At 36.5% G+C, this 230,686-nt stretch carries 211 protein-coding genes, 16 tRNA genes and 6 rRNA genes (2 of these 233 running past the window's edge); 53 read left to right on the top strand and 180 right to left on the bottom strand.

Annotation, left to right across the window (positions count from 1 at the left end; genetic code table 11):
• The 7 genes from FBR08_RS10275 to FBR08_RS10245 form a co-directional block, all read left to right on the top strand.
• Window positions 1-118, top strand: the 3' portion of a protein-coding gene (locus FBR08_RS10275; RefSeq protein ID WP_158962624.1) for an efflux RND transporter periplasmic adaptor subunit. The gene continues 962 nt to the left of window position 1, outside the view; 118 of the gene's 1,080 nt are visible here — the last part of the coding sequence; its start codon lies off the left edge, out of view; the stop codon is at window positions 116-118.
• Window positions 119-128: 10 nt separating this feature from the next.
• A complete protein-coding gene (locus FBR08_RS10270) occupies window positions 129-659 on the top strand; it encodes a TlpA family protein disulfide reductase (protein WP_233266090.1) in 531 nt (176 codons plus the stop codon).
• Between the two features lie 297 nt (window positions 660-956).
• On the top strand, window positions 957-1,292 hold the full coding sequence (locus tag FBR08_RS10265) for an SdpI family protein (RefSeq protein ID WP_158962623.1): 336 nt from the start codon (window positions 957-959) through the stop codon (window positions 1,290-1,292).
• 465 nt (window positions 1,293-1,757) lie between these two features.
• Complete coding sequence (locus FBR08_RS10260; RefSeq protein ID WP_158962622.1) at window positions 1,758-2,039, top strand: DUF2089 family protein; 282 nt, start codon at window positions 1,758-1,760, stop codon at window positions 2,037-2,039.
• A gap of 24 nt (window positions 2,040-2,063) precedes the next feature.
• A complete protein-coding gene (locus tag FBR08_RS10255) occupies window positions 2,064-2,645 on the top strand; it encodes a hypothetical protein (protein WP_158962621.1) in 582 nt (193 codons plus the stop codon).
• A gap of 1 nt (window position 2,646) precedes the next feature.
• Window positions 2,647-3,585 carry an alpha/beta hydrolase gene (locus FBR08_RS10250; RefSeq protein ID WP_158962620.1) on the top strand — a complete coding sequence of 313 codons (939 nt, stop codon included), beginning with the start codon at window positions 2,647-2,649 and terminating at the stop codon, window positions 3,583-3,585.
• A gap of 10 nt (window positions 3,586-3,595) precedes the next feature.
• Entirely contained in the window at window positions 3,596-3,940 is a 345-nt protein-coding gene (locus FBR08_RS10245) for an SdpI family protein (RefSeq protein WP_158962619.1), read from the top strand.
• 4 nt (window positions 3,941-3,944) lie between these two features.
• Here the strand turns inward: FBR08_RS10245 and FBR08_RS10240 are convergent, their stop codons facing one another.
• A complete protein-coding gene (locus tag FBR08_RS10240) occupies window positions 3,945-6,143 on the bottom strand; it encodes a B12-binding domain-containing radical SAM protein (RefSeq protein ID WP_199268590.1) in 2,199 nt (732 codons plus the stop codon).
• A 137-nt stretch (window positions 6,144-6,280) separates the two neighbouring features.
• On the opposite strand from FBR08_RS10240, the gene FBR08_RS10235 reads away from it, so the two are divergent.
• Together FBR08_RS10235 and bshC are read left to right on the top strand one after the other, a co-directional pair.
• Entirely contained in the window at window positions 6,281-8,185 is a 1,905-nt protein-coding gene (locus tag FBR08_RS10235) for a T9SS type B sorting domain-containing protein (protein WP_158962617.1), read from the top strand.
• A gap of 102 nt (window positions 8,186-8,287) precedes the next feature.
• The gene (bshC, locus tag FBR08_RS10230; RefSeq protein ID WP_158962616.1) at window positions 8,288-9,877 is read left to right on the top strand and encodes a bacillithiol biosynthesis cysteine-adding enzyme BshC; all 1,590 of its coding nucleotides are present in this window, start codon (window positions 8,288-8,290) and stop codon (window positions 9,875-9,877) included.
• A gap of 48 nt (window positions 9,878-9,925) precedes the next feature.
• Here the strand turns inward: bshC and FBR08_RS10225 are convergent, their stop codons facing one another.
• The 5 genes from FBR08_RS10225 to porU form a co-directional block, all read right to left on the bottom strand.
• A complete protein-coding gene (locus FBR08_RS10225; protein WP_158962615.1) occupies window positions 9,926-10,342 on the bottom strand; it encodes a GNAT family N-acetyltransferase in 417 nt (138 codons plus the stop codon).
• A 141-nt stretch (window positions 10,343-10,483) separates the two neighbouring features.
• On the bottom strand, window positions 10,484-11,875 hold the full coding sequence (locus FBR08_RS10220; RefSeq protein ID WP_158962614.1) for a hemolysin family protein: 1,392 nt from the start codon (window positions 11,873-11,875) through the stop codon (window positions 10,484-10,486).
• A gap of 208 nt (window positions 11,876-12,083) precedes the next feature.
• Entirely contained in the window at window positions 12,084-12,566 is a 483-nt protein-coding gene (locus tag FBR08_RS10215) for a cytidine deaminase (RefSeq protein ID WP_158962613.1), read from the bottom strand.
• 84 nt (window positions 12,567-12,650) lie between these two features.
• Complete coding sequence (gene porV / locus FBR08_RS10210) at window positions 12,651-13,793, bottom strand: type IX secretion system outer membrane channel protein PorV (protein ID WP_158962612.1); 1,143 nt, start codon at window positions 13,791-13,793, stop codon at window positions 12,651-12,653.
• A gap of 39 nt (window positions 13,794-13,832) precedes the next feature.
• Window positions 13,833-17,681, bottom strand: coding sequence for a type IX secretion system sortase PorU (porU, locus tag FBR08_RS10205; protein WP_233266089.1), 3,849 nt, complete (start codon window positions 17,679-17,681; stop codon window positions 13,833-13,835).
• A 205-nt stretch (window positions 17,682-17,886) separates the two neighbouring features.
• Between porU and gldJ the strand changes: the two genes are divergently transcribed.
• From gldJ to FBR08_RS10180, 5 genes are all read left to right on the top strand, one after another.
• The gene (gldJ, locus tag FBR08_RS10200) at window positions 17,887-19,404 is read left to right on the top strand and encodes a gliding motility lipoprotein GldJ (RefSeq protein ID WP_199268589.1); all 1,518 of its coding nucleotides are present in this window, start codon (window positions 17,887-17,889) and stop codon (window positions 19,402-19,404) included.
• Window positions 19,405-19,472: 68 nt separating this feature from the next.
• A complete protein-coding gene (locus FBR08_RS10195; protein ID WP_158962610.1) occupies window positions 19,473-20,777 on the top strand; it encodes a UDP-N-acetylmuramoyl-tripeptide--D-alanyl-D-alanine ligase in 1,305 nt (434 codons plus the stop codon).
• A 64-nt stretch (window positions 20,778-20,841) separates the two neighbouring features.
• Window positions 20,842-21,303 (top strand): NUDIX domain-containing protein, encoded by a 462-nt coding sequence (locus FBR08_RS10190; protein WP_158962609.1) that lies wholly within the window; start codon window positions 20,842-20,844, stop codon window positions 21,301-21,303.
• Between the two features lie 53 nt (window positions 21,304-21,356).
• A complete protein-coding gene (locus tag FBR08_RS10185; protein WP_158962608.1) occupies window positions 21,357-21,656 on the top strand; it encodes a hypothetical protein in 300 nt (99 codons plus the stop codon).
• Between the two features lie 326 nt (window positions 21,657-21,982).
• Window positions 21,983-22,702, top strand: a complete 720-nt coding sequence (locus FBR08_RS10180) for a Cthe_2314 family HEPN domain-containing protein (RefSeq protein ID WP_158962607.1) — start codon at window positions 21,983-21,985, stop codon at window positions 22,700-22,702.
• On the opposite strand, the gene FBR08_RS10175 is transcribed toward FBR08_RS10180, so the two are convergent.
• The 21 genes from FBR08_RS10175 to FBR08_RS10070 form a co-directional block, all read right to left on the bottom strand.
• Window positions 22,699-23,175 (bottom strand): hypothetical protein, encoded by a 477-nt coding sequence (locus FBR08_RS10175; protein WP_158962606.1) that lies wholly within the window; start codon window positions 23,173-23,175, stop codon window positions 22,699-22,701. The two genes, FBR08_RS10180 and FBR08_RS10175, sit on opposite strands and share 4 nt — an antisense overlap.
• Entirely contained in the window at window positions 23,172-23,702 is a 531-nt protein-coding gene (locus FBR08_RS10170; RefSeq protein WP_158962605.1) for a glycoside hydrolase family 73 protein, read from the bottom strand. Before FBR08_RS10170 ends, FBR08_RS10175 begins: the two co-directional genes overlap by 4 nt.
• Complete coding sequence (locus tag FBR08_RS10165) at window positions 23,689-24,219, bottom strand: hypothetical protein (protein WP_158962604.1); 531 nt, start codon at window positions 24,217-24,219, stop codon at window positions 23,689-23,691. The genes FBR08_RS10170 and FBR08_RS10165 overlap by 14 nt, the downstream gene beginning before the upstream one ends.
• Window positions 24,220-25,371, bottom strand: a complete 1,152-nt coding sequence (locus tag FBR08_RS10160) for a hypothetical protein (protein WP_158962603.1) — start codon at window positions 25,369-25,371, stop codon at window positions 24,220-24,222.
• A gap of 5 nt (window positions 25,372-25,376) precedes the next feature.
• The gene (locus FBR08_RS10155) at window positions 25,377-26,417 is read right to left on the bottom strand and encodes a cupredoxin domain-containing protein (protein WP_158962602.1); all 1,041 of its coding nucleotides are present in this window, start codon (window positions 26,415-26,417) and stop codon (window positions 25,377-25,379) included.
• Window positions 26,408-26,611, bottom strand: a complete 204-nt coding sequence (locus FBR08_RS10150) for a hypothetical protein (protein ID WP_158962601.1) — start codon at window positions 26,609-26,611, stop codon at window positions 26,408-26,410. The genes FBR08_RS10155 and FBR08_RS10150 overlap by 10 nt, the downstream gene beginning before the upstream one ends.
• 2 nt (window positions 26,612-26,613) lie before the next feature.
• Window positions 26,614-28,212 carry a hypothetical protein gene (locus tag FBR08_RS10145; protein ID WP_233266088.1) on the bottom strand — a complete coding sequence of 533 codons (1,599 nt, stop codon included), beginning with the start codon at window positions 28,210-28,212 and terminating at the stop codon, window positions 26,614-26,616.
• Window positions 28,212-29,351 carry a hypothetical protein gene (locus tag FBR08_RS16925; protein ID WP_233266087.1) on the bottom strand — a complete coding sequence of 380 codons (1,140 nt, stop codon included), beginning with the start codon at window positions 29,349-29,351 and terminating at the stop codon, window positions 28,212-28,214. Before FBR08_RS16925 ends, FBR08_RS10145 begins: the two co-directional genes overlap by 1 nt.
• Window positions 29,352-29,455: 104 nt before the next feature.
• Window positions 29,456-31,435, bottom strand: coding sequence for a hypothetical protein (locus FBR08_RS10130; RefSeq protein ID WP_158962598.1), 1,980 nt, complete (start codon window positions 31,433-31,435; stop codon window positions 29,456-29,458).
• Complete coding sequence (locus tag FBR08_RS10125) at window positions 31,432-33,381, bottom strand: hypothetical protein (protein WP_158962597.1); 1,950 nt, start codon at window positions 33,379-33,381, stop codon at window positions 31,432-31,434. Before FBR08_RS10125 ends, FBR08_RS10130 begins: the two co-directional genes overlap by 4 nt.
• A 1-nt stretch (window position 33,382) precedes the next feature.
• Entirely contained in the window at window positions 33,383-33,703 is a 321-nt protein-coding gene (locus tag FBR08_RS10120) for a hypothetical protein (RefSeq protein ID WP_158962596.1), read from the bottom strand.
• Between the two features lie 29 nt (window positions 33,704-33,732).
• Window positions 33,733-34,086: a hypothetical protein gene (locus FBR08_RS10115; protein ID WP_158962595.1), complete on the bottom strand. Its 354-nt coding sequence runs from the start codon at window positions 34,084-34,086 to the stop codon at window positions 33,733-33,735.
• Between the two features lies 1 nt (window position 34,087).
• On the bottom strand, window positions 34,088-34,507 hold the full coding sequence (locus FBR08_RS10110) for a hypothetical protein (RefSeq protein WP_158962594.1): 420 nt from the start codon (window positions 34,505-34,507) through the stop codon (window positions 34,088-34,090).
• A complete protein-coding gene (locus tag FBR08_RS10105; RefSeq protein ID WP_158962593.1) occupies window positions 34,497-34,850 on the bottom strand; it encodes a hypothetical protein in 354 nt (117 codons plus the stop codon). The genes FBR08_RS10110 and FBR08_RS10105 overlap by 11 nt, the downstream gene beginning before the upstream one ends.
• On the bottom strand, window positions 34,843-35,376 hold the full coding sequence (locus FBR08_RS10100; protein WP_158962592.1) for a hypothetical protein: 534 nt from the start codon (window positions 35,374-35,376) through the stop codon (window positions 34,843-34,845). The genes FBR08_RS10105 and FBR08_RS10100 overlap by 8 nt, the downstream gene beginning before the upstream one ends.
• The gene (locus FBR08_RS10095; protein ID WP_158962591.1) at window positions 35,369-35,725 is read right to left on the bottom strand and encodes a phage head completion protein; all 357 of its coding nucleotides are present in this window, start codon (window positions 35,723-35,725) and stop codon (window positions 35,369-35,371) included. The genes FBR08_RS10100 and FBR08_RS10095 overlap by 8 nt, the downstream gene beginning before the upstream one ends.
• A complete protein-coding gene (locus tag FBR08_RS10090) occupies window positions 35,716-36,258 on the bottom strand; it encodes a head-tail connector protein (RefSeq protein WP_158962590.1) in 543 nt (180 codons plus the stop codon). The genes FBR08_RS10095 and FBR08_RS10090 overlap by 10 nt, the downstream gene beginning before the upstream one ends.
• Before the next feature lie 30 nt (window positions 36,259-36,288).
• Window positions 36,289-36,645 carry a hypothetical protein gene (locus FBR08_RS10085; RefSeq protein ID WP_158962589.1) on the bottom strand — a complete coding sequence of 119 codons (357 nt, stop codon included), beginning with the start codon at window positions 36,643-36,645 and terminating at the stop codon, window positions 36,289-36,291.
• Window positions 36,646-36,648: 3 nt separating this feature from the next.
• On the bottom strand, window positions 36,649-37,920 hold the full coding sequence (locus FBR08_RS10080) for a phage major capsid protein (protein ID WP_158962588.1): 1,272 nt from the start codon (window positions 37,918-37,920) through the stop codon (window positions 36,649-36,651).
• Between the two features lies 1 nt (window position 37,921).
• Window positions 37,922-38,515, bottom strand: a complete 594-nt coding sequence (locus tag FBR08_RS10075; RefSeq protein WP_158962587.1) for an HK97 family phage prohead protease — start codon at window positions 38,513-38,515, stop codon at window positions 37,922-37,924.
• Window positions 38,499-39,695, bottom strand: coding sequence for a phage portal protein (locus FBR08_RS10070; protein ID WP_158962586.1), 1,197 nt, complete (start codon window positions 39,693-39,695; stop codon window positions 38,499-38,501). The genes FBR08_RS10075 and FBR08_RS10070 overlap by 17 nt, the downstream gene beginning before the upstream one ends.
• A gap of 111 nt (window positions 39,696-39,806) precedes the next feature.
• On the opposite strand from FBR08_RS10070, the gene FBR08_RS10065 reads away from it, so the two are divergent.
• A complete protein-coding gene (locus FBR08_RS10065) occupies window positions 39,807-41,120 on the top strand; it encodes a hypothetical protein (protein ID WP_158962585.1) in 1,314 nt (437 codons plus the stop codon).
• A 158-nt stretch (window positions 41,121-41,278) separates the two neighbouring features.
• Here FBR08_RS10065 and FBR08_RS10060 read toward each other — a convergent pair whose 3' ends face one another.
• The 15 genes from FBR08_RS10060 to FBR08_RS09990 form a co-directional block, all read right to left on the bottom strand.
• The gene (locus FBR08_RS10060; RefSeq protein ID WP_158962584.1) at window positions 41,279-41,533 is read right to left on the bottom strand and encodes a hypothetical protein; all 255 of its coding nucleotides are present in this window, start codon (window positions 41,531-41,533) and stop codon (window positions 41,279-41,281) included.
• Window positions 41,534-41,548: 15 nt separating this feature from the next.
• Window positions 41,549-43,264: a terminase large subunit gene (locus FBR08_RS10055; protein ID WP_158962583.1), complete on the bottom strand. Its 1,716-nt coding sequence runs from the start codon at window positions 43,262-43,264 to the stop codon at window positions 41,549-41,551.
• Complete coding sequence (locus FBR08_RS10050) at window positions 43,261-43,488, bottom strand: hypothetical protein (RefSeq protein WP_158962582.1); 228 nt, start codon at window positions 43,486-43,488, stop codon at window positions 43,261-43,263. Before FBR08_RS10050 ends, FBR08_RS10055 begins: the two co-directional genes overlap by 4 nt.
• 10 nt (window positions 43,489-43,498) lie before the next feature.
• Entirely contained in the window at window positions 43,499-43,999 is a 501-nt protein-coding gene (locus tag FBR08_RS10045; protein ID WP_158962581.1) for a P27 family phage terminase small subunit, read from the bottom strand.
• Window positions 44,000-44,106: 107 nt separating this feature from the next.
• Window positions 44,107-44,418 (bottom strand): HNH endonuclease, encoded by a 312-nt coding sequence (locus tag FBR08_RS10040; protein WP_158962580.1) that lies wholly within the window; start codon window positions 44,416-44,418, stop codon window positions 44,107-44,109.
• Window positions 44,399-44,674 (bottom strand): hypothetical protein, encoded by a 276-nt coding sequence (locus FBR08_RS10035; RefSeq protein WP_158962579.1) that lies wholly within the window; start codon window positions 44,672-44,674, stop codon window positions 44,399-44,401. The genes FBR08_RS10040 and FBR08_RS10035 overlap by 20 nt, the downstream gene beginning before the upstream one ends.
• A 35-nt stretch (window positions 44,675-44,709) precedes the next feature.
• Entirely contained in the window at window positions 44,710-44,985 is a 276-nt protein-coding gene (locus tag FBR08_RS10030) for a hypothetical protein (RefSeq protein WP_158962578.1), read from the bottom strand.
• A gap of 161 nt (window positions 44,986-45,146) precedes the next feature.
• Complete coding sequence (locus FBR08_RS10025) at window positions 45,147-46,622, bottom strand: replicative DNA helicase (protein WP_158962577.1); 1,476 nt, start codon at window positions 46,620-46,622, stop codon at window positions 45,147-45,149.
• Window positions 46,623-46,624: 2 nt separating this feature from the next.
• Window positions 46,625-47,278 (bottom strand): helix-turn-helix domain-containing protein, encoded by a 654-nt coding sequence (locus tag FBR08_RS10020; RefSeq protein ID WP_158962576.1) that lies wholly within the window; start codon window positions 47,276-47,278, stop codon window positions 46,625-46,627.
• Between the two features lie 64 nt (window positions 47,279-47,342).
• The gene (locus FBR08_RS10015) at window positions 47,343-47,573 is read right to left on the bottom strand and encodes a helix-turn-helix domain-containing protein (RefSeq protein ID WP_158962575.1); all 231 of its coding nucleotides are present in this window, start codon (window positions 47,571-47,573) and stop codon (window positions 47,343-47,345) included.
• 75 nt (window positions 47,574-47,648) lie between these two features.
• A complete protein-coding gene (locus FBR08_RS10010; protein ID WP_158962574.1) occupies window positions 47,649-48,356 on the bottom strand; it encodes a hypothetical protein in 708 nt (235 codons plus the stop codon).
• Window positions 48,357-48,358: 2 nt separating this feature from the next.
• On the bottom strand, window positions 48,359-48,781 hold the full coding sequence (locus tag FBR08_RS10005) for a hypothetical protein (RefSeq protein ID WP_158962573.1): 423 nt from the start codon (window positions 48,779-48,781) through the stop codon (window positions 48,359-48,361).
• A gap of 190 nt (window positions 48,782-48,971) precedes the next feature.
• Window positions 48,972-49,151 carry a hypothetical protein gene (locus tag FBR08_RS10000; protein ID WP_158962572.1) on the bottom strand — a complete coding sequence of 60 codons (180 nt, stop codon included), beginning with the start codon at window positions 49,149-49,151 and terminating at the stop codon, window positions 48,972-48,974.
• 74 nt (window positions 49,152-49,225) lie between these two features.
• A complete protein-coding gene (locus FBR08_RS09995; protein ID WP_158962571.1) occupies window positions 49,226-49,486 on the bottom strand; it encodes a helix-turn-helix domain-containing protein in 261 nt (86 codons plus the stop codon).
• Window positions 49,487-49,488: 2 nt separating this feature from the next.
• Window positions 49,489-49,731: a hypothetical protein gene (locus FBR08_RS09990; protein WP_158962570.1), complete on the bottom strand. Its 243-nt coding sequence runs from the start codon at window positions 49,729-49,731 to the stop codon at window positions 49,489-49,491.
• A 163-nt stretch (window positions 49,732-49,894) separates the two neighbouring features.
• Here FBR08_RS09990 and FBR08_RS09985 point away from each other — a divergent pair, with 163 nt between their 5' ends.
• The 3 genes from FBR08_RS09985 to FBR08_RS09975 are packed head-to-tail and all read left to right on the top strand — an operon-like array spanning window position 49,895 to window position 51,968.
• A complete protein-coding gene (locus tag FBR08_RS09985) occupies window positions 49,895-50,593 on the top strand; it encodes a S24 family peptidase (RefSeq protein ID WP_158962569.1) in 699 nt (232 codons plus the stop codon).
• Between the two features lie 20 nt (window positions 50,594-50,613).
• Window positions 50,614-51,153, top strand: a complete 540-nt coding sequence (locus FBR08_RS09980) for a hypothetical protein (protein ID WP_158962568.1) — start codon at window positions 50,614-50,616, stop codon at window positions 51,151-51,153.
• On the top strand, window positions 51,153-51,968 hold the full coding sequence (locus FBR08_RS09975) for a hypothetical protein (RefSeq protein WP_158962567.1): 816 nt from the start codon (window positions 51,153-51,155) through the stop codon (window positions 51,966-51,968). The genes FBR08_RS09980 and FBR08_RS09975 overlap by 1 nt, the downstream gene beginning before the upstream one ends.
• On the opposite strand, the gene FBR08_RS09970 is transcribed toward FBR08_RS09975, so the two are convergent.
• The 7 genes from FBR08_RS09970 to FBR08_RS09940 all read right to left on the bottom strand — a co-directional run bounded on the left by FBR08_RS09970 (window position 51,949) and on the right by FBR08_RS09940 (window position 54,142).
• Window positions 51,949-53,202 carry a phage integrase SAM-like domain-containing protein gene (locus tag FBR08_RS09970; protein WP_158962566.1) on the bottom strand — a complete coding sequence of 418 codons (1,254 nt, stop codon included), beginning with the start codon at window positions 53,200-53,202 and terminating at the stop codon, window positions 51,949-51,951. The two genes, FBR08_RS09975 and FBR08_RS09970, sit on opposite strands and share 20 nt — an antisense overlap.
• Window positions 53,203-53,438: 236 nt before the next feature.
• Window positions 53,439-53,520 (bottom strand) — tRNA-Leu (locus FBR08_RS09965).
• Between the two features lie 95 nt (window positions 53,521-53,615).
• Window positions 53,616-53,688: transfer RNA gene (locus tag FBR08_RS09960), tRNA-Lys, on the bottom strand.
• 41 nt (window positions 53,689-53,729) lie between these two features.
• Window positions 53,730-53,802: transfer RNA gene (locus FBR08_RS09955), tRNA-Lys, on the bottom strand.
• Window positions 53,803-53,841: 39 nt separating this feature from the next.
• Window positions 53,842-53,914 (bottom strand) — tRNA-Lys (locus FBR08_RS09950).
• Between the two features lie 51 nt (window positions 53,915-53,965).
• Window positions 53,966-54,038 (bottom strand) — tRNA-Lys (locus tag FBR08_RS09945).
• Between the two features lie 31 nt (window positions 54,039-54,069).
• A tRNA-Lys gene (locus tag FBR08_RS09940) sits at window positions 54,070-54,142 on the bottom strand.
• Between the two features lie 138 nt (window positions 54,143-54,280).
• Between FBR08_RS09940 and FBR08_RS09935 the strand changes: the two genes are divergently transcribed.
• Window positions 54,281-54,802, top strand: coding sequence for a shikimate kinase (locus FBR08_RS09935; RefSeq protein WP_233266086.1), 522 nt, complete (start codon window positions 54,281-54,283; stop codon window positions 54,800-54,802).
• On the opposite strand, the gene FBR08_RS09930 is transcribed toward FBR08_RS09935, so the two are convergent.
• From FBR08_RS09930 to FBR08_RS09920, 3 genes are read right to left on the bottom strand one after another with little or no spacing between them, the layout of a single operon-like run.
• Window positions 54,799-55,296, bottom strand: a complete 498-nt coding sequence (locus FBR08_RS09930) for a phosphoribosyltransferase family protein (RefSeq protein ID WP_158962564.1) — start codon at window positions 55,294-55,296, stop codon at window positions 54,799-54,801. The two genes, FBR08_RS09935 and FBR08_RS09930, sit on opposite strands and share 4 nt — an antisense overlap.
• Complete coding sequence (locus tag FBR08_RS09925) at window positions 55,293-55,874, bottom strand: methyltransferase domain-containing protein (protein ID WP_199268588.1); 582 nt, start codon at window positions 55,872-55,874, stop codon at window positions 55,293-55,295. Before FBR08_RS09925 ends, FBR08_RS09930 begins: the two co-directional genes overlap by 4 nt.
• Window positions 55,864-56,253 (bottom strand): RNA-binding S4 domain-containing protein, encoded by a 390-nt coding sequence (locus FBR08_RS09920; RefSeq protein ID WP_158962562.1) that lies wholly within the window; start codon window positions 56,251-56,253, stop codon window positions 55,864-55,866. Before FBR08_RS09920 ends, FBR08_RS09925 begins: the two co-directional genes overlap by 11 nt.
• Before the next feature lie 82 nt (window positions 56,254-56,335).
• Here FBR08_RS09920 and FBR08_RS09915 point away from each other — a divergent pair, with 82 nt between their 5' ends.
• Window positions 56,336-57,427, top strand: a complete 1,092-nt coding sequence (locus FBR08_RS09915) for a hypothetical protein (RefSeq protein WP_158962561.1) — start codon at window positions 56,336-56,338, stop codon at window positions 57,425-57,427.
• 119 nt (window positions 57,428-57,546) lie between these two features.
• Here the strand turns inward: FBR08_RS09915 and FBR08_RS09910 are convergent, their stop codons facing one another.
• Together FBR08_RS09910 and FBR08_RS09905 are read right to left on the bottom strand one after the other, a co-directional pair.
• Window positions 57,547-58,509, bottom strand: coding sequence for a transketolase family protein (locus FBR08_RS09910; RefSeq protein ID WP_158962560.1), 963 nt, complete (start codon window positions 58,507-58,509; stop codon window positions 57,547-57,549).
• A gap of 21 nt (window positions 58,510-58,530) precedes the next feature.
• The gene (locus tag FBR08_RS09905; protein ID WP_158962559.1) at window positions 58,531-59,382 is read right to left on the bottom strand and encodes a transketolase; all 852 of its coding nucleotides are present in this window, start codon (window positions 59,380-59,382) and stop codon (window positions 58,531-58,533) included.
• Between the two features lie 166 nt (window positions 59,383-59,548).
• Between FBR08_RS09905 and FBR08_RS09900 the strand changes: the two genes are divergently transcribed.
• Complete coding sequence (locus FBR08_RS09900; protein WP_158962558.1) at window positions 59,549-60,322, top strand: ABC transporter ATP-binding protein; 774 nt, start codon at window positions 59,549-59,551, stop codon at window positions 60,320-60,322.
• Here FBR08_RS09900 and FBR08_RS09895 read toward each other — a convergent pair.
• Genes FBR08_RS09895 through FBR08_RS09885 form a run of 3 tightly spaced genes read right to left on the bottom strand, consistent with a single transcriptional unit; the run spans window position 60,306 to window position 62,707 of the window.
• On the bottom strand, window positions 60,306-61,307 hold the full coding sequence (locus FBR08_RS09895; RefSeq protein ID WP_158962557.1) for a cation diffusion facilitator family transporter: 1,002 nt from the start codon (window positions 61,305-61,307) through the stop codon (window positions 60,306-60,308). The two genes, FBR08_RS09900 and FBR08_RS09895, sit on opposite strands and share 17 nt — an antisense overlap.
• Before the next feature lie 11 nt (window positions 61,308-61,318).
• Window positions 61,319-61,882: a pseudouridine synthase gene (locus FBR08_RS09890; RefSeq protein ID WP_158962556.1), complete on the bottom strand. Its 564-nt coding sequence runs from the start codon at window positions 61,880-61,882 to the stop codon at window positions 61,319-61,321.
• Between the two features lie 9 nt (window positions 61,883-61,891).
• Window positions 61,892-62,707: an alpha/beta hydrolase gene (locus tag FBR08_RS09885; protein ID WP_158962555.1), complete on the bottom strand. Its 816-nt coding sequence runs from the start codon at window positions 62,705-62,707 to the stop codon at window positions 61,892-61,894.
• A 201-nt stretch (window positions 62,708-62,908) separates the two neighbouring features.
• Between FBR08_RS09885 and pepT the strand changes: the two genes are divergently transcribed.
• On the top strand, window positions 62,909-64,150 hold the full coding sequence (pepT, locus tag FBR08_RS09880; RefSeq protein WP_158962554.1) for a peptidase T: 1,242 nt from the start codon (window positions 62,909-62,911) through the stop codon (window positions 64,148-64,150).
• A gap of 41 nt (window positions 64,151-64,191) precedes the next feature.
• Here pepT and FBR08_RS09875 read toward each other — a convergent pair whose 3' ends face one another.
• The 18 genes from FBR08_RS09875 to FBR08_RS09790 form a co-directional block, all read right to left on the bottom strand.
• Entirely contained in the window at window positions 64,192-64,707 is a 516-nt protein-coding gene (locus FBR08_RS09875; protein WP_158962553.1) for a GNAT family N-acetyltransferase, read from the bottom strand.
• A gap of 132 nt (window positions 64,708-64,839) precedes the next feature.
• Window positions 64,840-66,594 (bottom strand): 30S ribosomal protein S1, encoded by a 1,755-nt coding sequence (gene rpsA, locus FBR08_RS09870; RefSeq protein WP_158962552.1) that lies wholly within the window; start codon window positions 66,592-66,594, stop codon window positions 64,840-64,842.
• Between the two features lie 265 nt (window positions 66,595-66,859).
• Window positions 66,860-67,885, bottom strand: coding sequence for an EamA family transporter (locus tag FBR08_RS09865; RefSeq protein WP_158962551.1), 1,026 nt, complete (start codon window positions 67,883-67,885; stop codon window positions 66,860-66,862).
• Between the two features lie 2 nt (window positions 67,886-67,887).
• A complete protein-coding gene (locus FBR08_RS09860) occupies window positions 67,888-68,361 on the bottom strand; it encodes an Lrp/AsnC family transcriptional regulator (RefSeq protein WP_158962550.1) in 474 nt (157 codons plus the stop codon).
• 737 nt (window positions 68,362-69,098) lie between these two features.
• Window positions 69,099-69,208 (bottom strand): 5S ribosomal RNA (rrf, locus tag FBR08_RS09855).
• A gap of 117 nt (window positions 69,209-69,325) precedes the next feature.
• Window positions 69,326-72,206: ribosomal RNA gene (locus FBR08_RS09850) — 23S ribosomal RNA — on the bottom strand.
• Between the two features lie 120 nt (window positions 72,207-72,326).
• Window positions 72,327-72,400, bottom strand: a tRNA-Ala gene (locus FBR08_RS09845).
• Window positions 72,401-72,487: 87 nt separating this feature from the next.
• Window positions 72,488-72,561: transfer RNA gene (locus FBR08_RS09840), tRNA-Ile, on the bottom strand.
• Between the two features lie 69 nt (window positions 72,562-72,630).
• Window positions 72,631-74,148, bottom strand: a 16S ribosomal RNA gene (locus FBR08_RS09835).
• Together the 16S, 23S and 5S rRNA genes with 2 tRNA genes alongside form the textbook arrangement of a ribosomal RNA operon.
• A gap of 1,556 nt (window positions 74,149-75,704) precedes the next feature.
• Window positions 75,705-76,583, bottom strand: coding sequence for an endonuclease/exonuclease/phosphatase family protein (locus FBR08_RS09830; protein ID WP_158962549.1), 879 nt, complete (start codon window positions 76,581-76,583; stop codon window positions 75,705-75,707).
• Window positions 76,577-78,328, bottom strand: coding sequence for a RagB/SusD family nutrient uptake outer membrane protein (locus FBR08_RS09825; protein ID WP_158962548.1), 1,752 nt, complete (start codon window positions 78,326-78,328; stop codon window positions 76,577-76,579). The genes FBR08_RS09830 and FBR08_RS09825 overlap by 7 nt, the downstream gene beginning before the upstream one ends.
• Before the next feature lie 11 nt (window positions 78,329-78,339).
• Window positions 78,340-81,561: a SusC/RagA family TonB-linked outer membrane protein gene (locus tag FBR08_RS09820; protein WP_158962547.1), complete on the bottom strand. Its 3,222-nt coding sequence runs from the start codon at window positions 81,559-81,561 to the stop codon at window positions 78,340-78,342.
• Between the two features lie 11 nt (window positions 81,562-81,572).
• Window positions 81,573-82,772: a DUF5689 domain-containing protein gene (locus tag FBR08_RS09815; RefSeq protein ID WP_158962546.1), complete on the bottom strand. Its 1,200-nt coding sequence runs from the start codon at window positions 82,770-82,772 to the stop codon at window positions 81,573-81,575.
• 37 nt (window positions 82,773-82,809) lie between these two features.
• Window positions 82,810-84,048, bottom strand: coding sequence for a YdcF family protein (locus tag FBR08_RS09810; protein WP_158962545.1), 1,239 nt, complete (start codon window positions 84,046-84,048; stop codon window positions 82,810-82,812).
• Window positions 84,049-84,050: 2 nt separating this feature from the next.
• On the bottom strand, window positions 84,051-85,724 hold the full coding sequence (locus FBR08_RS09805) for a RagB/SusD family nutrient uptake outer membrane protein (protein ID WP_158962544.1): 1,674 nt from the start codon (window positions 85,722-85,724) through the stop codon (window positions 84,051-84,053).
• Window positions 85,725-85,726: 2 nt separating this feature from the next.
• Window positions 85,727-89,149: a SusC/RagA family TonB-linked outer membrane protein gene (locus tag FBR08_RS09800; RefSeq protein WP_158962543.1), complete on the bottom strand. Its 3,423-nt coding sequence runs from the start codon at window positions 89,147-89,149 to the stop codon at window positions 85,727-85,729.
• 8 nt (window positions 89,150-89,157) lie between these two features.
• Complete coding sequence (locus tag FBR08_RS09795; RefSeq protein WP_158962542.1) at window positions 89,158-90,075, bottom strand: FecR family protein; 918 nt, start codon at window positions 90,073-90,075, stop codon at window positions 89,158-89,160.
• A 117-nt stretch (window positions 90,076-90,192) separates the two neighbouring features.
• Complete coding sequence (locus FBR08_RS09790) at window positions 90,193-90,738, bottom strand: sigma-70 family RNA polymerase sigma factor (protein ID WP_158962541.1); 546 nt, start codon at window positions 90,736-90,738, stop codon at window positions 90,193-90,195.
• Window positions 90,739-90,911: 173 nt separating this feature from the next.
• Between FBR08_RS09790 and FBR08_RS09785 the strand changes: the two genes are divergently transcribed.
• The gene (locus FBR08_RS09785) at window positions 90,912-91,862 is read left to right on the top strand and encodes a 3',5'-cyclic-nucleotide phosphodiesterase (protein ID WP_158962540.1); all 951 of its coding nucleotides are present in this window, start codon (window positions 90,912-90,914) and stop codon (window positions 91,860-91,862) included.
• A gap of 32 nt (window positions 91,863-91,894) precedes the next feature.
• Here the strand turns inward: FBR08_RS09785 and brnQ are convergent, their stop codons facing one another.
• Window positions 91,895-93,202 (bottom strand): branched-chain amino acid transport system II carrier protein, encoded by a 1,308-nt coding sequence (gene brnQ / locus FBR08_RS09780; protein WP_158962539.1) that lies wholly within the window; start codon window positions 93,200-93,202, stop codon window positions 91,895-91,897.
• A gap of 218 nt (window positions 93,203-93,420) precedes the next feature.
• On the opposite strand from brnQ, the gene FBR08_RS09775 reads away from it, so the two are divergent.
• Window positions 93,421-93,951: a GNAT family N-acetyltransferase gene (locus tag FBR08_RS09775; RefSeq protein WP_158962538.1), complete on the top strand. Its 531-nt coding sequence runs from the start codon at window positions 93,421-93,423 to the stop codon at window positions 93,949-93,951.
• Window positions 93,952-94,676: 725 nt separating this feature from the next.
• On the top strand, window positions 94,677-95,558 hold the full coding sequence (locus tag FBR08_RS09770) for a helix-turn-helix domain-containing protein (RefSeq protein WP_158962537.1): 882 nt from the start codon (window positions 94,677-94,679) through the stop codon (window positions 95,556-95,558).
• A 174-nt stretch (window positions 95,559-95,732) separates the two neighbouring features.
• Here FBR08_RS09770 and FBR08_RS09765 read toward each other — a convergent pair whose 3' ends face one another.
• From FBR08_RS09765 to FBR08_RS09750, 4 genes are read right to left on the bottom strand one after another with little or no spacing between them, the layout of a single operon-like run.
• Window positions 95,733-96,875, bottom strand: a complete 1,143-nt coding sequence (locus FBR08_RS09765) for a cytochrome-c peroxidase (RefSeq protein WP_199268587.1) — start codon at window positions 96,873-96,875, stop codon at window positions 95,733-95,735.
• Between the two features lie 16 nt (window positions 96,876-96,891).
• Window positions 96,892-98,427, bottom strand: a complete 1,536-nt coding sequence (locus FBR08_RS09760; RefSeq protein ID WP_158962536.1) for a DUF6850 family outer membrane beta-barrel protein — start codon at window positions 98,425-98,427, stop codon at window positions 96,892-96,894.
• Window positions 98,428-98,439: 12 nt separating this feature from the next.
• A complete protein-coding gene (locus tag FBR08_RS09755) occupies window positions 98,440-99,666 on the bottom strand; it encodes a DUF4876 domain-containing protein (RefSeq protein WP_158962535.1) in 1,227 nt (408 codons plus the stop codon).
• A 12-nt stretch (window positions 99,667-99,678) separates the two neighbouring features.
• A complete protein-coding gene (locus tag FBR08_RS09750) occupies window positions 99,679-102,441 on the bottom strand; it encodes a TonB-dependent receptor plug domain-containing protein (protein ID WP_233266085.1) in 2,763 nt (920 codons plus the stop codon).
• A gap of 415 nt (window positions 102,442-102,856) precedes the next feature.
• Between FBR08_RS09750 and FBR08_RS09745 the strand changes: the two genes are divergently transcribed.
• The 3 genes from FBR08_RS09745 (at window position 102,857) to FBR08_RS09735 (ending at window position 104,852) form a co-directional block, all read left to right on the top strand.
• The gene (locus FBR08_RS09745) at window positions 102,857-103,864 is read left to right on the top strand and encodes a GlxA family transcriptional regulator (protein ID WP_158962533.1); all 1,008 of its coding nucleotides are present in this window, start codon (window positions 102,857-102,859) and stop codon (window positions 103,862-103,864) included.
• An 84-nt stretch (window positions 103,865-103,948) separates the two neighbouring features.
• Window positions 103,949-104,563, top strand: coding sequence for a DJ-1/PfpI family protein (locus tag FBR08_RS09740; RefSeq protein WP_158962532.1), 615 nt, complete (start codon window positions 103,949-103,951; stop codon window positions 104,561-104,563).
• Between the two features lie 25 nt (window positions 104,564-104,588).
• On the top strand, window positions 104,589-104,852 hold the full coding sequence (locus tag FBR08_RS09735) for a DUF4241 domain-containing protein (RefSeq protein ID WP_233266084.1): 264 nt from the start codon (window positions 104,589-104,591) through the stop codon (window positions 104,850-104,852).
• A gap of 25 nt (window positions 104,853-104,877) precedes the next feature.
• Here FBR08_RS09735 and FBR08_RS09730 read toward each other — a convergent pair whose 3' ends face one another.
• Window positions 104,878-106,113, bottom strand: a complete 1,236-nt coding sequence (locus tag FBR08_RS09730) for an ABC transporter permease (RefSeq protein WP_158962531.1) — start codon at window positions 106,111-106,113, stop codon at window positions 104,878-104,880.
• Window positions 106,114-106,120: 7 nt separating this feature from the next.
• Between FBR08_RS09730 and FBR08_RS09725 the strand changes: the two genes are divergently transcribed.
• From FBR08_RS09725 to FBR08_RS09695, 7 genes are all read left to right on the top strand, one after another.
• Window positions 106,121-107,347, top strand: coding sequence for an exo-beta-N-acetylmuramidase NamZ family protein (locus FBR08_RS09725; RefSeq protein ID WP_158962530.1), 1,227 nt, complete (start codon window positions 106,121-106,123; stop codon window positions 107,345-107,347).
• Between the two features lie 7 nt (window positions 107,348-107,354).
• On the top strand, window positions 107,355-108,899 hold the full coding sequence (locus tag FBR08_RS09720; protein WP_158962529.1) for a histidine kinase: 1,545 nt from the start codon (window positions 107,355-107,357) through the stop codon (window positions 108,897-108,899).
• Between the two features lie 105 nt (window positions 108,900-109,004).
• The gene (locus tag FBR08_RS09715) at window positions 109,005-111,602 is read left to right on the top strand and encodes a zinc-dependent metalloprotease (RefSeq protein ID WP_158962528.1); all 2,598 of its coding nucleotides are present in this window, start codon (window positions 109,005-109,007) and stop codon (window positions 111,600-111,602) included.
• 26 nt (window positions 111,603-111,628) lie between these two features.
• Entirely contained in the window at window positions 111,629-114,982 is a 3,354-nt protein-coding gene (locus FBR08_RS09710; RefSeq protein WP_158962527.1) for a SusC/RagA family TonB-linked outer membrane protein, read from the top strand.
• A 13-nt stretch (window positions 114,983-114,995) separates the two neighbouring features.
• A complete protein-coding gene (locus FBR08_RS09705; protein ID WP_158962526.1) occupies window positions 114,996-116,321 on the top strand; it encodes a RagB/SusD family nutrient uptake outer membrane protein in 1,326 nt (441 codons plus the stop codon).
• Window positions 116,322-116,437: 116 nt separating this feature from the next.
• Window positions 116,438-117,202, top strand: coding sequence for a LytR/AlgR family response regulator transcription factor (locus FBR08_RS09700; protein WP_158962525.1), 765 nt, complete (start codon window positions 116,438-116,440; stop codon window positions 117,200-117,202).
• Between the two features lie 69 nt (window positions 117,203-117,271).
• Window positions 117,272-117,487 carry a hypothetical protein gene (locus tag FBR08_RS09695; protein WP_158962524.1) on the top strand — a complete coding sequence of 72 codons (216 nt, stop codon included), beginning with the start codon at window positions 117,272-117,274 and terminating at the stop codon, window positions 117,485-117,487.
• A gap of 5 nt (window positions 117,488-117,492) precedes the next feature.
• Here the strand turns inward: FBR08_RS09695 and FBR08_RS09690 are convergent, their stop codons facing one another.
• Entirely contained in the window at window positions 117,493-117,990 is a 498-nt protein-coding gene (locus tag FBR08_RS09690; protein ID WP_158962523.1) for a YkgJ family cysteine cluster protein, read from the bottom strand.
• Between the two features lie 67 nt (window positions 117,991-118,057).
• On the opposite strand from FBR08_RS09690, the gene FBR08_RS09685 reads away from it, so the two are divergent.
• Window positions 118,058-118,774, top strand: a complete 717-nt coding sequence (locus FBR08_RS09685) for a class I SAM-dependent methyltransferase (RefSeq protein ID WP_158962522.1) — start codon at window positions 118,058-118,060, stop codon at window positions 118,772-118,774.
• 46 nt (window positions 118,775-118,820) lie between these two features.
• Here the strand turns inward: FBR08_RS09685 and FBR08_RS09680 are convergent, their stop codons facing one another.
• From FBR08_RS09680 to proS, 11 genes are all read right to left on the bottom strand, one after another.
• Window positions 118,821-119,228 (bottom strand): DUF2059 domain-containing protein, encoded by a 408-nt coding sequence (locus FBR08_RS09680; RefSeq protein ID WP_158962521.1) that lies wholly within the window; start codon window positions 119,226-119,228, stop codon window positions 118,821-118,823.
• Window positions 119,229-119,266: 38 nt separating this feature from the next.
• Window positions 119,267-119,902: a 7-carboxy-7-deazaguanine synthase QueE gene (locus FBR08_RS09675; protein WP_158962520.1), complete on the bottom strand. Its 636-nt coding sequence runs from the start codon at window positions 119,900-119,902 to the stop codon at window positions 119,267-119,269.
• Window positions 119,903-120,173: 271 nt separating this feature from the next.
• On the bottom strand, window positions 120,174-121,970 hold the full coding sequence (gene typA, locus FBR08_RS09670) for a translational GTPase TypA (protein ID WP_158962519.1): 1,797 nt from the start codon (window positions 121,968-121,970) through the stop codon (window positions 120,174-120,176).
• A gap of 114 nt (window positions 121,971-122,084) precedes the next feature.
• Entirely contained in the window at window positions 122,085-122,336 is a 252-nt protein-coding gene (gene rpsT, locus FBR08_RS09665) for a 30S ribosomal protein S20 (protein WP_158962518.1), read from the bottom strand.
• A gap of 40 nt (window positions 122,337-122,376) precedes the next feature.
• Window positions 122,377-122,448: transfer RNA gene (locus FBR08_RS09660), tRNA-Glu, on the bottom strand.
• A gap of 33 nt (window positions 122,449-122,481) precedes the next feature.
• A tRNA-Glu gene (locus tag FBR08_RS09655) sits at window positions 122,482-122,553 on the bottom strand.
• 34 nt (window positions 122,554-122,587) lie between these two features.
• A tRNA-Glu gene (locus tag FBR08_RS09650) sits at window positions 122,588-122,659 on the bottom strand.
• Between the two features lie 32 nt (window positions 122,660-122,691).
• Window positions 122,692-122,763, bottom strand: a tRNA-Glu gene (locus FBR08_RS09645).
• Window positions 122,764-122,797: 34 nt separating this feature from the next.
• Window positions 122,798-122,869: transfer RNA gene (locus FBR08_RS09640), tRNA-Glu, on the bottom strand.
• Between the two features lie 25 nt (window positions 122,870-122,894).
• A tRNA-Glu gene (locus FBR08_RS09635) sits at window positions 122,895-122,966 on the bottom strand.
• Window positions 122,967-123,043: 77 nt separating this feature from the next.
• Window positions 123,044-124,519: a proline--tRNA ligase gene (gene proS / locus FBR08_RS09630; protein WP_158962517.1), complete on the bottom strand. Its 1,476-nt coding sequence runs from the start codon at window positions 124,517-124,519 to the stop codon at window positions 123,044-123,046.
• A 133-nt stretch (window positions 124,520-124,652) separates the two neighbouring features.
• On the opposite strand from proS, the gene FBR08_RS09625 reads away from it, so the two are divergent.
• From FBR08_RS09625 to FBR08_RS09600, 6 genes are all read left to right on the top strand, one after another.
• On the top strand, window positions 124,653-125,648 hold the full coding sequence (locus tag FBR08_RS09625) for a hypothetical protein (RefSeq protein WP_233266083.1): 996 nt from the start codon (window positions 124,653-124,655) through the stop codon (window positions 125,646-125,648).
• Between the two features lie 27 nt (window positions 125,649-125,675).
• Window positions 125,676-127,214, top strand: a complete 1,539-nt coding sequence (locus tag FBR08_RS09620; protein ID WP_158962515.1) for an OmpP1/FadL family transporter — start codon at window positions 125,676-125,678, stop codon at window positions 127,212-127,214.
• 110 nt (window positions 127,215-127,324) lie between these two features.
• The gene (locus FBR08_RS09615) at window positions 127,325-128,176 is read left to right on the top strand and encodes a hypothetical protein (protein ID WP_158962514.1); all 852 of its coding nucleotides are present in this window, start codon (window positions 127,325-127,327) and stop codon (window positions 128,174-128,176) included.
• A 198-nt stretch (window positions 128,177-128,374) separates the two neighbouring features.
• Entirely contained in the window at window positions 128,375-129,688 is a 1,314-nt protein-coding gene (rimO, locus tag FBR08_RS09610; protein WP_158962513.1) for a 30S ribosomal protein S12 methylthiotransferase RimO, read from the top strand.
• Window positions 129,689-129,834: 146 nt separating this feature from the next.
• Window positions 129,835-132,987 (top strand): S41 family peptidase, encoded by a 3,153-nt coding sequence (locus FBR08_RS09605; protein ID WP_158962512.1) that lies wholly within the window; start codon window positions 129,835-129,837, stop codon window positions 132,985-132,987.
• A 181-nt stretch (window positions 132,988-133,168) separates the two neighbouring features.
• Entirely contained in the window at window positions 133,169-133,918 is a 750-nt protein-coding gene (locus FBR08_RS09600; RefSeq protein WP_158962511.1) for a glycerophosphodiester phosphodiesterase, read from the top strand.
• A 250-nt stretch (window positions 133,919-134,168) separates the two neighbouring features.
• Here the strand turns inward: FBR08_RS09600 and FBR08_RS09595 are convergent, their stop codons facing one another.
• The 15 genes from FBR08_RS09595 to FBR08_RS09540 all read right to left on the bottom strand — a co-directional run bounded on the left by FBR08_RS09595 (window position 134,169) and on the right by FBR08_RS09540 (window position 154,148).
• Window positions 134,169-135,074, bottom strand: a complete 906-nt coding sequence (locus FBR08_RS09595; RefSeq protein ID WP_158962510.1) for a hypothetical protein — start codon at window positions 135,072-135,074, stop codon at window positions 134,169-134,171.
• 251 nt (window positions 135,075-135,325) lie between these two features.
• The gene (locus FBR08_RS09590) at window positions 135,326-136,570 is read right to left on the bottom strand and encodes a hypothetical protein (protein ID WP_158962509.1); all 1,245 of its coding nucleotides are present in this window, start codon (window positions 136,568-136,570) and stop codon (window positions 135,326-135,328) included.
• Between the two features lie 6 nt (window positions 136,571-136,576).
• On the bottom strand, window positions 136,577-137,095 hold the full coding sequence (locus tag FBR08_RS09585) for a CHAP domain-containing protein (RefSeq protein WP_262885176.1): 519 nt from the start codon (window positions 137,093-137,095) through the stop codon (window positions 136,577-136,579).
• Between the two features lie 402 nt (window positions 137,096-137,497).
• A complete protein-coding gene (locus FBR08_RS09580) occupies window positions 137,498-138,742 on the bottom strand; it encodes a hypothetical protein (RefSeq protein ID WP_158962508.1) in 1,245 nt (414 codons plus the stop codon).
• Between the two features lie 14 nt (window positions 138,743-138,756).
• Window positions 138,757-139,188 (bottom strand): CHAP domain-containing protein, encoded by a 432-nt coding sequence (locus FBR08_RS09575; protein WP_394350537.1) that lies wholly within the window; start codon window positions 139,186-139,188, stop codon window positions 138,757-138,759.
• A 178-nt stretch (window positions 139,189-139,366) separates the two neighbouring features.
• A complete protein-coding gene (locus tag FBR08_RS16920) occupies window positions 139,367-139,864 on the bottom strand; it encodes a hypothetical protein (RefSeq protein WP_233266080.1) in 498 nt (165 codons plus the stop codon).
• Window positions 139,865-139,873: 9 nt separating this feature from the next.
• Complete coding sequence (locus FBR08_RS16915) at window positions 139,874-140,200, bottom strand: hypothetical protein (RefSeq protein ID WP_233266079.1); 327 nt, start codon at window positions 140,198-140,200, stop codon at window positions 139,874-139,876.
• A gap of 63 nt (window positions 140,201-140,263) precedes the next feature.
• Window positions 140,264-140,740 carry a hypothetical protein gene (locus tag FBR08_RS16910; RefSeq protein WP_233266078.1) on the bottom strand — a complete coding sequence of 159 codons (477 nt, stop codon included), beginning with the start codon at window positions 140,738-140,740 and terminating at the stop codon, window positions 140,264-140,266.
• A gap of 43 nt (window positions 140,741-140,783) precedes the next feature.
• Window positions 140,784-142,025 carry a hypothetical protein gene (locus tag FBR08_RS09565; RefSeq protein ID WP_158962507.1) on the bottom strand — a complete coding sequence of 414 codons (1,242 nt, stop codon included), beginning with the start codon at window positions 142,023-142,025 and terminating at the stop codon, window positions 140,784-140,786.
• 4 nt (window positions 142,026-142,029) lie between these two features.
• Window positions 142,030-144,054 carry a CHAP domain-containing protein gene (locus tag FBR08_RS16905; protein ID WP_233266077.1) on the bottom strand — a complete coding sequence of 675 codons (2,025 nt, stop codon included), beginning with the start codon at window positions 144,052-144,054 and terminating at the stop codon, window positions 142,030-142,032.
• Entirely contained in the window at window positions 143,993-146,833 is a 2,841-nt protein-coding gene (locus tag FBR08_RS16900; RefSeq protein ID WP_233266076.1) for a DUF4280 domain-containing protein, read from the bottom strand. The genes FBR08_RS16905 and FBR08_RS16900 overlap by 62 nt, the downstream gene beginning before the upstream one ends.
• A gap of 21 nt (window positions 146,834-146,854) precedes the next feature.
• A complete protein-coding gene (locus FBR08_RS09555; protein WP_158962506.1) occupies window positions 146,855-147,652 on the bottom strand; it encodes a hypothetical protein in 798 nt (265 codons plus the stop codon).
• A complete protein-coding gene (locus FBR08_RS09550; RefSeq protein ID WP_233266075.1) occupies window positions 147,652-149,589 on the bottom strand; it encodes a type VI secretion system Vgr family protein in 1,938 nt (645 codons plus the stop codon). Before FBR08_RS09550 ends, FBR08_RS09555 begins: the two co-directional genes overlap by 1 nt.
• A gap of 562 nt (window positions 149,590-150,151) precedes the next feature.
• Entirely contained in the window at window positions 150,152-151,624 is a 1,473-nt protein-coding gene (locus FBR08_RS09545) for an SLC13 family permease (RefSeq protein ID WP_158962505.1), read from the bottom strand.
• Between the two features lie 154 nt (window positions 151,625-151,778).
• On the bottom strand, window positions 151,779-154,148 hold the full coding sequence (locus FBR08_RS09540; RefSeq protein ID WP_158962504.1) for an outer membrane beta-barrel family protein: 2,370 nt from the start codon (window positions 154,146-154,148) through the stop codon (window positions 151,779-151,781).
• 124 nt (window positions 154,149-154,272) lie between these two features.
• Here FBR08_RS09540 and FBR08_RS09535 point away from each other — a divergent pair, with 124 nt between their 5' ends.
• Together FBR08_RS09535 and FBR08_RS09530 are read left to right on the top strand one after the other, a co-directional pair.
• Window positions 154,273-155,604, top strand: a complete 1,332-nt coding sequence (locus tag FBR08_RS09535; protein WP_158962503.1) for a sensor histidine kinase — start codon at window positions 154,273-154,275, stop codon at window positions 155,602-155,604.
• A complete protein-coding gene (locus FBR08_RS09530) occupies window positions 155,597-156,271 on the top strand; it encodes a response regulator transcription factor (RefSeq protein ID WP_158962502.1) in 675 nt (224 codons plus the stop codon). Before FBR08_RS09535 ends, FBR08_RS09530 begins: the two co-directional genes overlap by 8 nt.
• 2 nt (window positions 156,272-156,273) lie before the next feature.
• Here FBR08_RS09530 and FBR08_RS09525 read toward each other — a convergent pair whose 3' ends face one another.
• The 8 genes from FBR08_RS09525 to FBR08_RS09490 form a co-directional block, all read right to left on the bottom strand.
• Window positions 156,274-157,077 (bottom strand): tetratricopeptide repeat protein, encoded by an 804-nt coding sequence (locus FBR08_RS09525; protein WP_233266074.1) that lies wholly within the window; start codon window positions 157,075-157,077, stop codon window positions 156,274-156,276.
• Window positions 157,067-157,657: a peptide deformylase gene (gene def, locus FBR08_RS09520; protein WP_158962501.1), complete on the bottom strand. Its 591-nt coding sequence runs from the start codon at window positions 157,655-157,657 to the stop codon at window positions 157,067-157,069. The genes FBR08_RS09525 and def overlap by 11 nt, the downstream gene beginning before the upstream one ends.
• Before the next feature lie 92 nt (window positions 157,658-157,749).
• Window positions 157,750-161,013, bottom strand: coding sequence for an AsmA family protein (locus FBR08_RS09515; RefSeq protein WP_158962500.1), 3,264 nt, complete (start codon window positions 161,011-161,013; stop codon window positions 157,750-157,752).
• A 344-nt stretch (window positions 161,014-161,357) separates the two neighbouring features.
• Window positions 161,358-161,467, bottom strand: a 5S ribosomal RNA gene (rrf, locus tag FBR08_RS09510).
• 117 nt (window positions 161,468-161,584) lie between these two features.
• Window positions 161,585-164,465 (bottom strand): 23S ribosomal RNA (locus FBR08_RS09505).
• 120 nt (window positions 164,466-164,585) lie between these two features.
• A tRNA-Ala gene (locus tag FBR08_RS09500) sits at window positions 164,586-164,659 on the bottom strand.
• 87 nt (window positions 164,660-164,746) lie between these two features.
• Window positions 164,747-164,820: transfer RNA gene (locus tag FBR08_RS09495), tRNA-Ile, on the bottom strand.
• 69 nt (window positions 164,821-164,889) lie between these two features.
• Window positions 164,890-166,407 (bottom strand): 16S ribosomal RNA (locus tag FBR08_RS09490).
• Window positions 166,408-167,971: 1,564 nt separating this feature from the next.
• Here FBR08_RS09490 and FBR08_RS09485 point away from each other — a divergent pair.
• Entirely contained in the window at window positions 167,972-170,137 is a 2,166-nt protein-coding gene (locus FBR08_RS09485) for a M3 family metallopeptidase (RefSeq protein ID WP_158962499.1), read from the top strand.
• A 38-nt stretch (window positions 170,138-170,175) separates the two neighbouring features.
• Here the strand turns inward: FBR08_RS09485 and FBR08_RS09480 are convergent, their stop codons facing one another.
• The 43 genes from FBR08_RS09480 to rpsL form a co-directional block, all read right to left on the bottom strand.
• Window positions 170,176-170,724 (bottom strand): hypothetical protein, encoded by a 549-nt coding sequence (locus FBR08_RS09480; protein ID WP_158962498.1) that lies wholly within the window; start codon window positions 170,722-170,724, stop codon window positions 170,176-170,178.
• A gap of 38 nt (window positions 170,725-170,762) precedes the next feature.
• The gene (locus FBR08_RS09475; RefSeq protein WP_158962497.1) at window positions 170,763-171,770 is read right to left on the bottom strand and encodes an LLM class flavin-dependent oxidoreductase; all 1,008 of its coding nucleotides are present in this window, start codon (window positions 171,768-171,770) and stop codon (window positions 170,763-170,765) included.
• A gap of 155 nt (window positions 171,771-171,925) precedes the next feature.
• Entirely contained in the window at window positions 171,926-172,492 is a 567-nt protein-coding gene (gene xpt / locus FBR08_RS09470) for a xanthine phosphoribosyltransferase (protein ID WP_158962496.1), read from the bottom strand.
• A 142-nt stretch (window positions 172,493-172,634) separates the two neighbouring features.
• Window positions 172,635-173,291 (bottom strand): class I SAM-dependent methyltransferase, encoded by a 657-nt coding sequence (locus FBR08_RS09465; RefSeq protein WP_158962495.1) that lies wholly within the window; start codon window positions 173,289-173,291, stop codon window positions 172,635-172,637.
• Between the two features lie 250 nt (window positions 173,292-173,541).
• A complete protein-coding gene (locus FBR08_RS09460; protein ID WP_158962494.1) occupies window positions 173,542-174,990 on the bottom strand; it encodes an HmuY family protein in 1,449 nt (482 codons plus the stop codon).
• A 2-nt stretch (window positions 174,991-174,992) separates the two neighbouring features.
• Window positions 174,993-177,116, bottom strand: a complete 2,124-nt coding sequence (locus tag FBR08_RS09455; RefSeq protein ID WP_158962493.1) for a TonB-dependent receptor plug domain-containing protein — start codon at window positions 177,114-177,116, stop codon at window positions 174,993-174,995.
• Between the two features lie 141 nt (window positions 177,117-177,257).
• Window positions 177,258-178,193 carry a citrulline utilization hydrolase CtlX gene (gene ctlX, locus FBR08_RS09450; RefSeq protein WP_158962492.1) on the bottom strand — a complete coding sequence of 312 codons (936 nt, stop codon included), beginning with the start codon at window positions 178,191-178,193 and terminating at the stop codon, window positions 177,258-177,260.
• Between the two features lie 10 nt (window positions 178,194-178,203).
• A complete protein-coding gene (locus FBR08_RS09445) occupies window positions 178,204-179,118 on the bottom strand; it encodes a dimethylarginine dimethylaminohydrolase family protein (RefSeq protein ID WP_158962491.1) in 915 nt (304 codons plus the stop codon).
• Between the two features lie 190 nt (window positions 179,119-179,308).
• The gene (locus FBR08_RS09440) at window positions 179,309-180,595 is read right to left on the bottom strand and encodes a citrate synthase (protein WP_158962490.1); all 1,287 of its coding nucleotides are present in this window, start codon (window positions 180,593-180,595) and stop codon (window positions 179,309-179,311) included.
• 286 nt (window positions 180,596-180,881) lie between these two features.
• Window positions 180,882-182,171, bottom strand: a complete 1,290-nt coding sequence (gene eno / locus FBR08_RS09435; protein ID WP_158962489.1) for a phosphopyruvate hydratase — start codon at window positions 182,169-182,171, stop codon at window positions 180,882-180,884.
• Between the two features lie 90 nt (window positions 182,172-182,261).
• Window positions 182,262-183,368: a glutamine-hydrolyzing carbamoyl-phosphate synthase small subunit gene (gene carA / locus FBR08_RS09430; protein ID WP_158962488.1), complete on the bottom strand. Its 1,107-nt coding sequence runs from the start codon at window positions 183,366-183,368 to the stop codon at window positions 182,262-182,264.
• A 101-nt stretch (window positions 183,369-183,469) separates the two neighbouring features.
• The gene (gene rplQ / locus FBR08_RS09425; RefSeq protein ID WP_158962487.1) at window positions 183,470-183,949 is read right to left on the bottom strand and encodes a 50S ribosomal protein L17; all 480 of its coding nucleotides are present in this window, start codon (window positions 183,947-183,949) and stop codon (window positions 183,470-183,472) included.
• Window positions 183,950-183,982: 33 nt separating this feature from the next.
• Entirely contained in the window at window positions 183,983-184,975 is a 993-nt protein-coding gene (locus tag FBR08_RS09420) for a DNA-directed RNA polymerase subunit alpha (protein ID WP_060874048.1), read from the bottom strand.
• A 25-nt stretch (window positions 184,976-185,000) separates the two neighbouring features.
• Entirely contained in the window at window positions 185,001-185,606 is a 606-nt protein-coding gene (gene rpsD / locus FBR08_RS09415) for a 30S ribosomal protein S4 (RefSeq protein WP_158962486.1), read from the bottom strand.
• Window positions 185,607-185,690: 84 nt separating this feature from the next.
• Window positions 185,691-186,074 carry a 30S ribosomal protein S11 gene (rpsK, locus tag FBR08_RS09410; protein ID WP_158962485.1) on the bottom strand — a complete coding sequence of 128 codons (384 nt, stop codon included), beginning with the start codon at window positions 186,072-186,074 and terminating at the stop codon, window positions 185,691-185,693.
• Window positions 186,075-186,085: 11 nt separating this feature from the next.
• Window positions 186,086-186,460: a 30S ribosomal protein S13 gene (gene rpsM, locus FBR08_RS09405; protein WP_115091697.1), complete on the bottom strand. Its 375-nt coding sequence runs from the start codon at window positions 186,458-186,460 to the stop codon at window positions 186,086-186,088.
• A gap of 2 nt (window positions 186,461-186,462) precedes the next feature.
• Entirely contained in the window at window positions 186,463-186,579 is a 117-nt protein-coding gene (ykgO, locus tag FBR08_RS09400) for a type B 50S ribosomal protein L36 (protein WP_002987490.1), read from the bottom strand.
• 13 nt (window positions 186,580-186,592) lie between these two features.
• Window positions 186,593-186,808, bottom strand: coding sequence for a translation initiation factor IF-1 (gene infA / locus FBR08_RS09395; protein ID WP_002987492.1), 216 nt, complete (start codon window positions 186,806-186,808; stop codon window positions 186,593-186,595).
• A 5-nt stretch (window positions 186,809-186,813) separates the two neighbouring features.
• A complete protein-coding gene (gene secY / locus FBR08_RS09390; protein WP_002987494.1) occupies window positions 186,814-188,160 on the bottom strand; it encodes a preprotein translocase subunit SecY in 1,347 nt (448 codons plus the stop codon).
• A 16-nt stretch (window positions 188,161-188,176) separates the two neighbouring features.
• Window positions 188,177-188,629 carry a 50S ribosomal protein L15 gene (rplO, locus tag FBR08_RS09385; protein ID WP_002987495.1) on the bottom strand — a complete coding sequence of 151 codons (453 nt, stop codon included), beginning with the start codon at window positions 188,627-188,629 and terminating at the stop codon, window positions 188,177-188,179.
• A gap of 12 nt (window positions 188,630-188,641) precedes the next feature.
• Window positions 188,642-188,824 carry a 50S ribosomal protein L30 gene (gene rpmD / locus FBR08_RS09380; protein ID WP_002987496.1) on the bottom strand — a complete coding sequence of 61 codons (183 nt, stop codon included), beginning with the start codon at window positions 188,822-188,824 and terminating at the stop codon, window positions 188,642-188,644.
• 11 nt (window positions 188,825-188,835) lie between these two features.
• Complete coding sequence (gene rpsE, locus FBR08_RS09375) at window positions 188,836-189,360, bottom strand: 30S ribosomal protein S5 (RefSeq protein WP_002987497.1); 525 nt, start codon at window positions 189,358-189,360, stop codon at window positions 188,836-188,838.
• 6 nt (window positions 189,361-189,366) lie between these two features.
• The gene (gene rplR, locus FBR08_RS09370; protein ID WP_060874045.1) at window positions 189,367-189,717 is read right to left on the bottom strand and encodes a 50S ribosomal protein L18; all 351 of its coding nucleotides are present in this window, start codon (window positions 189,715-189,717) and stop codon (window positions 189,367-189,369) included.
• Between the two features lie 11 nt (window positions 189,718-189,728).
• Window positions 189,729-190,271: a 50S ribosomal protein L6 gene (gene rplF, locus FBR08_RS09365; protein ID WP_158962484.1), complete on the bottom strand. Its 543-nt coding sequence runs from the start codon at window positions 190,269-190,271 to the stop codon at window positions 189,729-189,731.
• A gap of 17 nt (window positions 190,272-190,288) precedes the next feature.
• Window positions 190,289-190,687 (bottom strand): 30S ribosomal protein S8, encoded by a 399-nt coding sequence (rpsH, locus tag FBR08_RS09360; RefSeq protein ID WP_002987500.1) that lies wholly within the window; start codon window positions 190,685-190,687, stop codon window positions 190,289-190,291.
• A 22-nt stretch (window positions 190,688-190,709) separates the two neighbouring features.
• A complete protein-coding gene (rpsN, locus tag FBR08_RS09355; RefSeq protein WP_002987503.1) occupies window positions 190,710-190,979 on the bottom strand; it encodes a 30S ribosomal protein S14 in 270 nt (89 codons plus the stop codon).
• 5 nt (window positions 190,980-190,984) lie between these two features.
• Window positions 190,985-191,536, bottom strand: a complete 552-nt coding sequence (gene rplE, locus FBR08_RS09350; RefSeq protein WP_158962483.1) for a 50S ribosomal protein L5 — start codon at window positions 191,534-191,536, stop codon at window positions 190,985-190,987.
• A gap of 1 nt (window position 191,537) precedes the next feature.
• The gene (gene rplX, locus FBR08_RS09345) at window positions 191,538-191,855 is read right to left on the bottom strand and encodes a 50S ribosomal protein L24 (protein ID WP_158962482.1); all 318 of its coding nucleotides are present in this window, start codon (window positions 191,853-191,855) and stop codon (window positions 191,538-191,540) included.
• 12 nt (window positions 191,856-191,867) lie between these two features.
• Window positions 191,868-192,236, bottom strand: coding sequence for a 50S ribosomal protein L14 (gene rplN, locus FBR08_RS09340; RefSeq protein WP_158962481.1), 369 nt, complete (start codon window positions 192,234-192,236; stop codon window positions 191,868-191,870).
• Between the two features lie 2 nt (window positions 192,237-192,238).
• Window positions 192,239-192,496, bottom strand: coding sequence for a 30S ribosomal protein S17 (gene rpsQ / locus FBR08_RS09335; RefSeq protein ID WP_002987508.1), 258 nt, complete (start codon window positions 192,494-192,496; stop codon window positions 192,239-192,241).
• A gap of 17 nt (window positions 192,497-192,513) precedes the next feature.
• Window positions 192,514-192,705: a 50S ribosomal protein L29 gene (gene rpmC / locus FBR08_RS09330; RefSeq protein ID WP_158962480.1), complete on the bottom strand. Its 192-nt coding sequence runs from the start codon at window positions 192,703-192,705 to the stop codon at window positions 192,514-192,516.
• Between the two features lie 12 nt (window positions 192,706-192,717).
• A complete protein-coding gene (rplP, locus tag FBR08_RS09325; protein WP_002987510.1) occupies window positions 192,718-193,137 on the bottom strand; it encodes a 50S ribosomal protein L16 in 420 nt (139 codons plus the stop codon).
• Between the two features lie 18 nt (window positions 193,138-193,155).
• On the bottom strand, window positions 193,156-193,878 hold the full coding sequence (gene rpsC, locus FBR08_RS09320; protein ID WP_158962479.1) for a 30S ribosomal protein S3: 723 nt from the start codon (window positions 193,876-193,878) through the stop codon (window positions 193,156-193,158).
• Between the two features lie 8 nt (window positions 193,879-193,886).
• Window positions 193,887-194,297 (bottom strand): 50S ribosomal protein L22, encoded by a 411-nt coding sequence (gene rplV / locus FBR08_RS09315; protein WP_158962478.1) that lies wholly within the window; start codon window positions 194,295-194,297, stop codon window positions 193,887-193,889.
• A 9-nt stretch (window positions 194,298-194,306) separates the two neighbouring features.
• Window positions 194,307-194,585, bottom strand: a complete 279-nt coding sequence (rpsS, locus tag FBR08_RS09310; RefSeq protein ID WP_002987514.1) for a 30S ribosomal protein S19 — start codon at window positions 194,583-194,585, stop codon at window positions 194,307-194,309.
• Window positions 194,586-194,596: 11 nt separating this feature from the next.
• Entirely contained in the window at window positions 194,597-195,421 is an 825-nt protein-coding gene (gene rplB, locus FBR08_RS09305) for a 50S ribosomal protein L2 (protein ID WP_002987516.1), read from the bottom strand.
• Window positions 195,422-195,427: 6 nt separating this feature from the next.
• Window positions 195,428-195,718 (bottom strand): 50S ribosomal protein L23, encoded by a 291-nt coding sequence (rplW, locus tag FBR08_RS09300; protein WP_158962477.1) that lies wholly within the window; start codon window positions 195,716-195,718, stop codon window positions 195,428-195,430.
• A 7-nt stretch (window positions 195,719-195,725) separates the two neighbouring features.
• Complete coding sequence (rplD, locus tag FBR08_RS09295) at window positions 195,726-196,355, bottom strand: 50S ribosomal protein L4 (protein WP_158962476.1); 630 nt, start codon at window positions 196,353-196,355, stop codon at window positions 195,726-195,728.
• Window positions 196,355-196,972 (bottom strand): 50S ribosomal protein L3, encoded by a 618-nt coding sequence (gene rplC, locus FBR08_RS09290; protein ID WP_158962475.1) that lies wholly within the window; start codon window positions 196,970-196,972, stop codon window positions 196,355-196,357. The genes rplD and rplC overlap by 1 nt, the downstream gene beginning before the upstream one ends.
• 112 nt (window positions 196,973-197,084) lie before the next feature.
• Window positions 197,085-197,390, bottom strand: a complete 306-nt coding sequence (rpsJ, locus tag FBR08_RS09285; RefSeq protein ID WP_026710316.1) for a 30S ribosomal protein S10 — start codon at window positions 197,388-197,390, stop codon at window positions 197,085-197,087.
• Window positions 197,391-197,402: 12 nt separating this feature from the next.
• On the bottom strand, window positions 197,403-199,538 hold the full coding sequence (fusA, locus tag FBR08_RS09280; protein WP_158962474.1) for an elongation factor G: 2,136 nt from the start codon (window positions 199,536-199,538) through the stop codon (window positions 197,403-197,405).
• A 21-nt stretch (window positions 199,539-199,559) separates the two neighbouring features.
• Window positions 199,560-200,036 carry a 30S ribosomal protein S7 gene (gene rpsG, locus FBR08_RS09275; protein WP_158962473.1) on the bottom strand — a complete coding sequence of 159 codons (477 nt, stop codon included), beginning with the start codon at window positions 200,034-200,036 and terminating at the stop codon, window positions 199,560-199,562.
• 25 nt (window positions 200,037-200,061) lie between these two features.
• Window positions 200,062-200,442: a 30S ribosomal protein S12 gene (gene rpsL, locus FBR08_RS09270; RefSeq protein WP_002987523.1), complete on the bottom strand. Its 381-nt coding sequence runs from the start codon at window positions 200,440-200,442 to the stop codon at window positions 200,062-200,064.
• Between the two features lie 309 nt (window positions 200,443-200,751).
• On the opposite strand from rpsL, the gene FBR08_RS09265 reads away from it, so the two are divergent.
• Together FBR08_RS09265 and rlmB are read left to right on the top strand one after the other, a co-directional pair.
• On the top strand, window positions 200,752-202,287 hold the full coding sequence (locus tag FBR08_RS09265; protein WP_233266073.1) for a BamA/TamA family outer membrane protein: 1,536 nt from the start codon (window positions 200,752-200,754) through the stop codon (window positions 202,285-202,287).
• A 95-nt stretch (window positions 202,288-202,382) separates the two neighbouring features.
• Window positions 202,383-203,117 carry a 23S rRNA (guanosine(2251)-2'-O)-methyltransferase RlmB gene (rlmB, locus tag FBR08_RS09260; protein WP_158962471.1) on the top strand — a complete coding sequence of 245 codons (735 nt, stop codon included), beginning with the start codon at window positions 202,383-202,385 and terminating at the stop codon, window positions 203,115-203,117.
• Between the two features lie 151 nt (window positions 203,118-203,268).
• Here the strand turns inward: rlmB and FBR08_RS09255 are convergent, their stop codons facing one another.
• A complete protein-coding gene (locus FBR08_RS09255; protein WP_158962470.1) occupies window positions 203,269-204,012 on the bottom strand; it encodes a rhomboid family intramembrane serine protease in 744 nt (247 codons plus the stop codon).
• Window positions 204,013-204,165: 153 nt separating this feature from the next.
• Here FBR08_RS09255 and FBR08_RS09250 point away from each other — a divergent pair, with 153 nt between their 5' ends.
• Window positions 204,166-205,443 (top strand): replication-associated recombination protein A, encoded by a 1,278-nt coding sequence (locus FBR08_RS09250; protein ID WP_158962469.1) that lies wholly within the window; start codon window positions 204,166-204,168, stop codon window positions 205,441-205,443.
• A 15-nt stretch (window positions 205,444-205,458) separates the two neighbouring features.
• On the opposite strand, the gene FBR08_RS09245 is transcribed toward FBR08_RS09250, so the two are convergent.
• The 3 genes from FBR08_RS09245 to FBR08_RS09235 form a co-directional block, all read right to left on the bottom strand.
• Complete coding sequence (locus tag FBR08_RS09245) at window positions 205,459-206,157, bottom strand: YjjG family noncanonical pyrimidine nucleotidase (protein WP_158962468.1); 699 nt, start codon at window positions 206,155-206,157, stop codon at window positions 205,459-205,461.
• Between the two features lie 57 nt (window positions 206,158-206,214).
• Window positions 206,215-206,955 (bottom strand): JAB domain-containing protein, encoded by a 741-nt coding sequence (locus tag FBR08_RS09240; RefSeq protein ID WP_158962467.1) that lies wholly within the window; start codon window positions 206,953-206,955, stop codon window positions 206,215-206,217.
• A gap of 133 nt (window positions 206,956-207,088) precedes the next feature.
• Window positions 207,089-208,441 (bottom strand): UDP-N-acetylmuramate--L-alanine ligase, encoded by a 1,353-nt coding sequence (locus FBR08_RS09235; RefSeq protein WP_158962466.1) that lies wholly within the window; start codon window positions 208,439-208,441, stop codon window positions 207,089-207,091.
• A 265-nt stretch (window positions 208,442-208,706) separates the two neighbouring features.
• Between FBR08_RS09235 and FBR08_RS09230 the strand changes: the two genes are divergently transcribed.
• Entirely contained in the window at window positions 208,707-209,147 is a 441-nt protein-coding gene (locus FBR08_RS09230) for a DUF4190 domain-containing protein (protein WP_158962465.1), read from the top strand.
• 485 nt (window positions 209,148-209,632) lie between these two features.
• On the opposite strand, the gene FBR08_RS09225 is transcribed toward FBR08_RS09230, so the two are convergent.
• From FBR08_RS09225 to hpt, 11 genes are all read right to left on the bottom strand, one after another.
• Window positions 209,633-211,789 (bottom strand): S46 family peptidase, encoded by a 2,157-nt coding sequence (locus FBR08_RS09225; protein ID WP_158962464.1) that lies wholly within the window; start codon window positions 211,787-211,789, stop codon window positions 209,633-209,635.
• A 53-nt stretch (window positions 211,790-211,842) separates the two neighbouring features.
• Window positions 211,843-212,247, bottom strand: a complete 405-nt coding sequence (gene mnhG, locus FBR08_RS09220) for a monovalent cation/H(+) antiporter subunit G (RefSeq protein ID WP_158962463.1) — start codon at window positions 212,245-212,247, stop codon at window positions 211,843-211,845.
• Window positions 212,240-212,515: a monovalent cation/H+ antiporter complex subunit F gene (locus tag FBR08_RS09215; protein ID WP_158962462.1), complete on the bottom strand. Its 276-nt coding sequence runs from the start codon at window positions 212,513-212,515 to the stop codon at window positions 212,240-212,242. Before FBR08_RS09215 ends, mnhG begins: the two co-directional genes overlap by 8 nt.
• Complete coding sequence (locus FBR08_RS09210) at window positions 212,512-212,997, bottom strand: Na+/H+ antiporter subunit E (RefSeq protein ID WP_158962461.1); 486 nt, start codon at window positions 212,995-212,997, stop codon at window positions 212,512-212,514. The genes FBR08_RS09215 and FBR08_RS09210 overlap by 4 nt, the downstream gene beginning before the upstream one ends.
• An 8-nt stretch (window positions 212,998-213,005) precedes the next feature.
• On the bottom strand, window positions 213,006-214,517 hold the full coding sequence (locus tag FBR08_RS09205; protein WP_158962460.1) for a proton-conducting transporter transmembrane domain-containing protein: 1,512 nt from the start codon (window positions 214,515-214,517) through the stop codon (window positions 213,006-213,008).
• Window positions 214,514-214,867, bottom strand: a complete 354-nt coding sequence (locus FBR08_RS09200; protein WP_158962459.1) for a Na+/H+ antiporter subunit C — start codon at window positions 214,865-214,867, stop codon at window positions 214,514-214,516. The genes FBR08_RS09205 and FBR08_RS09200 overlap by 4 nt, the downstream gene beginning before the upstream one ends.
• Window positions 214,868-214,885: 18 nt before the next feature.
• A complete protein-coding gene (locus tag FBR08_RS09195; protein WP_158962458.1) occupies window positions 214,886-215,326 on the bottom strand; it encodes a Na+/H+ antiporter subunit B in 441 nt (146 codons plus the stop codon).
• Window positions 215,307-217,625 (bottom strand): putative monovalent cation/H+ antiporter subunit A, encoded by a 2,319-nt coding sequence (locus FBR08_RS09190; protein ID WP_158962457.1) that lies wholly within the window; start codon window positions 217,623-217,625, stop codon window positions 215,307-215,309. Before FBR08_RS09190 ends, FBR08_RS09195 begins: the two co-directional genes overlap by 20 nt.
• 172 nt (window positions 217,626-217,797) lie before the next feature.
• The gene (obgE, locus tag FBR08_RS09185; RefSeq protein WP_158962456.1) at window positions 217,798-218,799 is read right to left on the bottom strand and encodes a GTPase ObgE; all 1,002 of its coding nucleotides are present in this window, start codon (window positions 218,797-218,799) and stop codon (window positions 217,798-217,800) included.
• Window positions 218,800-218,852: 53 nt separating this feature from the next.
• On the bottom strand, window positions 218,853-219,428 hold the full coding sequence (locus FBR08_RS09180; protein WP_158962455.1) for an adenylate kinase: 576 nt from the start codon (window positions 219,426-219,428) through the stop codon (window positions 218,853-218,855).
• A 34-nt stretch (window positions 219,429-219,462) separates the two neighbouring features.
• The gene (gene hpt, locus FBR08_RS09175) at window positions 219,463-219,996 is read right to left on the bottom strand and encodes a hypoxanthine phosphoribosyltransferase (protein ID WP_158962454.1); all 534 of its coding nucleotides are present in this window, start codon (window positions 219,994-219,996) and stop codon (window positions 219,463-219,465) included.
• A 659-nt stretch (window positions 219,997-220,655) separates the two neighbouring features.
• Between hpt and FBR08_RS09170 the strand changes: the two genes are divergently transcribed.
• Window positions 220,656-221,810 carry a 5-(carboxyamino)imidazole ribonucleotide synthase gene (locus tag FBR08_RS09170; protein WP_158962453.1) on the top strand — a complete coding sequence of 385 codons (1,155 nt, stop codon included), beginning with the start codon at window positions 220,656-220,658 and terminating at the stop codon, window positions 221,808-221,810.
• Window positions 221,811-221,812: 2 nt separating this feature from the next.
• Window positions 221,813-222,295 (top strand): 5-(carboxyamino)imidazole ribonucleotide mutase, encoded by a 483-nt coding sequence (gene purE, locus FBR08_RS09165; protein ID WP_158962452.1) that lies wholly within the window; start codon window positions 221,813-221,815, stop codon window positions 222,293-222,295.
• Between the two features lie 85 nt (window positions 222,296-222,380).
• On the opposite strand, the gene FBR08_RS09160 is transcribed toward purE, so the two are convergent.
• Window positions 222,381-223,094, bottom strand: a complete 714-nt coding sequence (locus FBR08_RS09160; RefSeq protein WP_158962451.1) for a sterol desaturase family protein — start codon at window positions 223,092-223,094, stop codon at window positions 222,381-222,383.
• A gap of 216 nt (window positions 223,095-223,310) precedes the next feature.
• Here FBR08_RS09160 and FBR08_RS09155 point away from each other — a divergent pair, with 216 nt between their 5' ends.
• Together FBR08_RS09155 and FBR08_RS09150 are read left to right on the top strand one after the other, a co-directional pair.
• Window positions 223,311-224,822, top strand: a complete 1,512-nt coding sequence (locus FBR08_RS09155) for a PhoX family protein (protein WP_158962450.1) — start codon at window positions 223,311-223,313, stop codon at window positions 224,820-224,822.
• A gap of 59 nt (window positions 224,823-224,881) precedes the next feature.
• Window positions 224,882-226,675, top strand: a complete 1,794-nt coding sequence (locus FBR08_RS09150; RefSeq protein ID WP_158962449.1) for a cytochrome c peroxidase — start codon at window positions 224,882-224,884, stop codon at window positions 226,673-226,675.
• 32 nt (window positions 226,676-226,707) lie between these two features.
• Here the strand turns inward: FBR08_RS09150 and FBR08_RS09145 are convergent, their stop codons facing one another.
• The 5 genes from FBR08_RS09145 to FBR08_RS09125 all read right to left on the bottom strand — a co-directional run.
• Window positions 226,708-227,778, bottom strand: a complete 1,071-nt coding sequence (locus tag FBR08_RS09145) for a mannose-1-phosphate guanylyltransferase (RefSeq protein ID WP_158962448.1) — start codon at window positions 227,776-227,778, stop codon at window positions 226,708-226,710.
• A 1-nt stretch (window position 227,779) separates the two neighbouring features.
• Window positions 227,780-228,412: a SprT-like domain-containing protein gene (locus FBR08_RS09140; protein ID WP_158962447.1), complete on the bottom strand. Its 633-nt coding sequence runs from the start codon at window positions 228,410-228,412 to the stop codon at window positions 227,780-227,782.
• A gap of 11 nt (window positions 228,413-228,423) precedes the next feature.
• Window positions 228,424-229,101 (bottom strand): SDR family NAD(P)-dependent oxidoreductase, encoded by a 678-nt coding sequence (locus FBR08_RS09135; protein ID WP_158962446.1) that lies wholly within the window; start codon window positions 229,099-229,101, stop codon window positions 228,424-228,426.
• Window positions 229,102-229,103: 2 nt separating this feature from the next.
• Window positions 229,104-230,051, bottom strand: a complete 948-nt coding sequence (locus FBR08_RS09130; protein WP_158962445.1) for a M28 family metallopeptidase — start codon at window positions 230,049-230,051, stop codon at window positions 229,104-229,106.
• Window positions 230,052-230,168: 117 nt separating this feature from the next.
• Window positions 230,169-230,686, bottom strand: partial view of a dihydrolipoamide acetyltransferase family protein gene (locus FBR08_RS09125; RefSeq protein ID WP_158962444.1) — the 3' end only. Its footprint extends 1,111 nt past the window's final position; the window shows 518 of its 1,629 coding nt (coding positions 1,112-1,629); its start codon lies beyond the right edge, outside the window; it ends in the stop codon at window positions 230,169-230,171.

Below are 230,686 nucleotides of genomic sequence, written 5' to 3'. Positions count from 1 at the left end.
AATTCCAGTAGAATTAGGCGTACAATTAGATACTTTAACTGAAGTTTTTGGAGCCCTAAACAAGGCTGACTTGATTATTAAAAAACCATCCGAAGAAATGAAAAACTCAAAAAAATAAATAAAAGATTATGCAGTTTATACAAAAAATCAAACACCGCGTCAGCGCATTCACACTTATACTTACTATGGCCTTACTACATAGTTCGATAACGCAAGCACAGCAAAAAAAGGCTCCTATTGTAAATACGACAACTACAGATGCTGTATTTTTAGATAGCACGGGTAAAAAGGTTTCATTAAGTGCTTTGCAGGGTAAAGTTGTCTTTGTCAATTTTTGGGCCACTTGGTGTCCGCCTTGTATCAAAGAAATGCCTTCCATCCTTGCATTAAAAGAGAAAATGAAAAACAAAGACGTTGTCTTTTTGTTAGTAGATATCGATGGAAACTACGAAAAAGCCAAAGCTTTTATGGACAAAAGGAATTTAGATCTGCCTGTTTATATTCCTGCGGCAACTATTTCTAGCACCTACTTAGGGACTTCTATCCCCACAACCGTAATATTTGATAAAAAAGGCAATATGATTCAACGTATTGTTGGTGGCGTCGACTTTGCCTCTGAGGAAGTTGAAAAGTTCATGGATCAAGTTTTAAAATTGTAAATTAATTATTTCCAAATAGTTATATTAAAGCTCACTTCTTGAAAGTGAGCTTTTTTTTTCATTGTTTTTTAAATATACCCCTCATCAAACAAATATAAATACATCATTCACACTTCTATTTTATTGAATATATATCAATAAAACCAACTATTAACCAAAAACAAAAAGACAAAACAACCATTATAACTTAAAATATTAAAAAACAAATAATTCTTCCCTTTTGGTTCTTTCGATTAAGTTTAAGTTAATTTTTTGTTTATTTTAGCAAATACCAAAACCAATCAAAAAACAACAACAATGGCAATGCTCTATATATTTCCTATTATTCTAGGCCTAATAGGTTTTTTTAATCTGCTTTTTCACTTTAAACAAGTGCACTTACTAGGTTATAGAAGTCTCAATGCATTAAAAGATGACAAACATTGGCGCGTAGCACAACGCACCAGTAGTTCATCGTTAATTGCAGCTAGTTTATTTTTGATTTGTATGAACTATACGTTAGCTCAATTTGACTATGTAGCGCAGACCTTACAGGTAATTATGATTACAGCTAGCATTTTTTGTGTGCTGTACACGATTATCCACACAGAAACTGTATTAGAAAAATTAGATCACAATCTTATTCAAAAATAATTTCAATTATTATTATTTCTTCCTCTTTCTTGTGCTAACGATTACTACAGCCAGAATAACATTTACTTTGCTTTAAATCACTACTACTATTAGACAAGAAAGAGGTTTTTTATCAATAATATTATTTTACTTACTTAAAAAAGGTATGGATTACTTGTAATTCATACCTTTTTTTTGTGGGGTGGTGAGAGGATGAGATGGTTAGTTTTTGTGAAATTTGTTTAAAGAAAGTACCCGCCTATTTGAGCCCTCCTCCCCTTTCTTCTTTATCTTATTTAATTTCTATTCGTTTTGGTATTCGATGAATCTAGACTTCACTCCGATTTCCTCTTTTTTTTTAGCTTTTTTGTTTTTTCACTTTTTTATAGAAATTCTCAATAGTTAGAAATTTCCCCCTCCCTCCAATAAAAAATATTGATTTTAAATTAAATTTTATTAAATTTGACTTAAACAAAATTAAACAATTTGAAAACAAAACATAAATTACCTACGCACTGTCCAAGTTGTATTAACAAATTACACGTGACACAACTTGCCTGTGAGAGTTGTGAAACAACTGTAGGAGGCCAATTTAATCTGCCCTTGCTCTCTCAATTAACACAAGAGGAGCAAGATTTTGTCCTACAATTCTTTCTATACAGTGGAAGTTTAAAACAAATGGCACAACAGATGAACATTAGTTATCCTACAGTTCGAAATAAACTGGATGATATGATTGAGCACATTAAAAAACTACAAAATCTATAACTAACCGATAACACAACAGCCTTTATGAAAAATTATTTTCTAAAACCTTTTACTTATTTTCAAGAGAAGCAATTACTTTTGTTTGGTTTAAGTTTAGGTCTAATCAGTTGTATCATTCAACTGACGACGACTACACGTGTAATTGCCTTATTGAAAGCTATCATCACTGAGGAAAATCCTCCTTTTGTGCAAAATATAGCAGATTTTATTATTACCACCATAACGATGGTACTTGCTTTGTTTATTTTTGGAAAGATGATTAATGCAAAAACAAGATTCATCGATATTCTAAATACTGTACTGATTGCGCGAATTCCGTTATACCTCTTTATTATAGGGGATATCAACAGTTTTATCACGAAAAAAACGAAAGTAATCCTTGATTCAATTTCCAATCCCGATGAAATGGCAAATCAATTCATAGATATCATTCTACTTACTGTATTTGGATTTCTTGTATTATTATCCCTCATTATCTTTGGATACTATATTTATCAAGGTTTCAAAACAGCAACCCATCTTAAAAAAACATCACACATCATAATTTTTGTAATTCTTATACTCTTCATTGACTTTCTCACCCGCCTATTAACCAACTTATATTAATATGAAAGCATTTATACACTTCTTTATCTACTTATTAATGGCGTTGTGTGCCGTATTAGGGTTTGCCCAAGCACCTACCATCCAAGAAATAACAATTGACTCTCAATTAATAGGCGATTTATATACTACAGCTAGTAAGAACGACAATCTCGTTATTATCGTTCCTGGTTCAGGTCCAACCAATCGAAATGGAAATAGTTTTGCGGGCCTAAGAGGCAATTCCTATAAAATGTTAGCCACGGCCTTAGCTGAAAAAAATATTGCCGTTTTCACCTATGACAAGCGATTCATTACCCAATTAAAACAGAATCATCCCATGAAAGAAGAAGAGGGGCGCTTCGAAGATGGTGTGAATGATTTAGCCTTACTTGTCAATCATTTTGCTACTACATATCCTAGGATTACTTTAGTAGGTCATAGTGAAGGTGCTTTAGTTGCAAATATCTTAGCCAATACATCAAGTAAAGTAAAAAAATACGTAGCCTTGCAAGGCCCTGGTTTGGCAGCAGATCAAATTATCTATGAACAAGTAAGCAACCAATTACCTGCTTTAGGAAATAAAGTACTGGAAATCAATGCTTCTTTAAAAAAGGGACAAACGACAGAAGACGTTCCTCCTATGCTTCAGGCCTTATACCGCCCTAGTGTACAGCCCTACTTAATTTCTTGGATGCAATACAACCCAAGTATAGAAATTAAAAAGACTAAACAACCGACATTAATTATCGATGGTGATAAAGATTTACAAGTGTTAACAACACAAGGAGACCTATTGAGTCAGGCGAATCCGAACGCCGAACGCATCACGCTAAAAAACATGAATCACGTATTAAAACACATAGAAAAAGACGAAGATAATCTGAAAAGTTATAGTGATCCAACCTTTCCATTACATCCAGAACTCGCTTCAACAATTGCCACCTTTATCGTAACTCCTTAATCCATTTCTTATGTCAGACAACGCACTTTTCCATTGTTTTTTATTGCCTGTCATCTTTATTCTTATTGGCTTTCTTATTCCGCTATGTAAAAACATTGGTCCAGTAGGCTATCGAACTCCGCGAAGTATGAAGAATCAAGAAAACTGGGATTTTTCTCAAAAACTAAGTGGCAGCTTAATGCTCATTTTAGGTACCCTTATTTTGGTTATCAACTTGCTGTTCTACTTTGCTGTTCTTCCCCATATCTATTATCAACGAACAGAAATGACACTCATTGGTGCAGGTTCATTTTTGGTAATCATCTATACTGAGATACGCTTATATCAATTTGAAAAAAAACAATCTTCCAATTAATTCCTTACACGACAAGTAAAGCCATTTCGCGCAATTGTTGCACTGGCTTTGAATACCAAAACAGTTCAAAGTCAGTTGGACAAGCCGTTTCAAAACTCGTTTTCATCTCTTGATAGGTTTTGGTTTGTGTGGTACTGCCTTTTAATTCTTCGATAAAGTGAGCAAACCATTCCCCTTCCCCTCGATCCAAACCAATAGTAATGGTATCGTTCTTGGTATAGAAAATAAGGTTGACCATTTCAAAAACACTTCCTTTTTTCTTTTTCTCGAAATATTCTTTATAAGGATAAGTACCCAACCATACAATCTTTTGATTGCCTCTATACGTTGGTAGAAGTTCGTTTTCTAAACAAGAAGCAATATAATCAGGTTGAACCGATGTACGGGGCACTTTAAAATCAAACCATTCGTTCAGCGGCCAATCCAAACACATGCCATGCATATAGTTAAATAAGGATTTCTTTAAACCAAAAGAAAACTTATCGTGAATGGCACCATTCATTTCTACATGGGGCACATCATTATTCGCAAAAGCACTATTTTCTTGTTTTTGTGCAATGACCTTATACTCCTCTGGATTCATTCCCACTGGAGAATGAGCTGTCATAGCAAATTGATGCCAAAAGCCCGATTGCATAATACCTGCTTCAAATAATTGGCGTACCATTTCTAAGCTGTCAATGGTTTCTTGAGCCGTTTGAGTAGGGAAACCATACATTAAATAGGCGTGGACTAAAATCCCTGCTGCGGTAAAATTTCGATTGACACGGGCTACCTGCTCTACCGTTACACCTTTTTCAATTAGTTTGAGTAAACGGTCAGAAGCTACTTCCAATCCCCCTGATACCGCAATACATCCCGAAGCTTTTAACAACAAACACAAATCCCGCGTAAAGCTTTTCTCAAAGCGTATATTGGTCCACCAGGATACGGTAATTTTTCTGCGAATAATTTCCAAAGCTACTTCTCGCATCAAAGCTGGAGGTGCTGCTTCATCGACAAAATGGAATCCCGTTTCTCCCGTCTGCTCAATTAAAGTTTCCATTCGATCAACAATTAACTTAGCCGCAACGGGTTCATATACTTTGATATAATCTAAGCTAATATCACAAAACGTACATTTTCCCCAATAACAACCATGGGCCATCGTCAATTTATTCCAACGACCATCACTCCACATCCGGTGCATCGGGTTTACCACCTCAATAACGGATATATAATCATTGAGTTTTAAGCTCGAATAGTCGGGTGTTCCTACTTCTGCTTGTTTATAGTCTCGTTTCAAGGGATTGTTGATATACACCACTTGATTCTCCTTACAAACAAACGTGCGTTTCAATTCCGCCTGCGTCAATTTTCCTTCCACGTACAAAATTAAGTTCTCCAACGGAGCTTCTCCATCATCTAGCGTAATAAAATCAAAGAACTCAAATACCCGCACATCCGATAAAGAGCGCAGTTCAGTATTGGGATACCCTCCTCCCATAGTTACTTTTACCTCGGGGTGATTTTGTTTGATCCATTGTGCACAGCGAAAAGCACTGTATAAATTTCCGGGAAAGGGCACTGAAAATCCGACAATCTTCGGGTTAGATTTAGCTATAATTGTTGTCAAGAGCTCAATCGTCAATTCATCAATAAACGTCAAGGGTTGTTGTAGTGATTCATACAATTCATCAAACGTATGAGCGGATCGACCTAAACGCTCTGCATAGCGACTAAATCCAAAATGAGGATCCACTGTATCGACAATTAAATCTGCAATATCCTCTAAATATAAGGTTGCTAAATGTTTGGCTTGATCTTGAATTCCCATAGAACCAAACGCCCACTCCAATTCTTCTAATTCTTCGAATCGAGACGCTCTTGGCAAAAAATCTTCTTTGATAATCGTATGGGCAAAGGTTGGGTTTTTTCCCTGTAAAAATTTAATCACAGCCTCTATTGTAGCGATATATTCCGTCTCTAGGGCTAACATTCGATGCGTATTGGCATTGACCTCTTCTACAACGGTGTGAATATGATCAAACAAACGAGTCAATCCTCTTTTGCTGAATAGCTGTAAAATAACTTCAATCCCCAAATCACTTTGGTAACTCGAAATGGATAATGTATTCAAGAAACCTGTGATATAAGCAGTTGCTGGATATGGCGTATTCAGCTGCGTAAAAGGCGGAGTAATTAATGTAATTGTCGTTTGCACCCTAGATAATTTAAGTGACAAAATTACCTACATTTTCTTAGTATAAATAATATTTTAAAATTTCTCCATCAAAAGATTTATTTTATGTTAATTTTAAGTTATATTTACTTTGCCCTCAACCTAAAAACAATACGATTATGAAGAAAATTATACTTCTTACCTTACTACTAGTATCAAATTTAATACATTCTCAGAGAATAAATATAGATGACGTCATAGTAATATGCTCAAACCAACAAGTAGTTGGACAAACGCCACAAAGTACTAATTACACCACATTAAGAACACCATGTGGCCCTTTTGATCCTTTATCTAGTTCATTAGCATTATTTTATGTTGAAATTAAATCTGGTTCAACTTTCACTTTTAGAATCAGTCCACAGGCCGCTGTTGACTATGATTTTGCTTCCTGGAAGAATCCTAACTTTGACAACTTAGGCCCTGGAGACCGAGGTTCTCAAAATGATGGTATGGATGCAGGTCAATATGACATTGGTCTATCCTTGACAGAAACCATGTTATGCGAAGTACCAGGAGCTTCTAGATGGATGGGTAATACGGCAACTGTACCTGGTTTGGTACGCTATTATGATGTACAACCTGGAGATGGTATTCTAATTGCTGTGAATCGTTGGTCTACAACTGATGCTGGTTTTACTTTATCTTTTGGAGGTAATGCTGTTTTAAACTGCGATCTAATAGAAAAGACCTATGAACAATGTGATATAAATTACGATGAAAAAGAAATTTTCGATTTAGATTTAATTAAAACAGAAATTAACAATATCGATCAATCGTTTACTATCGATTTCTTTGAAACTGAAGATGAAGCTACTAATTCTACTTCCACTACGACCTTATCGTCTCCTTATACTATAACAACAGAAGATAGTCCAAAGAGTATTTACGCTCGCTTTAAAAGAGCAAATGGTTTGTATTCTAAAACAATGAAAATCAATTTAGTCATCAACGAAACACCTAAAAAGCCCAAAGAACCTTTAAAATATGCTTTGTGTTATGAGGAAATAAGAAATAAGGAAAAAATTGCAACATTTGACTTGACTAAGTTTGAAAGTAAATTGAATGAAAACAATATTGGAGCTATTGATTTTACTTATTTTGAACCTTTTAACGACACAATCATTAAGATTAACAATCCTAAAAAATATCTCTCATCTAAAAGAAATATTACGATACGCATGACCATTGATGAAAAATGTCCTGTGGACATTCCCCTTCAATTAATTATCAATGATATTGATGTAAAATCTACTTCGTTTACCTATTCTGAGTTTTGTGCTACAGAAATAGAAACTGGGCTTGTTTACGATTTAACCAAAACAATTAGCACGCTACTAGCGAATAAGAATCAAGACAAATATGACATTCAATTTTACCCATCCACAGAAGATGCAGAAAATGAAACGAATGTCATAGAAAATCCAGCCAATTATTTAGTTTCTTACTATCACGAACAAATCATCAGCGCTAAAATAACGGATCAAAATACGTGTCCAACAGTTTCTGAGATTCACTTACCTGCTACCCCAAGATTTAGAATGAAAGACCATTTAAACACAGCATGTGAACCTTATAAACTTCCGGAATTACCCGAGGGATATGCTTATTATGTAGAACCGAATAAACAAGGGGATAATATTAAATTTAATACACCTGAAAGTTTTCTTTATGGTCCTAAAACCATTTATATTTACGCGAAAAAAGACTATGGGTTACCTCAATTAAACGATTGTTCTTTTGAAGATAGCTTTACCATTACAACTGAAGGATGTATCATTTCGAAGGGAATATCACCTAATGGTGATGGTTTGAATGACAATTGGGACCTTACTCCTTATGGCGTTGTCAATTTAAAAATCTTCAATCGCTATGGAATTGAAGTGTACAAGAAAACAGGAGGATACAAAAATGAATGGTATGGACAAGGAAGTGGCAGTACCTTATTGCCAAGTGGAACCTATTGGTACTATTTTGAATCCATCAAAGGAGTTTATTCAGGTTGGATTGAATTAATACATTAATATTTGAAATAAAACCGTAATTTTACTATACTTAAAAGTTTTACTATCTTGATAGTAAAACTTTTTTGTTTAAAACAAACTTTCTAATTGATTCCATGTCTTATGACGGTACCCAATATAACATTTCAAAACGCCGGTTATTTTTCTAAATTAATGGTCGACTACCTCAACCAAGCGGAAAAACTAAAACCACTTTATCAACATTTTCCTACTATAGCTAATTTCAAACTTCAAATAGAAGCTAAACAACAACATTTTTCGTTAGAAAAACGCTCCATTTTATACCGCGCACTCGTAGAGCAGTATAAAAACATTCCCTCCTCTTTAGCAACCGAGCAAAACCTAGCGCTGTTACAAGAGGAACATACATTTACTATTACAACAGGTCACCAATTGAATTTATTCACAGGACCGTTGTATTTTCTTTATAAAATTGTTTCTACGATTAATTTAACGCTAGAGTTAAAACAACACTATCCCGCATACAACTTTGTTCCTGTATATTGGATGGCTACAGAAGATCACGATTTTGAAGAAATCAATCACTTCTATTTTCAGGATAAAAAAATTTGTTGGGATCAAGAAAGCAAGGGGCCTGTAGGTAGATTGAGTACGGCTACTTTAGACAAAGTGTTTGATGTATTTAAGGGGCAATTAAACGCTGGGGACCATGCAAAAAAACTCAAAACTCTTTTTGAAGAGAGTTATCTCAAGCACGACAATTTAGCCGATGCAACACGCTATCTGGCTAACGCTTTATTTGAATCTTATGGTTTAGTGATTGTTGATGGAGATGACACTTCACTTAAATCTCTTTTTGCACCTGCTGTACAGCAGGAACTCCTTCAACAAAATGCAATTCGAGAAGTAGAAAAAACCTATGCTATTCTACAGGATTACTTTGTACAAGTAACACCTCGAGATATTAACTTATTTTATATTCAAGACAAACTGCGTGAGCGAATCATCTGGGAAGATAATCGCTATAAGATTAACAATACAACTCTTTCTTTTTCAAGAGAAGAGATCCTGCAAGAGCTCCATAATCATCCAGAACGCTTTAGCCCTAACGTTATTTTACGTCCCTTGTATCAAGAAACAATTTTACCGAATTTGTGTTACATCGGTGGGGGTGGTGAATTAGCGTATTGGTTGCAGTTAAAACCTGTTTTTGACTTACATCAAGTTGATTTTCCGATGCTATTATTGAGAAACTCTGTTTTACTTGCAACAGAAAAACAAGTTAAGAAACTCGATAAACTACAGCTAACTTGGTCAGAGGTCTTTACACCTGCAGCCACATTATTACAACAGAAATCTGCTGAACTATCGGATGTAACATTCGACTTTGAAACACAACGTCAAATCCTACAAGCTCAGTTTGACCAATTAAGAAAAATTGCTCAACAAACAGATGCCTCTTTTATCGGAGCTGTAAATGCACAAGAAAAAAAGCAAATGAAAGGGCTTCATAATCTGGAAAAACGCCTACAAAAAGCAGAGCGCAAGAAGAATAAGGAAATCCTGGATCGCATAATGGCGATTCAACTGGAACTCTTTCCAAAACACAGTTTACAAGAACGCTATTACAACTTTGCTCAATTTTATCAGGAAGCTGGAGATGAATTAATAGAAAAACTCTTTCAACAGCTGAAACCGTTAGAGCAAAAGTTCGACATCCTTATAGTATAAAAAAATAGCGACGGTTCCCGTCGCTATTTTTTTTACCTTGTATTGTTGCTATTTCTTCGTATATCCCATTCCTCTTGATGCAGGCCATACTTCTTTAAAGCCGTACTGTTCGTATAAGCGATAAGCCTCTCCATCTGCAATGAGATTGACATAACAAGAACTCGGTATATTCGCCTGAATATATTCGTCTAACTTACTCAGAATTAACTTGCCTAATCCTCTTTTTTGATGAGCGGGTAAAACACAAATATCCACAACCTGACAATGGCAAGCGCCATCCCCAACTAATCTGCCCATTCCGATTACTTCATTGTTGTTCTCCCGATCTAAAATCGCGACACAACACAGTGAATTTTGTAATCCTATCGTTGCTGCTATTTCCGTTTTAGGCGATAATCCAGAATGGACGCGCAATTGACAATACGTCGTTACGTCTATGTTTTGATATATTGCTTGGTATCTCATTTTTGTTTTTCTTTTAGCTTTCGCATTAGGCCGTCAAAAAATGCATGCCTAAACGAAAAATGACTTTTGCAAAAAAACGAAAAAACAACGTACAAAAAAAGGGAAGTCTTTTTTGACTTCCCTTTTTCTATATATCAACTCTTAGCTCTGTGCTATATCGTTTATATGCTCTTGTTTCAAGGATAATTTCAACTTTTCTACAGAGTTTCGGTACATATTCATCACTTCACCTGTGTAGTGGTCTAAATCTACTATATCTCCTTCTTTTAGTTCTTGATCCGGACAAACTTCACTAATCAATCCTGCTAAAGTGTCGTAGTGTTCGCTTTCTTCAAATTTAAAAGGCAACCAACGGTTAATATCTGAAATATTCGAGTGAGCATCTACCATGTATACGCCTTCGTCTATCGATACAACAATAGGCTCTTCATTATCGTACTCATCTTGAATTTCACCAACCAACTCTTCTAGAATATCCTCCATAGTAACAATTCCTGTAAACTCTCCTACTTCATTAGTCGCAATTGCCATTTGTAAGTGTTTTGCCTGAAACTGTTTCAGTACATTTTTAATCAATGTATTTTCTGAAATATAAATTGGCTCGCGCATTAAAGATCCTAGCGATACATCTTCTTTCTCTTTAATCATCGCCTTCATCAAGTCTTTGGTATAAATTACTCCTTTGATATCGTCTAGGGAGTCATCGTACACTGGAAAACGCGAATAACCTTCTGTAATGGCATAATCAATCGCTTCTTTTACGCTTGTATTGATTTCAATCGCAGAAACATTTTTACGCAGCGTTTGAATATTGTTTACGCGTCTATCGTCAAAATCAAAAACATTTTGAATCAAAAGGCGTTCTGTTTCTTCAATTGCACCACCTGCTTGACTTTCGGTGATAATCATTTTCAACTCCTCCTCAGTGTGTATATCCGAACCATGTACAGGTGTAATACCAAACATGCGTAAAATACCATTTGCCAACCCGTTCATCATCCAAATAATTGGTTTAAAAACAAAGTAGAATACGCGCAAAGGCAAGGCTATAGAGAATGTTGTTTTTGTAGGGAAATGAATGGCAATAGATTTTGGTGCTAATTCACCAAATACAATATGCAAAATTGTGATAATAGCAAAGGCAATTGGGAATGACACACTCTTCGCTACTGAATACCATTCTGGTCCAGTCATGCCGAATAACTCAAATACCTTCATGATCACGGGAGTCAATGAACTCTCTCCTACCCAACCTAATCCTAATGAAGCTAAAGTAATTCCTAATTGAGTAGCAGCTAAATAAGCATCTAGATTAGCAACGATATTTTTAGCAACACCTGCTACTTTAGAGTTTAATTCTTGATGTACTTCAATCTGAGAGGTTCTTACTTTTACAATTGCAAACTCCGCTGCAACGAAAAATCCATTTAGGAATACTAAGAATAACGTAAGCAATAACTTACCTACTGAAATTTCTTCGGGAACAATATTAACGTTAGCTAATATTGTGATGATCTGGGGGTATGTGTCCATTTTATAAATTCAAAGGGTCCTCGTTTAACTTTTTTGGGACCTATAAGCGAAGTTTTAGTTTCATCGCCTTTTCATATCAAAATTAATAATTTATTTGATATAATATCAAGGTTAACACTCGTTTTTTTTAAAACGGGTAATTAACTAGTTATCAAAGAGGTAAAACTTTTTACTTTATACCTTAATCTACTTGTATTTTGTATCGATTTTACATCGATTTCGCATCAAAGTGAAAAGGCAAGAGGTTTAAAAGAGAAGGCGAATAACACACCATTCCTTCAGCTCCCATAAAGAACATTTCAATGGGTTGTGCTTGTTTCACTTCATATTCTAATATACTTTGTCTACATGCTCCACAAGGAGGAATAGGATGATTGGTTACTTTCAAATCCGAGGATGCTGAAATAGCGATTTTTAAAATTCGCTTGTTCGGGTGCAAAGCTCCTGCTTGGAAAATAGCCGTGCGTTCTGCACATAATCCCGACGGAAATGCAGCATTCTCTTGATTGGATCCAAGTACAAAAGTACCATCTTCTAAAAGTAAAGCTGCACCTACTCGAAATTGTGAATAAGGCGCGTATGCATTTTTTCGAACAGCAATCGCCTGTTCCATCAATTCTTGATCTTGCTGCGCTAATTCGCGAATCGATTCATATTCGATAAATGTCGTTACTACTTCTACTTTTTTCATAAGTCAAACCATTAGAGATAAAAAATCCAAACGCGTCTTTGGTTTAACGGTTTGGATTATGATACAAATATAATACTTTTCTTGTTATCCTTTTGAATAAGTCTTTCTTCCTAAATCAAATGTCAAAGAAAAACGAAGTGTATTCTCTAAAGGATTGTTGATTTTTGATGTAGAGAACAGATAAGATAAATCTACTGTAATCATACTGTATCTAAATCCTGCTCCTAGGGTTGCATATTGTCTTGCTCCTTTATTCTTATTTTCATTGAAATAACCTGCGCGAAAGGCAAATGTATTGTCATACCAATACTCAGCTCCCATAGCCCAAGCTACTTCTTTCATTTCTTCACTAAATCCTCCTGGCGCATCACCAAAAGATTTAAATACGCCCTTAAACCAACCAATATCGTTGTACTTGCGCATTTCTTCTGGATCCGTGATATCTGCGGGAGGAGTAGGCACTAACAATTTATTAAACTCAGTCGTTATAGTCAGCGTATTGTAATCATCCAAAATAAAATCAAAACCAGCACCTAATTTTAAATTTGCCGGCAAGAAATCACCTATTGGCTTATCGCTATAGCTCATTTTAGGACCTAAATTTTGTAAGTTAAAACCTAATCTCCAACGCCCATCAAAATCAGAAAAAGACATGCGGTCCGATTGATAGAACCCAGAAATATCAACAGCAAATGTACTTGCACTTGATGCATCCCCATCTCCCGTATCAGGTAGTTTAAGATTGGAATTGATGAAACGCCCTGTAACGGCCATACCAAACTTCTCACTTAATTTCAATGCATAAGAGGCATCAATAGCAAACTCACTCGGCTTATAGGTTGCTCCCATACTATTGTAATCCTCTCTATAGGTCACTTCTCCCATTCCAAAATAGCGAAACCCTACTGAAAATGCACTTCGCTCGTTGTATTTATTGAAATAGTTTACTTGAGCAAGTGACATTCCGCTAGATATTTTGGACATATAGGGCGTATAACTCAAAGCAAAACCTTGGTCTTTAGTAGCGAAAGCGTATTTTGAAGCATTGTGTTGTTGTGAAAAAGCATCTGCTGTAGTTGCAACCCCCATATCTCCCAAAGCCGCTGATCTCGCATCAGCTGCAATAGTTAAAAACGGAACTCCGGTTGTAATGGGATGCATATCTGTCTGTGCATACAAGGCAGATCCTCCAAATATAGATAAAACTAATGCTGTGAAATTTTTCATTCAGTTGTGTTTATAATATTGTACAAATATAATTGTTTCCTAAAGTATAACTAATTTTTCTATTTTTTCGACTTTTTTTCCCGTCTGTGATGAACGCACCGTTAGGCGATAAATATAGACTCCTTTTCCTATTCGATCGCCAAAATCATCACGCCCATCCCATTGTATCTCACGGCTCAAATTTCCTTCCGTTGTAATTTGTTGGTTCATTGTTTTTACAATTCTCCCCGTAATAGTCATAATCTGCACCTGAACATCCAAAGGCTCCAACGGTCGATTATGCGTAAACCAAAATTCAGTATAATTAACAAAAGGGTTCGGGTAATTCAAAACTTTTTCGATTTTCAACGCTTCATCTTGTTTCACCAAGAATTGGATTTCAGTGGTGGATAAGTTGTTGTATACATCCCACACTTTAAATTGAATCGTGTGCATACCAGGTTCCAACTCATTTAGTTGATAGGTCACTTTTCCCTTCCTAAAATTATCCAACTCCGTTTCATAATAATCGTTTAGAACAACTGCTTGATCGTCCTTATCATCAACGACAATAACAATATCATGCCCAATTCCACTCGCCGTGTTAATTCCACTTTCATCTTCAACAAACGCAAGAAATACAGGATTATTGCTTGTTGCACCTCCAGATACAAAAGATTCATTATCCAGGTAGAGTCTCGCTATTGGAGGTGTGATATCTGTTGGTGCATTTTCATTCAGTCCTCCAATAACCAAATCATCGTTATTTCCTGTATATTCTATCTGTTGATTGGAAGAATAAAAACTCACTTTTCCTTTTCCTTCATTGAGTCGAATATCCTTTGGCATAATAAAATCAAAAGAAAAAGCCCCCTTTTTCACACTGGCATTTCCTCTGAAAACCACCTCGCCTAGTGTTTGATAATCCATCACCCAAGGCACACCATTATTTATGACATTATCATTTCCTAGTGTTTTCTTATCCAAGTACTTATCGTAAATTTCCACCGCTAAATTCCCTGTAAAAGATTGAATTAACTGATTGCTCTCGTCTTGTATTTCTCCCTTCATTTTTACGTAATCCAACGCCTTTACTGGATTGTTAACCGTTTGTGTCACCTCCTCATCATTAACTTGAGACAACACTACTTTTAAATGGGGCAAAGCAATTTTCAATGCAGGGTCACCAATATAAGAAACGACATTTTTATCTCTATTGGTATAGGTATTCTTTGTGTGTCTTAATGCATCCGCCATGGTATAAGTGGTTGCGTTTTCAAAAAACAAATCCGTAAACGTTCGATTCAACAAGCGTCCAATATCAATTCCAATTTCTCTTGTAGTCCCAATTAAAGCAATTGCACCTCCTTTACTATTATTAAACAACACTTCCCCTCCACTAGTGTAGTTTGGATCGTCAAATCGACTAAACTCACACGTTATAATAGAAAAGACAGGGTATTTATTCTCATTGGTTAATTTTCGAGCATCTTCAAGGGTAAAAACACGCTCTTGCGCTAGCCCATCTTCTCCTCCATGTCCTAAATAATTGACAAACAAAGCTCCCTTTTCAATAGCATCTAAGAAATCTAAACGCGCCTGTGGATAGCGATTTCCTCCCGCAGAAGTTTCTTGAACATAAGCGTCTAAATAAATTTTCTTTGCATTAAAAAATGGATTATGCGATAATATACGAGTAACAATAGTATCCGTCTCCTCTTGTAACACATAATCAGATGACTTATCCACGTCATCTGCCATGGCAACGAGGTTATTTTTCCAACGTCCTCTTGCTTGTTCTCCATGATAAGCTATAATCTTCTGCACAGCTTGGTTGGCTTCTTCTGCGTTCTTCGCTAGCATCCTTCCAACGGTAACGTCAATTCCAAAAACCAAATTGTACATATCCCCCTCTCCTTCATCGAGCAATCCATAAAAATCATCCGACATAAAAGTAGTATACATGGAGAAGTTAGAGTTGCTGTTTTGCGCTTTTTTCAATTTACTCATTCCGTAATGCAAGGGAACAATATTGGCGTTTTGCTCAATTCTCTGTTTATAATCGTACGATCCAGTACCAAATAAATTGAGGTATTTCAAGGCTCCTCCCTTTTGTTGCATGTTCTCATATACATAACGAACAAAATTGCGAATCGCCACACCGTCTTGTTGTCCTGATGAAAACTCATTATAAATCTGCTCTACAGTAACGACCAGGGGATTTAGACTGTTATTTTGACGATGAAATTGTGCCAATTGTTGCGCTGCAGATGCAAAAGCTTCATTGGTAATAATAAGGTAATCCACCAGGCCTTGCGCCTGAACGGTTCCTTTAAGGTCTTGATTGCGAACGCGATTGTTCAGCAATAGAGTTGGCGCATAATAATCTGTTGGAATTTCTACTTGAAACAACTGTTCCGCTCCTCCATGTGTTTTAAAACTAAACTGACTCTGATTTCCAACAGCGAGTGTGCTAATGGCGGATACATCCGCGACATTCCAAATGCGATGTACTTGATTCGTATTCGACAAACTCCAGCGAATAATCCCCGTTGTTGTTCTTGCATTCTTATTAGAGAAACGATACTGCTTTGATCCTCCGATCAAGTTTCCGGTGTACAAAAACTCAATATAATCCAAATATCCTTTCGAATTAGGTACGCCTCCATTTTGATATGTAAGTGTCACCTCAACAGCTGGCGTATTAAAATACTCCTCTTTTTCAAAAAAACTTTCATATCCTTTTGTTGTAGCACTTCGAATTGGAAAAAAAGAAACAGCTCCGACAAATCGATTGTTAATTGAATAAGAAAAAGACGTATTTCCATACGAACTCGAAGCTGTATTCACACCAAAAGTAACGGGTTCACTTGCTTTTAAATGCAATAATTCCAATGAAAAACTGCGATTATTAACAATCCCAAACTCTTCTCCGAACCATTTTCTACCAAGCTTACCGATGTTTACAAGTTCTTGTTCGTGAAAGACCCGTCCATCAAATGTCGTTATTGTAGTGACTTCACTAGCGGAAGGTTCAACAAAATTGGAAATTCTCAGCCCTTGTTGTTGTCCATAAGTCAAAAAATACACGCCTTCATCAACATATAAATTCTTATAGGTTAAACTTTCTTCATTCCACTGATCAACTCCTACAGCATAAAACAAGATGTAATCCTCAGCATTAAACGTCCCTTTAGCTTCACCATGCACATATATACTGTTTTCTTGTAAATCAGTGGGATAATTCGCTTGATTAAGCAAAGGCAGCATTTTTCCACCTGTTCCATAGATCTGAATTGTACGTGGATCTATAGTTTGAGGCACTCCTAATTGATTGAGAAAACTTCTATCTAACTTGTAAATTCCGGTTTTAGTGACCCCGAATTTGAACCAACTTCCTTGCTTAAGCACAGTATTTGATATAAAATTCCTGCCACTATTCCTGTCACTTTGCTTTTGTATTGGTAGGGAAGATTGATTTTCCACAACATAAGAGATGCTTTTTACGCGCTTTAACACCCCATTTGAGTAAAGAATTGGTGAAAAATACACGTAACTTTGAGCAATATGATTGACATTTGCCGTTTTTATTTGCATATTTAATTCCTCTTGATACAACTTTTTCTTAGCCTCAGATACCAAATTTGCATCTAAATCTTCGTAAGTAACTTGAAGAATTCGTACATTATTTTTAAAACCAGGCGGAATATTTGTTTCCAAAACAGAATAAATTAACTTATTATTAACATTTTCAAATGTTAAATTTTTATCTATTTTGGCCACGTCAAAATCGTCAAGAGACAAGGCCTGTTCAACCTGTTTATTTTCCCATTTCAGCTCTAATCTTCTCGACTGAGAAAAAAGTGTAAAGCAAGTAAGAATCAGTAGTGTATTAATAATTATTTTCATATATATTTGCATGAGGAAGAATTATTCCTAGGCAAAAATAATTATTTTTTCCATACACAATACACGAATAAAAAAAGCGTTATTTAGATAATCATAATTATTTTTGAACACAAAAATTAAGTTTTTTTTAAAATATTCATAGCAAGGATATTGCTAATTAATCGTTAATTCTTATATTGCGTCAAATTATTTACCCGTTTTTAACATGAAGATTAATAGACTTATGACTTTACAACTGCTTGCTGGCCTACTAGCTACAGTTGGTTTAACGAGTTGCAGTAACACAAATAATGGAGTTTCTTCTGCTACTGGTTGGAAAATAAATGATAAAAAAGGAGGCTTTCAGTACAACACGAATTTTGAACAGCAGAATCCTAAGGGTATGGTATCCATTGAAGGGGGTGCTTTTACAATGGGAAGAGTACAAGATGACATCATGGCTGATTGGAACAACAATCCAAAACAACAGTATGTACAATCTTTTTATTTAGATGAGGCTGAGACAACCAACATTGCCTATAATGAATACTTGTACTGGCTTAAGAGTGTTTTTCCTCCTACAAATCAAGTTTATGCAGAAATCTACAAAAGCGCCTTGCCAGATACAACTGTTTGGAGAAGTGGTTCAGGTTTCAACGAAACACTTATTTCCAGCTATTTAAGACATCCTGCGTACGCTAACTACCCTGTGGTTGGAGTAACTTGGTTACAAGCAAATGATTACGCAAAATGGAGAACAGACCGAGTTAATGAGTTAACTTTAGAAAGAGCTGGGTATCTGAAAAAAGACGCTAAGATTGTGGAAGCTTATGCTGATGCACACTTTAGTACAGAAACGTATTTAGCGAATCCAGAAGCTGTTTACGGAGGTAATACAGATATCGTATATCGCGGTGTAAAAAATAAAGCAAAAGAAGGAGAAAAAAACCTTTATGCGACAATGAACTATGGTCTTTTCACAGCTGAATACCGTCTACCAACTGAGGCAGAGTGGGAATATGCAGCAATTGGAATGGCTGGTACGAGAGAATACAACAACTACCAAGGTAGAAAGACATATCCTTGGGAAAATCCTACTCAAAAATCTGGAAAAAGCCGCAACAATACATTAAAATCTCAATATGCTAACTTCAAACAAGGTCGCGGAGATTACGGTGGAATCGCAGGTTGGGCTACAGATAATGCAGACATCACAAATGCTGTAAAATCTTATGCTCCTAACGATTTCGGTTTGTATGACATGGCTGGTAACGTTGCAGAATGGGTAGCAGATGTTTACGATCCGCAAATTGATCAAATCGATACTGATTTTAACTTTTTCAAAGGGAACATTTATTACAAAAATCAAATCGGACCTGATGGAAAGCCACAAATCGTAACGGATCAAACCGTTCAGTTCGACACCTTGTCTAATGGTCGCTTAAGATTGCGCAACTTACCAGGGCAAGTTTCACAAATTGCTTATGATGCTGATTTAACACAAACAGCAGATCAAGAGGATGCTGAAACAGCTGCTGCAAGCAAAAAAGAAAAACAAATCACGAATATTTTCAACGAAAAGAGCCGTGTAATCAAAGGTGGTTCTTGGAAAGACAGAGCTTATTGGTTAGATCCTGCAACGAGAAGATTCTATCCTGAAGATCAAGCTACTGATTATATCGGATTCCGTTTAGCCATGACTAAAGTGGGTCAAAAACAAGTGATTCGCAAAACGAAAAACTAAAATAAGATAACCTATATTTCTTTTAAAAGTCCTAATTTTAATTAGGACTTTTTTTTTACTTTTGACAGATGAATATACAAGAATTATACAGCTGCTTCGCAGAAGCTGACGGCATATCAATTGACACGAGAAACATTACACCTAACAGTCTTTTTTTCGCTTTAAAAGGCGAAAATTTTGACGCAAATGAATTTGCACAGGACGCATTGAATAAAGGAGCGCGCTATGTAATCATGGACAATCCTAAACTTGTAACGGACCGAGAGAAAATGTTTCTTGTTCCCAACACCTTACAAGCCTTACAACAATTAGCCAACTACCACAGACAGCAATTAGGTCTTCCTATTATTGCCTTAACGGGTAGCAATGGAAAAACAACAACCAAAGAGCTAATTAAAGCTGTTTTAAGTCGAAAATACAACGTCAAAGCAACCCAAGGAAATTACAACAATCACATTGGAGTACCTCTAACTTTACTTCAATTTGATGACGAAACCGATATTGGAATTGTAGAAATGGGCGCCAATCACCTCAACGAAATTGCTCTTTTATGTGCCATTGCCCAACCAGATTATGGCTATATCACCAATTTTGGCAAAGCTCATTTAGAAGGTTTTGGCGGTTTTGAAGGAGTAATCAAAGGAAAAAGTGAACTCTACGATTACTTAGAGGATAATCACAAAATTGCCTTTGTCAATATGAATGACCCTAGACAAGACGCAAAAACCATAACCTTCTCTAGATTTACTTTTGGCTCAAAAGAAACAGAGGCAAACGTAGAAATTGAAATAATTCAACATACTGAATTAGCTGAAATACAACTAGAAAAACAACGCATCACCTCTCATTTGACTGGGCAATATAATGCAACCAATATAGCGGCAGCTGTGGCAATTGGACAGTATTTTGGTGTTTCGTTGGCCGAAGCTAGTCAAGCCATTCAAGATTATATCCCCACCAATAATCGCTCCCAATGGATCAAGCAAGAGCCATTCGTCATTTTGCTAGATGCTTATAACGCGAATCCTTCTAGCATGGAGCTCGCTATAGCTAATTTTAACCAATTACCTGCTACCACATCTAAAATATACATCTTAGGGGATATGTTTGAGTTGGGTACAGCCAGTGAAAAAGAGCATCAAAACATCATTCAACAAGTAGAGGAAACTACCTTTGAACAAGCATTCTTCATCGGAAAAGAATTTGCAAAAGCAAAAGATACAACAACGGCAACGGCGATATCCTTTTATGAAACGCTTGCGGATTTCTTAGCTCAACACGAAGACGTAGCCCAATTATTAGCCAATCACACCGTTCTAATTAAAGGATCAAGAGGAATGGCTTTGGAAAAAATCATTTCATTTTTAAAATAACACAAAGGCTGAAGGTAATTTCAGCCTTTTTTGTTTTACCTTCATCTCCTCAAAACAACAAAAAATGCAAGAAAAAGTTTATCCAAACGCAATTCCTACAGTCGATATTGCTGTGTTGCGATTAAATCCAGACCACACCTACTCTCTTTTATTAGGCCGAAAAGAACACGAACCCAAATGGCGATTTGTTGGCGGTTTCGTTGACGCAGACGATTCTAGCTATGAAACAGCCGCTGTAAGAGAGTTATTTGAAGAAACCAATCTCGTAGCTCTTGCAGACGAAATTAAGTACGTAGGATCTACTAAAATTGACGACCCTCGATACAGAAACCACAAAGACAAAATCATTACCCATCTTTACCTTTTAGAAATTCCTTTCGAAACAAGCGACATTCACCCCAAAGATGATATCAAAGCTTTACAATGGTTTCCGTTATCCAACTTTTCTAAAGAAGAGATTATGGAAGTTCATTATCCCATTGTCGATTTATTCTTAAAATACACAAACCACAAACTGAAGGCGTAAAAAATAGGATACAATAAAACGCAATCAACTCCTTACTTTTTAAACCAATACCCATGTCAAAAATTGTAGTTAAACGCAGTTCTGAATTTTCTAACAAGGCACGTAAAATAGCTATTTATCTAGGAGAAAAAAAGATTGGAACGATAGAAGATGGAGAAACAAAAGTATTTGATATTCCCTCAGGTCACCATACACTTACTGCTAAAATTGATTGGTGCAAATCCAACGACCTCTCCTTTACAATACAAGAGGGCAAAATGCAATACTTCAATTTAAAAGGTACAAGCCCTTTCTTCGCATTATACTATATCACTTTCGGAAAAAACAAGTATCTAAAGTTAGAGCCTAAATAATAAAGAGGAGAGGTTGCAAGGCATTATACGTGATCTTAGTGTATAGTTTTCGCTAAGGACAACTATGCTTAAAAATTCACCAATCCCTGATTTCTCATTACGCCTAACTAAAAAAGCGCAAATAACAAGATGTTATCTGCGCTTTTTTGTGACCGAAATGGGGTTTGATAAAAAATAATTAAAAACAACATAATCAACAACATAATAAAACAAAACACATAATAATGTATACTTATTGTATACTAAAAATATTTAGTACAACCTTTCTTATATTATTTCTTAACTTACAAGAAGTGTAAAACATGTAAGCATCTAATTTTTTTGAAATGAAAACAGAATTGAAATGGGATGATTTTACTTTCCCAAGTAAAGAAAATATGAAAGCAATCTATCAGAAATATCCTGAATTAGATAAATATGATATTGATGCAATTAAAAAGAATGATGAAAAACAATTAAATAGAGAAAATATTTTCCATTCTAGTTATCTTAAAGAGCAAAAAGTTTTTTATGAACAAATGATTAATCACATTAGTGTTGCTAATCACTATTTATCAATAGGACTATATTACGCAAGTAAGAACCCAAATCAATTTGGTAATGAACAACAAGTAGCTACAAGTTTGCTTTTTGAAACAAATTACGAAATGTTTTATTTGAAAATTAGTGGTTCTTTTGATAGGTTTTTACATCTGATAAATATTATGTTTAACCTTGGAATACAAAAGGTTGTCACTAAAGGTAAGGTTGATAAAATATTAAATAAGACATTTAAAAATAATGAACTCAACGATACTTTTAATAAATTAATTAATAATGATAATTTGTTGCCAATATTAAGTATTCGAAATGATTTTATCCATAATATTTCAAATATTGAAGCGAAAATTGTATATGATAAAGAAAATAAGATATTTAAAGATAACTTCAATTATATGGAAGGATCTGAAAAAGCACTTGAACACTTTGTAAATTATATAGATTTCATAAACAAAGAAGCAATACCATTTTTGTACAAAGCTTACACAATAAAAAAAGCCGACTAAAACAGTCGGCTTACTTTTTTCAATGACTTTCTAAACATGTAAATCAAAAATCCAATTACCCCTATTGGTACAATAATCCCCCACCAACCAAATTGCTCTCGATCCACCTTCTTTCCGTTATCCTCTTCAGTTTTCTTTTCCTTCTGATCAAGATCCAGCTTAGTATCCTCTTCCTTCACCTCAATCGATTCCAATTCCTCGCCAGCTTCTTTATTCTTCAAATCAATCTCATCGCCCTTGGCCGTGACGGAACCATCCGGATTAAAAGTTATAGATCCATTGCGAATATTTAACTCTCGCATAATCTCGAAAATCCTTTTTCTATCAAATTGAATCTCGGTAACTTTTGTTTGCTCCTGGAGAGAAGTACTCGTTTCTTCCAAAGATGACTTACTATGTTTTTCAACTTTACGAGATCCACAAGATTGTGCTACTAATCCAAGCATCACAATCAACAATACAACTATTCTCATAAACGTTTAATTACTGATTTAGCGACACTTTTAAGGTAGTCTGCATAATTATCCGCAGTTGCATATCCAGCCTTAGCAATTTCTTCAAAAAAGCGATTATAATCCCCTCGAACCTCCCAAGCTTTAGCATAGCGCTTATTCTCTTGAAAAAACAACACATGATCCTGAAAGCTTTGTTCCGGTGTATCATATTTTCTAAACCAATCCTTGACTTTATACACGTATTTACCATCTGCGCGTTTAGTCATCGATAACACCTCAGGAAATTTTACATTAGGACTCCAAAGAATTTCAGTCGTTGTAACGAGTTGCTTCTCTCCCTTTCCAGTCCACTTAATGCCAAAGAAATTATTTCCAACTACTTTTAACCCCCAACCACTCTCAAGCGCTGCTTGAACCAATATCGCAATATGACTCAATCCCGTTTGCCTTTCAATCTCCTTAGCAGCAGTTTTGTATTTGTTTACAAAAATTGAAGCATTATCCAACGACAACGCTTCAAATACTTCAAAATTAATCTCCTTCATTTTCTTTTCCTTGTTTTAATTTTTCAACACTTAAATCCTTTTGGAAGCTATCAAACTTTCCTACTAATGCAGCTGGAGGAAAAACTCCTTTTGTAACTAAATTCATATTTCGCATGGCAGATAGTCCAGGATAAATACACACAATTAAACGCGTTGTCATCTTTAAATAAGTATAAACCAAATCTTGCTCTTTGGTAATATGTGCCAACCCTTCAAAAATTAATCCACCACAAAGAACCATAGCCAACTTAATTAGCAAGCCAATAATATTCAAACGCCACTCAAAATCCTTTTTCAACCACTGATGTACACCCGAACCTAATAAGTGATCAATAGCAACTAAGCCTAAAGCAATAACAACATAATCGATATTTTCACTCAACCATTTGCTAAAAACATCAGATATATTCACTCCAACTACTATAAAAATCCCCATGATTCCTGATAGTTTTACACTCACCCCAATCTGTTGCAGATTATAGAACAAATACTCTTGTAAATCGATTAAATACTTCATCTACCACCCTGTTATAATTCCTTTATCAACTCTTAAACTAATACCTCCAATATTTTTCATACCTGTAACACCTTCACGACCATTAGCCATATATTCACCATCTTGTACATTGATATTACCATTTTTCACTGTGACACCTCCTTTTTCTACCAAGATAGCATCCGCATCCCTAACTACGGCTTTAACCCATAAAGCCGCTTTGTAAGTAGCACCGCGAAGCATACCTAACCCGTGTATCTTCAGATAATAATCAACACCACCGGTAGAAACTTCATATCTTACGTTATGGGTATTACCTTGATAACACACCATATTCCCACCAGAAGACATTTCACCACAAAAGTTGCCTGAATACCAGTCATCGCTCACTAATTTCATTCCGTCCTTATCAATTCTGAAAAACTTTTGATAAGGCTTCACCTGCATTGCAATTATTCTATTCCCTTCTTTATTATACTCCAACCCTTCATTAATCTGAAATTCTCCAATTTGCCCTGCTAACGCTTTGAGTTGACCATTAACACCATCCAAGGTTAAATTTGGATTCAATGGTGATGGTGATTGACTCACCATCTTTTGATCTTTAAAAACAAAGCCCGCAATGTTTGCATTTTCAGCAATTAAAAGATTAACCGCTAGTTGCTCCATCGAATTCAACCGGATAAACTCATTTGTTGGATTAATTTGCGCAGTCACATTGTTGTAACCCGGTTTTAGTTTCCACCAACTATCCGTAATGCGATGATAGATATAATCAACTACTTCATCATTGTTTCGATAGACATCACCAGCCACCCATTCACGTTGAATAGGCAATTGCCCAGGACGGCCTTGTGGACCATCGATAACTTTAGAAATAGAAATCGAATCTTCGTATTCTTGGTTTTGATTGTTTTTTACAACAACTCGATAGGTTTCAACCGTTGAGACTTGATCATGGGCAATCACGAAGTTTTGATTCGTTCCTACAATCGTTGTTCCGGTTCCTTTGTACCAAGCATAGCTAATTGCTTCAAAATTCTGTGCAACAGCCTTTAAAGTAATGGTTGAAGGTGTATTGTTTTGAAACTGCGTACCCGTAGCCTGAATGCGCACCGATTTGATGCGCTCTCTAAGACCTATTCTTCTTGATCCTCTTACTACTTGTCCCATATACTTTAATTTTCTTGCGCCTCAAATAGCACACTAATTTCAGACACTCCTGCAGCTTCGATTTCCGTATAGGTAACCGTTACTGATGTCCCACTGGTTTGATTTCCAATGGTTGTTCCATCTACTTTCACCTTCTGATACTTGTAAACCCAAGAACCTGATGCAGGCGTTGCTGTACCTCTATACACAACTTTAGGCGTGTATTTAATTGACCCCCCAGGTTGCAAATCGTCCTCAATTCCTTCAACGTTATACATCAACTCTAGCGAATCCGTTTCATCACGCACTGACATCATCGCTGATTTTACCAATTGACCGTTTTCTGATATTTGGCAGATATAAGTATCATACGTTTGAACATCACTCGCCGTCAAGGTTAACGTCTGTTGTGTTTTCCCAGGCAGTAGCATACGATTATCTGCAATGGGATCATTAGCCAAGTCTTCGGCTTCGTCCATGGTACTTTTAAACCATTGGTATGTGATTCCAGCTGTTACTTCAATACCCCCTTTTTCTAGGATTGCTTTTAATGTTACACTTGGATAAGTTGTTGTTATTGTTGCTCCTCGACCGTTTGCATCAATGATATAAGCATTATATGTATTGGCTGATATATTTTCCTTTACAACATTAATTAGAGCTGTAATCGCCGTGGTATATCCCCCAGTGTATGCGTTAGCACTAAATTCAATCGAACTTGTGGTATCGATTGAATTCATAATATCTTTTTTGATTTTTAATGCTGGTACTTGAATCGAACCAATATTATACGTGGTCTTTTCAAAATTTGAACTTGAACCTCCTATCACAACCCCATTCCAACGCCACACAACATTTGTCAATTGGGTAGTAGAAAGCGGAGTATTCGTCAAAGACGTTAGGACTTGAGCATATACTGTTCGCTGTTCCGCTTCATTTACCCAACTTCCTACAACAACTCCATTTTGATACTTAGCCACTAGCGGTTTATCCGCAATTAGTGAACTTGAGATTGTATCACCTTTCTTTCCAATTTTTATTGTTCTTTTTCCTCTTACTAATTCCATGAGTCAATAATATTTAATGCTTGCGCGGTTTCTAATTCTTCGTATTCAAAATCAATTTGATTTCCCTTTTGACCGTAAATCGTAAGGATATCTTTTTTAAAAATAACCTCTCCTTCTTTTTGAGGAAAGTAGTGATCTGCAGGAATGACTTCTTTTTCAATAGCCAACTCCTCATTCATTATTACATACTTCATAACTATGGTTTTAAGGTTAAGTCTTCTCTTAATTCATAATCCAATTGCTTATTCGCCTCATTCAAAGCCTTGATATCTTCAATAGTAATATTCACTTTGAATCCTTTGTATTTGAATGAGCCGTCAGGTTGTTTTAACCATCCAACCGAAAAAAGTTCCTCCGGTTGTTGGATGGTACCATTGTTAGTATTGAGCACCATTTCTACTTGAACGGAACTCGCTTCAGGCGATACAGAAGTTGGATACAAGATTTCCTCTGTATAACCAGGCAACTTCTTCATCAACATGAAATCTGCATTATAAAGCTTCGATGGTTTAGGATTAGGACGATAATCTTCAGGAAGTGAAGTATTCGCTTTGTAATATTCTGTCTTTTGAGTGATTAAGTCTTGCATCTCTTTTTTCAATGGTGTCCAATCCTTAGATACAATTCCATTAACTAGCATGATTTTTTCTATTTCTATAAACGCTCCTGCTAACGGTTGAATATTAAAAATAAAGTTCAAGTTTCCTGTAGCTGTATAGGTATAATCCAATACATCGCCATTTTTGATATTAGTAAATGAAGCTCTCCCCGAAGGACCACTAACTCCACCAAATCTTGCAATAAACTCTACTGATGATGAAGACACTTTTTTTACGTAGATTCGAACTGAACAATCCCCTGTAATTCCAACAATATTTTGCTGAGAAGTTTGTGTGTTTGACACCACTCTTAAAATTCCATTTTCAATATTAGCTTTAGGCTCGTTATTTGCCCCCATCCATTTAGGTGATACTTTATTAAAAATAGAATCTTGAAGTACATTAACATCTCCTCGTTGATACAAATCCCTCCATCCAATTACCTGAGCGTCTGCTTCAACCTTTTGTTCAATCAATTGATTCAAATACTCAGAACAATCCGCGACTTCGCATTTAAACACATCACCAGTTTTAGATAAAGCAGAAGCAGGAACAAAAAGTTTATTTTTAGCTGTTCCGGAATAACCGTTGCTTTCAGTTAGTAAAGTATTACCCTTGTACCACCAATAAGCCGCAGGAACTTTGTCTTTACCTCGATATAAATCAGCTTGACAGATAAGTCCCTGGTTGTTTTCTGTAGGAAATAAATTATATCCTACAGGCGCAGATATTTCCAAAAGCACCGGTGATTCAGCAATAGGAAGTGTAATCAGATTAAACGATTCTTGAAAGTTTACCACACGTTTTGTTGTGTTATCCATGAATCTTGCTGAAAATAAAATAGTCACCGGTTCAATATCACTCACGTTTTTAAAGATGGTGATTTTGCCTTTATCAGCTCCAGTTCCTATTTTGAACTCTTTGTCCGTGGTTAAAATGTCTTTATAACCCGTTGGAGTTGATTGCTTCCAAACCACGTCCGTGAGATTTGCATTCACTAATCCATTTACAATGTTATGCGTATCATTTACACCACATTCGACCAATACAACATAAGGGTCAATACGACGGTCAGGCTCAAAATAACGCGTGTTCGCGTTGTAATTTTGCCTATTTGAACCACTGCGAACTGTAACATTTTTATAAGTGTCCAGCGGTTTGTAAACTACTTTTATATCTATAATTCCCTTTTTCATTATCCTATGTTTGTTTTCGCGATTAATTTTTGATTTTGTACAATTGCTTGACATACAAATACAATTGATCTTGAATGAATATTTGGTGTAAAGTCAGCTGCTGTTAAGTGAATGATTCGCTCGGTTTTGCCTTGGCTCCATATAGCATCCGAATCGCGATCTTCTTGCGTATCGCCCGATTCTCTGAACCATTGCCAAGAGACAACTTCGTTAGTAAAATCATTGAAGTAACGTTCTACGGTTGCTGTTAAGGTGGTTTGAAGATTATCCGCTGCAATGGTTTCGCCTTCTGAAGAATCGATGAAGAGATGTAAAGAATCAGTTCCAAGGATATCATCTACGTTTTGGTACGTCAATTGGATATCCAAACCACCGCTTACAACAAAACACTGCTCAGATTTGACATACTTTAAAACGATAGTTTCGTTTGGTCTTAGAAAATAATCCTTTTGCGTATAGAGCTGGATAGGAAAATTAACTTCTAAAGCGTCGTGAATAATCGTCAAATAATGCGTTCTTTTATTTCTAATTGAAACTTCAAAACCGTCAGGATAATTTTCATCAATGGCAATTCCAAAAACACCATTCATAATTCCATCGATAAAGCTATTACCTCCAATGATATTAATGTTTCGCTCATTCACATCAACAGCAAGAAGCTTATCGTGATGATCAACTTGAATCCATCGATACGAGAGTTTAGAAATAAAATCCCCCACAGCTTCAGAACCCACATTTTGCAACCCCGCATCGCTCACATACAAATAGAGATAAGGCAAAAAGTTTCCAACTATACGCGGAACAACATAACCTTCTGAACTTTCAATTCCGGTAATAAGCTCAAGCGAACCACTTGCATTTGCCACGACTACATCTACTCGATATTTTGTCCAATCTGCACGAGGAATATTAAATGTAAACTCAACTATATTCTCCAACTCTAAACCACCAATCAACCATTTAGAACGAGGGTTAATCACCACATTGCTATTAGACAATGAATAACCCGCATCATATATGAAATAGTCCTTTTGAGCAATTTTATCAATTCTTTCATCTAGGTATTGGAAGTTTCCATCTACTTCAGCAGAACTCAACTGCCTTCCCTTTTCTCTTCTATATACTATTCTATCTGACATACTCTTCTACACAATATTCATCTACACAATAAATTCGCTCCTTTGTTATTGGTCCGAATGGTTCTCCAGGCACGCGAATAAATACAACATGCCGAACCCAGTAATCACCAATATACATCTGTAACATTTTCAAAAACATTTTCTATCATGGTCAACTCCGTTCTACCTTCTGAAAAATCAATATCAATACGAGTAGGTATAAACTTTTTATTTTCACGCCAATGAAATTCAAATAAATTCAAAGGCCCATAAACACCCACAGCTCGACCATCGATTTTAATATGAGGTTTAGGCTGAACATCGTGAATCATTCTCGCAAAACACTCCCCATATCTTAAACTCTCATTTACCCCGTTTCGCTTCCAACTCTGACGCCATGATTTTTGCTCACTAACACCTGTTCTTTTAAAAATGAATTTTTTAAAACTATTATCTTGAGCATTATCTATATGAAATAAATCGACTGTTTTTTTAGTTGAATAATCAATTTGACGAATCTTATTAGAAAGGAATTTATTTTTTGATGCTAGCTTTATAGACAACTTAGCAATACCGATATCATTAAAAGTAGGAGTAAAATTATTTAGTAATACAGGAGGATAAAGTCTCAATTGCAACCATCCACTTTTATTTATCACTAAGTGTTGACGTTTTATTTTTCCCGCCAAAGAACTTCTTTGCTCTACCCACACCCGATTTACTCCCGTACTATTGCCATCCTGCCATTCGTTACGACCTTGAGAAAACCTTAAGTCTAATACAGAATCTTTATATCTAGGAGAATCAGGGAAATTAGAATTCAATACATCATCCCCAACCATCAATTCGTAACGCATCACATTTTCATACTCTCTATTATCAAACTTCTCTTTAGTTCCATTAATAGTATAAGCTACTAAGTCTAGTTCAAAATCTATTTTTTTCCACTCCCATTGTGAATCCGATTTTTCTATCCAAATAGGTACTGACAACTCTATATATGAACCTCGTATATTACTTTCCGTTTTCCATCCTGCGGGACCAATAACACGTGGCCAACCCGGACTTATATTTGGAAGTGTTTGCCCAGGATAAGTAAACTCATAAAACCATTTACCCTCTATTGGAATTTCATTAATAGAACAATGATTTTTTTTCCAATGGATATAAGGATCATTAGAGAATATAGTCTGATCCTTTTTATAAAACTTTTCTGTTACAACATCTTTATCTGCATCATATGAAGCCGAAACTTCAACCCTCTTCCATGGAGATTGGACTGAAATTATAGGATCTGCTGTAAAAATAACTTTTGAACTTTGTATAGAAACCTGCGACACTCCTTTATATTCGCCATCATAACCATAGATAAAACAAGATAACAGCTCCTTGTGCTGCTGATTAATACCTATCAACCACCATTTCCCATTATAGGTGAATAGTTTACATCCTAAATCATGAACAATATTTTCAAGAACATCATATACAGTATCCCTTTCCCAACTCCCACCTATTCCGAATTCCTCTTCTTCGTAATCTTCTGTATACAATCTTCCATTCACATAAATTTCATCCCAACGAAAACCGTTACCTGCAACAATAGAAGGACAGAAATACAAATCTTGTTTAAGACCTGTCATCTCTAAAGCTTTACACAGATAATCAATAATTGACCTATCTGTAGTATAATAGGCCGTATCAGGAAACTCTTTCCCTTCAAGCACTCCTATACCATCCGTTGCAGTCATCGACACAAATAAAGTAGGCGACTTATAAGGTTCTGAATATTGGTCAGGTAACAAAAAGCCACGCCATAACAGAACATTATTCTCATCAGTCAAATCAACTTGATACCTAGTTTCTGATCCCGTAAATAAATGGTAGAACTTACCATCCGCCCCATCTTTAACTAATAAATCAAAAACTAAAGACGAAGTCATCAAGGATTGATATTTATCATCAGAACCTTCGTACGTAAGTTTAACAGAACTTTTAGCCGCTTGATTTTCGATTGCATCATTCCATAACAACGGATCATTAACATCAATAACATCGACATAAACCTCTGACTCCGTATCCATTATTTTTATCCTAACTTGTTTCATCCCCCAATTCGTTTACTTCTTGTTGCATGACGATCTAAAATCAATTTCAAATCACCACCACTAACCGCCAATCTTCCACCTAAAAAAATCTGCGTTTCTCCACCACCTGCAGGTTTGATTAAGTTCTTCAGTTTATCTAAAGGAGCAATTACTTCAGGGTTACGAGTAGCCCCAGCATATTCCCCCATTAACCCTAGGGTCGGCCCATAAACAATTCCACCATCTGCAAATTTCGGCACTTGCGAATGTGCAGACATAACAGCTCCCATAGCGGCAGCTATTAAACCGGGTAAAACAAAGGCTGCCATTGGACCAAATCCTTTTGCCGTTTCTGTACCAATAACAACCGAGTTGGAAACTGATTGCGACAACCCCATAGCAATTATTTTAACAACAGCTTCAGCCATAGCTTGACCGAATTGCTCCAAACCGTTTTCCGCCTCTCCCATAGATTGCACAAAAGAACTACCAAAGGCTGCAAAAGAATCACCTGCTAAATTTGCATAAATTTGAGCCTCCTCTTGTTTACGTCTAATAACATCACTACTCAATTGAGCTTGACCTTCAACATAAGATTGAAAATTATCGAACGACGATTTAAATTGACTTGTATTCAAACTGGATTCATCAACATCAATTTTGATTTGAAACTCAATATCTTTTATCTGATTTGTCAAAGATTGATACGCAAGATTCGCCTCACCAAAAACAACTCGAATAGCTTCTCTTTGTCTTTCCAATGTTTTGATTTGCTTTTCCATTTCAGCTGTAGAACCAGCAATCACAGGTGAAAAATCAACAGCTGCAACAGTTGCTTTTTCTCTTTTTTCTGTTTTAGGGGTTTTAATTATTGGTGCCTTAGGTTTATTAGCCTTTGAAAGCATTGCCTCATATCGCTCAATGTCTGCAGTAAGCTCTTTATATTTACTAGAAGAACGATCTAAAACTTCTCTTTCAGATCTTAGGGTTTTAATCTTTTCTGATATCGCTTTATCTGAGTTTTCATGAACTTTACTTGATGCATCAACAGCACCATTAGCCAAACCTTCTGCTTTAACATAATCATTTAAAACTGCAATCTTGCTTTCATACTTCTCTCTACCCTTTTCAAGAACACCTAACTGCTTAGAATACTCTTCTCTAAACTCAGCCGCTTGTTGTTTACTAAGACTTAACTCTTTTATGTAATCCTCTAATTGCTCCTTGGTACGAATAATAACACCCGCCTGCCCTCCATAAATTCGAGACAAAGCATCCGCATTAGCTTGAAAACGCTGCACACTTTTAGCTTCTTCTTCGATTTGCTCTTGATACAATTGTGTTTTTTTCGCCATTAAAGCTTGTTCCCTTGCCTTACTATTCAAGGCGTTTATGTATTTGCCAATAGCATCTGTAGCTTCTTTCGTATTAATGGTTTCTAGATTTATATTTCCTAGATATTGAGGAGAAATTTCATTAAGCTTTTTAATCGCATCCAGACGATCCTTTTTCAACGCATTTTCATCTTGAGCAACCAATAACAAAGAATCCAATTCTGCACGTTCTTTTGCTGTGTTTTTTAAAGCTTCCGTATTTACATCATTCAACATTTTTTGCATTTGAGCCGCTTCACTGCCTTTTCTTGTAAAAAAATAAAGAGCTGTACCTGCTGCCGTAATAACAGTAGCTAAAGCTATCCACGGATTCGCTGCTATCACCGCATTTAACTTTGCAATACCAGACATAATCTCAGGAATAAAAGAAACCACCCCTCCAATAGTAGTAATAACAGTTCCTGCCATCTGATCCACATAACGACCGATATACATCCCAGCCTGACCAATTGAACTCCCTATCTCATCAAACTTTGCTTTATGCTGTTCTAATTTAACCGCCGCTTGATTTAGCTTATCCGCCAACTCTTTTACATTAACCTGAAACCCAACATTTATTGACGCTACTGACATATTACATTGTATTTTTTACCTCTCTTTGTTTATCAACCTTTTCCCAATACGCTCTTTGCTCCTCTACCTCTCTAAGTTCTTCCTCTAAATCAATCGCTGGGTTCAATTCTTTTTCAAAATCCAATAAGAATAAATCTTGCTCTTTAAATCCCTTTTCCTGATACGGCAAAAGACAAGCATACATTATTTTTCGAACCCTTATTAATGCCTCATTTTGCTGAAAACGCTTCTTCTTAAAATACCCTTGACAGATATTAGAAAATTGACGCAAAGTCAACTCATAGAAGTAATCCAACCGCAAACCAATCTCACCACAGGCCAATTGTTCATAATCGTCCCATGTGAGATAGTCTACTTTCCCAAATCACTTTGCTCTGGTTGATCCTTACCTTTTGGTGCTGAAACAGATTCGATTAACAGTTCAATGACTTGAACAACAACCTCAGGATTACTACCTAAGTAATTCAAAGCATCATCCTTGCTAATTTTGTTTTCTGAACATTCAATTAGAACATCCGATAAAACATCTAAAGCACTCAAACTAACATCACCATCAGTAGAGACAGCACAAACTTTTACTACTTTCTCAAGAATTCCATTAACAGATTCAATCCCCCATTTTTTTCCCAGCCTAAATAAGACAGAAAAAGGAAAGTGCAGATTCACATCTACACCTTCAACACTGATTTTAATTTGCCTTTTCATATTAAACAACTTTTTCTCTCACCAAATCACCCTGACCAACAAAACTAAAAGAACCTTTTACCGCCGCTCCTCTTGAAGCATCAACAGACGCTTGAGAAACAATCACTTTTCCTTTTAAAAGGAAATCCCCTTCTTCATTCGTCGTAAACTCAAAATCCAATTCAGTACCTGCTAATTGATAATCAATAATATCCATTGCATCAACTTGTGTTGAACTAAGCGGCTTGTCTGCAACTAGAGCTTCTGTTGAAGCACTCCAAGAATACCCATCAGGCACACTCATTTTCCCATCCGTATCCTTTGTTGCGATCTCTTCTAATTCTGTTGAAATATCAACTTTACAAGAGTTCGCATGATAAAGCGTTTTTCCACCTAAAGAAATACGCACCTTTTTTCCTTTATAAATTCCGTTAATCGACATAATCACATATTGCTTTAAAATAAATTGACACTACTATACTTTGATCCTTATCAATAAAATCAATCCCCGATCCTTCGTAAATAAATCTATCATCGATAAACCCCTTTACAGCATCAGAAAATCTCATAGCTTCGCTAATCTTGTTCGGAGAAAAATAAGTGTGCAATCCCACATTATACTCATCTCCATCAAATGTTCCTGGCACTTGTTGTATCGTGTAAATTGAAAAGGGATATCCCACTCCTTCACCTGCCACAACAGGGAAAATTCTCTTTTCAACTACATCGGAAAACAATTCAGATTCAGAGAATAATTGATATAATTTTTTACTTAACTCAAGCATTATTATTCTGTTTTATTAATGTTTCTAGATTCACACCGATTTTAGTTTTTAAAGAAGCTTCTAAACCACTCTTTTTACTTTCAAACGTTCTTGTAATGAAAGGATCTGCTTTAACTTGTCCTTGTGTTTTTTCGGGGAGTGTTTTCTTACGCCATCGCTTCAAAGGATTTCGTTTTAACGAGTTGGTATTCCTATAAATGCGATGTCCATTGTGAACCATTTGCGCATACCAACCATCAAAACCATCTTGAACTCTTGCACCAACCCAAACACGGACATAATTCTGACTTTTCGAATCAAAAACACCTATTGATTCCTTCAGATTACCAGCTCTTTGCTGAACTCTACCTGCACCATTTTTTCGACCGGAAGAAATAGCCTTTGACTTAACAGGAGTTTTACTCTTAACTGATGAAGACAATTCAGAAGCAACTTCAGTCAATATCTTGCGATACCGACCTTTCTCTTTCGCTCCTTCCGCTAACTGCTTGAGATTACTCCTTACTTCAATTATCGCTTTAATCATAAACAAAACACATTAATTGCAAATGTGATCTACGACCAATTTCAGAGACATGAGTTATAGCATAAAACTGGTTACTGTACTCTACAATAAATTCATTCCCGCGTTCCAAAACTGTTTTATTAAAACGAATAGTAAAACTCTTATTCATTAAATGACGAATATTCCCTTCTACATTTTCTGAACCTGTATCAAAATCAACTCTAGCCCAACAGGCCGTTATCTTTTGCCTTTCAATCTTTTCTTCACCAATACCGTTTTGAGTTTTAACGTTTTCGTAAATAACTATTCGCCTATCCATTTGCCCAATAAAAGGCTTATTTACTTGGCCATACGGCTTTCTTACTGCCATTTTCTATACGGTCTTAAAAGATTATTCACTGCTGTATTATTTCCCTGATTTCTATCCTCACGTTTCTCAAAAGAATCTCCAATCATCAAAAGCATTGCTGATAAGATATCTTTTGGCAATGTTTCAGAATCAAACCCCAACTCAACTGTTACTTTGAGTTGTTGCTCTGGTTCTAACTTTACATTCTTAAAAGACACTTCATAAATCTCAGTAGCTCTTTTTGTTTGAGAATAAGCAGAAGCAGGAAGAAGAATTGAATCAACACCTTCTCCCAACACTTCTACCTTTTGAATCTTGTCATTCAAAGATGATCTTTCAATAACAATCGATTCAGCATTATGAGTCAAGAATTCAATTATACCCTTCTTTAAAACCCTTTCAGTATAGTTTTCGGATTGAGTAATAGCAGATGCTATTGCTAGCTCAATCAACATATCCTCCTCGTCATTATCAGCATCCAAGCGCAAGTGCTTTTTCGCCAATTCCAACTTCACTACTTCTACATTTTCTATAGCAATAACATCTGCATTCATACCAACCAAACTATTAATTATGAAAGATTTTTATTTAACGTATTCCGCGTATTTCGCTTCCACGATTTCTGCTGCCACTTCCTCATGTAAAGCCACTTCTTGGCCTACATTGTACGGAAGTTTAAATTTTCCCGCTGGGGATAAAGTGAAACGAATGAGAGTTTCATTTTTCTTTGCTTTTACTGCTTTAGGAAGTTTCTTTTCTAACTCCGCAACCTTAGCTTCAGCTTTTTCCAACTTCCCCTGTAATTCAGTCTTCTCTGTTTCTAATGCTGTAACTTTCTCTTCCAACTCTACAACATTTGCATTAGAAGCCGTTTCTGTTTGATCTAAAAGAGCAGGAGCTTTTTCTGCTCCTGGTCCTTGTTTTTTATTATCTGTACTCATGACTTACGCTTTTAAGAATTTATTTACTGCGAACGCTTCAGGATTAGCTGATTGAATATCTGCATACAAGTTAGAATACAATATTACCTCTCCTGTACTTGCTCCTGTAACTGTATCAGCAGTAAAGTTCACACCACCCCATTGACCGATGTACAACTCAGAGAAGTTCCCATAAATCAACGTTTGCAAGCCAGCTAATTCTTCAACTAAGTTGGTAACGATTGTTTTTTGACCATCAATCAATCCGTTTTCCATCACAAAACGTCCACTTCCCGCATCTTTTTTAGTCGTTTTAGCCGCTGCCGCTAATTTTGAATTCAAGATAAACACTTCGTTTCCTGCATCTGCATTCGCTCCGGCAATCAACCCCCATAACTCCACAGCCGCTTCATAAGACATTTCCGCTTCAGCAACAGCTTTCGCAAGTTGAACCCCCGTCATGTTTAAAATACCTAAAGGCTCTTTAACACCATCACCATTCAAAGCTGCTTTATTCAGGGCTCTTGCAGCTGCAAAACGCAACTTGTTATAAATCATATTCTCTACAGCAACAGATGATTGCATAATCAATTGCTTTGAAACAGAAACCCCAGCACCAGCTCTTTTTGGCTTCATAATTGGCCCGTCAATTTCCTCTGCCTCTAAAATGATTTTCTCTCGCTCAGATAGCCATTTGTATTCATAGTCTGAAAATTTAGGTAAAGAAACATTTCCAACTAATCCAGATAAGAAACTCGCACCCACATCCTCCAAAAACAATTTTGGAATAAAACCTTCGACTACATTAATATCTGTAGGCACTAATTTTCCTCCAAATTTTCCTGAATCTTCAGTAACTGTTTGCCCTGTTGCGCGAACCATAGAAGCAGGAATAGAGAAACTATCTTTAGTATCAAATCCTAAATGCAAACTTTCAGCTTCTCTAACCGCTTCATCATTCATTTCTTTTTCTACACCATCTAACGCAGTCCCCGCAGTAATACTTCTTGCTGCTTTTAAGAAAGAAAAACGCTTTGCAATTTTTTCAATTTCCGCACCTTCTCCACCACCTGCTGGCGCACCTGCTAACCCAGCAAATCTTCGCTGTCTTTCTTCGTGCTTCTCAGCCGCTTCAATTTCACCATCTAAACCTTCAATCTTAGCATCGGAACTATCCAATTCATCTTGTTCCTTCTGAGACACCTCTCTATCTTCCTTTTCAACCAACTTATATATCGCTTGTTGACGTTGCAGAAGAGCCATTCTTTCCTGCTTTAATAAATCAGACTTTTTCATCTTACTTTAACATTTTAATTTTTAAATCAACCAAAGCAGCTCTAACTGCATATTTGTTTTTTACATCTCCATTTGCTTTAGGAAATCTTTGTTCAAAATCTTTTTTATATTCAGCCGATCGTTTCAACGCATCAGGATTACTTCCAATTGGAACGATACTCCATTCCAACAGTGATTGTCTATCGAAGTACAACAAATCAGGATTCTCCCCTTCATCAAAATCACCCCAATGCCAATCGTGAACATCGGCTCCAATAGATGCCATTCTAAGTGTTCCGTTTTGAACTTTTCTAAACACCTTCTCCGCTAACGGATTATCCTCTGCATTTTCAAAGGTTACTGTAGCAATCAACTCACCATTTTCAACCCTCACAACCGAAGTACCAATCACCATATCCGGATCATCTGAATAGGATTTATGTGCATATAACACAACCGGATTGAGCGCGTAACGCTCCAACTCCCAACCATCTATTTTAAAGACCGTTCCGTATGTATCTGGAGTTTCTGAACTGATTACAAACTCAGCTTGTCTATTCTCAATTTGCTCTTCAGTTAAAACTCGTACAACCGCTTCCCTAACTACCTTGCTCATTATTCAATTCCTTTTTATTTTTATCAATCATAAAACTCAACAATTCCATATTTACAGGTGTTAACGGCTCATCAAGTCCTTCTAGCGGATTCAAATCCTCTAATGCTCTAACTTCATTTCTAGTCATTATTCCCGCATAAACCATAGCAGAATAAAACTTTTGCCTAGCTTCTAAATCTCCCCTTAATAAAACCTTTTCATTAAACTTTACATAAAGAGATTCTGAACTTTCGCGAGCAAACATCTTTCTGTTTAATTCTTGCTCAATTCGTGTTGTCCAAGGAAGCAAAGAATCTTGAACATGCTCAATAGATTGCGCTTGTATGTTTGAATAGTTTGCATTGGTAAGGTCCTTAAGCTTATGTGGTGCAATATTCAACCAGCGCGCTATTTCTGTTACTGAATACTTATTGGTTTCTAAGAATTGTGCTTCTTCAGGAGTAACACTAATTGATTTGTATTTTAAACCGTCATCAAGAACCGGAACTTTAAACTTATTCTTCTCAGCCATCTTTTTAGTAAATCCTTCAGAGATAGATTTTTTATTATCTACATGAATAGCTTTGTCACTTTCTATTACTCCGTACCCAATACCACGATCATTATAAATAGTAGAAGCGTATTTTTGCGCATCTAGATTTACACCTAAATTGTAAGCTGCCCATTTTATTACAGGAATTCCCATAATTCCATCGACGCTGAATGCTTTGAAATGCAATATATCACTGGACAAAAACACCTCTCCTTTTATTACATAGAACAGTTCATCATCTACACATCTAACGCCTACATTATAAACCTCTTGAATGATTAGTTTCTCTTCTATACCTAAACTATTACGATAAACCCGCACGTAACAATTTCCTTTCAGGATTACTTGCAAGACAACCGCTTTCCAAAAATCAAAAGCAGTCATCAGACCTGACGGCTCAGTTGATATGAGATAGTTCAAGGGATGACCAGCGTATCTCTCGCGACTATCTTCATCTTTCTTAAACACTGATTTAGGTAGCTTAGCTATATCGTTGCTTATCTGATCAACTGCATTATAAAATGCAGATAACGTTAATGCAGACGAAGCAGTAGCTAGCGTTCCTTCTACTGGAGAACCCATGAAGGAATTGTCCGAAGAAATCGAACTGTCAGAAGTTTTAAAAAGTCTACCTAAGAATCCAAACACTATCTTATCATTTGATGATTACATAGCAAACTTAAGTAGCAAAACCTTGACAAGGTGGGAACTTTGTTCCCGAAGTTTAATTATATTAGCTATTATTTAAATACTAAAAAAATGACACCAATATCTTTAGACTTGCTAAGCGAGAATATTCATAATCCACAGACTAGAGAATATTTTAAAGAAATTCTAAAATCATATTATCACGAATCTTACAGATCAGCTGTTGTAATGTTATACACAGTAACGATTACTGACTTATATCTAAAAATAGCTGAACTAGCACTTGATTATAATGATCAAAAAGCAGAAGGTATTTTAGATAAAATAAAAAAAAATAAACAAGAAAAACCAAAAGATACGAGCTGGGAAAATACTTTAACAAAACAAGCTCATGAATCACTAAAACTGATTAGTTTAGACACTTTCAATAACATAGAATATTTGAAACAAAAAAGACATTTATGCGCTCATCCCACTATACTAAATGAAAAACAACTTTATTCTCCCGACAAAGAGCTGACAAGATCCTTGATACAACAGATGTTACAAGAAGTTTTTATAATATCACCACTAGATAAAATAAATACAGTTTCAATTATTTTAACAGATATTGAATTTAAGAAAAAACGACTTTCACACCTTCAATTCAAAAAGTACTTTACAACGACTTATATAAACAAAATATCTTCCTTTCACCAACAAGACTTATTAATGAGTTTCTGGGAAATTGTTTTTTATTGCAATTCAGAAAAATGTAAAGACAATGAGTTTCATAACATTCTATTCATTAACACCTTATTAGAAAACAGAAAGTTTGATTTAACTCAATTCTTTTTTAAAAATAAAAGATTAGAAAAAAAACTAAACGAAGACATGATAGGTATTCTAATCACTTCAATATTAAATAAAAATACTGACATATATCCAGTTTTAGATGAATCATTAAAAAACTATATTGACAATACAATTGAATTAGATTACAATCTCCAAATAGTAAGTATATTTTACCTAACCTCAATAACAAAAAATGAAATTGAAATTTTTTTAAAGGAAAAACTATTTAATTGTAATTTTTCTAAAAATGACACTTTTTCAAAATATCAAAAAGCAGAAGTTTATTACATAAATCAACTCGCAGCTACACTAGATTATTATGATTTTAATGACTTATCTAATGAAGTAATAATAAAATTTTTTATATCTAGTTCTCAGTTTTTATATGCAGACGAAAGATTCGACGCTTGTGTTTTTAATAGATTAAACGACTTTAGTGAAGATAGTCTAAAGATGCTTATTTCAGGAATAAACTCTAATAGTCAAATTTATGGTAGAAAAAAAGCAATCTCAACCAATTTATTGATTAAAGAAAAAATGTTAGAAAAAAACCCCAATTTTAATTTTGAAATTTACAATAACTTTCTATAATAAATTCTAAGAGAAGTGTGTAATATCTTCTCTTAGAATTTAAATAAAAACACCTTACAAGACCAAAGTAGAGAGTAATTACAATATAAATCACAGTTAAATCTTAATTATTAAATTAATACAGACAACATCATAATTAACAATAGCAAAATATCTTTTCAGACACTACTTAATTTACGATTAATAGTTCTTTTAAAACTCCAATAATTCTTATATCGTTTACTCCCGAAATACTTCTCATACAATCCATTTACATAATTAAACGCATCAATACGAGAAGAATACTTCGTGATATTTTTAAAATAGAATTCATAAAATCCTTCTGTCGAAGCAATTTGCTTCATCAATTCATTTTCTTGTTTTAGCCGTTCATTCTCTGCCTGGACCGCTAAATGATGTTGTGTTATCGTCATAATTTATCGTATTGGTTAAATATAAACTTCAGCTCCAGGTTTGCTGTATTTTCCTCCTTCATCTTCCTCAACTGACATTGATCCACCCAGCGCCATAATTGTAGAAACAATCCCATCGATTCGTTTCCCTCCTTTGTTCGAATTTCCTTTATGAACTTTTATGTTTTCGTTTGCGTCTTGATAGATAGAACAACCGGAAAGCATCCATTGCAAAATCGGATTACCGTCGTGTTTTAATTTTCCCTCATAGGTCAATCGCTCAAATTGCTTAGTCGGAAAGGACATCACACCTACTACTTGACTAAAGAAACTGATACTCATTCCCTCCTCGGTTAATTCTTGTGCTAATTGCGCACAGTTCCATTGGTCCGCCTCAATGCGTTGAATATTCAGCTCTCGATACGTTGCTCGAATAGTATCTTTCAAATATTCATAGTCAACTACATTACCTGGTGTTGCAATCATATATCCAGCATCCACCCAATATTGATAGGGTACGCGATCCTCTTTGCTTCTTCTTTCTATTGTATCTTTTGGACAAAAGAAATAAGGCTTTATATATCGATTCATTTCTTCGTCTGGTTCTGATACCGCTACATAACAAGTGATATCTGTAGTTGTAGATAAATCCATTCCTGCATATGCTCCAAATTGTGAAAACTTTTCCATTGGTAATTCATCCACTTTATTTGCCATCCATATTTCATTTGGAATCCAAATTGTAGGTGCATCCACCCACATATTTAAATGTTTCGTTTTGAAGTTTGGAATCTTACTTGGTTGGTTCCGTGCCTTGATGTATTCTTTTTGAATGTTATCGATATCTAAACCAAATCCCAAAAGCGGATTTGCTTTAAACCAGTTGTCTTCATTTTCCCAATCATCGCTTTCGTCTAAATCATGAATCATAACCCACAAGTGATCGTCTTGATTCCTTCCTTCCAGCACTTCTGTAACTGCTTCTTCATATCGCTTGCAGGCACTCATTAAGTTTACACCGGCTGTTGTGATATGATAAGTAATTGGCTGCTTCCTGGATACCGAACTCGATTCCAAATTTTCCTTAACCGTATCGTCCTTGTGCGCGTGATACTCGTCAATGATTGCAACATGGGCGTTAATTCCATCCTGTGTTTTAGAATCACCTCCAAGCGGCATCATAACGGATTGTGTTCTTCCAAACTTGATTTCCTTTTGAAAACATTGGAATCCCATATTTCGAAGGTTAGGATTTGAAACTGGAGAATCAATAAACATCTTAGCTTGGTTCCAACAGATTTTTGCTTGCTCTTCTTTGGTTGCTCCGACATAGATTTGCGCCCCCATCTCCACATCAAACGACATACAAAACAAAGCAAGCCCCGCCATTTCTGCTGTTTTTCCGTTTTTCTTAGCGCGTTTATCATAAACCGTATTAAACCGACGCACTCCAGTTTCTTTGTGAATCCATCCGAAAATATTGTAGATGGTAAACGCTTGAAAAGGAGCCAAAAAAAATCGCTGACCTGCCATCTTTCCGGTTGTATGATTTAAGAAATTTGGAAAGAAATTAACGGCTCGCATTCCTTTATCGTGATCAATTGTAAATCCTTTTGCATCCGACTCTTCAATGAACTTATAAAACCGCTCAACAGCGAGCTGTATTTTTTTGCCTGTTTTCAACTTTCCACTCCTCACCATTTCTGCATATTGAAAAGCTGGTGAAGAAAGCATTTCTTTGGTTAGTTTCATAACTCTTCCACTTTTCTTATTAATAGCCAGATCGGCATAGCATCGCCTTGATTATAATTAAACATCTTTTCACAAATATAGGTATGGCCTATCTGGCATGAATTGGTTCTGATGTCAATACCCGATGAATATGGATAATATTCAAAAACGACGCCCTTTTTTAGACATAATTCAAACAATTCTTTCGCATATGCATTGAGTTTATCCTTGTTGTATTTTTTCATGTTTTAGTTTTTACCCGTTACTATATTTTTGATTTAAAAACCCCGCAAACAAATCACCTTGTCCAGGATCTCCTTTTGGCACATCCACCAATTTATTTCTATCCTTGAATGAAAATCCAAAATGTTTAGATAATTCATCCATATCCTTGATCATCTTTTCGCGAATGGTTACATAACCACTTACGTTTGTAGCTCCAGTTGCAAAGGTTTGAATCAATCCGCCTTGAAAACCTCGTGAATTGATCTCCGCTTCCGCTTGAATGTAGTAATCAATTGTAGTTGCCAATCGGTGTAAATGCACCAAATCGGGCTTGGTTAATTTATTTGAACTCACCAACTGCTCACCAAAATATTTGTACCAAAACTTCTGGTCCTTTGTCAAATTGAATTTTGCCATTGCAGCTGGAAGCTTATCCAAGACATCATAAAGCTGTTGATTCTTTCCTGTGGTAGTTGCATTTTCCCATTCTACAATTTCACCACTCATGTTTAATAGTTTATTCTCTTTCATTCTTGTAAAACTTAGTTATTAATCACTCATACCCCCCTCCCCTAAATTCATTGTGAGTAAAATCCTTGGTAACATGCGATGTACAGCGGTCACATTCTCGGGAGATTTTACCCCCTATCCCCATGCGATTCTCGAGCCGATTTTTTATTGTGACAGCTCGCGCACATCGGTTGTAGGTTGTCTTCACTCAGTCGTTCACCTCCTCGGTTAATCGGTTGAATGTGGTCCGCTACAGTTGCGGGAGTAACTAAGCCTTCATGTTTACATTCCACGCATAACGGATTAGCATCTAAGAACGAGCGCCTCAACTTGCGCCACGCTCTCGAGTTATAGAACTCAGAGTTACTCCTTACATTCCTTTCAAACGGCTTGCGCTCTACTACCCAAGGACGTTTAATACTATCTATTCTCTTTGCCATAGCGCTCAATTATCATAGGAGTTCCTTTACTATAAGCTACCTCAAGATTTTCTTTATCTTCTTCAGAGAAATCTTTTGTGTCGGATACAGGAAAACATCCAATATCTAAATCACCTGGATCATAACAATAATCTTCACTTAATTGTTCTACACATACATTAGCAATATCGTATTCTTCACCCCAAATAATAACAGTCTTATCTAGTTCTGATTCAGGTAAACTGTTACAAAAATCTTTTAATTCTTTCCAATCCATAATCATTAACCACTTACAAATCCAAGTGGGAAGTTTTAAAGTAATAAGTCATCTGCGTCTTCGCCTAGCTCATTAATTTGCTTTCTTAATAAATTGAGTTTGGCTCTCCAAAGGCCACGATTCCCTTTCATGTGGTCAGCATAACCTTCTAAATCCCTTTGAATATCTTTTGCTTCTTCGACTAAATCATAGAGTTCTGAATCAGTACTATAACAATCATAACAAAGCATTTGTTTCGTAAAGTTTGATTCCCTTAAATCATTTAACTCTACCACTTCTTTACATTCACTACATGGTGTTGGCATTTCCATAATTTTTAATCACTTACAAATCCAAGTGAGAAGTTTTAGTTACTATTTTCTTTTTCCTTTAGTCAATTCACAAACTATCAACCAAATGAATAGTGCACAGAAGAAAGCCGTTAGCTTATGACTCTCAATTGTATTAAAAAAACTTTCCATAACTCTATTTTTTAAAACGGTGTATCATCATCCCCAAAAGCTTCAGCTGCACTAACAGTTGGAACATACTCACTAGGATTACCATACACATTTGTTTCTTGCTGATTACTTCCATTCTCATTACTATCTGTTGGATCAATAAACTTGGTCTTATCACCAATCCATTTCAAATATGTTGTTCCAACGGAACCAGCGCGGTATTTAGCAAAGATTATTTCCGTATCAGCCCCTTGCCTTGTCATCTCGTCATACTCCGGATTGCCTCCAATTTCGATATTGTAGTATTCCGGACGATAGATAAACTCAACGATATCCGCATCTTGCTCAATGGAACCCGATTCTCTCAGGTCCGACAACAACGGACGTTTAGAACCGCCTCGTGTTTCAACTGCTCTAGACAACTGAGACATCACGATGATCGGAATATCCAACTCTTTTGCCAACAGCTTCAATCGACGACTAACGGAACTCACTTCATTCTCTCGGTTATTTCCTTTTGTCTTATCACTCACAAGCTGTAAGTAATCAATCACTAACAACTTGATATCGTGCTTGCGCTTCCAACTCCTCGCTTCAACGATGATATCCGAGATATCATTCACCCCTGAATCCTTCATTACGATTTGATACTTAGCCATTCGACCTGAGTGCATCATAAACGTTTGGAAGTATTCAGGCTTATCAAATCCTGTTTTAAGTAATTGCCCTAAGTGAAAGTTGGTATCAATAGCAACCATTCGTCCTGTCAACTGTTGCACTGGCATCTCCAAAGAGATCACACCAACCGAATTACCAACCTTTGCATTTTCGATTACCGTCTTCAGTGCTTTCGCTGTTTTTCCCATACCAGGGCGCGCAGCAACAATTACTAAATCTCCATTTTGATACCCAGATGTATACGCGTCGATTCGCTTAAACCCTGTCGGAACTCCAGTTACTTTACTCTCACCCGTACTTTTAGAAATGAATTCCAAACGCTTTGCTAGGTCCTGCAAGGATTCTGCAATAGTCACACTTGAGCGTCCCGTCGTGATTAGTTCCGTAACGGTATCGAATTCTTTATTCCAACGTGCCAACAAATCAAATACATCAATACTTTCATCCATTGCCGCCGAACTCATCCCAGCATTAAAACTCACGATCATTCGACGAAGCTTGTATTGCAAAAGAATTCGAGAATGATACTCAATGTGCGCTGCCGACATGCTGTTTTGAACAAGTGCCACAACCAAACCTTCTGCAGCAACTCCATTCGCTCTCAGCTTCTGCGAAACGCTAATCATATCCACTGGTTGAGAACTTGAATACAATTCTTGAACCGCTTCGAATATTTGCACATGCTCCGGAACATAAAACACAGAAGAATCTTTAATCACTTGCATTGATTCATCCAGCGCTTGCTTGTTGTTTATCATTCCACCCAATACCGTTTCTTCAGTATCTTTTGAATGCGGCGGAACTAATCCTTTTGAAATTGTTTGACTCATGATTAAAAGTGATTTTTAGAATATTGTTGCGCTTGTTGTTGCATTGGAGGCTGTTGTTTTCCAAATGCTCTATTTTCGTTTTCGATGTAGTTAATTGCAAATCGCGTCAATCGTGCATTTATCTTTTTTCCCGTCCATTCCAAATCCTCTTCATCAACTTTGCAATTAAATAGCTCGCAGAACTTTTGAAAATCTTTGATTTTCGATTGATATTGCATTAGGAACGTTTCGTATAAACTTGGATTATTTTCTTTCAAAAAACTGAGAGCGCTATTCTCTGTATTATTAATTGTATTATTAATCCTTATATTAGAGTTGACGATTTCGTCAATAGCTATTGATTTTTTCATCAATAGGTCTTGACTTTTTTCGCAATAGGTCTTGACTTTTTTGTCAATAGCTATTTTGCGTTTATTACCCTCGTTTTTCAGGATTTCAACTTCGATATATCCAGCCTTTTTTAAAGCCGATATCCAACGCGAAATTGTCTCATTACTCACCGCATACAATTCAGCAAAATAATCATTACCCGCCCAGCAGAATCCCTCACGTTGAGCAAGGGCTGTAATTTCCCCATAGAGCAACTTTGCATTGGGTTGCAATTCCTTATCATACCGCACAGACGCTGGTATGATAGCATAATATCCTGGTTCCATGTAACTGTATTTTACATTGTTATTTATTTAATTTTCAACTACCTATTGACGAAATTGTCAATACCTAAAGAGCTATTTTACGCACATCTTTCATCAACAAAGCATCTACACTCAAACCATAGAATCGACTAATTTCAATCAGTAAGAAAAATGGAGGCTCAGACGCACCCTCTTCATATTTAGAATACCTAGCTCGTTTTATTTTTAATTCATCAGAAACATTCTGTTGAGACATCCCTTTTTTAATTCTAAGAAATCTCAAATTATCAGCAAACTGTGCTTTTGGTTTTTCCATTTCTCTAAACAATTAATGGCCTTTTTAGGCCAATTCAGTCAAATTAGCCTAAAAAGGCCAACTCAACTCAATGGGTTACTTTTGATAAATACGCAATTGCGGGTGCATTTCTTTAATCAAATCCAATTGCTGGTTGATTAATGTCTCAGATTCCAAGAGAATAAACTCTTTCAAATCAGGCGAAATAAGCGCACAAGTAAAGTCATCATTGATATTAATTTCAACAACTACTCTTGCTTTTGGTTGACCTTTAAACACTGGTAGCTCCAACACAAAGCTTTCAGGAATATTAGAATCAATCACCTGATTCAACAACATTCTACGATTACCACGATCATTAGAAGAGTTCTCAATCTCTTTATCAACCTTTGCTTTGAAGTTTTTCAATTCAGATACAAGTTGCATAGCAACAGGTTTTGATTCAAAATAATGACGATTCATTTTGATAAAATCAGCCAATTCAAAAGTTGTATAGCTATTCCCTGAGTTAATACCGAATCGCTCTAAGTCTGGATTTAATTCAATTGCTGAATTGATTTGATAAGGATGCCTTTGTGTTACTCCATATTTCAGCTCCATTGTTCTTTTATCAATTGAAAAAGAAAGCACAGAATCCAAAATAATTTCAGCTGTAATGTTTTCTTTGGATAAAAATTCAGCAACTGCAAGAATTGTAACAGCATCAACATTTACATTTCTACCTGTATGCACAGTACTCGCATCACCTTGACGCACTACTAACTCATTCACGCCATTTTCGACGTTGATTTTAATTTCTTTCATATTTAGTTAACTTTAGACATTGCCGAACTAGTAATTGAAAACTGACGCTCTTTTGCGAGTAATGGACGGGAATAAATCAATTCTCCTTCCGCATTGTAATAGCCCATCATTTGATCATCCATATCAGCCAACAGATACACTTCTTCTGTAATTTCTTCAGACGAGGTTCTAATCCCTTGCATCAAGGTTGATAGTTCAACTTTTAAAGGCTTTGCAACTGCTTTAAAGCTCTCGCGATGCCTTTTTAACTCCTCTTCAGCAATATTTAATTCTATTGCTTTTTGAGCATACTCATTTTGAAGTTTAATTACTTCTTCCTTATCAAGCTGACGCTGATATGTTTTTGTTTCAGAAGCCGCAGCATTATCTTTTATATACTGCAACCGATCCTTTAAAGGAATCTTTTGAAAGATTTTTGCTTCCATATCAATAGTTTTGATTATAAAAAATAGTTTAGTCAAGGAGCCAGGATTCGAACCTGAAGGAATACAAAAAAATTAAATGTCTATGAGGTTGTGAACCAATCACCTTACTCCTTGTTGTAATTTTAAATTGTTAGACTGAATAGCAAAACCGCCATTAGCGCGCCCAAAATCGCGGGCCACAAAACATCAATCAGAATCCTTTTCCGCATTGCCTACATTTTTCAATTCCCGCGAAAACATCCATCGGATGGCATGCTTTCGTTTTTGCTTCACACTTATCCGGATTAACCGTTGTTTGCTTCACCTTGCAGTTTTGCCCCATTTGAGCCACCGCAGGTATTTCTTTTAGAATCTCTGATATATGCTTCATTGATTTGTTGAATTAACTTGTTACTAAATATTTGCCATGACTGCTCGAAAGTTTGATAAACCATAATGCGCGATTTAAAATTTCATAACCTCCAAAGCCGACATGATCTCCGACTTTTTATAATATCGACGACCAACCATTCCATATCCAATCAAGCGACCTTCAGAAGTCCACTTACTCAGAGTAGATAAATTCACTTTTAAAAAAGCAGCAGCTTCCTCACGCGTCATCAGTTCCTCAGGTTCCGATTTACCAAGCTCGCTTTTCACAACTTCAGTAATCGCAGCAATTAATCCAGCTGCGGAAATACCATCTAAGATTATTTTACCATCCATACCTACGATTGTTTTAAATTTTCTAATACTTGTTCCAATTTGTCATTGATAGAAAAATCTCTCGATGCCCAAAAGTTGTTAAGCTTTGTCATACCACTATAAGTGCTCAACTCAGGACATTCATCCATAACAACCTGAACAAAAGACTTTCTTTCAACAAAACCTTTTTTCATGAATTCATTGAGAATTCTCAACGAGTTCAATTTTTTCTCTATATCCTCATTAATAGGCGAAATTGTTACCATATGAATCATTTTTACTATTTATCAATCCCTTAGCAGAAATATTGTACTTTTGCTTGTTGTCTTGTCAAGACAATACACGTTAACAATAGTTCTCATTATGTGTATTGACAAGACAAATATATAGATAATTATCATTAGTAAATAATTAATATTGATTAAAATCATGACTGATAAAGAAAAAATATTACAATATCTTGATTATAAAGGGATTAGTAAGAATAAATTTTATGTAAAAACAGGACTTTCTGTAGGTTTTTTAGACAAAGGAAGTAGCTTAGGTGTTGATAAATTGAAAATAATCATTGATAATTATCCTGATTTAAATGTAGATTGGATCCTCACGGGTGAAGGAGAAATGATAAAAGGAAAAGAAAAAAAACAAGAAGCAATTCCCATCACTGCAGGAATTGTAAAATACGTTCCTTTAGTTTCGCAATATGCGAAAGCGGGTTATCTTAGTGGCTTTGCTGACGAAAATTACATGGAAACCTTACCTACAATACCCGTGATACTAACCCAAGAACAAGAACCAAAAGGCGAATACGTTTGTTTTGAAGTGAGCGGAGACAGTATGATCTCTGAAGAACATCCTGAAGAATCTCTTTTTGATGGCGACATTTTAGTGTGTAGAAACGTATCCAAAGATTACTGGAGAAGCAAGCTACACATCAGCCAATGGGATTTTGTCATTGTGGACCAGGAAGAAGGGGTTATTGTTAAACGAATCATTGATCACGATGTTAACTCAGGAAATATCACCATTCACTCATTAAATCCTATGTTTGAAAATAAAGTGTTAAATTTATCCCACATTGACAAGTTATTTAACGTTGTCAAAGTAATGAGAGATAGAAGAAGATAATACTTAACACCTTACTAACTATGAAACAATTTTTACTTTTTATTACATTCATTTTTACAATAGCAACCTTTGGTCAAGTTCAAAAATATGACCGAATCGACGATTATAAAAAAGAGCGAAACATCCAAATGCAAGCTTCACTTTATAAAGGCTGGATGGCATCAGATGGAATAACAAAAAATTTCATGAAACGAAATATGTATCTAATGACACATATTGTTCAAGACACAGAAACCAAAGAAGCTCAGGCTTATTTAACGCTAGACATAAGAGACAAATACAAAATCTGTTCTTCAGAAGAGAATGAAGCTATTATTACTTTAAAAAACGGACACATAATAACATTAAAACAAAGCTCTAAAACAGAATGTGGTCAAGAAATTATAACCAAGTACCCTCTAAATCAAACACAAATCAACCAATTAAGCACTTATGATATGATCAGCGTTAGGGTATATCTTAATGACGGCTATACAGATAGAGAAATTAAGGATAAGGTAAAGCCTATTATCAAAAAGACACTTCAGATGACTGCTGATAAATTAGAAGAAATAAAGTAATGAAAAAGCATAATCAAGTCCTAATATATGTTTTAAGCTCATTAATTGGAGTCCTATTTCTAATATCATTTGCACTATATTCTAGATTAAATAATTTAAATAAAACATTAGACCAACTATACATTACTAACAGCGAAAAAGATTTAAAACAAATCAATAGCTTGATTTTTGAGTCGCATTTTAAAGATGATCTAGTCCTCTCTAATTTTAATATTTCAATTACCATTATAATTGCCTTTTTTACTGTCTTAATTGCTTTAGGAGCCGTTTTTTCTTTTAAACGAGTTGATGATGAAATAGAAAATTTAAAAAAATATAAAATAGACATCACTAACATAATAAAAGGACTAAACGAAAACAAATCAGACACACAATTAAAACAAGAAGAATCTATTTCTTTTATTTTCTTATCACATCATCAGGAAATCACAACAGATTGCATAAAATTAAATTTTTACTACAAAGAAAAACATGACCAATCTTTCGATGGCTACGAAATATATCATGTCATAACGAGTAGTTTTATTAAATTAAATTCAATAAAAAACCTTTTAGACAATTACGTCTTTAAAAACAAGGAGATAGAAAAAAATATAAATGATATATATAAAGATTCAGAAGACTGTATATTAAACACACTGGAACTAACCAACAAGTTTCTTCAATCCAATATTGAAAATTTTTCACCAACCCAAAGACAACTACTTAATATATGTATATCTGAGTTAAGAACTCATTTAAAAATCAGCACATTTAATACTTTAAAAGAAGCCTATTCAAACCTTGAAAGAACAATTAATCAAAATACTCACTAAGCTCCATTGCAATATCATTGGAACCTTTTCCTATATATTTCAAGAACATCTGTTCCGTAGAATGGCCTGTCATATTCATTAAAAATACAGTTGGAATCTTACCATAATTATTTGTTGCAAATGACCGTCGACCAATATGCGAAGATATTAGCTTATATTTTTCATAATCCGACTCAACCATACGCCAACCGTTTTTTGTCTTCACCTTTAAACTACCAGGAACCTTCTCAACGAACCCTACCTTTTCACAAACTTTCTTTATATACGTATTATATTTCTGATCGGACACAGATCGAGGAAACTCTCCATCACGTTTATTCAATATAGACAATACCTTAGAAGAAAGCGGTACACTCATTTCCTTTCCTGTTTTATCTTGAATAAACTCCAATAGCGGCCTAACTTCGCCTTTTCTATTTTTTTGATATCGGATCATTGATTTCTCAAAACGCATAAAATCACCTATACGCTGTCCTGTATAACAAGAAATCAACAACCAATCACGCGCATTATCTAAATAATCAGCAGTTGCTTTCCATTTAGCTATTTTATCTATTTCCTCCTCATTCAAATACACCCAATCTGCAGCAACTTCTTTAATTCTCAATAACCTTAGACTTGAACTAGTCGGTTCGCCAAATACACTAGCATAATTACACACTGTTTTAATAAATCGCAACGTCATAGCAATAGTGTTAATATGAAAACCATTTGATTTACAAAATTGCTCAAAACTCTTTTTAAAAGTTAAATCAATATCCTTAACCTTAAGCTGCACCTGACTCAATTCTTCATACTTCAAAATACGCTTTAAAATGACTTCATTTTTTATCAAGGTACTTTCGGCCATATCCCCTTTATTATCTTCTAAATACTTGTTCAACCACCCCACGAGCGTAATTGGAGCACCATTTGCACTAGAAGGGTCATAATAAGAAGCTACAACACCTGATAACCATTCCTTCGAATACCTTTCAACAGGAACCTGATCTGCTTGATTTAAAACAAAGTTTTCAACCTCATTTAGTATATTGTTCAACTCCACTTGAAAATTCCTAATAGCAATATCATTAATGCGTTTAGCCAAATGATATTTATCCCAATACTCTTTAGTCACTTCACTTTTTATCCTAGCCTCTAGAAATATCTTTTTCTTATCCACTGTATAAAAAAAGCGCAGCGTTAAAGGAGCCTTATCCTTAACAGAACGATACAAAAAACTAACAGAAGCCATAATTGAGTATATTTGTAGTATACAATTGGTATACAGATTAAACAATCACATTGTATACAAAGATATAAAAATGTATACTATCTGTATACTTTCAAACATTAGCATACAATCTAACACAATCTAAACAGATTACTAAAAAGACTTAAAAATCCAGTCAATCAACTAAAAAACAAATAGATACAAACAAAAAAGCGACTTAGAAAAATCTTTCTAAATCGCTTCAAATTGTAATCTCGTGACCGAAATGGGACTCGAACCCATACGTCTTGCGACACCACCCCCTCAAGATGGCGAGTCTACCAATTCCTCCACCCGGCCTTGTGAATGGGTAAATATAATTCTTTTCCAATTTTATTTCACAAGGAAATAGCAAAAAAAATTAAAAAAAGCCATTCGATTAGGAATAGCTTTTGTGACCCGACTGGGGCTCGAACCCAGGACCCCAACATTAAAAGTGTTGTGCTCTACCAACTGAGCTATCGAGTCGTTACTAATGTAACTTGTAAGTGTATTTTTTATAAAAGAAGTGACCCGACTGGGGCTCGAACCCAGGACCCCAACATTAAAAGTGTTGTGCTCTACCAACTGAGCTATCGAGTCATTACAATTATAAATTGTACGTTTTTTTTATAAAATATGTGACCCGACTGGGGCTCGAACCCAGGACCCCAACATTAAAAGTGTTGTGCTCTACCAACTGAGCTATCGAGTCATTGCAATTCCAAAGAATTGCTTTGTATTTTATAAAAGTATGTTTTTTTTGTGACCCGACTGGGGCTCGAACCCAGGACCCCAACATTAAAAGTGTTGTGCTCTACCAACTGAGCTATCGAGTCAATGCAATCTTAGAATTGTGTTAGAATTTTGTGACCCGACTGGGGCTCGAACCCAGGACCCCAACATTAAAAGTGTTGTGCTCTACCAACTGAGCTATCGAGTCTAATCAATTCCTGATTGCGGGTGCAAATATAGAATGTTTTTTTTAAAAAACATCATGTTTTTGTTTTATTTTTGTCAACAACATCCCCTGAAAATGGGCTATTATTGCATAACTCACTATTTTACAACCCCTTATTTTATGGAAAAAATAATTATTTTAGGTTATATGGGAGCAGGAAAATCTACAATTGCTCAACATTTGGCACAAGAACTACAACTTTCTTACTATGATCTAGACCATGAAATTGAAAAACAGCAACAACAAAAGATAGCCGCTATTTTCGCCACAAAAGGAGAAGTGTACTTTCGAAAAATTGAACACCAAGTCTTACAACAACTTTTACAACAAAAAGAACGCGCAATTATTAGCTTAGGAGGAGGAACGCCTTGCTATGCTAACAATCACCTCCTCCTACAACAAGAAGGCGTTCAATCGTTTTATTTAAAAGCTTCCATTCAAACACTAACACAACGACTAGAAAAAGAAAAAGAGCATCGACCGCTGTTGCAAACCAACACAGAAGATACTCTTGAAACTTTTATTGCGAAACACTTATTTGATCGAAGCTATTTTTATTATCAAGCAAAACACATTGTTGTTGTTGATGATAAATCCGTAGCTCAACTTGTACATGAGATAACAGCTATACTTGTGAACTAACTCAAATACGCATATTCATCTTCATCTGTAAAAACAACCTGAATATGCTCCAACAGAGAAGTAGATAGAGATAAGCCTTTATAATCCGCCTTAATTGGATAGGTCTTGTGATTGCGATCAATTAAGACCGCAGTTTTCATTTTCTTTATTGGCACATCTAAGAAGTGTTTTACACCATAAATTAATGTGGCACCTGAGTTTAAAACATCGTCAACCAAGATGATTGCTTTGCCTGTATATTCCTCTGGTGTCAAAGAAGTGCGGATTGGATTGATTGGGTTTGCTTTATCTATTTGTACTTCACATAGTTTTACTTCAATCGTTGCAATCTCTTCTAATACTTTGGCTATTTTTTGAGCAAAGATAAAACCGCTATTTGCTACACCTGCAATTACTATTTCTTGCTCGTGAGAAAAGGTTTCGTAAATCTGATACGCAATGCGCTTTGTTTTGAATCCAATCTGCTCTTTATTTAAAATGATTTTTTGTGTCATATCTTTTTCTTTAATATAATAAATAATTCTCGATCTTGTCTAGGTTTAATGGAATTTACAGCGCGCTCCATGACTTCTACTGTAAAATAAGGTTCAAATAAAGCGAGATACTCCTCTTTACTCCCTCCGTAAGGCGGCTGCTGTTGTTCAAATACCACGTCAAACAAAACGCCTACTAATTTCCCTTTTGGCCGAAGTAATTCGTGTATTTTCATTACATAATCTTGTCTTTTTTCAATAGGAAGGGAACAAAAAAAAGTTTGTTCTAAAATTAAATCATACACTCCTTGATGTTGAAAAAAATCTTCCACAACGACCTGATCAACACTAATTTCTTTTTCCTTTTCAATAGTCTGTTCAAAAGCAATTGTTGTCAAATCCAGTCCTTTACTTTGTTTAAATCCTTGTTGTTGTAAATAGACTAATTCATGTCCATGCCCTACCCCAGGGATTAATATTTGTATTGTTTTGTCTTTCAGTTGATCAACATAGGCCTTAATAGGGGTCGTAATCGATTTCGCATTCCAAAAATCCTCTTTGTTTCTATAGCGATCCTCCCAATATGTCTTATTCATCATCCTCGTCATTATCTTCGTGATCCAAATAACCATCAATATCCCTGCGGTCTTTCTTTGTTGGCCTACCTGTTCCTTTGGCTCTATAATACTCTTTGGTCTGACGCAATAAATCTAAATGTTCAAATGCCTCTGCAGGTGTCTCATCTTTGCGATAAATATCTACTAATTTAGCCCCTACTCTATTGGCAGGCACGTCCAAAACAGTAAGTTTATAGACAATTTGATCCCTTCTCAACGTAATTTTATCGGTTGGAAAAACTTCTCTTGAGGGTTTTACTGTTTGGCCATTTACTGTAATATGTCCCTTTTTACAAGCTTCAGTTGCTATATTTCTTGTTTTATAATACCGTACACACCACAAATACTTGTCAATACGCATAATTAAATATTAAAATTCTTCAATAATCAAGACAAAAATAAAGTAAAATTGTATCTTGCACTACTAAAATAACTCAAAAATAATGAATAGACTATTTTCTATTTTAGGTATCTTAACGATTGCTTTTACAGTATCTAACTGTAACAAGAGTGATGATTCTGGAGGTTTGCCGATTGTGCCACTTAGAGATTCCAAAGAAGTTTATACAGAAAACATCGCTTCAATCGAAAAGTATTTGAAAAACAATTACATGATTGAACGCAATGGAGTCATTTCTTTTGATAGTATAACAAGTCCTGACTACAAGAACCAACCTACTATTTTTGAAGATAATCGGTTGAAATCAGTTTTGATGAACAATGATGATTATGCGGCATTTTCATTACCTGACCCGTATGATCGCTACAAAACTATTTTTAAATATGCGAAATCTGCGGATACAGTAAAGTATAGAATGTACTATCTTATATTAAATGAAGGAGAAGGAAAGAAGAGTTCACCTATTGATTCTATCTTTGTAAAAAGAAACAACTTTACGTTGAAAAACGAAAAAGTAACTTCGTTAAACCATCCTACTACAGGAGGTTTTTATTCATTCCCTCAAACCATTGCAGAGTTAAGAGGAACGGCAGCTGCTCCGCTTCGCATGTACACAGGTGAACGCCAAATGTTAAGTTTCATCAAAACAGCGCTAGATGCGGGCATTAACCCTGATGGAACAACGTCTTTTGACGAGCGTACTGCTGGGCGCATTATTGCTTTCATCCCAGCTGGAGTTGGTCAATTTAATTCTAGCTTTTCTACGTTAAAAACATACCAACCTTATATTGCTGACTTAACGTTAATCACAGCATTTGAAAGAGATCACGATTTAGATGGCATTCCTTCTAAATACGAAGTAAAACCAGAAAAAATAGGTACTGAATTAACCGTTCATGACTACTTTGAATTAGACACAAATAAAGATGGTGTTCCTAATTTCTTAGATATTGACGATGACGGAGATGGAGTTCCTACAAGAATAGAGCTACAATATAAAGATGCTAACGGCAAAATCAAGCACTATAGCTATGATGCTCCTGAATTGAAAACTTGCTCAGATACACCGCGCTACCTAGATGCTACATGTAAGCCTTTTATGGTTGATGGCGAATGGGTTTGGCCTAGTAAATAATTACACCTAAATAAAGCAAAGCAGTTGAATTCTCAACTGCTTTTTTTTTGACATAAGAAGGCATAAAAAAAGAGATGTTTTAAAAACATCTCTTTTTATTTATAAATCAACCTACTTGATTATCTCTTAAATTTTCTATTAATCACAACTTCTGCTTTTTCAACAATATTAGCTGCTTTTAAGCCATATTTTTCCATTAACTCATCTGGAGTACCCGATTCACCGAAAGTATCTTGTACAGCAACGAATTCTTGGGGTAATGGATTGTTCAACGCTAAAACACGAGCAACACTTTCACCTAATCCTCCTAAGAAATTGTGTTCTTCTGCAGTTACTACACATCCTGTTTTTGCGACAGAGCGCAAGATAGCTTCTTCGTCTAAAGGTTTAATGGTGTGAATATTGATTACTTCTGCTGAAATGCCTTTTGCCTCTAAAGTTTCTGCTGCTAATAAAGCCTCCCAAACTAAATGTCCTGTTGCTACAATTGTAACATCTTTTCCTTCTTGTAAAAGCACCGCTTTCCCAATTTCAAATTTTTCATTCTCAGGCATAAAGTTAGGCACAACAGGGCGACCAAAACGCAAATATACCGGTCCATCATATTCTGCTATAGCTAAAGTAGCTGCTTTCGTTTGATTGTAATCGCACGTATTAATTACCGTCATACCGGGCAACATCTTCATCAGTCCGATATCTTCTAAAATTTGATGTGTTGCTCCATCTTCTCCTAAGGTCAATCCCGCATGTGAAGCACAAATTTTCACGTTTTTCTCAGAGTACGCTACCGATTGACGGATTTGATCATACACGCGACCTGTTGAGAAGTTAGCGAAGGTTCCTGTAAAAGGAATTTTCCCGCCAATTGTCATCCCCGCTGCAATTCCAATCATATTTGCTTCAGCAATTCCCACTTGAAAGAAACGCTCAGGATGATTCTTTTTAAAATCGTCCATTTTCAACGATCCGATTAAATCGGCACATAGTGCAACTACGCTTTCGTTTTTTTGCCCTAATTCTGTAAGTCCAGCTCCAAAACCTGAACGCGTATCTTTACTTCCTGTATTTGTATATTTTTTCATGATAATTCTAAAGTCAATCGATTAATAATCTCCAAATGAAGTTTCTGGATTTTGTGTTAAAGCTTCTTCCAACTGTGCATCGTTAGGTGCTTTTCCATGCCAAGCATGCGTTCCCATCATAAAATCAACTCCATTCCCCATTTCTGTATGCAACAACACACAAACTGGTTTTCCTTGTTTTGTCAACGCTTTTGCCTGTTCGTATCCTTTTAAGATAGCTTCTATTGAATTTCCTTCTTTAATTTCGATTACCGTCCAATCAAATGCTTCAAATTTAGCTTTCATCGAACCTAAATTCAATACATCTTCCGTTGGTCCATCAATTTGTTTACCGTTTAAATCAACTGTTGCAATTAAATTATCTACTTTATTAGCAGAAGCATACATCATTGCTTCCCAATTTTGACCTTCTTGAAGCTCACCATCTCCTAAAAGAACGTAAACTAAGTGTTCGTCTTTGTTTAATTTCTTTGCTTGAGCAGCGCCAATTCCGACAGATAATCCTTGTCCTAAAGATCCTGAAGCCATGCGTACACCTGGTAATTTATCATGCGTACAAGGATGTCCTTGTAATCTAGTATTTAACTTTCTGAACGTAGCTAATTCTGCCACAGGAAAATATCCACTACGGGCCAATACACTGTAGAATACCGGAGAAATATGTCCATTAGATAAGAAGAACAAATCTTCTCCTTCTCCATCCATTGAAAACGTTTCTTTTCGGTTCATGATTGCTTGATACAAAGACACTAAGTATTCAGCACACCCCAATGAACCTCCTGGATGCCCAGAATTCACCGCATGTACCATTCTAAGAATATCTCTTCTTACTTGTGTAGTTAACTCCGTTAGTTGTTGTGTGTTCGGTTTCATTATTTCGACAATCTAAATTTATTACGGAACAAATATAAAACTTATTTACTGTACTCTATATTATAATCAAACGAATCTAACGAGGAAGTTTATCTTTTTAAACTGTAATTCGCTAGAGCTAAAAAGTTTGTAGTAAGTTTGTACGTTGTCTTTTAACACGAATATCATGTTACAAACGAAGGGTTTAACTATTGGCTATCCGCTAGAAAAAAAGCAAGTTCGCTCAATTCAAAAAGATATTAATCTTCAAATCAAGCCTCAAGCCTTAACTGCCTTGCTAGGCATCAATGGGATTGGCAAATCGACATTGCTCCGAACCTTAATAGGACAATTACGTCCTATCCACGGGACAATTACCCTACATGAGAAAGATTTAACTACCTATCACCCCTCGGAATTGGCAAAAGAAATTAGTGTTGTATTAACAGATCCTATTCCCTATTCCAATCTCAGTGTATTAGAAGTACTAAAAATAGGTCGAATTCCCTATGTCAATTGGACCTCCTCCTATACAGCTGAAGATGCGTATTGGATTGAGAAAGCAATTGATCTCACTGCCCTTGCTCCTTTTTTACAACAACCGCTAATGCGTTTAAGTGACGGCCAACGACAAGCAGTTTTCATTGCCCGTGCCTTGGTGCAAAATACACCGTTGATTATCTTAGACGAACCTGCAAGTCATTTAGATTTAAATCACAAAGTCAAGCTATATCAACTATTGCAACACCTTACCCAAAAAGAAAATAAAACCATTCTATTCTCCAGTCACGATATCGAATTAGCCCTTCAATTTGCCGACGAGGGAATTGTATGTCAAACACAAGGGTATACGCAAAACACCATTGAAAATTTAATTTCCAATGGTGTTTTTGATCATTTTTTTCAAGACGATATCCTGCAATTTGACAGGCAAACAAAACGTTTTACTCTTGCTCTGTAGTGCGGGTGTGTCGTTTATTTTTTGACACATTCTCTATCGTCCATTTAATTTGTTGGACAAAAGGCTCTTTTCGAAACGGGCATTCTTGTTTGCTACAAATACCACAAGAAAACGTCTTACAATCATCCATGTGAACAAAAAGTTCTAAATCTTCACCAAAATGTTCACCTATTTCTTTTTCTAATAGTTCTACTTCTTTGTGTCCTTCAACAATGGTAAAATACCAAGGCACCGTCATATGGCAATCAAAATGCAATACGCTACCGTATTTAATAATGCGCATATTGTGTAAATCAATCCAGTTCTCTTTTCTGTTTTGCTCCAGGTAATCGACCACTTCTTTCAATAGCGCTTCATCTGTTTCATCCATAATTCCCGAAACAGCTCCTCGTACAATTTTATACCCCGTTACGATAATAATCCCAGCAAAAATTAAGGCCACAGCACTATCTAACCAGTCTAAATTCGTAAAATACAACAACAGTAAACCCAAGATAATTCCGACTGTAGAGTACGTATCAGATTGCAGGTGTTTTCCGCTAGCTACTAAGGCTAAAGACTTATTTGTTTTTCCTTTTTTGATTGCATACCATCCCAAGATGTAATTCACAACAGCCGTTACAGCTACTAAGAAGATTCCGTAATCCAACTGCCCAATTGGTTGTGGATTAATAATATTTCGCACACCTTCAAAGATAATAGCAATCCCCGCCATGATAATCAATCCGCCTTCAATGGTCGCGGAAATAAACTCTACTTTTCCATGTCCATAGGGGTGATTTCGATCTCGGGGTTGAGCAGAAAGATAGAGACTATATAACCCAATAAATCCACTGATAACGTTGACTACACTTTCTAAAGCATCTGTAAAAATAGCTACAGACCGCGTCATATACCAGGCTACTAATTTGATAATAAACAAAAGTACCCCGACTATCGCTACAATCTTTTGAAATTGGTAATTCTCCTCTGCTTTACTACTCATAAAACGTGTATTTATAATTTTTCTATTTCCTTTACTTCCCCTACTTGTAATCCCTTCAGTGTAATATCACCAATTCGAACGCGTACTAAACGCAAGGTAGGGAAACCAACATGGGCTGTCATTTTTCGAACTTGCCTAAACTTACCTTCCGTTAAGACAATTCGAACCCAACTTGTCGGGCCATGTCTTTCATCTCGTATACGCCTTCCTACTCCAATCCAACTGGGTACGTCACCTAAACCGTCTACTTCGCACTCTTTTGTAACATACTTTTCCCCTTTGACGCCAATTTCAACTCCTTTTCGCAAAACTTCAATTGCTTCATCAGTTATTTGACCATCGACTTGGGCATAGTACTCCTTTTCGTACTTTTCACCCCGTACACGTTCACTAGTCATCCCATCCGTTGTGAGCAAGAGTAGTCCTTCCGAATTTTCATCCAATCTTCCAATAGCCATTGTTCCTTCAGGAAAATCAAATAGTTCGCCTAATTTCTTTTTTGTGCGTTTTTTCTCGTAAATAAATTGACTGATATAGCCGTGTGGTTTATAAAGAAGGAAATGTCTGTGTTCCATTATCGTATACTACTTTTCAAAAATTTTGTCGTAAAAAGAATTAATCGCTTCAATATACCCTTCTCCATGATAGGTATTGGTCATGGCTTGAAAACCTTGTAAGTGTCCTCCTTTAAACAGTACCACTTGACTTTTAGGATTTAAGGGTTTCACGCGATTACTGTCCTGTACTGTTGTCAAGCCGTCGCGATCACCAGCAAAAAATAAAACTGGAATAGACAAACGCGTTAGTGCCTGATCATAATCGAGAGCCTGTTCAGGTAATTTTGTTTCTTTCTGTAAGAATTGATCTAACTTTGTTACAATTGCTTTAGGGCTTACCATAAATCCATCGGCTATTAAGTAATCATACGATTCAACATCACGAGCCAAAACAGCAGCAATAGTTCCTGTTGACAAAGCCCAAACGCCTATTTTGGTCTGAAATTTGGTCTTTGCATAAGCAACAACCGCTTGTAAGTCCGTCGCAAATTCATCATAGTACAATTGATCTTCCTCTAAGGTAAAGGCATCGCTTTCGCCAAATCCGCGATAATCAAACAATACTACATCATATCCTTGATTCACAACCTCTATGGCTTGTCTCAACCAGTACGACATATTGCCCGCATCTCCATATGCCAAAACCAAGGTTCTATTTAACCTTTTCCCTTCTTTCGCATATAAAATCCACGAATTTAAGCTGTATCCATCTTGCGTTTTGATGCGAACCTCTTCATATTTAAAATTTGAATTTACAGGATAATCTACATACTCCTTTACGGGAGTGATAGCCCCCACTAGATTCACAATCAACAAAGTAAATAAACAAAGTAAATGCTTCATTTGCAGCGATATTTTAAATAAAAACCAAAGATACAACAATACTTCCTTTCAAATAATTGCAAGCTTTCAAAAAAAAGACTTACTAATGATATTCTAATATTTTTCAGTTTTGCATTTGAATACTCGAGAATAAAAAGGCGAGACATTATAAGGCTATCATTTAATAAATTCATACTTTTGTTTGATATAAAATTTAATACTATGCAACATATTATTGATCGTTTCATCAGTTATGTAACTGTTGATACTGAGTCTGATCCTTCTTCTCAAACCTGCCCAAGTACTGAAAAGCAATGGGATTTAGCAAACAAATTAGTTGAGGAACTAAAACAAATTGGTCTAGAAGACGTAACAATAGATGAAAACGCATATGTGATGGCTACTTTGCCAAGCAATGTAGAACACGAAGTACCTACGATTGGTTTTATTGCGCACTTTGATACATCACCTGATTTTTCTGGTGCTAATGTAAAACCACAAATTGTGCCAAATTACGATGGTGGAGATATCGTTTTAAACAAAGAGTTAAACATTATTCTATCCCCTTCCTACTTTAAAGATCTAGTACAATATAAAGGTCAAACGTTAATCACTACTGACGGAACTACTTTACTAGGAGCGGATGACAAAGCTGGAATTACAGAGATTGTTTCTGCGATGGAGTATTTAGTTCAACATCCAGAAATAAAACACGGAAAAATTAGAGTTGGATTTACACCGGATGAAGAAATTGGGCGTGGCGCACATTTATTCGATGTAAAAAAATTCGGTGCTGAATGGGCTTATACCATGGATGGAAGTCAAATTGGAGAATTAGAATACGAAAACTTCAATGCGGGATATGCGAAATTGACTTTTTCAGGAAAGAGTGTACACCCAGGATACGCAAAAGGTAAAATGGTTAACTCTATTTTGTTGGCGAATAAATTCATCAACAAATTACCGAAAGATGAAGTGCCTCAAAAAACGACTGGATATGAAGGATTTTTCCACGTTCATACTGTAAGTGGAAGTATTGAAGAATCAGTTGTAGAATTGATTATCCGCGATCACAACTTGAAAAAATACGAGCAAAGAAAAGTATTTATCGACAAGTTAGCCAAGAAATTCAACAAAAAGCACAACAAAAAATTCGGTGGACCGATTGTTTCTTGCGAAATTGGAGATCAATACTTCAACATGAAACAAAAAGTTGAGCCTGTCATGCACATTGTTGACACAGCAGAACAAGCGATGAAAGATTTAGGTATAAAACCTTTAATCAAAGCCATTCGCGGTGGAACTGATGGATCTCAATTATCTTATATGGGATTACCTTGTCCAAACATTTTTGCAGGAGGACATAATTTCCACGGAAAATACGAATATGTTCCAGTTGAAAGTATGGTAAAAGCAACAGAAGTAATCGTTAAGATTGCAGAGTTAACAGCTAAAAAACAATAACCCTATAGTACAAAAGAAGCGAGCTTTAGTAGCTCGCTTTTTTATTTCTCATATTCTGATTGTAGGATAGACATGACAATCTTATCGTGAAAAGCACCATCTCGATAGCAGGCTTCTCTCAAAACTCCTTCTACGTTAAAACCTGCGCGCTCATATGCTTTGACTCCTCCAATATTCGGTTGAGAGACGGTTAACATAATGCGATGGAGATTGAGTACCTCAAAACCATACGCAACAACCTTTTGAGTTACGATTGTTCCTATTCCTTTTCCCCATTGATTTTTGTCTCCGATAAAAATAAAATATTCACCACTCTTATTTAAGGTAGAAATACCACTAATTCCGGCATAACCAATCAGCTCTTTCGTAGTTTCCACATAAATTCCAATGTTATATGTGTTCTGTTCCTCTAATAAACGGTCAAACCAATTTTTAATTTGTTCTGGAGAATTTAAACGCTGAAATAAACTCATCGAGTATTTTATTACATCATCGTCATTTAACCAGGAATAAAAAGGAATCACATCTTCTTTGCACAAAGGTTCTAACACAATCATAAATAGTTTTTTTTTAGAAGTTAGGCTAATTTCAAAGATAAGCTTCAAAAAGTAAAAAAGCTTATTTAGCAAGAATAAAAAAAGCCCTAACACGAGGTGTTAGGGCTTCTAAGATTGTATAGATACAAAGGATTAGTTTCCTTTTTCCATTCTTTCTTTTAACTCAGCAAGAGCATCAATATCTCCTAAAGTAGTTTTTTCTGTAGCGTTTACTGAAGTTTCAGCAGACTTTACATTTTTCTCTTCTTCTTCACGGAAAATTGCAGTGTGAGAAGCAACTACTCTTTTGAATTCTTTGTTGAACTCAATGATTTTGAATTCAGCTGAATCCGCTTTTTTCAATTTCTTACCGTCTTCTTTTTCTAAGTGACGAGTTGGAATGAAAGCTACTACATCTTCTTCGAATATTACAGTAGCTCCTTTGTCAACTAATTCAGAAATCTCACCATTGTGGATAGTACCTACAGCGTAAGCATCTTCGTATTTATCCCAAGGGTTAGCAGTTGTTTGTTTGTGTCCTAAAGATAATTTACGTCCTTCAACGTCTAACTCTAATACAACAACTTCTAAGTTATCACCTACGTTTACGAACTCCGATGGGTGTTTAATTTTCTTCGTCCAAGATAAGTCAGAGATGTAGATTAATCCATCAATTCCTTCTTCTAATTCTACGAATACACCAAAGTTAGTAAAGTTACGAACGATACCTGAATGCTTAGATCCTACTGGATACTTAGATGTGATATCAGTCCAAGGATCTTGTGATAATTGTTTAATACCTAAAGACATTTTTCTTTCTTCTCTATCAAGAGTTAAGATAACTGCCTCTACCTCGTCTCCAACTTTTACGAAATCTTGAGCTGATCTTAAGTGAGTAGACCAAGACATTTCAGAAACGTGGATTAAACCTTCAACACCTTCAGCAACTTCGATGAAAGCACCGTAATCAGCTAAAACAACTACTTTTCCTTTTACTTTATCACCAACGTTTAAGTTAGCATCTAAAGCATCCCAAGGATGAGCGTAAAGTTGTTTTAAACCTAATTGAATTCTTGTTTTCTCGTCGTCGAAATCTAAAATTACAACATTTAATTTTTGATCTAACTCTAACACCTCGCTTGGGTGGTTGATTCTTGACCAAGATAAATCTGTAATATGGATTAATCCGTCAACACCTCCTAAGTCAATGAATACTCCGTAAGAAGTAATGTTTTTAACAACACCTTCTAACACTTGACCTTTTTGTAATTGACCGATAATTTCTTTTTTCTGTACTTCGATATCTGCTTCGATAAGCGCTTTGTGAGACACAACAACGTTTTTGAATTCGTGGTTAATTTTAACTACTTTGAATTCCATTGTTTTGTTTACGTATTGATCGTAATCACGGATAGGCTTAACGTCGATTTGAGAACCTGGTAAGAATGCTTCGATTCCGAATACGTCAACGATCATACCTCCTTTAGTTCTACATTTTACGAAACCATTAACGATTTCTCCAGACTCATGAGCAGCGATAACTCTATCCCAAGCTTTGATTGTACGAGCTTTTCTGTGAGATAATACTAATTGACCGTATTTATCTTCTCTAACGTCGATTAATACTTCAACTTTGTCTCCTACTTTTAAGTTTGGATTGTAACGGAATTCGTTTAATGAAATAACACCTTCAGACTTAGCATTGATATCTACAATAGCGTCTCTGTCAGTAATTCTCACTACAACTCCCTCAACTACTTCCTCGTCGTCTGTAGAAATAAAAGTTTTGTCTACTAAGCTTTCAAACTCTTTTAATTGTGTTGCATCAACTGCATCGATACCATTTTCATAGTTATCCCAATTAAAATCATTTAAAAATTCTTCCTGTGTTTTAATGTTTTCAGACATGTGCTGATAATTAATTTGTATTCTGTATTATCTAGTTTCGTTATTCAGCAATAAAGAACAGAAGTGGTTTTACATATATAACTCTTTGACTTTTAGTGAAACAGCGCTGATCTAAAAGCTGTGCAAAAGTACAACATTTTTTAATTGTAAAAAATATATTTCTATAAATTTTAAAATCAAATCACTCTACTTGAAAGTCTTAGCAAAAAAAAGCTAACGAATCGCTCCGTTAGCTTTAATCCATTTTATAATAATGAAAAAAGAATTAATTACTCATGTGTAGTTGTTCATTATCTTGCGTGTCTAATGAACGCTTTTTCGAAAACCCCTTTTTAAAGAATTTACTATCCTTATAGAGTTCCCAGTTCATCAAACCTACACTCAACAAGACTACAACCAATCCTCCAATTTGAAGACTTGTAATAATATCATCTGTAAAGAAGTAACTTAATGCTACCGCTACCACAGGATTAACATAAGCATAGGTACTTACTTCTGTAACAGGTCTATTCTGAATCAACCAAATGTATGATCCAAAGGCTAAAATTGAACCAAAGGTGATTAAATAGGCTAAAGAAAACCAACCTGAAGTCGAAATTTCATAGATATCAAATTGCGCATATTCACCATTCAACAAAGCTACAATAGTAAATAAAATCCCTGCGGTAATCATTTGCCACGACGTTTTTACCATCACGTGTAAATCTTCCCCTTTATCTTCGTTTTTTGCTCTTGAATATTTAGAATACAGGGATCCTACTGTCCAAGCAATAGACCCTAAAATCAACAACACCATACAAAAAATGTTCAATAAACGTTGACTCTCATCTCCTGCAATGGTAATTTGTTCGGCAAACAACATAATTACTCCAACAAATCCTAGAATTAAACCCAATACAATTGGCAAACTTGAGAAATTGTGTTTCCATTGTGGTCTGTCTAAAACAATAAACCACAACGCTGCTGCTGCTGCCATAATAGCTGCAATACCACTTGACACGTGCTGTTCTGCCCAAATTAAAGCTCCCATATCTATAAACAACAACAAAAATCCTGTTATACAAGCCTGTTTTACTACCTGCTTGTTGAAGATTTTATAGCCGCGCATTTTACAATACGTTAATAAAATCACACTGGCTGCAAAAAATCGCAACGATCCTAAAACAAAAGGAGTAAAATCACTCAATGCTTTATGAATGAAAAAGAAAGTAGACCCCCATACGAAGTACACCACCAAATAGGCTCCTAATACTACTTTATTATTCGTTTGATTTGTAGCTACTGCTTTCATAACTATTCTAATGTGTCTGGAATTATTAATTTATTATCTTCTTTTACGGTCTGCAATACAATGATTGTTCTTGTCGAAATGATTCCCTCGATTTTTGATAGAGAATTGCGCATTAAATGAACAAGCGCTATCGAATCTGATGTTCTTACTTTAACGATATAGCCATCATCACCAGCTATATCGTGTACTTCTAGTACTTCAGGAATCTCAGCTAAGGCTTTTCCGGTGTTTTCATCTCCAATAATTTCATCTACCTTAATAAAGATAAAAGACAACATCTTTTGATTAATTGCATTCGGATTCACTCTTGCATGATACGCGACAATTGCGTCTTTATGTTCCAGTTTCTTCACGCGTTCTAACACTGCGGAAGGAGCCATCCCAAGTTCACGAGCCAATTCAGAATTATTGATTCGAGCATTGTCTTGCATCATGCGCAAAATCTTCAAATCAATTTCATCTAACTTATATTCCATCGTTTTCTAGTTTTACCCTGCAAAGATAATACAAAAGAATAATATACGGAAATCTTTAATCTTTAATGAATAATATTCGGTAGTTAAATATTTGTAAACAAAATAATTCTGTGTAAAATACAATAATTAAACTATTAGGAAAAAAATGCCGTTAAAAAAATCATATTGCTACTTTTTACCTAATTATACAGTCAAAATAATAACATAAACCACTATTAACAGAGATATAAAGCGAATAAGATAGAAGAGGTATTCGTTGGGAGATGTTTGTCGCTTGTCGTTGGTTGTTTGAATATTCTCTAAATAAGAGAGACTTTCCTTTTAAATAAGGAGAGAGGGTGAGAGGGGTTTGTCGTTTGTCGTTGGTTGTTTGAACATTCCAAAATAAGGTGAGTTGATGAGAGGGTGAGTTGTTTGGTGTTTGTCGTTGGTTGTTTGAACATTTCTAAATAAGAGAGACTTTCCTTTTAAATAAGGTGATTTGATGAGTTGATGAGTTGATGAGTTGTATGGTGTTGTTTGTCGTTGGTTGTTTGAATATTCTCTAAATAAGAGAGGCTTTCCTTTTAAATAAGGTGAGAGGATGAGGGGTTTGTCGCTTGTCGTTGGTTGTTTGAACATCTCTTAAATAAGGAGAACCGTTTTTAATCGACCATCTTCACAACAATCAACCCACAACCCCCAAAAAAGCATAAAACAAAAAAGCCTGACTACTAACGTAATCAGGCTTTTTAAAAGAAGGGCGACGACATACTCTCCCACCGTGAGGCAGTACCATCTGCGCTAGCGGGCTTAACTTCTCTGTTCGAAATGGAAAGAGGTGAGCCCCGCCGCAATAACCACCCTAAAGCGGTTGTTATAAATTCCTAAAAAGGATCCTATAACTAATATTGTATATTATAACGTAACAAATACTTACTTTTTTTAGAAAGTTGCCCTCCCTCTACACAAGGTAGAGGGAGATACACATAAGCTTACGGGCTATTAGTACTACTCGACTATGACATTACTGCCTTTACATCTATAGCCTATCAACGTTGTCATCTTCAACGGCCCTTTAAAGAAATCTCATCTTGTGGTGGGTTTCGCACTTATATGCTTTCAGCGCTTATCCCTGCCCAACGTAGCTACTCTGCGATGCCCCTGGCGAGACAACAGATGCACTAGAGGTTGGTCCAATTCGGTCCTCTCGTACTAGAATCAGATCCACTCAAATTTCTAACGCCCACAGTAGATAGAGACCGAACTGTCTCACGACGTTCTGAACCCAGCTCGCGTGCCACTTTAATGGGCGAACAGCCCAACCCTTGGGACCTTCTCCAGCCCCAGGATGTGACGAGCCGACATCGAGGTGCCAAACCCCCCCGTCGATATGAGCTCTTGGGGGAGATCAGCCTGTTATCCCCGGCGTACCTTTTATCCTTTGAGCGATGGCCCTTCCATGCGGAACCACCGGATCACTATGCTCTACTTTCGTACCTGATCGACTTGTTAGTCTCCCAGTCAAGCTCCCTTATGCCATTGCACTCTACGCACGGTTACCAAGCGTGCTGAGGGAACCTTTAGAAGCCTCCGTTACTCTTTTGGAGGCGACCACCCCAGTCAAACTACCCACCAAGCAATGTCCTCTGCAATGCAGAGTTAGATCTCAAATAAGCAAAGGGTGGTATTTCAACAATGACTAACCTACGCCTGGCGACGCAGGATCGAAGTCTCCCACCTATCCTACACATCACTTATCCAAGAACAATACTAAGCTATAGTAAAGGTGCACAGGGTCTTTTCGTCCCACTGCGGGTAATCGGCATCTTCACCGATACTACAATTTCACCGAGCTCATGGCTGAGACAGTGTCCAGATCGTTACACCATTCGTGCAGGTCGGAACTTACCCGACAAGGAATTTCGCTACCTTAGGACCGTTATAGTTACGGCCGCCGTTTACTGGGGCTTCAATTCAATGCTTCTTCTTGCGAATAACATCTCCTCTTAACCTTCCAGCACCGGGCAGGTGTCAGGCCCTATACCTCATCTTACGATTTTGCAGAGCCCTGTGTTTTTGATAAACAGTCGCCTGGACCTTTTCACTGCGGCCAGCTTGCGCTGGCGACCTTTCTCCCGAAGTTACAGGTCTATTTTGCCTAGTTCCTTAGCCATGAATCTCTCGAGCGCCTTAGGATACTCTCCTCGACTACCTGTGTCGGTTTACGGTACGGGTACTAATAATCTAAGTTTAGAAGCTTTTCTTGACAGCCCTTAGGCACACTATCTCGTTGTTCGAAAACGCTGAGTACTATCGCATTTCTCCATCAACTACGCATTTTACTATAGCTGATATAGGTACGTGCTTCAACGAACTATTCCGTCAGTTCGCGGTGCTTTCATCACTGTGTCACTCCATCACAATTATTAGTAGTACGGGAATATTAACCCGTTGGCCATCGACGTCCCCCTTCGGGTGTGCCTTAGGTCCCGACTAACCCTAAGCTGATTAGCATAGCTCAGGAAACCTTAGTCTTACGGCGGGGGTGTTTCTCGCACCCCTTATCGTTACTTATGCCTACATTTTCTTTTCTATAAACTCCACCATACCTCACAGTACGGCTTCTACGTCGATAGAATGCTCCCCTACCACTCACGTTTAAAACGTAAATCCATAGCTTCGGTAGTATACTTATGCCCGATTATTATCCATGCTCGATCGCTCGACTAGTGAGCTGTTACGCACTCTTTAAATGAATGGCTGCTTCCAAGCCAACATCCTAGCTGTCTGGGCAATCAAACCGCGTTTTTTCAACTTAGTATACATTTGGGGACCTTAGCTGATGGTCTGGGTTCTTTCCCTCTCGGACATGGACCTTAGCACCCATGCCCTCACTGATGATTATCATTAATTAGCATTCGGAGTTTGTCAGGAATTGGTAGGCGGTGAAGCCCCCGCATCCAATCAGTAGCTCTACCTCTAAGTAACTATGATCATCGCTGCACCTAAATGCATTTCGGGGAGTACGAGCTATTTCCGAGTTTGATTGGCCTTTCACCCCTACCCACAGGTCATCCGAAAACTTTTCAGCGTTAAACGGTTCGGTCCTCCATTTAGTGTTACCTAAACTTCAACCTGCCCATGGGTAGATCACACGGTTTCGCGTCTACCACTACTGACTAAAGCGCCCTATTAAGACTCGCTTTCGCTACGGATCCATGACTTAATCACTTATCCTTGCCAGCAACGGTAACTCGTAGGCTCATTATGCAAAAGGCACGCCGTCACCCCACAAAGGGGCTCCGACCGCTTGTAGGCGTATGGTTTCAGGATCTATTTCACTCCGTTATTCACGGTTCTTTTCACCTTTCCCTCACGGTACTGGTTCACTATCGGTCTCTCAGGAGTATTTAGCCTTAGCGGATGGTCCCGCCAGTTTCAATCAGGGTTTCACGTGCCCCGACCTACTCAGGATACCACTATCCTTATCTTCTCTTACTTATACGGGACTATCACCCTCTTCGGTTTACCTTTCCAGGTAATTCTAATTCAATCCGCAAGAAATGTCGTGGTCCTACAACCCCAATATTGCCGTAACAACATTGGTTTGGGCTATTCCGCGTTCGCTCGCCACTACTAGCGGAATCACTTTTGTTTTCTTCTCCTCTGCCTACTTAGATGTTTCAGTTCAGCAGGTTCGCCTCCTATTCGGATACTATGTCTTCAACATAGTGGGTTGCCCCATTCGGATATCTACGGATCAATTCGTGTGTGCCAATCCCCGTAGCTTTTCGCAGCTTATCACGTCCTTCCTCGCCTCTGAGAGCCTAGGCATTCCCCATACGCCCTTATTTTGCTTATGTGCTTACAATTCTTTCGAATCGTACTTTCTATAAAATTTTTATTAAATAATAATATGAATTACTATCTAACTGTATTTGTCGTTACAATATGTCAATGATCGTTTTGGACCGTAGTCCTTGTGGAGAATATCGGAGTCGAACCGATGACCTCCTGCGTGCAAGGCAGGCGCTCTAGCCAGCTGAGCTAATCCCCCGTTTTTAGGTCAACAGCTAACAGTTTACGGTTAACAGTAACTTTCAACGGTTTAACTAACCTCTAGAATTTCCTTTGTAATACTTAGTAGTCCCGGGCAGACTCGAACTGCCGACCCCTACATTATCAGTGTAGTACTCTAACCAGCTGAGCTACGAGACTCTGTATATTACTTATTTTATATTTGAACAAACAGCGAGAGTAAATAAACCAACCTCTTTTTTTCTCTAGAAAGGAGGTGTTCCAGCCGCACCTTCCGGTACGGCTACCTTGTTACGACTTAGCCCTAGTTACCAGTTTTACCCTAGGCAGCTCCTTGCGGCGACCGACTTCAGGTACCCCCGGCTTCCATGGCTTGACGGGCGGTGTGTACAAGGCCCGGGAACGTATTCACCGGATCATGGCTGATATCCGATTACTAGCGATTCCAGCTTCATGGAGTCGAGTTGCAGACTCCAATCCGAACTGAGACCAGTTTTTGAGATTCGCATCCAGTTGCCTGGTAGCTGCTTTCTGTACTGGCCATTGTAGCACGTGTGTAGCCCAGGACGTAAGGGCCGTGATGATTTGACGTCATCCCCACCTTCCTCGCGGTTTGCACCGGCAGTCTTGTTAGAGTTCCCGGCATGACCCGCTGGCAACTAACAATAGGGGTTGCGCTCGTTATAGGACTTAACCTGACACCTCACGGCACGAGCTGACGACAACCATGCAGCACCTTGTAAATTGCCCGAAGGAAAGTCTATCTCTAAACCTGTCAATCTACATTTAAGCCCTGGTAAGGTTCCTCGCGTATCATCGAATTAAACCACATGCTCCACCGCTTGTGCGGGCCCCCGTCAATTCCTTTGAGTTTCATTCTTGCGAACGTACTCCCCAGGTGGGATACTTATCACTTTCGCTTAGCCACTCAGTCCGAAAACCGAACAGCTAGTATCCATCGTTTACGGCGTGGACTACCAGGGTATCTAATCCTGTTCGCTACCCACGCTTTCGTTCATCAGCGTCAATAAGTATGTAGTAATCTGCCTTCGCAATTGGTATTCCATGTAATATCTAAGCATTTCACCGCTACACTACATATTCTAATTACTTCCATACTATTCAAGTCTAGCAGTATCAACGGCAATTTTACAGTTAAGCTGTAAGATTTCACCACTGACTTACTAAACCGCCTACGAACCCTTTAAACCCAATAATTCCGGATAACGCTCGGATCCTCCGTATTACCGCGGCTGCTGGCACGGAGTTAGCCGATCCTTATTCTTACGGTACCGTCAAATATCTACACGTAGATACATTTCTTCCCGTACAAAAGCAGTTTACAATCCATAGGACCGTCATCCTGCACGCGGCATGGCTGGTTCAGAGTTGCCTCCATTGACCAATATTCCTCACTGCTGCCTCCCGTAGGAGTCTGGTCCGTGTCTCAGTACCAGTGTGGGGGATCTCCCTCTCAGGACCCCTAATCATCGTCGCCTTGGTATGCCGTTACCACACCAACTAGCTAATGATACGCATGCCCATCTTTCACCGATAAATCTTTATTAATCAAATGATGCCATCCAATTAAACCATGAAGCATTAATCCGAATTTCTCCGGGCTATTCCTCTGTGAAAGGTAGGTTGCATACGCGTTACTCACCCATCCGCCGGTCTCTAGAAAGCAAGCTCTCTATACCCCTCGACTTGCATGTGTTAGGCCTGCCGCTAGCGTTCATCCTGAGCCAGGATCAAACTCTTCATCGTATATTTTTAATATTGTAAAAAGTTAGCTAGTTTATTCGTGATCCTAAAATCACCTTACTCTCTTTATTTTGTATGCTGTTGTCCAATATGTCTATGATCGTGTTTCAATCTCGCTACTACTTGATTTTCGAAGCGAGTGCAAAAGTAATCAACTTTTTCGATTTGACAAAAAAAAATTTGATTTTTTTTCTGTATCCCTCGTCAACCAGTCGGTTACTAAAGCGAGTGCAAAAGTAAAAACTTTATTTGAACTGGCAAAACTTTTTGAGAAAAAATTTTTCTTCCCTTTTTGCCAATCCTCAGTGTTTACTGAAGCGGACTGCAAAGATAAGACTCTTTATTTCATTAATCCAAATTTATTTTTGAAAAATATTTCTGAACCAATCTGTCGTCTTTTCCTCTGCTTTTCTATGAACGTCTGCTTGTTTAATGCGGATGCAAAAGTAGCACCTTTTTTGCCACTTCCAAATTATTTGTTGCTTTTTTTGCAATGATTTTACACCTTTATTCGCAACTCGCTATTATGCTACCTTTTACAGCTTAAAGTTTTTTTGCTTTTTTGCTTTTTTGAAAGTTGCTTTTTTGTGGAATGCATCGATTCAAAGGAGAGGAGACTATATGTAAGGGGCTTTTTTGCTTTTTTGTACGTTGCTTTTTTGTGGAACATATCAATTCAAAGGAGAGGAAACTATATGTAAAGGGCTTTTTTGCCTTTTTGTACGTTGCTTTTTTGTGGAATACATCCAATAAAAGGGGATAAATCTATAAGTAAGGGGCATTTTTGCCTTTTTGTAAGTCGCTTTTTTGTGGAATGCATCCAATAAAAAGGGATAAATCTATAAGTAAGGGGCTTTTTTGCTTTTTTGTACGTTGCTTTTTTGTGGAATGCATCCAATAAAAGGGGATAAATCTATAAGTAAGGGGCATTTTTGCCTTTTTGCAAGTTGCTTTTTTGCTGAATACATCCAATAAAAGGGGATAAATCTATAAGTAAGGGGCATTTTTGCCTTTTTGTAAGTCGCTTTTTTGTGGAATGCATCCAATAAAAGGGAATAAATCTATAAGTAAAGGGCTTTTTTGCCTTTTTGTACGTTGCTTTTTTGTGGAATGCATCCAATAAAAGGTAATAAATCTATAAGTAAAGGGCTTTTTTGCTTTTTTGTACGTTGCTTTTTTGTGGAATACATCAATTCAAAGGAGAGGAAACTATATGTAAGGGGCTTTTTTGCCTTTTTGTACGTTGCTTTTTTGTGGAATGCATCCAATAAAAGGGGGTAAATCTATAAGTAAGGGGCATTTTTGCCTTTTTGTAAGTCGCTTTTTGGGGGAATACATGCAATAAAAGGAGATTGCGTTTAAAAAAAGTATTTTGAACAAAGGGAAAATAACCATTTTTCCCTACCTATATATATAAGGAGAGAATCAAACCGTACGGACACATGGCCATAGGTCCTTTCTTTTAAAAAACACTTTTTCAAAAAAAAGCTTCCCGAAGGAAGCTTTCATTATACACGAATGCAATAATTTTTTTAAAATCAATAACCTTTACGCTACAATTACTTTGTGTATTCTACTTTCATCACTACTGGGAAGTGATCAGAAGCATAATCATCTTTTACCGTGTAATATTCGGTAACCTTAAATTGTTCCTGTGCTTTTTCATTCATCATCAAATAATCAATCGTAGTTCTCGGTTTGTTAGCTGGTGCAGTTAAGGGACAAGTTCCTATACACCCCATCTGAAACATGGTTGATAAAGAATTCCACAGTTGATGAGTAGGAGGCATATTTAAATCTGCTCCTATAAAAATAGGTTTAGCATTATAAGTAGTTAAGAAGTTCATCATTTCTCTTAGTTGTACTTGTTTACTTCTGTCTTCTAAATGATCAATATGGGTAGAAGCGACGTATATACTTTTTTCTGGAGCTAGTTCAATCTCTACTAAACCAATAGTTCTCAATTCAGATTTAGTTCCTTCTGCACCAGGAAGGCTATGTTTAACAGTTAGTTTTTGTTCTTTCTTAGTCAAAACTGCTACCCCATATTCACCATTCGATCGATTCAATGCTTTAGCAAAGTAGTAATTCATATTTGTTTTCTCTCCTAATACTACTGCTTGATCAATTGTTTTTCCTGAACGATCTGTGAATCGATCTACTTCTTGTAGTAAGACTACGTCAGGGTTTTCATCCTTAATTATTGCGGCAATAGCATCTAAATCTACAAAACCATCGCCTTTTGAGGGCGGATTAGCAATGTGAATATTATAACTCATCAATTTCAGCGTAGCTTTTTGCTCCGTTTGTTCGTCTTGATGTTCTTGTTCTTTATCTTTTCCTTTTTCGATTCCATTGTCACTTGAATTACAAGCCAATGTGAACATTAAGATAGCTACACTTGCTATTCGATTAACTGTTGTTTTAACTCTTACCATCCAGGATTCTGTTTTAAATTTGTATTAATTAATAAATCTTTTTCTGGGATAGGATATAAATAAAATTTATCCTCCCATTGTATTGGGTCATTCCACAACCATTCTAATTCCCCATGTGTTGTTTCTGATAAGCGTAACCCTCCTTTACTGGGATCCACATTGACGTATTGTACACCTGGGATTTGGTCTTTGGGTTTACCGATATAAAATACGACATCCAAAACACCATCACTATTTAAATCTAAAGGTTCATCTAGTTGTTTCACATACATCCCATTTCTGCCTTTTTCGTATAATTGCCCCATTTTCCATCGAACCACATCGTCAAATCGAAATCCTTCTAAAGCTAATTCGATGGCACGTTCTCTCCTTACTTCTAACAAAATGGGATCTGAAACCTGAGTATAAAAAGTTGTTTGTAGGTAGGTATCGACTACTTGAGGTTTGCGTTCACTGTTTTGAATTCCAGCTCTTGCTCTTAATTTTCCAATTGTATGTTGCCAATGTTCTTCGGACATCAAGTTAAGTTCCGCAAGAGCCTCAGCATAATTTAACAAAACCTCAGCGTATCGCATGACAGGAACCACATTATCATTATTACGCCCACTGTCATAGAACACATCGTCTTTTACCCATTTAATAGGTTGATATCCGCTGTAGGTATAACTAAATACTGGAGGTGTTAACGTCAAATTCCCTCCTACATTTCTTTGGTATCCTTTTGTACGGATTAATTGAGCTAATCGTCCGTCTCTATTTTCGATTTCTTCTACAAAGCTTTTAGTCTTGTACGTTTGATTAGCTGTAAAAGTAGTTCCATCACGATTTAAAAATGTATTCATAAAACTACGCGTAAAGCTAATTCGGTCCCCATAGGAAGCGCTAGTATAGTACCAATTTGCATCATGTAAAACACCTAATTCTTTATCATAAGCATTGACCAACACAAATTCTTCGTTAGTTGGTTGATTGCTAATAAATAAATCGCGGTACGGTTTATCTGACTTTGTATTTAAGTTATATACCCCACTTTCAATTACTAATTCTGATGCTTTGACGGCTTGATGTAGCAATTGATCTGCTGTTGCTGTTAGATTCAGTTCTGTGTGGTACTTTCTATAGGTTCCTTCAAACAAGGCTATTCTTGCTTTAAAAGCAGCAGCTACTTCTTTGGTAATCAAAGTCTTTGTTGCATCTTTTGATGTTCTAATGTGAGTGAATGCATAATCTAGATCCTTCATGACTGAATCTATGACTACAACTCTTGAATCTCTCGTACCATAAAGAAGTGGGTCATCTACATCAAGGGTTTTATTAATCCAAGGAACATCTCCAAATCGCTTGACTTTCTCAAAATAAAACAAGGCTCTAAAAAAACGAGCAATTCCATTATAATGATTTTTCGTTTCTAGATCAATTTGCTTGGAGATATTGTGTTCCAAAAAATAATTAACGTTTCTCAATTGTCCCCAGGTCCAGCCTGACGATTGTTTAGGCCCAAAGGCACCAGGCCTAAAGAAGTTAGGTACATCTTTTCGCACAATGAAATCTGCCATATTATCACCACGGAGAATTTCATTCGTCGTAGGCAATATTTGATAGAAGGATTTTGCGTATAACTCCAATCCCTTCTCACTGTTAAATACGGCTTCACTACTTACAGTTGACACAGGATCTTGATCTAATTCTGAACAACTGATGCAGCACAGAAACAAAAAAATACAGAAATAATTTACTTTTGACATACTACTAAATTTTAGAAACTAATATTAATACCAAAGGAGAGACTCTTTAAGATTGGATAATTGAATCCATCTCCATGGTTTGTATTCGCAACATCTTGATCAGAAGATCCAATATTTTCAACATCTATTGCACTAGAACGTTTATAGAAAGGAGAATACGTAAACAAATTTTCTCCTGAAACATAAAGTTGAAGTGTTTCTACTCCTAAGTGTTTAGGGAGCAATGGAGCTAAATCATATCCCAACTGAATATTCTTCAAACGGATATAGGCTACATTTTGCAAATATTTGGTTTGTGTTTGGCGTAAAGTTCCTGAATCAGACCAAGCTAAATACCCCGTATAACGCGGAAAATAAGCATTTGGATTTTCTTCTGTCCAGATATCATCTAATTGTGATTGTAGTGGGTGCCCATAAGGAGCATTATATTGTCCCCAGAATGAATTCGCGCCTTTACTTGGGTACCAATCTTGTTTTCCTACCCCTTGAAAAAATGCAGAGAAGAAGAAATTATTCCAATCACCTGATAACTGCAAACCAAAAGTATAACGCGGTAAAGCGTTTCCTATCACCTTTCGGTCACCAGGATTACCTACGGTATTATCACCATTATCAATGACACCATCGTTATTCAAATCTAAGAACTTAATATCTCCTGGTCTCCAAACGCCTTGTGCTGTTGAGCTAAACAGGTCTTGATTGGCCGATCCTTTAATATGGTCTTCTGATGTAAAGAAACCATCCGTTACATACCCCCATATTTCACCTAGACGCTGTCCTTCATAATAATCATTTAATTTTTGTGTCGGGTTGTTGTATTTTAAGATTTCAGTTGTATTATCTGCTAACGTAAATCGTACATTATATTTGAAAGGTTTCGCTAAGACAGTAAATTGATCTCTCCAGTTCACTGTAATTTCCCACCCTTTTGTACGCAAGTCTGCATAGTTTCCTTTTGGTGAACTTGAACCAAAAACAGCAGGAAGTTCAGGCCCTAAAGTAAACATATCTTTAGTGGTTCTCGAATAAACATCCCCACTAAATGTCAAGCGATTATTAAAAAAATTAACATCTAATCCTAGGTTTTGCGTGGTTACTGTTTCCCAGGTTAATCCTTTTGGAATTACACCTGGAGCAGAAGTATAATTAGCTAATTCTCCATTTAAGATTCTCAATTCTCTATTAATTGCCAATTGTTCAACAAAGGAGTAGGAACGAATATTACCATTTCCTAGGGCTCCATATGATCCTCTTACTTTCAACAAACTAATATATTGAGGAGAGACAGTCCAAAAAGGTTCATTCGATATATTCCAGCCAGCAGATACAGATGGAAAGAAAGCGAAACGCTCATTGGCAGGAAATTTCGAAGAACCATCATATCTCCCGTTAAGTTCAAGTAAATAGCGATTATCGTAATCATAAGTAAGGCGATAAAACCCACCTAGTACCGTCCATCTCTCATAACCTCCAGATACAATCATCGCTTCACCTGTTGCTAAATTCAAATCATTCGCCTCATCAAATAATAAGCCATTGCGCTGAGAACCTGTGCTTTTAAATGTTGACATCTCTTGATTCAGTCCTACTAAGACATTGAAATTGTGTTTATTCAATTGGTGTTTGTACTTTACATAGAGATTGGACGTTAAAAACTCCGTATTTCGATTCATCACGCGATAGTCATTTGTACTAGCTCCTAAATATTGAATAACACCGGGAGCTTTACTATAAGGAACGGGAACTCTTCTTCTCGTTTCTTCGTCTATCATCATTTGATAAGTGAAATCAGCATTCACACTTAGTGTTTCTGCTAGTACGTTAGCTTTAAAGCTCGTGGTGTTCTTGAATAATTTATTGTTTTTGTCCATTCCATTTTTACCATAGTAAAAATCTCCCACTGTATAAGCAGCCGAATGTGTTAGCGTACCATCAGGATTTAACATTGGACTCATTGGATGACCTTCTGCTACCATATTTCGCCAAATTCCTCCTGCTTCTCCAACATTCAAAGGATTGTGGTATTCTGTTTTTGCAAAAGAAAATGTATTGGAGAAATCCAACCAAGATTTTAACTGTGAGCTTGCGACTGCTCTAAAATTGTACATTTTGTAATCGTCTGAATTGTAGCGGAACATTCCTTTTTGGTCGATAATTTGACCACTTAAAGAAAATTGGCTTTTATCTGTTCCACTTGACAAATACAAATTATGTGTTAGTGCATAGGTTTGATCTTTATAGAGTAATTTTTGCCAATCGGTATTATCATAGTAGATATATTCTCCTGTTAAGGGGTCAATCTCAACTTTGGGTGCATTAGGGTCTTTGGATCTTCTTTCCAATTCTTGTAAGTATGCTTGAGAAAACGGCATAGTCTTATTGACATTTTGCGGTGTACTACTATAGTTATTCCAGCTAGAGAAGGCCTCATTAAACATAGAAGCCCACGTATAGCTATCTGTTACAAAATCGGGAATTCGCGTTGGTTTCTTAAAACTCATGTTTTGGCTATACGAAATCACAAAATGATCTTTTTTTGGTTTTTTAGTTGTGATTAACACGACCCCAAAAGCACCTCTTGCTCCATAAATAGCGGCTGAAGCGGCATCTTTTAATACTGAAACGCTTTCGATATCATTTGCATTTAAAAGTGCAGGGTTTCCTTCTACCCCATCAATCAATACTAATGCACTTCCTCCTTGTCCAATTGAAGTCGCCCCTCGAATATTAAAACGAGGTGATTGTGTTGGTTTACCGTCCGTGGGAGCGATATTCAAATTTGCCACCAATCCTTGTAATCCAAGGGCAGCATTTGGCAGTGGTCTATTTTCTAGTTCACTTCCTTTAATCTGATCCACTGCACCGGTTAAATTTTCTTTTTTCTGTTCTCCATAAGCTACCACGACCACCTCATCTAACTGCTTATTTTCTTCTAATAGGTAAATGTGCAGTTCTTTTCCGGCTTCAAAGGCAACTTTTTTGGTACTATAACCATACATAGAAATCTCTAACCAACCTTGCTTGGTTGATATGGGAATTTTAAAACGCCCTTCTAAATCCGTAACTACTGTTTTTGACGAAACTAGTTCTCTAACGATTGCTCCGGGTAAATGACCATCGGAAGCTTCTACTTTTCCTTCTATGGAAACTACTTGTACTTGTGCATATCCACTCGTTAAGAGTAGTAGAAATAAAGTAAAAACAATATGCTTTATATAGGTAAGTTTTTTCATTTTTTTTCAGCTTAGAATCCGAATATAATATCATCTATATTTACGCGTGGTCTATTACCATTTTCAAAAGGTTGAGAAATATTTACAATTCTAAATCTCATTTTTCCTTTTTGGTTTGCGTCAATTTTGAATTCAGCTACTTTTAAAACATCTGCTTTTGTATCTACTTCAAACTCTCCAACAGACTGATAATTAGCTCCCTGATCTACAGATACTTCAACACGCAAAACTGTTGGATTTTCATTATTCACCTCTGCTTTTGCAGGATAAATTCCATGGTGTATTTTAATTGTTTGTACCTCTTCTTCTAAATCGAAGTTCATACTTAGAATTCCTTTTCGCAATTCATTTGTTTCGTGACCTTGTAATCGGATAGACTGTGCACCATTTTTTAAATCAGCCTCTGTTGTAGCAGTAATCCCTCCATCGATGATCCATTCTCCAGTTCTAAAAACCAAGCTTTTAACATCATAAGAACTACTTGAGCTTTGTTCAAAGTCTTCTTTTAGTTCAGAAATCTTCAATGCCATATCTTCTAATGATCTGGGCATTAATCGAAGTTCACCCTGACCAACTCGAGCTAAAGCCACAACGGTTGCTAATTTATTTGCAATTGCTTGATCTGCAAATTGAGCTTCTTTTCGAACTACTAGTTTAGCCGTGGTAATTCCATCACTTATTTCATGACTACCAAACCAAGTGGCGCTTCCTTTAGGATCTACCCGAACATCGTCTAACATGACGAGTATGGGTCCCCAGTACTGTACTTCTTTTTTTAATGTTGATAGATCAACAGTCAAAGGCGATAAAACCACTTTTTCTCCTGTCGTTTTTACGTGTACTCCTGAAATATTCTTAACAATTTTTTCACCTTCAACTTCTTGTAAGGTAGCTCCGTCAAGATTAATTTCTACTACTTCCCCTACTTTGTATCGCACAGCATTGGTAAGTTCTAAAACAACAGCTGCTTTAGCTTTTTTGTCTTGTACCACGAGATAGTTGTGTTCCGTATTTCCTTGAGCAGGATCATTTACTACAACACCAGTGATTAAAGTGGGACCGAATTTCAAGTCGGAAGACAATACTACTTTTCTCAGATGCTCAATCGTCTTAGGCTGAGGATTTGTTTCCTTATTCTCATCTGAGGTTGAACAACTTGCTAAAAAAGCAAGATTTACTAAGGATAATAAAAAAAACAACTTTTGTTTCATTTGAATTGAATTTTAGTTTTTGATTGCTATAATTTTTTTATGGATCTAAAGGTTCTAATGGATTGATGTGTGTCATTACTTTTACGGGATAGTATTCCAATAGTTCTCCTTGTTCTATTTCTATGAATTCTCCTGGTAAATAGCCGAGTTCTTGAATAAATCGCTTTTTAAATTTATCGTCATGAATCATTCGAATGTGGTTATAATGGCTGACGATCATGCTTTTTTGTGTGAGATCAAATCCATACCTCAACATCAAGCGTGTTGCATTTCGAAGATTTGTTGTAGTATGCCTGGCATAAGGTTCCACAATAATGGCTTTTTCAGGAATACCATAAATACGCATCAATTCATCTTTCATTACTATTGCTTCACAAGTTGCGGTTCGATTGGGATGAACATGTCCTCCTGACACAATAATGAAAGGGGCTTTTTTTTGCTTATATTGGGCGACGGCAATTTCTAGATTGAGTTTCCCCAAAGCGGATAATGGGTCACGATAATTGGTTGGACCATCTCCTAGCACGATCAACGTATTGTAGGGGTATTCCTTAAAATTTACTTCTTGAGCATATGCTTGTGCTGTTGCATTATACTTTTCATCTAAAGGTTCGTAGCGCACCCCTTCATCTCGATGATTTGCATACATTAAATACAACGCATAATTCAAGGATCTTTCAAAAAACAGGGGATTTACTTTATCATTTTTCATCAAATGACTAGACCAATACAACAAAGTTCGTTGGTAGTAATTGGAATTCACGTCATAGGATACTGCGTCAATATTCGGGTAATAAGGATCACTCCCTTTTCCATATACTGCTAGGGTATGATTCAGCCCCTCTAGGTTTAATCGAAGAACCTGTTCGAGAAACGCTTTATCAGTTAATGTTGCGTAATTGGCATATTTACCTGAAAGCTTCATTTCTTGAATCAACGTTTGAATAGCCGTTTGACCTTGCGAAAGGTCGAATGCTTGAACAATCAAATTAATTGTTTCAGTAGAAAAAAGATAAGGGGCTACCACTTGACTTGCTTCTTGTATTTCTTTCAGGTTTTCGTGTTGAGCTAGTGCTTCCCTTTGGCTCGCTGTCCATTCAGCTAACACTTTATTCTTTTTAAGTTGATCGGATACCGTTTTATTTTTCAGTATTTGATTTAAAAAATAAAAGTTACTTTCCTTTAATCGTTCAACGGTTTCATTGGTGTGATGCTCTTGAGCGGAACTGGTCGTACCCCAGGCTAAACTAACCAAGAGCAACATTAATTTTTTCATATTTAATAATTTGGATTTTGTACTATTTTAATTGGACCTGCGCCATCGATATAGCGCTGTGGAATAGGGAAATATTCATTTTTCCCTTCTTGGAAATAAGCATTGGTTAAAAAGTTTCTCTTTTTCTTTTCTTTAGGTAAATACTGTGTATTGATGACCTCAGCGGCAATTTCCCATCGAACGAGATTAAAAAAGCGTTCCCCTTCTAGGGCTAATTCTAAGCGCGATTCTAATCGAACCGCATTTTTTGCTTCATCGAGTGTTTTCCACGGTTGGGAATACGGTTCTATTTTATAATTAGCAGCAAAGGCAGCTTCTGCTATCTTTTTTACGTAGCTACTATTTTTTGCTCGGTTTCGAATTTTATTAACAAGTGCTTGGGCTTGAGTAAAATCTCCAACCTCAACAAGTGCTTCAGCTCTCCACAGTAAAACTTCTGCATATCGAATGACATAATAATTCAGCGAGGACACATAAGGCCAGGTCTTACTATAGTAAGGAGACTTGGCGGATACGATTCTCTTTTTAGGAGCGTAAGGGCCGTAAGTAGCTTCATCTCTTGCCCAACTAGCTTGATAAACAACACCTAAATCTCGATAAGGGATACCGGGTCTTCCTATGGTATGATCCAGTCGAGGATCCACATAATCCTCTTCTGTAAGGTCTATATTTCCGCCTAATGGCAACCCCCTTGCATCTGTTTTATAGGCATTAACTAAATTCTGCGAAGGTCGATGAAATCCATATTGTGGATAAAAGGGTCCGCCAGGTGCTGCAAGTCGATCTCCCACACTGCCGTTGTAGTTTTTAAAACTACCATCATTAATTGCGTGTTGAACTGCAAAAAGGATTTCCTTGTTGTTGTCATTTTCGGGTAAAAAGAGTCCTTCAAAATCTTCATACAAATCAAAAGAACTATCCAGTACACGTTGAGACAATTGGAGTACTTCGTTCCATTTTCCTTGATAGAGTCTCACTTTAGCTGCATAAGCTAGGGCTGCTGTTTCGGTAGGCCTTCCTACCTCCTTTTGTACGACGGGAAGTCGCTCGCTTGCGCGTTCAAAATCCAATGCGATTTTTTCCCAGAGTTCTTCTGACCCATATACTACATTAGAGACATAAAATGCATCAATCTCGACTACCGTCTCATCAATATAAGGGATTTGATTATAAAGGCGTTTTAACTCGAAGTAGTAATGTCCACGTAGAAAGAACAATTCTCCTTGTCTTCTTTCCTTTGACGTCTGCTCCATATCCTTTACTTGATTCAACAAGCGCAACGCACTATTTACGCGGTGAATCCCTTCATATAACACACTCCATTTTCTTTCAACATCAACAATAGTTGGATCGGTTTGATATAATTCCATGCGGTGAATCTGAGCTTGATCTCCTGTTCCTCCACCTCCTTTATAGGCATCATCCGAAACCACATCACCAAAGCTCCAATTTGAAGCGGGTGAATTCATTGCATTAGAAGAATTATCCATCTGTCCATTGAGAAGTTGATAAGCGCTAATAATCATTTTCTCAATATTTTCTTCCGTTGCCATTTGATCTGGGCTAATTTGTCCTTTAGGTGATTCGTCTAAAAAATCCCCTGAACAAGCACTTAGACAACCAACTAACAAGCTATACACCGAGAAAGTAAAAAATAAAAAGATCGATTTTTTCATCGTTAATATCGTATTGTAAACCCGAGAGACATTGTTCGGGCCGGAGGATATAGTCCTCGGTCCACTCCTAGATCTAGACTTTTATTGTTACTAGTATAATTTTGAAATCCTACTTCGGGACTTAATCCGCTATATCGGGTAAGCGTAAAGACATTACTAAGTTGTAGGAAAGCGCTAAACTTCGTCTTCTGTTCTTTTTTACGAGAAAAAGTATAAGTAAATTGTACATTACTCAATTTGAGAAAGGAACCATCTTCGATATAGTAGGAAGAAGGACGAATATTGTTATTGGGGTCATCCCTTGTTAGACGAGGAATTGACGTATTCGTATTTTCAGGGGTCCATGCGCCTAATACGTGAGCTGATTTATTATACGCCTCTTGATTAAAAAAGTGCGACTGATATTTGGTTAAATTATAGATATCATTGCCATAACTAGCAATCCAAAACAACTGCAAATCGAAGTTTTCATACGTAAAATTTAAATTTAAACTAGCCGTAAATTTGGGATGTGGTGTTCCTATTTGCGTTCTATCCTCATGATTTATCACACCATCTTTATTGAAATCAAGAAAAATTAGATCCCCTGGTTGAGCATTGGGTTGTAATCCATATGCATCAATTTGCGTTTGGTTCTGGAAAATCCCTGTGGACACGTAACCGTAAAAAGCACCTATTGGATGTCCAACTCTTGTGCGCGATACTTCTTGTCCAAAATTAACATCGTGTAAAGACGAACTGGGAATAGACAAATAAGAGGTGGATTGCAAACGGGTTAATTTATTTTTATTACTTGTAAAGGCTAATGTGACTCCGTAGTCCAACTCCCGAAACGAATTGCGATAGGCAATAGTCATTTCTACTCCTTTATTTTCTACAGCTCCATCATTGATCCACTGTCCGTTATGTGCAGCGCCAAAAGTCAAAGGTAAAGAGCGATAAACTAAGAGATCTTTTGTTTTTTTGGTGTAGTAATCTACCGCAATTTGGAGTTTGTCTTTAAAAAAAGTGGCTTCTATACCAGCATCAATTTGACGGGTGGACTCCCAACGCAAATCAGCATTAGCCACCCGTGTAGAGACCAAACCTGTTGCTGATGTATATTGTGATCCTTCAATATCATAATTCGAATTGTAATTGTTGTGGCTAAAACTTTGCACCGTTGAATACGTTGGTACCTGTTGATTACCACTAATTCCCCAATTCAACTTAACCATAAGTCTATTATTTTTAACTGTTGATGGCCAAAAGTCCTCTTCATTGATCTTCCATCCAACAGCAAGTGCAGGAAAATTACTCCATCGGTAATTTTTTAGTCGTGAGGTACCATCTCGCCTTACTAAAGCAGTGAATAAATACTTTCGATTGAAAGCATAATTGACTTTGGCGAAGTAGGAATTCAAGTTCCATTGGTACGCATTTCCCGAATTCAATTGATTCTCTGTTCCATAATCTAAAAACCAATGGGTACCATCCTCTTGTAAGAAGTTATCTCGAGAAGCGGATAGTCCTTCATAGTAATACTGTATGGCTTCCTGTCCCACTACCACTTGAACATTGTGTTTTCTCATGCGTCGTTTAAAATTCAATGTATTGCTGAATACCCATTGATAATTGTATCTATTCTCCGTTGTCAAGGTATTGACGGCTTGTTGAACAAATAGTTCATCAAATGTTTTTTCAAAACGCTTACTATTTATATTGAGAAAATCGATTCCCATAGAAGTTCGAAAAGTAAAATCTGCATAAGTTGCTTGGGCAAAAAGATTACCTACAGCGCGAATTTCTTTGCGTTTATTATCTTTATTTCGATACAACCTACCTAAAGGATTTTGTCTATCATTAATGGGATTACCTGAAAACTCCCCTTTTTCGTCATAAATAGGAATAATTGAGGGATACATATAAGCGTCGTAAACAATCGAATTTAGCGCCTTGTTTGAACCTATCTCCACTTGTTCTGCATAGGATACATTGAAGTTTTCTCCCACTGTAAGATGGGCATCTAATAAGTGATAATTTGAGTTATATCGCGCATTTAGACGTTTAAAGTACGTATTTCTGAGGATGCCTTGTTGTTCAAAATACCCCAATCCAAACCGCTGTTGCGATAAGGTATCCCCTTTGGAAATAGAAAAGCTATGCGACTGAATACGTGCGGGAGTAAAAATTTCTTTTACCCAATTAACATCTGCACTTCGAATACTGCGATCGGTAGTCAAATATTCCGGAATACGACTCTGTTGTGGATTATTTCCGTAAATGGTATGATTAGGAAGAACACCATCATTTCGATAAGCCTGCCACAGCATCTGTCCATATTCTTTTGCATTCAGCATTTTAGGCAAATTAACGGCGTATTGAATGCCACCATAACTGTTTACCTCCAAAACAACCTCACCCGTTTGATTGGCTTTTTTCGTTGTGATTAACAACACACCATTAGCTGCTCGAGAACCGTAAATAGATGCTTCCGCATCTTTTAAAATCAAAACTTTCTCAATATCATTTGGGTTAATCGTATTCAACCCATTGACTATAGGAACGCCATCAATCAAAATAAGCGGGTCGTTTGTATTCATTGTATTTAATCCTCGTATAGCTAAGGAGTTACCTCCACCAGGGCTGTTTTCGCTAAATACCTGAACCCCAGCAGCCTTACCTTTCAACATATCTACTATATCCGATTGAGGTAAGTCTTGAAGCTGATTGCCAAATATTTGTACTGTAGAACCTGTATAATCTGCCTTTAATTGGCTTGAATATCCTGTAATAATAATTTCTTCTAAACTTTTATTTTCTTTGTTCAACCGAATAAAGAGCTGTTGACTATTGGCTTTCGTTATTGGAATCTGTTTACTTTCATACCCTAATAACGCTACAGACAATACAGGGTTAATCCTTCCTTCCTTCAGTTGTAGGACAAAATTCCCTTGTCCATCTGTTAAACTCCATGTATTTGAATGAATAAGACGCACAGCGGTATAGGCTAAAGGATTCCCTTGTGTATCTTGAACATTTCCTTGAATATCATGGATTTGTTCCACAAAATCAGCACTATTTTCCCCTTCTTTGAGGTGAAGTCTATTTTTAAATGAAATGAGATTACCACTTAAACTATAGTCAATTTCTTTTTCTCTTTCTATATGATCCAACAAATCAATCAATTTGATGTGCTTCGAAGTCAGGTGAATCATCAAAGACGTATCTATAGCTTCTAGGGAATACACCACTCTAAATTTGGTTTGTTTCTCTATGGAACTAAAAACGGTGGCTAGACTGTTTACTTTACTTTGAAACACAAGTACATCATTTGTTTTCTCCATTTGAACGGGCACACAAAAAGCAAAAAGATTCAAATGACCGAAAGTCACTACCCCTAAAACAAAACACATTTTCAGATACGTTCCTTTTATCCTCTTCATTTTTACAGCTATTTTTCAAGGCGTATATGAGAGCCCGAAACCGTGTACTTTACCTGATGGATAAAGCAAAAACTATGTACAATATCTTGAAGTGAAGTAGATCTAAAATCTCCCGTTGTATAAAGTTCTGTTTGAGGTAGATCTTCTATTTGAACTAAAACATTAAACTCTTCTTCAATTATTTTTTTCCACGTTAATAGCGGTATTTCGTGCATTACGAGTGCTGCTTTATAACTCGAATATAAAGACAAGACATCCACAAGAGACTTCTTAAATTCCCCGTTCGAAAATGTCACTTTTTCATGTGCTGTAAGCCAGACTTTATCTGTTTGAGTTTCTTGTTGGTTTTCCACCACTACTTTCCCCGTTTTCACTACAACTTCGTGATCATTCACTAAAAAAGAGGTTCCCAATACGGCAACAGCGACTTGATTTGTTTGAACGATAAAGGGTTTAGCTTCATTTCGAGCAACATTAAAAAATGCTTCTCCTTCTAACTGTACCTGTCGATTAACAGTATTAAAATCATTGGAAACCATCAGTTTAGAACCTGGGGTTAAAGTCACTGTTGTCGTATCATCTAATTGGATAGATTGCGTTTTTTCTCCTAAAGCAACAGAATACTGCTTATGGTTTGAAAAGAAAAAATCGACAGACAACCCTATACCACTTATAAGTAGTGTAACGAGGGTTAATACAAATAAAGCTTGTTGCTTTCGCTTTTGTTGTCTTTTTTTAATTCCAGTAGTAAATTTAATTCTACTGTACATTCGCTGTTTCAACTGCTTATCGTCTTTTACCTGATCGCGGTTAACGAATGGTTGTTCTTGCAGGGTTTGAATAAAATCATCCACTACCTTTTTTTCCGAAGATGAAGCAGTTTGATTCAGATACTTGCCACAAAGTTGTCTAAACTTTTTAATCATAGGTGTTCTGGGTTTCTATAACTAAGAGCGAGTATTTACTCATTCTCCCCATCCCTTCTTTTGATTCTTAACAATTAGATAATATAGCACAAGTTGGGTTAATCTAAATCAAACGTCCTATAGGCTCAAAAAAACCAATACTGTCATCACATCAATAGCATACGGTAAGTTCGTTTTCAGGCTTTTAATTGCTTTGTGAATTTGCTTATCCACTGTACTTTCAGAAATACTCAATTGTTCTGCAATCTGTTTATAACTAAGGTGACTACCGTATCTCAATTGAAATACTTCCAAACAGCGTTTTGGCAGTACTTCTTTGGCTTTAGCAAAAATAAGATGAACTAATTCTTCCTTGTAATACCCTTGCTCTTCCTCAGATAAGTTTTCATTCTGCGTTAAAGTGTGATAAACTGTTTCCAATTGAATGGTATCAAAATCGACTGTTTTAAGGGCCAAAATACTTCGATTTCGAACGCTTCTCATTAGGTATGACTTAGCATCCAAAATGGATAATTGATGAAAATTATTCCATATCTGTACAAAAACTTCTTGTACTACGTCTTCTGCTAACTGACGATCTCGAACAATATTACAAGAATAACAATACAATTCATCCCAATACAACTCAAAGTGATCGTTGATCCATTTATCCTTTAAATTCATTCTTCTATACTTTATTCGAGTCAAAGGTATGGTCCGAGAAGAATCTATAGTTTATTAATCTATTACTAAACTGTTACCAACCGATTAGTTAACTTTTTACTTCCCTAAAAAAGTAAAATATCGATAACCTCTACCTCGATTATCCGTACTTTTGCACGAAATACATACATATAATGAAGAAGTTATTTTTCACCCTTTGTACCTTTTTACTCTATTGTACTTCATCCATATTTGCACAGAACCTTGAAATTATTCCACTGGGCGTTTATGGTGGTGGGGATGAAAGCAATTTATCTTGCTATTTATTAGGAGTAGAAAAGAGCAATAGCTATATAGCTCTTGATGCTGGAACAATACGAAGCGGAATAAACAAAGCAATCGAAAAGGGAACTTTTGATGTTTCTTTTGAAACTGTACTACAGCAGTACATTAAAGGATACTTTATTTCGCATGGTCATTTAGATCATCTTTCAGGCTTACTGATCAATTCACCAGAAGATTCAGCGAAACCTATTTATTCTTTGCCTTTTGTTGCCGATATTTTCAAAAACAACTATTTCACCAATGCATCTTGGGCAAATTTTGGCAATGAAGGAGAATCTCCAATATTAGGGAAATATACGTATGCGAAGATGAAGCCCTTCCATACTTTTTCTATTGACAACACCACTTTTTCTGCAGAACTATTTGAATTAAGTCATGTGAGTCCACAAAAGAGTTCAGCTATTTTATTGAGAAACAATAGCGATTATGTGCTCTACTTTGGAGATACAGGAGCCGATCGCATTGAAAAAACCAATCATTTAACGACCATATGGGAGTATATTGCTCCTCTTGTTCAAAATAAAAACCTAAAAACTATTTTAATAGAAGTGTCTTTTCCCAATAGTCAACCTGAACATTTACTATTTGGGCATTTAACTCCAAAATTATTAACTGAAGAATTGAGTAAACTAGCACAATATACCAATCGAAAAGAGTTGAGAGACTTGACTATTATTATTACTCATTTAAAGCCTTCAGGTAATCAGATTGAAACAATTAAAAGAGAATTAAAAGAAAACAATCCTCTACAAGTACACTATATTTTTCCAGAACAAGGAGAAAGAATCATTTTAAAATAAAAAAAAATCCCATTCTGAGAATGGGATTTTTTTTATTTTCGATTGAATAGGTATAATATAACAAAAACGACAAAAGAAGGAAGTAACCAAGGTACATCATAGTTGTATAGTGGAATTTTCTTAATCCATTCGTTCAATTGAAAAACGGTGCTTTCTTCGGCTGTTGTGTCGATAGTCAAACCAATTATAAATTGAACGATAGAAAAAACAGTTGTCGTAGCGATTGCACCAACAAAAGGAATTTTTCGTTTTACAATTTTCCCAAAGACAACGATATACAATATTAAAGTTAATGTAATTGGATAGATAATTCCCAAGAATGGCCCGGCATAATCAATGATTTTATCCACACCGTTAACGGCTAAAACAGCGGAAAACACACAAGTAGCAATCACAATTGTTTTATAGCTTACTTTTCCCTTGGTCAACTGATTAAAAAAGGTTCCTGTTGCACATACTAAGGCGATTGCCGTAGTTAAACAAGCTAATGCAATGCAAAGAGATAAAGCTATTGTTCCTTGGGATCCCAATACCTGATTGGAAATATACAGCAATAATTCTGTTCTTTTTAGATTCGTGGCATCTCCATATCCAGAAGTTGCTCCGAGATAAACTAATCCGCCATAGATAAACAAAAGACAGATTGTAGCCACTGCGCCAGAGAGGAAAGTCACTCTTGTTTTTGCTTCTGCACTAACATAGCCTTTTGCTTTGACCGCAGCAATAATAATTCCTGCATAAATAACAGAAGCCAATACATCCATGGTTTGGTATCCCTCTGCGAAACCCCTGCGGAAGGATTCCGCTGCTCCAATCCCAGTATCTGTTGTAGGGTGTAACGGATAAAGTATCCCCATGGCAATCATAATAGCCAATAAGACCAATAATAAAGGCGTTAAGTATTTTCCAATAATGTCAACGACTTTTGAGGGAGATATAGATAAGGCTAAAGTTACCGCAAAGAATAAAACAGAAGAGACGATGGGATTAAAGTTAGGCCAAATAGGCAATAATCCTACTTCAAAGGTAGTAGCAGCAGTACGGGGAATTGCAACAAGAGGTCCAATACTTAAAATAATAGCGGTGGCCAAAATGACTCCAATCGTTTTATTGATTCTCTTTCCAAGATCAGTGAACTCATCGCCAGAAAATAAAACAGCTAATATTCCCAAAAAGGGAGCAATAATAGCGGTAATCGTAAATCCAAAAACAGCTGAATCCCATTCTTCTCCAGTTATCAAGCCTATAATAGGGGGTAAAATAATATTTCCCGCCCCAAAAAACATGGCGAACAATGCAAATCCGATTGTTAATATATTATTGATTGACTTCGTTTTCATTTGATTATTTTATATTTTATTCAACTTTATTTTATATATCCAAAAGATATCTGTCTATTATCCTACAAATATCATGCTCTTTTTAATCTAAACTCAAATTTCTTGCACAATATAAAATATTAACCCTATACTTTATCAGATTTTTCGCACTATTTAATGGAAAAGAATCCTAAATTTAGGCTGTTTATTTTTATATCCATCAATCTACTTGTATTTGTATGTCGACTATACTAGAGACTTCGCGTTTATTGATTCAACCCATTCACTTAGATCAAGACCTTTCTTCTCTATTGGAGATTCACAATAATCGCAATACAATGCGTTGGATTCCCAATAACAAAGTACGTTGGACAGCTGAGGATTTGGCAATTAAATATCAGCTGAATCAAAAATTATATCCTCAACAATTAGGGTTGTACAAAATTGTACTCAAAACTAAAGAGACAACGATATTAATTGGTGAATTGGGGTTATTTCCTTGTATCAATTCTCATCGTCAAATTGAAATCGGCTACATTCTACACGAGTTTTTTTGGAAAAAGGGATTGGCTACAGAACTTCTACAGGCGTTGCTTATTCACCTTGAACAGCATTTTTATTATACTGTGGTTTGCGCACAACTTTTTGAATCGAATGTTCATTCAAAATCACTTCTCGAACGCTGTGGGTTTCAGTATACCTCTTCTGAAGAAATTCAAGCCACTGTGAGAAAACTCATTTACCACTACAATATTACACCCCGAAAATAGTTATTCAATACTACTTCGCGCTTATTTCACAGCCGTTCTACCTGCTTTATTGGTGCGGCATAAGCAGTTTCTTCCGCTAGATCTATTCGATTGCTCCTATATCTTTTCAATCCAAAAGCTTCTCATTTACTAAACGAATATTGAGAAGTAACGAAGAGGATGTATTCCCCGTAATAAAATTTGAGATTAAATCACTCGATCATGGACTAGGTAACTACAAATTTTCCATGAAAAATTAATTTCAATTTACGCAAAAGCCCCTCTTTACCTTCAAAATGGCTCCTGAAAAGTTTAAAATAATTCCCAGCTAAATTGTATAGAATTTTAAAAAAATGAAGCTACACAATTTTCCTTCTTTTTCCATTTTAGAAGTAAAACAACTAGCTAGTATTCCTCTGTTTTTCAGGTCTCCCCTACACCCAAGATTAAAAAGTACAAGTAAAAAATTCCATTACAAATCAAATCCCAGCTATTTTACCTCCTTCATATTTTTTTTCTCCAAAAGAATGGAGAAAAAACCTAATAAAAACAATTAACAATACAAATAAAATTAAAAAAACTAAATATTTTTAAATAAATAATTGAAAAACACAATAAATAATGAGTTTTTGTCAAATTTTAAGTTACAATTATACATATTTTTACCATTAGCCATAAAACATAATAGTATACACGCATTCCATAAGCATTCAAAAAACTAATATTAAGAAAAACGAAGCGAAAAAATGACGTACTTAACTCCAACATTAGAGCTAGATGTTATAGAAAAAGAACTAGCCCCCTTATGCGATACCAATTCTCAAGAATTCGCTGTTTATTCGCAAAAAGAAGGGAAAGAACATTTGATTTCTTATAATATAAAAACACATTATAAGGTGTCGTACCTAAACAGTAAAAGCAAATTGTTCTGTGGAACAGAAACTAGAGAATTTAAAGGACCCACACTTTTTTTCTCTAATCCACTATCTACGTATACTCTTGAGCCAACATCGGATTCACCTGATGGCTTTTTTTGTTTGTTTACCAATACGTTTCTCGGTTACCAAAGCAATGAAATTCGCTTAACATTACAAGCATTACAGACTACTCCGATTTATTCCTTAAACAAGGAGCAGGACAGGATGATCAAGAGTTTATTTGAGAATATTGTTTTAGAACAACAACAGGACTACCCTTTAAAGCAAGAGATTCTGCGCAACTACATTGAGATTATTATTCATCAGGCAAACAAACTAACCGGAGAATTTACATTTTCCGAAAAGCGAAATGCAACAAATAGACTGTGTTCTCAATTTCTAGAATTAATAGAGAAACAATTTCCGATAACGCATAAAGAGCAAACGGTTCGCTTGCGTACAGCGACCGATTATTCAGAAGTGCTAGAGGTTCACACAAACTACTTAAACTATGTTGTAAAACAAACGTTTGGGAAGTCTACCACAGCTATCATTCAAGAGCGAATACTCATTGAAGCTCAAAGGTTATTAAAAAACTCCAATTTAAGTGTTTCAGAAATAGCTTTTACACTTGGATTTGAATACGCCACCTATTTTTCAAGTTTTGTGAAAAAATACACTGGATATTCACCAAAGCAATTAAGGAAATAATTAATTTCCGCGTACTTTTCTATAACGCTCCTATATCTTCATAAACACCTCAATGGTTCATTCACAAAAAGACACGTCAAGTACTCCACTTGACAAACAAGCCGTTCCTTTTGGGAACGGCTTGTTTGTTATTTTACGCTTGATTTTTCTCCCTTTAAATATTCCTCAATTGCTTTACTCTCTTGGAAAATCGGGTCTTTTCATTTTATATCGACTACCAGATAATGACTCTAAAAAAGCGACGATGGCTTTTACTTCCTCTTTATTCAGTTTTAATGGTTGCATTAATTGATCTGTAACAGGGTATAAAGGGTCTGCTTCTTTTTTCTCAGGCGATGGATCGATCATGTGCATTCCACTGTTGTAGATATTGACAATTCCTTCCAAGTTATCAAAAAAGCCATTGTGCATCCACGGTCGAGTTAACAACAAATCCCGCAAAGAGGGAGTCTTAAACTGCCCCGTGTGATTGGGGTCTTTTGTAATATTATAGCGTCCTAAATCTTCGAATTTCCTCTTATAATAAGTCAATCCAATGTTGTGAAATTGATCATCTGTCAAATCAGGACCATGATGACAGTTCATACAGCGTCCTTTGGTTCTGAATAGATGCATGCCGTATATCTCTTGATCCGTCATTGCGTCCAATTTACCATCGACAAAAAGATCAACACGACTGGGTTGGCTTTTAATTGTACGCTGAAAAGTTGCCAAGGCGCCTACAATTCGCTCATAGGTAACTTTTTCATCTCCGTATGCTGCTTTAAATAGTGGTTTATATCCTTCTATTTTTTTTATTTTTTTTGGCAACACATCTACATCCATTGCCATTTCATTGTGCGCACTTAAAGGTCCTCCTGCTTGTTCTTCTAAACTAGTTGCTCTGCCATCCCAGAAAAAGACAGTGCGATTAGCCATATTATATAAACTTGGTGTATTTCGCATACCTTCCAAATGATCATGTCCCAACGCTACTGTTCTACGATCAGTCCATCCCATTGCAGGATCGTGGCACGTACTACATGAAATTTGATTTGATTGAGATAATTTAGGATCAAAAAAAAGCATCTTCCCCAAAATCACTTCTGGTAATTCTTGTGTGGTAAAAAAAGCGGTATCTCGCTGAATACTGGCAAACTCTTTCCAATCCACTCCTTCATCTATTGTCGGTTTAGGCCACAAGGCTAAGGGTTGTTTATAACTTTCAATGATTGCCTTGTATTCGGGATCACTCGAATTCAATATTTTGGGAGCATTGGTAAAACTCAAAAGTCCACCAATACTCAAAAAAAAGGCAATTACTAGCTTTCTATTCATGTCTTTGTCTTCTCAATTAAAACGTTACGCCTAAGGTCACGCTTACATAGTTGTTTTGTTTATTTGTTTTAAAGTCCATCTGATGGTAGGCAATCGCCACAAACATCGGGGCTTTTTTTACTTTTTCTAGCGCATATTTTAGTGTTGCTCCCCAATAAACATAATCTGTTGATAGGTATTCAAAATCGTTCAATAACCAATCCTTCATAGCAGGTTTGGTTGTTTCAAAATTCAATTGATTATCAGCCTTATTCACTTTGCGGTAAGTTACTGCAGGTTCAACTGTCAGTGTTGTCGTTGCTGTCAGTGTTTGGGTATAAGTGAGGTTTAATCCGTAATATGCATAAGTAAACCCTTGTTTACTTGCACTCTCTTGGAGTACTTCCGTTGTTTTTTGGTACCTCCAATAGGGGTGAATCATCCATTGGCTTTTTGAGAAATTCAATTCGTATAATCCCTCCACTTGATGATTTACATCGGTATATTTATATGCTTTCTTTTCTAAGAGCTTTTCTAATCCTGTGGCTTCGTTGTCGGTATAATAGACTTCAATTCCTTTTTTTTCTCCTTTTTCATAGTTGTATTTTACAGTGATATTATCATCATCGACAGCAAAAGACTTCAAGAAATAGAAGGTGTTAGCGTTTTCTTCCAGTCGGTTGGTTTCCGCATCATTATCTGCATTTTTCAAGGAAATTCCCGTGCTAAATCTTTTGAGTTTACTCGCCCCTTTTGTCATACCAACAACAAAATCAAGCGCCTTATTTTCAAGATCAAAGCCATAGGCATATCCGCTTCGCTCGATATTAGTTCCCGTGCTCTTTCCACTAAAATATCTACTCCATGTTCCCAAGCCATTCAATTGATACAAGGCGGCCTTTTGGGTTTGATTGGCGAATGAAACTTGGGTATTTTGAGTATAATTCGTAAATAATCCATGAGTGCTAACCATCCAATCTGGGGTGATATTATATCCTATTCCTCCTTTTATTTGCATGTGAGAAGAAATGCTCTTCGGGCGCGGATCTCTACTTTTATATCCTAAGTGTGCTTGATAACTCGCTTCCAACCCCAACGACCACTTTTGTGCCTTTTTGGCGTATCCTCCCATAAACTCATAGGCTTCATACTTCATACTATTACTCGTAGAATCGGCAATAACATAAGGACCAAGAAGAGGTAGATCGAGATTGTTATTCCATTGTAATTCTTTTTGTGTATTCTTTTGATACACTACATTTCCCCAAATACTACGATTATTACTTAGTTTTTTATAAGAAGAAGCTGCAATTTGTATCCCTTCCACTCCTGTACCTTCCTGCAATTTATATAAATCACTTTGGGATTTTTGATATCCCACTAAAATATCAGAAAATGAAAAATTACTATAATCCAGTTGGTGTACTGGATTATAGTAATAGTCTTTTTTAAACTGTTGTTCAGCTTGTTGTTGTATCAGCATCCGATTATAGGTAGACAACGAATCTTGTGCTTGTGCGATACCTATACCACTGCAAAAAAACAACAACCAAAAAATAGAGGACTTATTCAAAATTTATCGTTATTAATGTACGATTCCGTTTTTTAAACTCGCTTCAGCATCACGCATAAAATCAACCGTTGAGTTATTGGTGTCTTTATACATATTCTTTCCATTCTCCATTTTGCCAACTACTTTACGGCGAATTGTTTTTCCAAAACGCATATGATCTGATTCAATTGTACCACAACCTGTCCATCCACTGTCAATAGAAACATCTAATGTATTGTGTACCCATTTCTCCGTAATAGCTGAGTTCACTCCATCCAGAATCCATGTATTTAATACTTTCATCGCTTTCTTTTTGGTTATGTTCCCTGCCTTATTCAAATATTCATAGTCATATACATAATCTGCTATCCATTTCTCTACTGATAATCCTTCAGGAAAACGAGCAATAGCATAGCTTTCAGCTCCTTGATTATGCAAGAAAAACATATTGAAATTCAATGTAGAATAAATTACAATTGCATTGGGAACTGCTGGATTATCGACTTGTCCTAACTTAGGATTATCTAAATTGGGAAATTCATAGTCTGCTCCTGTTAAATCAAAAGCAGGAATATTTTGTTGCTTGTGGTTTTGCGCGATGTCTGCAATCACAATAAAGTCTCCTGGCTGCACCTCTTTAGAATGAGCTTCAGGAATCATCAATACGGCTTGAACGGTAAATGCTTCACTTTTAATATTTGGTGTAACATTGTGATTCAACGTTGTATTAAACTCTGATTGACAAATTAATAATCCTCCTGTTTTTAAAACGTTGTTTGTATTATTTGTCAATTTAAAGTAGCGTCCATTGTTATATGGTTTTCCTTCTAATGTTTTTACTCCCGTAAAGAACACTTCTTCAATAATGAAATCTTCGCTAAACGCTTTAATAACTAAATTAATAGCTACAGTTTGTTCATCTTGTACGAGATCAACTGCAACATTTCCTCCTACTTCAACTTCTTCTCCATTTTTCAATACTACTTTTCCATTTACTGAAATTTTGTATGATCCTTTATCTAATCCTATAGCAGTTGTTGGCTCAGTACTAATTTTTTCTCCTTTTGCTCCTGAATTAGTTTCTAAAAACGCAATAGTTAAACTTGAGACAGATTCGATATCCACTCCTGTGAAGGAGATATTTACTATACTTTTTTGTTGTTTATTATTTTCGATGTTACTATCATCACTGCTACATGCAGTTGTAACAAAGGTCAAGCTCATTAAAGCCAAACACAGGGTAATTAAACTTTTTTTCATTTGATGTATGTATTAAAAATTATATGTAAGTTCCATTCCAAAATAAGGGTTTGTACTGTCTTTTCGATAGACTCTAGTCTTGTTAAAGGTATAAGGGCTCATGTAGGAATAAAGCTTATTAACAAATAAAGAAGCTTTGATTTCTTTATAAATTCGCTTGGATACTTTTAAATTTACTCGGACATCGAAAGTGTAATGTCTATTTAAGTTATCTGTGGCAGATACATTACGCAGTAGCCATTGTAGGTAAGCATCGGTTCGATCTGCATCCGTGTATTCGTGTAGAACCCCATCGGTTCCGAAATAACTCATGGGTTGATCTTCCTTCCATTCTCTTGTATTATCATTAAACAATACGCCTTGGAAAGAGGCAGAAATATTCATATCTAAACTTGGGAGATAGGTATCCACTGTAAAATTATAGTTCATTCCGCTGACTTTATTTCCATCCGCGCTTTTGTAAATACCGACAAAACCATACCCTTGTCCTGCCAGTGAGGTACTAGGTTTTTCTTGTACTGGAATACTATTGGTATAGACTGTTTTAAACCAAGCTCCTGTAAGGCTAAATCGAGTATTAATTCCCTTAAATCGAGGTGAAGAATAGCCAAATTCTATTCCGCTTTTGTGCGTACTACTTCCATTCTCTCTCTTCGTATTTAAGGTTAGCGTTTGTATTTCTTCATAAGGTAATTCTGCTGTGTTTGGCTTTTCTGTTAAATGTTCTAAATCTATTCCAGCCGTATCATAACGCTTATATTCGTAAGTTCTATACTTTGAAACACCCCTAAATCCATTGTGCATTTGTTCATCAAAATAGGTAAAAAAGAAATCGTGCTTTGCATAGCTAAGATCGAATCGCACTTCCTTTTTCGTATTTTTTGCTGCTTTTAATCCGTAATTAGTAGGGTCCTCAACATAAGTCATATAATTGACTGATTGATAAGCAGAATTATCCGGTCTAAAATTCAACTGCGTAAAATCATAGTACGCTTTGCTGGGATACAACATTAATCCAGTAGGTTGTTTATATAATTCTCCATACCCTAAAGTAACATCTGCTTTCAATATTTGTTTACCTAAAGTAATTTTAGGCAACCCCCATTGCAAAATAAATCGAGGTTCGATATAGATTTTTTTACTCAAATCAAATTGACGATTTAGTCCTAGCATCTTTGAGATACGAAGACCACCATAAAGTCCAACGCTATTTTCTCCTAAGGTCCAACTCACTTGATCCCCAGCAAAAAGGGCCATATTCTGATACGCGGGAATATCTTTATACGCGCGAGGTCTTGTTGTTGCTGTTGTAGTAGGTGGAGTAAGTAAATCATACATTTCTCCTCTTCCATAATTATGAGCATACTTATAATCTACCCCCATCTCGACCTTCTGTTTCAAGGCTCCTGTTTGGAATTCTAAAGCTGTTTCCAATTTTCCATTGATATTGAGTGGGCGTCCTTCTGTTTTGGTATGAGAGACAAAACTCAAGGCTGGAAAAAATCCGTCATTTACTCCTTCTTCTGTAGCAATCGACACAGAGGTAGGTCCGCTGTATTGCACAAAAATACTTTGCTTAATATCTTCAATTCCTTGATTGACATTGGTTGTTAGTTTAATATTTTTAAACATCCCACCCGATTGTAATTTATAATTGAAATTATTGGAGAAACTAATTTTTTGACGTTGATTTCGATAGGAATCTGTAGCTAAATAACCTGTATCTGGATCTACTTTGACCTTATCAAGATTAACACTATAATCTAAATTTGAACGCCATTCCAGTACATTTCCATAAAGACTAAATTCTTTTTTTGATCGAATTGATCCATTGATTCGTTTAAAGGTTTCATAAACATCCCTAGGATCTGATAAAGCATCTAAATAGTCTAAACTCACATTCAGACTCCACGTGGGGGTTACGGTAAATCCTTTTGCTAAATAGTACGATTTACTAAAACCGTCTGCTTTTACACGGGCTTGCCATTTCGTATGTCCGCTCTTTCTATTAATTAAAATTAACCCCGAAGTTAAATCGCCATAGCTTACTGTTGGAATACCGCGAATGATTTCGACACTTTCAATATCATTGGTTGACAAAGTACGCATATCAACACCTAAACCATTGGTATTTCTAGAACTTGCCCCTTTACCGTCGGATTTAACCGCTTGTAACATATCCATATTGGAGTTTAGCACATTGCCATCCATAACAAATTGTACGCCCAACGCACTGGTTGTATAGCCCGAAATACTAGGGCCAAACTCGCGAATTCGAACAACATTGGTTTGGGTGAGATTGGGCGTTTGTGCCAGACCTCCTGGCAACAACTCCATTAAATCAGCAAAACTAGAAGGCTGTAAATGTTCCATCGCTTTGCGATTGATAACAGATGTAGTGGACATTCCCTTGCCTTCTTCTGCGGTAATAATTACTTCTTGTAATTCTTTTACCTGAGAAACTAGAACAACTGCTACCTTTTGCTTAGCTAAAAGATTCTGTATATTTTGTTGACTGGAATAGGCAATATGAAAATATTGTATTTGATACTGATCGGGTATAACCTGAAAATGGGCTACTCCGTTATCATCTGTTAAACCAATATAATTGTGTTGGTCATTCTTTATAGAAACGGTTACTTCAGCAATTCCCTCTTGTTTTTCATTTGTAACTTGTACTTGAACTTCAATTGGATTTTGTGCTAAAACAAGAGTTGTAAAGCAAAAAAAGAAGATAATTAAGCTTGTTTGACTCCATATAAAACGCTTATTCATATTATGCATCACGAAGTGATTTAAACTTTGTTGTGCAAATGTATTTTGTATCCCTTTCCTAAGCAACTTATTTAGACTAAATTGAAACAATGGAATGTTAATTTACAAAACCTCAACAAAATTAAAAAAAGAAAAGCCTGATTATCAACAATCACCCACAAACAATGTAGTATTCTTTTTTTTATCCAAAAAAAGCCATGCATAAAAAAGTCACAATCTGCGTATTTATACAATTAAGCTTCTTTTTCCATACAATTACATAAAAAAAATGTGGCTAGGATCCCTTTTTACACGTTTCACGAAGTGACTTTGATGCGTTTTTTTTACATTTTCTGTAAATTGGCAGGAAAAGCATGTTTTTTGTCATTTATACCTTACTCACTCTTTTTATCTTTGTATCAATAACTTAAAACAAATGGAAGCAACTCTATATCACATTGGCTTTTTACTCCTACCTCAAACCCAACTCATGGATTTTGCAGGTCCAAGTGATGTTTTTCAAACGGCAAATCACATCCTAGCTTCTCATGTAAACACCACGGAACTACAGTATCAAATTCTTTTAATTTCTGGCAGTAAAGACCCTAAAATCCGAACAAGTTCGGGTATTGAGGTTCATTGTGATTACACGATTTACGATCTAGACCTCCCCCTAAACACCTTGTTGATTACAAGTTCTAAATCCGATATTTCACAAGCGTATGATCCTGCTTTGTTGCACTGGCTCAAGGGAATTTATCCTTCCTTACAAAGGATAGGGTCCATCTGTATTGGTGCCTTTTTATTGGCTCAAACGGGATTGTTGTACAATAGAAAAGCAACTACCCATTGGCAGTTTGCTTCTACTTTCAGAAAGCTATATCCATCCGTTCGACTAGCCTATGATCAGATTTACACCAAAGACAGCAACATCTATACTTCAGGTGGCATTACTTCGGGTATTGATTTAGCGTTGGCCTTAATAGAAGAAGACCATGGTCGGACAGTAGCCTCTAACGTTTCCCGTTATTTAGTTGTTCACTTAAAACGAAATAATACACAAGCTTTGTACAGCACCCTCATTCCGATGGATAGGGAACTTACGCCTTTGGTTTTAAAAGTAAAGCAATACATCGTAAATCATTTCAAATTTCACGTGATTAGCATTGCCGAATTAGCTGATTTCGTTGACATGAGCGAGCGCAACTTTGCTCGGGTTTTTAAAAGAGAATCCGGTATGACACCGGGTATGTTCTATGATGGTTTGCGCATTGAACACGCGAAAAGGCTTTTAGAATCTAGTGATTTACCCATTGCTGAAATAGCCTTATCCGTAGGTTTTTCATCAGATACTATTTTTAGAAAAGCATTTATCAAATTAGTCGAAGTAACTCCTACAAAGTATAGAACAAGTTTCCAGTCTACGGGAATCAACAACATATAAAACAATTTAATTCATTCTATAACGCGCAATATCAACATCGAAAGAAACTTCGACGCTCTTGTTATTGCCTAAAATTAACTGCATATGAAGACCCCAAATCAACCTTTACACGTTGCCTTTATCCTCTACAATCAGGTAGAAGTTCTCGACCTCAATGGTCCATTGGATGTATTTGTAAAAGCGAATACTTTAAAACCCAATACCTATATTCCCTATTTAGTTTCGGCTACCAAAGAAATCGTACAAACGGAAAACGGGACAACCTACATCCTTCCGCAATACAGTTTTGATGATTGTCCAAAACCAGACATCGTTGTTGTACCTGGCGCTAATCCAGCTATTGTAATGGCTTACTTAAAAGACGAAAAATTCCAACAAACCTATGTACAATGGATCATCAAGCAGCATCAACAAGGTGCTTTACTATTTACGGTTTGTACAGGCAGTTTACTATTAAGCACGACGTCTTTATTTGATGGACTAGATATTACGACTCATTTTATGGGCCTCGAGGCTCTACAACAGCTTTGTCCTAAAGCCAACGTTCTTTCTGGAGTTCGCTTTATTGATCAAAACCACGTGCTGACCACAGCAGGAATCACAGCGGGTATTGATGGTGCTTTACACCTCGTTAGCAAACAACTTACGGATGAAATTGGCCAAACGATTAAGCGCCTTTTTGAATATCATGTTTCATAATATCCTCTTGTAGCGACTTTAAAAGTTGCTTTTCTATTTACAAAACCCAGTAAACTATTTTTCATTTCGCCTTAAAAAGAGCGATGAGAATCATCCGCAATACCAAAGAGCAAGTGGCGACTGGATCAACTTTGCTATTCCAGGCACTGATTTAACAGTTCCTATGATACAAAGTGGTTATGGAGATGGGGCTTATCCAGTATATTTTGGTTATGATAAAAACAATGAAGTATGTGAGATTATCGTTCAATTTGTCGATATTGAATTGACTTTTGAAGATGAAGAATAAAAAAGTCGCCAAATTGGCGACTTTTTTAATCATATCGAATAGCCTTTACTGGCGATATTTTTGTAATTAAATACGATGGAATTAACAAGACCAACATGGCAATAACGATTACTCCTGCATTGAGTAAGATTACATCATAAAATCGAATTAATACAGGTGCTTCGCGTACATAATAAGAGGTAGGATCTAACTTGACAACTCCCGTATACTTTTGAAGAAAAAGCATACTTAAGCCGATGACATTTCCGTAGAACAATCCCTTTCCGATGAGATAAAAAGCATTGTACAAGAATATTTTTCTCACACTCCAATTTGTTGAGCCTAATGCCTTCAACATGCCAATCATTTGAGTACGCTCCAAAATTAAAACCAACAAAGCTACAATCATATTAATGGAAGCCACGACAATCATAATGATAATGATAACTTTGATATTAAAATCAAACATATCCAACCAACCAAAAATATTCGCATACTTTTCTACAATGGTTTTACTATCTACAGTTGAGGGTAAATTCAAATAAATTTCACTTCCCTTTTCTTCTATTTCATCAAAGTTTTTCAAGATTACTTCAAAACCGCCGACTTCATTCGCTGTCCAACGATTCAAACGCTGCACATGACGCAAGTCACCCAACATAATGTTTTCATCAAACTGTTGTAAACCCGAATTGTATAATCCAACAATTTCAAATTGACGAATATTAGGTACTTTATTTCCCCAATCTTTCATGAAATAGGTATTGACCTTATCTCCAACTTTAAAGCCCAATCGATTTGCAATATAAGTAGAGAGCACTATTTCATTGCTCATATTTTCATTAAAGGCAGGTAAACGCCCTTCTTCAATGTATTCTGCTATTTCGTCAAATTGATATTCATCTGTTACTCCCTTATAAATAATCCCTTCAAAAGCATTTTCTGTTCGAATAATTCCCGCTTTAGAAGCAAAGGGTTGAACTTTACTCACTCCGTCAATATTTTCAAATTTCGGATAGAACTTTTGATTTAATTCGATGGGTTTAAGTGTAATATCTGTTGTATTGGAATCGTATTTAGTAATTACAATATGACCACTGAAAGCTGAAATTTTATCTCTAATTTTGTGTTTTAATCCTAAACCTGTAGCAACAGATACAAGCATCATTATAATCCCTAACGCAATAGCTGTGATAGCGATTTTAATAATTGGAGCAGATACACTACTTTTATGGTTCTTTGTAGTTACTAAGCGTTTAGCTATAAAATATTCTAATTTCAACTTTGTTATGGTATCAAATTCAACAGTCAAAAATACATTATTATTCTTAGTAACACTATTGATTTACAATGTAAATTCTTATTCTTTTTCTGTTTATAAAAACGGAAATATTAGCGGTTCTTCATCCACAATTATAGTGGGAGCGGAGAATACGGCTGCCTATTTTGGTTTACTTCAAAATAAAAAAGTGGGGGTTCTCACGAATCAAACAGGCGTTGTTCGTCAAGACCTTACCGAAAAAACCTACACCTCTACCGTTGATTTTCTATTGCAAAACAACATTAATGTAACTAAAATATATGCTCCAGAACACGGTTTTAGAGGAACAGCTGATGCAGGAGAATTAATCAAAGACGGCAAAGACACCCAAACGGGTTTACCTATTCTATCGCTGTATGGCAGTAGTAAAAAACCTTCTAAAGAACAGTTAGCAGGTATTGATGTATTGGTTTTTGACCTCCAAGATGTAGGGGCGAGATTCTATACCTATATTTCTTCTTTACACTATGTTATGGAAGCATGTGCTGAACAGCAAATTCCCATTATTGTATTAGATCGTCCAAATCCAAATATTTCAATTGTTGATGGTCCAATACTAGAAATGAAAAACAAGAGTTTTGTTGGCATGCACCCTATCCCAACCTTACACGGCATGACCATAGGGGAATATGCCTTAATGATTAATGGCGAAAAATGGTTAGACAAAGGTATTCAAGCTAATCTAACGGTTATTCCCAACTTAAATTACAACAGGCAAATGAGCTATTCACTTCCTGTATCCCCTTCTCCTAATTTACCCAACGACCAAGCTATTAATTTATATGCTAGTTTGTGCTTTTTCGAAGGAACGAATGTAAGCTCTGGACGCGGAACAAATTTGCAATTTCAAATTTACGGTTCTCCTTTTTTACAAAATATGCCTTATAGCTTCACCCCAAAACCCAATGCTGGAGCAAAGGATCCGATGAATAATGGCAAATTGTGTTATGGTGAAGATTTATCTCAAATCAAACCGGTAACCCAACTCGAATTAGCGTGGTTGCTAAAAGCTTATCGTCAATCGAAAAATAAGGATGCCTTTTTTACTAATTTCTTTGTTAAACTAGCGGGAACTGATGCCCTAAAACAACAAATTATCGCGGGCAAAACACAAGTTGAAATTCGCCAAACTTGGCAAGCAGGCTTAGCTGCCTTTAAACAGACAAGAGCACCTTATCTATTGTACTTTAATTAATTCTCTTATGAAACAACTGCTGTTTTCCCGTAGAACACTTCTTAGTATTGCGATTGCCATTGTAAGTATTACGTCAATTGCTATGCTGTTTCTTAGTATTTCCATCAACAGCAGCTATGAAGAAACCTATCAAGATATCATCAAAAAGAGCTTTAATCACCGTAAAAATGCGCTAGAAGAAGAGTTTAAAATGATTGATCATCAATTGACGATGTTAACTGATGTTGTGCAATCAACACCGCTTAATCAACTTGATTTTACCTACAACGTATTTAACGAAACTCAGCATTATCGCAATATTCCAAGCTATAACTGGTTTATCGTATTAGATGCCTCGAAGCAAATAAAAGCGCACAATTTTACCGATCACTCTATCTTGACAGTAGAGGATTCGTTTATACAGCAATTAATTCAAAATGAAAGTAAAACAACAGTCAATACGTTTATTCGAATCCATTCTGACTTGTATTGGGTATCTTGGAAAAGTATAGAGCGAGAAAACCAACGAATCATAACGGGCTTTGTCTTTGATTTAAAAGAATTGCACAAGCACTTGACAACCATTGATATCACAACTCCCAACTACGCCTACATATTTGCAACAGATGGCACTTGTATTTATCATCCAGAATTGGATTTAGTTGGCAAAAACATCTTTGAAGTTTCCACTACAACGAGCCAAGATACCACGGCAAATAAAAATAGTAAATCCACTCCTAAAGTTGTGCAATCTGAGTTTTTACAACTGGAAGTATATCGCTTTTTCACCTCTTTTACTTCAGAGACGTTTAAAGGATACATCAGCATTAACTTTCCAAAAGTCAATGTCGATGAAAATGTAATTCCCTTAAAGCGCAACACCTATTTAATTTTTATCAGTTCGATTTCGATCATTTTACTTTTACTTTATTTCTTCAATGAGGAGAGCAAACGCGCGTATAGAGAAAAAGAGAAACTAGCAGTTGAACAAGAGAAATTAAATAAAGAAAAGGCGTTGATGCAGTTGAAACAGTTGAAAAATCAAATCAACCCTCATTTTCTATTCAATTCACTCAACTCCTTATATATGTTGATTACACTAGATAGTGAATTGGCTCAAAAATTCACGTTGAATTTAAGTAATACCTATCGCTACCTCATCCAATCCCCAGCTAGTAATTTAGTGGAATTGGATCAAGAGCTCAAATTCATTGAACAATATATTGCTTTACAGAGCATTCGCTTTCCCAAAGAACTACACTTTGAAGTTGTGGATAAACGACAAGCGCCCACTAAAACTAAAATTCCTTACCTAGCCCTGCAAATTGCAGTGGAAAACGCAATGAAACACAATATTGCGACACTTGATGCACCTTTGTCTATTCAAATCCTATTAACCAATGACAAGGTGACTGTCGTAAATAATATTCAACTCAAAGAGCAAAAAGAAGAGAGTGAAGGGTTTGGATTATTTTATATTGCTTCAATTTACCAATATTATCAAGTTGATGCGTATCAAGTCCATTCACAAAATGAGACTTTTATTTGCGTATTTCCTTTGCTCAATTGTTAAAATATCCATTCACTCCCAAAATAAATCCACTCACTCCTGAAAATTTTAAGTTTAACTAGAACTGCTTTAGCTTTATCCCTTACTTAACTTAAACTTAACATTGTAATGAATCGAAATACGGTTAAACTAAGTATCAGTACTTTAGCATTACTGGGTTGTTTGACACAAACGCCAACAGGCTTGTTATATGCCAAAGAAAAGAAGACTGAAAAGAAAGCAGAGAAAGGAAAAGACAAAGAAAAAGACTCTACTGATACGAAAGAGAACAATTACGCTGATTTAATAAAAAAGGGAACTTACACCAAAGGGCTTTTTAATGTTATTCAAGTCAAAACGGATGTTTATTTTGAAATACCGGATAGTTTATTAAACCGTCAGTTTTTGTTGGTAAACAAACTTTCACAAGTGCCATTAGAGATTAATGATGCTGGGGCGAACAAGGGGATGAACTATGAAAACAAATTAATTACGTTTCACAAAGACACGCTGGCAAACAAAATTTGGGTAAAGACAGAAACACCTCGTGTATCTTCTCCAAAAGAAGATGCCATTACGCGTTCTGTTGCGGATAACTTTATTGAATCTGTTTTAGAGGTTTTCGATATCGAGACACAAAATCCAGATTCTACGGCTACTGTAATTAAGGTAAACAAAGTTTTTGATGGAAATCAAAAAAGTTTCAATGACGTTTTATCGGGATTGAGTTTACCTACTTCCATTAAAACGAACTTATCCTATATTGAAGGAATCAAGACCTTTCCGGAGAATATTGTGGTGAAGTCTATGATGACAACGAGTGTAAACGAAGGGTCAGGTGATGTACCTGTTTCTATGGGAGTTACCACGAATATCGTACTTTTGTCAAAAGACCCCATGCAACCGAGAATTGCCGATAAACGCGTAGGCTATTTTACAGAAAAACATTGGTACTTCAGCGATGCTCAGCACAAAATGGAGGAAAAGGAGTTCATTACCAAATGGAGAATGGAGCCGAAAGAAGAAGACATCGAGCGATACCTTCGTGGTGAATTAGTAGAGCCTAAAAAACCAATTGTGTATTATATAGATCCTGCGACTCCTCCTCAGTGGAGAGAAAAAATTATTGCAGGTGTTCACGATTGGCAAGTTGCCTTCGAACAAGCGGGATTCAAAAATGCAATTCTTGCAAAAGAACCGACTGAAGAAGATAAGGATTTTGATGTTGATGATGTGCGTTACTCTGTAATTACGTATGCAGCCTCTCCAAAATCAAATGCTATGGGCCCTTCAGTTATTGATCCCCGCAGTGGAGAAATCATCGAGTCCGATATTATTTGGTGGCACAACGTAATGACGTCTGTTCACAGTTGGATGCGCATTCAAACAGGGCCAATTGACGAGAAAGCAAGAGCAAATAAATTCAGCGATGACCACATGGGAGACGCGATACGCTTTGTCTCTTCTCACGAAGTAGGACATACCTTCGGATTGAAACACAATATGGGAGCATCTTTTGCCTTTCCTGTGGATTCACTGCGTTCGAAGACATTTACAAATCAAATGGGAGGAACTGCTCCTTCTATTATGGACTATGCGCGTTATAATTATGTTGCACAACCGGAGGATAAGGTAACAGCCATTACCCCTCAAATTGGTTTATACGACAAATATGCGATTGAATGGGGATACCGTTGGTACCCCACGCAAGAACAAGAGAAAAAAACACTGCGTAAAATGATTGAAGATCACCAAGATGATCCCATGTATTTTTACGGAGAACAACAGAGTTACTTGAATATCGTTGATCCGAGATCTCAATCCGAAGACTTGGGAAATGATGCGATGAAAGCAAGTGAATATGGATTAAAGAATTTAAAAATTGTAGTAGATAATATCATTTCATGGACCTACGACCAAGGAGAAGATTACTATGAAGCTGGAAAATTATACATGGGCGCTATTGGACAATGGCAAATGTATAATCAACATGTTTTGTCAAACATTGGTGGTGTTTATTTAGATCATGCTGTATACGGAAACAACAAAAAAGCATATCAACCCGTGCCTTACGAAACACAAAAAAGAGCCGTTGACTATTTGAGTAAAAATGTACTCACTATTCCAAACTGGTTATTTTTCAATGACATCAATGAAAAAACATACAGCTTAAAAGATTCTCCTGTCGGTCCTTATGAATATTCGCCCTACTCTTTAGCAAGAGAATTACAGTATACGGCTATTTACCATATGCTAATGGATGAGCGTTTACTTCGTTTATTGGAAAGTGAAGCTTTACAGGTACAAACACAAGGGGAAAAAGTGTATACCATTCAAGACCTCTTCACTCAATTGAGAAGTGAGATCTTTACTCCTACTAAAAAAGGGAAATCACTGTCAATTTTAGAGCGAATGACACAAAAGAATTACGTAGATGCGTTAATTATTGATGTGAACAAACTATTTGAAAAAACAAACAAAAAAGGATTAATCCTTGCGCCAACTTTGCAAATGCCGACCTTGTGTAGAGTTTCTTTACATGACAATCAAGCGAGAAACATCAACTATACGGTTATGAAACGCGTTTCAGAAGTGACCAGTTATAAGAAAGGGGAACTATTTGCCATTCAAAAACTGGTGAGCAAAAAAGCAAAATCAGGTGATGCGGCGACAAGAGCGCACTACGCTGATTTAGCAAACAGAATTAATCAAGCTTTAGGTATTTAAACTAACAACCTTACATAGTTAAGAAAATGAAAAAACTATTTCTTTTATTTTCGTTCTTTACCCTAACTCTTACACTAGCACAAGAGAAAAGAACGATTACAGGTTTTGTTCAAGATGCAAGCGACAAATCGGGATTACCGGGGGCATCTGTTATTGTTGAGACACAAAGTGTATCGACAGAAACGGGTCAAAAGGGAATCATCGAAAGTACGAGTATTGGAACAATGACTGATTTTGATGGTAACTTTACCCTAGAAGTACCCAAAGAAACAAATGCCATTCGCATCAGCTTTATTGGTTATGCTTCCAAATTGGTGTATTTATCAACGAAAACGCATTATAGCGTTGCCTTAGGTACGGATGAAAACATATTGAATGAGGTAATCATTACTGGTTATCAAACGATTGAAAAGCGCAAATTAACTTCTTCTGTGGCTCAAATTAGCATGGCCGATATCGAACAAACAGGAGTTGCTAGTGTGGATCAAATGTTGGCGGGTCAAATAGCAGGGGTTGCGGTTACTACCCCTACAGGAGCACCTGGTGGACCAGCTAAAATCCGAATCCGTGGTACGGCTTCTTTAAACGGACCTCAAGATCCATTATGGGTAATTGACGGAATGCCATTAGAAGGAAATAATGTACCCAACTTTAACGATAAAGACAACATCGATCAATTGCAAAACTTTTCTATCGCTGGTTTAAATCCAGATGACATCTTGGATATCACCATCTTAAAAGATGCATCTGCTACGGCTATTTACGGAGCAAGAGCAGCGAATGGAGTAATTGTTATTACAACGAAAAAAGGAAAAAAAGGGTCGATGAAAGTAAACTTTACAGCTAATACTTTTGTGAATGAACGCCCTCAATTTTCGAAATTAAACTTGATGAATTCATCTGAAAAAGTAGATTTAGAATTGATGCTTGCTGGTAGAGCAGATATCGATAATGCCCGCTCACGTCAAGGTGAAGTGGCAAGAATTCTAAATCGAAATAATGAGTTAGATGCGTATAGACAAGGAGGACTTAACGCCATATCTCAAGAAAGTCAAAATGCAATAAATCGATTGAGATTAGTCGATACAGACTGGGGTAAAGAGTTATACCGTCCTACGTTCAACAAGCAGTATGGTTTGAGCTTATCTGGTGGAAGTGATCTTTCGGATTACTACTTTTCCTTAGGATACTACGATGAAGAAGGATCGACAATTGGAACTGGTTTTGAGCGTTACAACATTACGTTGAAAAACAACTTTAACCTGACAGACAAAGTAACAGCTGGCGTAGCTTTATTCGGAACACAATCCAATAAAACCAACTTCATCGCAGATGCTGATGCAAGTGTTAACCCAGCAAACTACTCTAGAAATGCCAATCCTTATTTAAAACCATACAATGAAGACGGTAGTTTTCAGTATGATCCAGATATCAATGGTTTTGGAGATGCTTATATTCCGTTCAACTTCTTAGAAGAAAGACAAAATACAAGCTACGAATTGAAAAATCAATCGTTGAAAGCTATTTTTGATATTAATTATCAAGTCTTAGATGATTTGAAATTTACTTCTCAATTGGGCTTACAAATTGACAACAGTGATACGGAGAAATACTTAGGTCAAGAAACGTATAACACACGTAAATTCAGAGAAGGCACGAGATACTATGACAGTTCAGCAAAAGAATTCAAATACTTTTTGCCTGAAGGTGGAATTATTGAAAACTTCACGGATAAATACTTCCAGTACAATTGGAAAACCCAAGCGATGTATAATACCATTATCAATGATATACATGAGATAGATATCATGGGAGGTATGGAAATCCGAAAAGAAGAGCGAAAACAAATCAAATCTAAAGGGTTTGGTTATGATCCTTTGACCTTAACAACAAAACCAATCTTGTTCCCTCAAGGAAACACGGAGACAGCACAGAAAAAATACGAGACCTATAGAAGAACAAAAGGAGAAGATGCTTATGCTTCTTTCTTCGCAACAGCTTCTTATACGTACGACAGAAAATATACCGTATTTGGAAGTGTGCGTTACGATGGTTCTAACCTATTTGGTGTAGATCCAAAATACAGGTATTTACCTTTATGGGCCGTTTCGGGTTCTTGGTTAGTATCGAACGAGAGCTTCATGGAAAACGTTGATTTCATCAACAATTTACGTCTACGTGCATCTTATGGTTTACAAGGAAATGTGGATCGTACCACCTCTCCTTTTGTCATTGGAGAATACAATACTTCTGCTATCTTACCTGGTTATCCAGAAAGTACAATTCAAGTAACTAACTTGCCTAATGGTACCTTAAGATGGGAAAAAACAACCAATACAAACTTTGGTTTTGACTTAGGTCTATTCAACAATAGAATTGCGGTAGAATTTGATGCGTACAACAGAAAGAGTACCGATTTAATTGGTTTACGTGCCTTGCCTTTTGAGACTGGGTTTGAGTTTACCAACATGAACTGGGCACAAGTAAGCAATAAAGGATATGAGATTTCATTAACAACGAGAAATATCGCACGTCCTAACTTCTCTTGGACAACCACGTTCAACTTTGCACACAACAAGAGTAGAGTTGATCGTATTCAAGTAAACGATGGTGAATATTTACCATCGAGAGAAGGTCATGCTGTAAATTCTGCTTTTGTATTGAAAACAGCAGGATTAGATGAAAAAGGAAATATTTTATTCTGGCAAGGGGAAGAGAAAGTATCTGCTAAAGAATTTTTCCAATTATACGATTCTTGGGAAGAAATCATGCCAGGTTATATGGTTGACTCTAAATTGACACCAGAACAATCAAGAGATTTATTTACCTATGCAGGAGATAGAGATCCTAAGTTTACTGGAGGTATCATCAATACATTTAAAATCAACAATTTTGATTTCACTATCTCTGCGGCCTTCAATCTAAAACAAATGGTAACGCGTACGCCTGCTTATAATTCGGCATTAATTGATCCAGGAAGAAACTATACGAGAGATGTATTAGATATGTGGACGCCAATCAACACTAGTGGAACATTACCGGGCTTAACTGGCAATGACGCTTATGACGGAACAGACAATTGGATGTTAACGAAGTGGTTTGATTACGGTGGAGCGCCAATTAACTATTACAACTATTTAGATATTTGGACAAAAGAAACGAGTTATTTGCGTATTAGCAGCTTGCGTTTAGGTTATACTTTACCAAAAGCAGTTTTAGATAAAATGCGTTTAGAAAATGTGCGTTTTACTGTTGAAGGAAGAAACCTATTCGTATTCGGAACCGATTACAAAGGTTACTTTGATCCAGAAACATACGGAAACATATACTCACAACCAATCCAGCGATCATTCTCTTTAGGATTAAATATAACCTTCTAACCCTTTGCACATTATGAAAAGACTTTTTTTATTTATCGGATGTCTAAGCTTAGGTTTATCTACTGTAAGTTGTGATAAATTCTTAGATATTGAACCAGAAGGAAAAATTATTCCAAAAACCACAGATGATTATAGAAAATTGATGACGTCGGCTTACTTTGCGTACCCACGTCACAAGGCTCTAACGACTATACGAACGGATGAAGTTCAAGTTCCAGTAATGGACAACAGTGACTTCGCAGAAATTCGCGATGTATTTGTATACAATGACCAAAGTCCAAGTGATGGAACACGAGAGTATGGATACCAAGACTTATACAAAGTTATTTTCTATACCAATCAAACCATTAACGATGGTACAGGAACAATGCAAACGGGAGACGCAAAAGAACAACTTTTAGGTGAAGCTCATGCGCTACGTGCTCTGGCTTATTTCGATTTAGTAAACTTCTTTGCTAAACCGTATGATCCAGCTACAGCGGCTACAGAACCTGGTATTGTAATCTTAAACGAAGTAGATTTAGATAGCAAAAGACCGAAATCAACCGTAGCAGAAGTTTACAACCAAATTCATTCGGATATCGATGCCGCAAAAGCAAAATTAAAAGTAGTTACTTATGATGCAGGTACAAACTACCGTTTTTCTAAATTGGCTCTTTTGGCTTTAGAAGCCCGTGTAAATCTGTATCAAAAGAAATATGAAGCTGCAATTGCAAGTGCAGAAAGTGCATTAGCAATCAAAAATACACTACAAAACTTAAATGTAGATGCGAAAGAATCGGTTGCTCATTTCAAATCGGTAGAATCAATTATGAATTTAGAAGATGTATTTAAAACGACGTATAAATCTTTTGTTTTTGCCTCTGAAGAATTGAAAGCAAGTTATGATCAAGCAAACGACCTTCGTTATACGTCTTCATTTGATGATGTAAAAGGAAATCTAGTTTTGGTTAAAACAGGAAATGGAGATACTAAAATCACATTCAGAACGGCTGAATTGTACTTCATTAAAGCAGAAGCTCAACTATTCTTGAATCGATTGGATCAAGCGACAACTACGCTACAGCCCATTATCGAAAATCGCTACAAAGCCGAAGCTATCCCTGCTGTGTTAGCACAACTAAAATCGTTCGACCAAGTAGCATACAAAAAATTCATACTCGAAGAGCGATTCAGAGAATTTGCCTTTGAAGGTCAACGTTGGTTCGACTTGAGAAGATTAGATCAAAAGAAAATCGTGCACCGATTAGGTAACGAAGAATTTATACTACAACAAAACGATCCGCGCTATACGTTGCCTTTCCCAAGAAAAGCAAGAGAAAACAACCCAAATTTATAGCCAGTGACACTGCAAAAGCTACCAGAAATGGTAGCTTTTTTTATGTTCCAATTCCAGTATAAAAAAACGAATTTTTAGAACGGCTAACTTTTTAGTACTTTTACCCAAAAAAAGAAGTGCGCATAGCTATTGTTGAAGATGAAGCTCTAGCAGCTAATTATCTACAGAAATTATTACTGACACAAGACATCCTGCCCGTTGCGGTTGGAGAGATTACTATGCTTTCTTCTATTAAAGAAGCAACAACTTTCTTCTTTCAAAACACCGTGGATCTCATTTTCATGGACATTCACTTAGGCGATGGTAAGAGTCTGGAAATCTTCGACAAAATTGCTGTTAAAAGTCCTGTCGTGTTCATCACCGCTTATGACAACTACGCCATCGAAGCCTTTAAGCAATTTGCTATCGGTTACATCTTAAAACCTTTTGACAAGGACGCCTTAGACGAGGTACTCCTCAAATACGTTACCATTACCAAACGCTTACAAGAGGAACAACCATCCACCCTAGAAACCGCTACAGAAGCGATAAACACAAAGCTTAAAGACCGCTTTTTAATCCACGATGGCCATCGATTAAAATCAATAGAAACAAGCGAAATAGCCTATTTATTTGCTTCGGGTAAACACCTATTCTTACATACCTTTCAAGATGAGCGTTTCATTTATGATGACACTCTTAAAGATGTAATTGAAAAACTAGACGCTAAAACTTTCTTTAAAATTAATCGCAGTTTTATTGTCAATATTCACGCAATTAAAGAAGTGATTCGCCATACAAGTCAGAAGATAGAATTGGTTTTAAACGTGCAAAGTGACGATCAATACCCTATTTTTGTTAGTAAAGCTCATATCTCAAATTTAAAAGATTGGTTGAGTTAAATTACAAACCAACACGTCTCGACTTATTTTTTTTACTTACATTTGAGTCATACTAAAACAAACTGTACTATGAATGTAGGAGAATATATTGTCAAACTAATTGATGGGATCCTTGATTTCTTTCAACTAATCAAAGATTATTTGGATGACGCTTTGAGCATTTTTGAAAAAATAAAAGAAGTTATTTTAGATATCATTGACTATTTCTCAGCTCAAATTGAAGATCTGACCGAAGAAGCTTCTGCTCTTTTTCAAGATACAGAAGAAGATTATTTCTTTATTTAATTCTATTATTTTACCACAATTTTCTTTTTCATTTGCTCCACGACTTCGTAAGCTGCTGGACAGATTGATACATTTTGTAAGGTAAGATTTGCAATCTGTTGAAACTTCTTGCGATCCGTATGTGGGTATTCTCTACATGCTTTTGGACGAACTTCGTAAATCATACAATAGTTTTCTGCATCCAAAAATGTACAAGGTACTTGTTGTAGAACATAGTCATTGTCTTCATCGATTCTCAAATACTGATCGATAAATTGCTGGGGTTTGAGGCGTAAATGCTTGCTGATTCGCTCTATATCCGCACTGGTAAATAAAGGGCCTGTCGTTTTACAGCAATTGGCACAAGACAAACAATCCGTTTTTTTAAATACCGCATCGTGGATTTCCTGCATTTGATAATCCAAATCCTTAGGCGCTTTCTTTTGCAGCTTCGCCAAATACTTTTTATTCTCATTATGCTTATCTTTGGCTAACTTTGGAAGCTGTTGCAGTATTTTATCCATTCCTCTTTATTTTGAAGGACAAAATTACAACAACTCTCTTTTTTATAGCTCAAAAATCGACAAAAAAATGAAAGACCTCATTGGCCAAGCCCTATTAGATTTTCAAATCACCAAAAAACCAGCGGCAATTCTAACGGAGACCGATATCTCAGAAGCAGAGGAAATGGAGGTTTCCTATTGGTTTCGCTCCTATAAGGACATGCCCGAAATCGAGCAAATTGCCTTAAAAAAAAGCAAGGGAAAAATTCTTGATGTAGGCTGTGGTGCGGGATCTCATGCCCTTTATTTACAAGAAAAAGGGTTCGAAGTTACGCCTATCGATATTTCTCCAAAGGCTGTTGAAACGTGTCAATTGAGAGGCGTAAAAAACGCTAAAAACGCCAATATCCTTGATATCAAGAATGAACAATATGACACGATTCTTCTCTTGATGAATGGAACGGGTATTTTTGGAAAATTGATTCACATCACTACGTATTTAGAGCACTTAAAAAGCTTACTAGCTTCAGGTGGACAAATCCTAATCGACAGTTCGGATTTAATCTATATGTTCGACGAAGATGAAGACGGTGGAAAATGGATTCCGATGGACAATAAAGATTACTATGGAGAATTAGTTTTTAGCGTGGAATACAAAGGAGAAACAGAAGATGCCTTTCCGTGGTTGTATTTAGATTACAATACGCTTCAAAACGCAGCACATGGCTGTGGTTTAGATTGTGAAATACTATACGAGGGAGAAAATTTCGATTATCTCGCTCGACTAACGGTTAACCGTTACTAATAAAAAAGCCTAAGCAATATGCTTAGGCTTTTTTTTATATCTTGATTTACATTTCCATGTATTTCATCATGATTGATTGAATGCTAGCTCCCCATTCCATTCCAACTTGTTGTCCTTTATCATACAAAACTTTGTTTTTTTCGTATAATTTTTTTCCAACTGGAGTTTCATATAATTTAATCAATTCTTTGATTTCGCTATGCGTAAACTCTTGAATGTAAATATTAGCCATGTTCGATTTGAACTCTTTTAAGCTTACATCGAATTCTTTTTTAAATTCCGCTCTTTTTGCTTCTGGAATGTTTTGGATGATATCTTCTGTCATATAGTCAAAAGCTTTCATTTGTCCACTAACTTCCATGTATTTCTCAGCATCTGCTTTATAGGCCGCATCTTGTGCAAAACCGAAATGCCCTGCTAACATAAATGCAGCTACGATTACAATTTTTTTCATAATTATTATTCTTTTGGAGGAGTAAATATAAAGCTATACTAAGGAATATCCAAGTACTTATGTGTCTGTATTGATATTTTCCATTGAGGATTATTTTTCACATACTCTATAATCAAAGGCATCATTACCGCGCGTTTACTCCACTCTGTCTGTAATAATAACAAAGCATCTTTGTTTACTTGAGCTGCTTGTTCTTCTGCAAAGATAAAATCATGCTTATTATAAATCACAACTTTTAATTCATTCGCTGCTTCATAAGCACTTGCTGTTGGTAGTTTTGCCTTTTTTGGAGATAGGCAAACCCAATCAAAATCACCCGACATTTCATAAGCCCCAGATGTTTCTATATTGGTTTGTAGCCCCGCTTCCTTTAATTTCTTTGTTAGATAATCTAAATTATACATCAAGGGCTCCCCCCCTGTAATTACAGCTAAATTAGCCACTGCCGACGCATCAGAAACCATTTGCTCTACTGTTGTTAAGGGATGTAATTCCGCATCCCAACTTTCTTTCACATCACACCAATGGCATCCCACATCACATCCTCCTAATCGAATAAAGTAAGCCGCATGCCCCGAATAAAAACCTTCCCCTTGAATGGTGTAAAACTGTTCCATCAAAGGCAATACTTTTCCTTCTGTTAATGCCTTATTTTCTAGGTTATCCTGTATCATATCAAACTAATTATTATACTCGCAATTCCTACTTTTAAAACGTAGAATTACGCCGCAAAGATAAGGTAAAAACATGAATCTCTCGTTTTCTACTCCCTTATTCCACCGGTCAAATTTATAATTCACCCCGTGAACTATGCCTTATTTCTTGTTGATTATGAATAATTCACAACTTTGTCCCATCGAGCTTGCCCTCTAATTCAATCCATAAAATTCAAAAAAAAATCCAGAGGAAATTCCTCTGGATTCTATCATTAAAACCAAAATAGGTTTAGATTTTGTTTCTCTTACGATCTGTTTCTTTCAAGAAGATTTTTCTCAAACGAAGAGATTTTGGAGTTACCTCAACGTACTCATCTTTTTGGATGTACTCTAAAGCTTCTTCTAAAGAGAATTTAATTGCCGGAACAATTTTCGCTTTATCATCCGATCCAGATGCACGAACGTTTGTTAACTTCTTCGTTTTCGTTACGTTAACGGTCATATCATCTCCACGAGAGTTTTCACCGATTACTTGTCCTTCGTAAATATCCTCATTCGGATCTACGAAAAACTTACCACGGTCTTGTAATTTATCAATAGAATAAGGAATAGCTTTTCCATTTTCCATAGAAATTAAAGATCCGTTGATACGTCCAGCGATTTCACCTTTGTATGGTTGATATTCTAGGAAACGGTGCGACATAATTGCCTCACCAGCCGTTGCAGTTAACAATTGATTTCTCAAACCGATAATACCTCTAGAAGGTACTAAGAATTTAATAATCATACGGTCACCTTTCGGTTCCATGCTTAGCATTTCTCCTTTTTTCAACGACACGTATTCTACTCCACGTCCGGATAAGTTCTCAGGAATATCGATTGTCAACTCTTCTACTGGCTCACATTTAACTCCATCAATTTCTTTGATAATAACTTGTGGTTGACCAATTTGAAGTTCGTATCCTTCACGACGCATTGTTTCAATCAAAACAGACAAGTGTAATACACCACGTCCAAATACCATGAATTTATCAGCACTATCCGTTTCATTTACACGCAACGCTAAGTTCTTCTCTAATTCTTTATTTAAACGGTCTTTAATGTGACGAGACGTAACAAATTTACCTTCTTTACCGAAGAATGGAGAGTCGTTAATAGTAAACAACATACTCATTGTTGGTTCATCGATAGTAATTGTTGGCAATGCTTCTGGATTTTCAAAATCAGCGATAACATCTCCAATTTCAAATCCTTCAATTCCAACAACAGCACAGATATCACCTGCGTATACTTCTGCTACTTTTTTACGGCCTAGACCTTCAAAAGTATGTAATTCTTTAATTTTTGATTTAACGATTTTCCCGTCTCTTTTAATCAAAGAAATATTCATTCCTTCTTTTAATACTCCACGGTGTAAACGTCCAATAGCAATACGTCCTGTAAAAGTAGAGTAATCCAATGACGTAATTAACATCTGAGGAGTACCTTCTCTTACTTCAGCAGCAGGGATGTGCTCTAAAACCATATCTAATAATGGTTCTAAAGAGTCTGTTTGTTTTTTCCAATCATCAGACATCCAGTTGTTCTTAGCTGATCCGTAAACAGCAGGGAAATCCATTTGCCACTCTTCAGCTCCAAGTTCGAACATTAAGTCGAACACTTTTTCGTGTACTTCTTCAGGTGTACAGTTTTCTTTGTCCACTTTATTGATAACTACACATGGTTTTAACCCTAAGCTGATTGCTTTTTGCAATACAAATCGAGTTTGTGGCATCGGTCCTTCAAAAGCATCTACAATTAAAAGAACACCATCAGCCATATTCAATACACGCTCTACTTCTCCACCAAAATCCGCGTGTCCTGGAGTATCGATAATATTAATTTTAGTTCCTTTATAACTTACAGATACGTTTTTTGAAACGATTGTAATTCCTCTTTCTCTTTCGATATCCTCGTTATCTAGAATCAACTCTCCATTAGTTTCATTTTCACGAAATAACTGACAGTGGTGTAATATCTTGTCCACCATAGTAGTCTTACCATGGTCAACGTGTGCAATAATTGCAATATTCCTAATTTGTGTCATAAAAGGATTTTAAAATTATATTAGTATTCATTGAAACGTATAGTATAAACAAAAAAAGCCCTCATGGAATTGAGAGCTTAGTGTATGTCTTCTATAAACACAACCTATTGCTTCTTATAAAGCAGCAACGTGTTTTGTTAATTTAGATTTTAAATTAGAAGCTTTGTTCGCATGAATGATATTTTTCTTTGCTAATTTATCAATCATTGCAACCACTACAGGTAATTTATCAGCAGCATCCTTTTGATCTTCAATCAAACGTAAAGCTTTGATCGCGTTACGTGTAGTTTTATGCTGATATCTGTTTAATACTCTCTTTTTTTCGTTACCTCTAATTCTTTTTAAAGCTGACTTATGATTTGCCATTTTTTAAATATTTTATTAAGTCTATACTATTTTTTTTCTGTAGTCCGTAGGGGAATCGAACCCCTGTTACCAGGATGAAAACCTGGCGTCCTAACCCCTAGACGAACGGACCAAAAAACTATTTTTGATTCGCGATGAATCGTTGTAGTCCGTAGGGGAATCGAACCCCTGTTACCAGGATGAAAACCTGGCGTCCTAACCCCTAGACGAACGGACCAAAAACGCATTTGAGATTCCCGAGAGAATCACTGTAGTCCGTAGGGGAATCGAACCCCTGTTACCAGGATGAAAACCTGGCGTCCTAACCCCTAGACGAACGGACCAAATATGGTATTATTAGTATTCAAAAGAACTGTAGTCCGTAGGGGAATCGAACCCCTGTTACCAGGATGAAAACCTGGCGTCCTAACCCCTAGACGAACGGACCAAAATATCAAATGCGATTCTCAGAGAGAATCTTGTAGTCCGTAGGGGAATCGAACCCCTGTTACCAGGATGAAAACCTGGCGTCCTAACCCCTAGACGAACGGACCAAATGCATTAGTTAAAAAGAGCTTGTAGTCCGTAGGGGAATCGAACCCCTGTTACCAGGATGAAAACCTGGCGTCCTAACCCCTAGACGAACGGACCATTTTGTTTATCTAACGCGGATGCAAAAGTACAATATATTTTTAAACCCGCAAGAGAAAAAACAAAATTTTTTATTTCTAATAAGCTTTTGCAAACAACACTCTTCCTTTAGAAGGCGCCCCTGTTAGCACACAAACCCCTGCTTCCTCTTTTCTATCAATTGGAATACAGCGAATTGTAGCCTTTGTAAGATCTTTAATTCTTTCTTCTGTCTCAATTGTACCATCCCAATGTGCTGAAACAAATCCTCCTTTATTTTCTAATAAATCTTTGAACTCTTCAAAAGAATTCGCCTCCGTGATATGATAATCTCTGTACGCTTTTGCTTTATCGAATAAATTCGTTTGAATCTCTTCTAGCATATCTTGCACATAGGTAACAATAGCATCCTTCGCTACAATCTCTTTGGTGAATGTATCGCGACGAGCCACCTCGAATGTTCCGTTTTCTAAGTCTTTTGGTCCAATCGCAATACGCAACGGCACACCTTTTAACTCATACTCATTGAACTTCCATCCTGGCTTGAACGTTGTACGATCGTCAAACTTAAACGAAATATTTAATTTTTTAAATTGATCGGTTACCTTTTTCACTTCCTCGCGAATTTCTTCTAATTGTTCGTCTGTTTTATGAATAGGCACAATCACCACTTGAATTGGCGCCAAGTTTGGAGGCAATACCAAGCCATTGTCATCGGAGTGTGTCATAACCAATGCTCCCATCAATCGCGTACTTACTCCCCAAGAGGTAGCCCATACATATTCTTGCTTCCCTTCTTGACTTGTAAATTTCACATCAAATGCTTTAGCAAAATTCTGCCCTAAAAAGTGAGAAGTCCCCGCTTGTAGCGCTTTACCATCTTGCATTAATGCTTCAATACAATAGGTTTCAATCGCACCAGCAAAACGCTCATTTTCTGTTTTAAATCCTTTTACAACTGGAATAGCCATAAAATTTTCAGCAAAATCAGCATACACTTCTAGCATTTGTTCTGCTTCAGCCACTGCTTCTTGTTCTGTAGCGTGTGCCGTATGCCCCTCTTGCCATAAGAATTCCGACGTTCTCAAAAACAAACGCGTTCTCATCTCCCAACGCACCACATTAGCCCATTGATTCACTAAAATAGGTAAATCACGGTATGATTCAATCCACTTTCTATAGGTATCCCAAATAATAGTTTCCGATGTAGGACGAACGATTAACTCCTCCTCCAACTTCGCCTCTGGATCTACCTCAATTGTTTTTCCGTCTTCTCCTGTTTTTAAGCGATAATGCGTCACTACTGCACATTCCTTTGCAAATCCATCCACGTGACTAGCTTCCTTACTAAAATAAGACTTGGGGATGAATAAGGGGAAATACGCATTTTGATGTCCAGTCTCTTTGAACTTCTTGTCTAACTCTGCTTGCATTTTCTCCCAAATAGCATAGCCATATGGCTTAATAACCATACATCCTCGAACTCCCGAATTTTCGGCCAAATCAGCTTTTACTACAAGCTCATTGTACCACTTCGAATAGTCCTCACTTCTCTTAGTAATATTCTTGCTCATTTTTAATATATTAGCAGTTAAGTTGTTTAACTCTTAATTAACTATAATAATTCCACAAAAGTAACTAAATTTGTTTCTAACAACAATTAAATTCCCATCGAAAATGACTACAATTCTTCAAAAAACAATAAGCATGAGAAGAATCAGCCTTTTCTTACTTCTAGGAGGATTCGCTATTTCTTGTGGTTCATACCATAATTCATCTTACTCTCAAGATGGTATTTATGGACAAAGCACACAAGTTGATCCCTATACAGGTAATGATTCGGGTAATTACTATGAGAACTATTTTGCCTCTCTTAATGAAGATATGGAATATTTCACGGATGTCAATACCTATAATTCACCTGTAAATGACAGTATATTGAACAATATACCGAATAAAGCAGTGAGTTATGGTTCATGGGGAACTGAACCAACGAGTATTCAAGTAAATTATCAAAACAACAATTACAGACCGTATTGGGGGTATGGGTATTATGATCCGTTCTACGATCCGTACTACTATGGTGGTGGTTGGGGATTGAGTATAGGATTTGGTTGGAATAGCTATTATAGACCGTGGTACAATAGTTACTATTGGGGATCTCCCTACTATGGTGGATACTATTCTCCCTATTATTCTCATGGTTACCACACCAATTATTATTCAAGAGGTTCTTATGGAAACACCCGACCTTCTTATAATGCTAATGGATCAAGAAGTTACTATTCTAGATCAAATAACTTAGCCAACAGAGCTTCTTCCAGAACAAATTACGGCTCTAGATCAACCTATCAAGGCACGCGATCAAATTCAGCCTACAGCGGCACGCGCTCTACTTACAGCAATAGAACAAATAACAACAATAGCACTAATACAAGAAGCAACTACGGCAATAGTAGTTCTAGAAGCAATTACAATAACAACAGCTCTAGAACCAACTACAACAATAACAGCTCTAGAAGCAACTACAACAACAGCAGCTCTAGAAGCAACTACAACAATAGCAGCTCGAGAAGCAACTACAACAGCAGTAGTGGAAATACAAGAAGTAGTTATAGCACAGGTAGTAGCAGCAGCAGAAGTAACTACAGTAGTGGCGGAGGAGGAACAAGAAGTAGCTATGGCAATAGTTCTCGTAGATAATTATCTTAATCATTTTGAAAGCAACGTATGTATATCAATAAATTTATTTTAGGTTTAAGTGCCTCAATCTTGACGATTAGTACAATACAAGCTCAAGAACCCAATCCTTTAGACATCGCTAGATATTCCGAATCTGATATGAATGGAACAGCACGATTTAGAGGAATGAGCGGAGCCTTTGGTGCAGTTGGAGGCGACTTATCTGCACTAAAAATCAACCCCGCAGGAGGTGCCATCTTCAACTATAACCAAGCTGCTTTTAGCATGTCATTGGTTAATAAAAACAACAGAACTAACTACATGAACAACGAGGAGTCCAAAAATTACACGGGACTTGATGTCGGTCAAGTAGGAACTGTTTTTGTTTTTAATTCAAATGACCCTGCAGCAACAATGAAGAAATTTGCTATTGGAATAAATTACGAGAGTACCAAAAATCACCATAACGATTACACCCTTATAGGAACAGGTCAAACGAATTCCTTGGGTGAGTACTTTTATCAATTAGCCAATAACGGACGTATTCCACATGATGCCCTAAATGGCGATGATACGCAAGGCTATCTTGATGCTGCCTATGCGAATGGATTCCTAGGCCAACAAACCTACTTAGCCTACAAATCTTATATCTTAGATACAGGAAAAAACGACGGAGAATACACGTCTAACTTTGGAACAAACAAAGACACCTATACGCAAGGAAAATTCGTAAGCACCAGTGGATATAGCAGTAAGTTTTCTGGAAACTTCTCTGCTCAACTGGGTGATCGTATTTTCGTTGGAGGAAATCTAAATTTACACCTTTTTGATCATACACAGAATTCACGTGCAGTTGAAGTAAATCACGCTACTGATTTACCTAAAGGGATGGTAAATTCTATCCTGTACTCTAATTCCCTTTATACCTATGGAACTGGCTTTTCATTTACGCTAGGGGTAATTGGGCAAATTACAGATGAATTAAGAGCAGGGGTTTCCTATGAATCTCCAACATGGTACAATTTAAAAGAGGAATTGACACAAGGTATAGAAACAACGCGCTCGGGGTTCTCCGAAACATCTTGGCTTTATCCTAATGTTGTAAATATTTCAGATCGTTACCGCTTACAAACCCCTGGAAGCTATACCGGAAGTTTGGCTTATGTCTTTAATAAAAAAGGATTAATCAGTGTTGATTACAGCGTCAAAGACTATAGCAATCAACGATTCAGCCCTAAAAACAGCTATACGCATGACATTCTAAATACATTCTACGATACAGAGATGAAAACAGCAAGTGAGTTTCGCATTGGTGGAGAGTATAAAATCAAACAAGTGAGCCTTCGTGGAGGATATCGCTTTGAAGAAAGTCCGTATAAAAACACAAAATACATGGGAGACTTGAATAGCTTTTCCGCAGGTATTGGTTATGAATTCGGAAACGCTAGATTAGACTTAGCATACACACATTCAGCACGTTCCTATAAAACAAATGTCTTAGATATGACCGTAAATAATTTATACGATAATGCGAATTGGAAAATCAAAGAAAACTGGGTAAGTTTATCCTATGTCATCAATTTCTAATTTTATTTAGAACTTTTAATACTATGAATCTCTTTAAGGATAAACTCTTAAAGAGATTTTTTTATTGTATTTTTGCCTCAAAATTTTTAGGAATTATAAAATTCAAACTAATGAAAGCCTTTTTTAAACTTTTTGCAAGTGTATGCTTGTTGGCAACTACAGTAGGATTTGCACAAGAAACAGCCACTACGCCTTTGCGTTATACAGCCTCAAATAAAGGTAAATTTTACATATACTGGGGAGGAAACAGAGGTTATTATACCAATTCAGACATTCGTTTTAGAGGAGAGAACTATGATTTCACCCTTCAAGACGTAAAAGCAGACGACAAACCTAAAGGATGGCATATGGATTATATCAATCCAGGTCGTATGACTATTCCTCAGACAAACTTCAGAGTTGGTTATTTTATTTCAGACAAATACAATATCTCAATTGGTGTAGACCACATGAAATACGTAATGCGTCAAAACCAGACCGTAAATTATACAGGTGAATACTACGGTGAAGGTACTTATGGAGAACAAGTTGCTGGTCATCCTGATCAGGTAAAATTGACCGACGAGTTTTTAAAATTCGAACATACGGATGGATTGAACTACTTAAATGTTGAAGTCAATCGCGTAGACGATATTTCTAAATTATTTAGTATTTACAATACAGACAAAATTCAAATCAACGTTACAGAAGGACTAGGGTTTGGTATTATCTATCCTAAAACGAATACAACCTTATTAGGTAAAGATCGATACGATGAATTTCACGTTTCTGGTTTAGGTTTTTCTGCCAAAGCAGGTTTAAACGTAACCTTCTTTAAACATTTCTTTGTGCAAGCCGAGTTAAAAGGAGGATTTATTGATATGTATGACGTTCGTACAACAGACAGTAAAAAAGACAAAGCATTCCACAACTTCTGGTTTGGAGAAACAGTAATTGCATTTGGAGGAATTTTCAAGCTGTAAATTCCCTAAACGATATCCTATAAAAGTGACTGACTTGAAAGAGCAGTCACTTTTTTTATTTCCCTATATCGCTCTCCGTCAAATCTTTTCTAAAACGGAATCATTTTAGATAATCCCTACACTTCACATAATTCTCATAAAGCTGCTTCGCTATATAGAAAAAAAATGTACTTTTGCAGTCCAATTTTTTTCAAACAAATGAGAACTAAATCTTTAAAAAAGAACAAGATAAACGTTGTAACTCTAGGTTGCTCCAAAAATATTTACGACAGTGAGGTATTAATGGGACAATTAAAAGCTAGCGGTAAAGACGTTACACACGAAGCGGCAAACGACGAAGCAAATATTATTGTAATTAACACTTGTGGTTTTATCAACAATGCAAAAGCGGAATCTGTCAATACTATTTTAGAGTACGTAGATAAAAAAGAACAAGGTATTGTAGATAAAGTATTTGTGACTGGATGTTTATCAGAGCGATACAAGCCAGACTTAGAAGCTGAGATTCCAAATGTAGACAAGTACTTTGGAACAACCGATTTACCTCTTCTTTTAAAAGCATTAGGTGCAGATTACAGACATGAGCTATTAGGTGAGCGTTTAACAACTACGCCTAAGAACTACGCTTATTTAAAAATTGCCGAAGGATGTGATCGCCCTTGTAGTTTTTGTGCTATTCCGATTATGCGCGGAAAACACATTTCACAACCTATTGAGAAGTTGGTTAAAGAAGCTGAAGGTTTAGCTAAAAATGGTGTAAAAGAATTAATCCTTATTGCTCAAGACTTGACGTACTACGGGTTAGATTTATACAAAAAAAGAAATCTGGCGGAGCTACTTGAAAACTTAACGAAAGTAGAAGGCATCGAATGGATTCGTTTACACTATGCTTTCCCTACTGGATTTCCAATGGATGTATTGGAATTAATGAAGCGAGAGCCTAAAATTTGTAATTATATCGATATTCCCTTGCAACATATTTCAGATAATATCTTGAAATCCATGCGCCGTGGAACCACACAAGCCAAAACAACAAAATTATTAAAGGAATTTAGAGCAGCTGTACCAGGGATGGCTATTCGTACAACTTTAATTGTTGGGTATCCAGGAGAAACAGAAGAAGATTTCCAAATATTAAAAGATTGGGTACAAGAAATGCGTTTTGAGCGTTTAGGTTGTTTTGCTTATTCTCATGAAGAAAACACCCATGCTTACTCTTTAGAAGATGACGTTCCTCAAGAAGTAAAACAAGAAAGAGCCAATGAAATCATGGAGATTCAAGCTCAAATATCTTGGGAATTAAATCAAGAGAAAATTGGAAAAACATACCGTTGTATCATCGACAGAAAAGAAGGAAATCACTTCATTGGTCGTACAGAATTTGATAGTCCTGATGTGGACAACGAAGTTTTAGTTGATGCAACAAAGCACTATCTAAAAATCGGAGACTTTGCCAATATTACCATTGATGAAGCAACAGAATTCGATTTATACGGAAGTCCAGCAAACTAATATAAAAAAACGCCATCTCAAGTAGATGGCGTTTTTTTTTGAAGAAGTTCTAGGTTATAGATAAATTTTACAAACCGCTTGAACCTCACAAAAAACAACTTGGGTGTTGCCTAAAATAGTTTTAAGTTTAGAAAAAATACAGGATCATGCTTAAACAAACTATTTCTCTTTTAACCCTTACCTTAACTTCGCTGGTTGGAGCTCAACATAAAGTTCACTTCACCTCTACTCCATCTTTGAGTCCGGATGCCAAAACCACGTACTTTAGTTTTGATGGAGACCTTTGGCAGGTTCCCACTGCTGGAGGAGAAGCTTTACGACTCACTGCCTTACCGGGTAACGAAACCAATCCACGCATTTCTCCTGATGGTAAATGGCTGGCTTTTAGTTCTGATCAATACGGCAATAAAGATATTTTTTTAATGCCGTTAACAGGGGGCACCATTCAACAATTAACTTATCATCAAGCAGCAGATGACATGGAAAGCTGGAGTTGGGACAGTGAAACGATTTACTTTTCGAGTAATGCTTATAACAATTACGCTTCCTTTAAAATCTATAAAAACGGAGGTACTCCTACCCCTCTATTCACCAATTATTTCAACAATACCAATGGTTTAGTTGAAACTCCATCGGGTGAATACTTATTTACTAATTCCACAGAGAGTGCCAATCAAGTTACGCGAAAACGCTACAAGGGAGAAAATAATCCCGATATTTTAGGGTATAATCCGGCGACTGATCACTTTAAACAATATACCGATTACAACGGAAAAGATTTTAATCCTACTGTTGATCGACAAGGGAATATCTACTTCATTTCGGATGAAAATAATGGACATTATAACCTTTATACGTTTAAAAATGGAAAGAAAACAGCCTTAACGGAATTTACCTCATCCATCAAAAAACCATTTGTCTCGGCTGATGGGAGTCAAGTTATTTTTGAAAAAGACTATCAATTATTTGTGTATGACACCAAGCTAAATCAAGTGCGATCGCTTGATATTACACTAAATACCAATCAGTCCCTCGCCAAAGAACAAACCTTTAAAGTTGAAGATAATATCAGCTTTTTTGATGTTTCACCAGATGGCAAAAAGCTAGCTTTCATTAGCCGAGGTGTATTATTTGTCTCAGATATAGAAGGTAAATTTATACAAGCACTTACGGATGGCAAAGAGCGTGTCATGGAAGTAAGATGGTTAAAAGACAATCAAACGCTCTTATTTAGTCAAACCTATAACGGCTATCAAAATTGGTTCAAAATCGGAGGCAATGGCAAAGGGAAAGCAGAACAATTGACACATGATACGCGCAATAACAGAGATTTGACGCTCAACAAAACACTTACTCAAGCGGTATATACTAGTGGACGAGATGAAATTCGCCTGCTCGATTTACAATCTTTTACCTCTAAAACGATAGTCAAAGATGAAATATGGGCCTTTCAGAGCGCTCCTCCTTCATTTTCTCCCGATGGAGCTTATGTACTCTTTACGGCGAAACGCAACTTTGAGGATGATATTTTTATCCACAACATTCAAAAAAATGAAACCATCAACCTGACCAATACTGGCGTATCAGAAGCTAATCCCGTTTGGTCTCCTTCTGGGAAATACATCTATTTTGCCAGTGATCGCTTGAATCCTTCTTATCCTATGGGTATGCAAAGCGCTAGTATTTATCGCCTCGCCTTAGATTGGTATGCAGAACCTTTTAAATCCGATGAATTTGATCAACTATTTATAGCCAAAAAGGAGGAAGAAGAGCAAAATAAAAAAACAACAAACAAGTCAAAATCAACAACTAAAACGGAACAATCCGTTGTGGTACAAATCAATACGCAAGATGTATTGGACCGAATTGAATTAGTGAGTGATAAATTTGGCAATCAATCCACTCCTATGGTGTTTCAAGACAATAAAAAAGAGTATGTGTACTATTCTTCTAATCAAGAAAATGGCAAATACACGTTATATCGCAAGATATACGAGAAATTCGAAAAAGCCAAAACAGAAAAAGTTTGGGATAAAAGTGTAAGTCAAATTCAACAAAAAGACAAAACACTCTACGCATTAAGTGGTCATACTATCTACAAATTTGCTTTAGAGAAAGGTACACCAGAAAAGATTGCTATTTCGCATTCCTTCACCAAAAACTTAGCGGAGGAATTTAATCAAATGTTTGAAGAAACTTGGTCCGGTGTGGAAGAAAACTTCTACGATGAGACTTTTCATGGGCTAGATTGGAAAGCAACGAAAGACTACTTTAGTACGTATCTTCCTTATTTAAATAACAGAAATGACCTTCGAATTCTACTCAATGATATGTTAGGAGAATTGGGCTCTTCTCACTTGGGGTTTACCTCAACAGGAGAGGAAGAAAAAATGAGATTACAATACAATACCGCAGAGATGGGAGTAATTTTCTCTACATCTAACCCTTATGAAGTAGCGCGCGTAATCCGAAAATCTCCAGCTGGCACGAAAAATAGTAGCATACAAAAAGGCGATGTATTAACACACATCAATGGACAGTCAGTTGATCCTACAAAAAATCGAGATGAGTACTTTACTTTCGCTCATGAACAAGAAGAAATTGACGTAACATTCGTCCGTGAGGGAAAAGAAGTCAACGCAAAAATCCATCCCATTTCCTTTGTCACACAAAAAGGCTTGCTATATGATGAATGGATCTATCAAAATAAACAACGTGTCAACGAATGGAGTGACAACCGAATTGCTTATAGTTACATGAAAAATATGGGAGCATCTGAATTAGATTCTTTCTTATTGGACATGGTAGAACAAGAACACCACAAAGAAGGTGTCATTTTAGATCTTCGTTTTAATACAGGTGGAAATGTACACGATAAAGTCCTTAACTTCTTAGCACAACGCCCCTATTTACAATGGAAGTATAGAGAAGGAAAACTCACAATGCAAAGTAATTTTAGTCCAAGTGGTAAACCAATTGTATTGTTAATTAACGAGTTCTCACTTAGTGATGCAGAAATGACCGCTGCTGGTTTCAAAGCACTTAAACTTGGTAAAATTATCGGGCAGGAAACCTATCGTTGGATTATTTTTACATCCGGTAAATCGCTAGTCGACCACTCTTTCTATCGCTTACCCTCTTGGGGAACGTATACCTTAGAAGGAGATAATTTAGAAAAAACAGGAGTTGCTCCTGATATCTATGTCAAAAATACGTTCATGGACCGCCTACATGAGAGGGATCCACAGTTAGAACGTGCTGTACAAGAAATTTTACAGGATTTAAATCCAAGGAAATAAATAAAAAAGAGAACTTTTTTAGATAAAAGTTCTCTTTTTTCGTTCTTTTTCAATACATTAATGGTAAAGTTTGTTCTTTTAGATGAAATCGCTTTTTTTATTTACAATAATATAATGTTGAGATAATTGCTATTCCATAGAATTGATACACTTTTGTTTTTCACTAATCAATACTTGAACTATGAAATTAAGAACGCCCTTGTTATCCTTACTTTGCACTGTAATCACCTCTACTACGATCGCACAAGAATCAAAAACACTGCGCATTGGTCATCGAGGTGCCATGGGGCATATTACTGAAAACACGGTTGAATCTGTTTTAAAAGCCGTTGAATTACGCTGTGATATGATTGAGATTGACGTCTTCAAAATAAAAAGTGGAGAACTTGTCGTTTTTCACGATGATACACTCGATCGCATTACCAATGCAAAAGGAAATATTGAAAGTTATACCCTAGAGGAATTGGAGGATGTTTTAGTGGGGGGTAAATACAAAATTCCAACATTAGAAGAAGTAATCGATGTTATAGAAAAAAAGGCAGTACTAAATATTGAATTAAAAGGCAGTAATACGGCAGTAGATACGCATCGAATTATTCACAACTTCTTAGAAAGAGGATGGACGTATGACGATTTTATTCTTTCTAGTTTTAAATGGGAAGAGCTAAAAATAGCACATGACTTAGATGCCCATTTACCACTCGCTGTATTGACAGAGAAAAAACCAGAAGATGCGATTGAATTCGCCTTAAACATCAAGGCTAAAGCTATTAATCCGTATCACAAAATGCTCCATGAGGAAAATACAGCTTTAATAAAAAAAGAAAAGCTAAAAATCTATCCTTGGACGGTCAATGACCCTAAAGACATTGAACGCATGAAAAAACTAAAAGTGGATGGTATTATCACCAATTTCCCAGAACGAATTTAAATGATTTGCTTTATATGATAAGGTCAGTGATATAATAACATCACTGACCTTTTTATTTATTCGCTTATTTTCATTTCAATTCTCGATTTTAGGAGATTCACCTATAATTAATTGTTCACCGCTTTTTAACTACATATTCATGCTTCGTAAGGATTTCTTCAATCATAGATGAAAATCACTATATCCGAAATGCTTATGCTTCTTTAAATAAGCAAGCAAGACCAGTTTAATCAATAGATACAATTCTTGTCTATTTATTATTTTTCACAATTTCTAGTTCTGCATATTGAAATTCAAACACAGTGTACATTCCCCCAAATAAACGATACGTATCATCCTCATCATCATAATAATCATCCATTCCCCCATAACTATCTTCTTGATCAAACCGATATACAGTAGCCGTAAGTGGTAAGTTTTGGCTATTATACGTATAATCTATATAACTATAGTTAGTCTTATTTTCCATACAGGTAATATTGTTTTTAGACTTATAAGAAGTAAACATCAAATGCTCTAAGCCACTATAATAGAATGAAAAAAAGTAAGGAAAATTATCAAACGGTTCTTTCGCATCATCATAACTAAGCATTACTGAATCAATACCCTCTTTTTCTCTGTAGGATTTATTGCGTATTATCGGACTTTTATCCACAATAGTCTTTATTCTATTTTTATCATCATACAAATATTCATACTTTTTTATTATGTTCGATTCTCCATTCCAATAAGTTGTAATTTCTGTTTCAGTAATTAGGTTGTTTTTGTTATAAGTATAAGTAATTACAATATAATGGGGTAGTCTATTTACAGGAGACTCTTCTTTTTTTATCTGATAGAGCAAACCATTTTTGTAAATAAATTTTATATGGGGCAACTCTGATATTATTTCATTCTGTTCGTTATACGCTAATTGTGGTTTGAATGTACTCTCTTTTGATTCCCCTATATGTATTATCCTCCCTGATTGATCGTAAGAAAAAAACATAGTCGTTGAATTTAGTAATTCATATAATTCTTCATCCTCATCCTCAACATAATAATTCTTTCCAAAATTTTTTTCTGTAATAGCCGCTACTACTGTAATTTTATGAGTCTGTTGTGCCATTGCTTTTACAGCTATAATTAAGACACCTAGAAGTAATATTTTTTTCATTTATTTATTCTTTTTTTACAATTTCTATTTATCACTGTGTCATAAAACCACTTTTCGTTTGCTTTGATGCGTTTTTTCCTTTATCTCATTGAGTTGATATTTTGTTTTAAAAAAAACAAGAAACTATCCTTTTGAGACAGTCCTTTTTTTTCGTGACTTTGCAACAACAAAAACTCAATACGGCAATTCCAAATAAAATTTTATTCATTTTTTTAAAAAGCATCAAGCCAATGGGCATTAAGTTGTGTTTCTTATAAATACTCCAATACCTTAGACATATCTTCTCCAAAAAAGTTGTGCTCTTTTGCTACCTCGTATAATTCAGGGTATTGATCAGCTAGAATAATAAAGTCATATGGAATGGTGCTCGCATATTTTTCTGAAACATTCAGCTCTAGTAAAGCAGTATACACCCAGATCATCGCGCGTTCCTCTGGAGTATAATAAGGTTCGCGCTGTTTCATATAATTATCAACTTCACTTTCATCTGCAGCATACTCATTCGGAATGTAATCGGTCGTCATTTGAATAAAGTAGTAATCTAAGGGAACACGGATATAATCTTCATCTTCTTTTGCCAACTCTACGGCGGCAGCCAACATCTTTTTCTTTACAATTAGCTTTCCATCAAATCCGCGAGAAAAAAACAAACGATCAAACATGCGGTAGTCCCACCCTTTGCGGGTGAGTTCACTCATCTCGTTATATTCCTTCATATATTTTCTTTGGATGTTTTTGTAAATATCGTAATCGGTTAAAGCAAAGCCTTCATACCCCGCATATTCAACCAATTTAGTTGAAAAATAAGAATGGTAAATACTATTTAATGCTGCTTTACTTCTATAAAAGATATAATTATTACAGGCTACATCTTCTTGTCCAAAAGGATACCAATAATATATTTCTCCAAAATCATCGTATTTTTCAGACCCATTGTTGATTCCATCAATATAGTATCTGTTTTTTCGATCAAAAACGAAATTTGGATGGGTCAATCTAAGAAGAGGAACGTTTATATATAAATCTTTCGTGTGTAACTTGGGGGTTAATATTAAATAATCTCCAATCGTAGTTACCCGAGGATTATTGGAGTGATCCGCATAGATATCTACACCAAATATATCTTGTATTCCTTTGGCAAAGGTAGCCTCATCTGGAAATTGAAAACCGCGACTTTTCAATCCCTCATAATACAATTCATTTAATAAATTGAGAGCCTCTAACTCATATTCAGACTCTCTATACCCATAATCAGGCATTCCATTAGTACCTGCTACTGTAATGTTCCTCATCGCTTCTTGATACTTTTTCTCTCTTCCTTTCATAACTTCTCTATATAATGTGTCTTGGGGATCAAAATATTGTGGCAAATCTTGCCAATGGACTTTTTCCTTTTTTTGTTCTTGTTTAATTTCTACCTCTTCACTTACCAAATCTTTAGTTTGTTTTTGGCAACTGATGAAACTTAGTAATAAGAACACGATACTTCTCTTCATTTTATGCTATTTTAATTTTTTACTATATCCTTTTGGTCGAAAATACCCTTTCCAACCAGCATGTGCTTGTAACGCGCCTCCTTTCAATTGATAATACGATACTCGAGTATGATTATCATCTAATCCCAACGTTTTTATTTCCTTTCTTTCTTTCTCACTTAAATGAGGAAACTTATTGTTTACATGAGTATCCATATCTGCACTATTTGTTAAAGCTTCTAGTATAGTCACCATTTCAGTAGTGGAATCATAATCATAGACAATTCCTGTGTGACCATCTCCTCCATCTTTCCTCCACACAAATATATCCCCTGGCTGTGGTTCAAAATTGGGGTCAAAAACACCATCTTTACCATCGACATGTTCTATACTACATCCCTCGTTGAGTAATTTTTTGTAACTGCCATTTTTCAGGAAAGCTCCTTCAGAAACTATATCTCCAGTAGTTAACCAAGCGACATCTTTCGTTAGTCCCAATAAGTACAGGTAGATACACACAAACTCCGAGCAATCAACTTCTTTGATATCCTTGTACTTTAAACTTGTTCGGTTGCTGTCTTGTTTGTATTTTTTTCCTTCTGCTCGGTATCGCGTGATGGTTTCTTCGTTCTGTTCGATTCGTTTTTCTCTGTTTTTTTTGCTTATTTCTGCTTCTATTTCCGATTTTAGTAGATATCCCCATGTAGCACACCTCTGTGATACAACCTAAAGAAAAAAAGCCCAACTCTCGTTAGGCTTATAATCTTTACTCGTTAATCTCCAGAAGAAGAACGCGATATTGCCTCTATTCTTTCCATAGCTTCTCATGAATCAGATGTTTTTTAATAGTTGTGCTGACTTAGATTTTTACTTTTATATTCTAAAATCAACAAACAACCTTTAACCATATTACTTCGTTGGAGTCCTTTTTAAAACTTTGTTTTATAATTAAAATTGAAACTGTGATTTTGACATATACTCAAAAGCTAGAGACATATCTTCTCCAAAAAAATTGTGTTCTTCTGCAACTTTATATAATGCAGGGTATTGAATAGCTAATGCGATAAACATATAAGGCGTTGGCATAGTTTCGCTTGGGGGTAAATTTAATTCTAGCAAAGAAGTATATACCCAGATCATTGCACGTTCCTCAGGCGTATAATAAGGTTCACGCTGTTTCATATAATTATCTACTTCACTTTCATCTGCAGCATATTCATTGGGAATGTAATCGGTTGTCATTTGGACAAAGTAGTAATCTAAGGGAACACGGATATAATCTTCTTTTGCCAACTCTACGGCGGCAGCCAACATCTTTTTCTTTACAATTAGCTTTCCATCAAATCCGCGAGAAAAAAACAAACGATCAAACATGCGGTAATCCCAACCTTTGCGGGTACGCTCGCTCATCTCGTTATACTCTTTTAATATCTTCTTCTGATAATTCTTGAGTAAATCAATAGGCAAGTTATCATTACCTGCTAGGACAGTGAAATACTTAGCAGCCAAAGGATATAAATTAATTAAAGCAGCTTTACTCTCATAAAAGATATAATCATTATAAGCTAAATCTAATGAACTCATCTCAAATCGATAATAAATTTCATCGTAATCATCCAGAACATCCCATGCAGAAGCCAAACTAAATATGTAATACCTTCTTTTAATATCAAAGACAATACAGGGATAAGAGAACACTAACATAGGCACTTCTTTATATGTCTTTTCTGCATGTAACTTAGGCACTAAGATTAAAAAATCTCCCACTCTTCTTACTCTAGGATTTTTAGATTGATCTTGTGTAAGATCTACTCCATAAAATTCTTTTATACGCTGATTAAAAACTTTTTTACTCGGAAATTGAAAACCCATTGATTTTAATCCATCATAGTATAACTCATTCATAAGATTTAGGTCATTAAGACTATAAGCTGATTCAACAAACCCTGAATCTGGCACTCCATCGTAACTAAGATTTTTCATCGCTTGTTGATACTTTTCTTCTCTTCCTTTCATAATTTCTTTAAACGTTTTGTCATCGGGATTCACAAACTGTGGTAGTTCCCACCAATGTAATTTCTTTAGTTCTTGTTCTTGAGTTGCAATTTGCTCTGTTGGGGTTATTTCTTTTTCTTTTCCTTGACAACTTAACAAACTCAAGCTTAATAGCACGATAATTATTCCTCTTTTCATATTTTTATAATGTTTTACGATATCCTTTTGGTCGAAAATACCCTTTCCATCCAGTATGTACTTGTAATGCTCCTCCTTTTCAATCGGTAATATGATACTCTAGTTTTATTATTTTCTGAACCACTATCTTTTATTTCATTTCTCTCTTTTGGAGTTAAAATCGAAAATTTAGTATTGATATGTGTATCCATATCACCACTCTCTGTTAATGCCTCTAAAATGGTCACTATCTTAGTCGTTTTATTATAGGTATATACGATACCTGTATGCCCATCCCTAACAGATCTACTCCACACAAATATATCCCCTGGTTGTGGTTCAAAATTCAGATCAAAAACGCCATCTTTACCATCAACATGTTCTATACGACATCCCTCATTGAGTAATTTTTTGTAACTGCCATTTTTCAGGAAAGCTCCTTCAGAAACCATATCTCCAGTAGTCAACCAGGCGACATCTTTGGTAATACTCAATAAATACAGGTAGATGCATACAAACTCGGAGCAATCAACTTCTTTGATATCCTTGTACTTTAAACTTGTTCGGTTGCTGTCTTTTTTGTAGTAAATCTTCTTTTATACAACCTAAAAAGAATAAGCCCAACTCTCGTTAGGCATATAATCTTTAATCTGAAGAAGAAGAACGCGATATCGCCTCTATTCTTTCCATAGCTTCTCGTAAGCCTTTGATATTGTAATAGTTGTTCTTTTTCAAGACTTCTTGTACATCCTCATTTAATCCCACAGAAGTTAAAGCACAGAAATTAGGCCAGTTCTCTCTTAAACTGCTGAATCTACCCAATCCTTTATCGTGTTGATCAAATCCCAAATACGAATAGTATGCCGCATAAGCAAAGATTTTATATACCTCATCTTTGGTAAAACCATCGCGTAAAGAGCTAACATAACTGTTGTCAAAGTCAACTAGGTCTGTGGCATAATCATCCAGCATAAGCAACAAGTCATTGTCTTCGACTGTGGTTGCTTTTACAATATACTGCATCAATTTTTCGCGTATTTCAACGTCCTTTTTATAGTTTTTAAAGGCAAATACACCTAGAATATTGTATAAAGGATACCCTTTTCCTGCCTCTTCTCTTTCGCGTATTTCTTGTCGGATCATATGTAAGGCCTAACCATTGAGAAGTGATGCTTCTTCATAACTAAAAGACAAAACTAGATTACTCAACATATAGGGTTTAAAATGAAGCAACCAAGAAAAACTAGCGGCATCGTTATGAAAGATATACTTATTAAATGCTATAGTAAATTGATAAATCCCGATATAAAACTCATTCTTCTCTTTATCGTAGATTTGATCAATGGTTTCTAACATAACTTTTTGATCTTTCACATACCGAAAATAACCTGGTAATATTCCGACTCCGAAAGTAAACCTATGTTGAGTATCAAAATAATAGTTCTTTTGATCTGGAGGACCAACTTCATAAGGATTCATGACCACCTCTTTTAGTTGCCAATAACCATCTAAATAGGCTGGAGATAAGATAATAGCATCGATTTATTTCCAAATGCGTGTGCGCCCTTCAAAATTACTTCGGTCAATCTGAAAAAAGCGCTGCAAAGAAGCGTTAAAAACCGCTTCTGTCGGTTTTTTCACTCCAGCTTGTTGAAAGGCATGACTTAACAGCTCACTTAATGCATCTGTATCGACTTTACTCAAAATGGAATAACTTTCATAAGCTAAACTCAACGTATCCTCTAAATCCGCATCGTCAATAGCATCCCTTCTTCTTTGTCCTTGGATCATATGATCCAGTGCTTGTAAAGTTGCGGCTACCTTCGATAGAGAATCTCCCGATACCGCGACTACAATTTTCTTACTAGCTTCTAATTCATCCATTTTTCTTTCTTCTTCCGTGATGGATTGTTTCCAAACGACCTCTTGTTGAGGCTCTTTTTCTTTGTGTTTTTCTTTTCCTTGACAGCTGCCAAAACAAAAACTCAATACCGCAACGCCTAATAAAATTTTATTCATTTTTTTAAAAAGCATCAAGCCAATGGGCAATAAGTTGTGTTTCTTATAAATACTCCAATACCTTAGACATATCTTCTCCAAAAAAGTTGTGCTCTTTTGCTACCTCGTATAATTCAGGGTATTGATCAGCTAGAATAATAAAGTCATATGGAATGGTGCTCGCATATTTTTCTGAAACATTCAGCTCTAGTAAAGCAGTATACACCCAGATCATCGCGCGTTCTTCTGGGGTATAATAAGGTTCGCGCTGTTTCATATAATTATCAACTTCGCTTTCATCTGCCGCATACTCATTGGGAATGTAATCGGTCGTCATTTGAATAAAGTAGTAATCTAAGGGAACACGGATATAATCTTCATCTTCTTTTGCCAACTCTACGGCGGCAGCCAACATCTTTTTCTTTACAATTAGCTTTCCATCAAATCCGCGAGAAAAAAACAAACGATCAAACATGCGGTAGTCCCACCCTTTGCGGGTGAGTTCACTCATCTCGTTATACTCCTTCATTTTATCCTTTAATATATCTTTATAATAGTAATCATACTCTTCAGGAAACTTCTCATAACCTAAATCTTTTTCAAACTGATTAATCAGTCCCTTGTTCAATTTAACAAAACCAGCTTTACTGTTGTAAAAAATAAAATCATTGAATGCTAGTGCATACGTATTATTATAATAAACATAATACTCTTCTCCATAAGTATCCGATTCTACACTAGATCTTCCATTGATAGTCCCAATATCTGTCCAAAATCTTCTCTTCATATCAAAAATATATCCCTCAGAAACAAAATCAAGTGTAGGTACTTGCTTATAATATTTAGAAGGATATACTTTAGTTAATAAAATTAAATAATCTCCAACATGCTTAATTCTAGGGTTAGTAGAGTGATCTGCATGAATATCTACATCAAAAACCTCTTTTATACGTTGATTAAAAACCTCCTCACTTGGAAATTGAAAGCCTTGTTTTTTTAACATTTGATAGTATAAATCATTCGTTAAATTAATCTCTTCCAAAGTAAGATAATCTTCTGTAAAAGCTTTTTTTTCTAATCTATCAAAAGCCTTCCATAATTTCCCTATTTTCTCTTGATTCTCTTTTGTTTTCATTTCTATGATTTCTGCAGATTCAGATTCCTTATCTTTTTGTGGTAACTCCCACCAATGCAGTTTCTTTTGTTCTTGTTCTTGGTTCTCTACTTGTACTATTTTTGCTACTTCTTTATTTTTACAGCTAAATAAGCTAAAGCTTAGTAACACGATAATTATTCCTCTTTTCATATTTTTATAATGTTTTACGATATCCTTTTGGTCGAAAATACCCTTTCCATCCAGCATGTGTCTGTAATGCTTTCCCTATCAATTGATAATAAGATACTCTAGTCTGATTTGCATAAGACAATCTCTCTAGCTCCTTATATTGTACAATCCCAATGTGTGCTAAATGATACTTATCATCTTGACTGCCAGTAAATCCAATTGCTTCTAAAATAGTCACCATTTCAGTAGTAGAATCATAATCATAGACAATTCCTGTGTGACCATCTCCTCCATCTTTCCTCCACACAAATATATCCCCTGGTTGTGGTTCAAAATTCGGATCAAAAACACCATCTTTACCATCGACCTGTTCTATACTACATCCCTCGTTGAGTAATTTTTTGTAACTGCCATTTTTCAGGAAAGCTCCTTCAGAAACCATATCTCCAGTAGTTAACCAGGCAACATCTTTCGTTAGTCCCAATAAATGCAGGTAGATGCATACAAACTCCGAGCAATCAACTTCTTTGATATCCTTGTACTTTAAACTTGTTCGGTTGCTGTCTTTTTTGTATTTTTTTCCTTCTTTTGCATATCGCTTCATCATCTCCAATACCCCATCTCCATGATCTGGAAAGTAAGTAAAGGTGCAAGTATCAATATCAAAAACCTTAGCTGTTTTATCATCAAAAGCTTTTTTCTTCTCTGCATACGCAACATTATTTCCTACTTTTTTTGATACCTCGTTAACATCCCTTTCGAGATTACTATAATGATTCGCTTCTTTTTGATTCCATGCCCAATAAGCCATACTGGCAATCATAGCGACTTCCGGATCAGTACCTACTTTTCTTGCGCCTGCCTCTGTCAATACATCAACTCCTAAAATTTTTTTGGTATACTTATTCGCTTGTTCGTAACTGGCGCGAAACGTAATTTGAATATAACCTCGACCTTTAAACTTAGCTCCTTCTCCACCAGGTTCGTCCTTATTGTTTCCAAATCTTCCTCCGTAAGCTAAGTCTGCTATTTTTGTTTGATTTGCTGCTTGTATGCCATTATCATTCAATGCGGTTAAATCCTTCCGTCCATAGGCATTCGCATTTACTTTATTACCGATAAAATTATTTAATCGAATAGGCTTTGCTCTATAATTTCCATCAGCATAGTATCCTCCAACTCCATTCGCTGTATCCCCTTTTACCCATTGTTTTCCATTTCTTCTTTCATTTCCGGTTTCTAGCAACAAAGCCGAATAATTGAGATTTTCCTCTCTGATTTTTAATGGACTTCCAGACTCCGCAACTACTTGAGCAAAAAAATGGGCTTTATTCCAACACGTATTCATTTTAAATTCCGTCATATAATCGGTATAGGCTTTTGCTACTGCCTCAAGAATGGTCTGATCTGATCCTTTAAAAATTTCTGCAAGTTGAGTTACAGTCACTGGAGCAATGCAATTCGGACATTTTTCATGCGTAACCGTATCGGGTAATCGATGTGGAGCGCGTTCTACTTTGACGGGGATTTTCTTATCGGTAAACGCCTGACCAAACGTTATTTCCTTTACTAGTTTTAGCTGATGCAAGTATTGGTGTCCAAATTTTCCCTCTGCTCGGTATCGCGCAATCGTTTCTTCGTTCTGTTTGATTCGTTTTTTGATTTCATTGTCGCTTATTCCCGCTTCTATTTCCGATCGTAGTGGATTCACCAACAAGTCGTTATTTGCAAGGTTTCGGGTATACCCCCTAGGAAAGAGTTCTTCAATGACTTTCTTTTTGATTTGTTTGAGTCCCCAATAGCTGACTTCTTCTTCGATTTCATAAGAAATCCCCATGTAAAATACGCGAGGGAGAATCTTGGATTTTCGATCTTGTTCATGGGTAGATGCTTTGTAAATAGCCTCCTCACACGTATCTAATAGAGGCGTATAGACTGTGTTTTTTCCTTGTTCAATCTTCAAGTCCATCGAAGTGGCTTTGCGGTCTTTAAATTCGAGTTTCCAGAGATTGAGATTGGTATTCTCGTAAAGTGTTAAGGTCAATGCCATCAGGGGCACTCCTGAACGGAGTGTAACGCCCTTCTATACGGCGTACTTGCACTTCTAAAGGCTGTCCATACAATCGCGGTTCTACTAGGCGTTGGTGATTTTCCTTGTTGAAATACGCCTCAAAGCGCAGCGATTTGCTAATTACCCCATAGGTATTGGTTGTGTCTGTCGGAAAAATAAAACCTTCTAAGGCTTCTTGGCTATTAAATAAGTTTCGCTTGACATTGGATAATCCTATCTCTTCGCTAATCGTGAAAAATATAGCGTATTCTTCTCCTTTTCCTTCTGGGGCCTTTTGCGCAAAATTCTTCCAAAATTCCGAGGATTTCTTCACCGTATGTGTACCCTTTCCGTTGCTGTCAAAGGAAAGGGTGTCTCGATATAGTTCAAGTACTTCTTTTTTGCGATTGCGATAGTCATACCAATACGCGATACTGGCTTGGGTATTTTCATACCCTTCAAGCTCAGCGACAATACTAAAATCCTCATTAAAACTCAGATTGTGTATAAGTTGATCGTAATCATCCACAAACTCCCAGCGGTTGACCCTTCCTTCTATACATTCTATTTCACAGCTTAGACTACTGCCGTTGACCGTTACTTCTAAGCGATAGGTTCCTTGCTCTTCCAATTGAAAACTTAGCGCATCGATATTCGATCGCAATTCTATTTCCTCTTGCGTGGTAGAAACGGGATAAATCAGTACGGAATCCAACAGTTGATGGGAAAGGATTTCTTCTTTTTCCGCAGTTGTAGATTCATTCTCAACGGGTATTTCTTCTCCTTGGGGATGGGCATAATTGAGATAAAAGTCGAAGCCGCTCTTTTTCTTCGGTCCTTTGATATAGCTCAAACGCCACACAATCTCCGTATCCCGATTGTTTGTCATACGCGGAATCGCCTGCTGTTCTTGGGAAGGCTTCACCCAGTTCCATATTCTTTTAAACACACCTGGTCGTTCTACTTCGCTTGTCGATACATAGCCAGCCTCATCCGTTGGAGGCTGATAGCCTAGGGGGAATTCCAAGGTCACGGAGAACATGCTTTTGCGGTAAACGCCATGGGCTGTGGTTTCTCCTTTTGGTGAAACTAGACTAGGGGTTAGATTAATGCGCTCAAGGGAGTTATCGACCACTTCAATGGTATTTTGGCACTTGTTTTTTACGGTAAACCAACTACCGTAAACACATTCAATCTCATACTTTCCCACTTGTGGAAAGGATAGGCTCACTATTTTATTTTTAACAAGGTAATCTCGAAAAAACGAGCTATTGGGTGCCTTAATTCTCCAATTTACGGCACTGGAGTTTATATTTTTTTCATCGAGAAGTTGAGCTGTAAATACTACCTCGCTCCCTAAGCGAATGCGTTCTACTTTAGGAGTAAAAGAAAGGACTTTATTGAGGGTAACCTCAAACGTTTGCGTTGGAATCTCGCTTAAAGGTTGGTCATTGTAATAGACCTGTACGCGATACACATTGATATTTGAACAGGTAAAGGTAGCTTTGATCTTATTTCCTTCTTGCACAAAAGCAGGGCTTCCTTTCGCTCTATAAATCACGGCTATATTATCTGCTTCGTGTGCACTTTGAACGGTAACACGAAGGCTCAATAGATCCAATTGAGCTTCGGGCAATTCAACGTCGCTGTGCATGGTAAAAACCACCTCATCCCCTCGGCGAACCTCTTGAGCCTTGTTACTTAGTTCTAGGGCTTGTATGCTGGCATGCTCCACCACTTCCAAATAGTAGTAGAATGTAGCATAATAGGGTTTCTTTTTTTGATCTTTGGGCTTTCTCGCTGCAGAAACTAAGTAAGTTCCCACTTGTGTTGGTGTTACAGAAAACGTGCGACTAGTTGTTTCTACTGCCTTGTAGATTGCATTTTCTGAGGTAATTTCCAAGGTGATATGCTGCCCTGTTTTTCCTGCATCGAGCAAGTTTGATCCAGGTAGGGATTCCGTAACACTCCAACTAATATACCTTCCACTTTGATTGGAAGGGGTTGTCGCTTTAAACGCAAGTTGTTCCCCTTTGAGAACACGCAAAGTCTGTGCTCCACCATCGGCAAGTGCACCAATTTTGATGTGTGCTGTATTGGTCAGTTCCAATCGATTGACGTTGGAGACATAGGTTACCTCACTAGCGATATCCAAGAGAGCATCAAAATCCAACAGACAATTCAAAGTGGGCAAATTGGGGAAAGTCTCTTTGATTTCCTCAACTTCTTCTGCTGTGACACTCACAGTCTGACCATGGGTAAAAATGGATAATTCACCGCCAATCACACAGCGCAATTTTCCAGTTTCAGTCAAAACATCCTTATGGCCAACCAAAGGAAAATGATCATTTTCTTTTACCTTCCAAAATCCCTCTGCCTGATAGGTGCAAGTTTTATCGTTGCCCTTTTTGTGTTTACACAGCTTAAATGGAGAACCTCCTTCCTCAAACTGGTTGTCTTCAATGGTCGCAACTAGTTTATCCGCCGCATTGACGTAATACTTTTGGTGCGTCTTTATCGACAAAGTTGAAAAAACACTGGGATTACCTGTACATTGGCATTTCGCTCCTAAACAGACGATATACTCGGATAGCGGTAGCGTTTCTTCTGCGGCTTCTGTTTCAGCCCTAGACTTTTCTTTTGGCTTTGCAGCGACTTTTGAATCCACAGTCTGCTGTTTTCCCTTTTCAATCCATTCTTCACTAACAATCAAACTGTTACGCATAGCTATTTGCTTTTGAGGCTCTTGAGGCACTAATTCAGGGGTTTCGTTTTTCATCGTATTTTCTGTTACAGCGTGTTAGCATAAGTCTAAGGCTATACTTGTTGAGCGATAAAGCTCGCTTCCATAAGTATAGACTTCTTTGCTACTTAGTTTTACAATTTCACTTTGTTCATTTAACTCTCCTACAATAATTCCCTCATAGGTTAATTCCTTATCTCCTTCCAATTGCCATAATTCTTTTAATTGCGCTAATCGTTCTTTAGCTTGTGCCGCCACTCCCCTTATCACAATTCCCTTATTCTCCAATGAATCGATCTCATAGCGATACCCAATACCCTGCGGTTTTTTTCCATTGTGCTTTATGTAGTTTTTACCCTCTGATTTGTACTGATAGGTACCAGGAAGAATTCCACATAGGTGATTAAAAAAGACGTCTTTTTGCAATTTTTCCACAAAACGAGCTTCCTCCTCTACTACTTCATCTAGTTGATTGATCATAGTATCAATCACTCTTCCTTCATATTGAGATTCGAGTTGAATTTTCAACCTAGTCTGCCAATACTCTTGGATTTCTTTGATATTCAGGAGCTGCTGTATTTCTCCTTGTTCACTAATTTTCAAGCGAAGCTGTTGTCCCATCGTCGCACTCATCCCAATTGCTTCTGCTAAGGGATGATCGACGTAAGGATAAATTTGCTGTTTACTGCGTTCAACGAGATAAATGGGAGTGGAATATTTCCATTTTTTATCTCTACTAATGACTGCGTTATATTCTATGGTTTGGGATTGATTGACTTTTGTATCTTGACATAAAAATCGATACGTTCTATTTTCCTTACACGCAAAAACCAAGGTGACATCAGACTTCATCATTAGAACATTTTTACTCTTTTACCGCTCAAATTCTCCACTTCTTTAGTAGAAGCTAATTGCAAGCTTTCTAGAGTTGTTTCTATTCGACCCGATTCACTAATCACAAAATAGGTTTTACTCTCTACTTTCGTTGTAGCTACAATCGTCGTATACTGATTATTTGCTGTCAAATAATAATTTTCTCCTGCCATCTGATCGATATTTTCTTCTGCTTGTATGCGAATATTCCCACCAGCATGAGCTACAATATTTTCACTGGCTTGAAGTTGGATGTTTCTCGCTGTAAGCAGGATATTTTCTGGTGCGGATACGGTGATACTTTTTCCAGTTGTATCCAGTACAATGTAGTTTCCACTAGCATCAAAGATCTCGATGGATTTCTCTTCTGTAAACTTAAGGGTATGACCACTGCGGGTTTGGATACTCTTAATTTGGTTGTTTACACCTCCTCCAGCTGCGTTTTCTCCGTGAAATAAACTCCCCATCACAAACGGACGATCGGGGTGATTACCCACAAAACTCACCATTACTTGATCGCCTTTTTCGGGTATAAAAACCATACCGCGATTCTTTTTTACTTGATTACTACTTCCTGCATCTCCACTCATTACCCGAATGAAATCGGTGTGCTGGCTCGTGTCTTGCCAGCCAAACTGTACCTGTACGCGTCCTTTCCCCTCGGGATCTTCATTGCTGACTACCGTACCGATATGTTGTTCTACCATAGGAGATTTAAAAACAGAAGGAGGTATATACCCCGTTTGCGCATCAACTGCTTTAAACTCGCCTTTATATTGACCTAAAGCATCAACCCTGTGTTCTATATCCGTAATAATTACAGTTGTAAAATGACTACTCCCTTTTTTATTGGGTTGTAGCATATTCAACTCAACCACACAACCGGGATATAAGAAGGGAATCGTCGTAACTCCTGTAATGACAAACACTTGAATCCCTTCACCGCCAATTACACCGCGTTGAGCGTATAAAACATCTTGATCGCTAGGGGACTTTAGCGGGACTTGCTGTAGAGAAGGCGCTTTGAAAATTTCTTTGGATCGCGCATAAGAGGCCTGGGCCAAGGTGCCTTTTACCCCTAAATCTGTTGCACTAGCTGCCCGTAAATGTTCATGGTTAAAACTGTTATACCCATAGAGATTGCGATTGACATGACGCCCTTGCATGCGTATTTCTACCTGACTAACATCGCGTCCATATACCAATGAAATGGGTTTTTCTCCATGGGGTAATTCTCCAAAATGAAGAACCTCCCCATCATAAAAAAATTGTTCCCCATGCATAGCCGCTAAACGCGCTAAATAATTATAGGCGGTTTCATTGTACTGACAACTGTAGGAAATAGTCATTGCACGAGACAATTTTATGCTAGACTGAAACAGGCGATTCTGATGATAGCCCTGGTCGAGAATCTTATGGACAATATAATCCAACGGGTCAGGAGCACTTCCTCCAAAACTCTGAATATGAAGGGCCTGATCCAAAAGAATGGTTGGGCTATTGCCTTTTAAAACCAAATACCCCTCACTACCATGCCCTTGTTCAAAGCTTACTTGAGTAATAACCCCTGAAAAAAAACGCTCCGGTTTATCTCGTAGATTCTTATAGCGCATAGAAACCAAGAGGCGTTTACCCAATAGTTTTTGAGCTTCTTCCATGCGGTAGGTCTCTTTAACTCCTAAGCAATCGTGACTAAAAGATACTGCAAATGCATGATGCATTTGAGTACTTTGTTTGAGCTCAAAACTCTTATAGTGAATCAACTCTTTCCCCTCGGCCATAAACTTGACATCTACTAATTGATTCACCCCAGGTATATAGTGTTTGGCAATGGCTACGGCATTACTCTGTTGGTTTGCAGCAGAAAAAAAAGGGGTTCTGTCTGTTGCCCCGGTATAAGTTGAAAATATATCCTTCATTGGCTATTGTGTATTGAATGATTAATAAAAACAAGAATGAAACAACGCAGATACACCTCACACAGCTTAACCTTTGACCTGCCCTCTGATTCTATACAAAGAGTGGTGGTACTGTTTGCTTTTGATAAAAGTTCCAACCACCTGATTCTGAATTTCAATTTTATTGATTAATAAAAATGCACGGTTAAAAAATAGTATACCAGAGAACACACGTTGCCTTTTGTTAAAGTAACAACAAGCACAAGCCAGGTACAACGATTTTGGTTGCCCCTGCTTATTTTAGCCTCAAACCTAGAATTATAAGCCTTATGAAAATGATCTGCTAACGACTATCAACAAGAATTAAACCGAACCTATAACCCCAAATACCTTATATGTGATTTGAGCATGTAATTACAATCCTTTCTTCGTTTTTTGATGGAAATATTTTTAGGCTATGCCTCTAACCCAATAAGATTAAAGCTAAAGTCTTTCATCTAATTCGATTAGATAAAGAAAAAAGCGCAAGGAATAGAATCCCTTGCGCTTTGCGTTCTTATCTACTATAATAGGAATTTCCTATTTACTTTAAATACTCAAAAAAATCAGTGAATTCTTGTAAGAATAATACCCATAGGATAATAACAATCGTTCCCACAAAAGCACCGAACATTCCCCCTAATCTAAAATCCTTTTGTTTGAGCATTCCCGTACCGAATACAATGGCATTAGGAGGTGTTGATACAGGTAAAAATAACCCACAAGACGCACAAAGTCCAACGACCAATCCAATGGGTAATAATTGATCTACAGGTAATACGATAGCGGCAATGTTTATTAAAATCGTTGCGGTTGCGGTACTACTCATAATATTCGAAAACACAACGGTAATAACAGCAAATACAATCATCATCACCACAACATTAAATTCTGCACCTGCTAAAAATTGCGAGTAATAAGGCGCTAACAATTCTTTAATTGCAATACCCAATGATAAACCACCTGCAACAAGCATCAACGTGTCCCAAGGGAGTTTACGCACGTCTTCTGCGGTAATAATTCCCAACATCGGCAGAAACATAATCGGCACCATAGCGGCTCCTGCAGTTGGAATATGGTATGTAGTACCAAACATCCACATCCCTACCGTAATCACTAAAATTACAATTACAGCTAAGCGTTGCAAACGCAAGCTATTGGTCATTTCTAACGCTTGATTCACAAAAGAGACATCTAGTCCTTTCACTTTTGATGTATATTTTTTTACAATAGCCCACCAGAATCCCGCTAATAAAATAACGGCAGGTACCAATCCCAAAAATAACCACTGCGTAAAATTTACGGTAAAACCTTTTGTTTTCAGCACATCGACCACAATTAAATTAGGAGGAGTGGAAACCATACTGATCATTCCCGCAAAAGTAGCAGCTGCAGGAATACTAATTAAAATCGCTTTAGACATAGGCGATTCTTTTCCCTCTCTCTCAATCAGTGGCATCACGGAAGCCAAAACCATGGCAGCCGTAGCCGTATTCGAAATGATCAATGATAATATGGAGGTTACCAAGATGATTCCCAATACCAGTTTATTAGGATTAGAACCAAAGATGGCAATTGTCTTTTTGAATAAGGATAAATCGAGATTGGTCTTTCGCATTCCCTCACTGAGGAAGAATCCTCCTAAGAAAATCCAAATCACACTATCCGACCAAGTTGAAGATATTTCTTGTGGAGAAATAGTAGCTCCTTCCATATTGCCCATGGTATACACTAAGAAACCAATAATCATGATTCCCACAGCAAAAGGAGGTATTGCCTCCGTCGCCCACAGTAAGATGGAAAAAAGTAAGATAAAAAAAGTATAGCGTTGTGCCTCAGAAAATACCTCTGGCGTCAAAAAATAAGTACAAAGAAAAGCGATAAGTAAGGAAAAGAAAAAAATTCCAATCCTTGTCTTGATATTCCATACACTCCAAGAAGCTTCTATTAATAATTCACTGTAAAAGCGAATTCCCGTTCGTATTTTGCGAATCTGGTCAAAGTAATCAAACTCCATAACTATTGATTTTCATTACAAAGCTACGAAATTACTCATGAATAAAAGAGCTTTAACAATTTCATCAATAAGTAATATCCTTTTTTTCATAAATCATAAATAGGGAGAAAAACAAAAAACGGAAAGCGTTCTTTGCTCTCCGTTTTCATGAAATCTATAGACGATTCTTTTCCTGCATATCTAACTCTTTCGTATTGTACTTCACTTTTTGGTTTCCTAAATTACATTTTATCCCAATTGCAAATCCCTGGGTATCACTATAATCTTTAAAATAATTATTTTGGTTAGCATACTTTGTACTAATAATCTGTCTATCACTTCCAAAGATATTATACACATACAAATTGACAGACCATCTACTCTTGTTAAAGTCGCGACTCATAATAAAATCCGTGCTTTGATATCCACTAATTTTAAAAGAACCCTGTACACTTGGTGTATAAAAATTATAGGTTAACATCGCTTTCCAATTGCTCTTTTTATCAAGATCTACAGTGGTATTCAAACGCCCGCCAACGATAAAGGCATCATTCTTATGTAAGTTTTGATCTACACCATAGAAATAATCTTCTTGTTGTTGCAAGTATAAAAATGAATTTGCCGACCAAACAGGTAAAATTTGATAAGAGTAATTAACAATCATCCCTGCTAACTGTCTTTTATCAATATTCGTATAGTGATAAATCAACATATGGGACTCATTCTCTTGATAGGATATTTCCATCGAAGGATTTAATTCTCGATTGTAAAACAGCTCCACATTCAACTCATTAAACGTATAATTCAAACTAAAATTATGACTAATAGCAGCTTTCAAATCGGGATCTCCTTGAAAATAGGAAAACAAATTATAGTAGCTTTTCGCTGGATTCATCCACGAATAAGATGGACGATCAATACGCTTGCTATAAGCCAAACTCAATTGCTGCTGATCCGTAAGATCATATTTCAAATAGGCCGTAGGAAACAATTTAAAGTACGATTGATTATGACTTCCCATCCCGGTACTCTGGGTTTGAATTCCCGTATACTCTCCTCTTACACCTGCTTTCACCTGCCATTTTCCCCATTGTTTGGTGTAGGAAGTATATCCTGCCCAATTTATTTCTTGATAATCAAAAGCATTACTCTTTTCTTGATTTTGGTTGACTTCTCTTTCTTTTCCATCAAAAAAATTCAACAAATAAGTGGCTGAAACTAGACTATACTTTCCTCCTAATTCCCATTTTGAGGATTCTTTATCTACCGAATAATCAATACCGGAAACAGCTAATCGAGTACGTTGTCTGTCCTTCGTAGCAAAAAAGCGTTCTGCAGGTTCTTGCTCTTTAAAATTCAACTTCGTTAAAACATCTTGATTATCCTTTTGATTATCATATGTAAAATATGATGACCATACTAATTTTTCATCTCCATTGAAAGTCTTATCCAACATAAAGTACCCCGTATAGGTATCCATATTTGCCCGCTTTTTATTAAAAGTAGTATAAGAGGACTCCACAATATCTTGAGGGTTATAAATTAAAGTAGGAATAACATAATCTCCCTTAGTTTGTTCATTGATATATCCATTCCCACCAATAGTAAACGTAAGCGTACTATCCAATTTCACATCCATTTCTGACTGAAAACTATGTCTTCCTTTCATTTTATTCCTACGCGTCATCACGCTACTCCATCTTTCTCCATTTTCATAACGCACATTGTCTTCATTGTATCGAACAGTATTACCATTACCAAAAGAATAACTACCTGATACATTTATCTTCTCTCCCGTATAAGAATGCTGTGTGCTCACTGTATTATAGGCATATGCTGTTTGCTTGAATCGCTCCGAAACACTTCCTTTATATCCATAAGAATTATTCTTTTTTAATCTAATATTCAGAACAGCATTTCCCTGAGCTTCATACTTTGCTGGAGGATTGGTAATCACTTCGATTGCCTCTACCTGTGTTCCTTCAGTTCCCTCTAACAGCGATTTTAATTGTTCTCCTGTCAACATGACTTTTTTATCGTTAATGGTGACCAAAATACTTTGACTCCCTCTGATGCTTAAGTTGTCTCCTATCGTATTCACTCCTGGGGTTTGTTTGACAATATCCCAAGCATTCGTCGTCGCCAAAGGGGTATTTTGAACATGAAACACTAAGCGATCTATTTCTCGTTTGATGATGGGTTTTTTAGCAGTGATGTGCACTTCATCCAACAACGAACTATCTTCACTCAACTGAATAACACGCGGAAGCGACGCATCATATGCTGCTCGTTTCGTTTGAAATCCCACATAGCTGAACTCCAGCTGCTTTATATTGTTCTGCGGGTTCAGTTGATAATTTCCTTGTTCATCAGTATAAAAAGATACTACCACATTTCCCTCGTCGTCTTTTGCTATTACTGTAACAAAAGCCAATCCTTCTTGCTTACTATCAACTACTTTTCTTATTATCTCAGCTCCTGTTGTTTGTGCTTGTAACACCAAACTCATCAATAGCATAAAGATATAAATTACTATACGGACCATCGTTTCTATATTTTCAAACAAAGATGAATCAATGAGAATTGAATTCCAGTTAATGAACGGTTAACGAACGGTTAATACTCTTATCTCAATCAATTATCCGTATTTTTAAACTAAATTTGTCTCTATGAAGTCCTATAAACCAAAGTATTATCTGATTGCCTTCAGTTTATTCTATCTCTTTTTGATTGGAATAATGACATTCTATTTTCTTCAAGTATTAGAGTTAAAAAAGAAAGAAATTCACACGATTGCCCATGCTAAAATAGATGAAATAGAGAACATCCTTTCCTTTGAAAAAAAATCAAAAAAGAAGGATAACGTCATGTACAAGGCTGTTTTAGAGTTGTTACAAAAAAAGGCAACTATAGAAGAAATACAAGAAAAAAACGCTTCTTATTTGCAATTTGTTAGTTTAGATGCTACACATAAAATAGATAGTGCATTTGCTAGTTTGGGGTATAAAATTGCCTATCGAATTGATTTGACGCATGTTATTTTGAATTCAACCAAAGAGAATATGCTTAAAACTCCTGTTACAATTTTAGAGACTCAACAAAAAATAAAACAGGCGCATCGCGTAAATACTTCCGAATGGGAAGTAGAAGAAAGTAGTGAAAATAAGTCCAATGATCCTTGTATGGATTGCCCCGAAGATTATTCCAATCACTTTACTGTCAAACAAGAAAAATACATTGAAGTACTCAATTTCAATAGCATTGCTTTTCATCAGCTCTTTCCTTTATTATTGGGATCATTCCTTATTTGTACGTTTATTATAATCTTGTATTTTATTACATACAAAACCATTAGAAAAAAAGAACAAGAAGTTTGGAGTTTACACAATATGGTAGACAATATTTCTCACGAATTTAAACTGCCTATTGCTACCTTAAAATACGGATGCAACAACCTCAAACAAGAATATGATTCTCCAACCGTAGCGTTGATTCAAAGGCAAATCAATCGATTGGAACGTTTACAAAATCAATTAGGTGTAACCTCAAACACCAATGACCTTCCCTTTAATCATGAGAATTTCATACAACTTATTGAAGATTTAAAGCTGAGAAATCAAACGGTTGATTTTAAAATTTCGTGGGATTTAGCAGCAGACACCATCCCCTTATCGCGAACGGAAGTAGAGACAATACTGCTGAATCTTTTGGAAAACAGTATTAAATATGGCGGTACAGTTGTAACATGTTCACTACACGCTAAAGAAAATAAGCTGTACCTTGAAGTTTCTGACAATGGCATTGGTATTGAAAAGAAGGAACAACCTCTTATTTTTCGCAAATTCTATCGCATTATACACAACAATGTACACAATACAGTAGGCTTGGGTATCGGCTTGTATCAAGTAAAGCAAATAGTAGAAAAACACCAAGGCAGTATTCAAATCAATAGTAAACTCACAATAGGAACAACTTTTATTATTCGTATTCCCTATGCATAAAATTCTCCTTGTTGAAGATGATATAGACTATGGTACTGTGGTTAAACAGTATTTAGAAATTAGCGGTTTTGATGTAGTATGGACCTCCGATTCAATAGAGGTAAATGCGTTGTTTGAGCAACACAACTTCGATTTGGCTATTCTAGATATTATGCTTCCCATTAAAGATGGGTTTACTTTGGCAAAGGAAATGCATCAGAATCACCCCAATATTCCCTTTTTGTTTTTGACGGCTAAAAATCAAAATATCGACCGATTATTGGGTTTAAAATTAGGTGCTGCAGATTATATTGCAAAAACATGTGATCCCGAAGAATTAAAACTGCGTATTGACAATATTTTACGCCATACGCCTAAGGAAACAACAACTGTTTATCACTTGGGAATTTACACCTTTAATCCTACTTTATTGCGCCTAGAACATCCCAAACGAACTTATCAACTTACAGAAAGAGAGCGAGATTTACTCTTGCTATTTATCCAATATGATCAATCTATTTTGGAGCGAGAAGTGATTTTAAATCAACTTTGGCAATCCGCCGATTATTTTAACGGAAGAAGTTTAGATGTATTTGTAACGCGTTTACGCAAATATTTAGTCGACGATGATACGATACAAATTACCAGCATTCGCGGTGTTGGATTTAAAATTAACTTGAATCTTTAAACCTAGTTAAATTGCTGATAAAAATCGTCGTTTAATACAGTTTTATCTTGAATTCGAAGCAAAGCTTGTTGACTTGCTTGCTTCCATTGCTCCTCTTTTGTTTGCTTATACAACTCATAGGCAGTCAAAGCGTAATTCGCTAGATAATCTGTCGTTGTACCAAAATGATCCTTGCTCTTCTCAAAGAACGCAATGGCTTTGTCATATTGCTTATTCATGCGCAATAAAATTGCTTTAATCAGATAGATTTCCTGTTCTCTCGCTGAAGTCAAGCCTCCTACATGCTTGTACTTCAATAAGGATCGATCCGCATTGACTAATCCCTCTACAACATCGCCGATAGAAGTTGCCGTTAAGCTTAATCCGTAATATCCCTCCGGACTATTGGGAAAATCGTGTTTAATTTCTTCGTATTTTTTTCGCGCTAATCCTACATTTCCATTGCGTAAAGCCGATGCTGCTAAAGCAATTTTAAAGGGTAAAGTAGGTTGAGCAGCTAAACTATCCGCATAATACAAATACGTATACGCAACATCGTCCTTGTCTTGTTTGGTTAACGCTATCCCTGTATAATAATATGCATCGCACAGTTTTTTATCCATTTGTACGATTTGAAAGAATATTTTTCCTGCAGTATTATAGTATGCTTCTTTTTCCAAAGCTTTAAACCCCATGTCGTACAACTGAATAATTTGGAGATTATCCGTTGGACAAGATAAGCTATCACGCAAAGCAGGCACTTGGGCCATTCCCTTGCCCCAAAACCAACAAATTGAAATTAACAGTAAGACCCCCTTATACTTCATACACCAAAGGTGTTTCTAAAGTCGCATCTTCATACTGACGTTCTTCTTGTTCTACGACACGATCTGTAAACAAAATACCATTCAAATGATCGTATTCATGCTGCATAATCACAGCCGTATACCCTTCTACAACTTCCTGATAGTGATTCCCTTCTAGATCAAAATAAGTGATTTGAACAGCTAAACTGCGATAAACAGCCTCATAGCGATCTTCTATAGACAAACAGCCTTCATCTCCTTGTTGCAATACAGCAGAGTACCATACAATTTGAGGATTGATAAAGAACTCAAAAGGTTCATTGGCTTTGTCAAAACGTTTAACTAAAAACAATCGTCTAGCTAATCCAACTTGAGGTGCCGCAATACCCACGCCTGCACGATCGCCATCTGCTACTGTCTTGTACATACGTGCGATTAACATTTTTACGTTAGTATCCTGAGGATCTATTTCCGTACAATTGGTTTTAAGCACTTGTAATTCATCAGGAACACCATCTTGATAAACGTACATCGGTTGGGTTTGATCGCCTTCAAAAATTAAAGCTAATTCTTCTGTTGTTAAGGGATTACATGGTATCATCTTGGTCTTATTTCGAAATCTAATGCGTAAAAATACTATTTCTAACGTTAGCAAAAAAATAAAGCCAGAGATTCGTCTCTGGCTTTCTATATTTATGCAGCTGGAATTGCTGCTGCTTCTTTTGGTTTTTCCTCCTTAGGGGTTTCACCTGTAGGAATAATAGCCTCTCCTTCTGGAGTTACGCCTGATTCTGCACCTGGCTCGGGTTGCTCGTCTTCATCCTCATCGTCATCATCCGTTGTTCTTCCTAAAACCTCACTCGGTTTATAACGTCCCAATTTAATTTTAAAATCATCCGAATTACCCTGAATTTTCATCGGAATCCCGATAATTCCCATCGGAGGTAATCCCAATCGAAGACCAATATTCATCTCTCCATCTAAACTCACCTGTCCTTCGAATCGGGGTCTAAATCCAGCCATCTTCATTCGAGTGCGTTCAATGGTCATTACATTGTCTTTAATTGTTGTTTTTATCTCAACGTCTTTTGCTTTTCCCTCTTCTAGCGATTTCGTATTGGTCTCTTTTGCAATGGCACCTAGGAGATTAAATCCTTTAAACTCAATATTCTCCAAGGTTAAAGATCCTCCACCAACTAAAGAACGAAAAACAGGAAACATATTTTTATCTAAATCACCCGCCAACTTATAATCTAATGAAACCTGACCATAAGCATCCTTAGCCATACTTACCATCTCTCTAAATAAGGTGATTTCCTTATAGGCACGTTGAATATCAAAATCAGAAGCTTGAATAGCATAATCAAATTTTGCTTTTCTAAATCCTGTTGGTTCATAAGTTCCATTCATACCCACTTTTGTTCCTATCAACCCGAAATTCGTGTTTTGAAGGTCAATTTTTCCTCCATTAACTAATAGACTACCTGTAAAGTCTTCCAAGTTATACTCGGTATATTTTATTTTTTTTGCAATTGCATCAAACACGATATTTAAATTCTTAGGAACCTGAATTACCCCGGTACCAGATGAAGATGCTGTTGCCGTTTTACTCTTTGTGCTTTTAGAGTCAAACATCATGAATTCATCCACATTAAAATATGGGCTTTCAAATGTAAATTTACCTTGTAAGGTATCTTCTTTAAGTATATAATCAACTACATTGGTTAAATACCCTTTCATGTTAATTTCAGAACTACCGTAAGTTGCTACAAACTTCTCAAAGCCCATCTTCTCTTTAAAAAACTTAAAAACTCCTTTTTTGATGTGCAATGGATAAGGAAACATTTCTGAATGTATGCGAATATTATCTACTTCAAATTTACCTCCATTTTTCAGCTTGTCGAAATCTCCTTTTATGGCATCACTTTGCAATCCTTTTAAGAATAAACTCGTAATAATTCTACCGTGAACATCAATACCATCAACCTTAAAGATCTTATAGATATCACCAATATTAATCGTCCCTTTTGATTGAATATTATAATTTAAGTTATTCAAATTATACAAACTTGCTGCTAATTGGAAAGGCTCTTTCGCAATCTTGAAATTAATCGGCAATACCTCGATCGATAAATCGTTGATTGATCCACGTGAACTTTTAATAATGGTGTGGATTTGAATATCCTCAATAGGCAATTCAGGCAAACGCTTCAATTGTACATAACCATTAATCAATTTCACTTCTGTATTTAAGACTGGAAAACGCTTGCGTTTTGGCTCATAACTTCCTTTAACTGTTCCGTCTATCTTTAAATTACCACGTAATACAGCCTCATCAAACGGAATAAATTCTTTGATATGATCAAAATCAATATCAGCTTCTATACGCGCGTCAACATCATAAGTGGTCATGTTATTTACCGCAAAATGCCCTTTCACGAAATTATCCATGGCTAAAAGATTTAAATTATCAATGCGGAATTTAATATCTTTTATCTTTTCTGTTGGCCCTTCCGCTTTAACGTCAAAACTAATTTCTTTTAATGCCTGAGGTAAACTATCCAATTTAAAATAACCATTGCGAATCATTCCGTCAAAATCAAACGTTGGAATACTCGTAATCACAGTATCGCGTTTTACTGTGCGCAGTGTTCTTGTTTCAACGATTCCCTTAGCGAATTGTCCGTCAACTTTACCTTTTAACTGCACGTCTCCTTTCAAATCAAAACCAGATAACCCTAAAGCCTTATGAATCAAATCCAAATCCATATTCAGATCCATAGCACTTTGAATAACTGGTTTTTCAAACCCCAGGGTATGTAGTGTAAAATTACTTTTACGCCCTGCAATTGAAAAATCAAGTTGATCAATTATAACCTCACTTTTCTCCATATCAAGAGAAGGCATTTTAAATTGAAATTTCAATGCCAAATCTTTAATTGGATCCATAACATTTCCGTGTTGAATAACTCCATTAGCCACAGCTAAATCCAAGTTAATCGATGGCATTATCGTATCTAAAGCTATAAACTGTCCTTCTAACTTAAATTTACCATCCACAACACCTTCAAACTTGGTTTGATCCAACCACGATTGATATTCTGGTGGTACCAAAGAGAGCAATTCATTTAGACTCGCTTGTTCGGTATTGATGTCGAACAACATGTCATAGCCGTTTTCGATAAAACCGAAACGCCCAATAAAACTAACTAGTAAATCTTTTACTTTTAAATTATTCTTTTGAAACTCAAAAGTTAAAGACTTCGTATCAATCAACGTTTCTAAGTCAGCTAATATCGGTTTCTCTTTAACGTAAAACACATTGTCAAAACTAAAATCAAACGATTCTATGCGAACTTTACTCTTCAGCTGAAATACAGCTTCACTCATATTTCCACTTCCCAAATAATCAAAATTAACAGCCGAAAAATAGAGATTACCCGCCTCATCGCAATAGCGCAATAGCGCATTTTTAATTTCCAAACGATCAATTTGTAAGTCAAACCCTTTTTGATCGTCCTCTTCTTCCTCTGAAGGTTTCATTACCATATAATTCGCTTCACCTTTTTCATTGACCATTAAATCAATAATAGGAGAATCAACAAAAACGCGGTCAAAGCTAATTTTTGAGTCTAACAAACTCATCATATTAATACCAAGCCCTAATTCTTTAGCCGCTAACAACGTCATTGGCTGTAAAGAATCTACTTGAACCCCTTCTATGACAGGCTTTACAACAGTTGCCGTTAAATAGGGGAAATTTTTAAAGAAGGATACATCGATATCGTCAAAAGCTACTTCACCTTCTATTGATTCAGCTAATAACTTTTTGATTTCATCGTTAATTGTATCCTTAAAAAAAATAGGAACAACCAACATGGTTCCTAATACCAAGACTACTAAAGTCCCTAAGACGATAGCTATTCGTTTAACAACTTTTTTTCCAGAAAACCCCATACTTTAACTCTATACAAATTGTGTACAAATAAACAGATTATTTCACAAATTAAGACACAAAATTAGAACATCTTATTCATTTACGAAAAAAAATATTATTTTTTTCGCATATAGCGACATATTATTTGAGTGTTTTTTTGATGAGAGGGTGAGGCGATGAGAGGATGAGTTGATGAGAGGGTGAGGTGGTGAGAGGGGTTTGTCGTTTGTCGTTGGTTGTTTGAACATCTCTTAAATAAGGAGAACCGTTTTTAATCGACCATCTTCACAACAATCAACCCACAACCCCCAAAAAAGCATAAAACAAAAAAGCCTGACTACTAACGTAATCAGGCTTTTTAAAAGAAGGGCGACGACATACTCTCCCACCGTGAGGCAGTACCATCTGCGCTAGCGGGCTTAACTTCTCTGTTCGAAATGGAAAGAGGTGAGCCCCGCCGCAATAACCACCCTAAAGCGGTTGTTATAAATTCCTAAAAAGGATCCTATAACTAATATTGTATATTATAACGTAACAAATACTTACTTTTTTTAGAAAGTTGCCCTCCCTCTACACAAGGTAGAGGGAGATACACATAAGCTTACGGGCTATTAGTACTACTCGACTATGACATTACTGCCTTTACATCTATAGCCTATCAACGTTGTCATCTTCAACGGCCCTTTAAAGAAATCTCATCTTGTGGTGGGTTTCGCACTTATATGCTTTCAGCGCTTATCCCTGCCCAACGTAGCTACTCTGCGATGCCCCTGGCGAGACAACAGATGCACTAGAGGTTGGTCCAATTCGGTCCTCTCGTACTAGAATCAGATCCACTCAAATTTCTAACGCCCACAGTAGATAGAGACCGAACTGTCTCACGACGTTCTGAACCCAGCTCGCGTGCCACTTTAATGGGCGAACAGCCCAACCCTTGGGACCTTCTCCAGCCCCAGGATGTGACGAGCCGACATCGAGGTGCCAAACCCCCCCGTCGATATGAGCTCTTGGGGGAGATCAGCCTGTTATCCCCGGCGTACCTTTTATCCTTTGAGCGATGGCCCTTCCATGCGGAACCACCGGATCACTATGCTCTACTTTCGTACCTGATCGACTTGTTAGTCTCCCAGTCAAGCTCCCTTATGCCATTGCACTCTACGCACGGTTACCAAGCGTGCTGAGGGAACCTTTAGAAGCCTCCGTTACTCTTTTGGAGGCGACCACCCCAGTCAAACTACCCACCAAGCAATGTCCTCTGCAACGCAGAGTTAGATCTCAAATAAGCAAAGGGTGGTATTTCAACAATGACTAACCTACGCCTGGCGACGCAGGATCGAAGTCTCCCACCTATCCTACACATCACTTATCCAAGAACAATACTAAGCTATAGTAAAGGTGCACAGGGTCTTTTCGTCCCACTGCGGGTAATCGGCATCTTCACCGATACTACAATTTCACCGAGCTCATGGCTGAGACAGTGTCCAGATCGTTACACCATTCGTGCAGGTCGGAACTTACCCGACAAGGAATTTCGCTACCTTAGGACCGTTATAGTTACGGCCGCCGTTTACTGGGGCTTCAATTCAATGCTTCTTCTTGCGAATAACATCTCCTCTTAACCTTCCAGCACCGGGCAGGTGTCAGGCCCTATACCTCATCTTACGATTTTGCAGAGCCCTGTGTTTTTGATAAACAGTCGCCTGGACCTTTTCACTGCGGCCAGCTTGCGCTGGCGACCTTTCTCCCGAAGTTACAGGTCTATTTTGCCTAGTTCCTTAGCCATGAATCTCTCGAGCGCCTTAGGATACTCTCCTCGACTACCTGTGTCGGTTTACGGTACGGGTACTAATAATCTAAGTTTAGAAGCTTTTCTTGACAGCCCTTAGGCACACTATCTCGTTGTTCGAAAACGCTGAGTACTATCGCATTTCTCCATCAACTACGCATTTTACTATAGCTGATATAGGTACGTGCTTCAACGAACTATTCCGTCAGTTCGCGGTGCTTTCATCACTGTGTCACTCCATCACAATTATTAGTAGTACGGGAATATTAACCCGTTGGCCATCGACGTCCCCCTTCGGGTGTGCCTTAGGTCCCGACTAACCCTAAGCTGATTAGCATAGCTCAGGAAACCTTAGTCTTACGGCGGGGGTGTTTCTCGCACCCCTTATCGTTACTTATGCCTACATTTTCTTTTCTATAAACTCCACCATACCTCACAGTACGGCTTCTACGTCGATAGAATGCTCCCCTACCACTCACGTTTAAAACGTAAATCCATAGCTTCGGTAGTATACTTATGCCCGATTATTATCCATGCTCGATCGCTCGACTAGTGAGCTGTTACGCACTCTTTAAATGAATGGCTGCTTCCAAGCCAACATCCTAGCTGTCTGGGCAATCAAACCGCGTTTTTTCAACTTAGTATACATTTGGGGACCTTAGCTGATGGTCTGGGTTCTTTCCCTCTCGGACATGGACCTTAGCACCCATGCCCTCACTGATGATTATCATTAATTAGCATTCGGAGTTTGTCAGGAATTGGTAGGCGGTGAAGCCCCCGCATCCAATCAGTAGCTCTACCTCTAAGTAACTATGATCATCGCTGCACCTAAATGCATTTCGGGGAGTACGAGCTATTTCCGAGTTTGATTGGCCTTTCACCCCTACCCACAGGTCATCCGAAAACTTTTCAGCGTTAAACGGTTCGGTCCTCCATTTAGTGTTACCTAAACTTCAACCTGCCCATGGGTAGATCACACGGTTTCGCGTCTACCACTACTGACTAAAGCGCCCTATTAAGACTCGCTTTCGCTACGGATCCATGACTTAATCACTTATCCTTGCCAGCAACGGTAACTCGTAGGCTCATTATGCAAAAGGCACGCCGTCACCCCACAAAGGGGCTCCGACCGCTTGTAGGCGTATGGTTTCAGGATCTATTTCACTCCGTTATTCACGGTTCTTTTCACCTTTCCCTCACGGTACTGGTTCACTATCGGTCTCTCAGGAGTATTTAGCCTTAGCGGATGGTCCCGCCAGTTTCAATCAGGGTTTCACGTGCCCCGACCTACTCAGGATACCACTATCCTTATCTTCTCTTACTTATACGGGACTATCACCCTCTTCGGTTTACCTTTCCAGGTAATTCTAATTCAATCCGCAAGAAATGTCGTGGTCCTACAACCCCAATATTGCCGTAACAACATTGGTTTGGGCTATTCCGCGTTCGCTCGCCACTACTAGCGGAATCACTTTTGTTTTCTTCTCCTCTGCCTACTTAGATGTTTCAGTTCAGCAGGTTCGCCTCCTATTCGGATACTATGTCTTCAACATAGTGGGTTGCCCCATTCGGATATCTACGGATCAATTCGTGTGTGCCAATCCCCGTAGCTTTTCGCAGCTTATCACGTCCTTCCTCGCCTCTGAGAGCCTAGGCATTCCCCATACGCCCTTATTTTGCTTATGTGCTTACAATTCTTTCGAATCGTACTTTCTATAAAATTTTTATTAAATAATAATATGAATTACTATCTAACTGTATTTGTCGTTACAATATGTCAATGATCGTTTTGGACCGTAGTCCTTGTGGAGAATATCGGAGTCGAACCGATGACCTCCTGCGTGCAAGGCAGGCGCTCTAGCCAGCTGAGCTAATCCCCCGTTTTTAGGTCAACAGCTAACAGTTTACGGTTAACAGTAACTTTCAACGGTTTAACTAACCTCTAGAATTTCCTTTGTAATACTTAGTAGTCCCGGGCAGACTCGAACTGCCGACCCCTACATTATCAGTGTAGTACTCTAACCAGCTGAGCTACGAGACTCTGTATATTACTTATTTTATATTTGAACAAACAGCGAGAGTAAATAAACCAACCTCTTTTTTTCTCTAGAAAGGAGGTGTTCCAGCCGCACCTTCCGGTACGGCTACCTTGTTACGACTTAGCCCTAGTTACCAGTTTTACCCTAGGCAGCTCCTTGCGGCGACCGACTTCAGGTACCCCCGGCTTCCATGGCTTGACGGGCGGTGTGTACAAGGCCCGGGAACGTATTCACCGGATCATGGCTGATATCCGATTACTAGCGATTCCAGCTTCATGGAGTCGAGTTGCAGACTCCAATCCGAACTGAGACCAGTTTTTGAGATTCGCATCCAGTTGCCTGGTAGCTGCTTTCTGTACTGGCCATTGTAGCACGTGTGTAGCCCAGGACGTAAGGGCCGTGATGATTTGACGTCATCCCCACCTTCCTCGCGGTTTGCACCGGCAGTCTTGTTAGAGTTCCCGGCATGACCCGCTGGCAACTAACAATAGGGGTTGCGCTCGTTATAGGACTTAACCTGACACCTCACGGCACGAGCTGACGACAACCATGCAGCACCTTGTAAATTGCCCGAAGGAAAGTCTATCTCTAAACCTGTCAATCTACATTTAAGCCCTGGTAAGGTTCCTCGCGTATCATCGAATTAAACCACATGCTCCACCGCTTGTGCGGGCCCCCGTCAATTCCTTTGAGTTTCATTCTTGCGAACGTACTCCCCAGGTGGGATACTTATCACTTTCGCTTAGCCACTCAGTCCGAAAACCGAACAGCTAGTATCCATCGTTTACGGCGTGGACTACCAGGGTATCTAATCCTGTTCGCTACCCACGCTTTCGTTCATCAGCGTCAATAAGTATGTAGTAATCTGCCTTCGCAATTGGTATTCCATGTAATATCTAAGCATTTCACCGCTACACTACATATTCTAATTACTTCCATACTATTCAAGTCTAGCAGTATCAACGGCAATTTTACAGTTAAGCTGTAAGATTTCACCACTGACTTACTAAACCGCCTACGAACCCTTTAAACCCAATAATTCCGGATAACGCTCGGATCCTCCGTATTACCGCGGCTGCTGGCACGGAGTTAGCCGATCCTTATTCTTACGGTACCGTCAAATATCTACACGTAGATACATTTCTTCCCGTACAAAAGCAGTTTACAATCCATAGGACCGTCATCCTGCACGCGGCATGGCTGGTTCAGAGTTGCCTCCATTGACCAATATTCCTCACTGCTGCCTCCCGTAGGAGTCTGGTCCGTGTCTCAGTACCAGTGTGGGGGATCTCCCTCTCAGGACCCCTAATCATCGTCGCCTTGGTATGCCGTTACCACACCAACTAGCTAATGATACGCATGCCCATCTTTCACCGATAAATCTTTATTAATCAAATGATGCCATCCAATTAAACCATGAAGCATTAATCCGAATTTCTCCGGGCTATTCCTCTGTGAAAGGTAGGTTGCATACGCGTTACTCACCCATCCGCCGGTCTCTAGAAAGCAAGCTCTCTATACCCCTCGACTTGCATGTGTTAGGCCTGCCGCTAGCGTTCATCCTGAGCCAGGATCAAACTCTTCATCGTATATTTTTAATATTGTAAAAAGTTAGCTAGTTTATTCGTGATCCTAAAATCACCTTACTCTCTTTATTTTGTATGCTGTTGTCCAATATGTCTATGATCGTGTTTCAATCTCGCTACTACTTGATTTTCGAAGCGAGTGCAAAAGTAATCAACTTTTTCGATTTGACAAAAAAAAATTTGATTTTTTTTCTGTATCCCTCGTCAACCAGTCGGTTACTAAAGCGAGTGCAAAAGTAAAAACTTTATTTGAACTGGCAAAACTTTTTGAGAAAAAATTTTTCTTCCCTTTTTGCCAATCCTCAGTGTTTACTGAAGCGGACTGCAAAGATAAGACTCTTTATTTCATTAATCCAAATTTATTTTTGAAAAATATTTCTGAACCAATCTGTCGTCTTTTCCTCTGCTTTTCTATGAACGTCTGCTTGTTTAATGCGGATGCAAAAGTAGCACCTTTTTTGCCACTTCCAAATTATTTGTTGCTTTTTTTGCAATGATTTTACACCTTTATTCGCAACTCGCTATTATGCTACCTTTTACAGCTTAAAGTTTTTTTGCTTTTTTGCTTTTTTGAAAGTTGCTTTTTTGTGGAATGCATCGATTCAAAGGAGAGGAGACTATATGTAAGGGGCTTTTTTGCTTTTTTGTACGTTGCTTTTTTGTGGAACATATCAATTCAAAGGAGAGGAAACTATATGTAAAGGGCTTTTTTGCCTTTTTGTACGTTGCTTTTTTGTGGAATACATCCAATAAAAGGGGATAAATCTATAAGTAAGGGGCATTTTTGCCTTTTTGTAAGTCGCTTTTTTGTGGAATGCATCCAATAAAAAGGGATAAATCTATAAGTAAGGGGCTTTTTTGCTTTTTTGTACGTTGCTTTTTTGTGGAATGCATCCAATAAAAGGGGATAAATCTATAAGTAAGGGGCATTTTTGCCTTTTTGCAAGTTGCTTTTTTGCTGAATACATCCAATAAAAGGGGATAAATCTATAAGTAAGGGGCATTTTTGCCTTTTTGTAAGTCGCTTTTTTGTGGAATGCATCCAATAAAAGGGAATAAATCTATAAGTAAAGGGCTTTTTTGCCTTTTTGTACGTTGCTTTTTTGTGGAATGCATCCAATAAAAGGTAATAAATCTATAAGTAAAGGGCTTTTTTGCTTTTTTGTACGTTGCTTTTTTGTGGAATACATCAATTCAAAGGAGAGGAAACTATATGTAAGGGGCTTTTTTGCCTTTTTGTACGTTGCTTTTTTGTGGAATGCATCCAATAAAAGGGGGTAAATCTATAAGTAAGGGGCATTTTTGCCTTTTTGTAAGTCGCTTTTTGGGGGAATACATGCAATAAAAGGAGATTGCGTTTAAAAAAAGTATTTTGAACAAAGGGAAAATAACCATTTTTCCCTACCTATATATATAAGGAGAGAATCAAACAAAAATACCTTTCACTCGTACGCCACATCGCTATGTCCATTTTCAAAAAACAAAAACACCCCTTCACAACGAGCAATCTCACAACTTCACAATATATTTCTATCTTTGAACTTCATATTTTTAAACTTTACCTATTATGTATATGAAAAAAGCTATTGTAGGTACCTTAACTGGTATAACTTTATTTAGTATGTCATGCAAAAAAAGCGCAGATCAAGCTGATGCAAACCCGAATTGGGATGAAAGCAATGCTTTTTTTGCTGAAAGTACACTACCGTATCAGACGGCAGATTTTGAAAAAATAAAAAATAAAGATTTTAGACCTGCTATTTTAGAGGGTATGCGTCGTCAAGTAGAAGCCATTGATAAGATTACGGCCAATACAGAAGCGCCTACTTTTGAGAATACTCTTGTGGAGTTAGAAAAATCAAGTGCGTTATTAAATCGAGTAAGTTCCGTATTCCATTTATTAGTAGGCGCACATACTAATGATGAAATTAAAGCCATCAACCAAGAACTATCTCCAAAATTTGCTGCGCATAATGATGGGATATACCTTAATGACGCTTTATTTCAAAGAGTCAAACAATTACACGATCAACAAGCTTCGTTAGGATTAACGAGTGAACAAGCACGTGTATTAGATGTGTACTATCAAGAATTTATTCGTTCTGGTGCTAACTTAAAACCAGAACAAAAAGAAACACTAAAGCAACTGAACCAAGAATTGGCCTCTTTAACTACTAAATTTGGAGATCAATTATTGGCAGCTACTAAATCTGGGAGTGTTACCTTCACCAAAGAGGAATTAGACGGACTTAGTGAATCTGAACTAGAAGCTTTCAAACAAGCAGATGGAACCTATGCTATTCCTTTAAACAATACCACGCAACAACCGATTGCTGCATCCTTACATAATAAGGAGTCGCGCAAAAAGTTATTTGACGCGGGTTGGAATCGCACAGAAAAAGGGGATGACAACGATACAAGAGAAACGTTAATCACTATAGCAAAGAAACGCGCGGCAAAAGCGGAGTTATTAGGTTTCAAGAACTATGCTGAATGGAGTTTACAAGGAAGTATGGCAAATAAACCCGATCAAGCAAAAAAATTAATGGATCAATTGAGTCCGTATGCTGTAGGGGCCGCCACACAAGAAGCTAAAGAAATCCAAGATTTAATTAATAAACAAGCGGATCCTTTTACTCTAACGGCTGCGGATTGGGATTATTATGCTGAAAAAATCAGAGAACAGAAATACGCTCTAAACTTAAATGAGGTAAAACCCTATTTTGAAATGAATGCTGTTTTAGAAAAAGGAGTTTTCTATATGGCTGAAAAATTATATGGTATTACTTTCGAGGAACGAAAAGACATCCCTGTTTGGCAAGAAGATGTACGCGTTTTTGAAATTTTCAATGAAGATAAAAGCCCGATTGGGTTATTTTACGTTGATTTCTATGCTCGTGAATCAAAACGCGGAGGTGCATGGATGAGTAATATTGTTACACAGTCGAAATTATTGAATCAAGCTCCTGTTGTTTACAATGTTTGCAACTACCAAAAACCGGCGGCGGGTCAGCCTACCCTTTTATCACCAGATGAAGTAATTACGATGTTCCACGAGTTTGGCCACGGATTACACGGATTCTTATCTGATGTTACCTATCCTACTGTTGCTGGAACAAGTGTATCTCGCGATTTTGTTGAATTGCCTTCTCAATTTCACGAACATTTTGCTTTTTTACCTGAAGTATTGACAAACTATGCAAAACATTATAAATCTGGAGCAGTCATTCCTGAAAGTTTGATTGCGAAAATGAAAGCCGCTCAAAACTTTAATATTGGATATGGATTGACAGAAATTTTAAGCGCTTCTTTATTAGATATGGAGTGGCATACGATTTCCTCTACTGCGGATATTAAAGATGTAGCAGCGTTTGAACAACAAGCATTAGCTAAATACGGAATTAATTTAGCAACTGTACCTCCGAGATACCGTTCTTCCTTCTTCAATCACGTATTCGGAGGAGGATATGCTGCGGGCTACTATTCCTATACTTGGGCAGAAACATTAGACAATGATGCCTTCCAATGGTTAATGGACAATGGTGGAATGAACCGCAAAAATGGTCAAGTCTTTAGAGATAAAATTTTATCAAAAGGAAATACTAAACCATCAGATGAAATGTATCGCGAGTTTAGAGGTAAAGATGCAACGATTGATGCTTATTTAAAAATGAAGGGCTTTGATCAAAAGACTACTTTCAAAAACAACAATAACGTAGATGCAAAAATCTAATTTATAAAAAAAAGTCAGAGCACATGCTCTGACTTTTTTTATTTACTTATTTCTTTAAAGCTATCAATCATTTTGTCCATAGCCTCTTGATTTTTGTCTTGATGTTCTTTCAGCGTCCAAGTCAACACTTGATAGTAGTTTTCTTCTCCCTCAAAAGAAGCGAACTTATAATAAACATCTAATCCTCCTATTCTAGCTGTAAAATCAACTGTTCTTGCGGGTAGTTTGTTTATTGTCGGGTCTAGAAGTTTCAATTGACTTGGTTCTAATGCATCCAAACTTGAGGTTAAATACTCTAAGGTTGTTTCTGAAAATTGTGCAAATATATCTTCCTTTTCCCCAAGCTCGGCTTGAAATAGCTCATCGATTTCACTTTTACTCTCTTTGATGACAATCAAGTAAAGCTCTTCACTAACATTTTGTAATTGAAGCGTAGCATCTCCATTCAATGCTCTTGTCTTTTCCATCGTACTTGGCACTTCAACACTGAATTTGTCTTCATGTACAATTTCGGTATAGGCCTTTTTTCCAGTACATCCTACGAGTACAACAAAAAGGAGTATTAGGGTTCCGATTTTCTTATTCATCTGTGTTTTTATTTATTCCAGTAAAAATACGCACAAAATTAAGAATGTTCCAAATTTTGCATAACTTCAGCAAATAGCTTCATGCTGTACTTGCGTTTGTCATAATCATAAATCGGCGTTGTAATCATTAGCTCATCCACTTCCAATACTTGGCAAAAGCGATTGAGTTCGGGTAACATTTCTTCTTTTGTTCCAATAAACGAACAAGCAGTCATATTGTAAACAGCGGCTTCTTCTTGTACGGTCCAAATTCCCTGCATGGATTCGATGGGTGGCTGTAGAGGTTTTCGGTCATTTCGAATAATTCCCAAAAACATGCGATAAAAAGAAGTTGCCAATATTTCGGCTTCATGTGTGGTATCAGCTAAAATTGCATTGACACAAGGCATGAAATAAGGTTGATCTAACTGTGCAGAAGGCTTAAAATTATTCTTGTAAATTTTACCTGCCATTTGAATTTGATCAGGGGCAAAATGACTGGCAAAGGCATAAGGCAATCCCAACTCAGCCGCTAAATAGGCACTTTCCGTACTTGACCCTAAAATCCAAAAGGGAACTTCTACCCCTTCTCCAGGAAAGGCTCTTACTTTTGCTTCGGCGTTTGCTGTGCTAAAAAATGTTTTCAACTCTTGTATTTGTTGCGGAAAGAAGTTTGCGCTTTGTATGTCATTTCTCCTTAGTGCCATAGCAGTAAGTTGATCTGTACCTGGAGCTCTTCCCAATCCTAAATCAATTCGATTAGGGTATAGAGATGCTAGCGTACCAAATTGTTCGGCAATTACTAAAGGAGGGTGGTTGGGTAACATAATACCTCCCGACCCCACTCTCATTTTTTCTGTACCTCCTGCTACGTAACCAATGAGAACTGAAGTAGCAGCACTCGCAATATGGGGCATATTATGATGCTCAGCTAACCAAAAACGAGTATAATTCAATTGCTCCGCATGTTGAGCAGTAGCTAATACATTATTTAATGTTTCTTTCGTCGATTTTTCAGCGCCAATAACAGCTAAATCTAAGAAAGAATAATCTATTTTTTTATTCATATTACTAAATCTTGTGAACGAATTATTGTAAACGATTAAATTAATCAATAAAAAAAGAATACACTAATGCAATAGAAATAGTTTAACATTTCTAAGTATTCTTACCTCTAGCTATAATAAAAAAAGCTCATTCGGTATAGAATGAGCTTGATGTTTTATCGGATTGTAATTGTACAATTGGAAAGATCGTCAATAATAGCCAACGATTCAACGCGCACGCCTTTTTCCTCTAACAATTTTCTCCCTTGTTGGAAGGCTTTCTCTATAATAAATCCCATTCCCACTAGATTAGCTCCAGACTGCTCTATTAAATCCAGCACGCCTACGGCAGCATTTCCATAGGCTAAAAAGTCATCGACAAAAAGCACATTATCCTCAGGTGTTAGAAAATCATTGCTAATAACAACGTCATAGGTTCTGTCTTTCGTAAAAGAGTGAATTTGTGTGTGCAACATATGCTCCATCGTACTAGGTTTTTTCTTCTTTGCAAATACGACTGGCAGATTAAGAAGGTATCCTGTCATAATAGCGGGTGCTATTCCACTAGCTTCAATCGTCATAATCTTATTAACATTCGTTCCTGCAAATCGACGGACAAACTCTACCCCTATGGATTTCATTAAAACAGGATCCATTTGGTGATTAATAAAGCTATCTACTTTTAAAATTCCTCCTTCAAAACATCTACCATCTTGAAGAATTCGCTGACGTAATAATTCCATTATTTTGTGTGTTGTCTATGAATAAATAAAGGAGATTCAAATCGATCTCCTTTTTGGGTAATACAATTACGCGAAGTTAAAATAATATAACTCGTTTACAAAAATCGCAAACGTATTTTTAAAAATAGACCTAACTTAAAACTTACTTCTTCCCTTTTAATACAACAAAAGGTCGAATTACTTTATTACCTACTTTATCTACAGTGTTTTCAATATACTGCCAACGTTCAACATGACTATATCCGATATTAGTCATGATGCGAATCAACCATTCTGTGCGATAAAAATGAAAAACATCTTCTTTTGCAAAAGGTTGTTGCTGTGCGAAATCTTCTCTAATATAAGATAGCGCTATACTTCCTCCTGGCTTAAGGACACGATAAATCTCTGTAAAATACTTAACGGGGTCATTCCAGAAATAAACAGTATTTACTGAAAAACAATGATTAAAAAATTTATCAGGGTAAGCAAGGGTGTTCAATTCTTCTGCTAATTTCAATTCAATCGCTTCCTGAATCATAGATTCTTTTACTTTCATCGCCATCTCTACCATTAAAGCCGAAATTTCTACTCCATAATAACTAAGATTCTGAGCAGCTGAAAAAACATAAGGTAAATGCTTTGCACTACCAAAGCCGATTTCTAAAACCGCATCCCCTTGATACAATTGCAATCGATCTACTGTTTTGTAAATCATATTGCTATTTGATTTAAACATTACTTCTGCCAACTCCTCACCTACTTGCCCTGAAGGGCATCGCAACTGACTTGCTACCTCATTTAAATCTAAATTATTCATTCTTTTTGATTTTGCTCAAAGATAACTATTTAGAATAAATCTACATAGTATTTACCTACAATATTTTCTACTTATTGCATTAAAAAAGAAGGAATTGTAAACGAAAAACCCCGAAAGACTACTTCGGGGTTTTCCTAACAAAAATAAACTAACAACTCAATAAAGAACAAATACAAAAAGCTATTTGCCATTCGATTGAATTCAACATATAGAGTGCGACAACAAATCTCTATATACTCTTAACTATCTTTTATCTCAACAATGAATATTCAAATTTCGGATATCCGCGATCTCCTTTTTCATTGAAGAAATCTAACATTCTCATTTTATAATAATTCCCTTTGGCGTCCTTGATTACATAAAATACATTTTTATATAACACTTTTGCATTAGCTACTTCTCTCCAAGTACCTCCAATCGCAGTAAAATCACTTGATAATGAACTTTCTACTACCTTTTCTAAATTGTATTCCTTATAGAAATTTTTATCTCCAGCAGGGCTAGTTACCTTATAGGCTTTTACTCCTCCGTAACTATTCTGAACTATAAAGTCAGAATATCCATAAGATCCTTTAGGGTCTCCTGCTTGATCTACTTTATTTGTAAACACGGTAAAATTTAAATCCCATTTAGTTTTACTCGGTTCTACTTGTACAATACTATTTGTGTTGAAACTATAGAAGGTAAAATTAAATCCTGGTGATTTAGGAATCATAACTTCTTTGTGCGTGCTGTCGTTGATATCTGCATACTGCAATAGGTAACCTCCTTCGCGTTTTAAGATGCGTACTTTTTTCCACCCGCGTTCTTTTCCAGTAACTAAAACCGAACCAGGATCAACAGCATCCGTTCCTGGATCAAATCCCATATTGATTAAATACACTTTGTTATTTGCATCATTGTCTGAGATGGCGTGAATTGCTGTTTTAGCAGGATCTCCTGAAGGGTCATCAATATATTCTAAATTCGCTGGGTCAAATGTACCAATCTTCACGACATTTTTCATTTCTCGAATTGTGTTGTCTTCTCGTACATCATCAATAGAACCTGCACCTTTGATGCTACCTGCTGCCATATAAATCGAACCATTCAAGCGAACTCTAAACTCGCTTCCGCTATCAAAGGCTAAATCCCATGAATTGCGTTTTACCTCATACATCGCTTTTCCTCCTAAGTCTACATATACCTGATTGGGTTGTGTTGGACCTCCGACATTGGGTGTCATAATACCTCCTAATGAAGTATCGAAACTAATCATCATGACATTATATCCTTGGATTTTCGGCGTTTTTTCACTGTAATTTACCTTTGCGATATTAAACTGAATAGTCTTATCCGTTCGATCATAAGGAAAAATTAAATTTTCAAACGTAAACGAAGTGCTTTTCATGCCTTTTGAAAAAGGAACAACTAATTTTAAATCAGCTGCTGCTGGTATGGTAGCAAAATCCACTCCATAAATAGCTTTACTGGGAATAATCTGAATCTCGACGGATCCCTCTCCTTGAGCCATTTCAGAAAACACTAACTCTACTTTTCGCGTCGTTTCAATTTCTCTATAAGGAATAGATGGATCATCAAAAGCCACAACAAAATCGCGAACATCGCTATTTCCATTATTAGAATCTTTTTCACATGAACTGAAAAAAACAAGTGCTACAAATGCAAAAACAAGTTTTCCTAATTTATAATTCTTCATAATTAAAATCCTAATTTATATTGTAACTTAATAAAGAAACTCGTTCCATATCCAATGGGATTTGTCGTTGATCCTGCTGTGTGTGCAGTGGCACCACTTGTCGTTGAACGAATATCTTTAATATCAAATAAGTTTCTTACTCCTACTGTTGCATACAGCATCTTTTTAAAGAACGGTTGTCTTACACTAAAGTCTAACCAAGAATAGCTTTCTTGCTTCCCTTTTGCATAGTACTCTCCAAATTCATCGGATCCTTTTTTGAATCGTTCTTCTTCTCCATTAAATTTATAATAGAGCGAGAAGTTTGTCCCAGTTTTGTTCAAACGATAATTGATATTCGCCGTTACTTCAGGTGTATATAAGAACTTATCTGTTCCTTTTGGTGCTTTATACATTTCTTGAGATACGCCTGACATGGTAAAACCAAGACCTACATCAAAAGAATTCCAACTTAATTGTGTCAAAAACGTAGCGCCTATATTGCGGTATAGATCTGTATTTTCATAAACAAATTTTAGTCCTTCTGGATTTACTACTTCAATTAAGTCAATTTTATCTGAAACTTCCAAGTAGCGTCCTGTTAAGCTATTACTCAACTCCATATTATCGCCAAGTGCAAATGTTTTCTTTAAATTCAGAAATAGAGTTTTCCCTTTTTCCGGATTTAGGTTTTCATTTCCTTGCAAATCGTGATTTACATCTACAAAGTAAGTATACAGTTCTTCATAATTAGGTAAACGAGGAGAAGTACCAATTGTACCTCTGATCTCATAATCACCAGGCAGTACATATTTTAAGACCAAGCTCAAAGCGTGTTGACTGTCAAAAGTATTGGATGTCATCAAGCGGTATCCCGGACGCACCATTAATCTTGGCAATACATTAATCTCAGAAGAGGCGTAGAAATCATAACTTCCCAATGCTTTTTTCTGTGGATTCTCAGCTAGCTGTTCTGACATAGCGGAATAGCCATTGGTATAAGCTATTTCGTATCCCACTTGAAACTTCGCTGCTTCTAACTTAATAAAGTCACTAAAAGTACCTCTTGAGAAAAACACTTCTCTACTTTCGCTTTTAAAAGAGCTCTTATCAAATTTCTCATCGTACATAATACGATATCTGTATTTATTGGTTTCTCTTTCTTGTTTTTGGTAAGAGAAAGACAAATCAAAACGCATCCAATCATTCCAATTACCAGAGGTATTCAATACATTGGCCCAACGTTTTGTATTTAAGATACGATCAACTGCTACTGGGTTTATTGTTTCAAAAATTGGATCTTCGTTTATATTAAAGAGCTTCGCATAATCTTTCATGCGTTCATCAAAATATTCGAACTTATAATATACGCGGTAAGACTTGTGGTGGTAATTTAGAAAACCTTTGACATTATTCTGGTTCTTTGGCAACCATTCATGTCCTCTTTTTTCTTCATCCCCATAATACGTAAATCCCTTTCTATCGTCATACCATCCTTTAAAATCGGTATGAGTATAGGAAATACTAGCATATAAATTGTCGTTAATATTATGCCCCATTGTAATTCCTTGAATATGCTTTCCTTTATTTTTTAAATCATATTCACTTCCTACGGTTTCTTCTTGTACAAAAAAGTTAACATTCCAATCGTTGATGTTATTCTTTTTTGTAATGATATTAATAATTCCAGTTACTGCGTTTGCCCCGTAGTCGACTCCCATAGCGCCTTCAACAATTTCAATCTGCTCAATGTCATCGAGATTGATTTGCGTCAAATCTGTATTATTACCAAAACCCTCATCGGAAATCATGGGTATATTGTCAATTAGAATAGTGAAATATTGAGCATCTAAACCGAACATCTTAACGGTTGAGCGCCCTGTACCTGCATTAGGTAAGATTGAAATATTCATGACTTGATTTAGCGCATCTGCAAGCGTGACAGCACCTAAATTCTCAATTCTTTGTCTATTTAGAATCGTTACATTATTGACAGCTTTATTGATAGATTGAGGATTATATTGACCAGAAATCACAATTTCTTCCAATTTTTGTTCTGGCTCTTTCAGCGTCTCATTTGTTTGAGCAACTACAGTCGAACTTAAAGTAAGTAAAGTACCTGTTGCAAGCAGTAGTGAACGTTTCATTTATATGTAAAGTCTTTTATTTAGATAGATTCTTAATTGCAAATATAAGAAAATATATTATTTAAATTGATTTTAAATAATATATTTTCTATAAAAAAAAGCGAAGTAATCCACTTCGCTTTTTTATTATACGTTGAGCTTCTAGTTTTTAGGTAAAAATACTTCTGCCATCATACATCTAGCACTTCCACCCCCACATGCTTCAATAGTATCCAAGCTACTGTGTAGGATTGTTGCGTGTTTTTCAAGTATTTTAATTTGCCCATCTGTCAAGCTATTAAAAGCTTGTGTAGACATCACTAAGTATTTCTGTTCATTTGCACCTAATACTTGTAACATATTACCTGCAAAATTATTCACTTGATCTTCTGTAATCAGCACCACTTCTTTTCCTGATTCTTTCAAGTGATTTAGCACAATTTTTCGCTCTTGTTTATCGTCAATCGTATCGGCGCAAATAACAGCGAAAGTATCACCTAAGCACATCATCACATTCGTGTGATAGATATTTTTACGTTCTCCATCAACGGTTTGGAATGCTTCAAAAATAACTGGATTCATTTCAAAATCTTCGCAAAACTCAATCACTAATCCTTCATCTGCACGTGGAGATAAAGCACAGTAAGCGATTTCATTTGTTCGATCCAACAAAAGATTTCCTGTTCCTTCTAAAAACAAATCATCTTCTTCTGCAGAGGTATAATCCCAGATATCGTTGATTTCGAAACCTTGTTCTTCTAAAATATCCAAGATATCTTCTCGTCTTTCTAACCTTCTATTTTCTGCAAACATAGGATACAAAACAACTTCTCCTGATTCGTGGAAAGAAATCCAGTTATTCGGAAAAATACTATCTGGAGTATCCGGATCGACTGTATCATCTACTACCGTAACGTTTACACCTACTGCGCGTAATTTTTCAACAAAAGCATCAAATTCTTGTTGTGCTTTTGCGTTTACTGTTGCTGGTGTTAAATTGTCTAATACCTTTTGGTAATAGTTATTCACTGCTGTTTGCTCATTCATGCGAAAAGCAACAGGACGAATCATCAGAATATTATTTGTTATCTGTTTCATACTATTCAAATTAATCTCTTATTAAAGGTAGTGTAGAACATCTCAATAAGCCTTCTTGCTTAGCAATTTCAGCATATGGAATTTCTTCTACAGTTATATTGTGGTTTCTCAACCAATTGTTCAAACGCGTAAAGTTTCTTTCAGAAACCACTACGTCAGGTGCGATTGAGAAAATATTTGAGTTCATGTGATACATTTCTTCTCTGGTAATTTGAAACAAATTAGCTTCACCAAAGATATCAACTAAAGTTTGATATTCTCGCTCATCGTAAAAACCTCCTTTATAAATAATGGCTTTATCTACACCTACAGGTTGAAAACAACAATCCAGGTGCAAAGCATTATCTCTTGGTTCTACTTTTGATTTCACTAAATCAAAACTCTTTACGATTTTGTTTGGAAATAATTCGCGAATAAAATCAACACCTAATTCATTTGTACGAGCTGTAATGTAATTGCGATAATCGGGGCGTTTATACGATCCAATAAAAATATAATCATTCCACAACATTACATCACCACCTTCGAAATGCATTTCCTCTGGTGCGGATATAATATCGCTGGGATTTATCTGGTCTAAAACGTAGTTAATAGCAGCTAATTCTCTGTCTCGATCGGGAAGTATATTGGCTTTAATAAATTTATTATCGATAACGAAACCAATGTCACGAGTAAAGATTTGATTGTAATCCGCGATGATTTCAGGTCGATATACCTGAACATCGTATTTTTCAAAAACCTGATTAAAGGCATCCATTTCACGTATCATATCTGCTTCAATGGGATACGTTCCTGCTTTTATATGCTCCAGTGATTTTGGATCATAGGCTTCTTCAATTGTAGGTGTGGGTCCATTACTAACGGCAGTGCCTAGGACCACAGCCCGCAAACGAGAGGTTTCATTTTTTACATTTAATTGTAACATATACTGTCATTTTGTACAAATATAGTAAAACCCCTTTTGATTGGTGTTTGTTTTTTGGCTTTTTGTTTTTTGAGTTAAATGATGAGAGGATGAGAGGATGAGAGGATGAGGCGGTGAGAGGATGAGACACCAATAAAAAAAGGAAATGAGTTTGACTCATTTCCTTTTATATTTTATACTGAACAGAAAATTACTTTCTTTCGTTCATGGGAACAAACTCTCTTAGCGCTTCTCCAACGTACAATTGACGTGGACGTCCAATCGGTTCTTTGTTGATTCTCATCTCTTTCCATTGTGCAATCCATCCTGGTAAGCGACCGATAGCAAACATAACGGTAAACATTTCAGTTGGGATACCTAAAGCTCTGTAGATGATTCCAGAGTAGAAATCTACGTTTGGATATAAGTGACGATCTACGAAGTAAGGATCTTTTAATGCTGCTTCTTCCAATTGTTTTGCAATAGCTAAAACAGGATCATCTACTCCTAATTTAGCTAATACTTCATCTGCTGCTTTCTTAATGATACGCGCTCTTGGGTCGAAGTTTTTGTATACGCGGTGACCGAATCCCATTAATCTAAATGGATCATCTTTGTCTTTTGCTTTATTAATATACTTTTCAACATCTCCACCATCATTTTGAATAGCTTCTAACATTTCAAGTACGGCTTGGTTAGCCCCACCATGAAGCGGTCCCCAAAGTGCAGATACTCCAGCAGAAATTGAAGCAAATAACCCAGCGTGAGAAGAACCTACCATTCTTACCGTTGCGGTAGAACAGTTTTGTTCGTGATCTGCGTGTAAGATGAACAACTTATCTACTGCATTCTTGATAATTGGATCCATTTCATATGGCTCAGTAGGCAAAGCAAACATTAACTGCAAGAAACTATCTACATAGCTCTTTGTGTTATCGTAATAATTCAATGGATAACCTTTTGCTTTTCTATACGTCCATGTTGCAATAACTAAGAATTTACTCATTGTTTTACAAACAGCTTCGTACAAGCTCTTTTCACATTCTGCGTCAACAACTTTTGGATTAAAAGCCGTTAAAGCACTTGTTAGAGATGCTAATACTCCCATTGGATGGGCAGTTTTCGGAAATCCGTCAATGATATTCTTCATTTCTTCGTTCACTAACGAATATTTGCGAATATCTTTTTCGAATTGAGTTAATTGTTCTTGTGTTGGTAACTCTCCGAAAATAATTAAATAAGAAACTTCTAAAAAGTTAGATTTAGCAGCAAGGTCCTCGATTGAATAGCCTCTATATCTTAAAATCCCTTGTTCTCCATCTAAGAAAGTAATTGCACTTTGGCATGAGCCAGAATTCTTATATCCTGGATCTAAAGTGATAGCCCCTGTTAATGCACGTAATTTTAAGATATCAATTGCTACTTCGTTTTCAGTACCAACTAATACTGGTAGTTCGTGTCTTTGACCATCAACTTCTATAAAAGCTGTTTTAGACATATTGTTATTTTTTATTTTTCTTTACTTTTTACTTATATCATTAAAACATCTAAAATGTTTTTTGCAGTTGGAAAGATAGGAAATATTATGCTTACATACAAGCTATAAAAGCTATTAATAATCATTGATTCACAACATTTTCGACACAATTTCCATAAAAATATCTTGTTATAAACAATTGTATTTCAATCTACAATATACTATTAAAAAAATAATAAATAATCAGATTTTTTACAAAAAAAGCTCCAACATCACAAGTTGGAGCTTTTTTATCAATTTGTTATTCTTACTTAATTTTAAATGCCTTTTCTTGTGGATAATAAGCAATATCCCCTAATTCTTCTTCAATACGAAGTAATTGGTTGTACTTTGCCATACGATCGGAACGCGAAGCAGACCCTGTTTTAATCTGCCCACAGTTTAAAGCAACTGCTAAATCTGCAATTGTACTATCTTCTGTTTCTCCAGAACGGTGAGACATAACAGAGGTGTAACCAGCATTTTTAGCCATATTAACCGCAGCAATTGTCTCTGTCAATGTTCCGATTTGATTTACTTTAATTAAGATAGAATTACCAATACCCTCATTGATTCCTCTTTCTAAACGCGTAACATTCGTTACAAATAAATCATCTCCTACTAATTGTACTTTATCTCCAATTTTCTCCGTTAAGTATTTCCATCCTTCCCAATCATCTTCCTGCATTCCATCTTCAATCGAAATAATAGGGTATTTAGCGCTTAATTCAGCTAAATAATCTGCTTGTTCTTGCGAACTGCGTACTTTACCTAAATCACCTTCAAACTTCGTGTAATCGTATTTTCCATTTACATAGAATTCAGAAGCTGCACAATCTAGAGCCAACATAATTTCGTCTCCAAAACGGTATCCCGCATTTTCTACTGCAACTTTAATTGAATCTAAAGCATCTTCAGTCCCTTTTAATGTAGGGGCAAATCCTCCTTCATCCCCAACAGCTGTACTCAATTGTCTGTCGTGTAATACTTTCTTTAAGTGGTGGAAAATTTCTGTTCCCATTTGCATGGCATGTGAAAACGTAATAGCTTTCACAGGCATAATCATAAACTCTTGAAAAGCGATAGGCGCATCAGAGTGAGATCCTCCATTGATGATATTCATCATTGGCACGGGTAATGTATTTGCAGAAACACCACCTACATAGCGATATAAAGGCATGCCTAACTCTTCAGCTGCTGCTTTAGCCACCGCTAAAGAAACACCTAATATAGCATTAGCCCCTAAATTTCCTTTATTTGGCGTACCGTCTAAATCAATCATCAACTGATCGATATAGTTTTGCTCAAATACGCTTAATCCTACAATGTTTTCAGCAATAACTGTGTTTACGTTTTCAACCGCTTTCAAAACGCCTTTACCCATAAAAGCTTTTCCACCATCTCTTAATTCGACAGCTTCGTGCTCTCCAGTAGAAGCTCCTGATGGAACAGCAGCTCTTCCTAAACTTCCATTACTCGTAATCACATCAACTTCAACAGTTGGATTACCTCTAGAATCTAAAATTTGACGTGCGTGAACGCTTAAAATTGTACTCATAATTAAAGTGTGTGTTATTAATCAGTCGTTGAAATAGTCGAGTAGACTCTCGTAGACCTTTGTGTTGTGATTTTTACTTTTTCAAAGCTATTATTTAGTCATATTTGCAACGAAATCATCAAATAAATATCTCGAATCGTGTGGTCCCGGACTTGACTCAGGGTGATATTGCACAGAGAAAACAGCTTTGTTTTTCATACGAACACCAGCCACAGTTTGGTCATTTAAGTGCAAATGTGAGATTTCCAAGGTAGGATGATTCGTCAAGGCCTCTTTACTTACTGCAAATCCGTGGTTTTGAGACGTTATTTCTCCTTTACCAGTCAATAAGTTTAATACCGGATGATTCACCCCTCTATGTCCACTGAACATTTTATACGTACCAACACCTTGAGACAAACAGATTAATTGATGTCCTAAACAGATTCCAAAAACAGGTAGATTACCTTCTACCACTTGTTTTACTACTGCTAGAACTCCTTTATCCGCTAAAGCTTGTGGGTCACCAGGTCCGTTAGACAAGAAGATTCCGTTTGGATTGAAAGAAAGCAGCGCTTCGTATGTACTATTGTAAGGAAAAACCTTAATATAACAATCGCGTTCAGCTAGACAACGCAAAATATTTGTTTTAATCCCAAGATCTAGAACAGATACGCGGTATTTACTTTCTGGGTTACCGTAAAAATAAGGTTCTTTAGTAGAAACAACTGAAGAAAGCTCTAAACCTTCCATTGAAGGCACTTCATTTAGCAAAGCTTTTAACTCTTCAACCGATTTTCCATCTGTGCTCAAAACAGCGTTCATCGCTCCATTATCGCGGATATAAGCAGTTAATGCTCTAGTATCCACATCAGAAATAGCCACTAATTGATGTGCGGCCAAATAATCAAATAAGCTACCTTCTGCATCAGGACGAGAATAGTCGTAGCTAAAGTTCTTACATACTAATCCAGCTATCTTAATACCATCCGAATCTACTTCATCGGCATTAACACCATAATTTCCAATATGAGGATTAGTAGAAAGCATAATTTGCCCGTAATATGACGGATCAGTAAATACTTCTTGATACCCAGTCATTCCAGTATTAAAGCAAATTTCACCAAAAGCTGTTCCTTTAATACCAATTGATTTCCCATAAAAAACGGTGCCATCTGCCAAAACAATGATACCGTCTTCTTTTCTTTTATATTCCATGTGTAAGTTGTATTGTAGTCATGCAAAAATAAAGCAAAAAAAAGGACATTCTAAAAAGAATGTCCTTTTAATTTTATAATGAAAACATATATAATGAATTATTATTCATTTGTTTCTGTTTCAGTTGTAGTAGCTTCAGCTTGAGGAGCGTCAACAGTTTCAGCTTTTTTTCTACCTCTACGAGTAGTTTTCTTAGCTTCTTTCTTCGCTACATTGTAGATTTCGTTGAAGTCAACGAATTCAATCATAGCCATATCCGCGTTATCCCCTAAACGGTTACCTAACTTGATGATACGTGTGTATCCTCCAGGACGGTCTCCAACTTTTTGAGCAACTTCTCTGAACAATTCAGTAACCGCTTCTTTGCTTCTTAAATAAGAGAAAACAACACGACGATTATGTGTATCGTCAGTTTTAGCTTTAGTTACTAATGGTTCAATATATTGTTTTAATGCTTTTGCTTTAGCTACAGTAGTATTGATACGCTTGTGTTCAATTAAAGAACAAGCCATATTAGCTAACATAGAATTTCTATGTGCAGCTTTTCTACCTAAGTGATTTATTTTTTTTCCGTGTCTCATTGCGTTATCGAATTTAGACTTTAGCGGTCTAGATTATTCTTTATCTAATTTGTATTTTGATAGATCCATACCAAAATTTAATCCTTTCACAGCAACTAATTCTTCTAATTCAGAAAGAGACTTCTTACCGAAGTTTCTGAATTTCATCAAATCATTTTTGTTGAAAGATACTAAATCTCCTAATGTATCTACTTCAGCCGCCTTTAAACAATTTAACGCTCGAACTGAAAGATCTAAATCTACCAATTTAGTTTTTAGAAGCTGTCTCATATGCAATGATTCTTCATCGTATGATTCAGTTTGAGCAATTTCATCAGCCTCTAAAGTAATTCTCTCGTCTGAGAACAGCATAAAATGATGAATCAGTGTTTTAGCTGCTTCTGTTAAGGCGTCTTTTGGATGAATAGAACCGTCTGTAATGATATCAAAAACTAACTTTTCATAGTCCGTTTTTTGCTCCACACGGTAATTTTCTATAGCATACTTAACGTTCTTAACTGGAGTATAAATCGAATCCGTGAAGATTGTCCCGATTGGTGCATTGGGTTTTCTATTTTCCTCCGCAGCAACGTAACCTCTACCCTTTTCGATTGTTAAATCCATTGTAATACTTACACTGCTCTCGCAATTGAAGATAACCAACTCCGGATTTAATACTTGGAAATTAGAAATATACTTCTGGAAATCCCCAGCCGTCATTTGTTCTTTCCCTGAAAAAGTGATACTTACAGATTCATTATCTATATCTTCCACCTGACGTTTAAAACGCACCTGCTTAAGGTTAAGGATAATTTCAGTAACATCCTCAACAACACCAGCGATGGTAGAAAATTCGTGATCAACTCCTTCGATACGTACTGAAGTAATAGCATACCCCTCTAACGAAGACAGAAGTACTCTTCTCAATGCATTACCAATAGTCAATCCATATCCCGGTTCTAAAGGTCTAAATTCGAATTTACCTCTAAAATCGGTCGAATCAATCATGATAACTTTATCGGGCTTTTGAAAATTAAATATTGCCATATTTGTTTCGACTGAATGTCAATTATTATTTGTTGTACAACTCTACGATTAACTGTTCTTTGATGTTTTCTGGAACTTGAAGTCTTTGAGGTACAGCAACGAAAGTACCTTCTAAAGTTTCAGGATTCCAAGTAATCCATTCGTAAACAGAACTAGAATTAGATAACGAACGTTCGATAATTTCTAAAGATTTAGATTTTTCACGAACAGCAACTTTATCACCAGCTTTTAATTGGTAAGAAGGAATATTCACTACTTCACCATTAACTGTGATATGTCTGTGAGAAACTACTTGACGTGCAGCTCTACGAGAAGGAGCGATACCCATTCTGTAAACTACGTTATCTAATCTCGATTCACACAATTGAATCAATACCTCACCAGTAACTCCACGAGCAGCCGCAGCTTTCTTGTAAATATTACGGAATTGCTTCTCTAAGATACCGTATGTGTATTTTGCTTTTTGCTTCTCCATTAACTGAACAGCATATTCAGATTTCTTAGCTCTTTTCTTAGCTAATCCGTGTTGTCCTGGAGGGTAGTTTCTTTTTTCGAATGATTTATCATCTCCGAAAATAGCTTCGCCGAATTTACGCGCGATTTTTGTTTGTGGACCAGTATATCTTGCCATTTTTCAAAATAAAAAAAAGGTAGGGATTATGAATTCAGGTCACTTTCCTCCGATAATCTATCCTACCTTTGGTTATACTATAAATTAAACTCTTCTTCTCTTCGGAGGACGACATCCGTTATGTGGCATTGGAGTAATATCGATAATCTCAGTTACTTCAATTCCACCGTTATGTAAAGATCTGATTGCAGATTCTCTTCCGTTTCCTGGACCTTTAACATAAACTTTTACTTTTTTCAATCCTGCCTCAAGTGCAACTCTACCACAATCTTCAGCAGCCATCTGAGCAGCATACGGAGTGTTCTTTTTAGAACCTCTGAAACCCATTTTACCTGCAGACGACCAAGAGATTACTTCACCTTTCTTATTAGTTAAAGAAATAATGATATTGTTGAATGTTGCATTAATATGAGCTTCACCTGTTGTTTCTACAACAACTTTACGCTTTTTTGTATTCGCTTTAGCCATATTACTACTTATTATTTAGTTGCTTTTTTCTTGTTAGCAACAGTTTTTCTTTTACCTTTTCTCGTTCTCGAGTTATTCTTCGTTCTTTGTCCTCTTAAAGGAAGTCCCGTTCTGTGACGGATTCCTCTATAACAACCAATATCCATTAAACGTTTGATGTTTAAAGAAATCTCTGAACGTAATTCACCTTCAATTTTGAAATGACCTACTGCTTCACGGATAGCTCCGATCTCGTCATCATTCCAATCTTGTACTTTCTTATCTTCGTCAACGTTAGCTGCTGCTAAGATTTCTTTGGCTCTACTAGAACCAATTCCGAAGATGTAAGTTAAAGCAATAACTCCTCTTTTGTATTTAGGTATGTCTACCCCTGCGATTCTTGCCATAATTATCCTTGTCTTTGTTTAAATCTAGGATTCTTTTTATTAATAACGTAAAGTCTACCTTTTCTACGTACTATGATGCACTCGGCACTTCTTTTTTTAACTGATGCTCTTACTTTCATTTTAATAGCCTCTTTAATATCTATAAGTAATTCTTGCTTTGGTCAAGTCATATGGACTCATTTCCAGTTTCACTCTATCACCAGGCAACAACTTAATGTAGTGCATACGCATTTTACCTGAGATGTGCGCGATAACAACGTGACCATTTTCTAATTCTACACGGAACATTGCATTAGACAATGCTTCGATTATTGCTCCGTCTTGTTCTATTGCTGATTGTTTTGCCATAAAATTTAAGCTGTCGCTCTTCTATTTTTTCCACTTGTCATCATACTATCATACTGTTTGTTTAATAGATATGAATTAACTTGTTGGATTGTATCAATTACAACACTCACCATAATCAATAGTGAAGTACCACCATAAAACATCGCCCATCCTTGTTGAACCCCTAAGATACTAACAATAATTGCTGGAAATACAGCGATAATTGCAAGATATAGCGATCCAGGGAAAGTGATTAACGACATAATTCTATCCAAGAAATCTGCGGTTTCAGATCCAGGTTTAACCCCAGGGATAAAACCACCACTTCGCTTCAAGTCGTCTGCCATTTTATTAGTAGGTACCGTAATCGCGGTGTAAAAGTACGTAAAAATAATGATTAATAAAGCAAAAAGTAAATTATACTCCCAACCAAATACATTATGGAATGTATTACTAATTGATTTTGCAGTATCCGAAGTTGACAAACCAGCTACAGCAGCAGGCACAAACATGATCGCTTGCGCGAAGATAATTGGCATAACTCCTGAAGCATTTAGTTTCAAAGGAATCCACTGACGGTTTCCTCCTAACATGGATTGATCATAAGTTCCAGAAGCGCTTCTACGTGCGTATTGCACTGGAATTCTTCGTACAGCTAATGTCAAATAGATACAAGCTACGATAATCAATAACCATAAAATTACCTCAATAACAACTAACATTGGTCCTCCGTTATTTTCTGTAATACGCGATTGGAATTCTTGGATGAAAGACATAGGAAGTCTTGCAATAATCCCAACCATAATTAATAACGAAATACCATTTCCAATCCCTTTATCAGTAATTTTTTCTCCTAACCACATGGCAAAGATAGTTCCGGCAGTCAGAATCATTACTGAAGAAAACAAGAATGAGAAAGAATTAAAACCTAGCAAAAATGCATCTGACGGCAATTGCACATACAAGTTATAGATGTAACTCGGTCCTTGTAATAAGGTGATACCAATAGTTAACCATCTTGTAATTTGATTCATTTTCTTTCTACCGCTTTCTCCATCATTTTGTAATTTTTGCAGATAAGGAACCGCAATTCCCATCAACTGCACCACAATGGAAGCAGAAATGTAAGGCATAATACCTAAAGCAAAAACAGATGCTTGTGCAAATGCACCACCTGTAAAAACGTTAATTAACCATCCGATTCCTTGATCCGTTTGATCAGTCAACGCTTGCAATTTCGTTGCATCAATACCTGGTAGAGTTACTTGTGTACCGAAACGATACACAAGTAATAGTCCTAATGTGATTAAGATTTTATTTTTTAACTCTTCTATTTTCCAGATACTGGCTAATGTTTCAAAAAACTTCTTCATCCTGTTCACTAAGATTTTATAACGTTACAACTTCTCCTCCTGCTGCTTCGATAGCTGCTTGGGCAGAAGCTGAAAATTTATGAGCAGAAACTTTTAATTTTGCTTTTAGCTCTCCACGTCCTAAAACCTTAACTAAACTGTTTTTAGTAGCTAATCCTAAATCAACTAATTGAGAAAAATCTACAGTATCAGTTACTTTTCCGCTATCAACAAGACCTTGTAAAGCCTCTAAGTTAATTACAGCGTACTCTACTCTGTTAATGTTTTTGAAACCGAATTTAGGTACACGTCTTTGAAGTGGCATTTGCCCTCCTTCAAATCCGATCTTTTTCGAATAACCTGAACGTGATTTAGCACCTTTATGTCCTTTTGTAGAAGTTCCTCCTTTTCCAGAACCTTCACCACGACCAACACGTTTGTTTTGGTTGTGTACTGAACCGTTTGCTGGTTGTAAATTACTTAAATTCATCTATTGCGAATATTATTTAATTTCTTCTACAGAAACTAAGTGTTGAACTTTATTTACCATTCCTAAAATTGCAGTAGAAGCATCATGTTCAACTACTTGACCAATTTTACGAAGTCCTAAAGCCTCTAATGTTCTCTTTTGGTTAAGAGGACATTTAATTTGGCTTTTTACTTGTTTTATTTTGATTTTCGACATAATCTTTCAAATTAACCTTTAAATACTTTTTCTAAAGAAATTCCTCTTTGTTTTGCAACTGTAGAAGCACTTCTTAATCGTAATAAAGCATCGAAAGTAGCTTTAACCACGTTATGTGGATTCGAAGAACCTTGAGATTTAGATAATAAATCCGTAATTCCTACAGCTTCTACCACCGCTCTCACAGAACCTCCAGCAATAACTCCCGTACCTAATGATGCTGGCATCAACAATACACGCGCTCCACTGAATTTACCTTTTTGTTCGTGCGGAATAGTATGTCCGTTTAATGGAACTTTAACTAAGTTTTTCTTAGCATCTTCTACTGCTTTAGCAATAGCTTCAGATACATCTTTAGATTTACCTAAACCGTGACCCACTACACCGTTTTCGTCACCTACTACAACAACAGCAGAAAAACCAAAAGCTCTTCCCCCTTTTGTTACTTTAGTAACACGGTTTACACTAACCAAACGATCTTTTAAATCAAGACCGCTTGGTTTTACAAATTCTACGTTTTTATAATTTTGATACATAACTAATTAGAATTTTAATCCAGCTTCTCTAGCGCCGTCTGCTAATGATTTAACACGTCCGTGGTATAAATAACCATTTCTATCAAAAGATACAGTTTCAATACCAGCTTTTAAAGCTTTCTCTGCGATTAGTTTTCCAACCGATGCAGCAGTTTCAACATTGGTTCCTCTTGTTATCCCAGCTTCTCTTGACGATGCTGACACTAAAGTTACTCCATTTACGTCATCTATGATTTGTGCATAGATCTCTTTATTACTTCTGAATACAGAAAGTCTAGTTCTAGCAGGCGTACCGCTAACTGTCTTTCTAATTCTGAACTTTATACGTTGTCTTCTTTCAGATTTTGTTAATGACATAGTCTTAATTTTTAAGCTGATTTACCTGCTTTTCTTCTTAATTCCTCACCTACAAATTTGATTCCTTTTCCTTTGTAAGGTTCTGGCTTACGGAAAGAACGGATTTTTGCAGCTACTTGACCTACTAATTGTTTGTCATGAGAAGTTAATTTTACTAGAGGGTTTTTCCCTTTTTCTGATATTGTTTCAACCACAACTTCTGGAGCAACTTCTAACACGATATTGTGAGAGAATCCTAAAGCTAAATCTAACCTTTGCCCTTGGTTTGCAGCACGGTAACCTACCCCTACAAACTCTAAAGTGATAGTAAATCCTTCAGAAACACCAGCAATCATATTGTTAATCAAGCTACGGTATAATCCGTGTTTAGCTCTTTCATCTTTATGGTCAGATGATCTTTCTACAACAACTTGATTCTCCTCTACTTTAACACTAACTGTATCGAATTTCTGAGTAAGCTCTCCTAATTTACCTTTAACAACAATAACGCCTTCTTGAACATCAACTGTTACACCAGCAGGAATTGTTATCGGACTTTTTCCTATTCTTGACATTTCTTAGTCTTTTTAAATTAGTATACGTAACAAACTACTTCTCCACCAACATTTAATTGTTTTGCTTGTTTTCCAGTCATCAAACCTTTTGATGTTGAAACAATCGCAATTCCTAAACCATTTAAGATTCTTGGAAGGTCAGTTGCAGAAGCGTATTTACGCAAACCTGGTTTACTAATTCTTTGGATATCTCTAATCACAGACTCTTTTGTGTCTTTGTCGTATTTCAAAGCTATTTTGATTGTACCTTGAACTGTACTATCATCAAATTTATAGCTTAAGATATATCCTTGATCGAATAAAATTTTCGTGATTTCTTTTTTGAAGTTAGATGCTGGGATCTCTACCACTTTGTGGTTTGCACGCACAGCATTTCTAATTCTTGTAAGGAAATCTGCTATTGGATCTGTATACATTGTTTTTACCTTTAAATCTTAATTACCAACTTGCCTTTTTAACTCCTGGTATCAACCCTTGGTTAGCCATCTCACGGAAAGTAACACGAGAAATACCGAATTGACGCATATACCCTCTAGGTCTTCCAGTTAATTTACATCTGTTGTGTAAACGTACAGGAGAAGCATTTTTAGGTAATTTTTGTAACCCTTCGTAGTCACCAGCTTCTAAAAGAGCTTTTCTTTTATCTGCATATTTAGCTACTAATGCTTGTCTTTTAACCTCACGGGCTTTCATTGATTCTTTAGCCATAACTCTTAATTCTTTTTAAAAGGTAATCCTAATTCAACTAGTAAAGATTTCGCTTCTTTATCTGTGTTAGCAGATGTTACAAACGTAATATCGAAACCAGCGATTTTGTTTACTTTATCAATATTGATTTCAGGGAAAATAATTTGCTCAGTTACACCTAAGTTATAATTTCCTCTACCGTCGAATCCATCAGATTTAATACCAGAGAAATCTCTCACTCGTGGTAAAGCAGAAGTAACTAAACGGTCTAAGAATTCGTACATTCTTTCTCCACGTAAAGTAACTTTAGCTCCGATCGGCATTCCTTTTCTCAATTTGAAAGAAGCAACGTCTTTCTTAGAAATAGTAGCTACCGCTTTTTGCCCTGTAATTTTAGTTAATTCCTCAACTGCGTAATCAACTAGTTTTTTATCAGATACAGCAGCACCTACACCACGGCTAACAACAATTTTCTCAAGTTTAGGAACTTGCATAATGTTCTTGTATCCAAACTCCTCTTTAAGAGCAGAGATCACTCTGCTTCTATATTCTTCTTTAAGTCTTGGTATATAAGCCATACTATAATACTTGATTTGATTTTTTAGAAACTCTTACATTTTTTCCATCTTCATTTCTTTGGATAGCTACTTTCGTAGTATCGTTAGTTTTAGGATCTACGATCGCTAAATTAGAAATATGGATAGGAGCCTCTTTTTTAACAATACCACCTTGAGGGTTAGTAGCACTAGGCTTAACATGCTTAGAAATGATGTTTACCCCTTCAACAATAGCTTTGTTCTTTTCGCGTAATACACGTACGATTTTTCCTTCAGATCCTTTGTGATCTCCAGCGATAACACGTACAGTATCTCCTGTTTTAATCTTTAGCTTAATCATGTTTAGAACGAATTACAACACCTCTGGTGCTAATGATACAATTTTCATGAATTGTCTTTCACGAAGTTCTCTTGCTACTGGTCCAAAAACACGAGTTCCTTTCATTTCACCTGCTGCATTTAACAATACACAAGCGTTATCATCGAATCTAATGTATGATCCATCAGCTCTTCTAACCTCTTTTTTAGTGCGAACAACTACAGCTGTAGAAACTGTACCTTTTTTCACACTTCCATTTGGAGTTGCGTCTTTGATACTTACTACAATTTTGTCTCCTACTGAAGCGTAACGACGCTTTGTTCCACCTAATACACGGATTGTCAAAACTTCTTTTGCACCCGTGTTATCTGCTACTTTAAGTCTAGATTCTTGTTGTACCATAATTATTTCGCTCTTTCAATGATTTCAACTAATCTCCAACATTTTGATTTAGATAATGGACGAGTCTCCATAATTCTAACTGTATCACCAATGTTGCAGTTGTTCGTTTCGTCGTGAGCTACATACTTTTTAGTTTGCTTCACGAACTTTCCATATAATGGGTGTTTTACTTTCTTTACTTCAGAAACAACAATAGATTTCTCCATTTTGTTACTAGTAACAACACCTATTCTTTCTTTTCTTTCTTTTCTATTTTCCATCTTTTGGCAGAATACAATTATTGTAACTCTCTTTTGCTTAGCTCAGTATTAACTCTAGCAATTGTTCTTCTAACCTTTCTGATTTGAAGAGGATTCTCGATTGGAGAAATTGCATGTGTAGTTTTTAAGCTATTTAATGCGTTAGTCAACTCTTTTAATTGCTCTTGTAAATCAGCTACAGATAGGTTTACTATTTCAGATTGTTTCATGATAAATTTCTATTATGCTTCGAAATCTCTAGCAATTATAAATTTTGTTTTCACAGGAAGTTTTTGAGCAGCTAAGCGTAATGCTTCTTTTGCTACAGATAGTGGAACACCACCAACCTCAAACATTATTTTTCCTGGTTTTACCACAGCAACCCAGTATTCTACTGCACCCTTACCTTTACCCATACGCACTTCAAGAGGCTTCTTAGTGATTGGTTTGTCTGGGAAAATCTTGATCCACAATTGTCCTTCACGTTTCATAAAACGAGTTGCAGCGATACGCGCAGCCTCGATTTGACGAGAAGTGATAAATGCTGAATCTAAAGATTTAATTCCGAACATCCCATTAGAAAGTTCATGCCCTCTTTGGGAAATCCCTTTCATCTTACCTTTCTGTACCTTGCGGTATTTTGTTCTTTTAGGCTGTAACATTTTTCTTCAGTTTAAAAATTACTTTCTTTTGCGTTGGTTAGGTCTACCTTTACTAGATCCTGCTGGGGCTTTAGATTGTTTCTTATCCATACCAGCTAACGGAGAAAGATCTCTTTTACCGTAAACCTCACCTTTCATGATCCACACTTTGATTCCCATTCTACCGTAAGTAGTATGAGCTTCAGCAAGTGCATAATCGATGTCAGCTCTGAAAGTAGATAATGGAATTCTTCCTTCTTTGAATGATTCTGAACGTGCCATTTCAGCACCATTCAAACGACCAGAAATCATTACTTTGATTCCCTCAGCATTCATTCTCATCGCAGCACCAATAGCCATACGGATTGCTCTACGGTAAGAAATTCTGTTTTCAATTTGACGAGCGATACTAGCAGCCACTAAAAACGCGTCAAGTTCAGGTCTCTTAATTTCAAAGATATTGATTTGAATTTCCTTATCAGTAATCTTTTTCAATTCCTCTTTCAACTTATCTACCTCTTGTCCACCTTTACCGATAATAATACCAGGTCTAGCAGTAGTGATAGTAACGGTTACAAGTTTTAAAGTTCTCTCAATGATTACTTTTGATACACTAGCTTTTGATAAACGAGCATGGATATACTTTCTGATTTTGTGATCTTCAGCGATTTTATCACCGTAATCATTTCCACCATACCAGTTTGAGTCCCATCCTCTAATAATACCAAGGCGATTCCCGATCGGATTAGTTTTTTGTCCCATACTGTTTATTAATTGCTTTGTGTGTTATTATTAGATCCTAATACGATTGTAACGTGATTAGAACGTTTTCTTATTCTGTGTGCTCTTCCTTGAGGTGCAGGACGAAGTCTTTTCAACATCATTCCTCCATCTACTCTAATTTCTTTCACAAAAAGTCCAGCTTCTTCGATGTTTTCTTCGCTGTTTTTTGCTTGCCAGTTTGCAATTGCAGACAAAAGCAATTTCTCTAAATTACGAGAAGCATCCTTTGTACTGAATTTTAATATATTTAGAGCTTTTTCTACTTTCTGTCCTCTTACTAAATCCGCTACTAAGCGCATTTTTCTTGGAGAAGTAGGGCAATTGTTTAGCTTAGCAAAAGCAACTTGCTTGTTAGCTTCTTTAACTTGCTCAGCTCTTTCTCTTTTACGAACTCCCATAGCTTCTTATTATTTTTTACCTTTATTCTTTGCACCAGCGTGACCTCTAAACGATCTTGTTGGTGAAAATTCCCCTAACTTGTGTCCAACCATGTTCTCTGTTACATATACAGGAACAAATTGACGACCATTATGTACTGCGATAGTCTGTCCAACGAAATCTGGAGTAATCATAGAAGCTCTTGACCAAGTTTTGATAACAGCTTTATTTCCAGACTCTACATTTTTAAGAACTTTCTTCTCTAATTTAAAGTGAACATAAGGTCCTTTTTTTAACGAACGTGCCATGTCTTACTCTTTTATTTCTTTCTACGTTCAACGATATACTTGTTACTCGACTTAACTTTAGAACGAGTTCTATAACCTTTAGCAGGCATCCCATTTCTTGAACGTGGGTGTCCTCCTGAAGAGCGACCTTCTCCACCTCCCATTGGGTGATCTACCGGGTTCATCGCTACAGCTCTAGTTCTAGGTCTTCTACCTAACCATCTTGATCTACCCGCTTTACCAGAAACGATTAATTGGTGATCGTGGTTCGATACAGCTCCAATAGTAGCCATACAAGTTAACAAAATCAAACGCACCTCACCAGAAGGCATTTTAATTGTTGCATACTTACCATCTCTTGCTACTAATTGCGCGAAAGTACCAGCTGAACGAGCAATCACTGCTCCTTGTCCAGGACGTAATTCAATACAAGAAATAACAGTTCCTAAAGGAATTTTACTTAAAGGCATTGCATTACCTACTTCAGGTGATGCATCTGGTCCTGAAACTACAGTTTGTCCAACTTTAAGACCAGCTTGTGCGATAACGTAAGTTTTTGCTCCATCCGCATAAGCAAGTAATGAAATAAATGCTGAACGGTTTGGATCATACTCGATTGTTTTAACAATTGCAGGTACTCCTTCTTTTGTTCTTTTGAAATCGATGATACGATATCTTTGTTTATGACCACCACCTGTGTAGCGCATGGTCATTTTTCCTTGACTATTTCTACCTCCAGATTTTTTTTTCGGTGCTAGTAAACTACGCTCCGGCTTATCAGTTGTTATAGCGTCAAAACTATTTACAACTCTAAAACGCTGACCTGGGGTAATAGGTTTTAATTTTCTAACTGACATTATTTATTAGATATTTGAATAAAAGTCTATATTATCTCCTTCTTTCAATTCAACTATTGCTTTTTTGAAAGCATTAGTTTTAGCGTTAATCATACCGCTTTTTGTATACTTAACAGAACGCTTAGCACCATAATTCATAGTATTTACGTTAACAACACTAACACCATAAGTAGCTTCTACTGCTTTTTTGATCTCAATTTTGTTCGCTTTTCTATCAACTACGAAACCATAACGGCCAAAAACTTCACCGTCTTTTGTTACTTTTTCTGTAATTATAGGCTTAATTAAAACACTCATGTTCCTATTATTTGCTTAAATTTTCAACAATTCCAGCCACAGATCCCTCTGTCAAGACTAAGCTTCCCGCATTTAAAATAGCGTAAGTACTTAATTCTGAGTTAGTTACAACAGCAGCCTTCTCTAAATTGCGTGATGACAAATATACATTTTTATTTGATTCACCCAACACAAATAGAGATTTTTTATTTTCTAACCCTAAAGCTTTCAACACACTAATAAAATTCTTAGTACTTGGAGCTTCGAAGTTGAAGTTTTCTAAAACGATTAAGTTCTCTTCGCGAACCTTAATTGAAAACGCTGATTTTCTAGCTAAGCGTTTTAAGTTCTTATTCAATTTGAAAGAGTAGTTTCTCGGTCTTGGTCCGAAGATTCTTCCTCCTCCTCTGAATACTGGTGACTTGATGCTTCCTGCTCTTGCCGTTCCAGTTCCTTTTTGCTTTTTAATCTTGCGTGTACTTCCAGAAATCTCAGCTCTTTCTTTCGCTTTATGAGTCCCTTGTCTTTGATTTGCTAAATATTGTTTAACATCAAGATATACTGCGTGATTATTTGGCTCAATTCCGAATACTGAATCTAAAAGTTCAACTTTTCTTCCAGTATCTTTCCCTGTAATATCTAAAACTTTTACTTCCATTACTTCTGAATGATTACATAAGAGTTTTTGTGTCCTGGAATAGCTCCTTTTACAACAAGTAGGTTCTTATCAGCCACTACTTTTAAAACTCTAAGATTTTGTACTGTTACATTTTCTCCTCCCATTCTTCCTGCCATACGCATTCCTTTGAATACTCTAGATGGATAAGAAGAAGCTCCTACAGAACCTGGTGCTCTTAAACGGTTTTTTTGACCGTGAGTAACTTGACCTACTCCGCCAAATCCATGACGTTTAACAACCCCTTGGAAACCTTTTCCTTTAGATACACCTTGAACGTCTACAAACTCCCCTTCCAAGAATAAATCAACTGTGATTACATCACCTAATTTGTGCTCTCCTTGGAATTCTTTAATTTCAACGACTTTTCTTTTGGCAGATGTTCCCGCTTTCTTAAAGTGACCTAACTCAGCTTTAGTAGCGTGTTTCTCTGTCTTGTCATCGAAACCAAGTTGCAACGCTTCATACCCGTCAACCTCATTGGTTCTGACTTGGGTAACGACACATGGACCAACTTCGATTACTGTACATGGAATGTTTTTTCCATTTTCGTCGAAAATACTAGTCATGCCGATTTTTTTACCAATTAACCCAGACATAAATATTTAATTAAATTATTTGAAACTTATTTAAAAGAATTAAGCATTAGCGCCTTGTAGCGCTAATACTCAATCCTAATTCTTTTATTGTTTTGAACTTACGTTCAGATTATCACACTTTAATCTCAACTTCTACGCCACTTGGTAACTCTAATTTCATTAAAGCATCAATTGTTTTAGAAGAAGAAGAATAAATATCTAACAATCTTTTGTAAGAACTAACTTCAAATTGCTCTCTTGCTTTCTTGTTTACGTGTGGTGAACGTAAAACAGTAAAGATTTTTTTATGAGTTGGTAACGGAATTGGACCTGTTACTACTGCACCTGTACTTTTTACAGTTTTTACGATTTTCTCTGCTGATTTATCAACCAACATATGATCGTAAGATTTTAATTTTATTCTGATTTTTTGACTCATTTTACTCTAAAATTAAGCGTTTCCTTTTGCTTTAGTGATTACAGCCTCTGAAATATTAGATGGTGTTTCAGCATAGTGAGAGAACTCCATTGTAGAAGTAGCTCTACCTGATGACAATGTTCTCAATGTAGTTACATAACCGAACATTTCTGATAATGGCACAGAAGCCTTTACAACTTTTGCTCCATTTCTATCATCCATACTGTTGATTTGTCCACGACGACGGTTCAAATCCCCAACGATATCACCCATGTTTTCTTCAGGAGTCAATACCTCTAATTTCATGATTGGTTCAAGAATTACAGCCCCAGCAGCTTTAGCCGCAGCTTTGTAACCCATTTTCGCTGCTAATTCGAATGATAATGCATCCGAGTCAACCGCGTGGTAAGAACCATCTGTCAAAGTAACTTTCATTGAATCCATTTCGAAACCAGCCAAAGGCCCTTGTTTCATTGCTTCTTTGAATCCTTTTTCTACAGAAGGAATATATTCTTTCGGTACGTTACCTCCTTTTACTTCATTCACGAATTGCAATCCAACGAATGGTTTTCCATCAACGTCATCAGCAGGTCCAATTTTAAACACGATATCCGCGAATTTACCACGTCCACCTGATTGCTTTTTATAAGCTTCTCTGTGTTGTGCATCACGTGTAAGTGTTTCTTTGTACTCAACTTGAGGCTCACCTTGGTTAACTTCAACTTTGAATTCACGTCTCATACGGTCGATTAATACATCTAAGTGTAACTCTCCCATTCCAGAAATAACTGTTTGCCCAGATGCTTTATCTGTTTTCACAGTAAACGTAGGATCCTCTTCAGACAATTTAGCCAAAGCAGTACCCATTTTATCCATATCCGCTTTTGTTTTTGGTTCAATAGCGATACCGATTACAGGATCTGGGAAATCCATACTTTCTAATACAATAGGATGTTTTTCATCACATAAAGTATCTCCAGTTTTGATATCCTTAAATCCTACAGCAGCTCCAATATCTCCAGCCTCAATATATTCGATTGGATTTTGTTTGTTTGCGTGCATTTGGTAGATACGAGAAATACGCTCTTTGTTACCTGAACGTGTGTTCAATACGTAAGAACCAGCATCTAAGTGTCCTGAATAAGCTCTAAAGAAAGCTAAACGACCTACGAAAGGATCGGTAGCAATTTTAAACGCTAATGCAGCGAACGGCTCAGTAACCGATGGTTTACGAATGATAGGCTCTTCAGTATCAGGATTTGTTCCTTCGATAGCTTCCTTATCCATTGGAGAAGGCAAGTAACGACAAACAGCATCTAACATGAACTGAACACCTTTATTTTTGAATGATGAACCACAAGACATAGGGATGATACTCATATCCAAAGTCGCTGCGCGCAACGCTTTGTGAATTTCGTCCTCTGTAATTGAGTTTTCATCTTCCATATATTTCTCAAGAAGGTTCTCGTCATAAGCCGCGATCTCCTCGATTAATTGACCTCTGTATTGTCTAACATCATCAACCATATCAGCTGGGATCTCAACAACGTCAAACGTAGAACCGTGATTTTCATCATGCCATACGATTGCGCGGTTTTTCACTAAGTCAACGATACCTCTGAAATCTGCCTCATCACCAATTGGTAAAACGATTGGCACAGCATTAGATTTCAACATATCTTTAACTTGCTGACATACTGCTAAGAAATTAGCTCCTTGACGGTCCATTTTATTAACGAACCCCATACGAGGAACTTTATAGTTATCAGCTAATCTCCAGTTAGTTTCAGATTGTGGCTCAACACCATCAACTGCACTAAATAAGAATACTAATCCATCCAATACACGTAAAGAACGGTTCACCTCAACTGTAAAGTCAACGTGTCCCGGAGTATCAATAATATTGAAGTGGTACTCCATAGACTCAGCTATCTTCTCACCTTGTTTCGTTGGGAAATTCCAAGTACAAGTAGTCGCTGCTGAAGTAATAGTAATACCTCTTTCCGCCTCTTGCTCCATCCAGTCCATTGTAGAAGATCCTTCGTGAGTTTCTCCCATTTTATGGTTTTTACCTGTATAGAACAAAATACGTTCTGTAGTAGTTGTTTTACCAGCATCGATGTGAGCAGCGATACCAATATTTCTTGTATATTTTAAATCTCTTGCCATTGTATATTTTTTCTGTATGGATTAAAATCTAAAGTGAGAGAACGCTTTATTAGCTTCAGCCATTTTATGCGTATCCATTCTCTTTTTAACTGCAGCACCTTCTTCTTTAGCAGCAGCTAAAATTTCAGAAGCCAATCTTGCAGCCATAGATTTTTCATTTCTTCTTCTCGCATACAAAATCATCCACTTCATCGCCATAGAAATTTTTCTATCTGGACGAATTTGCATCGGGATTTGGAATGTAGCACCTCCAACACGACGAGAACGAACCTCTACGTGTGGCATAACATTAGTTAAAGCATCTTTCCAGATCTCCAATGAAGTTTTCTCTTCATCTTGTTTTTTCTCTTCAACGATTGCTAAAGCATCATAAAATACTTTAAAAGCCGTAGACTTTTTACCGTCCCACATTAAGTTATTTACAAAACGCGTCACTAATTGATCATTAAATTTCGGATCTGGTAAAAGAGGTCTCTTTTTCGCCTGTCTTTTTCTCATGTCTTTTTCTTAAACGTTTAAACGATTATTTTTTGTCTTTAGGGCGTTTTGCACCATATTTAGATCTTCTTTGAGTTCTACCGTTTACTCCAGCAGTATCCAAAGCTCCACGTACGATGTGGTATCTAACACCTGGCAAATCTTTTACCCTTCCTCCTCTAACTAATACTATCGAGTGCTCTTGTAAATTGTGTCCTTCTCCTGGGATGTAAGCGTTTACTTCATTACCATTTGTCAAACGTACCCTTGCAACTTTACGCATTGCAGAGTTAGGTTTTTTAGGTGTAGTAGTATAAACACGCGTACAAACCCCTCTTCTTTGAGGACAAGAATCCAAAGCAACCGATTTACTCTTCTTAGTTAATTGGGTTCTCCCTGTTCTTACTAATTGTTGAATTGTTGGCATAATGTTTATTAATAATTTCTACAATATATTATTCCCCACTATATACGGGGTTGCAAATGTAGAAAGTTTTTTTCTTTTTTCAAAAGACAATTTATTAATTTTCACGTAATTTATTTATTTTATTCTTTAAGTCTCAGCTTCTTACTTTTTTTATTTTACTTTACACGCAAATATACAGCGCAAGTGTCCAAGTCCCTTCTCTCTTTTTTTTTCGCATTATTCCTGTGTTTCACCTCGTATGGACAAGAGACCACCTTGACCCTTGAACTAACGTCAACCCAAGTAAAGGAACGCGAGTTATTACAAAACTTGAGCTATAAAAAAAAACACCCTGATTTACAATCCATTAAACAAACGATTGACAGTATAGACCAGCTATTGTACAAAAAAGGCTATTTGTCTTTCTCCAAAAACAAACAGCAACAAAAGACAACGCTCTTCTATACCTATACACTAGGCCCCCTCCTTGGTCAAGTTATTTTATCAAACAAGCTTTTGTCTGATTCTCATCAGCAACAACTTGGCTTTAGTAAAGACAGTATCGCTTTTGACTTTGAATCACTCCCCTCTATCCTACAACAGTATACCCAACTTTTAGATCGAGCTGGTTTAGGTATGTCAACTTTGCAACTGAGCAATCACAACATTCAAAACAACACGTTGTACTGCGACCTACAACTCAACCTAGCTCCAAGTAGAAAGTTAAATAACATTGCCATTCAAAGCAGTCAGAAAGTTCCTGAAAAAATAATCAAGCAAGTCACTAAACGCTACCTCAACAAACCGTATAGTGAGCAACTGATTTACAATCTAACTCAAACGTTAGGCGATTTAGACTTTTTAAGGCAATACAAAACAGCTGAAACACTTTTTACAGACGACAACACCACACTTTATCTTTATATAGATAAAGTAAACACCAATACTTTCGATGGTTTTATGGGATTCAGTACGGATGAGAATGAAAAATTTTCTCTGGCGGGTTATTTAGACCTTGCTTTAAACAACGTTTTAAATAAAGGAGAATCTATTCAATTATATTGGCGCAGTGATGCCAATAAACAAACACAGTTTGATTTCAAGTCTTCTTTTGTTTATTTATTTAATACTCCCCTCAATCTTAGTGGACAACTCAATATTCAGAAGCAAGACACCATCTATCAGAATACGAAGCTAGCCTTGCAAGTGGGCTATGCTATTCAATATAACCAAAATATTAAACTCGGCTACCAAAGTACTTCTTCAACTACCAATAGTACGTTGCCATCAATGGAAAATTTTGACAGCAAGTTTTATACGTTAAACTATACTATTGTTCGAAAAAGAAACTATTTACCTTTGTTTCCCGTTAATTATTCATTGGACGTTTTGGCTGGAACAGGAAACCGAACGACAGAAGAGGCAAAAGAATCCCAGTATATGATACAGCTCCATGCGAATAAAAATATTGAATTAGCTCCTAAACATTTCTTCTATGTCAATTGGACCTACTATTCGCTATTCAGTAAGGATTATCTTGTCAACGAAATGTATCGTTTTGGAGGTACACAATCACTCCGTGGTTTTCAAGAAAACAGTTTACTAGCCAATCAACTGAACTTAATCAACACAGAATATCGATTTTTAGTGCATCCTAGTTTATACTTACACACGATATTTGACTATGCTGTACAGGAGTTTAAGCCGTTGCATCAAAAGAACACCTTATATAGTGTTGGACTTGGACTTGGCTTCATTACTTCATCCAGCTACTTCAATCTTTCGTTTGCCAATGGTAAACAACCTGGCATTCCCTTTTCTTTTGACAATACCACCATACACATTGGCTTTAAAACCCTCTTCTAATTTTCACGCTCCTCCATGCGATACTTGGATATAAAAGTTTATTCCTAAAACAAAAAACATCAGCTGTTTATTAAAAATATAGCTACATTTGCACCATGGATCAGGAGAATCAAATTTTTGGTATTCGTGCGATAATCGAAGCCATTGAAGCAGGAAAAGATATAGATAAAGTATTCTTACAGAAGGATGCTCAAGGAGAATTGATGAATGAGTTAATCAAATCACTGAAGCGAAATAACATTAATTTCTCTTATGTGCCTATTGAAAAACTCAATCGCCTAACGAAAAAAAATCACCAGGGAGCTATCGGAACGATTGCGCCTATTACTTTTGTATCACTGGAAGAATTAGTCGAAACGACATTAGAGAAGAAAGAAAAACCTTTGTTTGTTGTTTTGGATCAATTATCGGATGCGCGTAATTTTGGTGCCATAATTCGTACAGCCGCTTGCTGTGGAGCCGATGGGATTATCATTTCTAAAAATGGTGCTGCTCCTGTAAATGGAGATACAATAAAAACTTCTGCAGGTGCTGTTTTCAATATTCCAATTTGCAAGGTCGATCACATCAAGGATGCTGTTTTCTACTTACAAGGATCTGGAGTCGTTACTCTAGGTGCTACTGAAAAAGCGGAAAAAGAAATTTACGATGTTGATTTGAATATACCCTTGGCAATCATCATGGGTAGTGAGGACAGAGGAATCAACCCATCTGTATTGAAAATCATTGATGAAAAAGCAAAACTCCCTATGTATAGCAGCATCGACTCTTTAAACGTATCGGTTGCTTGTGGAGCATTTTTATATGAAACAATCAGACAACGTAGATAAATGAGTGATGGGTAATTTTATCCTATATTCATTAGAATCATCTTTCAAAAATAAAAAGGGAAAGGATAGCAGCAGCTATCCTTTCCCTTTTTATTTACTATTCTTTTTGATTATCATCTCATCATCTCATACTCTTATCACCTCACAAAAATCACCCATTTCCATACACAATAGGCAAAGTTGGCCGATACGGATTTGTTACATCCATTGCTTCCTTAACTTCCTTAGGTAGGATTACAAAATTTCCGTTTTCGTCAAAGCATTGCATAAAAGGATCCTCGTTTGGATTATAAGTTGGTGATTGCCATTCATACTTATATATCTTTTCTGCATAGACTGGATTCTTTAACACAAAAGACAACAACATTCCTGTAATGAACCCGCTTAAATGACCTTCCCAAGAAACGCCCTCTTCGATATCGGGAAACACATACCATATCATGCTTCCATAGAGCATTACAATTAAAAGCGAGAGTGCAACTAAACGAAAATACTTTGTTTGTATTCCTTTAAAGAACATATAACTAACTAAAACATAAATCAAGCCGCTAGCACCGATGTGATAACTCTCTCTAGCAATGATCCACGTTCCCAATCCCGACAACAAAATCCCCCAGCCCAAGATTTGCCTTACTTGTTTTTTGTAGAAAAATTGTACCAATAACAACAATACGAACAACGCAACAGAATTGTTGTAAATGTGTTTTAATCCGCCATGTATAAACGGACTAAAAAATATCCCTCTAAGTCCTGTCAAGGTACGTGGATAAATACCGTATTGATAAAGTTGCAAATAATCTTTCCAATCTAACCAATACACCGTCCATATTATCATTAAGAATACTACAGGGAGGATAATAAGATCGGCGCTGATGACAAGTTGTTTATCTTTCATTGAATAGTGTTCAAAACTGCATAAAACATAAAGGTATAAAAATGTATTTCAATTCAACCATACAAACCACTTGCTTTTCAGGACAATTTTAGTTAACTCCTTTTTATTCGAGATTATAGGTTGTATTTTTGTATTTCTCAAAATCACATTGTCATGGATGCACCATTAGCAGAAAGAGTACGACCGCAAACCTTAGCTGACTATGTTAGTCAGTCACATCTTGTGGGGGAACAAGGAATCTTAACCAAGCAATTACAAACTGGCTTTATTCCGTCTTTGCTTTTTTGGGGACCTCCAGGAACAGGAAAGACAACTTTAGCTGAAATCTTAGCCAAGGAGAGTCAACGTCCTTTTTATGTCTTGAGTGCAATCAACTCGGGAGTTAAAGATGTACGAGAGGTTATAGAAAAAGCAAAATCTAATCACGGTTTATTTACTGCACGCAATCCCATTTTGTTTATCGATGAGATTCACCGTTTCAGTAAATCACAACAAGATTCGCTTTTAGCTGCGGTTGAGCGTGGATGGATTACTCTAATTGGGGCTACAACGGAGAATCCAAGTTTCGAAGTGATTCCCGCATTGCTTTCTAGATGCCAAGTATACACACTGAATGCTTTTACAAAAGAAGATTTGCGCGCTTTACTAGATCGAGCGATTGCGAAAGATTCTTTTCTTCGATCCAAACGAATCATCTTACAGGAAACAGAGGCTCTTTTTCGCGTATCGGGTGGAGATGGTCGAAAGCTATTAAACACATTCGAATTACTTGTCAATGCTACTTTAGGTGATGAAATCGTTTTGACCAATGACTACGTCATGCAAGTTGTACAGAAAAACACGGTCTTATATGATAAAACGGGCGAACAGCATTACGATATTGTTTCAGCCTTTATCAAGTCTATACGAGGGAGCGATCCCAATGGTGCAGTTTATTGGTTGGCGCGTATGATTGAAGGGGGTGAGGATGTAAAATTCATTGCAAGGCGTTTGGTTATTGCTGCATCAGAGGATATCGGCAACGCTAATCCCACTGCCTTAATTATGGCTACCAACACCTTTCAAGCCGTTTCCGTTATTGGTTATCCAGAAAGCAGAATCTTATTGAGTCAATGCGCAATCTACTTAGCTACCTCACCAAAGAGCAACTCCACGTACATAGCCATTGGTAAAGCGCAACAACTTGTAAAACAAACTGGCGATTTATCCGTGCCTATCCACTTGCGCAATGCCCCTACTAAATTAATGAAAGAGTTGGGATATGGTGAAGACTATAAATACTCCCATGATTACCCCAATAATTTTGTCGATCAAGAATTCCTCCCAACGGAATTAAGCGGAACCTTATTGTATGAACCTGGGCACAATAGCAGAGAAAATGGCACGCGAGATTTTCTAAAAAACAGATGGCAATTTAAATACAATTACTAATACAAAAGCCCGCTTTTAGAGCAGGCTTTTTATGTCTAATAAGTTATTTACTTGAGGTAAAGTTGCAGGCACAGCTCTATGGTGTTCGTTGTAATAAATCACATCCATCCCGATTTTTTGTGCACCTTCTATATCCGCTAGAAGATTATCTCCAATCATGACAGTCTCTTTCACCTGAACTTGAGCTAAATCCAAGGCATAGGTAAAAATTTTAGCATCTGGTTTTTTGACTCCTGCACGTTCAGAATTCGTCACGGTTTGAAAATAGCTTTCCATTCCAGAATTTTTAATTTTTCTCGCTTGTACTTGATCAAATCCATTGGTAATGATGTGCAGTTTATACTTTTCTTGCAAGTAGTCTAAAATTTCTATAGCTCCATCAAAAAGGTGATTGTAGTTGGGTAAGTACGAAAGATAGCGATCGCCTACTTCTAACATTTTATCGGTTGTTGTAGCATATGCCAAAGAATTAAAAGTATCTCGAATTCTTCCGATACGCAATTCTGCTTGTGAGATTTGATTTAGACTATAGCGATCCCAATAGTCTGCATTGATACTCACATAGTAATTTAAAAACTGTTCGATTGTAAAAGGCAGTTTCATTTCATTCAGTACTTGTTCGAAAGCTAAGGCAGAATTTTTTTCAAAATCCCAAAGCGTGTGATCCAAGTCAAAAAATATATCGGTTTTATGTTCAAACTTTTTTAAGTCCATCGGTACTTTTTCCAATTAAAGCTACAAAAGTAAACATTTTAAAAAAAACAGCACGGCTTAGAATCTTCCATGATCAACAAAACTATAATAATCATACTCTGTAATAATAAAATGATCCAGAATGGTGATGTCCATGATATTTCCAGCCTCCTTTATCTTTCTCGTAATTTGAAAATCTGCTTCACTAGGCAAAAGCTTACCTGAAGGATGATTGTGTGCTAAGATTACGGCAGTGGCTTGTTTTTCTAAGGCGAGTTTAAATAAAATTCTCAAATCAACGACTGTTCCCGTCACCCCACCTTTACTGATATTAATAGCATCGATTAACTGATGCTTGATAAAAGGCTCTTCCCGACTAGCTACAATACCCCGCACGTGATTGGCATTATTCAAGAAGATCACCCAAAACTCTTCATGGGTTAATTCTCCTATTTTTGGTCGCATTAATTCAAATACATCCTGGCTACACGTAATTTTAGTCCGCTTAATTTTATCTGCCATTCGCCTGCGTTGACCTAATTCTAAGGCAGCGACAATAGCAATTGCCTTAGCTTCTCCTATTCCTTTAAAACGTTGCAAACTCAATACGGACTGCTTAGCTAATTCAGCTAAGTCGGATTCATTAGCTTGCAGAATCCTTCGGCTTAAATCAATCGCCGATTCTTCTTTATTACCCGAACCAATTAAAATAGCTAATAATTCAGCATCACTTAAGGCGCTTTTCCCTTTGAGCATGAGTTTTTCTCGTGGACGATCATCATTTGCCCAAGCATGTATTGGTTTTTTTATTTCAGCCATGGTATCACTATATTAAATCCTCCCTTGGTCTTTCAAAAATCAGTCCACCTCTCAAGCTTCTTCTTCTTTTTCTGCGATTGGTAAATATCTTAAACTAAAAAATCCTTTCAGTGAAAGGATTTTTTTAGTTTATCTATATTGTTTGGACAAATGCATTCAAATCAAGTCCGCCATAATCACCTGAACTCATGAATAGCAATACGCTATCTTTTAGGTCTAGTGTTTTGATAAAGGCCTTGAAGTCATCCGCATTGGTATAAGTGGTCAACGTCGGTAAGGCGAATGCTTCTTGCATTTGATCTGCAGGAATTTCTGGCATACGCTTAATTTTTAAAGCCTCCAAAGAATAAAACACCACTGCTTGATCAGCTACATCTAAACTTCCGTTATACTCAGATAAGAAATCTGCATTTAGACTACTATAGGTATGCAATTCTAAACACGCAACTAGTTTTTTAGTTGGATATTGTGCACGAACTGCTTTCATCGTCGCTTTTACCTTACTTGGAGAATGCGCAAAATCTTTGTATACAACTGTAGTATTTTTATCATACAATTTTTCTAAGCGCTTTGAAGCTCCTTTGAAACTTGTAATGGCATCAAAAAAATCATCTTCATCGATACCCATATTTTGACATACCCATTTAGCTCCACTAATATTATTAATATTATGTTGGCCGAATACTTCTAACGGCATAGGTCCTTCTGAAGTAACTAAATAAGCAACCCCGTCAACAATTTCATTTTCTAAGGTTGTATAAGGTATTCTGCGAATTGGATTGGTACTTTCTTCTGCAATTTGCTTTACAATAGCATCTTCTTCATTGTATATTAAGATGCCTCCATTGGTAATTTTATCTATGAAAATGCGGAATTGATCGACATAATTTTCGAAAGTTGGAAATACATTAATATGATCCCAAGCTATTCCGCTTAACAAAGCAATATTGGGTTCATATAAATGAAACTTAGGTCGTCTATCAATAGGAGAAGATAGATATTCATCCCCTTCTATCAACATAAAATCATTTTCATCCGTTAGATTTACCATGCGATCAAATCCTTCTAGCTGTGCACCTACAAGATAATCGACTTCAACACCGTGATAATTCAATACATGCAACACCATAGAGGTTATCGTTGTTTTACCATGTGACCCCCCAATGACTACACGGGTTTTATTTTTAGCATGTTCATAGATAAACTCAGGATAGGAATAGATTTTCAACCCTAATTCTCTTGCTTTGATCAATTCGGGATTGTCTTCCTTTGCATGCATGCCCAAGATTATCGCATCGATATCAGCTGTAATTTTCTCTGCATACCAGCCTTCTTGCTCAGGTAGTAATCCCTGTTTTGCCAATCTAGTTTTAGAGGGTTCAAAAATAGCATCATCACTTCCTGTAACAACATCGCCTTTTGCATGTAAGGCTAAAGCTAAATTGTGCATGGCACTTCCTCCGATTGCAATAAAATGTACGCGCATTATTTTATCTATTTAAAATCGATTTGTAATTGGCGTTAAAATTACAATTTTATTACTAGAAATAACAGGATACTTTGTGCAATGCACCTAGAAAAAAAGAGGAATATTTTTGATTATTTTTCACAAGTTAAATGCTTCATTTTCTTATTTAAACACTAGAATAGTCTAATTAAATAGTCCTACAACACATCATTTTTAATATTTGATTAACTTTTAAGAGAAAATATATCGTATTTTCGTCAAAATTTTATTAAAAAATCGCCCTATGGACAATTACACTCCACCACCATTACCACAGCAGAAAAGTGGTAATAACACACAAGTTTTAGGTATTTTAGCTCTTGTTTCTGGTATTATAGGTTTACCAGCCTCTTTCATTCCGTGCTTTGGAATGATTGCTATCATTGTTTCAGTAGCTGCCATTGTATTGGGAATCTTAGCTATTTCTAGTGCAAAAAAACACAATGAATCTAAAGGTTTAGGAATTGCAGGCCTTGTTCTTGGAAGTATTAGTTTTGCTATTATTCTGCTTTGGGGACTTCTGTTTGCTTCTGTTACAACAGCAGCAATCAAGAACATTGATGATGCTCAGAAAGAACTAGACAAAATGAATAACCAAGAGTATGAATACTACGAAGAAGAGGAAGAAGATTCTCTTCAAGATCAAGGTGAAACTCTTTTTATAGAAGAACAAGTAACGGAATAAAGCGTGTCAAATTACAGGATTATCAATGGGATTTTTTTCGTTTTGATGTTGTGTTTGTTTGGATATATTTTCTTTCTTACTTCAACAACCTCAACCGCGTTAAGTATTCGTTCCGCTTGCGAAGGATTACCTGATGTACTCTGTAGAAGTAGGGGATTAACCCGAGATTTTATGACACTGCTTAAAGGAGAAGACAATTTGATTAATCCCTATAGTTATTCGATATTTTTCTTTTTTGTTTATGTAGGCGTTTCAAGGGGAATATTACTTGTATTACCTTCTACTCTTCACAGCAACAAAATAGTAATTATCGACATTATTATACTCTGTATCTTCTTTTTATATGCTTTTCTACCTCTGTTAGGATTGGATATAAGATTATAAAAAAACAGCTTGCAAATTAATGCAAGCTGTTTTTTTATACCCTCATCATTTGAGGAAAAAAAAAAAGTAGCAAACCTGGGTTTGCTACTTTTTTTTTATTCTTATTTTCTAACAATGTTCATCTCTTCAATAAGGTGTTTTGCATCAGCAAACTTATCAATGACAAACAGTACATAACGAATATCGACGTTAATTGTTCTTTGCAAAGCTGGGTCGTAAATTACATCACCTGCCATTGCTTCAATATTTCCATCAAAAGCTAAACCGATTAACTCTCCTTTTCCATTTAATACAGGTGAACCTGAGTTACCTCCTGTAATATCGTGATTTGTCAAAAAGTTTACAGGTAGATGTCCTTCTTTATCTGCATACATTCCGTAATCACGAGTTTTTTCTAATTCGATTAATTTTGTTGGTACGTCAAATTCTTCATCACCAGGTACGTGTTTTGCTACAGTCCCTTTTAATGTAGTATACCAATTTTCTTTTGCATCATTTACTTTTTCTCCTCTTGGTAACCCTTTTACCGTACCGTAGGTTAAACGCAATGTTGAGTTAGCATCTGGATAGTATTTCCCTGTTGGATTACTCTTGACAACTCCATCAACAAACAAACGATATGCTTTTTGGTATTTATCTTCTAATTTTGCCAATTCATCACTTTTCGCTCTGTACTGTTCCATAATAGCAACAGAAAGTTTCAATAATGGATCTTTGGAAATTGTTACTCCTTTAGGGTTTTCAATAAAGGCTAATACGCGTTCTTTATTTGCAAATACACTCTGTTTAAATGCTTCTTCAACGTATTTATTAAAATCACCATTGTAGTCTTTTTTCAACACTTCAATATAAGGAGCAATTGCATAACCTTCCGATTTAGCAGCATACAGCATTAATTGCTTCGCTAGCATTTCTTTTTCTAACGCTTCATTTTGCCCGTCGTACATTTCATTTACATAAGCAATAAAATCATCGTGCATTTCTTTTCTTTTCTTTTCATCTCCCATAGCGTAAGCTTCCATGCCACCTGATAAACGGTATGGAGTAGCAGCCATTGCAGAAGTACGCAACATCGTCATCAAGTAATTATCATGACGTGCTTTTGTATTAGTTGCAGCATAGAATGCATTAATATCGCTAATTACGTCTCCGTATTTTGCTTTATTTTCTTTTTTATTGGCCCATTTTTGGAATTCTTTTTCCGCTGCAGTTTTCGTTGCAACTGTTTGATGCTGATTTAAAGCATCAATCATCCCTTGTCTATTTTTCCAGTAGTTTGCTACTCCGGCATATTTTGAAGCATAATTTAAACGCACGGCATCATCATTAGACATGTGTTTTTTCATTACATCCATTCCTAATTTTGAACCTTCTACCCAAGCAGGGTAAGCGAACTTAATATTTTGCTCTACTCCTTGTGCAGGCATCCAACGATTTGTTCTACCTGGGTATCCTAAAATCATAGAGAAGTCTCCTTCTTTAATTCCAGCGATAGAAACAGGTAAAGCGTGTTTCGGCTTCATCGGAACGTTAGTTGCGCTATACTCAGCAGGGTTTCCATTTTTATCTGTGTATACACGGAACATAGAGAAATCACCTGTATGACGTGGCCACTCCCAGTTATCCGTATCCCCACCAAATTTTCCAATGCTATTTGGAGGTGTTCCAACTAAACGCACATCATTGTAATCTTCATATACGAAATAGTAGTACTCATTACCTTGGAAAAACGATTTCACCGAAACTGTATATCTTCCATCTCCGTCATTTTCAGCTTGAATCTTAGCAATTTCTTGGTTGATTAATTTTTCTCTTTCTCCTTCAGTCATCTTATCATTTACCACGCTCATGATGCGTTTTGTTACATCATCCATACGCACGAAGAAACGAACAGACAACCCTTTTGCTGGTCTTTCTGTTTCCTTATCTTTTGCCCAGAATCCGTTAGTTAAAATATCATCTTCTGGTGTAGACAAGTTTGCAATCTTATCATACCCACAGTGGTGGTTTGTCAAAACCAATCCTTGATTTGAGATTATCTCTGCTGTACATCCACCATCAAACTGCACAATTGCATCTTTTAATGAATGATTATTAATGCTGTAAATTTCTTCAGCAGTTAGCTGTAATCCCATTTTCTCCATATCGCGTTGATTCAAACGCTCAATGAACATTAAAAACCACATTCCCTCGTCTGCCTTTAATTTAACAGGCGCAATAAGTAAAAATGCAGTCAGTAATAAAACGATTTTTTTCATAATTATAATAGTATGTTACTTAGTTTGCGAAGATACTTGAATAAACAAAATAATTAATCTTTCTCTTCTTCATTTTTATTGGTATTTGTATGTGTACACGTTGTTTTGTCTTCTTCTTCACAAGATTCATCAAAACCATAACGATCTTTCAACTCATCGATAACTGATTTGTTCCACAACTTGATTCCCGTCATATACGCAGTTCGAGCAATTAAAAATGCTGCTACGGGCGAAGTGATAAACAAGAAAAAAACAATGGCAAATACTTTGGTGGTAATTGAAAATTCAGAAAAGTGAATAGCCGCGGCACCAAGAATACAACCAATACCCAGGGTTGCGGCTTTAATCGTAATAGATAATCGCGTATAAAAATCGGGCATTCTAAAAATACCGATAGAAGCGATTAAAATAAAAATAGCCCCCAGTGTACTCAAAATCATGATTAGTATATCAGTCATCTCTTTCTCTTTTATCTAAGTAAAACGAAAAGGCTACGGTACTCAAAAACGCGATTAGCGCCATGATTACAGCCACATCTAAAAATATAGGATTATTGGTAATCAGACTAAATAATCCAATAAACCCAACTCCTACGGTAATGAGTAAGTCAATAGCCACTACACGATCCACCACTGCGGGCCCTTTCAGAAATCGGATAAAGATTAAAATTAAGGACAAACTGATGATGGGCATGACCACATATATCAAATAGGTTTCTACTGTCATCGTAAAATAGCTAATAATTTCTTTTCGGTTCTTTCTTTCATGCGCTGAATGAATTTGTCTTTATCCTTCAGATACATCGTATGAATAAATATATGACTTTTATCGTCTGCAATATCGATTACCATGGTACCAGGTGTAAGTGCAATAATATTGGCTAACATCGTTATTTCGAAATCTGTTTTTGCATCAATTTCATATTTAATAATACCCGGTGTAGTATGATAATTTGGTGTAATTACGTCAATAGCCACTTGCAGATTTGCTTGAAGCATATCTACAAAGAAGTAAAAAATAAAGACGATAATTTTAGGTACGCGATAAAAGTATTCTTTGTCAGCTTTATTGGAAGAGGTTTTCGTCAACATCCACAGAATAAAGAAACCCGCTACTCCTCCAAAGAAGAAATTTGCGTAGTTTAATTGTCCTGTAAGTGCAACCCAGACAAAGGTCAATAAGATATTAAGTAAAAAATATTTCAGCATACTTTCCGTTATTTAATGCCCTGTAAAACTGATTCTATATAAATCGAAGGATTCATCATTTCATGTGCCACTCGCTCGGAAACTTCAAAGATTAAAGGGGCGTTCAATCCAATAAAAAGAGATACTCCGGCCAAGGCAGCTACAGGTAAAATCAAGGCTACTTTTCCCGAACTCACAAAAGGTGCAAAGTGATCAATTTCTTCACTATTGGGTTTAGGCAAATCTTTCCAAAACACTTCCGACCAGATTCGCGCTACGATAAACAGCGTTACGAAACTCGCAAATATGAGTGTTCCCAACAGCACATATTGCTCTAATCTAAACGCTTCTTGGAACAACATAATTTTAGGCCAAAAACCAGATAATGGTGGAATTCCAACCAAAGAGAACAGAATAACAGCAAACAAGATGGAAAGCTTAGGGTAATCTTTATACAATCCTCCTAATCGGTTAATATCTTGTGTTTCTCTAATTTTCTGTATCAAGCCACTCATCATAAAAAGGTTACTTTTCACAATAACATCGTGGATTAAGTAAAAGATAACTCCTACAAAAGCGAGTTCTGTATATAAGCCAAATCCGGCTATTAAGTATCCGATATGACAAACAATAAAGTACGATAGGATACGGCGGATATTCCTTTTATTAATTGCGCCCAATGCGCCACTAATCATCGTTAAGATAGCAATCACCACAAAAACCCCTAAGACAAAATCATCCGGTTGGAATACGATCGTAAACACTCTAAACATGGAGTAGACCCCCATTTTAGTTAGTAGTCCACCAAAAATAGCACCAATGGCCGAAGGTGGGGTATGATAAGAGGAAGGCAACCAGAAATACATGGGAAATACGGCCGATTTAATTCCAAATCCCACAAAGAACAACAGTGCGGTTACCGATACTAAACCTCTATTTTCAACAATGGCGACTTGATGTGCCAAATCGGCTATATTCAAGCTTCCCGTAATTCCGTAAAGGATTCCGATAGCTGTTAAGAAAATAGTAGAGGCCAGCATGTTCATGGTGACATATTTAACGGCAGACTCCATTTGTCTTTTCTTTCCTCCTAGAGTCAACAAGACAAAAGAGGAGATAATCACGACTTCAAACCAAACGTATAAATTAAAGATATCGCCTGTCAAGAAAGCTCCTAAAAGCCCCATGATTAGAAAGTGGAAAATAATAAAATACCCGTATTTGATTCGGCTTATATTGATCGCAGATGTAGAGTAAATTCCTACAGCTAAAGCTACTGTGGCCGTAAGCAGTACCATAACGGCACTTAGTGTATCCGCAACGAAGGTAATACCAAAAGGAGCTTTCCAGCTTCCAAGTTGCAAGGTTATTGCGCCATGTTCCCAAGTTGCAGCAAATAAATTCCAACACAACAAAAAAGCAATGCTATTACCAACGATACTTATTATTTTTTGAATTTTTACATTTTTCCAAAAAAACAATAACACAACCGCCGTAAACATATGAGCAAAAATTGGCGCTAATATGAAGTTTGAAATCATATATCTAAATCTTGAATATTAAGAGAATCTAAATCATCCGTTCCGGTTGTACTATATACTTTGTTCAATAAAACAATAGCAAAAGCAGTCAAACCAAAACTAATTACAATTGCGGTTAAGATCAGTGCCTGAGGCACAGGATCAGCATAAGCATCAAAAAATTGCGTGTGTTCTTCGTCAATAATTGGCGCTTTGCCTTTCGTTAATTCTCCCATTAGAAAGATGAGGATATTGGCACCGTTGCCTAACATCATCAATCCGAGGAGTAACTTCACCATACTTCTGCGAAACATTAAATAAATGCCTGCAGAATACAATATACCTACTAAAACTACGAGTAATAATTCCATTTCAATGTTTCCAATTAATTAAACATTTTCTGCAATTGTAAAGAGGATCGTCAAAACGACTCCGATTACAACCAAATACACCCCAATATCAAAGAACAGGGCAGTTCCTACCGCTCCAATGACAGCTACAGATTCGGCAAACCAGACACCTGTCATCACGGGTAAACCAATAAAAACAGGCACTAATGCACTGAATATAGACAACGAAAGACCAATTCCGATTAAACGCATAGGCGAAAACTGAAATAAGGCTAAGGTTTGTTTCGTACTATAGGCAAATGAGTGTAAAACAAAGGCAATTGAAGCTATCAATCCTCCAACAAAACCTCCTCCTGAAAGATAATGTCCTCTCAACAAGACAAACAAGGAGAACAGAATCAATAAAGGCAATAAATAATTTGTTGCCGTGCGCAAGATTGTCGTATCTAAAACGTGGTGTTTATTCTGATATTTCTTCATCCTTCGTTCTATATTTTAAAAGACCATATACTCCTAATGCCGCGATTGAAAGTACTATAGTCTCAATTAATGTATCAAAACCTCTAAAATCTACGAGAATGACATTGACTACGTTTTTTCCTTTTGCTAAAACATAGGCATTTTCTGCATAATAACGGCTAATTTCTTTGTCTGCTGGTGATACCAATGCTTGTAGCGTTATGAGTGAAATCAATCCTCCAAAAGCAATAGAAACCACTGCATCTCTGAATTGAATTTTTCGATTACTCAATTTTAAGAAACCAGGTAATTTAAACAAAACCAAGACAAATAAAACGACCGTTAGCGTATCAATAGCAAATTGCGTCATCGCTAAATCTGGGGCACCGTAGAATACAAAAATCAAACAAATGCAATACCCTACCACTCCTGTTGCGGCGATAGCCGACAATCGAGAAGGTGTATTAATAGCAAAGAAAATAGCGATAACTGTAATTAAGAAGACTACTAATTCATAAATTCTAAATTCAGACAGTCCTTCTGTGTTGACACGCAAAGGAACATCTGCGAATAATTTATACCCTACCAAGCCGATAAAGAAAACAATGATGACCATCAAGTAAATACGCAAATACCCACTTTGAAACAAACGCGTATAAGCGTAAGCAAACGTTCTAAATTTCTCCACGACAAAACCAAAAATATGCTGAGGAGACAGGCTGTCAAAGCGTGCAACGATGCGGAGTGAATTTTGATATCCTTTAAAAGCGAAGTACAAGGCAATCCCCAAGACAATTGTTCCACCACTCAGCGCTACGATTTCATTGAATCCATGCCACAAAGCCAATTCCATCTCAATCGTTTTGCCGCCTATTGCCCTTGCCACCGAAGCGATAATACCTTGATTTACCAATTGAGGTAATGCGCCAAAGACAAGACTTAACACGGATAAAACCACAGGGGGTAACCACATTTGAAGAGAAGGTTTAGGCACATCTTGACACCTTTCTTTTACCTTTCCAAAAAAAGGTTTAATTCCTACAAGAAAACCAGCAGCACTTAGAAAAACATTGGTCAGCACTGCTACCCCAGTAAAGACTAGTGCCCATTGATTAATGGGATAGGTATAGGTTGCATCGTAAATAATCTCTTTTCCTATAAATCCAAAAGTCAACGGAATCCCTGCACTAGATAAAGCAGCGATCAGAGCAGCACCAGCCAAAGCGGGCATTGTTTTGCGCAAACCACCTAATTGCGTTATATCACGGGTATGTGTTTGATGATCTACAGTACCTGTGACCAAAAAGAGCGTTGCTTTGTATAAGGCGTGAACTAGAATAAAAATACTAGCGGCGTAAATGGCCTTTTCCGACCCTACTCCAAGTAAAAAGACAATCATACCCAAGGCCGAAATTGTCGTATAAGCTAATATTCCTTTCATATCCTTTCGAAACACGGAGTGTATGGCTCCAAATAACATAGTTACCCCCCCTATTACCTGCAAAGTGGTATTCCAATACACATGATCACCCAAAACGGGCGTAAAACGCGCTAAAAGGTAAATTCCTGCTTTCACCATTGTAGCTGAATGCAGATAAGCAGAAACGGGTGTAGGCGCTTTCATTGCACCTGGCAACCAAAAATGAAAGGGAAACTGGGCTGATTTGGTAAAAGCTCCCATGAATAAAAAGAACAACAATATCCCATAGGAAGCATGTTCCTTTAAGAAGTCCGATTGGGTCAATAATTCATGAATGGAATAACTACCTGCTATACTCCCCACCACAGCGGCGAAAGAGAGCAAAAAGAATCCTCCCAGTCCCGTAATTCCAAGTGCCCATAGTGCACTTTTACGCGAATCCTCATCTTCGTTATTAAACCCGATAAGAAAGAAGGAAGTAATACTGGTTAATTCCCAGAATACAAAAAGGGAAATTAGGTTATCTGACAAAACGACGCCTAACATAGCGCCCATGAAGAGTCCGAGATAGGCAAAAAATCGCTGAATATAAATATGTCCTTTGAGATAGTAGGAAGCATACCAATACACGAGTGCTCCGATTCCTGTGATTAGCAAGGAGAATAAGAGGGACAATCCATCTAATTTAAAGTCAAAGGCGATACCTAAAGAAGGCACCCATTCATTTCTAAAAAGCAAGACTTCCTTTCCTGATCTTATTTTTGGCAAATAAGACAGAAAATAAATGAAAAGACTTAATGGTATTAAAGTTAATAATCCTGTAAACTTAGAACGTCCTAACCCCTTCAAAAAAAGCGTACTAAAAGCTAGTACAAAAGTGAGTAAAATAATAAATAGCATAAATGAGCTTTATTTCTCTTTTTTCAAATATTTCTATTGAGGGTAAATATATAAAAAAATCAAAAAAAAACGAATAAAAGCCAAATAACACGCTTTTTTTTAACAAAAAAATAACCATTTTTAGTTTAAAATGGATATAAAAAAAGCGAGATTTTAAAATCTCGCTTACAGGCTAGTTATTTAACATTTGCCATAATTTATCTTTTAGTTCTTGAAGACCTTGCTGCGCAACTGCAGATATAAACATATAAGGCATTCCTTCTAATGCTGCATCTAGCTCTGCTTTCATTTCGGCTTGAAGTTCTTGATCTAACATATCCGATTTGGTAATGATTAAAAGACGATCCTTATCTAGCATTTCCGGATTGTATCGTCTCAATTCATCCAAGAGAATTTCGTATTCTTTTTTGATGTCTTCCGCATCAGCAGGCACCATAAAGAGAAGGGTTGAATTGCGTTCAATATGACGCAAGAAATAATGTCCTAAACCTTTTCCTTCTGCTGCACCTTCGATAATTCCGGGGATATCAGCAATCACAAAAGATTTAAAATCACGGTAAGCAACAATTCCCAAATTTGGTTTTAAGGTTGTAAAAGGATAATCAGCAATCTTTGGTTTTGCAGAGGTCAACACAGATAAAAGTGTTGATTTTCCCGCATTGGGAAATCCTACCAAACCTACATCAGCTAATACTTTTAGCTCCAAAATAATATCCAATTCTTGACCAGGCATTCCTGGTTGCGCATAACGAGGTGTTTGATTGGTTGACGTTCTAAAGTTCCAGTTTCCCAATCCCCCTTTTCCTCCTTTTCCAAGGATTCTCTTTTCGTTATGTGCTGTAATTTCAAAAAGGACTTCTCCTGTTTCTTTATCCTTTACAACTGTTCCCAGAGGTACTTCAATAACTCGATCTTCCCCATCAGAACCCGTACTTCTAGAACTACCACCATCACCACCATGCCCTGCTTTGATATGGCGTTGGAATTTCAAGTGATACAACGTCCATAACCCTTCGTTACCGACAATATAGACATGACCTCCACGTCCACCATCACCACCATCAGGACCTCCTTTTTCAATAAATTTTTCTCGGTGTAAATGCGTAGAACCTCTTCCACCTTTTCCTGAGGCTACATATATTTTCACGTAGTCTACAAAATTCCCTTCAGTCATCTTTTATTATATTACCTTCTCTTTGTACTTGTCTTTTTTATCCAAAAGATCGATTAGATCAAACGGTCTATTACACCGCTTAATCTCGCTGTAATTTCTTCAACAGTTCCAATTCCATCTACTGAATTATAACAGTTTTTTCCTGTATAGTAATCGATTAATGGCGCTGTTTTTTCATTGTATTCTTCATAGCGACTTCTGATGATTTTCTCATCTTGATCATCTGCTCTTCCACTTGTTTTTCCTCTTTCTAGGATACGTTGTACTAACACATCGTCATTAGCTTCTAAGCCAACCGTTCCTACAAAACGGATATTTTTTTCCTTTAATAAAGCTTCTAATGCTTCTGCTTGTTGAATTGTACGGGGAAATCCATCGAATAAAAACCCGGCTTTATCCATGTTTTTTTCTACCTCATCAGCAAGCATATCAATTGTAATAGAATCTGGAACCAATTCTGCTTTATCCATAAAGACCTTGGCCTGTTTCCCTAATTCAGTTCCATTTTTTAGATTATAACGAAACACATCTCCGGTAGAAATATGAGTTAAATTATACTTTCCTTTAAGAAATTCTGCCTGTGTGCCTTTTCCTGCACCAGGTTTTCCAAATAAAACTATTGCAATCATGCTACTTTACTTTATTATGCTGTTACTGTTTTTATTACTCTTTAATTTGATATATTTCTGGAATATTCCTTCCATGTTTATCATAATCCATCCCATAGCCGACGATGAATTTATTTTCAATTTCAAAAGCGACATAATCTAATTTAATGTCTTTGGTATATGCTTCAGGTTTTAAACACAAGGTGCAAATTCTAACTTCTTTTGGACGTTGTTGCTCAAAAAGATCCTTTAAAGCTACTAATGTATTTCCCGTATCGACAATATCTTCGATGATAATCACGCGTCGATCCGTCACATCAATATCCAATCCTAGCAATTGATTCACTTGATTAGATGATTGTGTTCCTATGTACGAAGCCATCTTAACAAAGCTCATCTCGCATTCCCCTTTATATTGTTTAACCAAGTCAGAAACAACCATAAAAGATCCATTCAAAACACCAATAAAGATTGGCGTTTCTCCGTTCATATCCCGCAAAATTTCACTTGCTATTTCTCCTAATCTTTCTTGAATCCGTTTTTCCGAAATAAAAGGAACAAAAGTCTTATCCAAAACTTGAATTTCCATAAACAATTGAATTGATAATTTGCAAATATACAAAAAAGATATACCACATTTATAATCCTTAACAGATGAATTCCAAACAAATTCACCCTTGATTTTTGTGTTTTTGTATTTTTATGGGGTTTGTACTAGGGGTATTGAAGAGGCTCCATTCGAGATAAATTATCCAGAAGTGATCAGTAAGAAGATGCGCTGCATTCCCTTCGGTACTTTTTTTCCATAAAAAAACGTAGCGCTTTCTGCAAACGCTACGTCTAAAACAAACTAATTCAATCTAACTCTAAAACCAAAGCTAATAAGTCTTATTGTTAAGATTATTTTTTATATACCAGATCAAGAGTATATAGTATCTTTTACTACGTTGTACCATGTAATATTGTTTTCAAATATAAGTTAATTTTTTAACTAAACAAGAATTATTTTAAGTTTTTTTTCACATTAGTAAAACTAAACTATTGGTATTATCCCTACATTAAAATCATAAAAACATCGAAACCAATTAACAACAGTTAAAACCAATACATTCTCCTACCATACAGTACAAGCCCACTGAGTCAAGCTTCGCTTATAGATTCTTCGAGGAACTTCACTTTTTTTGTTGCTATTTTATGTACACCATTTGATTTAGTATATCTTTGCACAAACACAATTACAACAACACAATGAATTATTATTCAACTGATTTTCGCTTGGGAATATTAGGAGGTGGACAACTAGGCAAAATGCTTTTGTATGACACGCGCAAGTTTGATATTGCAACTCTTATTTTAGATCCAAGTAAAGAAGCTCCTGCACAATTTGGTGCGCATCAATTTTTTCAAGGTGACTTAATGGATTATGAAACTGTTTACCGCTTTGGAAAGAAAGTAGATGTTTTAACTATCGAAATTGAAGGAGTGAACCTAGAAGCTTTAGAGCAATTACAAAAAGAGGGAGTTAAAGTGTACCCTGCTCCAGAAACGTTGCGTTTAATTCAGAATAAAGGCAATCAAAAAGATTTTTATACATCACATCAAATTCCTACCGCACCTTATGTTCGTTTTTCTACCAAATCTGATTTAATTGCAGCGGTAAATGAACAAACCGTAACGGTTCCTTTTGTATGGAAATCCGCCCAATTTGGCTATGATGGAAATGGAGTAAAAGTTGTTCGTTCAGCAGCAGATCTTCCTGCATTACCTGAAGTGGAGTGTATAGCCGAAATGATGATTCCCTTTAAAAATGAGCTAGCCGTTATCGTTGCTCGTTCCGCATCCGGAGAAATTAAAACATTTCCTGTTGTAGAAATGGAGTTTCACCCCGAAGCAAATCAAGTAGAATACGTGATTTGTCCAGCTCGTATTGAAGAAGCTGTTGCAGATAAAGCTAGAGCAATTGCATTGGCTGTTTCAGAAAAATTTAACCACGTAGGTCTCTTAGCCGTGGAGATGTTCCAAACGCAAGAGGACGAGATATTAGTAAATGAAGTGGCTCCTCGTCCACACAATTCAGGACATTACTCGATTGAAGCGAGTTACACCTCTCAATTTGAGCAACACATTCGCGCAATTTTAGATTTGCCTTTGGGAAATACAGATAGTAAAGTAGCAGGGGTGATGGTTAATCTAGTTGGTGCAGAAGGCCACACAGGGCAAGTATACTACGAAGGAATGAATGAAATTTTAGCTATTCCAGGTGTAACCCCACATATTTACGGAAAAAGAGAAACAAGACCTTTCCGAAAAATGGGGCATGTAACTATTGTTAATAGTGATATGGATAAAGCGAGAGCCATCGCTCAACAAGTAAAAGAAACGATTAAAGTAATCAGTCAATAAATATGAAAGTAGCAGTAGTAATGGGCAGTATTTCAGATATGCCTGTCATGCAAGATGCCATTGATATCATCAAAGAGTTTGGCGTGGAAGTAGAAGTAGATATTGTTTCAGCACATCGCACACCTGAAAAATTAGTTGATTTTTCTTCTCATGCACACCAGAGAGGAATTCAAGTTATCATAGCAGGAGCTGGTGGTGCAGCACATTTACCGGGGATGGTTGCTTCAATGTCTCCTCTTCCTGTAATTGGCGTACCAGTTAAATCAAGTAATTCAATTGATGGATGGGATAGTGTTCTTTCAATTTTACAAATGCCTGGTGGAGTACCTGTTGCTACGGTGGCTTTAAATGGCGGAAAAAATGCAGGCCTATTAGCCCTGCAAATTTTGGGTAGTCAAAATGAAGAAATTCGCAACAAGATGATTGCCTATAAAAACGGTTTAAGAGATGCTGTACTCAAAGCGGCAGAAAGCCTAAAAAAATAAATCATTCGCTAACACGTATAGCGCACGAATAAGTAAACCAGTAGTTGATCAACTACTGGTTTTTTTTATTTCTTTTCTTCTTCTTCTAGATTCTTGTTTGATGCGTGCGAAATAGTCGATCCCAAAGTGTAGTATAGAAACCAAAGTTTTTTTGTGGTTCGATATGGTGCATATTGTGAAAACTAGCCGTACCGATCCACCCCCTCCATCCCTTGAGAAAAAGCTTCCCTACTCGATTAAAATGACCGATAGTTCCCCATAGTACATTAATAACAAAATACAACCCTACACTGAAATAATGAAAGGGATAAAACCACAATATAGCCATTAACATTAATCCGAAACCAATAGCTTCGAACGGACTAAGCACAAAGAGACTCAAGGCGTTTACACCTACGTGTTCATGGTGTTTTCCATGAACAACCTGATACAACAACCTATGATGTGCCATTTTATGAAAAACATACATCCAAAAATCAACTACCAAAATCAACAGAACAAGTTGTAGTAAGACTGTTCCAACGTGTAGTGCATCGAAATCAATCTCTAAATATCCCGCTCTCCACAAAAAAGCACCTAAAACAAATACCATCACATTGCAAATTAAAGTAGAGCATACAGCTACAATATCAGATGGGACAATGGGTTGATATGCATTAACCTCAATCCTATTTTTCGAAAAAGCATGCCATAAAAAATAGAATAGTATAGACCCTATAATTAAGGACGTATTTAACAGCAATGCAAATCCAATAATGGTAAGATAATCTTGAGTTAATATGGTTTCAATTGGATTCATTGTTTTTTAAAAAAATGTAAGTAATCAAGGTACACAATAAAGTATAAGCTACAAAATATTTATCTCTTTTTCAACGGTTACCTGCTGTGAATTTTGAGTTTTAGTCTCGCTTCGATTCCGATACCCCTATTCTTTTTTGTTAAAGATTTAATAAAGTATCAATAACTCTACAGATACGTACAACTCCTATGTTTGTCTCAACAAAAATAAACAAAAATGAAACTAAACAACACAATGACTGTTTTGACAGCGAGCTTACTACTATCTCTTGCTGTCACATCGTGTAACAATGATGACAACAAAGTTACGGACAAAGATCCTATTAAAGAGGAACCAAAACCAGATCCTAAAAATCCTATTACCTTAAAAAACCATTCTAAAACCCCTGCATTTGTATATGCAATGCCTGGTTTCAATAACCTAGAGATTTTTTCGCTTATTTCTAGTGAAGATCAATTAGAAGGTTCCCCTTCGTTTGTTTTTGGAGGACAACCTGACGGTGCTGGTTTTATGAAAGACCCTAATGGGGATGGGTTTTTAATGATTACCAATCACGAAATCATGCAATCGGTTTCACGTGTGTATTTAGATAAGACATTCAAACCTGTAAAAGGAGAATATATTGTTGATGGTATTGGTGGAATTACACGTTTGTGTTCTGCTACCTTAGCCAAACCGGAATTGCATGGATTTGGTCCTATTTTCCTAACTGCAGGAGAATCTGGTGAAGAAAGTATGGTGCACGCTATCGATCCATTGGGATCTACAGATTTAAAATCATCGACGGATCGCGTTTTACCTGCTTTAGGAAAAGCGAGTATGGAAAATGCAGTTCCTCTACCGATAGACGTATCTAAAGGCAAAACCTATATCGTGATTGGAGAAGATCAAGGCTACGGTTCAAACCATCAAAGTGCAGGACAATTACTGATGTATGTAGGAGATCAGGGAGATTTACACAACGGAAAATTATATGCCTTGAAAAGAAAATCAGGAGGATATACGGAAATGGACCTGAATAAAGGCAACGAATATGAGGTGGAATTTGTTGAGATACCCAATGCTAAAAACTTAACGGGAGCACAAATCAATCAAAAAAATATGGAATTGGGTGTAATTCGCTTTTCTCGTGTAGAGGATATCGATTACCGCAAAGGAGCCAATAAAGGAAATGAATTGTATTTCACTGCAACTGGGCAAGCTAGCGGTGGTAACCCTGTAGAAGGCTTTACGATGTGGGGTCGTGTGTATAAGTTAGTCCTAGACAAAAACAATATGCTTACAGGTAAACTTTCTGTTGCTGCTGAGGGTGATAGTAATCCAGGAAACAACCTCATAAATCCAGATAATCTATGCGTAACTGAAAACTACGTTTATATTCAAGAAGACGGAGATTCTTACTATGCAGATGCAAAACACGATTCATATATCTGGCAATACAAAATGTCAGACGGAACATACAAACCGTGGTTGAACATGAAGCACAACAGACAGGATGCTCAATGGCAAGCCAATTATAACCAATCAGGAAATTTACAAAAATTTGGTTCTTGGGAATTTGGAGCAATGGAAGACATTTCTGACTTAATAGGTATCCCAAATACATTTGCTGTTAATATTCACTCGCATACTTGGCAAAAAGATGAGTTTATGAACGCGGATAAAGCAGGCGTAAACAAAAACAAAGAAGGCGGACAAGTTGTAATCATTCGCAACGTCGAAAAATAGAACCCTCATATACTACACTTTACACACTATTTTCAGTGTGTAAAGTGTCTTTTTATACTATGCAACAGATCAAATCAACTCTCCTTTTGCTCTTACTCGCAATTGGCATTATCAGCTGTCAAAAGAAAGACACTTACCAATCACTGACTTACAACACCTATTTGGTTGAACAAGTGGATACACTTAGCACCAACATAGATCAACTTATTCACGCTATAGAAAACAACCAAGACAGCACGCAGATTAGACAACAGTTTATTGCCAGCCGACTTGCTTACAAAAAAATAGAATGGGCCGTATCTTACTTTTTACCTCATACTGCTGCAGCTATGAATGGTCCTGCTTTAGATCAATTGGATTTAGACGAAAACAAATTCATCCCTGCTGAGGGCTTTCAAGTGGTTGAAGAACTAATCTATCCTAGTTATGATACAACCGCTCAAGCAGAACTTTTACTGCAAGCGAGAAAACTCAAAAACTTATCCAACAAAATTCACAAAAACTTTGAAGTTATTACCTTTGCGCCTGCTTCTGTATTGGAAGCACTCAAATTAGAAGTATTTCAAATCACCACTTTAGGTATTACGGGTTTTGACACTCCTGCTAGCAAGTTACAGTTTATTGAAGCCTCTGCGAGTTTAACGGGAGTAAATCAAGCCATCGCAGTCTCTAAAGCATGGACCCATACGCAATCATATTCGACAATACAGCAGTTACTAACAGAAGCCATTGGGATATGCGAGGTCAATCCAGCCAAAAACACCTTTGATTACCTCAATTTCATCTTGACGTATTTGGACCCATTGGCGCAGGAAATTGTTGCTTTACAGCGCGAATTAGCTATTCCTTTTTTACAAAATAATCAGGTCATAGCAGGTGAGACAGGTTCATTATTTGATCCCAACACCATTAATCTCAATGCTTTTTTACCGGATAGTTCCTATTATGCGACCCCAAATAAAATTGCTTTAGGAAAAGAATTATTCTTTGACTCCCAATTATCAAAAGACAATACGAGAAGTTGTGCCTCTTGTCATCATCCTGATAAAGCTTTTAGCGAAAACAGAAAAACATCGCTGGATCTGGCAGGAAACCCGTTACAGCGCAATGCACTCTCTTTAAACTATGCGGGATATTATCACGGTCAATTTTGGGATATGCGCAGTGTGACATTAGAAAGTCAGACAACAGATGTAATTACGAATAAAGACGAAATGCACGGCAATTTAAAAGAGATTGTCTTAGTTTTAAATCAAAGTGTTACGTACAAAAAACAATTTGCCCAAGCGTATCAAACCGAAGAGCCCATCGCAGTATGGCAAGTAGAAAATGCATTGGCTTCATACATTCGTTCCCTTTCGACCTTCAACTCACGATTTGATGAGTATATGAGAGGAAATAAGGCAACTATGACCCCGCAAGAACAACAAGGATTCAACCTATTTGTAGGAAAAGCGCAATGCGCCACTTGTCACTTTTTACCCGTATTTAACGGAACGGTCTCCCCTTATTTCAGGAGTTCAGAACAAGAAATCCTCGGTGTTCCAAAAGACAAAGCTGGCACACATTTAGATGACGATTTAGGTCGATATGTATTCAATACTGATTTGGCCCAACTCAAACACGCTTTTAAAACTCCAACTGTGAGAAACATAAACGAAAGTGGTCCGTATATGCACAATGGAGTATATGAAACACTAGAAGAAGTCATGGACTTCTATAACAAAGGAGGTGGTATTGGTCTGGGATTAGACGTAGAAAACCAAACCTTACCTGATACACCTCTCGACTTGACAGCGCAGGAAATTCAGTCGATCATAGCTTTTATGAAAGCCCTAAGTGATCAACCATAAAAAAAGTCCTTGGTAAAAAACCAAGGACTTTTTTATTTTTCTTTCTTCGTTGTAATATATTGACTAACTGTTTTTATTTCTTGTTCTTTTTTCTTTGGATAGATTAACAATATATCTTCTTTATCTACAACGATATAATCATTTAATCCGTCAATAACTACACATTTACCTTTGTCTGTACGCACAATATTGTTGGTTGCATTATTGAAATACACATTTGCATTCACCACCGCATTATCCGCCATGTCTTTGGGTAGTTTTTCATATAATGACCCCCAAGTACCTAAATCGTTCCAATCAAAGGTTGCAGGTAAAACGTAAACGTTATTCGCTTTTTCCATAACGGCATAATCGATGGAAATATTCTCTGCTTTGGCATAATTCTCCTCAATAAATGCTTTTTCTCGATTTGTATTAAACAACGTATAACCAGCGTCAAAAAGTGCTGTCATTTCAGGTTGAAAATTAGAAAATGCTTCTAAAATTGCACCTACACTCCATACAAAAATACCAGAATTCCACAAGAAATGTCTACTTTGAATAAACTTTCTTGCTGTTACATAATCTGGTTTTTCTCTGAACTGCACTACTTTTTTAATCGGTCTAGAATCCAATTTATTGAATTCGATGTATCCATATCCAGTATTAGGAAAAGTAGGAAGAATGCCCAAGGTCATCAACACTTGATCGCGTTCACAAACATCAAAAGTACGTTGTAAATTAGATACAAACTGAAGTTCATCTTCTATCCAGTGATCACTAGGTGCAACGACCATTACTGCATCAGGATTTAACTTCTTAATCTTCATTGCGGCATACAAAATACACGGTGCGGTATTTCGCATGGCGGGTTCTAAAATGATATTATCGGGCTCTACTGAAGGCAATTGTTCTTGAACGATTGTTTTGTAATTCTCATGGGTTAAAATCAAGATATTTTCCTTGGGTATTAACTGAGATAATCGCATGAAGGTTTTTTGAATCAGTGTTTCACCTGATCCCAACATATCGTGGAACTGTTTTGGGAATTCTGGAGTGCTAACTGGCCAAAAACGCGAACCAACTCCTCCTGCCATTACAACAGCATAATAATTCGAATTCATACTATTCTTCTTCTTGTTTTACAACATAATGTGTCATCATTTCAACTTCGGCATTTGCCTTAAAGACAAATAATCGCCCTGTTGCTACTTCCAAACACTCAAATCTTTTTACACGCAATGGGCCGCGTTTAAAAACCTTGCCATTATAGGTCTTAAAATGACTTCCTAAAGGTATTTCATAAACAAAACAGCAATTGCTATTCTTATCCACTAAGTCATACATTTTCATCGCAATAGACAGACGTTCGTCTGTGTCACTACTTGCCGACGGGTTTCTAAAGTGATTGGCCAAAAGCGGCAACAATCGATCAGGAAAAACTTCGGGTCTCAAAAATGGCAACATAAGTAAGCGAAACATCTGCTTCCACTCTACTCCATGTGGTTTGATATGGCGTCCATATTTTTGAAAAGCAACTAAATGAGCAATTTCGTGAATCAACGTCATCAGAAAGCGATAAGGATTTAAATTAGAATTGATGGTAATTAGGTGTTTGCCATCCAATCCTCTCGAATAATCCCCATGGCGTGTCACCCTTTCATTTACTATTTTTAAATGAATATGGTACTGCTTGATTAATTCAAAAGCTGCTTCTAGCGCCGATTCAGGTAAATAAGGCTTGAGTATCGTAATCAATTTAATCTTTTTTAAGGGGTCGTACTAGATGCTTGTAATACTTTACCATTAAAATATTTATTTCCTGTAAGTGCAAAATCACTTATATATTCTCCTATTTCTTCCGGTAATAAAGGTGCTTGATACCCCGGAAAGGCTTCTTCTAACATTTCTGTTTGAACAGCTCCTAAAGCAATTACATTAAATGCAATTCCCTTCTCTTTATATTCTTCAGCTAAGAGCTCGCTTAAGATAATTACAGCTCCTTTACTTGAACTATATGCTGCCAAACCGCCAAACTTCATCGTCCCTTGTACTCCACCCATGCTGCTAATCGTAACCACATGACTATTCACTACGAAATGAGGAATACACAATTGCACTAAACGAGCTAAACCAAATACATTTACTTGGTATACCCATTCAAATTCTGCAGCGGTAATTTCTTCAAAAGGTTTGTTAACTAAGGCTCCAGCATTATTAATTAAAATATCAATATGCCCCCATTCCTTTGCTACATATTCACTTACTTTTTGAAGGTCAGCTTCTACTGTAAGGTCAATTTCCAAACAAGTTACATTTTCAAATGCTGCTAACGCAGTAGCTTTTTTACGAGAAACAGCTAATATTTTATGTCCTCTACTTGCTAGTATTTTTACGGTTTCTAAACCAATACCACGGCTTGTTCCCGTAACAATAATATTTTTCATCTTTAGTTTTTCAATCTAATTTCACCAGAAGGTAAGTTAATCAATTTTTCTACGACAGGAACAAATTTTTTCGTTAGTTCTGTCATAAACGTCACATCCATCAAATGCGCCTCGTCTTTTACGTGATGATAGTATTTGAAGTTCTCAAAATCAGAAGAACTGAAGGTTTGACTCGGTATTTTATAGGTTAAATAAAAGGGGTAATTGTCCGATCGCATAAATAATTGCATTTTTTCTGCATCTTCAAATCGTCCAGCCAAATTTTCACCTGCTATTTCATTAATTTTCACTGCCAAATTACTTTGGTCATATCCAGTAATAAAAGTAGTGTATTCCCTTTGCATCGGAACGCCTAACATTTCAAAATTCAACATTAGTACCACGTTAGCCTCTTCTTCCTTTAAGCGATTTGCTAAATGTTGTGAACCGAGAATACCTAATTCTTCAGCCGTAAAGAAACAAACTAAAACCGTTCGCTTCATTTTCTTTTGTGCTAAATTACGTGCCAATTCCAACAAGATACTTACACCTGATGCATTGTCATTCGCTCCATTGGCTATTGAATCCCCCTTAACTGCTGGTTGGATACCAATATGATCGTAATGCGCTCCTAGGACCACAATTTCCTTATTCAATTTTGGATCTTGTCCTGGGATTACCCCCACGACATTCCAAGTATTTTCCACCGCTGTTAACTCATCTTCATACCCCTTATAATAAGGTTGAATGCCGTACTCTTTCAACTCATTCGCCAAATAAGTCGCCGCCTTTACATTCCCCTCATGACCAGAATCTCTTCCCATCAATTCATCAGAAGCTAAATAATGTAAGGTTGAATTAATTTTCACCGCAGAAGCCTCTATAATAGGCTCATTCGATACTTTAGAGGAAACGCTGCACGATGCAGTTAGAATCGCCAATAAAAAACTGATGTATATTACCTTTAACATGCTTCAAAAATACAAAATACCTAGTTATTTCACCGTGTTTTACTAAAAACTAATAGTAAAAAAAACAAAAAAAGCCTGCAAAATGCAAGCTTTTTCTTTCAATTCTATATTATTTGATTAGGCCAGCATCGTAACTGGATTTTCAATATAACTTTTTAATGTTTGCAGGAATTGTGCTCCTGTTGCACCATCTACTGTTCTATGATCACAAGCCAATGTAACAGTCATGGTATTCCCTACTACAATCTGTCCGTTTTTCACTACTGGTTTTTCAACAATAGCACCTACAGATAAAATTGCAGCATTTGGTTGATTGATAATAGAAGTGAAGGATTGGATTCCGAACATTCCCAAGTTAGAAACCGTAAACGTACTACCCTCCATTTCTGCAGGAGTCAGTTTTTTTGTTTTCGCTTTACCTGCAAGTTCTTTCACTTTTGCGCCAATGTACGTTAACGACATTTGATCTGTAAAAGGCAATACAGGTACTACTAATCCATCCTCTACAGCTACAGCCACACCAACGTTAATGTGATTATTGTAAATCGTAGCATTATCTGTCCATTGTGTATTTACTTGTGGGTGTTTACGCAAAGCCATAGCACATGCTTTAACAACCATATCATTGAACGATA

It is taken from the genome of Myroides fluvii, assembly GCF_009792295.1.
Taxonomy (GTDB): domain Bacteria; phylum Bacteroidota; class Bacteroidia; order Flavobacteriales; family Flavobacteriaceae; genus Flavobacterium; species Flavobacterium fluvii_A.
This window is presented reverse-complemented; position numbering and strand designations above follow the sequence as displayed.

Bases quoted from the DNA above. Each gene is read 5' to 3' on its own strand.
- FBR08_RS10270 (WP_233266090.1), top strand. From the start codon at position 129: ATGCAGTTTATACAAAAAATCAAACACCGCGTCAGCGCATTCACACTT.
- FBR08_RS10265 (WP_158962623.1), top strand. From the start codon at position 957: ATGGCAATGCTCTATATATTTCCTATTATTCTAGGCCTAATAGGTTTT.
- FBR08_RS10255 (WP_158962621.1), top strand. From the start codon at position 2,064: ATGAAAAATTATTTTCTAAAACCTTTTACTTATTTTCAAGAGAAGCAA.
- FBR08_RS10250 (WP_158962620.1), top strand. From the start codon at position 2,647: ATGAAAGCATTTATACACTTCTTTATCTACTTATTAATGGCGTTGTGT.
- FBR08_RS10245 (WP_158962619.1), top strand. From the start codon at position 3,596: ATGTCAGACAACGCACTTTTCCATTGTTTTTTATTGCCTGTCATCTTT.
- FBR08_RS10235 (WP_158962617.1), top strand. From the start codon at position 6,281: ATGAAGAAAATTATACTTCTTACCTTACTACTAGTATCAAATTTAATA.
- bshC (WP_158962616.1), top strand. From the start codon at position 8,288: ATGACGGTACCCAATATAACATTTCAAAACGCCGGTTATTTTTCTAAA.
- FBR08_RS10225 (WP_158962615.1), bottom strand. From the start codon at position 10,342: ATGAGATACCAAGCAATATATCAAAACATAGACGTAACGACGTATTGT.
- FBR08_RS10220 (WP_158962614.1), bottom strand. From the start codon at position 11,875: ATGGACACATACCCCCAGATCATCACAATATTAGCTAACGTTAATATT.
- FBR08_RS10215 (WP_158962613.1), bottom strand. From the start codon at position 12,566: ATGAAAAAAGTAGAAGTAGTAACGACATTTATCGAATATGAATCGATT.
- porV (WP_158962612.1), bottom strand. From the start codon at position 13,793: ATGAAAAATTTCACAGCATTAGTTTTATCTATATTTGGAGGATCTGCC.
- porU (WP_233266089.1), bottom strand. From the start codon at position 17,681: ATGAAAATAATTATTAATACACTACTGATTCTTACTTGCTTTACACTT.
- gldJ (WP_199268589.1), top strand. From the start codon at position 17,887: ATGAAGATTAATAGACTTATGACTTTACAACTGCTTGCTGGCCTACTA.
- FBR08_RS10195 (WP_158962610.1), top strand. From the start codon at position 19,473: ATGAATATACAAGAATTATACAGCTGCTTCGCAGAAGCTGACGGCATA.
- FBR08_RS10190 (WP_158962609.1), top strand. From the start codon at position 20,842: ATGCAAGAAAAAGTTTATCCAAACGCAATTCCTACAGTCGATATTGCT.
- FBR08_RS10185 (WP_158962608.1), top strand. From the start codon at position 21,357: ATGTCAAAAATTGTAGTTAAACGCAGTTCTGAATTTTCTAACAAGGCA.
- FBR08_RS10180 (WP_158962607.1), top strand. From the start codon at position 21,983: ATGAAAACAGAATTGAAATGGGATGATTTTACTTTCCCAAGTAAAGAA.
- FBR08_RS10175 (WP_158962606.1), bottom strand. From the start codon at position 23,175: ATGAGAATAGTTGTATTGTTGATTGTGATGCTTGGATTAGTAGCACAA.
- FBR08_RS10170 (WP_158962605.1), bottom strand. From the start codon at position 23,702: ATGAAGGAGATTAATTTTGAAGTATTTGAAGCGTTGTCGTTGGATAAT.
- FBR08_RS10165 (WP_158962604.1), bottom strand. From the start codon at position 24,219: ATGAAGTATTTAATCGATTTACAAGAGTATTTGTTCTATAATCTGCAA.
- FBR08_RS10160 (WP_158962603.1), bottom strand. From the start codon at position 25,371: ATGGGACAAGTAGTAAGAGGATCAAGAAGAATAGGTCTTAGAGAGCGC.
- FBR08_RS10155 (WP_158962602.1), bottom strand. From the start codon at position 26,417: ATGGAATTAGTAAGAGGAAAAAGAACAATAAAAATTGGAAAGAAAGGT.
- FBR08_RS10150 (WP_158962601.1), bottom strand. From the start codon at position 26,611: ATGAAGTATGTAATAATGAATGAGGAGTTGGCTATTGAAAAAGAAGTC.
- FBR08_RS10145 (WP_233266088.1), bottom strand. From the start codon at position 28,212: ATGAAAAAGGGAATTATAGATATAAAAGTAGTTTACAAACCGCTGGAC.
- FBR08_RS16925 (WP_233266087.1), bottom strand. From the start codon at position 29,351: ATGTCAGATAGAATAGTATATAGAAGAGAAAAGGGAAGGCAGTTGAGT.
- FBR08_RS10130 (WP_158962598.1), bottom strand. From the start codon at position 31,435: ATGAAACAAGTTAGGATAAAAATAATGGATACGGAGTCAGAGGTTTAT.
- FBR08_RS10125 (WP_158962597.1), bottom strand. From the start codon at position 33,381: ATGTCAGTAGCGTCAATAAATGTTGGGTTTCAGGTTAATGTAAAAGAG.
- FBR08_RS10115 (WP_158962595.1), bottom strand. From the start codon at position 34,086: ATGAAAAGGCAAATTAAAATCAGTGTTGAAGGTGTAGATGTGAATCTG.
- FBR08_RS10110 (WP_158962594.1), bottom strand. From the start codon at position 34,507: ATGTCGATTAACGGAATTTATAAAGGAAAAAAGGTGCGTATTTCTTTA.
- FBR08_RS10105 (WP_158962593.1), bottom strand. From the start codon at position 34,850: ATGCTTGAGTTAAGTAAAAAATTATATCAATTATTCTCTGAATCTGAA.
- FBR08_RS10100 (WP_158962592.1), bottom strand. From the start codon at position 35,376: ATGATTAAAGCGATAATTGAAGTAAGGAGTAATCTCAAGCAGTTAGCG.
- FBR08_RS10095 (WP_158962591.1), bottom strand. From the start codon at position 35,725: ATGGCAGTAAGAAAGCCGTATGGCCAAGTAAATAAGCCTTTTATTGGG.
- FBR08_RS10090 (WP_158962590.1), bottom strand. From the start codon at position 36,258: ATGAATGCAGATGTTATTGCTATAGAAAATGTAGAAGTAGTGAAGTTG.
- FBR08_RS10085 (WP_158962589.1), bottom strand. From the start codon at position 36,645: ATGAGTACAGATAATAAAAAACAAGGACCAGGAGCAGAAAAAGCTCCT.
- FBR08_RS10080 (WP_158962588.1), bottom strand. From the start codon at position 37,920: ATGAAAAAGTCTGATTTATTAAAGCAGGAAAGAATGGCTCTTCTGCAA.
- FBR08_RS10075 (WP_158962587.1), bottom strand. From the start codon at position 38,515: ATGAGCAAGGTAGTTAGGGAAGCGGTTGTACGAGTTTTAACTGAAGAG.
- FBR08_RS10065 (WP_158962585.1), top strand. From the start codon at position 39,807: ATGACACCAATATCTTTAGACTTGCTAAGCGAGAATATTCATAATCCA.
- FBR08_RS10060 (WP_158962584.1), bottom strand. From the start codon at position 41,533: ATGACGATAACACAACATCATTTAGCGGTCCAGGCAGAGAATGAACGG.
- FBR08_RS10055 (WP_158962583.1), bottom strand. From the start codon at position 43,264: ATGAAACTAACCAAAGAAATGCTTTCTTCACCAGCTTTTCAATATGCA.
- FBR08_RS10050 (WP_158962582.1), bottom strand. From the start codon at position 43,488: ATGAAAAAATACAACAAGGATAAACTCAATGCATATGCGAAAGAATTG.
- FBR08_RS10045 (WP_158962581.1), bottom strand. From the start codon at position 43,999: ATGAAAGAGAATAAACTATTAAACATGAGTGGTGAAATTGTAGAATGG.
- FBR08_RS10040 (WP_158962580.1), bottom strand. From the start codon at position 44,418: ATGGCAAAGAGAATAGATAGTATTAAACGTCCTTGGGTAGTAGAGCGC.
- FBR08_RS10035 (WP_158962579.1), bottom strand. From the start codon at position 44,674: ATGGATTGGAAAGAATTAAAAGATTTTTGTAACAGTTTACCTGAATCA.
- FBR08_RS10030 (WP_158962578.1), bottom strand. From the start codon at position 44,985: ATGGAAATGCCAACACCATGTAGTGAATGTAAAGAAGTGGTAGAGTTA.
- FBR08_RS10025 (WP_158962577.1), bottom strand. From the start codon at position 46,622: ATGAGTCAAACAATTTCAAAAGGATTAGTTCCGCCGCATTCAAAAGAT.
- FBR08_RS10020 (WP_158962576.1), bottom strand. From the start codon at position 47,278: ATGGAACCAGGATATTATGCTATCATACCAGCGTCTGTGCGGTATGAT.
- FBR08_RS10015 (WP_158962575.1), bottom strand. From the start codon at position 47,573: ATGGAAAAACCAAAAGCACAGTTTGCTGATAATTTGAGATTTCTTAGA.
- FBR08_RS10010 (WP_158962574.1), bottom strand. From the start codon at position 48,356: ATGAAAGAAATTAAAATCAACGTCGAAAATGGCGTGAATGAGTTAGTA.
- FBR08_RS10005 (WP_158962573.1), bottom strand. From the start codon at position 48,781: ATGGAAGCAAAAATCTTTCAAAAGATTCCTTTAAAGGATCGGTTGCAG.
- FBR08_RS10000 (WP_158962572.1), bottom strand. From the start codon at position 49,151: ATGAAGCATATATCAGAGATTCTAAAAGAAATACCTGCGGTGGCTCAA.
- FBR08_RS09995 (WP_158962571.1), bottom strand. From the start codon at position 49,486: ATGGATGGTAAAATAATCTTAGATGGTATTTCCGCAGCTGGATTAATT.
- FBR08_RS09990 (WP_158962570.1), bottom strand. From the start codon at position 49,731: ATGGTAACAATTTCGCCTATTAATGAGGATATAGAGAAAAAATTGAAC.
- FBR08_RS09985 (WP_158962569.1), top strand. From the start codon at position 49,895: ATGACTGATAAAGAAAAAATATTACAATATCTTGATTATAAAGGGATT.
- FBR08_RS09980 (WP_158962568.1), top strand. From the start codon at position 50,614: ATGAAACAATTTTTACTTTTTATTACATTCATTTTTACAATAGCAACC.
- FBR08_RS09975 (WP_158962567.1), top strand. From the start codon at position 51,153: ATGAAAAAGCATAATCAAGTCCTAATATATGTTTTAAGCTCATTAATT.
- FBR08_RS09970 (WP_158962566.1), bottom strand. From the start codon at position 53,202: ATGGCTTCTGTTAGTTTTTTGTATCGTTCTGTTAAGGATAAGGCTCCT.
- FBR08_RS09935 (WP_233266086.1), top strand. From the start codon at position 54,281: ATGGAAAAAATAATTATTTTAGGTTATATGGGAGCAGGAAAATCTACA.
- FBR08_RS09930 (WP_158962564.1), bottom strand. From the start codon at position 55,296: ATGACACAAAAAATCATTTTAAATAAAGAGCAGATTGGATTCAAAACA.
- FBR08_RS09925 (WP_199268588.1), bottom strand. From the start codon at position 55,874: ATGATGAATAAGACATATTGGGAGGATCGCTATAGAAACAAAGAGGAT.
- FBR08_RS09920 (WP_158962562.1), bottom strand. From the start codon at position 56,253: ATGCGTATTGACAAGTATTTGTGGTGTGTACGGTATTATAAAACAAGA.
- FBR08_RS09915 (WP_158962561.1), top strand. From the start codon at position 56,336: ATGAATAGACTATTTTCTATTTTAGGTATCTTAACGATTGCTTTTACA.
- FBR08_RS09910 (WP_158962560.1), bottom strand. From the start codon at position 58,509: ATGAAAAAATATACAAATACAGGAAGTAAAGATACGCGTTCAGGTTTT.
- FBR08_RS09905 (WP_158962559.1), bottom strand. From the start codon at position 59,382: ATGAAACCGAACACACAACAACTAACGGAGTTAACTACACAAGTAAGA.
- FBR08_RS09900 (WP_158962558.1), top strand. From the start codon at position 59,549: ATGTTACAAACGAAGGGTTTAACTATTGGCTATCCGCTAGAAAAAAAG.
- FBR08_RS09895 (WP_158962557.1), bottom strand. From the start codon at position 61,307: ATGAGTAGTAAAGCAGAGGAGAATTACCAATTTCAAAAGATTGTAGCG.
- FBR08_RS09890 (WP_158962556.1), bottom strand. From the start codon at position 61,882: ATGGAACACAGACATTTCCTTCTTTATAAACCACACGGCTATATCAGT.
- FBR08_RS09885 (WP_158962555.1), bottom strand. From the start codon at position 62,707: ATGAAGCATTTACTTTGTTTATTTACTTTGTTGATTGTGAATCTAGTG.
- pepT (WP_158962554.1), top strand. From the start codon at position 62,909: ATGCAACATATTATTGATCGTTTCATCAGTTATGTAACTGTTGATACT.
- FBR08_RS09875 (WP_158962553.1), bottom strand. From the start codon at position 64,707: ATGATTGTGTTAGAACCTTTGTGCAAAGAAGATGTGATTCCTTTTTAT.
- rpsA (WP_158962552.1), bottom strand. From the start codon at position 66,594: ATGTCTGAAAACATTAAAACACAGGAAGAATTTTTAAATGATTTTAAT.
- FBR08_RS09865 (WP_158962551.1), bottom strand. From the start codon at position 67,885: ATGAAAGCAGTAGCTACAAATCAAACGAATAATAAAGTAGTATTAGGA.
- FBR08_RS09860 (WP_158962550.1), bottom strand. From the start codon at position 68,361: ATGGAATATAAGTTAGATGAAATTGATTTGAAGATTTTGCGCATGATG.
- FBR08_RS09830 (WP_158962549.1), bottom strand. From the start codon at position 76,583: ATGGTAAGAGTTAAAACAACAGTTAATCGAATAGCAAGTGTAGCTATC.
- FBR08_RS09825 (WP_158962548.1), bottom strand. From the start codon at position 78,328: ATGTCAAAAGTAAATTATTTCTGTATTTTTTTGTTTCTGTGCTGCATC.
- FBR08_RS09820 (WP_158962547.1), bottom strand. From the start codon at position 81,561: ATGAAAAAACTTACCTATATAAAGCATATTGTTTTTACTTTATTTCTA.
- FBR08_RS09815 (WP_158962546.1), bottom strand. From the start codon at position 82,772: ATGAAACAAAAGTTGTTTTTTTTATTATCCTTAGTAAATCTTGCTTTT.
- FBR08_RS09810 (WP_158962545.1), bottom strand. From the start codon at position 84,048: ATGAAAAAATTAATGTTGCTCTTGGTTAGTTTAGCCTGGGGTACGACC.
- FBR08_RS09805 (WP_158962544.1), bottom strand. From the start codon at position 85,724: ATGAAAAAATCGATCTTTTTATTTTTTACTTTCTCGGTGTATAGCTTG.
- FBR08_RS09800 (WP_158962543.1), bottom strand. From the start codon at position 89,149: ATGAAGAGGATAAAAGGAACGTATCTGAAAATGTGTTTTGTTTTAGGG.
- FBR08_RS09795 (WP_158962542.1), bottom strand. From the start codon at position 90,075: ATGATTAAAAAGTTTAGACAACTTTGTGGCAAGTATCTGAATCAAACT.
- FBR08_RS09790 (WP_158962541.1), bottom strand. From the start codon at position 90,738: ATGAATTTAAAGGATAAATGGATCAACGATCACTTTGAGTTGTATTGG.
- FBR08_RS09785 (WP_158962540.1), top strand. From the start codon at position 90,912: ATGAAGAAGTTATTTTTCACCCTTTGTACCTTTTTACTCTATTGTACT.
- brnQ (WP_158962539.1), bottom strand. From the start codon at position 93,202: ATGAAAACGAAGTCAATCAATAATATATTAACAATCGGATTTGCATTG.
- FBR08_RS09775 (WP_158962538.1), top strand. From the start codon at position 93,421: ATGTCGACTATACTAGAGACTTCGCGTTTATTGATTCAACCCATTCAC.
- FBR08_RS09770 (WP_158962537.1), top strand. From the start codon at position 94,677: ATGACGTACTTAACTCCAACATTAGAGCTAGATGTTATAGAAAAAGAA.
- FBR08_RS09765 (WP_199268587.1), bottom strand. From the start codon at position 96,875: ATGAATAGAAAGCTAGTAATTGCCTTTTTTTTGAGTATTGGTGGACTT.
- FBR08_RS09755 (WP_158962535.1), bottom strand. From the start codon at position 99,666: ATGAAAAAAAGTTTAATTACCCTGTGTTTGGCTTTAATGAGCTTGACC.
- FBR08_RS09750 (WP_233266085.1), bottom strand. From the start codon at position 102,441: ATGAATAAGCGTTTTATATGGAGTCAAACAAGCTTAATTATCTTCTTT.
- FBR08_RS09745 (WP_158962533.1), top strand. From the start codon at position 102,857: ATGGAAGCAACTCTATATCACATTGGCTTTTTACTCCTACCTCAAACC.
- FBR08_RS09740 (WP_158962532.1), top strand. From the start codon at position 103,949: ATGAAGACCCCAAATCAACCTTTACACGTTGCCTTTATCCTCTACAAT.
- FBR08_RS09725 (WP_158962530.1), top strand. From the start codon at position 106,121: ATGGTATCAAATTCAACAGTCAAAAATACATTATTATTCTTAGTAACA.
- FBR08_RS09720 (WP_158962529.1), top strand. From the start codon at position 107,355: ATGAAACAACTGCTGTTTTCCCGTAGAACACTTCTTAGTATTGCGATT.
- FBR08_RS09715 (WP_158962528.1), top strand. From the start codon at position 109,005: ATGAATCGAAATACGGTTAAACTAAGTATCAGTACTTTAGCATTACTG.
- FBR08_RS09710 (WP_158962527.1), top strand. From the start codon at position 111,629: ATGAAAAAACTATTTCTTTTATTTTCGTTCTTTACCCTAACTCTTACA.
- FBR08_RS09705 (WP_158962526.1), top strand. From the start codon at position 114,996: ATGAAAAGACTTTTTTTATTTATCGGATGTCTAAGCTTAGGTTTATCT.
- FBR08_RS09695 (WP_158962524.1), top strand. From the start codon at position 117,272: ATGAATGTAGGAGAATATATTGTCAAACTAATTGATGGGATCCTTGAT.
- FBR08_RS09690 (WP_158962523.1), bottom strand. From the start codon at position 117,990: ATGGATAAAATACTGCAACAGCTTCCAAAGTTAGCCAAAGATAAGCAT.
- FBR08_RS09685 (WP_158962522.1), top strand. From the start codon at position 118,058: ATGAAAGACCTCATTGGCCAAGCCCTATTAGATTTTCAAATCACCAAA.
- FBR08_RS09680 (WP_158962521.1), bottom strand. From the start codon at position 119,228: ATGAAAAAAATTGTAATCGTAGCTGCATTTATGTTAGCAGGGCATTTC.
- FBR08_RS09675 (WP_158962520.1), bottom strand. From the start codon at position 119,902: ATGATACAGGATAACCTAGAAAATAAGGCATTAACAGAAGGAAAAGTA.
- typA (WP_158962519.1), bottom strand. From the start codon at position 121,970: ATGACACAAATTAGGAATATTGCAATTATTGCACACGTTGACCATGGT.
- rpsT (WP_158962518.1), bottom strand. From the start codon at position 122,336: ATGGCAAATCATAAGTCAGCTTTAAAAAGAATTAGAGGTAACGAAAAA.
- proS (WP_158962517.1), bottom strand. From the start codon at position 124,519: ATGAGCAAGAATATTACTAAGAGAAGTGAGGACTATTCGAAGTGGTAC.
- FBR08_RS09625 (WP_233266083.1), top strand. From the start codon at position 124,653: ATGAGAAGAATCAGCCTTTTCTTACTTCTAGGAGGATTCGCTATTTCT.
- FBR08_RS09620 (WP_158962515.1), top strand. From the start codon at position 125,676: ATGTATATCAATAAATTTATTTTAGGTTTAAGTGCCTCAATCTTGACG.
- FBR08_RS09615 (WP_158962514.1), top strand. From the start codon at position 127,325: ATGAAAGCCTTTTTTAAACTTTTTGCAAGTGTATGCTTGTTGGCAACT.
- rimO (WP_158962513.1), top strand. From the start codon at position 128,375: ATGAGAACTAAATCTTTAAAAAAGAACAAGATAAACGTTGTAACTCTA.
- FBR08_RS09605 (WP_158962512.1), top strand. From the start codon at position 129,835: ATGCTTAAACAAACTATTTCTCTTTTAACCCTTACCTTAACTTCGCTG.
- FBR08_RS09600 (WP_158962511.1), top strand. From the start codon at position 133,169: ATGAAATTAAGAACGCCCTTGTTATCCTTACTTTGCACTGTAATCACC.
- FBR08_RS09595 (WP_158962510.1), bottom strand. From the start codon at position 135,074: ATGAAAAAAATATTACTTCTAGGTGTCTTAATTATAGCTGTAAAAGCA.
- FBR08_RS09590 (WP_158962509.1), bottom strand. From the start codon at position 136,570: ATGAAGAGAAGTATCGTGTTCTTATTACTAAGTTTCATCAGTTGCCAA.
- FBR08_RS09580 (WP_158962508.1), bottom strand. From the start codon at position 138,742: ATGAAAAGAGGAATAATTATCGTGCTATTAAGCTTGAGTTTGTTAAGT.
- FBR08_RS16920 (WP_233266080.1), bottom strand. From the start codon at position 139,864: ATGATCCGACAAGAAATACGCGAAAGAGAAGAGGCAGGAAAAGGGTAT.
- FBR08_RS16915 (WP_233266079.1), bottom strand. From the start codon at position 140,200: ATGAATCCTTATGAAGTTGGTCCTCCAGATCAAAAGAACTATTATTTT.
- FBR08_RS16910 (WP_233266078.1), bottom strand. From the start codon at position 140,740: ATGAATAAAATTTTATTAGGCGTTGCGGTATTGAGTTTTTGTTTTGGC.
- FBR08_RS09565 (WP_158962507.1), bottom strand. From the start codon at position 142,025: ATGAAAAGAGGAATAATTATCGTGTTACTAAGCTTTAGCTTATTTAGC.
- FBR08_RS16905 (WP_233266077.1), bottom strand. From the start codon at position 144,054: ATGGCATTGACCTTAACACTTTACGAGAATACCAATCTCAATCTCTGG.
- FBR08_RS16900 (WP_233266076.1), bottom strand. From the start codon at position 146,833: ATGAAAAACGAAACCCCTGAATTAGTGCCTCAAGAGCCTCAAAAGCAA.
- FBR08_RS09555 (WP_158962506.1), bottom strand. From the start codon at position 147,652: ATGATGAAGTCTGATGTCACCTTGGTTTTTGCGTGTAAGGAAAATAGA.
- FBR08_RS09550 (WP_233266075.1), bottom strand. From the start codon at position 149,589: ATGAAGGATATATTTTCAACTTATACCGGGGCAACAGACAGAACCCCT.
- FBR08_RS09545 (WP_158962505.1), bottom strand. From the start codon at position 151,624: ATGGAGTTTGATTACTTTGACCAGATTCGCAAAATACGAACGGGAATT.
- FBR08_RS09540 (WP_158962504.1), bottom strand. From the start codon at position 154,148: ATGGTCCGTATAGTAATTTATATCTTTATGCTATTGATGAGTTTGGTG.
- FBR08_RS09535 (WP_158962503.1), top strand. From the start codon at position 154,273: ATGAAGTCCTATAAACCAAAGTATTATCTGATTGCCTTCAGTTTATTC.
- FBR08_RS09530 (WP_158962502.1), top strand. From the start codon at position 155,597: ATGCATAAAATTCTCCTTGTTGAAGATGATATAGACTATGGTACTGTG.
- FBR08_RS09525 (WP_233266074.1), bottom strand. From the start codon at position 157,077: ATGAAGTATAAGGGGGTCTTACTGTTAATTTCAATTTGTTGGTTTTGG.
- def (WP_158962501.1), bottom strand. From the start codon at position 157,657: ATGATACCATGTAATCCCTTAACAACAGAAGAATTAGCTTTAATTTTT.
- FBR08_RS09515 (WP_158962500.1), bottom strand. From the start codon at position 161,013: ATGGGGTTTTCTGGAAAAAAAGTTGTTAAACGAATAGCTATCGTCTTA.
- FBR08_RS09485 (WP_158962499.1), top strand. From the start codon at position 167,972: ATGTATATGAAAAAAGCTATTGTAGGTACCTTAACTGGTATAACTTTA.
- FBR08_RS09480 (WP_158962498.1), bottom strand. From the start codon at position 170,724: ATGAATAAGAAAATCGGAACCCTAATACTCCTTTTTGTTGTACTCGTA.
- FBR08_RS09475 (WP_158962497.1), bottom strand. From the start codon at position 171,770: ATGAATAAAAAAATAGATTATTCTTTCTTAGATTTAGCTGTTATTGGC.
- xpt (WP_158962496.1), bottom strand. From the start codon at position 172,492: ATGGAATTATTACGTCAGCGAATTCTTCAAGATGGTAGATGTTTTGAA.
- FBR08_RS09465 (WP_158962495.1), bottom strand. From the start codon at position 173,291: ATGAATAATTTAGATTTAAATGAGGTAGCAAGTCAGTTGCGATGCCCT.
- FBR08_RS09460 (WP_158962494.1), bottom strand. From the start codon at position 174,990: ATGAAGAATTATAAATTAGGAAAACTTGTTTTTGCATTTGTAGCACTT.
- FBR08_RS09455 (WP_158962493.1), bottom strand. From the start codon at position 177,116: ATGAAACGTTCACTACTGCTTGCAACAGGTACTTTACTTACTTTAAGT.
- ctlX (WP_158962492.1), bottom strand. From the start codon at position 178,193: ATGAAACAGATAACAAATAATATTCTGATGATTCGTCCTGTTGCTTTT.
- FBR08_RS09445 (WP_158962491.1), bottom strand. From the start codon at position 179,118: ATGTTACAATTAAATGTAAAAAATGAAACCTCTCGTTTGCGGGCTGTG.
- FBR08_RS09440 (WP_158962490.1), bottom strand. From the start codon at position 180,595: ATGTCTAAAACAGCTTTTATAGAAGTTGATGGTCAAAGACACGAACTA.
- eno (WP_158962489.1), bottom strand. From the start codon at position 182,171: ATGAGTACAATTTTAAGCGTTCACGCACGTCAAATTTTAGATTCTAGA.
- carA (WP_158962488.1), bottom strand. From the start codon at position 183,368: ATGGAATATAAAAGAAAAGAAGACGGTATCATTGTTTTGGCAGATGGC.
- rplQ (WP_158962487.1), bottom strand. From the start codon at position 183,949: ATGAGACACGGAAAAAAAATAAATCACTTAGGTAGAAAAGCTGCACAT.
- FBR08_RS09420 (WP_060874048.1), bottom strand. From the start codon at position 184,975: ATGGCAATATTTAATTTTCAAAAGCCCGATAAAGTTATCATGATTGAT.
- rpsD (WP_158962486.1), bottom strand. From the start codon at position 185,606: ATGGCAAGATATACTGGTCCACAAACAAAAATCGCGCGTAAATTCGGC.
- rpsK (WP_158962485.1), bottom strand. From the start codon at position 186,074: ATGGCTAAAGCGAATACAAAAAAGCGTAAAGTTGTTGTAGAAACAACA.
- rpsM (WP_115091697.1), bottom strand. From the start codon at position 186,460: ATGGCAAGAATCGCAGGGGTAGACATACCTAAATACAAAAGAGGAGTT.
- ykgO (WP_002987490.1), bottom strand. From the start codon at position 186,579: ATGAAAGTAAGAGCATCAGTTAAAAAAAGAAGTGCCGAGTGCATCATA.
- infA (WP_002987492.1), bottom strand. From the start codon at position 186,808: ATGGCAAAACAATCAGCAATAGAACAAGACGGAGCAATAATCGAAGCA.
- secY (WP_002987494.1), bottom strand. From the start codon at position 188,160: ATGAAGAAGTTTTTTGAAACATTAGCCAGTATCTGGAAAATAGAAGAG.
- rplO (WP_002987495.1), bottom strand. From the start codon at position 188,629: ATGAATTTAAGTAATTTACAACCAGCAAACGGTTCAGTACACAACCAA.
- rpmD (WP_002987496.1), bottom strand. From the start codon at position 188,824: ATGTCGAAAATCAAAATAAAACAAGTAAAAAGCCAAATTAAATGTCCT.
- rpsE (WP_002987497.1), bottom strand. From the start codon at position 189,360: ATGTATCAAAATTATAAAAACGTAGAATTTGTAAAACCAAGCGGTCTT.
- rplR (WP_060874045.1), bottom strand. From the start codon at position 189,717: ATGTCATTAACAAAATCTGAAAGAAGACAACGTATAAAGTTCAGAATT.
- rplF (WP_158962484.1), bottom strand. From the start codon at position 190,271: ATGTCAAGAATAGGAAAAAGTCCGATAACAATTCCTGCTGGTGTAACA.
- rpsH (WP_002987500.1), bottom strand. From the start codon at position 190,687: ATGTATACAGATCCAATAGCAGATTTCCTTACAAGAATTAGAAATGCT.
- rpsN (WP_002987503.1), bottom strand. From the start codon at position 190,979: ATGGCTAAAGAATCAATGAAAGCCCGTGAGGTTAAAAGACAAGCATTA.
- rplE (WP_158962483.1), bottom strand. From the start codon at position 191,536: ATGGCTTATATACCAAGACTTAAAGAAGAATATAGAAGCAGAGTGATC.
- rplX (WP_158962482.1), bottom strand. From the start codon at position 191,855: ATGATTAAGCTAAAGATTAAAACAGGAGATACTGTACGTGTTATCGCT.
- rplN (WP_158962481.1), bottom strand. From the start codon at position 192,236: ATGGTACAACAAGAATCTAGACTTAAAGTAGCAGATAACACGGGTGCA.
- rpsQ (WP_002987508.1), bottom strand. From the start codon at position 192,496: ATGGAAAATAGAAAAGAAAGAAAAGAAAGAATAGGTGTTGTTACTAGT.
- rpmC (WP_158962480.1), bottom strand. From the start codon at position 192,705: ATGAAACAATCTGAAATAGTAAACCTATCTGTAGCTGATTTACAAGAG.
- rplP (WP_002987510.1), bottom strand. From the start codon at position 193,137: ATGTTACAGCCTAAAAGAACAAAATACCGCAAGGTACAGAAAGGTAAG.
- rpsC (WP_158962479.1), bottom strand. From the start codon at position 193,878: ATGGGACAAAAAACTAATCCGATCGGGAATCGCCTTGGTATTATTAGA.
- rplV (WP_158962478.1), bottom strand. From the start codon at position 194,297: ATGGGAGTTCGTAAAAGAGAAAGAGCTGAGCAAGTTAAAGAAGCTAAC.
- rpsS (WP_002987514.1), bottom strand. From the start codon at position 194,585: ATGGCACGTTCGTTAAAAAAAGGACCTTATGTTCACTTTAAATTAGAG.
- rplB (WP_002987516.1), bottom strand. From the start codon at position 195,421: ATGTCAGTTAGAAAATTAAAACCTATTACCCCAGGTCAGCGTTTTAGA.
- rplW (WP_158962477.1), bottom strand. From the start codon at position 195,718: ATGAGTGTTTTAATTAAGCCTATAATTACAGAAAAAGTAACAAAAGAC.
- rplD (WP_158962476.1), bottom strand. From the start codon at position 196,355: ATGGAAGTAAAAGTTTTAGATATTACAGGGAAAGATACTGGAAGAAAA.
- rplC (WP_158962475.1), bottom strand. From the start codon at position 196,972: ATGTCTGGGTTAATTGGTAAAAAAATCGGCATGACTAGTATTTTCGAC.
- rpsJ (WP_026710316.1), bottom strand. From the start codon at position 197,390: ATGAGTCAAAAAATCAGAATAAAATTAAAATCTTACGATCATATGTTG.
- fusA (WP_158962474.1), bottom strand. From the start codon at position 199,538: ATGGCAAGAGATTTAAAATATACAAGAAATATTGGTATCGCTGCTCAC.
- rpsG (WP_158962473.1), bottom strand. From the start codon at position 200,036: ATGAGAAAAAGACAGGCGAAAAAGAGACCTCTTTTACCAGATCCGAAA.
- rpsL (WP_002987523.1), bottom strand. From the start codon at position 200,442: ATGCCAACAATTCAACAATTAGTAAGAACAGGGAGAACCCAATTAACT.
- rlmB (WP_158962471.1), top strand. From the start codon at position 202,383: ATGGATCAGGAGAATCAAATTTTTGGTATTCGTGCGATAATCGAAGCC.
- FBR08_RS09255 (WP_158962470.1), bottom strand. From the start codon at position 204,012: ATGAAAGATAAACAACTTGTCATCAGCGCCGATCTTATTATCCTCCCT.
- FBR08_RS09250 (WP_158962469.1), top strand. From the start codon at position 204,166: ATGGATGCACCATTAGCAGAAAGAGTACGACCGCAAACCTTAGCTGAC.
- FBR08_RS09245 (WP_158962468.1), bottom strand. From the start codon at position 206,157: ATGGACTTAAAAAAGTTTGAACATAAAACCGATATATTTTTTGACTTG.
- FBR08_RS09240 (WP_158962467.1), bottom strand. From the start codon at position 206,955: ATGGCTGAAATAAAAAAACCAATACATGCTTGGGCAAATGATGATCGT.
- FBR08_RS09235 (WP_158962466.1), bottom strand. From the start codon at position 208,441: ATGCGCGTACATTTTATTGCAATCGGAGGAAGTGCCATGCACAATTTA.
- FBR08_RS09230 (WP_158962465.1), top strand. From the start codon at position 208,707: ATGGACAATTACACTCCACCACCATTACCACAGCAGAAAAGTGGTAAT.
- FBR08_RS09225 (WP_158962464.1), bottom strand. From the start codon at position 211,789: ATGAAAAAAATCGTTTTATTACTGACTGCATTTTTACTTATTGCGCCT.
- mnhG (WP_158962463.1), bottom strand. From the start codon at position 212,247: ATGACTGATATACTAATCATGATTTTGAGTACACTGGGGGCTATTTTT.
- FBR08_RS09215 (WP_158962462.1), bottom strand. From the start codon at position 212,515: ATGACAGTAGAAACCTATTTGATATATGTGGTCATGCCCATCATCAGT.
- FBR08_RS09210 (WP_158962461.1), bottom strand. From the start codon at position 212,997: ATGCTGAAATATTTTTTACTTAATATCTTATTGACCTTTGTCTGGGTT.
- FBR08_RS09205 (WP_158962460.1), bottom strand. From the start codon at position 214,517: ATGATTTCAAACTTCATATTAGCGCCAATTTTTGCTCATATGTTTACG.
- FBR08_RS09200 (WP_158962459.1), bottom strand. From the start codon at position 214,867: ATGGAATTATTACTCGTAGTTTTAGTAGGTATATTGTATTCTGCAGGC.
- FBR08_RS09195 (WP_158962458.1), bottom strand. From the start codon at position 215,326: ATGAAGAAATATCAGAATAAACACCACGTTTTAGATACGACAATCTTG.
- FBR08_RS09190 (WP_158962457.1), bottom strand. From the start codon at position 217,625: ATGCTATTTATTATTTTACTCACTTTTGTACTAGCTTTTAGTACGCTT.
- obgE (WP_158962456.1), bottom strand. From the start codon at position 218,799: ATGACTGAAGGGAATTTTGTAGACTACGTGAAAATATATGTAGCCTCA.
- FBR08_RS09180 (WP_158962455.1), bottom strand. From the start codon at position 219,428: ATGATTGCAATAGTTTTATTTGGAAAACCTGGTGCAGGAAAAGGCACA.
- hpt (WP_158962454.1), bottom strand. From the start codon at position 219,996: ATGGAAATTCAAGTTTTGGATAAGACTTTTGTTCCTTTTATTTCGGAA.
- FBR08_RS09170 (WP_158962453.1), top strand. From the start codon at position 220,656: ATGAATTATTATTCAACTGATTTTCGCTTGGGAATATTAGGAGGTGGA.
- purE (WP_158962452.1), top strand. From the start codon at position 221,813: ATGAAAGTAGCAGTAGTAATGGGCAGTATTTCAGATATGCCTGTCATG.
- FBR08_RS09160 (WP_158962451.1), bottom strand. From the start codon at position 223,094: ATGAATCCAATTGAAACCATATTAACTCAAGATTATCTTACCATTATT.
- FBR08_RS09155 (WP_158962450.1), top strand. From the start codon at position 223,311: ATGAAACTAAACAACACAATGACTGTTTTGACAGCGAGCTTACTACTA.
- FBR08_RS09150 (WP_158962449.1), top strand. From the start codon at position 224,882: ATGCAACAGATCAAATCAACTCTCCTTTTGCTCTTACTCGCAATTGGC.
- FBR08_RS09145 (WP_158962448.1), bottom strand. From the start codon at position 227,778: ATGAATTCGAATTATTATGCTGTTGTAATGGCAGGAGGAGTTGGTTCG.
- FBR08_RS09135 (WP_158962446.1), bottom strand. From the start codon at position 229,101: ATGAAAAATATTATTGTTACGGGAACAAGCCGTGGTATTGGTTTAGAA.
- FBR08_RS09130 (WP_158962445.1), bottom strand. From the start codon at position 230,051: ATGTTAAAGGTAATATACATCAGTTTTTTATTGGCGATTCTAACTGCA.